Origin of the sequence: Kitasatospora viridis, assembly GCF_007829815.1 — a bacterium.
In the GTDB taxonomy this organism is placed as follows: Bacteria; Actinomycetota; Actinomycetes; order Streptomycetales; family Streptomycetaceae; genus Kitasatospora; species Kitasatospora viridis.
This window is the reverse complement of the sequence record NZ_VIWT01000001.1, coordinates 4693757-4921299: the sequence shown is the minus strand read 5'-3', so window position 1 is coordinate 4921299 and position 227543 is coordinate 4693757. Positions and strand designations below refer to the sequence as shown.

Genomic DNA, 227543 nt, shown 5'->3' with positions numbered 1-227543 from the left:
GCGGGCCGGGTCCTCATCGGCTACACCGACACCATCAGCCACACCATCGCCGAGGCCCAGACCGCACTCGCCGACCTGCGCGCCGGCCGCACCGGCCGCCTGGCGATCCGCTACTTCAGCTCCGTCGGCTCGACCCTGGTGGCCCCCGCCGTCGCCCGGGTGCGCCGGGACCACCCGGGCGTCCGGATCGACCTGCGCCTCGGCGACCAGCACGACCCGATCGCGGAAGTCGAACAGGGCGGCGCCGACCTGGCCGTGGTGATCCGCCCCGACAGCGCGAGCCGCCCGGGCGTCCGCCTGACCCACCTCATCGACGACCCGCTCCTGGCCGTCCTCCCCGCCGACCACCCCCTCGCGGCCCGCCGCACCCTCGACCTCGCCGACCTCGCCGGCGACCCGTGGATCCGCACCGAACCCCCCGGCCCCTGCCTCGACATCCTGACCGCCGCCTGCGCATCAGCCGGCTTCACCCCGGACTTCGTCGCCACCGGCGAGGACTACGCCACCGCCCTCGGCTTCATCGCAGCAGGCCTCGGCGTCGGCCTCCTCCCCCGCCTCGCCCTCCCCACCCGCCACCACCCCGGCACCACCGTCCGCCCGGTCCACCACCCCACCCCAACCCGCTCCCTCCACCTCGCCACCCGCGAAGCCGCCCTGGTCGAGCCCGCCGTCCGCACCGCCCTCGCGGCCCTCCAGGCCGCAGCCGGGGCTCACGCCTGAGGCGCACCCTGTGGAGCACCGCGACGGATGCCGCCACTGACGTTGGATCAGTGATGTCGGTCAGCCATGGACGATCAGAGAGCATCCCGGTTCCAGGAGATCGTCAGCTGTTCCGACACCGAAACCCGGAACACAATAGGCCGCAGGCCCCACCGGGAAAATCCGGTGGGGCCTGCGGCTTATCAGTGCGCCTATTCCTCGGCGCCCAACTCGGCAACCTGCCCGACCATATCAGCCGGAAGGTCGAGCATCTCACCCAGTTCCAGGATCATCTCGATCTCGGCCGAGCTGAGCGGCACCAATTCATCATAGAGCTTCTCGCAAAGGATCTCCAAGCCGAGTTCTCGCTCGTCCTCCCGCATGTACGTAAGCAAATCGTCCACCAGGAAGGCGGGAACGTGACTGGAGAGCATCTTCGCCAGTTCTCGAATCTTATCGTCAATCATCAGCAGGCTCCTGCATCGGGGAACGCGGTGACAATTCCCCTGCCCATCGGCTCCACGATGACTCGGATGCACACTCCGTTACGCTCACCCCAGAGCTTGAAGGATGCGGGCCTGCCACTCCTGTAGAACAGCGCCCCTCCAGGACCACCCGAGTTCGGATCCACCTTGGCATTTGGGTCGGTCGCGATATCCGACACGTTTTCCATGATGTCATCGGCTGACCAGTCCGTGGGGAACAGTGTCTTACCCGGGTTACCCGGGTACATGTGACCACCGCTCCAACCATTCCTACCCATTCCGCCGCGGAGGATGTGGGAAGTCCTGTCCTCGCTGGCGAGGTTGATACGGCCGGGTGATGCCTGAAGTGTTCTGTCACTCACACTACCGGAACTATCGACCGTGAATCGCGGCTTGCCGCCACCAGCGGGCACCGGATCCTTCCCGCCTATTACCGGGTCAGCGCCCTTCGCCCCGGTGCCGGTTGCCGGCGTGTCGGGGTGGACGGCCTTGCCCGTCGGCTTGCCGCCAGCGACGCCGTCGCCACCGCCACCGTGGCTACCCCCGCCGCCACCGCCACCGTGGCCGCCACTGCCACCACCGTGGGGGCCGTCGTGGGGAGTGGGGTGCGGGTCGTCGTGAGTGAACAGCCGCTTGAGGAACCCGAAGATCCCGCCGCCACCATCAGCAGCCTCGGCCGCCTTGGCCGCGTCGGCCTCCTGACTGCCGGGGATCAGCAAGCTGCCCACAGCACCGACGAAGAAGCCCCGCTTGTACGCACCCGAGTTGGTATCGGCGTTGAAGAGGCTCCCGAACGGGGTGTCCGTCATGTGCCCCGTGTGGCCCACGTCGAACATGGATCCGCCGATGCCGTCATGGGTCTCGGCGAAGTTGTTCCAGGCGTCGGCCGCGTGGTTCCACCCGTCGGAGGCCTTGTTGACCGCCCAAGCGACCGGTGACCCGATCGCCCCGTCAGCCGCGCCCGCGACGAACGTGCCCGCCTGGTTGGCCTTCTTGTGCAGCCAACTGACGCCCGAGTTCCACGCCCCGCCCCACGAGATCAGGCCACTGGGGTCGCTACTGGTCGACGGGTTGTCACCGGCGTAGGCGTACCCGCCCATCTGGTTGGGGTCGCCGGCCTCGAAGATCGGGTCGGCGCTGAGGAACCGGCCGATGGCCGGGTCGTACTGCCGGGCTCCGAGCAGGTCGAGGCCGGTGGTCGGGTCGGTGGGTTTGCCCAGGTAGCCGTGGTTGTCGGCCCAGAGGTTGGGCACGGGACCGCGCGCGTTGCCGTAGGGGTCGTAGGACCGCCGCGTAATGGCGAGGTTGGACGCGCTGACTTCGAGCTGGGACGTGCCCTGGACGTTGGTGGGCTCGTAGGTGAGGGCGCCGTTGCTGGAGCGCAGCAGGACGGTGCCGTCCGGGTTGCCGTAGAAGCGCTGGCCGGTGACGGTGCCGCCGGTCAGGGTCAACTGCTCGGCGCCGCCGAAGAGGTAGAGCACCGTAGCGGTCGGACCGCGCTGGATCAGCAGGTTGCCGCCGGCGTCGTAGAGGTAGCCGGTGTTCGCGGGGTTACCGGTGCCGACCGTCGTGGTGACGGTCGAGGTGCGGCCCTCGGGGTCGTAGGTGAAGGTCTGGTTGCCCGCCGCTGGGCCGGTCGTGATGCGGCTGGTGGTGTTGCCGGCGGCGTCGTACTGCGGGGTGATGGTGCTGGTCCCCGTGCCGGGCTTGGTGGTGCTGATGCTGGTGGCGGTGTTGGGCTGGTTGGCCGCAGTGGTGCCGCCACCGGGGTAGGTGCTGGTCTGGGTGATGTCGTTGGCGGTGTTCCCGCTGGTGTCGTGGTTGGTGTACTGGGTCCGGTCGCCGAGCAGGTTGTAGCTGTACGACTGCCAGTACGGCGCCGGGCCGCCGATGCTCGCCGGCGCGGGCGATCCGCTGGTGCAGTGCGCCAGCTGACCGGCCGTCGGCGAGGTCTGGCCCGCCGTGTCGGTCCAGGCGGTGGTCAGGCGGTCGAGACCGTCGTACTGGAAGCACTGGGTGTCGAAGGCCTGGTCGGTGCCGCCGGAGGACTGCAGCTCACTCGTCGTGGTGAGGTTGCCCGACTGGTCGTAGCCATAAGTGGTGGACGAGATCGGGTTGGTGGTGGCCGGCTGGATGCTGACCCGGTTGGTGGTGACCCGGCCGGTGGCGTCGTCGTACGTCTGCGCGGTGCGCAGCTGCTTGCCGAGCACACCGAAGGTCGACTGCTCGATCTGGCCCAGCGGGCTGTACGAGGCCACGTCCAGGTACGGCGTGAACATCGTGCCGGTGGAGACCAGGCCGCCCTGCAGGTTGTACCCGTACCCGACGTCCTCGGACGGCAGACCGCCCTCGTTGCCGTAGATGGTGTCCGAGAGCAGGCCGGTGTTCGGCGTGTATTTGCTGCTGATGCTGTACGTGCCGGCCAGCGCACCCTCGGCCGACGGGATGGTGACCGTGCTGCCGGAGGGCTGGTAGGCGGTGTTGTAGCCGGTCACCGCCTGGGTGTACGCGCTGCCCTTGTCGTAGCGGGTCGATGAGGTCAGGTAGCCCTTGGCGAGCGTGTCGTAGACCTCGGAGGTCAGCTGCTTGGTCGGGTCGGTGGTCCCGGCGCCGTTGTACTCCCCGGTCATCCGCCCCAGCAGGTCGTAGCTGTAGGAGAGGATCTGGCCCCGGCCGTCCTTGGTGCTGGCGACGTTGCCGACCTGGTCGTAGGTGGTGAAGGAGGTGCCGGTGTCCGGGTCGGTCTGCGAGGTCGGACGCCCCGTCAGGTCGTAGCTGTAGCTCCAGGTGTTCCCGGCGTTGTCACTGACCGTGCCGAGCCGGCCCACCGCGTTGTAGCCGTACTTGGTGGTGACGTCGCCGATCCCGCTACCGCCGTGCACCACGGTGCTGGTGGTCCGGCCGAGCGCGTCGGTGAACGTCGAACCGGCCGGGCTGCCCGGGGGCGGCGTGCTGTCGGTCTCGTCCGCGCCCGGGTAGGCGACGGTCGAGGTCCACAGCGGCTGCGCCTGGGAGTACAGCGTGCTGCTGACCGGCCGGTCCAGGCCGTCGTAGGCGCTGACGGTCTCGGACGGGAGGCTGTTCTCCGTCTCCACGAACATCGTGGTGGTCGGCGCGGTGGTGGTGTCCACGAACGCCGGCACGCTGGAGTGGGTGAGGCCGTGGCTGTCGTAGTGGGTGGACGCGATCAGCCGGCCGGCCGAGTTGTCCGCCGTGGTCGTCTGGGTCTGACGCTCCTGCAGGAAGCCGTCGTAGAACTGGATCGCGGTGCTGTAGGAGCCGTCCTCGCGCAGGGTCTGCGTGGTGACGGTGGACGGGTCGGGGTTGCCCACGCCGTGCACCGAGTAGCTGAACAGCTTGTCCGCGGTCTGGGTGTTCTTGTCGCGCCCGGGCAGCCAGGTCGCGGTGGTGCGGCCCAGCGCGTCGAAGGTGGAGTCGGTGACCCGGCCGTTGGCGTCCACCGCGTGGGTGGTCAGACCGCGGGCGGGGTCGTAGGTGTCGGTGGTGGTCCAACCGAGCGGGTTGGTGCTGGACACCACGGTCGGCAAGGTCGCCGTGGACGGGCTGTAGGAGTCGGTGGTCGCCGAGCCCGCGCTGTCCAGCGTGCGGGTCGGACGGCCGTACTGGTCGTACTGCACCGCGCCCAGCGTCTGGAAGACCGGGTTGCCCGACGAGTCGTAGGACTGCGCCGCCTGGGTCGCGGTGACCATGCCCACCGTCGTCCCGTTGCCACCGACCTGGCCCAGGGTGCCCGGATTCGTCAGGCTCCCGTCACCGTCGTAGAAGTACCGCTTGTCGCTGATCGTGGTCGACGCACTCGCCGCCGTACCGCAACCGCCCGCGACGGTGATCGTCTCGGCCGGGTTCATCAGCATCATCGGGTTGGACGCCGGGGCACCCGCGTAGCTGGTGGTCGTGCAGGTCTCCTGCGAGGGGACCGTCACATCACCCTTGGCGTCCACCTTGACGGGACGGCCGAGGCTGTCGGCGGTGGTGTCCGTCTCGGTGGTGCGCCAGGTGCCGTTGGCCAGCAGGCTCGACTGCCGGCTGACGGAGCTCTGGAGCCGCAGCGCCGTCATCGGCGGCAGCGTGGAGAGCGTCGCCGGGGCCGGGCTCTTGGAGGTCCAGGCGGTCCGCGGGGCGGTGGCCGTCGTGGTGAACACCGGGCCCGTGCTCAGCGCCTTGCTGACGATCGTCCCGCCGGCCTGGGTGTAGGTGTCGGCCTCCTGCACGACGCCGGCCCGCCAGTTGCTGTCGGTCGCGGTGTCGCCGTTGGGGTCGGTGAGGCTGACCGAACGCTGGGTCCCGTCGGCCTTGTAGTCGCCGTCCATGCCCTGGAAGTACGTGGCCACGGTCTGGCTGACCGGGTCCGGGGCGGAGCCGGTGGTGGTGGTGACGGTCCGGTAGCCGCGGAAGTCGTTCCAGGTACGGTACTGGTCGTCCGTCAGGTCCGAGTCGTCCCGGTGCCAGGCCGCCCCGCCGCTGTAGGCGTAGTTGGTGACCTTCGCCGGGGAGCCGGCCTTGGACGCGTCGTTGTCGGTGATCGTCGAGATCAGCGTCTTGTTGAACCAGTCCGCGATCGGCGCCGACCCGCCCGGGGTGGTCCAGTAGACCTGGTAGCAGCCCATCGTGTCGCTGTCGGCCGAGGCCGGCATGTGGTTGTTGACCCGCGAGCACTCGGGTGCCCGGTAGGTCACGGCGATCGACTCGCCGGTCTCGGTCTGGATGCTGGAGATCCGCGGGTGGAACAGTGGCGGCGCCGCCGGCGTGAGGCCGTCGACCCTGTTGTCCATCTCGGTGCCGGTGAAGGTCACCGGGTCCAGCGTGATCGCCCCGCTGCCGCCGGCCGAGGTGTCCTGGCCGGTGTGCTGGATCGAGGAGAGCCACATCACCGACTGCAGCGCACCCGCGTCCGCCGGGTCGACCGTCTTCCCGGTGACCGGGTCCACCGTCGCACCGGCGTCGGAGAAGATCTGGTTCAGCGCGTAGCTGTCGACCGGCTGCCAGGTGGAGCCGACCTTCACCGAGGTGCTGATCGACTGCAGGCGGTAGGTCGACCAGAAGGTCGGCGAGGCGACCTGGCACACGTTGCTACCGTTGCCCGAAGTGGCCATGCCCTGCGTGCAGTTGAGGTCGTACGGGGTGTCGGGCCAGTTGGTGGCCGTGGTCCCGTTCAGGTTGCCGTACTGGCAGACGCTGCTCGAAGTGGTGCACCGCTGCCCGGTGTTGAAGACCACCTTGGCATCCGGGTCGCGCCCGGCCTGCTCATCCGCCAGCTTGTAGCCGTAGGAGATCTGCTGCAGGTAGCCGCCACGCGTGTAGGCGATCATCGAACCGCCGGCACCGGACTGGGCCACCTGGCCGTAGCCCATGTTGTACCAGTTGGTCTCGTTCGCCCAGTCGTAGCGCTGCACGTTGTTGTTCGCGTCGACGACGAAGTCGAGGTTGAACCGCCAGCCCATCTCCGCGGCGCACTGCGAGTTGTTGCCCTGCGCGGAGTTGTAACACGGGTCACCGGGCTTCGGGTTGTAGACCGGAACCCCCCACGCCGAGTTCGTCGCCGCATCCGACGTCGTACCCGGAGCGTGGTTCAGACCGAAGAAGTACTGCGTGCCATCCGTCGTGGTGACCTTGAAGTACTCACCGTTCCACATGCCGTTCGACGCACCCGACAGGTCCTCGACCTTCGTGCCGTCATCGGCCTGCAAGTGGTAGACACCGTTGCTGTCCCGCACCAGCTGACCGGTGTGCGAACCCAGCGACAGCGTCGCGTTGTACCCGGCCCAGCACTCGTCCGCCGAACCCGTGATCCCGTCGTTCGCACAGGACTTGTAGTCACGCTCGATGTAGCCGGGGCTGTAGTCCCAACCGTCACCGATCCACGAGGACTGCGAGTTGCGCGACGACGTCTCCCCGTCGACCGACTGCGAGTCGTAGGACAGCCCCACGCTCGGGGCGGAACCGCCCAGCGCCGGCGGGGTATCGATCGGGTACTGGTACGTGAACGCCCCGGACGCGGACTGCGACCACGAGCCCGACGCCGACAGCGGAGTCGCCGCGTAGTTGCCCTGCGAACCGGCGGCGTTGGCCACGGCGGCCACCGCCGTCCCCGCGTTCTGCGTGACCGCCGCCGCCTGCACCGCTCCGGTCGCGCCCTGCGCCTTCACGGGGGTGCCGGGCACGGCCACGGTGGCCGTCAGCTTGTGCGACACCGGATCGTTCGTCGTCGCGAGCGGCTGCTGGGTGCGACAGGCCGGCACGTCCGGCGTCGTCAACGCGCACGAGGGCATCGACACCAGGTGCAGGCGCGAGGCCCAACCACCGCCGTACGCCTGCGCGATGGAACCGTAGTCCACCGACACCGCGACCTTGCCGGCATCCGACGTACCGTCAGCCCGCGTCAGACCGAACAACAAGCCGTCCACGTTCGCGGCCTGCGCACCGCCATGATCGGCGGTCTTGACCTGGACGGACGACGGCGCACCGGAATCACCCGGCGCCACCGTGATCGGCGAGTTCGCCACCGGCGTCGGCGCGGCCGCCGCGGCCTGCGGCGCCGCCGCACCCGCACCCGCACCCGCACCCGCCAGCGCGACCGTACTCGTCGACGCCACCGGCCACGACGCCGCGGCATCCTGGTGGCCCTTCAACGCACGCGAACCAGCCGGCTCGGGCACCGCCGCCTGCTGCGACTTACCCTTCAGCGGATGACCACTGACCTTCGGCTGCGCCGGCAGCGGATTCGCCGCCCACACCTTGCCCTTGTACTGATAACCGCCGACCACTGATTGGGCCGAGGCGATGGGCGCCAGCAGCGTCAGGGTCATGAACGTGGCACCCATGACGGTGCCACGACGCGCCCAACCTCTCCCCCGTCGCGCATTCGGCCTTCGATGACGCGTGTACACGCAACCCCCACTGTTCGTCTGTTATGAGCGGCCGTCAATTCGGCTGCTTCCCAGGCAGCCTGGCCGCAGCGAACGCTATTGCCCGTCGAACACACGACGCAACAGCCTTCCGGCCGCCCGCCGTCCACCCCGCGCCGCCCTGGAATCCGCCGTTGACCAGCGGAATCGGGACAAGAGTTCCAAGATCACATCAAGTGGACTCCGACCGCGAAAGCGACCTCGCGAGCCCATCCGGGACCGTCATTTCCTTTGCCGATTCTTTGCCGGACTAGGGCTTCCCTAACCCGCCCGGCCTGCACAGCCAGTGCACCCGCCAAGCCGTGACCGTCCCGCCGTCCCGCCCCTCGCCGTGGAGTCGATGGATCACCCGGGGTAGGGTGACGACCTGCCAATTGGAAGCCAACGGGGAGCGATCAAATGGCGTCACCGATACCCGGTGCACCGACACCTGGCGCGCCCGCGCCCGCCGTGCCGCGTCCGGCCTCGATCCGCCCGGACGAGCAGGTCTACATCCCGGCGCACCCGCGCTACGCGGACCAGCCCGGCGTCGCGCCGCAAATCGGCTTCGAGCTGCTGCACAGCACGCTCGGCGGGCCGATCCCGGTGGCCTTCACCACCGTCGAGAAGCTGGTGGCCGCCCTCGGCCCCGCCCAGCCGTGGATCGCGGCACCCGCCCGCTCCTACGTCCAGCTGATGCGCCGGGCCGGCTACGCACCGGTCTACCTGGACCCGCAGGTGCCGCCGGGCGCCCGCACCTGGAGCCCGGAGGACCTCGACCAGTACGCGAGGGGGACACGATGAGCGCCGGCTACGACGTGGTGCTGGAGGACCTGCGGTCGATGGCCGCCACCTTCCACCAGGAGGCCCAGGCCTACGTCAAGCTCAAGACCGACGTGGCGCCGCCGATCGCCGCCTCCGGCGACAGCGGCCTGGACTCCTCGATCACCTCGATGATGGAGGCCATCGCCGGCCTGCACGCCAAGCTGGCCGGCCGGATCGAGGGCCACGGGGACAAGCTCCAGTACGCCCACGACTCCTACCAGCGCCACGACGTCGACGAGCACGGCGTCTACGAAGACCTGATGAACTGAGGCCGGGGGACCACGCAATGACCGAGAGTTGGGTCGGCGGCGACATCGCCGGACTGCAGCACATGGGCAGCACCCTGACCGGCGCCAAGCAGCAGCTGGACGGCATCGTCCAGCCGCTCGGCGCGAAGGTGGACTCCCTGGTCGGCGACGCCGGGTGGAGCGGCGACGCGGCCAGCGGATTCCGGTCCGCCTGGACCACGGACGCGATGACGGCCGGCGGGTTCTCCGAACTCGTCGAGGCCACCGGCAAGGTGCTGACCGACCTGGGCAACCGCCTCTCCGCGGCCGAGAGCGCGCTGCAGGACGCGGCCGACACCGCCCAGCGCAAGGGCGTGCCGGTCGGACCGACCGGCGTGCCGGGCGAGCTCGCGACCAACAACCCGCCCAGCCCCAAGGAACAGCAGGGCATCAACGACCTGCACGACTACGGCACCCTCTACGCCGAGATCATGCAGACCGCCCAGCAGGCCCGGATCGACGCCGCGAAGGCGCTGAACGACCTCTACGCCTCGATCGACCCGTCCCAGCCGATGGGCAAGGGCGACAAGATCACCGTCGCCGACTACCTGCGCGGCCTGTGGACCGCCAAGACCGACGAGGAGCGCTCGCTCGGCCTCGACGCCGCCAAGGAGCTCCCCGACGCCCAGGCCAAGCACGACGCGGCGCTGAAGTCCCTGGTCGACGAAGAGGCCAAGTTCCGCACCGCCGAGGCCAACCTGCCCAAGGCCTTCCAGCTGCGCGGCCAGTGGGCCAGCGCCGCCGAGAAGCTGACCGAGCTGAAGACCACCATCTCCGAGGCCGAGAACGGCAGCCAGTTCCTGCCCTACGACAAGCAGTTGAACTACAAACTGGCCGACGCCACCAAGGGCGTCAAGCTGATGGACGACGCACCGCGGTTCCTCAAGGAGATCCCGGTGATCGACATCGCGGCCACGGTCGGCGGCGGCCTGCTGGAGGCCAACTCCGACCACCAGGAGGGCTGGTCCTGGGGCCACTCGCTGCTGGTCGACGTCGGCGGCGGCCTGGTCGGCCTCGGTGCGGGCGTGGCCGTGGCGGCCGGCGTGGTGGCCAGCCTCCCGGTGGACGGCGCGGTGGCCGTGGCCGCGATCGGCGGCACCGTCGTCGTCGGTGTGGGAACCTTCGCGGACAAGCTGTTCCACGAGCACTGGAGCGAGGACATCCACAACCACGGCGTGGTGGCCGGGGTCTGGGACGGCACCATGCACGCCGGTGCCCAGACCGGCAAGGCCATCGGCGGCATGGTGACGGGAGCGGGAAAGGCAGTCTGGCATGGCATCACCAGCATCTTCTGAACCGGTCGAGGCCATCCCCCTGCTGGGCCGCAGCTGGTACCGGCGCGGCGCCGGCTACTGGCTGCGGCGCGTCGGGGTCGCGGTGTACTACCTCCTGATCACCGCCGTCGTCGGAGGGCTCGGCGCCGCGATCTTCAGCGCCGTCAGCGCGAGCTGGGGCCAGTGGCGCCCGATCGCCACGGTCGCCCTGATCTGCGCCGCCGTGATCGCCGCGGGCTTCGGCGTCCGCGACTTCCGCCGCAAGCTCGCCGCCCCGCCCACCCCTGAAGAGGCCCGCCGCAAGTGGAACCGCGCGGGCAGCGCGGCTGCCCGCGGCCGCTCCACCCCCTTCGGCCTGCTCGGCCTCCTCCTGGGCCTGGTCCTCCTCCCCGTCACCGCCGGCTACCTCCTCGGCGCAGTGGTCCCGGACGTCTTCTCCCCCCGCACCATCAACGAACGCGGCGCCTGGCTAAACCACACCCGCCGCCACCCCTGACCGCCAACCCGCCCCCGGCTCACACCCGCCGCAGCGTGAACTCGTCCGACACCCCGCCCCCGAACAGCACGTCCAGCCGCCCCGACAGCACGTACGCCCGTCCCTCCGGCCCCACCGTCACCGCCGTCGGCGCCGGGTCGGCCCACGGACGCGCCGTCAGGTGGGCCGTGCGCCAGCCGTCGGTCGAGCGCAGCGAGACCAACTGGCCTGCCGTTGACGACCCGACGGCGTTGGTGACGCCGAGCAGGTGGCCGGGGCCGACCGGGGTGACGCCGTCCAGGCCGACCAGCCGCTCGTCGGTGACCACCGGGTACAGGTCCCCGGGGCGGTCCAGCGGAACGCACCACACCGAACCCGTCGCGTAGTTGCCGACCAACAGGCGGCGGCCCTCCAGGACGATGCCGTTCAACCCGAACTGGCCGGCCGGGACGCCCAGTCGGGGGTTGCGGACCAGCACGGAGGGGCGGCCGTCCGGAGTGATCCGGTGGACCACCGGGGCGAAGGAGTCGGTGACGTAGGCGGTGCCGTCGGGGGCCACGACCACGTCGTTGGCCAGGTGGGTGCCGCCGTCCGCCGCCAGGTCGGCGTACCAGAGGCGGCGGCCGGTGGCCAGGTCGTAGGCGCCCAGGCCGGAGACCCGGCCCTGGGTGGCGGCGGTGCTGTGCACCGACTTGCCGGCGGGGTCGCCGTTGCAGACCAGCAGCCGGCCGCGCGCCGGGTCGGCCTTGATGCCCAGGGTGGAGACCAGCACCGGGTCGGTGACCAGGGTGCGCGCCCGGCCGTCGGCGCGCACGGTGCTGACGGTGCCGCGGTGCAGCGAGCCGATCAGGAAGCGGCGACCGCGGCGGTCCCAACTGGTGCTCTCGGGGTGCAGGGCGTCGCCGTGGCCGTGCACCACCGGGGCGTAGTCAGAGGCTGCCGCGGCCGGGTGGGCCAGGGCCAGCGCGCCTGCCGAGGCGAGCGCGCCGACCAGGACGGACCGCCGGGTGAGTTGCTGATTCGTGGTCATGTCTCAAGCCTCGTACGGCGGCGACGGCGCCAGCAGTGCGTGGCGATACTAGTAGTCGTACTGACAGGGTGATGGGGGAACCGATGTCGACTCACCAACAAGTGCGCCGGGACGCGCTCGCCAACTTCCTGCGCTCGCGGCGGGCCCGGCTGACACCGGCGGACGTGGGCATGGCGCCCGGGGTGCGGCGGCGCACGCCTGGGCTGCGGCGCGAGGAGATCGCGGTGCTCGCCGGGGTCGGGGTGACCTGGTACACCTGGCTGGAGCAGGGGCGCGAGATCAACCCCTCGCCGGAGGTGCTGGGCAGCCTGGCCCGCACGCTGCGGCTGGACACCGCGGAGACCGACTACCTGTTCCGGCTGGCCGGTTCGCAGCCGGCGCCGCGGCAGCCGAGCGGGGCAGCGGAGGTTCCGGCGGCGCTGGTCCGACTGGTCCGCGCGCAGTCACCGGCGCCGGCCTTCCTGCTGGACCCGGACTGGACGGTGCGGGCCTGGAACCCGGCCGGCGAGGCGCTCTTCGACTTCTCGGCCTGGGAGCCGGAGGACCGCAACCTGGCCTGGATCGCCTTCGCCCACCTGCCGAACCGGGCCCGCACGGTGGACTGGGAGCACCACGGCCGCCGCCTGCTGGCCCACCTGCGCGCCGCCTACGCCGAGCGCGGCGGTCAGCGCACCGAGGCCGGGCGGCGGATCGCGGCGCTGCTGCGCCGGTTGCGCGAGCACTTCCCGGAGGCGAACACCTGGCTGGACGAACACCAGGTGCAGGACCGGGCGGGCGCCGCCAAGGACCTGCTGCACGAGGAGTTGGGCGTGCTGCGCTTCGACCAGGTGGTGCTGGCGGCCCCGGGCGGCCTGGAGCTGGTGGTGTTCTCGCCGCGCGACGCGGCCACCGAGAGCCTACTGCCGCTCCTGACGGCGCAGCAGGCAGAGCGAGCGGAACAGCCGGAGGCCGTCACGGTGGCCGCCTGACGGCAGCTCACCCTGACGGCCTCTGACGAACCCTCAAAAGACGCCGTCAGCGCGCCGCGCGCCGCTGGCGGCCGGTGCCGTAGTTGGAGCCGGTCTTCGAGCCGCTGCCCGGCTTCGAGCCGCTCGCCTTGCCGATGAAGCCGGCCGCCATCCGGTTCGAGCCGCTGCCGCCGGACCCGCCGGTGCCGCCGTTGCCCCCGCCCAGGTGCTGCTTGGGGCGGCGCCGCTTGGCGTTGCCGTTGGAGTCCACGTCGGCCGGCAGCTTGCTGCGCGGGCCGGACGAACGGCGGTTGGAGCTGCCCGCGCTGCCACCGGCCTTGGGCGCGGCGGCCGGCTCCGGCGGCGGGGCCAGGCTGACCGCGATGCCGCTGGGCGTGCGGGCGCCGGTGATCCGGGTCAGCTCGGCGTCGCCGGGGCGCACCTTGGTGGTGGTCGGGCGGATGCCGGCCACCGTCATCAGCTTCGCCACGTCGCGGCGCTGCTCGGGCAGCACCAGGGTGACCACGGTGCCGGACTCGCCGGCCCGGGCGGTGCGGCCGCCGCGGTGCAGGTAGTCCTTGTGGTCGATCGGCGGGTCCACGTTGACGACCAGGTCGAGGCCGTCGATGTGGATGCCGCGGGCGGCGACGTTGGTGGCGATCAGCGCGCTGACCCGGCCGTCGCGGAACTGGTCCAGGGTGCGGTTGCGCTGCGGCTGGGACTTGCCGCCGTGCAGCGCGGCGGCGCGCACGCCGCTGGCCAGCAGCTGCTTGGCGAGCCGGTCGGCGCCGTGCTTGGTGTGCACGAACATGATCACCCGGCCGTCGCGGGAGGCGATGTGCGCGGTGGCGGAGGCCTTGTCGGTCGCGTCGACCTGGAGCACGTGGTGGTCCATGGTGCTGACGGCGCCGGCCGACGGGTCCACCGAGTGCACCACCGGGTCGGTCAGGAAGCGCTGCACCAGGCGGTCGATGTTGCGGTCCAGGGTGGCGGAGAAGAGCATCCGCTGCCCGCCCTCGGCGACCTGCTCCAGCAGCTTGGTGACCTGCGGCAGGAAGCCCATGTCGGCCATCTGGTCGGCCTCGTCGAGCACGGTGGTGCGCACGTCGTCGAGGTAGACGTCCTGACGGTTGATCAGGTCGTCCAGCCGGCCGGGGGTGGCGACCAGGATCTCGGTGCCACGGCGCAGCGCGTTCGCCTGCCGGGTGATCGACATGCCGCCGACCACGGTGGCGATCCGCAGGTTGACGGCGGTCGCGTAGGGCGTCAGCGCGTCGGTGACCTGCTGGGCCAGCTCGCGGGTGGGCACCAGCACCATGGCCAGCGGGCGGCGGGCCGAGGCCCGGCTGCCGGAGGTGCGGGCCAGCAGCGGCAGGCCGAAGGCGAGGGTCTTGCCGGAGCCGGTGCGGCCGCGGCCGAGCACGTCGCGCCCGGCCAGCGAGTCGGGCAGGGTGGCGCCCTGGATCGGGAACGGCTCGGTGACGCCCTCCCGGGTCAGCGCGGAGAGCAGCGCCTTGGGCATCTCCAGCTCGGCGAAGGTCTGCGCCGCCGGGCGGGCCGGGGTGCCGGTCACGGTGGTGAACTCGGCGGCCGCGGCGACCGGGCGCTGGCGAGCACCGCCGCCACCGCCGCCACCGCCGCGCTGGCGGGGCTGGCCGGACCCGGCGCGGGGGGCGCCGGAACGCGGCGCGCCGGTGCGGGGGTTGCCGCCGCGGGGGCGGCCACGGCCTGCTCCGGCCCTGGGGCTCCCCCCGGCCGAAGGCTGGGGGAGAGTCTGATCAGTCATACGGGAGTACTCCGTCCTGAGCGGTCACCACAGAGGGGTGAACCTTGGGTCGGCCGACAGGAGGAGGATCGCCGCCCCGGCCGATGTGGCGGCATGGGCGAAGGCCCGCACCGTACGGTGCGGGCCTTCGCCTCGTCACGCGTGTCCAGCGAGAGCTGGTCAGCTGTTGACGATGGTGATGTTCTCGGCCTGCGGGCCCTTCTGGCCCTGCGTGACGTCGAACTCGACCTTCTGGCCCTCGAACAGCTCGCGGAAGCCGCCGGCCTGGATGTTGGAGTAGTGGGCGAACACGTCCGGGCCGCCACCCTCCTGCTCAATGAAGCCGAAGCCCTTTTCGCTGTTGAACCACTTCACGATGCCGGTAGCCATAACCGATTCCTCACATACCTGGGGCTACGAGAACCACACTGCGTGACCCTCGCGTCGCCGCGATCCCCATCCGGTGATGACACGCCGGACAAAACAAATGCGCCTGTTGGTTGATTACCAGCAGGCGCACACAAACGTTCATGGGAACCAAAACTGCAACTGCTTCGACTGTAGCACGGCGACCGCCCGATTGATCGGATAATTTTCGGCCGGTTCGGCCGGGTCCCGATCACGGCGAAACCGCAGGTGAACGGCGGCCGACGGACGCGGGCGGGCCGCCCCCGAGCAGTGCTCGGGGGCGGCCCGCCGTGGGTGCCGGGGCCGGGTCAGCGGGACCGGGCCAGTGGCGACCGGGTCAGTGGCGACCGGCCGGCTGCGCGTCGTGGGACGAGCCGAGGGCCGGACCGCCCGCGTGCCGACCACCGCTGTGCTCCGGGTCCTGGTGGCCCGGCCACCAAGCCGCCTTGCCCAGCAGCGCGGTGAGCGCCGGGGTGAAGAACATCGCCATCACGAAGGCCGAGATCGCGATGCCGAACGCGATCGAGAAGCCGATCTCGCTGAAGAGCACGTTGCCGGCCAGCATGAAGGTGGCGAAGGAGGCGGCCAGGATGGTGCCGGCCGAGCCGACGGTCGGGCCGCCGTGCTTGATCGCCTCGTAGGCCGCCGTGCGCGGGTCGCGGCCCTCGCGGGCCTCCTCCCGCAGGCGGGCGATCATCAGGATGTTGTAGTCGGTGCCGATCGCGACCACGAACAGGTAGATGAAGATCGGCAGCATGAACATGATGCCGGCCTGGTGGTCGAGGTGCTGGAAGACCAGGCTGGTGGCGCCCAGGGTGGCGCCGAAGCCGAGGCCGACCGAGGCCAGCAGGTACCACGGGGCGACGACGCTGCGCAGCAGCAGGCCGAGGATCACCATGATCAGCACCGCGGCGATCGGGAAGACCGTCTTGTAGTCGTGGTCCATCGCGGCGTTGATGTCCGACTCGACGGCGGTCTGACCGCCGACCACGGCCTTGGTGCCGGCCGGGGTCGCCTTGTGCGCCTCGGCGCGCAGGCCGTCCATGGTGTCGAGCGCGGCGTTGGAGGCGGGGTCGTCCCGCAGCGTGACGGTGAAGTTGGCCGTCATGCCGTCCTTGCTGACCACCGGCTGCGGGGCGACCTCGGAGACGCCCTTCACGGTGCCGAGCGCGGCGGTGTAGGCCGGGAAGGTGCTCTTGTCCAGCGGCGAGCCGTTGGTCGAGGTCACGTAGACCTGCGACGGGTCGGCGGCGCCGGCCGAGAAGGCCTTCATCATCGTGTTCTGGACGACCATCGACTCCTTGGACGCCGGCATCGAGCCGGAGGCCAGGTCGAAGGTGCCCTTGTAGCCGAGCGAGGCCAGGGTCAGCAGGATCAGGAAGCCACCGGAGACGGCGGCCACCAGGCCGGGGCGGCGCTGGGTGACCCGGCCGAGCGCCGCGAACCGGGCGCCGTCCTTCTCGTGCATCCACTTCTTGCCCGGCCAGAAGAGCGCGCGCTCCGGGATGACCGAGAAGACGGCGGGCACCAGGGTGAGCGAGGCGATCGCGGTGGTGACGACGGCGATGGCCAGCGCCGGGCCGATCGCCTTGAACAGGCCGAGGCTGGACAGGATCAGCACGGCGAAGGCGACGGTGACCGCACCGGCGGCGGAGGCGATCGCCTCGCCGACCCGGCCGATCGCGTTGATCATCGCCTGCCTGCGCTCCTCACCGGCGCGCAGGCGCTCCCGGTAACGGAACATCAGGAAGAGGAAGTAGTCGGTGCCGACGCCGAGCAGCACCACGATCAGGATCGCGGACATCGTGCTGTTCGCCTTGAGCCCGAAGAGCTTGGTGGCGTCGGCGATCAGCGCGTTGCTGGTCGGCATGATCACGGCCATGATCAGGAACAGCGGTAGCACCGAGATGATCGCGCTGCGGAAGATCACCGCCAGGATGGCCACGATGAGCAGGAAGCTGCCGAGGAAGATCAGCGTGTCGGCGGTGTTCGAGGAGTCCGACTGGTCCAGCGCCTGGCCGGCCTGACCACCCATCAGCACCTTGAGGCTGGTGCCGGTGGCCAGCGACTTGGAGTCGTCGCGCAGCTTCTTGGCGGTGTCGTTGGACTGCTGCGGCACGTCCTTGGTGTAACCCACCATGGACAGCGCGTACTTGCCGTCCTTGGAGACCGTCTTGTCGCTCACCGGCACGACCGCCTGGACGTACTGGATGTGCTCGTTGGTCAGGCCGGTGGTGACCTTGTCGATGTCCTGCTTGTCCTGGGTGGTCAGCTGACCGCCGTCGGTGCGCTCGAAGAGCAGGATGGCGTTCGGGTTGAACGCGTTCGGGAAGGCCTGCTGCTGCAGGTTGGAGGCGACGATCGACTCGTAGTTCTTCGGGAGGAAGTCGCTCTCGTCGTCCGAGCTGACCAGCTTCGGCGCTGCTGCGATGATCGCGATGGCGGCGACCACCCAGGCGGCTATCACCCACCAGGCATGCTTGACGACGAACTGTCCGATTCGGTGGAACATGCTTGTGATGCCTCCTGGCATGGCTCACCGCAGCCCGAGGGGACGTGGTCGCATGGGCGGCGACGAAGGTCGGCCAAGGCCCCGAGGCCTTAGCCGGTCGGCAGGTAAGTAAGTCGGGGCAGCATCATACGAGAACTTACTGGCCGCCCGGCAAGCGACTTTGCCCGTCGCCCGACCGGTCTGGTCGCGATCCACGTTCAGACGATCCCCCGCGGGGCCCGGAAACTGCCCTGCACCATCCTCACCCGTCGCCACCGGGCCTGACCTCGTCCCCCGGGTGGAGATCCCTCCCCCTCAGGGTGGAGTTCTTCCCGTACCCAAGGTGGAGCCCCACCTAGGGAAAACCCCACCCCCGCCCCTGGGGGAAGACCCAGGGTGCACTCACCCGCTGGCCGGATTACCCGTCAACGCACCCTTCCCTAAGGTCAGTTGCGGCCCCGGAACCGTCCGAGCGGGGCCCCGCCGCAGCCGTGTTTCCCCTGGGGGAGAGTCCCGTGCCAACCACCGGTCGTCCGACCACCCGTCGTCCCAACCGCAGACGCGCACCCCGCCCCGGTCTCGCCGCCGCGATGGGCGACTGGAGCGCCCGCCACCGCAAGACCGCGGTGTTCGGCTGGCTGCTCTTCGTCGTCCTGGCCGCCTACCTCGGCGGCGCCGCCGGCAGCCACAAGATCACCGACTCCGAGTCGATGCCCGGTCAGGTGGCCCAGGCGGCCGGGATCCTCGACCGGGCCGGCATCAAGACCCCGGCCGGCGAGACCGTGCTGGTGCAGGACCCCGGCCTGACCGCCGACAGCGCCGGCTTCCACGACACGGTGGACCGGGTGGTCGCCGCCCTGCGCGCCACCGGCAAGGCCACCGCGCTGCGCTCCCCCTACGACACCGGGGCGGTCTCGGCCGACCGCCACTCGGCCCTGGTCCAGTTCGACCTGGTCGGCGACCAGGACCGGGCCGCCGACAACGTCACCGCCGCGCAGAACGCGGTGGCCGACGTCCAGCGGCACTCCCCCGGCTTCCGGGTCGAGGAGTTCGGCGAGGGCAGTGCGAACAAATGGATCAACGACCAGTTCGAGAACGACTTCGCCAGCGCCGAGTGGACCGCCGTGCCGCTCGCCCTGGGCATCCTGCTGATCGCCTTCGGCGCGCTGGTCGCCGCCGTGCTGCCGGTCGGCCTGGCGCTGACCGCCTTCATCGCCGCCGGCGGCCTGACCGCGCTGAGCAGTTCCTTCCTGCACACCAGCGACGACGCCTCCTCGGTGATGCTGCTGGTCGGCCTGGCCGTCGGGGTCGACTACTGCCTGTTCTACCTGCGCCGGGAGCGCGAGGAACGGGCCGCCGGCCGGGACCCGCGGACCGCGCTGCGGATCGCCGCCGCCACCTCCGGCCGGGCGGTGCTGGTCTCCGGGATCACCGTGGTGGTCGCGATGGCCGGCATGTTCCTCACCGGCATCGCCGACTTCAAGGCGATGTCCTACGCCACCATCGTGGTGGTCGTCACGGCGGTGCTCGGCTCGCTGACCGTGCTGCCCGCGCTGCTCTCGATGCTCGGCGACCGGGTGGAGAAGGGCCGGGTGCCGCTGCTGCGCAGGCTCAAGGCCGCGGACCCGAGCAGCGGCAGCCGGGTCTGGAACGCGGTGCTCACCCCGGTGCTGCGCCGCCCGCTGGCCGCCACCGTGCTGGCCACCGGCGCGCTGCTCGCCCTGGCCGCCCCGCTGCTCACCATGCACACCGCCAACCTGACCTTCCAACAGCTGCTGCCCAAGGGCAACGCCCTGGTGCAGACCTCCGAGCGGATCCAGGCCGCCTTCCCCGGTGCTCCGGCGCCGGCCGGCGTGGTGGTCAAGGCCACCGACATCGAGTCCCCGGCGATGCAGCAGGCGATCACCGACTTCAAGGCCCGGGCGCTGGCCAGCGGCCGGATGCACGGCCCGATCGAGGTGACGGTGCACCAGGCGCAGAACATCGCCGTCATCGACGTCCCGCTCAACGGCAGCGGCAACGACGCCACCAGCACCGCCGCGCTGCGGACCCTGCGCGAGGACGTGGTGCCGCACACCCTGCTCACCGTGCCCGGCACCGTGGCACCGGTCACCGGCGACACCGCCGGCTCCCACGACTTCAACCAGCAGATGACCTCCAGCATGCTGCCGGTCTTCGGCTTCGTGGTGGCCTTCGCCTTCCTGCTGATGCTCGCCTCGTTCCGCTCGCTGGGCATCGCGGTCACGGCGGTGCTGCTCAACCTGCTCTCGGTCGGCGCGGCCTACGGCGTGCTCACCCTGGTCTTCCAGCACGGCGTCGGCGCCTCGCTGCTCGGCACCGCCGGGGTGGGCGCGGTGGAGTCCTGGGTGCCGCTCTTCCTCTTCGTGATCTTGTTCGGGCTGAGCATGGACTACCACGTCTTCGTGGTCTCCCGGATCAAGGAGGCGCACGACCGCGGCCTGGAGACCCGGGCGGCGGTGGCGCACGGGATCCGCTCCACGGCGGGGGTGGTGAGCAGCGCGGCGATCATCATGGTGGCGGTCTTCGCGGTCTTCGGCACCCTCTCCATGCAGTCCATGAAGCAGATGGGCGTGGGCCTGGCGGTCGCGGTGCTGGTCGACGCCACGGTGATCCGCGGGGTGCTGCTGCCCGCCGCGATGACCCTGCTCGGCGAGCGCAACTGGTACCTGCCGCGCTGGCTCGGCTGGCTGCCGGACCTGGGCCACTCGGAGCCCGTCGCCCCGCCGGCCGACGGCCCGACGGCCGGCGCGCCGGAGCTGGTCTCGATGTGAGCGGCAGCTGACCCTCCGACGGCCGCCCTGGCCCTGCGACGGCCGCCCTGATCATCTGACGGTCACTCAGCCGAACCCGCTGCCGGTCGTCCCCCGCGAGGGGTGCGGCCGGTAGGTTCGTGCGCATGGACGCCGACCCCGCACCGCTCTTCGACGAAGCCAGGGCCCGCGATCTGCTCGCCCGCGCCTGCGCCGGCCTCGGACTGCCGGAACCCGCCGGCGCCCGGCTGATCGCCCTGGGCGAGAACGCCGTCTTCGACCTCGGCGACCCGGCCGTGGTCGCCAAGGTGGGCCGGCACCCGGAGCTGGCCGAACGGGCCGGCCGGGAGCTGGCCGTGGCCCGCTGGCTGGACGGCGCCGGGATCCCGGTCCCCCGCCCGGCCGACGGCCTGGTCGAGCAGCCCGGCGGCCGGCCGCCGACCGCGGACGGGCACCCGGTGACCTTCTGGCACCGGCTCGCCCCGCAGGTGCGCCCGGCCACCCCGGCCGACCTCGGCCCACTGCTGCGCGCCCTGCACCTGCTGCCGGGCGCGCCCGCGCTGGACCCGCCGCTGCCGCCGCGCCGCCTGCTCGCCCCGGTGCCGCGCTGGCTGCACTCGGCCACGGGCCTGCTCGACCCGGCGGACACCGGCTTCCTGCTCCGGCTCTGCGAGCAGCGGGAGGCCGAACTGGCCGAACTGGTCCCGGTGCTGCCGACCGGCCTGATCCACGGCGACGCGCTGCCGCGCAACGTGCACCTCGGCCCGCACGGCCCGGTGCTGGTCGACCTGGAGACCGTCGCCGACGACCTGCGCGAGCACGACCTGGTGGTGGTCGCCCTCGGGTACCTGCGGTACGGCATGGCGGAGGCGGACTACCTCGCCTTCGCCCGCGGCTACGGCTGGGACGTGCGGGACTGGGCCGGGTTCCGGGTGCTCTGCGGGGCCCGGGAGATCGCGAGCGCGGCCTGGGTGGCGCAGCACGCGGCGAACGGCGGGGCGGCGCCGGCCGAGTTCCGCCGCCGGGTGGCGTCGCTGCGCGACGGCGACCGGTCGGTGCGCTGGCACTCCTTCTGACCGGGGCGACGCTTCGGGCACGCACGACGGCGCGGCGGGGCGGGGCGAACTCCCAGCTTTGGTGAGATAGCTCTCACAATCCTCTCATCATTTCGGAACCGCTCTCCGCGCCACCATCGTCGTAGGCAGCAGTCGCGCACCGATCCCACGCGGCTGATCCAACGTCAGGAGCTGCCGCATGACCGCCTCCGGCAACCACCGCACCGTTCTGCGCCGCGCCGCCCTGGGCTGCGTGGCCACCGTCACACTCGCCCTGGCCTGCGCCTGCGGCCCCGGCCAGACCGGCGGCAGCGACAGCGCGAAGGGCGCGCCCAGCGCGAGCACGGCGGCGAACGGGCCGACGGACGGCGGCACCAGCCCCGGGGCCGGCGCAACGACCCCCGGCGCAACGGCGTCCAGCGGCCCGGCCGCCAGCAGCGAGGCCCCCGACGGAACGACGCCCGACGGAACGACCCCCGGCGCAACGACCCCCAGCGGCAAGCCCGGTGGCAAGCCGGCCCCCGGCCCGACCGGCCGGCCGAGCCCCGGCCACAACGCCGGCACCGGCAGCAGCACCCCCACCCCGCCCGGCAGCCCCGCGCCCGCGACCACCGCGGCCGCCCCGCCGCCCGCCCCGGACGCGCCCGCCGCCTCGATCGCCTACGGCACCGCGACCGGCGGCCGCACCGTCGCGCTCACCTTCGACGACGGCCCCGGCCCGGCCACCCCGAAGATCCTCGACCTGCTCGCCCAGTACCACGCCAAGGCGACCTTCTGCGAGATCGGCCCGCAGGCCGCCGCCGACCCGGCGATCGTGCAGCGCATCCTGGCCGAGGGCCACCGGCTCTGCGACCACACCGTGCACCACCCGCAGCCGATGCACACGCTCTCGCACGACAAGCAGGTCTACGAGATCAACGGGGCCAAGGACATGATCGAGAAGGCCGGCGGCCCCGGCACCCGGATCAGCTGGTTCCGCGCCCCCGGCGGCGACTTCAGCGCGGAGAACCGCCAGATCGCCGTCCAGAGCGGCCTGCGCCCGCTCGGCTGGACCGTGGACACCCTCGACTGGTCCAGGCCCGGCGTGCCGGCCATCCTGGCCAACGTGCACAAGGAGCTGCGGCCCGGCGGCATCATCCTGATGCACGACGGCGGCGGCGACCGCTCGCAGAGCGTCGCCGCACTGGCCCAGCTGCTGCCCTGGCTGGTCCAGCAGGGCTACACCTTCGACTTCCCGGCTAGCTGACGGACCGTCAGGAACGGGTGGGCGTCAGCGCATCGGCCAGCGGGCGTCCACCACGGCCTGCGGGTCCTTGCCCGAACGGAGCCAGGACTGCAGGCCCTGCGCCCACTCGCGGTACCAGTGCACCTGCTGCTCGTGCAGCGCGGCCAGCGTCAACTCCCCCACCTCGGTGGGGTAGCGCCGGCCCAGCGCGACCGCGACCCGGACCGCCGCCAGCGCGTCGCTGGCCGCCTCGTGGGCGTCGGCCAGCTCGATCCCGTACACCTCGCAGACCCGCTGCAGACCGCGCGAGCCCTTGCGGTAGCGGTCCACCGCGCGGTCGATCACCAGCGCGTCCAGCACCGGGGCGACCAGTTCGCCGGCCAGCCGGTCGGCCAGCGGCGCGCGGCCGTGCCGGCGCAGCTCGGCGTCGAGCAGCGAGAGGTCGAACGGCGCGTTGAACGCCACCACCGGGGTGCCCCGGCCGAGCCGCTCGCACAGCGCCGCCGCGATCTCCTCGACCGCCTCGGCGGCGGGCCGCCCGGCGCTGCGCACCTGCTCGTCGCTGATCCCGTGGATCGCCCGGGCCGGTTCGGGTATCGGCACCCCGGGGTCGAGCAGCCACCGCGTGGTGCGCACCGGCACCCCGTCCAGCACCTCGACCAGCGCGGCCGTCACGATCCGCGACTGGGCCGGGTCCGTCCCGGTGGTCTCCAGGTCGAACCCCACCAGGGGTCCCTGCCACCACGGCGCCGCGCCCGGCCCGCCGCCGTCAAGCTCGCCCATCATCAGCGCCTCTTTCGTCCCACCGACGTCCCCCTGTCGTTCCGTCGGCTCCCATGATGGCCGCGACCTGTGACAAGAGGACCCGCCGGGTCCGCGGCGGCGCCGGCCGCCGCCCCGCTACGCCGCCGCGAACAGGGTGCGGCCGAGCCAGTCGGCGGTGTCCCGCACGCCCGGCAGGACGAAGAAGTAGCCGCCGCCGGTGGGCGAGATGTAGTCGACCAGCGGCTCGTCGATCAGCCGGGTCTGGGTGGCCTCGAACTGGCGGACCACGTCCTGCTGGTAGCAGCAGAAGGCCAGGCCCATGTCGAGGTTGCCGACGTTGTCCACGCCGCGGTCGTAGTTGTAGCCGCGGCGCAGGATGCGCGAGTCGTCGGTCTTGTCGGTGCGCGGGTTGGCCAGCCGGATGTGCGCGTCCAGCGGGATCGCGTTGCCGTCGGGGTCCTTGGCGTAGTCCGGCGCGTCGGTCTCGTTCGCGCCGTCCAGCGGTGCGCCGGTGTCCTTGCGGCGGCCGAACATCTTCTCCTGCTCGGCCAGCGAGACCCGGTCCCAGAACTCCACCAGCATCCGGATCACCCGGATCACCTGGTAGCTGCCGCCGGTGGCCCAGGCGGGTTCGCCCGTGCCGGCCTTGACCCAGACCAGCCGGTCCATCTCGCGGCCGGACTTCACGTCGGGGTTGACGATGCCGTCCTTGAAGCCGAGCAGGTTGCGCTGCGCGCCGGCCGGGCGGGGCGCGTTCTGGAAGCCGTCGATCCGCCACTTGACCTGCATCGCGCCGCGGGTGTGCCGGGCGATGTCGCGCAGCGCGTGCAGCACGGTGTCCTGGCTGTTGGCGCAGATCTGCAGCGAGAGGTCGCCGTGCAGCTCGGCCGCCTGCAGGTTGTCGTTCGGGAAGGTGCGCATCGGCGCCAGCTTGGCGGGCTTGGCGCCGGCCAGCCCGTACCGCCCGTCGAACAGCGAGGCGCCGACGCCGACCGTGACGGTCAGGTTGTCGCTCGGCACGGTGGGGCCGAGGATCCCGTTGTCCGAGGGCGGCGCGCCGACCCCGAGGTCGGGCGGGGTGCCGCCGGAGGTGAGGAACCGGATCCGGTCGGTCAGGGTGCGGAAGAGCTGCTCCAGCGCGGGCCGGTCCTGGGCGATCACGTCGAAGGAGACGAACATCGCCTGGGTCTGCTGCGGCGTCAGGACGCCCGCCTGGTGCTCGCCGTGGAACGGCACCGCCTGGTCCGGTCGGCTGTCCTCGGCCGCGGCGGCCGGCTGCGAGCCGCCGGCCAGGGCGAGCGCCCCGCCGGCCAGGGCCGCGCCGGCCGCGCCGACGCCGAGCGCGGCGCCCAGGAAGCGGCGGCGGGCGGGCCCGGCCGGGCAGCCGTCGGTCGGCTCGGGGCGGACCGCGGCGGCGGCGTGCGGGAACGGGCAGGAGCCGGTGGTGGGCTGCTGGCTGGTCATCAGGCGGACTTCCGGATCTCAAGAAGGTCGGGAATCGGGGCGAGGTCTTCGAGCAGCTGGCCGGTGGCGCCGTTCAGCCGCATCCGGGTGGGCTGGTCCAGCTGCTGCACCGGGGTCCAACCGCCGTCCGGGTGCTGGGCGGCGGCGACCAGGTCGGCCAGGCGCTTGAAGTCCGCGTTCACGGTGTCCAGCAGCTGCGGGCCGCGGGCCTGGATCAGCGGCTGGAGCACCGTCAGCAGCTCCCGGGTGCCGGCCAGGTTGGCCTGGGCGGTGGCCAGGTTGGTGCCGCTGCCCTCGTCGGTGTCGCCGGAGAGCTCGAACTGGAGGGTGTTCTCCAGGATCTCGTGGGTGCGCAGCGGCAGGTCGGTGGGGTCGAAGTCCTGGCCGGGGAACTTCTGCTGCAGGTCGGCCACGTCACTGCTGAGCTGGTCCGCGGCCGGGGTCAGGTCGGCCGCGCTCTGGCCGTGCCAGAGGCCGTACTCGACCCGGTGGAAGCCGGTGAAGTCCTTGTCCTGGACGCCGTCCGGCAGGCCGTCGGCCCGGCCGTTGATCTTCTTGTCCAGGTCGGCGAAGGTGCCGTAGGCGGCGCCCAGCGAGGAGTACTTGAGGTGGGCGGTGAGCCAGTCGGCCTTGGCCGCCGTCAGGTCGCCGGCGTGCACGTCGGACTGGAGCTTCTGGGTGAGCGTCACCAGCTCGGCCAGGCCGGAGTTGACGTAGGCCTTGTACTGGTCGAGCGGGGCCTTCAGGTCGTCCGCGGAGACCGGCAGCACCGCCTTGACGGCCTGTCCGCCGCTGACGTGCACGGTGGCGGAGGTGACCGGGTCGCCGCCGGTGGGCACGCAGCGCCAGGCCAGGTCGCCGTTGCCGATGGTGGCGGTGAGCGGGCGGGTGGTGCCGGGGGCCAGGCCCTCGATCTCGCCGTAGACCGCGTTGGTGCCCGGGTTGACCAGGTAGACCTCGGAGGTCTTGCTGCCGGTGTTGTGCATCTGGAAGGTCTGCTGGCCGGGCTGCGGGGTGCCGAAGCCCTTGCCGCACTCGCTCTTGGCATCCGAGACGGTCACCGTGCCGGCGGCGGCCGGCTTGCCGTCGCTGGCGGCGATCACCACGCCGGCCACCACGGCCGGGACGGTGACCAGCGCGGCGGGCAGCAGCCAGCGGTTGCGGGAGCGCTCCCCCGGCGCGGTCGGCTCCTCCGTAGCCTCGTCGACGACCTCGGTCTCGGCCTCGACCGGAACGACCTCGGCCTCGACCGGCTTGGGCGCTGTGCTCCGCATCCCGCGGACGAAGAGCGTCAACACCACCGCCAGGTAGGCCACATAGGCCACCACCTGGAGCCAGGTCATCGTGACGGTCAGGTTGAACACGCCCTGCACCAGCGTCGCGTACCAGGAGCCGGCGTCCAGCGAGCCGCTCAGGTCGAAGGCGTAGGCGTGCGCGCCGGGCAGCACCCCGCCCTCCTGCAGGTCCCGCAGGCCGTAGCTGAGCACGCCGGCGGCGATCACGATCAGCACCAGGCCGGTGTTGGTGAAGAACCGGGTCAGGTTGATCTTCAGCACCCGCCGGTACAGGCCCCAGCAGAGCCCGGCGGCGAGCACCAGGCCGGTCCCGGCGCCGATCGCCGGGCCGGTGGCCTCACCCGCGGAGCGGGCGGTGGTCCACAGGAAGAGCGAGGTCTCCAGGCCCTCCCGACCGACCGCCAGGAAGCTGGTGACGACCAGCATCCCGGCGCCCATGCCGAGCGCGGCGGTGACCTTCTCGCGGATGTCCGAGGAGAGCGTCCGGGCGGACTTGCGCATCCAGAAGACCATCGCGGTGACGAAGGCGACCGCGATCAGGCTGAGCGCGCCGCCGAAGGCCTCCTGCGCCTGGCCGGAGAGGTTGGCGGCGGTGAAGGTGAGCACCGCGCCGAAGCTGAGGGCGAGGGCGAGGGCGGCCAGCACGCCGGTCCACACCTGCGGGAGACGGCCCTTCTGACCGGACCGGACCAGCGTGGCGACCAGGATCGAGACGATGAGGCCGGCTTCCAGGCCCTCCCGAAGCCCGATCAGAAAGCTTGGAAACGCGTCGTCCCACATCGGTGCTGAACTCCCCTGATTCTCAATCACGGCCAAGGCGTGCGAGGGCCGCGGTCGCGACCGGTACTTAGCTTAGGCATACCTTAGTCACGGCCCGGCACAGGGGTCCACGGAAAGTCGGTAACGGGTTAGGTAAGGCTCAGCTCACCCTTCAGCTCACCGGGCGCGAATCCGCCCAAACCCCCTCGAACTCCTCCCGGTAGACCTCCAACAGCCCCGGCTCGCCGTCCTTCGCCGCCTCCGGATCGGGGGCGGCCCGCAGCACCAGGGCCGGCGACTCGATCCCCCGGGCCCGGCGCAGGTACGGCTGCACCACCCCGAGGTCGCCGGTGCGGCGGCGGGAACCGGGCACCCGGGCGCCCTCCACCAGGTAGGCGGTGAACCGCGGGGTCTCGTCGAAGACCCGGATCTCGAAGCCCCCCGGATCGCGCAGCCGGGCCCGCACCCGGCGCACGTGCATGATGTTCATCTCGATCGAGCGGGCCAGCTCGCCGCGCCCCAGCCCCAGCTCCCGCTCGCGCCGGCGCACCGCGCTGCTGGCCGGGTTGAGGAAGAGCAGCCGGGCCCGGCAGCCGTCGGCGGCCAGCTTCACCAGCCGCTTCCCGGTGAAGTTCTGACAGAGCATGCCCAGCCCGATGCCGATCGCGTCCAGCCGCCGGGCGCCCTCCAGCAGGTCCTCCACCGGCAGGTCGCGCTGCAGCCGCACCCGGTCGGCGTGCACCGCGGCGACGTCCGCGTACCGCCCGGCGACCAGCTCCTCGATCACGTCGGCGGGCAGCCCGCCGGCTGCGGCCGGCCGGCCGTCCAGCAGGCCGAGCACCCGGGCGGCGGCCCGCTCGGTCTGCGCCAGCACGGTGGCCGACAGGCTCCGGTTGCGCGAGACCACGTGCCGGGCGACCTCCAGCTCGTCCAGCGCCAGCTCGATCTCCCGCCGGTCGTCCAGGTACGGCTCGAAGCACGGCCAGTGCTGCACCATCAGCTCGCGCAGCTGGGGCAGGGTCAGGAAGACCAGCGGGTCGTCGTCGTCCGGGTCGAGCAGGAAGCCCTTGCGCCGGCTCACCTCGCGCACGGCGGCGGCCCGGCGCACCCACTCCTCGCCGACCGGCCCGGCCGCGGCGGTCACCCAGTCGGCGCCGTGCGCGGGTGCGTAGACCGGGCGGAGCAGTTCGTCCAGCAGGGAGCGCAGCCGCTGCTCGACCAGGTTGAGCCAGACGTACGCCCGGCCGGTCAGCCGAACGCGTTGGTAGGCCCGCTGCCACTGGTCGCCGCTCCAGGCCGCGGCGGGCGGCTCGGCGGAGCCGGGCGGGCCGGGCAGCAGGCGTCCGCCGCCGGGCGAGCCGAGCAGCACCGTCGGCGCCTCGGCGCGCGGCCCGGGACCACCTCCGAGCAGGGGTCCGTCCGGCCATTCGTCGGCGGGGAACCCCATGCGCTACCTCACCTCTAGGCCGCCCCTCCCCGAGCGGAGGCGACGTGACGATCAAGGGTACTGCCGACCCGGTCGGCCGGGCAGTCCGTCGACGACCCCGAGTGGACGGACCGTCAGGAAGCGCGGCCGGCCGGACACCCGTTCGGGCGAAAGCGAGCCGAAAGGGCGTCAGAAACCCTGCGGAACGGCAACCATGCCAGTGACAGTGTGTCAGTCGGCGGTGTGCCGCGCGCGACCCCAGGGAAGTTGAGGCTCATGCAGGTCTGGCCAGGCCAACCGTACCCGCTCGGCGCCACCTACGACGGGGTGGGCACCAACTTCGCGGTCTTCTCGGAGAGCGCGGACCGGATCGAGCTGTGCCTGCCGCACCCGGACGGCTCCGAGCAGACCGTGGAGCTGCGCGAGACCGACGCCTTCGTCCGGCACGCCTACCTGCCCGGCATCCAGCCCGGGCAGCGCTACGGGTTCCGGGTGCACGGCCCGTACGACCCGGCGCGCGGGCAGCGGCACAACGCGGCCAAGCTGCTGCTCGACCCGTACGCCAAGGCGATGAGCGGCACCATCGACTGGGACGAGTCGGTCTACGGCTACCACTTCGGCGCACCCGAGCGCCGCAACGACCTCGACTCGGGCCCGCACACCATGCACTCGGTGGTGATCGACCCCTGGTTCGACTGGGGCAACGACCGGCCGCCGCGCACCGAGTACCACCGCTCGGTGATCTACGAGGCGCACGTGCGGGGCCTGACCATGCGTCACCCCGGCGTCCCCGAGGAGATCCGGGGCAGCTACGCCGCGCTGGCCCACCCCGCCGTGATCGAACACCTGTGCAAGCTCGGCGTCACCGCGATCGAGCTGATGCCGGTGCACCAGTTCGTCCGCGACCACCGGCTGCGCGACCTGGGGCTGTCCAACTACTGGGGCTACAACACCATCGGCTTCTTCGCCCCGCACGGCTCCTACTCCTCGCTCGGCGACGGGGGCCGGCAGGTGCAGGAGTTCAAGTCGATGGTCAAGGCACTGCACGCGGCCGGCATCGAGGTGATCCTCGACGTGGTCTACAACCACACCGCCGAGGGCAACCACCTGGGCCCGACGCTCTCGATGCGCGGCCTGGACAACGCCTCCTACTACCGGCTGGCCGCCGACCGCCGCTACTACACGGACACCACCGGCACCGGCAACAGCCTGCTGATGCGCTCCCCGCACGTGCTCCAGCTGATCATGGACTCGCTGCGCTACTGGGTCACCGAGATGCGGGTGGACGGCTTCCGGTTCGACCTCGCGGCCACCCTGGCCCGGCAGTTCCACGAGGTGGACCGGCTCTCCTCGTTCTTCGACCTGGTCCAGCAGGACCCGGTGGTCTCCCAGGTCAAGCTGATCGCCGAGCCCTGGGACGTCGGCGAGGGCGGCTACCAGGTCGGCAACTTCCCGCCGCTGTGGACGGAGTGGAACGGCAAGTACCGGGACACCGTGCGCGACCTGTGGCGCGGCGAGCCGGCCACCCTGGCCGAGTTCGGCTCCCGGCTGACCGGCTCCTCCGACCTCTACCAGCAGGACGGCCGGCGTCCGATCGCCTCGATCAACTTCGTCACCTGCCACGACGGCTTCACCCTGCGCGACCTGGTCTCCTACAACGAGAAGCACAACGAGGCCAACGGCGAGCAGAGCCGGGACGGCGAGTCCTTCAACCGGTCCTGGAACTGCGGCGCCGAGGGCCCGAGCACCGACCCGGTGGTGCTCGGGCTGCGGGCCCGCCAGCAGCGCAACTTCATCGCCACCCTGCTGCTCTCCCAGGGCGTGCCGATGCTCTCGCACGGGGACGAGCTCGGGCGCACCCAGCGGGGCAACAACAACGCCTACTGCCAGGACAACGAGCTCTCCTGGGTGGACTGGCCCGGCGACGCCCAACTGCTGGAGTTCACCCAGGGCATGGTCTGGCTGCGCCGCAACCACCCGGTCTTCCGCCGCCGCCGGTTCTTCCGCGGCCGCCCGGTCGCCGGGATGCGCGACGAGCTCACCGACATCGCCTGGTTCACCCCGGCCGGCGTGGAGATGACCGAGCGGGACTGGAGCACCAGCTTCGCCAAGTCGCTCACCGTCTTCCTGAACGGCTCGGCGATCTCCGAGCCGGACCGGCGCGGCGGGCGGATCCGGGACGACTCGTTCCTGCTGATGTTCAACGCGCACCACGAGTCGCTGCAGTTCACCGTGCCCAAGGACCTCGGGGAGCGGTGGCGGGTGGTGGTGGACACTACCCTCCCGACACTCCCGACCCCGGGGACCGGGCCGGAGGTGGCCGGCGGGGACGGGATCAAGCTGACGGACCGTTCCCTGCTGGTGCTCCGCCGACCGGCCAAGGGGTGAGCGCACCGGCCGGTCGGGCCAAAACGGTCGTACCGGGCGGGGCGAGCGGGTAGCAATGGGGTGTGACCACCCGTGCCCCCTGGCCGACGGCCAGTTACCGGTTGCAGCTGCAGCCCGCGTTCACCCTGGCGGACGCCGAGGCGGCCGTGCCGTACCTGGCCGGCCTCGGCGTCTCCCACCTGCACCTGTCGCCGCTGCTGGAGGCCGCGCCCGGCTCGACCCACGGCTACGACACGGTCGACCACGGCCGGATCAGCGAACAGCTCGGCGGCGAGCGGGCGCTGCGGTCGCTCGCCGCCGCGGCCCGGGCCCACGGCCTGGGGCTGATCGCCGACGTGGTGCCCAACCACATGGCCGTGCCGGTGCCCGAGCGGCTCAACTCGCCGCTCTGGCACGTGCTGCGCGACGGGCCCGGGTCGCCGTACGCGCGCTGGTTCGACATCGACTGGGCCGCGCAGGGCGGCCGGGTGCTGCTGCCGCTGCTCGGCGACCGGCTGGGCGCGGTGCTCGAACTCGGCGAGCTGAAGGTGGACCAGGACACCCTGCGCTACTACGACCACGTGCTCCCGCTGCGCCCCGGCACCGCCGGGCTGCCGCTGCCCGAGCTGCTGCGGCGCCAGCACTACCGGCTGGCCTGGTGGCGGCTGGCGGACCAGGAGCTGAACTACCGCCGGTTCTTCACCATCAACGACCTGATCGCGCTGCGGGTCGAGGACCCGGAGGTGTTCGCCGCCACCCACGGGGTGCTGCTGCGGCTGCGGGCCGAGGGGGTGCTGGACGGGTTCCGGGTGGACCACCCGGACGGTCTGGCCGACCCCGCCGGCTACCTGGCCCGCCTCGCCGCCGCCTCGGGCGGGGCCTACACGGTGGTGGAGAAGATCCTCACCGGCACCGAGCGGCTGCCGGCCGACTGGGCGTGCGCGGGGACCACGGGGTACGACGCGCTGCGGTACGTCGACGGGGTGCTCACCGACGGGGCGGGGGCCCGGCGGCTGGCGGCGCTGTACGCCGAGTACACCGGGGTGCGGGGCGGGGCGGCGCAGGCGGCGCGGGTCGGGCGCGCGGAGCTGGTGGCGGGCGAGCTGGCGGCGGAGGTCAGCCGGCTGGTGCGGCTGGCGGGGCGGATCGGAGCGGCGGAGGTCGAGCTGGCCGACTTCTCACCCGAGGCGGTGCGGGAGGCGCTGCGCGAGCTCCTCGCGCACTACACCGTCTACCGCCCCTACTGGCACGCCACCGAACGCACCGTCACGACACCGGCCGACGCGCGCCAGTTCGTCGAGCTGCTGACCCAGGGTCACCTCGGCTCCAGCCCGGCGAAGGACGAGTTCCGGGCCCGGTTCGCGCAGACCGCCGCCGCCGTGGCCGCCAAGGGGGTGGAGGACACCGCCTTCTACCGCTACCACCCGCTGCTCAGCCTCAACGAGGTCGGCGGGGACCCGGCGCACCCGGGAGTCGAGCCGGCCGACTTCCACGACTGGTGCTGCTGGCTGGAGCAGCACTGGCCGCACACCATGACGGCGCTCTCCACCCACGACACCAAGCGCAGCGCGGACGCCCGGGCCCGGCTCGCGGTGCTGGCCGAGCTGCCGGAGCGCTGGGTCGAGGAGTGCACCGCCTGGTCGGCGCTGGCCGGCGGGCTGGCCGACCGCAACGCCGAGTGGCTGCTCTGGCAGACCCTGGTGGCGGCCTGGCCGATCCCGCCCGAGCGGCTGGTCGGCGTGCTGCTCAAGTCGCTGCGCGAGGCGAAGCAGGCGACCCGGTGGACGGCGCCGGACCCGGCCTACGAGGCGGCGGTGACCGACTACGCCCGACGGGTCCTGGCGATGCCCGAACTCGTGCACCGGATCGACGGGTTCATGGCCTTCCTGGAGCCGTTCGCGCAGTCCAACTCGCTCTCGGCGGCGCTGCTGCACCTGACCCTGCCCGGCGTCCCCGACCTCTACCAGGGCTCCGAGCTGCCACTGCACACCCTGGTCGACCCGGACAACCGCGCGGTGGTGGACTTCGGCGCCCCGGCGACCGGCGAGTTCGCCCGGCGCAAGCTGCACCTGACCCGCACCGCACTGGGCCTGCGCCCCTCGCTGGGCCCGTACCGCGCGCTGGCCGCCGACCCGCACCTGGTGGCCTTCCGGCGCGGGCCGGAGGTGACGGTGCTGGCCCCCCGGCTGCCCTACGCGCGGGCCACCCGGGCCGAGCCGCTGCGATGCGAACTGGCGGGTCGCTGGCGCGACTTGCTGTCCGAAACCGAGTTCACCGGCGCCGTGACCGGCGCCGCCCTGCTGGTCCGGGAGGCATGAGACGTGGAGTACCGGGTGTGGGCCCCCGCGGCGCGGCGGGTCGAGGTCGAGGTGGACGGCAGCGGGCACCCGCTGCGCGCCGCCGAGGGCGGCTGGTGGCAGGGCGAGGCGCCGGCCGGCCGCTACGGGTTCCGGCTGGACGGCGGGCCCGCGCTGCCCGACCCGCGCTCGGCCCGGCAGCCCGACGGTCCGGACGGACCGAGCCTGCCGGTCGACCACGCCGCCTTCCGCTGGTCCGAAGTCCCTTGGCACGGCAGGCCGCTGGCCGGCTCCGTGGTCTACGAGCTGCACATCGGCACCTTCACCCCGGCCGGCACCTTCGCCGCCGCCGAGCAGCACCTGGACCACCTGGTCGCGCTCGGCGTGGACTTCGTGGAGCTGATGCCGGTCTGCCCGTTCCCCGGCGTCCACGGCTGGGGCTACGACGGGGTCGCCCCCTGGGCCGTGCACGAGCCGTACGGCGGTCCCGAGGGGCTCAAGCGGTTCGTCGACGCCGCGCACCGCAAGGGCCTCGGCGTGATCCTCGACGTGGTGCACAACCACCTCGGCCCGTCCGGCAACCACCTCCCGGCCTACGGCCCCTACTTCACCGAGCGGCACCACACCCCGTGGGGCGCGGCGGTCAACCTGGACGCGCCCGGCTCGGACGAGGTGCGCGCCTACTTCCGGCAGAGCGCGCTCGCCTGGCTGCGCGACTACCGGGTGGACGGCCTGCGGTTGGACGCGGTGCACGCCCTGGTGGACGACCGGGCGGTGCACTTCCTGGAGGAACTGGCGATCGCCGTCGACGAGTTGGCCGTCTCGCTGGGCCGGCCGCTGTTCCTGGTCGCCGAGTCCGACCTGAACGCGCCCCGGATCACCGACCCCCGGCAGGCCGGCGGCCACGGGCTGGCCGCCCAGTGGAGCGACGACTTCCACCACGCGCTGCACACCGCCGTGACCGGCGAGACCCAGGGCTACTACGCGGACTTCGGGCGGGCGCCGCTGGCGGCGCTGGCCCGGGTGCTGACCCGGGGGTGGTTCCACGACGGCACCTGGTCCGCGTTCCGCGGACGCCACCACGGCCGGCCGTTCGCCACCGCGTACGGGCACCGGCTGCTGGGCTACGCGCAGACCCACGACCAGATCGGCAACCGCGCGGTCGGCGACCGCCTGTCCGCCGGCCAACTGGCCCTGACGGCGGCGCTGGTGTTCTGCTCGCCGTTCACGCCGATGCTCTTCATGGGCGAGGAGTGGGGGGCCTCGACGCCCTGGCAGTACTTCACCGACCACACCGACCCCGAGCTCGCCGAGGCCGTCCGGCAGGGCCGGCGGCGGGAGTTCACCGCGCACGGCTGGGCGGCGGAGCAGGTGCCGGACCCGCAGGCCCGGGCCACGGTGCTGGCGTCCACCCTGGACTGGGCCGAGCCGCGCTCCGGCGAGCACGCCGAACTGCTGCAGTGGTACCGGCAGTTGATCCGGCTACGGAAGGCCTCTCCGGAACTCTGCGACCCCGACCTGCGGCGGGTGCGGGTCGACTTCGACGAGGCGGCCGGCTGGTTCACCCTGCACCGGGGAAAGTTCGCGGTGACGGTGAACTTCGGCGAGAAGGAGGCGGAGGTGCTGTCCGGTGCCCCGGTGCTGAGCTGGGGAACGGTGTCGGGTACCCGCCTCGGCCCCCGGTCCTGCGTGATCACGGCCGCAGGAAACCCGCCAGCTTTCCCTTGATCCCCTCCGCGTCGAGACCGTAGGCACGCAGGTGCTCGTCCATCTCGCCGTAGTGGCGGTGCTCCGCGCGCGGGACGCCGAGGGCGAGCACCCGGTGCGGCAGGTCGGCGAGCGCCTCGTGCGCGGCGTTGGCGGAGGTGCCGGCCAGGTAGGGCTCGACCAGGACCACGTCGGTGCTGCCCGCGGCGCGCAGGGCGGCGGCGTCGAACGGGCGGATCGAGGCGGCGTAGAGCACGGTGACGTCCATGCCCTCGGTCGCCGCGAGGACGGCGTCCAGCATCGGGCCGACGGCGACGACCGTCGCCCGCGTGCCCTGACGGACCGTCAGGAACTCGCCCGGGACGACCTGCCGCGCTTCGGCGTTCTGGTGGTTCGACAGCCGCACGTAGACGTTGCGGTTGCCGTCGGCCACCGCGTGCCGCAGCAGCACCTCGGCCTCGTCCGGGTGGCCGGGCACGTGCACCGTCCAGTCGGGCAGCGTGTCGAGCAGCGCCACGTCCCCGGGCGACATGTGGGTGCGGCCGCCGGCCGGCCAGTCGTACGAGCCCAGCGCGCTGACCAGCACCGCGCCGACCCCCTGGTGGCTCAGGTCCAGCTTGATCTGCTCGAAGGGGCGCTCGACCAGGAAGCTGGCGAAGGTGTGGGCGATCGGGCGCATCCCGGTCAGCGCCAGTCCGCCGGCCACACCGATCATCAGCTGCTCGCGGATGCCGACGTTGAGCACCCGGTCGGGGTGGGCCTCGGCGGCCCGGCCGAAGGAGGAGGCGCTGATGTCGGCCAGCACCAGGGCGGCGCGCGGGTCCTCGTCGAGCAGCTCGGTGGTGACGGTGATGAAGCGTTCGCGCATGGTGTCCACGGGTCTCTTCTCCTCTTTCAGTTCTTGGGCTCGACGCGGGCGATGACGGCGTGCGGGCGGTCGGGGTGGGGCGTGGTGTAGGCGGTGTACAGCGCCTGGTGGTCGTGCCCGTCCACGGTGGCCGTGGACCAGCCGTGCGCCTCGAACCGGGCCGCGATGCCGCCGGACCAGCCGTGCGTGGCGGAGGAGTTGTCGATGACGATCGCGTGCAGCCGCGACAGGCCGAGCGCTCCGGCGTAGGCGAGCGCCTCGTGGTTCGAGCCCTCGTCGAACTCGGCGTCGCCGATCAGCGTCCAGGTGGCCGCCTCGCTCCCCTGAGCCCGCAGGCCGAGCGCCGTGCCGACGGCGAGCGGCAGCCCGTGGCCCAGCGAGCCCGAGCCGATCTCGGCGGCCGGCAGCAGCATCCGGTCCGGGTGGTGGCCGAGCGGGGAGTCGTACGCCCCGAAGGTTTCGAGCCACTCCTCGGGCATCAGGCCCTTGGCGGCGAGCACCGCGTAGTAGGCCATCGGGCCGTGGCCCTTGGAGAGCAGGAACCGGTCCCGGTCCGGGTCCCCCGGCTTTCCGTAGAGCACCCGGTCGTAGAGCACCCAGAGGGCGTCGAGGGTGGAGAGTGCCGCCGGGCCGTGCTTCTCGGCGCCGGTCATCCGCCCCATCAGCTGGGGCAGGTCCGTGTAGGTCCTGGTCATGGGGAAGACTCTCCTACCTCAAGTGCACTTGAGGTCAAGCCTCCTTTCCGACGCCCGGCGATCTTCGTCACCGTCAGGTCCCAGCGGCGCAACGGGGCCGCCATCGGGGCCGCTCGCCGGCCCGCCCCGGCGTAGCGTGGGTGACTGCTTCACATCCAACGGGGGGTCGGAATGCGGTCGTCGCGACCGGTGCGCATCACGTGGTGGCTGACGGTCGGTCAGCTGACGGTCTGGACGGCGGTCATGATCGGCTTCGTCGCGCTGTACGTCTGGATCGCCCGGCAGACCTACGCCCCGGGCGCCGGGGCGGGGGCACTCGCCGGTCTGATCTGGCTGGTCATGATGCTGCCTGCCGCGGCCTTCGGCGTCGCGCAGCTGATCGCCTGGTCCGCCGCCCTGACCAGTTGGCGCCGCGGGCGGACCGACGCGGCCGACCGGATCCGGGTCGCCGCCGTGCTCACCTGCGCCGCACCGGTCCTGCTCGCCCTCACGCCCGGCTGGATGCTGCCGCACCAGCTCTACGCGGTGGCCGGTGCCGCCGCGCTCGCCGCCCTCGGGCTGGCGGCCGCCCGGACCGTGCGGCACCCCGACGCCCTGGCCCGGCTCACCGCCCCGCCACGCAAGCCGCGCAAGCCGCTGCCGGACTGGCTGGCCCCGACCCGCCACGACTGAGCCCACCGGCGCAGGCGCACCTACCGCTCCCGCCCGGGCATCGGGTAGTACGGCGCGTCGATCGTGAAGGTGGCCAGGTAGGCGTGCGAGTCCGCCCGGGCCAGCCCGGCGGCCGCCACGGCCTGCTTCGCGACGTAGACCGCCCGGTCGGGCGCGGTGCACTCGACCACCCCGCCGGCCGCGGCGTCCGTCCGGCACGGCATCGGCTCGACGTCCGCAGCGCCCGCCGCGGCCCGCGTCACCCGCAGCGTCAGCCGGGTCTGCGGCAGGGCGGGGCCGAGCCTGCTGTAGGTCCTGGCGACGGGCACCGGCGCGCTCCCGCCGAGCGCCGGGGTGCCACCGCCCCACCCCAGCGCGGCGACCACCCGGTCGATGTCGGCGAGGCGGTCCCGCAACTCGCCGTCGAACCCGAGGTAGAGCGTGACGCTGCGGCCGCAGGTGACCGGCCCCCAGTAGCTGAACGGGCCCAGGCCCCGGCCCAGATCGGCCCCGCACTCGTCCACCACGGCCGTCCCGCCCGCCTCAGCCCAGCCCAACCCGTTCTTCAACGAACCGATCTGACGGTCCGTCAGACTTGCGGCGGACTGACCGAGCGCCCGGGTGCCCGAAGCCCGCGCCACCGCCGCGACGTCCGGCGGCGAGGGGCGCACCAGGTGGTAGGCCCACCAGCCCACCCACCCGACCAGCAGCAGCACCGCCCCCAGGCAGGCGAGCACCGCCCGCCCCGGTCCGCCCCCGGACCCGCCCCCGTTCGCCATGCCGCCATCCTCCGGCCGCACCACCCGCGCGGAGAAGCCCGGTAGCGCATAGGAGTCGCAACGGTTCGATCACCACTCAAGCACTCCGGCGCGCCCGGCTACCATCCCCGCATGACCACCCCCCTGCGCGACCGCCTGAGCATCGGCGAACTCGCCGCCCGCAGCGGCATCGCCCACTCGGCGCTGCGCTACTACGAGGAGCTCGGCCTGATCCGGGCCGAGCGGACAGCCGGCGGGCGCCGGACCTACGCGCGCCAGACCCTGCGCCGGCTCGCCTTCATCAAGGCGGCGCAGACGGTCGGCCTCTCGCTGGAGGAGGCCCGGGAGGCGATGGCGGACCTGCCGGCCGAACGCTCCCCCAGCATGGACGAGTGGCGCCCGGTCGCCACCGCCTGGCAGGAGCGGATCGACGAGCAGATCGCCGACCTCCAACGGCTGCGCGACCACCTCACCGGCTGCGTCGGGTGCGGCTGCCTCTCGCTCGGCCGCTGCGCGCTCTACAACCCGCAGGACATCCAGGGCGCGCAGGGCCCGGGCGCGCGCAGGCTGCTCCCGAAGCGCGAACGCTGACCCACCGTCCAACCGTCCGAGGTCACCGAACTGACGGCGCCCCAGCCGCGTCCTACAAGATCGTCAGAGACCGCTCACCCCAGGAGAACCCATGGCCGTCGTCCACCACACCACCGTCAGCCCGAGCAAGGTGGAGCTGCTCACCGAATGGCTGCCCGCGCAGAGCTGGTACCGGGGCACCGGCGCGGCCCCGCGGCTCGCCAAGGCCGGCGGCTTCCGCCTGGACGACCCGGCGGGCGAGGTCGGCATCGAGTTCCTGGTCGTCACCGACACCGCCGACGCCGAGCCGGTCAGCTACCTGGTCCCGATGGCCTACCGCGGCGAGCCGCTCCCCGACGCCCCGACCGAGGCCCTGGTCGGCACCGCCGAGCACGGCGTGCTCGGCACCCGCTGGTTCTACGACGGCGGGTACGACCCGGTGGTGCTGGCCCAACTCGCCGCCCTGCTGCGCGGCGAGACCACCGCCCAGCACCAGGACGAGAGCGACACCCCCGAGCCCACGGTCACCGTCACGCCCGACCCGCGGGCCACCGCGGCCACCGTCCGGCTCACCCGCGTGCTGACCCCGGCCACCACCGGCCCGCTCACCGCCGGCTGGACCGGGCCCGACGGCGCCCCGACCCGCTCCGCCTTCGCGGCCACCGCCGGGTCCTGAGCCGGGCGCGGAACGAGAAGGTCCCCGGGGAGGAAGCCTCCCCGGGGACCTTGGCGTTCACCGGCCGCTAGTTGCCGTTGCCGCCACCGTTGCCGTTCCCGTTGCCACCGCCGTTGCCGCCACCGTTCCCGCCGCCGTTGCCGCCGCCCGGGTTGTTCGGGTCACCGCCACCGGGGTTCGGGTTCTGCGCCGGCGGGGAGGGCAGGCTGACCGGGTTGAACGACGTCGCGGGGACGCCGGACAGCGCACCGCTCATCGCCACCTTCCAGATCGGGCCGGCCACCTGGCCACCGAACGCCTGGTCGATGCTCTGGCCGCCGAGCCGCTGGCCCTGCAGCGCCTTCTGCGCGCCCATGTCGCTCACCACGGTGGCCCCCACCATGTCGGGGGTGTAGCCGACGAACCAGAGCTGCTTGCCCTCGTTGGTGGTACCGGTCTTGCCGGCGCTGTCGCGGTCGCTGAGGCCGAGGCCGGCCGCGGTACCGCCGTCGGCGACCACGCCCTTGAGCATCTGGGTGATGCTGTCCGCGGTGTTCGGCGACATCACCGAGCCGCAGTTGCTCGGCGGCACCGCGATGTTCTTGCCGTCCGGACCGGTCACCGAGGTGACCGCGGTCGGCGCGCAGTAGGTGCCGTGCGCGGCGAAGGCGGCGTAGGCGGACGCCATGCCCAGCGGGGTCAGCGCGTTGACGCCGAGCACCATCGACTGGACCTCCTGCAGCGGCTCTCCGCCGGACTGCTTGACGATGCCCATCCGGTTGGCCATCTGGATCACGTTGCAGAGGCCGGCGTTGGCCTCCAGCTGGGCGAAGTAGGTGTTGATCGACATCGCCAGCGCCTGGGGCATCCCGATGTCGCCGGCCTCGCTCGTCGAGTCGTTGTGCACCTGGTCCTTGGAGATCTCCCGCTTGCCCTGGCAGTCCGTCATGTTGGGCCACGTCATGCTGTACGGCACGTTGTAGTTGGTGTCCGCGCCGAGACCGCCCTCCATCGCGGCCGCGGCCACGATCGCCTTGAAGGTCGAGCCGGTCGGGAAGCCCTCACCGCCGCCCATCGACTTGTCGACGTTCAGGTTGAGCGTGGTCTGGGTGTTGGGGTCCAGACCGTAGGGACGGCTCTGACCCATCGCCAGGATCTTGCCGGTGCCGGGCTGCACCATGGTCATCACCGCGACCGGCGTGTCCGTCGTCTTGGTCTGGGTGGAGAGCGACTTGTTCAGCGCGTCCTGCGACTTGGGGTCCAGGGTGGTGTGGATCTGCAGGCCGCCGCGGCTCCACAGCGCCTGCCGGTCCGCCGCCGTGGCGCCGAAGGCCGGCTGGCTGAGCACCAGCTTCTTCACGTAGTCGCAGAAGAAACCCTCGCCGTTCTTGGCGGTGATGCAGCCCTGCTGCGGCCGGCTGACGGTGAGCTGGATGTCGGTCTTGATCGCCGCGTCCGCGTCGGCCTGCGAGATGCTGCCGTACTGGGCCATCTTCTTCAGGACGGTGTCGCGCCGCTCCTTGGCCGCGTCCTTGTGCAGGATCGGGTCGTAGTTGGTCGGCGACTGCTCGATGCCGGCCAGCAGCGCGGCCTGCGGCAGGGACAGCTGGCTGGCGTGCACGCTGAAGTACCGCTCGGAGGCCGCCTCGACGCCGTACGCCTGCTCACCGAAGAAGGTGATGTTCAGGTAGTTGGTGAGGATCTGGTCCTTGGTCAGGGTCTTCTCCACGCCGATGGCGTAGCGCATCTCCTGGAGCTTGCGGCCGACGGTCTGCCGCTGCGCCTCGGCGACCTTGGCCGGGTCGTCGCCGGCCTCGTCCACGAAGACGTTCTTCACGTACTGCTGGGTCAGCGTCGAGGCGCCCTGGGTGCCACCGCCGCCGGCGTTGTTGCTCAGCGCACGCGCGATGCCCTTGGGGTCGATCGCGCCGTGCTGGTAGAACCGGTTGTCCTCGATGTCCACCAGCGCCTTGCGGACCAGCGGCGAGATCTGGTCGGCCGGAACCACGGTGCGGTCGCGGTCGTAGGCCATGGCTATCAGGTTGCCGGAGGCGTCGTAGATCGACGAGGCCTGGGACAGCGGCGGGGCCTTGAAGTCGTCGGGCAGGCTCTCGAAGCCGTCGGCGGCCGCCTTGGCCCCGAGCCCGACTCCCCCGACGAACGGCAACGCCATGCCGGCCAGCAGCACACCGGCGGTTCCGCTCACCAGCAGGAAGCGGATGCTCAGTGCGGTGAGCGCGATCGGGCCGCGGACACGGGTTGAATTCTTTGACTTCACGTCAGCAGAGTACGGTCCGATTGTGGGAAAACCGTCCGGGGGTCCCCCGTGCTCGTAACAACCTCGCTACAACCGGCGCGTTCGCGTGCTTCGCGCCCTTTTGTCCCTTTCGGCACGGCAGTTCACCGAACCGTGCCTCAACGCGCCCCGGTGAGCTGCTCCCAGACCGCCCTGACCCGCTGCTCCAGCTCCTCCAGCGTGCCGTTGTTCGCCACCACCAGATCGGCCACCGCCAGCCGCTGTTCCCGGGAGGCCTGGGCGGCCATCCGCGAGCGGGCCTCGGACTCGGCCATGCCGCGCAGCCGGACCAGCCGGTCCAGCCGCACCTCCTCGTCCGCGTCCACCACCACGACCCGGTCGTAGAGCGGGGCCAGCCCGTTCTCGGCGAGCAGCGGCACGTCGTGCACCACCACGGCGTCCGGCGCGGCGGCGGCCTCCAACTCGGCGGAGCGCTGCCGGACCAGCGGGTGGACGATCGCGTTCAGCGCCTTCAGCCGCTCGGGGTCGGCGAAGACCACGGCACCGAGCGCGGGCCGGTCCAGCGACCCGTCGGCGGCCAGCACCCCCGCGCCGAACTCGGCGACCACGGCGGCCAGCCCGGGCGTGCCGGGGGCCACCACCTCGCGCGAGATCAGGTCGGAGTCCACCAGCACCGCGCCGTAGGAGACCAGCAGCTTGGAGACGGCGCTCTTGCCCGCCCCGATGCCGCCCGTGAGTCCGATCTTCCGCATGGCGGCAGCCTATCCCCCCGTCCCGCCACGCGGACCTACCCAGCGGAACTGCACAGCTGCGCTGTATACGACCTGGGTAGAGTGACCCCCATGAGCACCGACCCCGACCCGCTCCGGCTCGCCACCGAGCTGCGCACCACCATCGGCGAGCTGGTCCGCCACCTGCGGGACACGGAGTCCGCGCTCCCCCAGCCGCAGGCCGCCGCACTCGGCCTGCTGGTCCGTGAGGGCCCGCACACCACCGCCGAACTGGCCGACCGTCAGCGGGTCCGGCACCAGTCGATGGCCCGCACGGTGTCCCAGCTGCGCGAGGCCGGGCTGATCCGCCAGGAGCCGCACCCGACCGACGGCCGCAAGCTGGTGCTGCACGCGACCGAGGCCGGCACCGCCGTGCTCCAGGAGCAGCGGCGCCGGCGCGAGGACGTCATGGCGGCCGCGATCGAACGCGAACTGAACGCCGAGGAGCGCCGGCTGCTCGCCCGGGCGGTCCCGCTGCTGCGCCGGATCGTCTGACCCGGGCCCGACCTCCGCCGACCGTTCGTCCGGGATCCGACACCTTCCGCCGCCGCGCGCGTTGTCCAGGTCGCTCCACCGACCGATCGCCCGAAGGACCGAGGGAAGAGAACCGTGACCGCCTCCCTGCGCAACTCCCTGCTCGTCGCCGCCGCGCTCTGCGGCCTGCTGCTCGCCGGTGCCGGCAGCGCCGCCGCCTGCGCCAGCGGCGACGTGGCCGCCGCCCTGAACTCCGACTTCGGCAACGCCTGCGTCAACGGCGGCTGACCGACCGGACCCTCACAGCTGCCCCCAGCCTCCGGCCGGGGGGACCCCCATCGCCGCCGCGCGCCCGGCCACCACCGGCGTGCGCGGCGCCGGCACGGCCGCACCGGACGCCTCCGCCTCCAGCGGCGGCAGTTCCACGTGCTCGCGCAGCCCGTACCGCCGGTAGAGCCGCTTCAGCGGGGCCGGCGCCCACCAGTTGAACTCGCCGAAGAACGACATCGCGGCCGGCACCAGCAGGCAGCGCACCAGCGTGGCGTCCACCGCGACGGCCACCGCCAGCGCGATGCCCATCTCCTTGACCATCAGCATCTGCCCGGCCGCGAACCCGGCGAAGACGATCACCATCAGCAGCGCGGCCGAGGTGATGATCCGTCCGCTCTGCTGCAGGCCCACCTGGACGGCCTGTTTGCAGCCGTACCCCTGGTCCTTCAGCTCCTTGATCCGGGCCAGCAGGAAGACCTCGTAGTCCATCGACAGCCCGAACGCGAAGGCGAAGACCAGCACCGGGACGAAGGTCTCCAACCCCCCGGTCGGGGTGAAGCCGAGCAGCCCGGAGAACCAGCCGTGCTGGAACACCAGGGTCAGCGCGCCGAGCGAGCAGCCCAGCGAGAGCACGTTCATCAGCAGCGCCTTGACCGGCATCACCACCGAGCCGGTCATCAGGAAGAGCAGCACCAGCGTGCCGACCGCGACCAGCCCGAAGGCCCACGGGCCCCGGCTGATCAGCTCGTGCTGGAAGTCCACCACGCTGGCCGCGTCCCCGGTCACGTAGGTCGTCAGCCCGCCCCGGTGGTCGCGCAGCTCGCCGACCACCTGCTTGGCCTGCGCGCCCTGCGGGTCGCCGTGCACCAGCACGTCGATGGTGCTCACCTGCGGGCTGACCTCCTGCACCGCCCGCACCCCGGACACGCCCGGCAGCTTGGCGACCACCTGGTCCGCGTACTGCGCGGCGGCCTGCTCGCTGCCCTGCACCACGACGGTCACCGGGGCCGGCGCGGCCTGCGGGAAGTCGGCCGTGATCGTGTCGGCCACCTGGCGGCCGGCCGAGCTGGTCGGCAGCGCGGCGACGCCGGTGGACCTCATGTCGGCGCCGAGGAACGGCGCGCCGGCGGCCATCAGCAGCGCCACGCAGACCAGCGCCACCGGTACCGCCCGGCGCTGCACCAGCCGGACGGTGCGGGCGAAGAAGCCCTCGTCCGGGGTGCGCTGCTTGGGCGGCTTGATCCGGTGCCCGGCGAAGCCGAGCAGCGCGGGCACCAGGGTGAGCGCGGCCAGCACGGCGATCACCACCACGCTGACGCCGGCCGCGGCCACGGCCGAGAAGACGGGGCTGGTGAAGACGAAGAGTCCGCTGAGCGCGACGGCCACGGTGAGCCCGGAGAAGGCGACGGTGCGCCCGGCGGTGGCGGCGGTGCGCTCGATCGCCTCGTCCAGCCCGGCGCCCCGCCCGCGTTCCTCCCGGAACCGGTTGACCATCAGCAGCGCGTAGTCGATCGACAGGCCGAGGCCGAGCACGGTGGCGATCGGCAGCACCGAGGTGTCCAGGTCCATGATCCGGCTGAACCCGAACATCGCCAGCAGCGCGCCGCCCACCGAGGCGACGGCGCCGATCACCGGCAGGCTGGCCGCGGCCAGCCCCCCGAAGACCAGGACCATCACCACCAGGGTCAGCGGCAGCGTGACGATCTCGCCGAAGGTGGTGTCGGACTGGGTCTGCGCCTTGATCTCGTTCTGCACCACCAGGTCACCGCCGACGGTGACGTGGGTGCCGGGCGCCTGGATCCCGGTCAGCCGGTGGCTGACCGCCTGCTGCTGGGCGGTGGTGGAGGCGTCGGTCATCCGGACGTCGACCAGGCTGCTGTTCCCGCTGGCCGAGGTCAGCGCGGCCGCCTGCCCGCCCTGGTAGGCGTCGGAGACCGAGAGCACGCCCGGCAGTTTGGCGATGTCCTGCGCGGCACCGGTGACGGCGGTGCGCACGGCGGGGTCGTCCACCGGCGGCCCGGCGACCACGGCGGTGATGGAGCCGGCCGAGGGGTCGGCGGCGGCGACCACCGAGGTGCCCTGGGCGGATTCGGCGCCGCCGGAGGCGGTGTGGGTGACCGAGCCCTCGAAGACCCGGCCGCCGATCAGCACGCCGAGCGCGAGCACGGCCACCCAGAAGGCCAGCACCCACCGTCGGTGCCGCCGGCAGGCACGGCCCAGGGCGGCGAGGCGGCCGGGGGCCGCGGTGGCGGGGGTGCGGGGGGTGGCAACGAGGCGCATCAAGCGGATCTGCCTAGCGTTCGGGACGGGCGGAACCCGTCGGGCGACTCCTCCCAAGCTAGGTGTTTGGCCCTAAAAGACCCATAAAAACGGAATGAGCCCCTCGTCACAGAGCCATCCGCAGTGAATCAAGGACCGTCCGCACACGGACCGATGATCTTGCCGGAGTGTCCGGGAACGCAGTGGGCCCCACCCGGAATCCCGGGTGGGGCCCACTGTTGTGCAGCTATTCAGCTACCGCTGTGCGAGCTCAGCTCTGGCCGCCGGCCAGCTTCTCGCGCAGGGCGGCCAGGGCCTCGTCCGAGGCGAGGGCGCCGGCGCCCTCGTCCGAGGAGGACGAGTAGTTGCCACCGGCGGCGGCGGCAACAGCGTCGCCACCCTCGGCAGCGGCCTCGGCGTCGGCCTCGCGGCTCTTGATGACCTGGGCCTGGTGCTGCTCGAAGCGGGCCTGCGCCTCGGCGTACTGGCGCTCCCACTCCTCACGCTGCTTCTCGAAGCCGGGCAGCCAGTCGTTCGCCTCGGGGTCGAAGCCCTCCGGGTAGATGTAGTTGCCCGCGTCGTCGTAGGACGCAGCCATGCCGTAGAGGGTCGGGTCGAACTCGACCGAAGCCGGGTCGGCACCGAGCGACTCGTTGGCCTGCTTGAGCGACAGGCTGATCCGGCGGCGCTCCAGGTCGATGTCGATGACCTTGACGAAGATCTCGTCGCCGACCTGGACGACCTGCTCCGGGATCTCCACGTGGCGCTCGGCCAGCTCGGAGATGTGGACCAGGCCCTCGATGCCCTCGTCCACGCGGACGAACGCACCGAACGGAACCAGCTTGGTGACCTTACCCGGGACGACCTGACCGATCTGGTGGGTCCGGGCGAACTGCTGCCACGGGTCCTCCTGGGTCGCCTTCAGCGACAGGGAGACGCGCTCGCGGTCCATGTCAACGTCGAGAACCTCGACGGTGACCTCCTGGCCGACCTCGACGACCTCGGACGGGTGGTCGATGTGCTTCCAGGACAGCTCGGAGACGTGCACCAGGCCGTCCACGCCACCCAGGTCCACGAAGGCACCGAAGTTGACGATGGAGGAGACGACGCCGGAGCGCACCTGGCCCTTCTGCAGGGTGGTGAGGAAGGTCTGGCGGACCTCGCTCTGGGTCTGCTCCAGCCAGGCACGGCGGGACAGGACCACGTTGTTGCGGTTCTTGTCCAGCTCGATGATCTTGGCCTCGAGCTCCTTGCCCACGTAGGGCTGGAGGTCGCGCACGCGGCGCATCTCGACCAGGGAGGCGGGGAGGAAGCCGCGCAGGCCGATGTCGAGGATGAGACCACCCTTGACGACCTCGATGACGGTACCGGTGACGATCCCGTCCTCTTCCTTGATCTTCTCGATCGTGCCCCAGGCGCGCTCGTACTGGGCGCGCTTCTTGGACAGGATCAGACGACCCTCCTTGTCCTCCTTCTGGAGGACCAGGGCCTCGATCTCGTCACCGACGGAGACGACCTCGTGCGGGTCGACGTCGTGCTTGATCGAGAGCTCGCGGGACGGAATGACGCCCTCGGTCTTGTAACCGATGTCGAGGAGCACCTCGTCACGGTCGACCTTCACGATGATGCCCTCGACGATGTCGCCATCGTTGAAGTACTTGATGGTCTCGTCGATCGCCGCGAGGAAGGCTTCCGCGTCGCCGATGTCGTTGACCGCGACCTGCGGGGTGGTGCTGACAGAGGTGTCGGTGGGGCTCGTCATTAGGAAAAGGGCTCCGGTACGGACATGAAGTCGTAGGTAATGCCACGCGGGGGCCCGTATTCGCTCCCACCGAAAAGCCCGTGGGGTCTTCGACAGATGCGAGCGCGACCTGCTCCGTCCGAGGCGCGCAGGCCCGCAGCGCAACTTGTAGCATACGGGGACACCCGGGCACGGTCAACGTCGAAGACAGTGAGACCGGCACAGGCAGGTACGGATCAGGCCATATCCTCCAACTGCGCACGCACCGGGACCGCCAGGACTCGGCGCGGGGCGGCAGCTGCCGGGACCTGAATCCCCGGATGCCACCGCGTGAGGTTCCACGCAGCGGCGCTTTCCGCAACCCCTAGCCTACGCGAGGCCGGCCATGACTCTGGACACCACCCCCGACGACGACGAGCTCGCGCTGCGCCGGCCCGCTGCGGCCGAGGAGAGCAGCCGGGCCAGCCGGCAGTGGTGGGACCGCAACGCCGACGAGTACCAGGAGGAGCACGGCGAGTTCCTCGGCGACGACCGGTTCACCTGGTGCCCGGAGGGCCTGGACGAGGCCGCGGCCCAGTTGCTCGGCCCGACCGCGGAGCTGGCCGGGCGGCGGGTGCTGGAGATAGGCGCGGGCGCCGCGCAGTGCTCGCGCTGGCTGGCCGCCCGGGGCGCCCTCCCGGTGGCGCTGGACATCTCGCTGCGCCAGCTCCAGCACTCCCGGCGGATCGACGAGCAGCGCGGCACCGCCCCGGTCCCGGTGGTGCAGGCCGACGGCGAGCAGCTGCCGTTCGCCGACGGCGCCTTCGACCTGGCCTGCTCGGCCTACGGCGCGGTGCCGTTCAGCGCCGACACCGCCCGGCTGATGCGCGAGGTGCACCGGGTGCTGAAGCCGGGCGGGCGCTGGGTCTTCTCGGTGACCCACCCGATCCGCTGGGCCTTCCCGGACGAGCCCGGGCCGGAGGGCCTGACCGCCACCTCCTCCTACTTCGACCGCACCCCGTACGTGGAGCAGGACGCGAACGGCCGGGCGACCTACGTCGAGCACCACCGCACCGTGGGCGACCGGGTGCGCGAGCTGGTGGCGGCCGGCTTCACCCTGCTCGACCTGGTGGAGCCGGAGTGGCCGAACCGGCTGACCGAGGCCTGGGGTCCGTGGAGCCCGCTGCGCGGCCGGCACCTGCCGGGGACGGCGATCTTCGTGGCCCGCCGGGGCTGAGCCCCGCCCGGCCTGAGCCCCGCCGAATCTGAATACTGTGACCAGGTGACCACCCGCATCCCGCTCGACCTGCCGATCCGCTCCGCGCTGCCCGCGCTCGCCGAGGCCCTCGACCGGGCCGGCACGGCCGTGCTCGCCGCGCCGCCCGGCACCGGCAAGACCACCCTGGTGCCGCTCGCGCTGGCCGGACTGCTGGCGGAGGGCGGCGAGCCGCGCCGGGTGCTGGTGGCCGAGCCGCGCCGGCTCGCGGTGCGGGCGGCGGCCCGCCGGATGGCCTGGCTGCTGGGCTCGAAGGTGGGGGACCTGGTCGGCTACACGGTGCGCGGCGAGCGCCTGGTGGGCCCGGGCACGGTGGTGGAGGTGGTCACCACCGGCGTGCTGCTGCAGCGGCTGCAGCGCGACCCGGAGCTGCCCGGGGTCGACGCGGTGCTGCTGGACGAGTGCCACGAGCGGCACCTGGACGCCGACACCGCGCTCGCCTTCCTGCTGGACGTGCGGGCGGCGCTGCGGCCCGAGCTGCGGCTGCTGGTCGCCTCGGCCACCTCGGACACCGCCGCCTGGGCCGAACTGCTCGGCGGCGCACCGGTGGTGACGGCCGAGGCGAGCGCGCACCCGGTCGAGGTGGTCTGGGCGCCGCCACCGCGCGCGGTCCGGCCGCCGCAGGGCACCCGGGTGGACGCGGCGCTGCTGGAGCACGTCGCGGCGACCGTGCGGCGGGCGCTCGGGGAGGCCGACGGCGACCTGCTCTGCTTCCTGCCCGGGGTCGGCGAGATCGCGCGGGTCGCCCGGCTGCTGGAGGGGGCACCGGCCGAGCTGCTCCAGTTGCACGGGCAGGCGCCGGCGGCGGTGCAGGACGCGGCGCTGGGCGCCGGCACCCGGCGCCGGGTGATCCTGTCCACCTCGGTCGCCGAGTCCTCGCTGACCGTGCCCGGGGTGCGGATCGTGGTGGACGCCGGGCTGGCCCGGGAGCCGCGCACCGACCACGCGCGCGGGCTCAGCGCCCTGGTCACCGTGCGGGCCTCGCTGGCGGCCGGGCGGCAGCGGGCCGGCCGGGCCGGGCGGGAGGCGCCCGGGGTGGTCTACCGCTGCTGGCCGGAGGCGGCGGACGCGCTGGCGCCGGCCTTCCCCGCCCCGGAGATCGCGCTCGCCGACCTGGCGCCGTTCGCGCTCCAGGCCGCCTGCTGGGGCTCGCCGGACGCGAGCGGCCTGGCGCTGCTCGACCCGCCGCCGGCCGGTGCGCTGGCGGCCGCCCGGCAGACCCTGGCGGCGCTCGGCGCGGTGGACGCGACCGGGCGCGCCACCGAGCGCGGTCGCCTGCTGGCGCGCACCGGCCTGCACCCGCGGCTGGCCCGCGCCCTGCACGACGGCGCACCGCTGGTCGGCGCGCGCCGGGCGGCGGAGCTGGTGGCGCTGCTCTCCGAGGAGCCACCCAGGACGGCCGGGGACGACCTGGCGGCGATCTGGCGCACCGTGCGCGGTGGTGGCGAACCGGCGTACCGCGCCCGCTGGCGGGACGAGACCCGGCGGCTGCTGGGACAGCTCTCCGAGCACCCCGCCACCTCGCTCGACGACGCGGCCGCCGCCGGCCTGGTGGTGGCCCTCGCCCACCCCGAGCGGGTGGCCCGGGCCCGCGCGCCGCGCCCCGAGCCCGGCGCGCCGGCCGGGTACCTGATGGCCTCCGGCACGGCCGGCGAGACGGCGGCCGGCTCGGCGCTCGGTGGCGCGCCCTGGCTGGCCGTCGCGGTCGCGGACCGGCCGGCCGGCGCGCCCACCGCGCGGATCCGGCGCGCGGCCGTGCTGGACGAGCAGACCGCCCGGACCGCCGCCGCCCACCTGCTGACGGACCGTGAGGAGGTGCACTGGGGGCGCGGGGAGCTGACGGCCCGCCGGGTCACCGCGCTGGGCGCCGTCGAACTGGAGGTGGCCGCCCTGGCCCACCCCGACCCGGCGCTGGTGCGGGCCGCGCTGCTGGACGGCCTGGCCGCCGAGGGCGTCTGTGCCCTGCTCCGGTGGACCGAGGCCGGGCGCGCCCTGCGGCTCCGGCTGGCCTTCCTGCACCGCGAGTTGGGCGAGCCCTGGCCGGACGTCAGCGACCCGGCGCTGCTCGCGGCGGCCGACCGCTGGCTGGAGCCGGAGCTCTCCCGGGCCCGCCGCCGGGCCGACCTGCAGCGGATCGACACCACGGCCGCCCTCGGCCGGCTGCTGCCCTGGGCCACCGGCGAGGCGGGCCGGCTGGACGAACTGGCGCCGGAGCGGATCACGGTGCCGAGCGGCTCCCGGATCCGGGTGGACTACACGGCCGACCACCCCGTCCTCGCGGTCAAGCTGCAGGAGCTCTTCGGCTGGACCGACACCCCCCGGCTGGCCGGCGGCCGGGTACCGCTCACCGTCCACCTGCTCTCCCCCGCCGGCCGCCCGGCCGCCGTCACCGGCGACCTCGCCTCCTTCTGGGCCACCGGCTACCGCGCCGTCCGCGCCGACCTGCGCGGCCGCTACCCCCGCCACCCCTGGCCGGAGGACCCGACCACGGCGGAGCCGACGAAGCGGACCAACCCGCGCAGGTGAGGACACGCCGACGGGCCGGGCTCCACCCGGAGCCCGGCCCGTCGTCACGGCACCGTCAGTGCGCCGCCGCCTCCCAGTTCGCGCCGACGCCCACCGAGACGTCCAGCGGGGCGCGCAGCGCGTAGGCGCCGGCCATCTGGTCGCGGACCAGGGACTCGACCTGCTCGCGCTCGCCGGGGGCGAGTTCGAGGACGATTTCGTCGTGCACCTGGAGCAGCATCCGGGAGGTCAGGCCGGCCGCGGTGAGGGCCTCGTCCACCCGGAGCATGGCGATCTTGACGATGTCGGCCGCCGAGCCCTGCACCGGGGCGTTGAGCGCCATCCGCTCGGCCATCTCGCGGCGCTGGCGGTTGTCGCTGGTCAGGTCGGGCAGGTAGCGGCGGCGGCCGAGCAGGGTCTCGGTGTACCCCGTGGCGCGGGCCTCCTCGACCACCCGGTGCAGGTAGTCGCGCACGCCGCCGAACCGCTCGAAGTAGGTGTCCATCAGGCCCTGCGCCTCGTTCGGCTTGATGCCGAGCTGCTGCGAGAGGCCGTAGGCGGAGAGGCCGTAGGCCAGGCCGTAGGACATCGCCTTGATCTTGCGGCGCATCTCGGCGTCGACCTCGGCGGCGGCGACCTGGAAGACCGAGGAGGCGACGGTGGTGTGCAGGTCCTCGCCGCTGGCGAAGGCCTCGATCAGCGCCTCGTCCTCGGAGAGGTGGGCCATGATCCGCAGTTCGATCTGCGAGTAGTCGGCGGTGAGCAGCGACTCGTAGCCCGCGCCGACCACGAAGGCGCGGCGGATCAGCCGGCCCTCCTCGGTGCGGACGGGGATGTTCTGCAGGTTCGGGTCCTGCGAGGAGAGCCGACCGGTGGCGGCGACCATCTGGTTGAAGGTGGTGTGGATCCGGCCCTGCGGCGAGACCGTCTTGAGCAGGCCCTCGACGGTGGTGCGCAGCTTGGCCTGGTCGCGGTGGCGCAGCAGGATGACCGGCAGCTCGTTGTCGGTCTGGGTGGCCAGCCAGGTGAGCGCGTCGGCGTCGGTGGTGTAGCCGGTCTTGATCTTCTTGGTCTTCGGCAGGTTCAGCTCGCCGAAGAGGATCTCCTGGAGCTGCTTGGGCGAGCCGAGGTTGAAGGGGTGGCCGGCGGCGGCGTGCGCCTCCTCGACGACCCGCTGGATCTCGGTGGCGAACTGCTTCTCCAGCGAGTCCAGCCAGTCGCGGTCGGCGGCGATGCCGGTGCGCTCCATCCGGGCCAGCAGCGCGGCGATCGGCAGCTCCATGTCGTGCATCAGCTCGACGGCGCCGACCTCGGCGAGCCGGGTGTCGAAGAGCTCGGCCAGGTCGAGCACGGTGCGGGCCTCGACCATCAGCGCCTGGGCGCCGGCGGTCGGGTCCTCCTCGGGCGCGTCGAAGGCGAGCTGGCCGCTCTCCGCGGCGGCGGCCGGGGTGAGCGAGCGGCCCAGGTACTCCTCGGCGAGCACCTCCAGGGTGAAGGTGCGCCGGCCGGGCTTCTCCAGGTAGGCGGCGAGCGCGGTGTCCTGGGCGACGCCGTTGACCGTCCAGCCGCGCTCGGCGAAGGCGCGCATCACCTGCTTGGCGATGTGCAGCGCCTTGGGGCGCTTCGGGTCGGCGAGCCAGCCGGCGAAGGCCTGCTCGTCGGCCTCGGCGAGCTGGGCCGGGTCGAACCAGGCGGCGGTCTCGGCGGTGGCGAGCGCGACCTCGCGCACCTCGCCGCTGCCCAGCGCCCAGTCGTAGACCGAGGCGAGCGCCACGCGGTCGCCGCCCGCCGTGTGCTCGTCCAGCCAGCCGGCCAACGCGCCGGGCTCGGTGAGCAGTTCGCCGGCCACCTCGATGCCGGGGGCGGCGGCCACCTCGGCGGCCTCGGCGGCGGCGCCCGGGTCCAGGTTGTAGATCCGCTCGCGGAAGTTGGGGTTGCGGAACTCCAGCGTCTCCATCAGCGTGCCGACCGCCTCGCGGTCGAACGGGGTGCGGCCCAGGTCCTCGACGCCGAGCGGCAGTTCGACGTCCCGGACCAGCTCGGTGAGCACCCGGTTGCGCTTGACCGAGTCCAGGTGCTCCCGGAGCTTCTCGCCGATCTTGCCCTTGACCTCGTCGGCCCGGCCGACCAACTCCTCGAAGGAGCCGAACTGGTTGACCCACTTGGCGGCGGTCTTCTCGCCGACGCCGGGGATGCCGGGCAGGTTGTCCGACGGGTCGCCGCGCAGCGCGGCCAGGTCGGGGTACTGACGGGGCGTCACCCCGTACTTCTCGGCGACCTTCTCGGGGGTGTAGCGGGTCAGCTCGGAGACGCCCTTGGTCGGGTAGAGCACGGTGACGTGGTCGGTGACCAGCTGCAGCGAGTCGCGGTCGCCGGTGACGATCAGCACGTCGAAGCCGGCCGCCTCGGCGGCGGTGGCCAGGGTGGCGATGACGTCGTCGGCCTCGAAGCCCTCGATCGCCATCCGGGGCACGCTCATCGCGTCCAGCAGCTCGCCGATCAGGCCGATCTGGCTGCGGAACTCGTCCGGGGTGGTGGCCCGGTTGGCCTTGTAGTCGGGGAACTCGGCGGAGCGGAAGGTCTTGCGGGAGACGTCGAAGGCGACCGCGAGGTGGGTCGGCGCCTCGTCCCGCACGGTGTTGGCGACCATCGAGGCGAAGCCGTAGACCGCGTTGGTGGGCTGACCGGTCGAGGTGTTGAAGTTCTCCACCGGCAGCGCGTAGAAGGCCCGATAGGCGAGGGAATGCCCGTCGAGCAGCATCAGCCGGGGGCGGGCCCCCGACGCACCCGTACTGCCCGCGCCCTTTGCCGCACTCTGCGTAGCCACGTCCACGTCCGTTCCTGCCGATTCCGACTGCCGTCCCCGATCCTAGGCGGCGGTACCGACATCACCGACCAGCCACGACAGCACCCAGCGGGCCCCGCGCACCTACTCGCCCGTACGATCACGAAAGGCCGTGCGCCGCGGCCTCCCTCGACCGGCAGGAGTGAACCCCGATGACCGAGCAGCCCGAGCAGCCCGCCGCGGACGGCGGCCCCGTGGTGCTGGACCTTCCGCAGGACGTGGTGGAGCACTTCGCCAAGCTCGGCGTGGAGCCCAGCACCTTCTCCGGCGGCGCCCTGGGCGACAAGATGGGCATCCGGATCGCGGAGGCCTCGGCGGACCGGGTGGTCGGGACGATGCCGGTGGAGGGCAACCAGCAGCCGTACGGGCTGCTGCACGGCGGCGCCTCGGCGGCGCTGGCCGAGACGCTCGGCTCGATAGGGGCGATGCTGCACGCCGGTCCGGGCCGGTACGCGGTCGGCGTGGACCTGAACGTCACCCACCACCGCTCGGCCACCTCGGGGCTGGTGACGGGGGTGGCGACCGCCGTCTACAAGGGGCGCACCGCCGCCACCTACGAGATCGCGGTCACCGACGACACCGGCCGCCGGATCACCAGCTGCCGGCTGACCTGCGCGCTGCGCGACCTGTAGCACCGCGGCGGGCCCGGCCGGGCCCGCCGTGCACCAGCGCGCCCCTCACGCACCCTTGCGCCCATCGCGCCCCCTCCGTTTGGCCGCCGCCCCCGTTGGGCAGGTCTGGCCGACGAGGGGGCGCCGTGCTTTTCGGGGCAGCGCGGCGAGAACCGGAACCAGTTTCCTCAGCTGTAACGCTGCGTAATGTCTCGGCAATCTGCCCGGGGCGCGCGCAGCTTGCCCACAAGGCCCGCGAAAGCCCCTCCCGCACTCCCGCATGTCCGCATTACGGACAAGATCGCCCGATTCGATCGGCCCGGACATTGCCGTCCGTTGATCGGACGGATCGTCTACTACCTCTGTTTTTTGGTGACTTGAGCGATCTTCAAGCGCAATCGGACTGCCCGATCGGGCACTGTCGAGGCCAACTGTCCAGTATTCGGAAGATTGGCATGCGGCGCTCATAACAGAAGAATCACAGCAGGAGCACACCCCTGCCCCCATCGGTTCCGGCGCTCTAGAGTCACGGCCAGTCACCGCCAGTCCATGAAGGGGACCCTCGTGCGCCATCGTTCACTGCTCGTCCTCAGCGTCGCCCTGACCGGGGCCCTCACCGTCACCGCGTGCGGGTCTCGCGGCGGCAGCAGCGGCGGCAGCTCCTCCAGCGGCGACCTCACCGTCACCATCGGCGTGGACGCCCCGCTCTCCGGCCAGAACTCCGCCACCGGCCTGGGCATCCAGTACGGCGTGCAGATCGCCGTGGACGACGCCAACAAGAACAACACCGTGCCCGGCGTGAAGTTCAAGGTGAAGGCCCTGGACGACCAGGCCCAGCCCGGCATCGGCCAGCAGAACGCCACCGCCCTGGTCGGCGACTCCAGCGTGCTCGGCGTGATCGGCCCGCTCAACTCCGGTGTGGCGCAGTCGATGCAGCAGGTCTTCCAGACCGCCGACCTGGTCGAGATCTCGCCCTCCAACACCAACCCGGCGCTCACCCAGGGCCCCAACTGGGCCAGCGGCAACAAGGTGCGCCCGTTCAAGACCTACTTCCGCACCGCCACCACCGACGCGCTGCAGGGCGCCTTCGCCGCCCAGTACGCCTACGACACGGCCGGCAAGCGCAAGGCCTTCGTGGTCGACGACAAGCAGGACTACGGCGCCGGCCTGGCCTCGATCTTCCAGAGCTCCTTCACCAAGGACGGCGGCTCGATCGCCGGCACCGACCACGTGAACACCGGGGACAAGGACTTCTCCACCCTGGTCACGAAGATCAAGAACTCCGGCGCCGACATGCTCTACTACGGCGGCCAGTACGACGAGGCCCAGCTGATCACCAAGCAGCTCAAGGACGCCGGCGCCAACATCCCGCTGATGGGCGGCGACGGCATCTACTCCGCGACCTACATCACCACCGCCGGCACCGAGGCCGAGGGCGACCTGGCCACCTCCGTCGGCATCCCGGTCGACACCCTGCCCAGCGCCCAGGACTTCGTCGCCAAGTACAAGGCCGCCAAGTACCCCGGTGACTACGGCACCTACGGCGGCTACTCGTACGACGCGGCCCTGGCCATCATCAAGTCGATCGGCAAGTCGATGGGCTCCGGCGGCAAGACCCTGCCGACCCGCGCCCAGGTGGTGACCGGCGTGCAGAACGCCGACTTCGACGGCATCGCCGGCCACGTCTCCTTCGACCAGTACGGCGACACCACCGACAAGCAGTTGACGGTCTACCAGGTCAAGTCCGGCAAGTGGGTGTCGGTCAAGACCGGCTCCTACACCGGCTGACCGACGCCCGTCCCGGGGCCGCACCCAGGGGACCTCCCGGCCGACCGCCGGGGCCCGTCCCACGCGTGCGGCCCCGCGTCCCACCACGACCGAGACGCCAGCACAGCGACATGGAGGACGCGGTGCACACCCTGCCGCAACAACTCGCCAACGGCCTTTTCCTTGGGTCCACCTACGGGCTCATCGCCATCGGCTACACGATGGTCTACGGCATCGTGCAGCTCATCAACTTCGCCCACGGCGAGATCTTCATGACCGGAGGCTTCGGCGCCCTCACCGTCTGGCTGGTCCTGCCGCACGGCACCAGCCTCTGGCTGGCCCTGCCGCTGATGCTGATCGGCGGCGTGATCACCTCGGTGCTGATCGCGCTCGGCGCCGAACGGTTCGCCTACCGGCCGCTGCGCAACGCGCCCCGGCTCGCCCCGCTGATCGCCGCCATCGGCCTCTCGCTGGCGCTCCAGCAGGCCGTGCACAACCTCTACCCCAACGCCACCAGCGCCCGGGTCTTCCCCCAACTCAAGGCCGGCCCCTGGAACATCGGCTCGGTGCACGTGCAGTCCGGTGACCTGTTCACCGTGCTGGCCGCGCCGATCTGCATGGTCCTGCTGGCCTTCTTCGTCCAGAAGTCCCGCACCGGCCGCGCCATGCAGGCCACCGCCCAGGACCCGGACACCGCCCAGCTGATGGGCATCGACACCAACCGGATCATCGCCACCGCCTTCGCCATCGGCGCGGTGTTCGCCGCCGTCGCCGCCGTCTGCTACGGCCTGCGCTACGGCCAGGTGCAGTACGACATGGGCTTCGAGGCCGGCCTCAAGGCGTTCACCGCCGCCGTCCTCGGCGGCATCGGCAACATCTACGGCGCCATGCTCGGCGGCCTGGTGCTCGGCCTCGCCGAGACCCTCGCCACCGCCTACATCGCCGACGTCCCCGGCATGCACCAGCTCGGCGGCGGCAGTTGGGCCGACGTCTGGGCCTTCGTGCTGCTGATCCTGGTGCTGCTGCTGCGGCCACAAGGCCTGCTCGGCGAACGCGTAGCGGACCGGGCCTGAGGACGGAGGAACACCGATGACCACCACCGCCGAGCTGCGGGCCACCGCCGCCCGCACCCTCACCCGCCTCGAAGGCCTCGTCCCGGCCCCGGTCGCCCGCGCCCTGGTCGCCGGCGGCGCCGTGCTCACCATCGCCTCCGCCTGGCTCTCCTGGACCTGGACCGACCGGTTCCCCGGCGACCTCACCGTCTCCGGCTACCCCGGCGGCCTGCAGTGGCTCACCGTCGCCGCCGGCCTGCTGCTGCTCCTCCAGGCACTCGCCGCCTACCAGGTGCCGGGCCTGCGGGCACTGGCCCCCACCGGCCACACCGGACCGCTGCGCGGGCTCGCCCTGACCGCCCTCGCCACCACCTGGTTCACCCTGATCGCGATCACCGTCGAGCTGAACGGCCTGGTCAACCTGACCACCGGCGGCGTGGTCGCCGGCCTCGCCGTGCTGCCCGCGCTGTTCGGCTCGCTCGCCCTGCCCGGCGACCGGCACCCCGCCGCCGAGACCGGCCCGCTCAACCCGTGGCAGGAGCGCCTGCTGGTCACCGGCCTGACCGCGCTCGGGCTGGCCGTCTTCACCTACGCCATCGACACCGAGTACGGCGAGCTCTTCGTCGGCTTCCTGATCACCACCGGCTGCGCCGCCGGCACCTGGGTGAAGTCCGGGCTGTTCGAACGGGTCTCCCGGATCGCCGCCCGCAACCGGGCGTTCGGCACGGCCGCCGGCTTCGTCGCCGCCGCGCTCTTCCCGCTCACCCAGACCAACGACCACAACGCCAACGTCGGCGTCAACATCCTGATCTTCGCCACCGTGGCGCTCGGCCTGAACATCGTGGTCGGCCTCACCGGCCTGCTCGACCTCGGCTACGTCGCCTTCCTCGGCGTCGGCGCCTACACCGCCGCGCTGGTCTCCGGCTCGCCGTTCTCGCCGTTCCACCACCAGATCCCGTTCTGGGCCGCCGCACTGGTCGGCGCCGGCGCCTCCATGGTGTTCGGCATCCTGATCGGCGCGCCCACCCTGCGGCTGCGCGGCGACTACCTGGCCATCGTCACCATCGGCTTCGGCGAGATCTTCCACATCGCCGCGAAGAACCTCGACGGCACGTCAGGCCCGAAGATCACCAACGGCCCGAACGGCATCCCGCAGATCCCCGACATCAACCTCTTCGGCCTCGACCTCGGCAACAGCTGGCAACTCGGCTCGATCACCATCGGACGGTTCGCCAACTACTTCTACCTGATGCTCGTGGTCATCCTGATCGTGATCGCCGTCTTCAGCCGGGCCGGCAACTCCCGGATCGGCCGCGCCTGGATCGCCATCCGCGAGGACGAGACCGCCGCCGAGGCCATGGGCATCAACGGCTACCGGGCCAAGCTCACCGCCTTCGCCCTCGGCGCCACGCTGGCCGGACTGGCCGGCACGGTCAGCGCCCACGTCACCTACAACGTGGTCCCCGACCCGTACGTCTTCGCCGGCTCCGCCCCGCCCAACTCGGCCTTCCTGCTCGCCGCCGTGGTGCTCGGCGGCATGGGCACGGTCAGCGGACCGCTGCTCGGCGCCGCCCTGCTCTACCTGATCCCCGACAAGCTCGTCTTCATGGACAAGTACCAGCTGCTCGCCTTCGGCGTCGCGCTGATCCTGCTGATGCGCTTCCGCCCCGAGGGCCTGATCGCCAACCGGCGCCGGCAGGCCGAGTTCCACCAGGCCGACCTGCCCGCCCAGGGCGGCTCCCCCGACACCAGCAGCCTCAGCAAGGCAGGGGCCTGACCCATGACCACCACCACGACCACCGCCGGCACGCACCCCGCCGGCACCCTGCTCGACGCCCGCGGCGTCACCATGCGCTTCGGCGGGCTCACCGCCGTCAGCAACGTCGACCTCACCGTCGACGAGGGCGAGATCATCGGCCTGATCGGCCCCAACGGCGCCGGCAAGACCACCTTCTTCAACTGCCTCACCGGCCTCTACGTGCCCACCGAAGGCACCGTCAGATTCCGCGACCAGGTGCTGCCGCCCAAGCCCCACCTGGTCACCCAGGCCGGCATCGCCCGCACCTTCCAGAACATCCGGCTGTTCGCCAACATGACCGTGCTGGAGAACGTGCTCGTCGGCCGGCACAGCCGGACCAAGCAGGGCCTGCTCTCCGCACTGCTCCGCGGCCCCGGCTACCGCCGGGCCGAGGCCGACAGCCGGGAGAAGGCGATGGCGCTGCTGGAGTTCACCGGCCTCGCCGACAAGGCCGGGCAACTCGCCCGCAACCTGCCCTACGGCGAGCAGCGCAAACTGGAGATCGCCCGCGCGCTCGCCAGCGAACCCGGCCTGCTGCTGCTCGACGAACCCACCGCCGGCATGAACCCGCAGGAGACCCGGGCCGCCGAGGACCTCGTCTTCGCCATCCGCGACCGCGGCATCGCGATCCTGGTCATCGAGCACGACATGCGGTTCATCTTCAACCTCTGCGACCGCACCGCCGTGCTGGTGCAGGGTCAGAAGATCGTCGAGGGCGACAAGGAGACCGTGCAGAACGACGAGCGGGTGATCACCGCCTACCTCGGCGAACCGCTCGAACAACCCACGGACAGCACGCCCACGAACGACACGGAGCCCTCCGCATGACCACCCCACTCCTGGAGGTCGAGGACCTCCGCGTCGCCTACGGCAAGATCGAGGCCGTCAAGGGCATCAGCTTCACCGTCGCGGAAGGCACGGTCACCACCCTCATCGGCACCAACGGCGCCGGCAAGACCACCACCCTGCGCACCCTCTCCGGCCTGCTGCGCCCCACCACCGGCCGGATCACCTTCGACGGCCACGCCCTGGGCAGCGTCCCCGCGCACCGGATCGTCGCGCTCGGCCTGGCCCACTCCCCCGAGGGCCGGCACATCTTCCCCCGGATGACCATCGAGGAGAACCTGCTGCTCGGCGCCTTCCTGCGCAAGGACCCCGGCATCACCGAGGACGTGGAGCGGGCCTACACCCTCTTCCCGATCCTCGGCGAACGCCGCAAGCAGGCCGCCGGCACCCTGTCCGGCGGCGAGCAGCAGATGCTCGCGATGGGCCGCGCGCTGATGTCCCGGCCCAAGCTGCTGATGCTGGACGAGCCGTCCATGGGCTTGTCACCGCTGATGATGCAGAAGATCATGGCCACCATCGTGGAACTCCGCTCCGGCGGCACCACGATCCTGCTGGTCGAGCAGAACGCGCAGGCCGCGCTCTCGCTCTCCGACCAGGGCTACGTCATGCAGACCGGCCGGATCGTGCTCAGCGGCACCGGCCGGGAACTGCTGAACGACGAGTCGGTGCGCAAGTCCTACCTGGGCGAGGACTGAACCGCCCACCCCGCACGTCAGGTGCGGGCCGCCTGGACCGGCCCGCACCTGACTCCCACTCAGCAGGAGCCACTCAAGCCGGGATCACGCCTGCTCCTCGGCCTTCTTCCGGTCCTGCGCCTCGCCCTCCTCGATGACCGCCTCGGCCACCGCGGCCATCGTCATCCGGCGGTCCATCGAGGTCTTCTGGATCCACCGGAAGGCGGCCGGCTCGTTCAGCCCGAACTTGGTCTGCAGCACGCTCTTTGCCCGGTCCACCAGCTTGCGGGTCTCCAACCGCTGGGTCAGATCCGCGATCTCCCCCTCCAGCGCCCGCATCTCGGTGTACCGGGACACCGCCATCTCGATCGCCGGCACCAGGTCGCTCTTCGAGAACGGCTTCACGATGTACGCCATCGCCCCCGCGTCCCGCGCCCGGTCCACCAACTCCCGCTGCGAGAACGCGGTCAGCATCAACACCGGCGCCAGGTGCGCCTCGTGGATCCGCTCGGCCGCCGACAGCCCGTCCAGCACCGGCATCTTCACGTCCAGGATCGCCAGGTCGGGCTTCAGCTCCTCGACCAGTCGCACCGCGGTCTCCCCGTCGCCGGCCTCGCCGACCACGGTGTAGCCCTCCTCCTCCAGCATCTCCTTCAGATCCAGCCGGATCAGCGTCTCGTCCTCGGCGATGACGATCCGGGTGATCTGCGGCGCATCGGACTCCAGCGCCTGGCTCTGCTCGTCGGCGGTGCTCACGTGACTCCTCGTTCCGGGCGGGGGCTGCATGCATGAGGGTACCTAGCCCGGTCAGAGGGCACCCACCCGCTATGCTGTCCACAGACCTACCCCGCCGGGTTGGTGGAATGGCATACACGGATGTCTCAAACACATCTGCCCGAGAGGGCTTGCGGGTTCGAATCCCGCACCCGGCACTCAGCCCGTCTTCTCCAGCGGTTCCATCTCCACGCTGAGCCGCATGTCCAGCGCGAGCGCCAACCGTTCCAGCAGCAGGATCGTGGGCATCGTACCGCCGGCTTCGAAGCGCGCGACCGCCGGCTGTTGCATCCCCGCCCGCCCGGCCAGCTGAGTCTGCGTCAGCCCTAGCTGTTCGCGTCGGCGCCGCACCGCCTCCCCCAGCTCGAAGCGCAGCTTCGCCGCCTGGTAGCCGGCACCGACCCCGGCCTCGCCCAGGACCTCTCCGCGCAGCTCGGCCCACGACGTCCGCTCGGCCATTCCGATCACTCCTCCTCGTCCAACGTGTGCCGCTCCGCGATGCAGCGCTCCATGGCCCGACGTGCTCGTGCCACCTCGCTGCTCTCCCGCATCCGAGTCTTCCGGAACACCGTCAGCAGAACGATGCGCCGCCCTGAAGCGATCCAGTAACTCACCCGCATCGCCCGGTCGCCGAGGTAGAACCGCAGCTCCCTGAGCTTGCCGTCCAGCTGTCGTGTATGGGGCTCGCCCAGGAGCACACCCCGGTCCGCGAGCAGGTCGACGTAGAACGCGACCGCACCCCGATCATCCTGCGACAGGCCGAGGATCCAGTCCCGGACTTCCGGCTCCAGCTCCACTTCTCCCCAAGTCATAACACAGATGGTATAAAGGCGCCAGACGCCCGATGGTCACGGCCGGGCGCGGAATGCCGAGGTTCACTCGGACGAGATCACCGTCGACGAACAGGCGTTCGCCATGCCGCCCCCGCCCTCCTCGTGAGGATCTGGTGTGCACCTCGGCCCATTCGTCAAGCTACGTCCGGATTGTTCCCCCGGAAGAGTTGCCACCGGTGGACCCGGCACCTACGTTCTGGCGTCATGCCACAGCCGCTCCTCTCCGTCGTCGTGCCCGCCTATGACCTGCACGGACAGCTATCGCAGTGCCTGGAATCGGTGCTGGACCAGTCCTTCGGCGGCTTCGAGCTGATCGTGGTGGCCGACCGGTCGCCGCAGTGTCCGCAGGAGTTGCCGGAGGTGGCGGCGGACGACCGGGTGTCGGTGCTCCGGTTGAACGCCTCCGTCGGCGTGGGGCGGGCCCGGAACGCGGGGGCGGCGCGGGCGTCCGGGCGGTTCCTGCTCTTCCTGGACGCCGACCACCTGGTCTCGCCGGGCGCCTTCCTGATGCTGGCCGACCGGGCGCGCGAGGTGCCGGAGGCGGACCTGCTGCTGTTCGGGCACACCCGGCTGCACCGCGGGCGGGTCTGGCCGGGGGCGGCGCAGGCGGTGCTGGACCGGCTGGACGGGGAGCTCGGCGAGGGGGACTTCGCCCCGGCCGAGCACCCGGAGCTGTTCGGCGCGCCGGCCCAGGCCTGGGACCGGCTGATCAGCCGTGAGCTGTGGATCGGCGAGCGGCTGGGTTTCCCGGACGGCCAGTACGAGGAGGTGTCGGTCGTCCACGAGGCGCTGCTGCGGGCCCGCCGGGCGGCGGTGCTGCCGCGCGAGCTGGTGCAGCTGAGGCGCCGTCAGACGGTGCACCCCACCGGGTCGCCCGGCAGCACCGTCTTCGACCTGTTCGACCAGTACGAGCGCAGCTTCGAGCTGTTGGAGAACCTCTCGCTGCCCGCGGCCGAGGCGGTGCGCCCGGTCCTGTTCGGCCGGATGGTGCGGCACTACCTGTTCGTGCTGGACCTGGCGGGCTGCGTGGCCCGGTCGGAGCGTCCGCAGTTCTTCCACCGCGCGGCGGAGCACTACCGCCGGTTGCAGCCGGCCGGGTTCGCTCGTCCGGGGGGCCGGGAGGGCGTCAAGTTCTCGCTGCTGGCGGGTGGTTCGTACAGTGCCTTCGAGGTGGCGAAGCTGACCCAGATCGCCCGCACCGCGGTGGCGGGCCGGGGCAACTGACCCCGGCCCGCGACGGTTCAGCGGCTCAGTTGTCGAGCTCGCCGACGTGGTGCACCCGCACCAGGTTGGTGGAGCCGGCCAGGCCGGGCGGCGACCCGGCGGTGATGATCACGATGTCGCCGCGCTCGCACCGGCCGAGGCTGAGCAGTTGGGCGTCGACCTGGGCCACCATCTCGTCGGTGGTGGGGACGAACGGGCCGAGGAAGGTCTCCACGCCCCAGGTGAGCGCCAGTTGGCTGCGCACCGCCTGCTCGTAGGTGAAGGCCAGCACCGGGATCGGCGAGCGGTAGCGGGTGAGCCGGCGCGCGGTGTCCCCGGACTGGGTGAAGGCGATCAGGTACTTGGCCCCGAGGAAGTCGCCGATCTCGGCGGCGGCCCGGGCGACCGCGCCGCCCTGGGTGCGCGGCTTGGAGCCGGTGGTGAGCGGCGGGAGGCCGGCGGCGAGCACCTCGCCCTCGACCGCCTCGATGATCCGGCCCATGGTCTTGACGGTCTCGACGGGGTACTTGCCGACCGAGGTCTCGCCGGAGAGCATCACCGCGTCGGTGCCGTCGAGCACGGCGTTGGCGACGTCGGAGGCCTCGGCCCGGGTGGGCCGGGAGGAGTTGATCATCGAGTCGAGCATCTGGGTGGCGACGATGACCGGCTTGGCGTTGCGCCTGGCCAGCTTGATGGCGCGCTTCTGGACCAGCGGGACCTGCTCCAGCGGCATCTCGACGCCGAGGTCGCCGCGGGCGACCATGATGCCGTCGAAGGCGTCGACGATGGAGTCCAGGGCCTCGACGGCCTGCGGCTTCTCCACCTTGGCGATCACCGGGAGGTGGCGGCCCTCCTCGGCCATGATCCGGTGCACGTCCTCGATGTCCTTGCCGCTGCGGACGAAGGAGAGGGCGATCAGGTCGGCGCCGGTCCGCAGGGCCCAGCGCAGGTCGGCGACGTCCTTGTCGCTGAGCGCGGGCACGGAGACGGCGACTCCGGGCAGGTTGAGGCCCTTGTGGTCGGAGACCAGGCCCCCTTCGATGACGAGGCAGTGCACCCGGGGGCCGTCGACGCTGGTGACCTCCAGGCAGACCCGGCCGTCGTCGACCAGGATCCGCTCGCCGCGGGTGACGTCGGCGGCGAGGCCCTTGTAGGTGGTGCCGCAGATCAGGCGGTCGCCGGGGACGTCGTCGACGGTGATGGTGAACTCGTCGCCGCGTTCGAGGAGTACCGGCCCTTCGGCGAAGGTCTCCAGGCGGATCTTCGGACCTTGAAGGTCCACCAGGATTCCGACGCTGCGGCCGGTCTCGTCGGCGGCCTTGCGGACCCGGCGGTACCGCTCTTCGTGTTCGGCGTGGGAGCCGTGGCTGAGGTTGAGTCGGGCGATGTCCATGCCGGCGTCGACCAGGGCCTTGATCTGGTCGTACGTGTCGGCGGCGGGCCCGAGGGTACAGACGATTTTTGCTCGGCGCATGACTGAGAGGGTAAGCACTACCCGCGCGTAACAACGACGGTCCGACGGTCGGTCACATGTCGACCTGGGGAAGGTTCGTTGAATTCTCTGACGCACCATGACTTCCGGTGCGGGTCACCGAAGTTGACCTTGGAACCCGGTCCGCGCCCGCACCGTATCCCCACGCACCGATACCGATCCGAGAACGCTTGTTAACCCCTGATTCAGCGTCAGGCCGCACGGCGCTCCGCACCACTGGCGATGATCTGACATTCAGACTCCGCGCACCTCAGGGGGACCGCTCGGCATGCGTCGGCAGTTGATGGGGATCGGCATCGCGCTCGCGCTGGTCGCGGCGGTGGTGGTCGTGGTGGTGGCGAAGGTCTGCTGCGGCTCGACGCCGCCGCTGACCCGGGTGCACGGACTGATCGGATCGGAGAAGGGCGCCTTCTTCGCGGACCAGCGGGTCAAGGACGCGTTCGCCAAGCTGGGCCTGGCGGTGGACACCGACACCGCGGGCTCCTGGCAGATGCCCGACATGGTCAAGGGCGGGCACTACGACTTCGCGATGCCGGCCAGCTCGGTGGCGGCCAAGTCGATCCCGACCACGATCGGCGGGATCCAGGCGGAGCCGTTCTACTCCCCGCTGGTGGTGGTCACCACCTCGGACGTGGCCGACTTCCTGCGCCAGAACGGCCTGGCCGAGCCGCAGCCGGACGGCAGCTGGATCTTCCGGATGCGGCAGTACCTGACCGACGTGCGGGGCGGCACCACCTGGGCCCAACTCCCCCAGGGCAAGCGCCCGGGCGACCTGGCCGGCGACATCTACATCGACACCACCAACCCGAGCAGCTCCTCCTCGGGCGCCTTCTACCTGGCCGTGATGTCCTACCTGGCCAACGGCGAGCGGGTGGTGGCCACCAAGCAGGACGTGCAGGGGGTCACCCCGCTGGTCCGCCAACTGACCCAGGAGCAGGGCGCCCAACCGGACAGCAGCGACCCGCTGTTCCAGCACTTCACGGCGCACTTCGGCCTGCCGCTGGTGTGGACCTACGAGTCCGAGGCGGCGGCCCAGGCGCTGAACGGCACGCTGGACCCGAACGCGGTGATCCTCTACCCGGACTACGACATCCAGACCAACCACACGGTGGTGGAGCTGACCCCGGTCGCCGACCGGGTGGCCAAGGCCCTGCAGGGCGACCCGGCGCTGGTCGCGCTGGAGGCGCAGTTCGGCTTCCGCCCGGCCACCGCGCCGGGCCTGCTCGCCACCGACCTGCGGCACAGGTCCGCGCAGGACCACCGCTTCCCGGCCGACCTGAGCAGCCTCCAGGTGATCCAGCCGCCCTCGCCGACCACCTCGATCCTGCACTGCCTGTCGGCGACCGCGACCTCGACCGACGCCACCGCACCCGCCGATTCGGAGTGCCCGCAATGACCTCCGCGCTCCCCCGCCGCGCCGCGCTCGGCGCGCTGGCCGCCGCCGTGCTGGCGGCCGCCGGCTGCTCCGACGGCTCGCACCGCCCGAAGCCCGCGCCGAGCGGAGCCCCGACCGACGCCCGCACCGACGCACCGGTCCCCAGCGGGGCCGCCTACACCCTACGGGTGCTCGGCGGCAGCGAACTGTCTGACCTGCAACCGGTGTTGGACGACGCCGCGAAGGCCACCGGGGTGACCGCGAAGCTCACCTACACCGGCACGCAGCAGGGCGCCCGCACGGTCGGCGCGGGCCAGGCCGACGGGGTGTACGACGCGCTCTGGTTCGCCTCCAACCGCTACCTGCGGCTGGACCGCACGGCGGCCGGCAAGCTGCTCTCGGAGACCCCGGTGATGGTCTCCCCGGTGGCCTTCGGGGTGCGCTCCCCGGTGCTCGCCGCGCTCGGCTGGAACCCGGCGACGGTGACCTGGGCGCAGATCGGCACCGCGGTCGGGCAGGGCCGGCTGACCTTCGGCATGACCGACCCGGCGCAGTCCAACTCGGGCCTGTCCGCGCTGATCGGGCTGGCCTCGGCGTTCTCGGGCGCCCAGTCGGCGCTGACCGACGCGGACGTGGCGAAGGCCGAGCCGGCGCTGCGCTCCTTCTTCGCCGGCCAGAAGCTCACCTCCGGCTCCTCCGGCTGGTTGGCCGAGGCCTACCAGCGGGCGGCCAAGGGCGGCCCGGGCGTTCGAGTGGACGCGCTGGTCAACTACGAGTCGGTGCTGCTGGAGTACAACCGGACGCTGCCGAACGACGCCCAACTGACCGTGATCCGCCCGGCCGACGGCGTGGTCACCGCCGACTACCCGCTGGCGCTGCTGAGTTCGGCCGCCGACCAGGCCAAGGACGCCTTCCACCGGCTCACCGCCTACCTGTTGCGCCCGGAGGTGCAGCAGAAGATCAGCGACACCACGGAGCGCCGTCCGGTCACCGCCGGGGTGTCGCCGGGGGCCGGGCTGGCCACCGACCCGCGGCCCGAACTGCCGTTCCCGGGCAGCCGGGAGGTGGCCGACGGGCTGCTCGGCGCCTATCAGAACCAGTTGCGCCGGCCCTCCCGCACGGCCTACGTGCTGGACACCTCGGGCTCGATGGCGGGCCCGCGGCTGGCCGCGCTGAAGACCGCGCTGGGCGCACTGACCGGCGCGGACGGCAGCCCGGCGCCGGACGGCTTCCGGGAGCGCGAGGAGATCACCCTGATCTCGTTCGCCGACACGGTGAAGTGGACCCACGTGCACCAGGTGCCGGACACCGACCCGGGCCAGGAGCTGGCGGCGATCAACGCGGACGTGCAGAGCCTCGCCGCCGGCGGCGACACCGCGATCTACAGCACCCTGGAGGCCGCCTACCAACTGCTGGCGCAGCAGCAGTCGGCGGCCGGCGACGACCGGTTCACCTCGATCGTGCTGATGACCGACGGCGAGAACAACCGGGGCGCCACCGCCGACCGGTTCACCGCCTTCCACCAGGCGCTGCCGGCGGCCCAACAGGCGGTCCCGGTCTTCCCGATCAGGTTCGGCGAGGCCGCGGTGAGCCAGCTGCAGGGCATCGCCGACCTCACCGGGGGCAAGCTCTTCGACGGGATGTCGGGGTCGCTGGGCGACGTCTTCGAGGAGATCCGTGGCTACCAGTAGGCCGGCGGTCCGGGTGGCCGACTGGTTCTCCAGCCGGGCCCACTACCTGGGCAGCGGGGCGGCCGTGCTGGGCCTGGCGACCGGGCTGGCGGCGGACCTGGGGCTGTGGACGGTGGCGACCACGGGTGCGCTGTACGGCGCCGGGGCGGCGCTGGGGGTGGCCTTCCGGAAGGAGACCGACCCGCCCGGGCCCCCCGACCCGCGGCTGGCCGCGCTGGCCGCCGAACTCGCCGACTGGCGGCGGGCGCCGGCGGGCGAGTGGCCGGCCGAGGCGGCCGCGGCGGCCGGGGAGCTGCTCACCGCGGCCGACGGCGCCCTGGCCGGGCGGCGGCTGGACGCGGTGGCGGTCGCGCTGACCGGCACCCTGGACTGGTACGAGCGGGCGCTGAGCTGGTGGCGCCTGGAGCCGCAGGGCGCCGAGCCGACGCCGGAGTTCCTGCGCCGGGTGGCCCGCGCCGTCGAGCGGCTGGCCTGACGGGCCGTCAGCCTCCCCCGGGCACACGTGGCACGGCCCCGGTGCGGTGGGGGCCGTGCCGTGCGCGCTCAGTGCGCGGAGTGGTGCTCGGCACCGCGGTGGCGGTGCCCCTTGAGCTCGGCGTGCGCGGGCAGGGCGCCGGTGCGGGCGCGCTCCTCGGTGCCGCGCTGCCCGCCGTGCGCGAACGGGCCCTCGGCGCCGAGTGCCGCGTAGCCGCCGTAGCCCGCGCCCTTGGCCGGCTGCGGCGTGGTGTGCAGGAACGGCCCGACCAGCCGGGGCCGGTCGGCGGCGGTCAGCATGCCCCGCCGTTCCAGCAGGTCCTGGGTGCCGCGGCGGAGTCTGCCGGTGGCGGTCGGTCGCTTGGTCATCTCCGGGCCTCCCATCAGGGTCTTTCTGTGATGGTATGCCCGGATAACCCAGGCCTCAGAACGGGAAGCGGCTGCGCCCGTGCTGGATCGAGATCCACTTCTGCGTGGTGAACGCCTCCACCGTGGACTCGCCGTTCAGCCGCCCAACCCCGGAGTTCTTCTCGCCGCCGAACGGCACGATCGGCTCGTCCGCGATGGTCCCGTCGTTGACGTGCACCATGCCGCTCTCGATCCGCTGGGCGACCCGCACCCCGCGCTCCACCGAGCCGCTGTGCACCGCGCCGCTGAGCCCGAACGGCGTGTTGTTGGCGAGCGCGATCGCCTCCTCCTCGCCGTCGAACGGCACCAGCACCACCACCGGGCCGAACAGCTCGCGCTGCAGCACCGGGGAGTCGGCCGGGATGTCGGTGAGCACCACCGGGTCCATCAGGGTGCCGACGGTGTTGCCGCGCAGCAGGACCGTCGCGCCGGCGGCCACCGCCTGGTCCACCTCGGCGGTCATCGCGTCGGCCTGGGTGGAGTTGATCAGCGGGCCGATCTGGGTGCTCGGGTCGGCCGGGTCGCCGACCTTGAGCGAGGCCACCTTGGCGACGAACTTCTCGGTGAACTCGGCCAGCAGGGCGCGGTCCACCAGCACCCGGTTGGCCGCCATGCAGACCTGGCCCTGGTGCGCGAACCGGCTGAACACGGCCGCGGACACCGCGTAGTCCACGTCCGCGTCGTCCAGCACGATCAGCGCGCTGTTGCCGCCGAGCTCCAGCACCGAGCGCTTGAAGTGCGAGGCGGCCACCGTGGCCACGTGCCGGCCGACCCGGTCGGAGCCGGTGAAGGCGATCGCCTTGGGCACCGGGTGCTCCAGCAGCGCGTCGCCGATCTCGGCGATGTCGGTGACCACCACGTTGAGCAGCCCGGCCGGCAGCCCGGCGTCCTCGAAGATCTTGGCGATCAGCGTGCCGCCGGTGATCGGCGCGTCCTGGTGCGGCTTGAGCACCACGCCGTTGCCGAGCGCCAGCGCGGGGGCGACCGCCTTGACGGACAGGAAGAGCGGGAAGTTGAAGGGGCTGATCACGCCGACCACACCGACCGGCAGCCGGTAGACCCGGTTCTCCTTGCCGTCCACCGGCGAGGGCAGGATCCGGCCCTCGGGGCGCAGCGAGAGCTGCACGCACTCGCGCAGCATGTCCTTGGTCAGCGAGAGCTCGAAGGCGGCCTTCAGGTGGGTGCCGCCGAGCTCGGCGATGATCGTCTCGGTGATCTCCTGCTCGCGCTCCTCGACCAGGCGCAGCGCCCGCTCGAAGACCAGCCGGCGGTCGTAGGCGTTGCGCGCGGCCCACTGCTTCTGCGCCCGCTCGGCGGCCCGGTAGGCCTCGTCGACCTCGCCGACGGTGGCCACGGTGATGCTGGCGAGCTTCTCACCGTTGAACGGGTTGATGTCGACGATCTCCCAGGAGCCGCTGCCCGGGCGCCACTGGCCGTCGATGTACTGGAGGGCGAGTTCCGTAAAGTGCGACACCTGACACCCCTAGCGAGCTACTAGCGCGAGCTGACAGGCGATCATCTTACTGATACGTCAGGCTTCTTGACGCATGGTCTCCAGAAGCTTCCGGCTCTGATCCGGCGTCAGGCCCTCCTCGCGCAACCGGGCCAGGGTGTCCCGGTACTCGGCCACCTCGCGCGGGCGGTCCAGGTAGAGCGCGGTGGTGAACTGCTCCAGGTAGACCACGTCCGCCAGGTCCGGTTCGCGGAAGCCGAGCAGCGAGAAGGTGCCGCTCTCCGCGCCGAGACCCTGGTGGCCCAGCGGCATCACCTGGAGCTCGATCCCCGGGTGGTCGGCGAGGTCGAGCAGGTGCGCGAGCTGACCGCGCATCACCTCCGGCCCGCCGCACGGCCGGCGCAGCGCGCCCTCGTCGATCACCATCGCCAGGTGCGGCGCCCGGTCGCCGGTGAGCAGCCGCTGCCGGCGCAGCCGCACCTCGACCCGGCGCTCGATCTCGTGCTCCGGGGCGCCCTGCGCGCCGAGCCGGATCACCGCGCGGGCGTACTCCTCGGTCTGCAGCAGGCCGGGGACGAACTGCACCTCGTAGGCGGAGACGGAACCGGCCGACTCCTCGAACCCCAGGTAGGTCTGGAACCAGGCGGGCACCACGTCGGCGTAGTCGTGCCACCAGGGCACGGCGTTGGCGGTGTGCACCATGCCGATCAGCTCACCGCGCAGCGACTGGTCGGTGACCCCGTAGAGCGTGAGCAGGTCGGCGACGTCGCGCTCCTTGAAGCTGACCCGGCCCAGCTCCATCCGGCCGATCTTCGACTCGGAGGCGCGGATCTCGTAACCGGCGGCCTCCCGGCTGACTCCCTGCGCCTCGCGCAGCCGGCGCAGCTGGGATCCGAGCAGCAACCGGCGCACGGTCACGCCGCTGCCGCTCTGCCCTGTGGTGTTCATCCGCGCTGTCCTCCCCTGACACTCTCCGGCCCGGCCGAAGTCTGTCACGAAGCACTGTCACCAAGCACCGGGTGAAAGCTGTGAGTTCACCTTAGACCGCGGACATGGCGACGGCGCCTGCCCCCGGTTCGGTCGGGGTTGGGGGCAGGCGCCGTCGGTGGAGCTCCGCTGGGGGACCGGCGGCTCTGACGGTTCAGCGGGGTGGCCCGCGGGGCGGGCGTGTGCGGGAGGGTTGGGGTGAAGCTCGGGGTGGTGCGCGGTCAGACCGTCAGCGGACGGTCGGTGGGGCGGATCGGGGCGGGCAGCGCGGTCTTGCCGCCCAGGTAGGCGTCCACCGCGGCGGCGGCGGAGCGGCCCTCGGCGATCGCCCAGACGATCAGCGACTGGCCGCGGCCGGCGTCGCCGCAGACGAAGACGCCCTTGGAGTTGGTGGCGAACTTGCCGTCCCGGGCGATGTTGCCCCGGGCGTCGAGCTCGACGCCGAGCTGCTCGACCAGGCCGTTCTTCTGGTCGGTCCCGGTGAAGCCCATCGCCAGGGTGACCAGCTGGGCCGGGATCGACCGCTCGGTGCCGGGCACCGGCTCGAACTTCCCGTTCTTGAACTCGACCTCGACCAGGTGGAGTTCCTGGACGTTGCCGTCCTCGTCGCCGCTGAAGTGGGTGGTGTTCACCGAGTAGATGCGCTCACCGCCCTCCTCGTGCGCGGAGGTGACCTTGTAGACCATCGGCATGGTCGGCCAGGGCTGGCTGGCCGGCCGGTCGTCGCCGGGGCGCGGCATGATCTCCAGCTGGGTCACCGAGGCGGCGCCCTGGCGCAGCGCGGTGCCCAGGCAGTCGGCGCCGGTGTCGCCGCCGCCGATCACGATGACGTGCTTGCCCTTGGCGCTGATCGGCGAGTCGACGTAGTCGCCCTCCTGCACCTTGTTGGCCAGCGGCAGGTACTCCATCGCCTGGTGGATGCCCTTGAGCTCGCGCCCGGGCACCGGCAGGTCGCGGGCGGTGGTGGCGCCGGCGGCGACCACCACGGCGTCGAACCGGCTGCGCAGGTCCTGCCCGGTGATGTCCTCGCCCACCGACACGCCGGTGCGGAACCGGGTGCCCTCCGCCCGCATCTGCTCGATGCGGCGGTTGATGTGGCGCTTCTCCATCTTGAACTCGGGGATGCCGTAGCGCAGCAGGCCGCCGATCCGGTCGGCGCGCTCGTACACCACCACGGTGTGGCCGGCCCGGGTGAGCTGCTGGGCGACGGCCAGGCCGGCCGGGCCGGAGCCGACCACGGCGACGGTCTTGCCGGACAGCCGCTCCGGGACCTGCGGGCGCACCCCGCCGTTGTCCCAGGCCTTGTCGATGATGGTGACCTCGACGTTCTTGATGGTCACCGCGTCCTGGTTGATCCCGAGCACGCAGGCCGACTCGCAGGGCGCCGGGCACAGCCGCCCGGTGAACTCCGGGAAGTTGTTGGTCGCGTGCAGCCGCTCGATGGCGCCGGACCAGTCGTCCCGGTAGGCCAGGTCGTTCCACTCGGGGATCAGGTTCCCGAGCGGACAGCCGTTGTGGCAGAACGGGATGCCGCAGTCCATGCAGCGGCCGGCCTGCTTGGTGATGATCGGCAGCAGGCTGCGCTCGACGTAGACCTCGTTCCAGTCGCGCAGTCGCACGTCCACCGGACGGCGCTCCGCCAGCTGCTTGGGCGTGGTCAGGAAGCCCTTGGGGTCAGCCATGTGCCGCCTCCATCATCTTGCGAGTGGTCTCCGCCTCCGAGAGGCCGTCACGCTCGGCGGCGTCCTTGGCAGCGAGCACGGCCTTGTAGTCGGTCGGCATGATCTTCGAGAAGCGGGAGACCCCGCCTGCCCAGTCGGCGAGCAGCTCGGCGGCCACCGTCGAGCCGGTCTCCTCGTAGTGCTGCTGCACGGTGTCGCGCAGCCATTCGCGGTCCGCGGCGTCGGGGGCCTCGATGCCCACCATGCCGCCGTTGACGTTGGCCGGACGCAGGTCCAGCACGTAGGCGATGCCGCCGGACATGCCCGCCGCCAGGTTGCGGCCGGTCTCGCCGAGGATCACCACCCGACCGCCGGTCATGTACTCCAGGCCGTGGTCGCCCACGCCCTCCACCACCAGGGTGGCACCGGAGTTGCGCACCGCGAACCGCTCACCGGCCTTGCCGCGCAGGTGGATCCGGCCCGCGGTGGCGCCGTAGCCGATGGTGTTGCCGGCGATCACGTGCGACTGGGCGTCGGCGCCGATCGCCGCCGCGTCCCGGGCCGGGCGGACCACCAGCACGCCGCCGGACAGGCCCTTGCCGACGTAGTCGTTGGCGTCGCCCTCCAGCCGCAGGGTGATGCCGCGCGGCACGAAGGCGCCGAAGGACTGGCCGGCCGAGCCGGTGAAGGTCACGTCGATGGTGCCCTCGGGCAGGCCCTCGCCGCGGTAACGCTTCGTCACCTGGTGGCCCAGCATGGTGCCGACGGTCCGGTTGACGTTGCGGATCGGCAGCTGGATCCGGACCGCGTCGCCGCGCTCCAGGGCGTCCTCGGCCAGCTCGATCAGCTGGTTGTCGAGCGCCTTGTCGAGCCCGTGGTCCTGCGCGATGGTGCGGTGGCGGGCCGCACCCTCGGCCAGCTCGGGCACGTGGAAGAGCGGGGCCAGGTCGAGCCCGGCCGCCTTCCAGTGGTCGATCGCGGCGGCCGCGTCGATGTGCTCGGCGTGGCCGACCGCCTCCTCGATCGAGCGGAAGCCCAGCTCGGCGAGGATCTCGCGGACCTCCTCGGCGATGAACTCGAAGAAGTTGACCACGAACTCCGGCTTGCCGGAGAACCGCTCGCGCAGCACCGGGTTCTGGGTGGCCACGCCGACCGGACAGGTGTCCAGGTGGCAGACCCGCATCATGATGCAGCCGGAGACCACCAGCGGGGCGGTGGCGAAGCCGAACTCCTCGGCGCCGAGCAGCGCGGCGATCACCACGTCGCGGCCGGTCTTCAGCTGGCCGTCGGTCTGCACCACGATCCGGTCGCGCAGGCCGTTCAGCAGCAGGGTCTGCTGGGTCTCGGCCAGGCCGAGCTCCCAGGGGCCGCCCGCGTGCTTGAGCGAGGTGAGCGGGGAGGCGCCGGTGCCGCCGTCGTGGCCGGAGACCAGCACCACGTCCGCGTGCGCCTTCGAGACGCCGGCCGCGACCGTGCCGACGCCGACCTCGGAGACCAGCTTCACGTGGATGCGGGCCCGCGGGTTGGCGTTCTTCAGGTCGTGGATCAGCTGCGCCAGGTCCTCGATCGAGTAGATGTCGTGGTGCGGCGGCGGCGAGATCAGACCGACACCCGGGGTGGAGTGCCGGGTCTTGGCGACCCACGGGTAGACCTTGTGGCCGGGCAGCTGGCCGCCCTCGCCGGGCTTGGCGCCCTGGGCCATCTTGATCTGGATGTCGTCGGCGTTGACCAGGTACTCGGAGGTGACGCCGAACCGGCCGGAGGCGACCTGCTTGATCGCCGAGCGGCGCTGCGGGTCGTACAGGCGCTCCGGGTCCTCGCCGCCCTCACCGGTGTTGGACTTGCCGCCCAGCCGGTTCATCGCGATGGCGAGCGTCTCGTGCGCCTCCATCGAGATGGAGCCGTAGGACATCGCGCCGGTGGAGAACCGCTTGACGATCTCGGAGACCGGCTCGACCTCGTCCACCGAGATCGGGGCGCGGCCCTTGCCGTCGAGCTTGAACAGGCCGCGCAGCGTCATCAGGCGCTCGGACTGCTCGTTGACCCGGCCGGTGTACTGCTTGAAGACGTCGTAGCGGCCCGAGCGGGTGGCGTGCTGCAGGCGGAAGACGGTGTCCGGGTCGAACAGGTGCGGCTCGCCCTCGCGGCGCCACTGGTACTCGCCGCCGATCTCCAGCGCGCGGTGCGCGGCCGGGATGCCGGAGGCCGGGTAGGCCTTGGCGTGCCGGGCGGCCACCTCCTTGGCGATCTCGGCCAGGCCGATGCCGCCGAGCTTGCTGGTGGTGCCGGCGAAGTAGGCGTCCACGGTCTCCTGGGAGAGGCCGATCGCCTCGAAGACCTGGGCGCCGCGGTAGGAGGCGACGGTGGAGATGCCCATCTTGGACATCACCTTGAGCACGCCCTTGCCGAGCGCCTTGATCAGGTTGCGGATCGCCTTCTCGGCCTCGATGCCGGTCAGGAAGGTGCCCTGGGCGACCAGGTCCTCGACCGTCTCCATGGCCAGGTAGGGGTTGATCGCGCTGGCGCCGTAGCCGATCAGCAGCGCCACGTGGTGCACCTCGCGGACGTCACCGGCCTCGACCAGCAGCGAGGTCTTGGTGCGCTGCTTGGTGCGGATCAGGTGGTGGTGCACCGCGGAGGTGAGCAGCAGCGAGGGGATCGGGGCGTTCTCGGCGTCCGAGTGGCGGTCGGAGAGCACGATGATCCGGGCGCCGTCGGCGATCGCCGCGTCGGCCTCGGCGGCGATCTCCGCCAGCCGGGCGGCCAGTGCCTCGCCGCCGCCGGAGACCCGGTAGAGGCCGGAGAGGGTGACCGCCTTGAGGCCCGGCTGGTCGCCGTCCGCGTTGATGTGGATCAGCTTGGCCAGCTCGTCGTTGTCGATCACCGGGAAGGTGATGCCGACCGAGCGGCAGTGCGCGGCCTCGGCGGCCAGCAGGTTGCCCTCCGGGCCGATGTTGCTGAGCAGGGAGGTGACCAGTTCCTCGCGGATCGCGTCCAGCGGCGGGTTGGTGACCTGGGCGAACAGCTGCACGAAGTAGTCGAAGAGCAGCCGGGGCTTCTCGGAGAGCGCGGCGATCGGCGAGTCGGTGCCCATCGAGCCGAGCGCCTCGGCGCCGGTCTTCGCCATCGGCGCCAGGATGACCCGCAGCTCCTCCTCGGTGTAGCCGAAGGTCTGCTGACGGCGCGTCACCGAGGCGTGGGTGTGCGCGATGTGCTCGCGCTCGGGCAGCTTGGCGAGCTCGATCTGACCCGCCTCCACCCACTCCTGGTACGGGTGCTCGGCGGCGAGGCCGGCCTTGATCTCCTCGTCCGGGACGATCCGGTTCTCGTTGAGGCAGACCAGGAACATCTTGCCGGGCTGCAGCCGGCCCTTCTGGACCACCTTCTCCTGCGGCAGGTCGAGCACGCCGACCTCGGAGGAGAGCACCACCAGGCCGTCCTCGGTGACCCAGTAGCGGGCCGGGCGCAGGCCGTTGCGGTCGAGCACGGCGCCGATCCGGGTGCCGTCGGTGAAGGTGACGCAGGCCGGGCCGTCCCACGGCTCCATCAGGTTGGCGTGGTACTGGTAGAACGCCCGCCGCGCCGGGTCCATGGTGGCGTGGTTCTCCCAGGCCTCCGGGATCATCATCAGCACCGAGTGCGGCAGCGAGCGCCCGCCCAGGTGGAGCAGCTCCAGCACCTCGTCGAAGGACGCCGAGTCGGAGTGGTCCGGGGTGCAGACCGGGAAGATCCGGCTGATGTCCTGCCCGTTCTTGTTGGCCGGGATCAGGTCGGTGCTCAGCTGGGACTCGCGCGCGGTCATCCAGTTGCGGTTGCCCTTGACGGTGTTGATCTCACCGTTGTGCGCGACGAACCGGTACGGGTGGGCCAGCGGCCAGCTCGGGAAGGTGTTGGTGGAGAACCGGGAGTGCACCAGGCCGAGCGCGGAGGCGTAGAGCCGGTCCGACAGGTCCGGGAAGAACGGCTCCAGCTGCCCGGTGGTGAGCATGCCCTTGTAGACCAGGGTCCGGGCGGAGAGCGAGGGGAAGTAGACGCCGGCCTCGCGCTCGGCCCGCTTGCGGACCACGAAGGCGACCCGGTCCAGCTCGATCCCGGTCTTGCCCTCACCGGCCAGGAAGAGCTGGCGGAACCGCGGCATGACCGAGCGGGCGGTGGCGCCCAGCAGGTCCGGCGCGGTCGGCACCTCGCGCCAGCCGAGGACGGTCAGGTCCTCCTCGGCGGCGATCGCCTCGATCGCGGCGACGGCGGTGGCCTCGGCGGCGTCCTCGTCGGGCAGGAAGGCGATGCCGACCGCGTAGTCGCCGGCGGCCGGCAGCTCGAAGGCGGTGTTGGCGCGCAGGAAGGCGTCCGGGATCTGGGTCAGGATGCCCGCGCCGTCACCGGAGTCCGGCTCGGCACCGGTGGCACCGCGGTGCTCCAGGTTCCGCAGGACGGTCAGCGCCTGCTCGACGACGGTGTGATCGGCCGTGCCGGTGAGGGTGGCCACGAAGCCGACGCCGCAGGCGTCGTGCTCGTTCCGCGGGTCGTACAGGCCCTGGGCAGCAGGTCGCGCATCCGGAACGAGGGCGTAGGGGGAGCGGATGCTGCCCTGGGGCTCGTTCGCGGGGGGCGTGGATGCAGACAGCATCGGCTCTCCCGTCGTCGTCATGAGCAAGTTGAGGGGCTTCTACCGGCCACCGGCCGGCGAGCGCTGTGCAACAGGGACGACGTTGGCCCTCTGCGAGTTCGTGCAGGTTACATGATGCCGCACATCCCGGGAAGTGGGATTTTTCGTCCACATGGCGGACGTGACCGCAGGTCAGGCGCCGTTACCGACCAGTACGCGGGGGGATGGGGCTTCCACAGTGTGCCCTGCCGCTCCGGGCGCGAAACAGACCCGAAATGCGTGGGAAGCACTGACATGCGATCCGTGCCTGGGAATTCACTCGTACGACACGGCCCGGAGCGTTGGACTTGTGGTCCAAAACGCCCCGGGCCGTAAAATTGCATTGCTATGCGAGTTTGCGCGTGATGTTCCACACACTCGATCGAGCCGTCGTTTCGGCCTCAGCCGACGTGGCCGCCGATCAACCAGCCGAGCAGGTAGGTCACACCCGCCGCCGCGCTGCCCAGCAGCAGCTGGCGCAGCCCGCTGTACCACCAGTTGCGCGCCGTCACCCGGGCCACCACCGCACCGCAGAGGAAGAGGCCGAGCACCGCGAGCAGCAGCGCCGGCAGCAGCGAGGTGGCACCCAGCAGGTAGGGCAGCAGCGGCACCAGCGCGCCCACCGCGAAGCAGGCGAAGGAGGAGACGGCGGCCACCAGCGGGCTGGGCAGGTCGTGCGGGTCCACCCCCAGCTCCTCGCGGACGTGCACCTCCAGCGCCGCCTCCGGGTTCCGGGTGAGCTGGCGGGCCACCTCCATGGCCAGCTCCGGCTCCACCCCGCGCGCCACGTAGAGCTGGGCCAGTTCGGCGAGCTCGCCGGACGGGTTGCGGCTCAGTTCGAGCCGCTCGGCGGCTATCTCGGCCTCGACCAGCTCGCGCTGCGAGGCCACCGAGGTGTACTCCCCCGCCGCCATCGAGCAGGCGCCGGCGGCCAGTCCGGCCAGGCCGGTGAGGATCACCGTGCTGCTGCCGGCGGCCCCGCCGACCACGCCGGTCATCAGGGCGAAGTTGGAGACCAGGCCGTCCATCGCACCGAAGACCGCCGGCCGCAGCCAACCGCCGTTGACGTCGCGGTGGTGCCCGGCGTCGGGCACCCGGGGGGCGGCGGGCTCACTGGTGGGTACGGCGATGACGGCACTCATGGTCTGGACCTCCTACTGCGATGTGACGGTTCGACCGTAGTGCGTGGATCTGACACTTTCTAGCAAGCCAGTCCTGCCTTACCTCGCTGACCTGCGGTTTCTCCCGAGAGCGTCTCAAGGGACAGGACAACGGGCCCCGGAGCGGCTGCTCCGGGGCCCGTGTGACGGTGCGTCAGTGGGTGCGTGCGTCGGTCTGTCGGTGCGTCAGCCGGCGCCGTTCGGCTCGCGGTCGGTGGGCTGCTCGGTACCGCCCTCGGCGGACTCACCCGCGGACTCGCCCGCGGACTCGGCGTGCGCGGCCGGGTCGATCGAGTCGGGCGCCTCGCGGCCCGGGCGCCGCCGGCCGACCACCACGAAGTAGGCCAGCGCGCCGGCGAAGACCACGATCGAGGTCCAGTCGTTCAGCCGCAGGCCGAGGATGTGGTGCGCCTCGTCGATCCGCAGGTACTCGATCCAGGCCCGGCCCACCGTGTAGGCCATCACGTAGAGCGCGAAGGCGCGGCCGTGGCCGAGCCGCCACTTCCGGTCGGCCCAGATCACCAGCACCGCGACCCCGACGCACCAGAGCGACTCGTAGAGGAAGGTCGGCTGGAAGACCCCGTCGACCACGGTGCCGTCCGGCTCCACCTTGTGGATCTTCAGGCCCCAGGGCAGCGAGGTCGGCCGCCCGTACAGCTCCTGGTTGAACCAGTTGCCCCACCGGCCGCAGGCCTGGGCCAGCGCGATCCCGGGTGCGACGGCGTCCGCCCAGGCCGGCAGCGGCACGCCGCGGCGGCGGGCGCCGATCCAGGCGCCGACCGCGCCGAGCGCGATCGCGCCCCAGATGCCCAGGCCGCCCTCCCAGATCTTGAAGGCGTTCCACGGGTTCTGCCCCGGGCCGAAGTAGAGCTGGTGGTCGGTGATGACGTGGTAGAGCCGACCGCCGACCAGGCCGAACGGCACCGCCCAGACGGCGATGTCGCCCACCGTGTGCTTGGCGCCGCCCCGGGCGACCCAGCGCTTGCTGCCGAGCCAGACGGCCACGGCGACACCGATGATGATGCAGAAGGCGTACGCGCGCAGCGGGATCGGTCCGAGGTGGATGACGCCCCGCGACGGGCTCGGGATGTAAGCGAGTTCCATGGCACCACCGACGCTACCGTGTCGTGACCGCTAACCCGAACCACCGGCCGTACCGGTTCGGACACGGGTCCCTGCCTGGGGGGTGCGTGTCCGAACCGGCCTCGGTCCGGGGCCCGGTCAGCTCGACGGACTCTGCGCGGGGGTGCTCGCCACGGCGGTGCTGGTCGGCGCCGGGCTGGCCGAGGCGCTGCCGGTGGTGCCCAGCGGCTTGCCCTGGTTGGCCTCGTTGACCCACTTCACCAGGTTGTCCGGGGTGATGTCCTCGGTGCCGTTCTTCGGGTAGATCGGCTTGCCGTTGAGCAGGATGGTCGGGGTGGAGGTGTAGCCGGACTTGTCGAAGTCCTGCTCCACCGCGGAGACCCAGCTGCCGAAGTGGTTGGTGTTGACGCAGTTCTCGAAGGTCGGCGAGTCCAGCCCCGGCACCTGCTTGGCCAGGTCGATCAGCTTGGACTTGTCCTTCCAGGTGTCCACCGTCTCGTCCGGCTGGTTCTTGTACATCACGTCGTGGTAGGCGCGGAAGTAGCCCGCGTCCTGGGCGCAACCCAGCGCGTTGGCACCGTTCTTGGAGCCCTTGCCGCTGTCGTGCCGGTCGATGAACGAGACGATGTGGTAGTTGCCGTAGAGCTTGCCCTGGTCCTGCAGCTGGTCCACGGTGGCGGAGAACTCGTGCTCGAAGGCGCCGCAGGCGGGGCAGCGCGGGTCCTCGTAGACGGTCAGGGTGGACGGCGCGTTGGCCGGTCCGTCCGGGACGATCAGGTTGTTCTTGCCGATCGTGCCGGCCGGGGAGGCCTTGGGCACGTCCGAGCTGGAGCGGCTGCTCTGCACCGCGATGCCGATGCCGACGCCGGCCAGGATGACCACCAGCACCGCGCCGACCGCCAGCAGCTTCTTGCGCCGGGAGTCCCGGGCCTCCTGGGCGGCCCGCTCCTCCTGCATCCGCTCGCGGGCGGTGCGCTTGCCTTCTCGGTTCTTCTCACTCACCTGACATCAGCTTCCGGGTCTTCTCGGTTGGGCACGGCGTTCGAATGGGCGCGGGCGGGCGGGCCGGCCCGGTCACAGGGCGAGCCAGCCGTCCAGCGAGGCCTTGGAGCGCGGCCGGTAGACCAGCCAGAGCGCGAGCAGCAGGAACCCGCAGTCGCGGGCGATCTCCTGGCCGTACTCGGTCTGCGACTTGTCCACCGCGCCGCCGCCGCCGAAGCAGCCGCAGTCGATCGAGATGCCGCGGGCCCAGGCCGAGCTGATCCCGGCGATGAAGGTGAGCAGCAGCACGATGGAGATCACCGCGACGATCCGGGTGCCGAGACCGAGCACCAGCAGCAGGGCCAGGGCCAGTTCCAGGAAGGGCAGCCCGTAGCCGACCGGCTTGACCAGCCCCTCGGGCAGGATCCGGTAGGCCCGCACCGCCTGGGCGGCGACCGCCGGGTCGGAGATCTTGGCCAGTCCGGCCCAGGCCCAGACCACGGCCAGCCCCAACCGCACGGCGGTGCTGATCCATTCGGCCACCGGCCCGTCCACCACCCGACGCATGCTGCCCACCCCACTCCGACGACGACCGGCCCCCAGCCGACGGGGGCCCGCCGGAGCTACCTGACGAACCGTAGGGGATTCGGGCCGGATGGACCAAAATGTCGCATTAGCCCGTTCGGGTGAACGTGGTTCTGACGGTGCGTCAGTGGCGGTCGCTCCCGCGGTCCGCAGGCCGGTGCTGGGTACTGTGGTGGGCCGCCAGCTCCGCACCCCGCCGGGCCAGCGCATGGCCGACCACGTGCTCGCTGCTCCAGGCCGCGATCAGCACCAGTGCGGCGGCGACGGCCCGGAGCATGACCGCGCGGTGGACCCGTGCCACGACCTCGCCTCCAGCGGTTGCAGGTGTACGAACGGGGGGACCGGAAGCATTCCCCGCATTCACCCGGTGCAACGCCTCCCAGGGCCCTGATGGCACGTCAGCGCCCGGGATTTCACCTGGACGGGTGAGCGCACGGCAACGGCCCGCCGCCCCCGGGTGCGGGGGGCGACGGGCCGTCAGGTGCCGCGGACGTCAGTTCAGGCGCGCACGCACGCCCTTCGCCAGCTCGCCGGCCAGCGCGCGGACCGCGGCCAGCCCGGCCGCCTCGTCCGCGCCCGCGTCCAGGATCCGCTGGACGAAGGCCGAGCCGACGATCACTCCGTCGGCGAAGCCGGCCACCTGGGCCGCCTGGGCCCCGGTGGAGACGCCGAGGCCGACGCAGACCGGCAGCTCGGTGACGGCCCGGGTGCGGGCCACCAGGTCCTCGGCCAACTCGCCGACCTGGGCCCGGGAGCCGGTCACGCCCATCACCGCGGCGGCGTAGACGAAGCCGCTGCCGGCCGCGGTGACCTCGGCCAGCCGGGGGTCCTTGCTGGACGGCGCGACCACGAAGACGGTGTCCAGGCCGTGCTCGGCGGCGGCCGCCCGCCACTGGGCGGACTCCTCCACCGGCAGGTCCGGCAGGATCACCCCGGCCCCGCCGGCGGCGGCCAGGTCGGCCGCGAACCGGGCGATGCCGTACTGGTCGACCGGGTTCCAGTAGGTCATCACCAGCACCGCCGCCGCGGGGTGGGTGCCGGCCACCTCCTGCACGGTGCGCAGCACGTCCTTGATCCGCACCCCGCCGCGCAGCGCGATGTCGTCGGCGGTCTGGATGGTGGGGCCGTCCAGCACCGGGTCGGAGTGCGGCAGGCCGACCTCGACCACGTCGCAGCCGCCCTCGATCAGGGCGTTGGCCGCCCGGATGCCGCCGTCCACGGTCGGGAAGCCGGCCGGCAGGTAGCCGATCAGCGCGGCCCGGCCCTCGGCCTTGGTGGCCGCGAGGATGCTGCTGAGCTTCGAGGTCATCGCTTCTCCCCCTGGGCGGCGTCGTCGTACAGGCCGAAGTACTCGGCGGCGGTGTGCATGTCCTTGTCGCCGCGCCCGGAGAGGTTGACCAGGATGGTCGCGTCCGGACCCAGCTCACGGCCCAGCACCAGCGCGCCGGCCAGCGCGTGGGCGCTCTCGATCGCCGGGATGATGCCCTCGGTGCGCGACAGCAGCCGCAGCGCCTGCATCGCGTCGTCGTCGGTGACGGCCCGGTACTCGGCCCGGCCGGTGTCCTTCAGCCAGGCGTGCTCGGGGCCGATGCCCGGGTAGTCCAGGCCGGCCGAGATCGAGTGGCTCTCCACCGTCTGGCCGTCCTCGTCCTGCAGCACGTAGGTGCGCATGCCGTGCAGCACGCCCGGGGTGCCCTTGGTCAGGGTCGCGCCGTGCCGCTCGGTCTCCAGGCCCTCGCCGGCCGGCTCGCAGCCGATCAGCCGCACGCCCGCGTCCGGGATGAACTCGTGGAAGATGCCCATCGCGTTGGAGCCGCCGCCGACGCAGGCGACCACCGCGTCGGGCAGCCGGCCGGTGCGCTCCAGCACCTGCTGCCGGGCCTCCACGCCGATCACCCGGTGGAAGTCGCGGACCATGGCCGGGAACGGGTGCGGGCCGGCCACCGTGCCGAACAGGTAGTGGGTGGAGTCCACGTTGGCCACCCAGTCGCGGAAGGCCTCGTTGATCGCGTCCTTGAGGGTGCGGCTGCCGGACTTCACGGCCACCACCTCGGCGCCGAGCATCCGCATCCGGGCGACGTTGAGCGCCTGGCGCTCGGTGTCCACCTCGCCCATGTAGATGGTGCAGTCGAAGCCGAAGAGCGCGCAGGCGGTGGCGGTGGCCACGCCGTGCTGGCCGGCGCCGGTCTCGGCGATGATCCGGGTCTTGCCCATCCGGCGGGTGAGCAGGGCCTGGCCCAGCACGTTGTTGATCTTGTGCGAGCCGGTGTGGTTGAGGTCCTCGCGCTTGAGCAGCACCCGGGCGCCGCCGGCCTCGGCGGAGAACCGGTGCACGTCGGTGAGCGCGCTCGGGCGGCCGGTGTAGTCCTTGAGCAGCAGGTCGAGTTCGGCGGTGAAGGCCGGGTCGTGCTTGGCCTTCTCGTACTCCTCGGCGACCTGCTCGACCGCGGCGATCAGCGCCTCGGGGATGAAGCGGCCGCCGTAGGCACCGAAGTAGCCCCGGGCGTCGGGCACCTGAGGGCCCGTCAGATTTTCTGACATGGGTGAATGATCCTTGACTGGTGGTCGGACGGAGGGTCAGCCGGTGTGACGGTCCGTCCGGCGCCATCGGCGCCCGGGCACCTGGCCCGGCTCACAGCCGATCACGTAGCGCACCCGCCGCCCCAGCACCCGGCGCGCGGGCGCGCGGCAGCCGCGCGGGCGGCAGCCGGGGGCGAGGCGGGCGCTCAACGACACGTCGATCAGCCCTTGTGCCGCAGGGCCGGGTGGGCGCCGGCCGCGACCAGGTCGGCGACGGCCGCCCGCGGGTCCTTGCCGGTCACCAGGGACTCTCCGACCAGCACCGCGTCGGCGCCCTCGTTGGCGTAGGCGATCAGGTCGTGCGGCCCGCGCACGCCCGACTCGGCGACCTTGACCACGTGGTCCGGGATCGCGTGCACCACGTTGGCGAAGGTGTCCCGGTGCACCTCAAGGGTCTTGAGGTTGCGCGCGTTGACGCCGATGATCCGGGCGCCGGCGTCGACCGCGCGGGCGATCTCCTCCTCGTCGTGCACCTCGACCAGCGGGGTCAGCCCGATCGACTCGGCCCGCTCGATCAGCGAGACCAGGGCCGGCTGCTCCAGCGCGGCGACGATCAGCAGCGCCAGGTCGGCGCCGTGCGCGCGGGCCTCCCAGAGCTGGTAGGCGGTGACGATGAAGTCCTTGCGCAGCAGCGGGGTGTCCACCGCGGCCCGGACCGCGTCCAGGTCGGCCAGCGAACCGCCGAACCGGCGCTGCTCGGTGAGCACGCTGATGGCGGCGGCACCGCCCGCGGCGTAGTCGGCGGCCAGCGCCGCCGGGTCGGCGATCGCGGCCAGCGCGCCCTTGGACGGGCTGGAGCGCTTCACCTCGCAGATCACCCGCACGCCCTCGCCGCGCAGTGCGGCCACGCCGTCCTTGGCGTCGGGCGCCTTCGCGGCCAGCTCCTTGAGCTGGTCCAGCGGGACCCGGGCCTGTCGCTCGGCGAGATCCTCCCGGACACCGGCGACGATGTCGTCGAGCACGCTCATTGCGCCCGCCTCTCCCTTCCCTCGGCTCAGCTGGTCAGTCCAGCCGAATCCGCAGCCGGACGGTCGCGGCAGCAACTTGAGCGCCACCCCCGTCGGCATCTCGATGGTATCGGCACCGGGGGGCGCGGAACGCATCCGCCCGGCGCGCGTCTCGCCCTGCGGACCCTCCCCCAGCCTTCGGCCGGGGGGAGGGTCCGCAGGTCACGGTGGGCCGACCGGTCGGCGGACCACCGGGAAACGCCGGCCGGTCAGACCGCCGGCGGTGCCAGGTGGGCGCCGATCGGCAGGTTCCGCAGCACCGTGAAGGCCACCAGCAGCAGCACCAGCGCCGTCGCCCGGGCCGGCCCGAACTCCACCCGGGGCGGCCGGCCGCCGGTCAGCGCGGCGAAGACCCAGCGCACCCAGAGCACCCCGACGATCGCGAACAGCACCACGGCCAGCAGGTTGTCGTGCGCCGCGGTGGTCAGCTCGCCCCGGGTCAGCGCGTGCACGCAGCGCAGCCCGCCGCAGCCCGGGCACCACCAGCCGGTGGCCCGCAGGAACGGGCAGGTCGGGTAGTGGCCGGCCGAGTTGGGGTCGACCGTGGCGACGTACGCGGTGGGCAGCGCGAGGGCGCCGAGCGCGGCGAAGGGCCGGGCCAGCCGGCGCAGGACCGGGCGGGCGGCGGTGGGGCTGTGGGCGGTCACGGTGCTGATTCTGCCCCGCCCGGCTGCCGGCACGCGCACCGCCACACGCGCGGCGGGGTGCGCGCCCGGCCGTACGCCGGGGGCCGCGAACGCGCGCGGACCGGGGCGCCCGCCGCTGTCGGCGGGCGCCCCGGTCCGCGGGGCAGAAGGCTGATCCGGCGTCAGTGCGCGGCGGCGGTGACCGCCTCGGCGGGGGCCGCGGCGGTGGCTGCACCGGCGGCGCGCGCGGCGCGGAACTCGGCCTTGTACTTCTCGATCTGCGGGTCCGGCTGCTTGCCCATGCCCGCCGCCTTCATCGCCAGGCCGACCGCACCACCGGCGAGCACGACCACCAGGCCGGCGATCACGATGATCGGGGAGGCCATGATCATGCCGACACCGGAGACGCAGAAACCGGCGAAGGAGACGACCACGCCGGTCCAGGCAGCGGTGGTGTGTCCGTGGGCGTGGCTCGACATCTTGGGTACTCCTTGGTTCCGCGGGTCTGTCACCCACCATTGTTGCGGACTCGGTTCCGGGCTCCAAAGCCGGGTCCGGGTGAGGACGGTCACGCTTGCGGCGCCCGGTTGACGGGCAGTGCCGGTCGGCACCGTCAGGTCGCGGTCGGGTCCTCGCCCCGGTCCAGCGCCTTCCACAGGTCGGCCGGCGTGCCGGCGTCCTTCGGGGCCGGAGCGCGCTTGGCGGTCGGCGCCTCGTAGCGGGCGCCCATGCTCGGCCAGCCGCGGCCGCGCAGCACCGTCAGCAGGCCGGCCAGCGCCAGCAGCACCCCGCCGAGCACCGCCAGCCAGGGCCAGGCGGAGTGGCTGACCTGCTCGGCCGTCACCCCGGTGAGCCCGAGCTTCTTGGCCGCGTCGGCGTCGATCGCCGCGCTGTCGCCCGCGCCCAGGCCGGCGGCCAGCGCGGTGCCCGCGCCGGCCAGCACGACCAGCAGACCGAGCACCACCCGGCCGACCCCGCGCACCGCGAACACCGCGACCGCCGAGGCCAGTCCGACCAGGGCCAGCGCGCCGGGCGCGCCGGTGATGTCGCTGCCGGTGGCGCCCACGTCCAGGCCGGACACCTTGCCGGAGGCCCAGGTGCGGCCGACCGCCCAGAGCACCAGCACGGCGCCCAGCACGATCAGCAGCAGCATCACCGCCAGGCTGCGCCGGTCGGCGGCCCCGGAGGGCTGGGGGGAGGAGTCGGCGGGGGGAGCGGGTACGGCTGTCACCGCACCAGTGTCCCCCGGCTTCACGCCCGCACCCGCCCCGGGGTCCCCAGGGTGTTCGCGGCGGCCACCGCGCGCAGCACCGCGGCCGCCTTGTTGCGGCACTCGGTGTCCTCGCCGACCGGGTCGGAGTCGGCCACCACACCGGCCCCGGCCTGCACGTAGGCGGTGCCGTCGCGCAGCACCGCGGTCCGGATGGCGATCGCGGTGTCGGCGTCCCCGGCGAAGTCCAGGTAGCCGACGCAGCCGCCGTACAGGCCGCGCCGGGTCGGCTCCAGCTCCTCGATGATCCGCATCGCCCGCGGCTTGGGCGCGCCGGAGAGCGTGCCGGCCGGGAAGCAGGCGGTCAGCACGTCGAAGGCGGTGCGGCCCTCGGCCACCTCGCCGGTGACGGTGGAGACGATGTGCATCACGTGGCTGTACCGCTCGATCGACATGAAGTCGACCACCTCGACGCTGCCCGGGGTGCAGACCCGGCCCAGGTCGTTGCGGCCGAGGTCGACCAGCATCAGGTGCTCGGCCCGCTCCTTGGGGTCGGCGAGCAGCTCGGCGGCCAGCTCGGCGTCCTCCTGCGGGGTGCCGCCGCGGTGCCGGGTGCCGGCGATCGGATGGACCATCGCCTGACGCTCCGTCACCTTGACCAGCGCCTCCGGGCTGGAGCCGACCACGTCGAAGCCGCCCTCGGCGCCGCCGTCCGGCCCCGGGAAGCGGAACAGGTACATGTACGGGCTGGGGTTGGTGGTGCGCAGCACCCGGTAGACGTCCAGCGCGGAGGCCGGGCAGGGCGCCTCGAACCGCTGCGAGGGCACCACCTGGAAGGCCTCGCCGGCCCGGATCCGCTCCTTCACCAGCTCCACCGCGGCCTGGTAGGGCGCGCCGCCGAACGGCGAGCGGGCGTCCACCACCGGGGTGGCCGGCACGCTGGCCAGGCCCGGCTCGACCGGGCGGGCCAGCGCGGCCTCCATCGCGTCCAGCCGGGCCACCGCGTCGGCGTGCGCCTCGTCGACGCCGCTGGCCAGGTCGTTGTGGTTGACCGCGTTGGCGATCAGCAGCACGGTGCCGTCCACGTGGTCGAGCACCGCGAGGTCGGTGGCGAGCAGCATGGTCAGCTCGGGCAGCTTCAGGTCGTCCGGGTTGAGGTCGGGCAGCTTCTCCAGCCGGCGGACGATGTCGTAGCCGAGGTAGCCGACCAGGCCGCCGGTGAGCGGGGGCAGGCCGTCGTCCGCCGGGCGCGGGGTGTGCAGGGCGGTCAGCGCGGCGCGCAGCACCTCCAGCGGGTCGCCCTCGCGCGGGATGCCGACCGGCGGGGTGCCGAGCCAGCGGGCGCCGCCCCGCTCGTCCACCGTGAGGGTGGCCGCACTGCGCACCCCGACGAAGGAGTAGCGGGACCAACTGCGGCCCTGCTCGGCCGACTCCAGCAGGAAGGTGCCGGGGCGCTCGCCGGCCAGGCTGCGGTAGAGGCCGACCGGGGTGAGCCCGTCCGCCAGCAGCCGGCGGGTGACCGGGATGACCCGGGTGTCGGCGGCGAGGGCGCGGAAGGCGTCGAGATCCATGGGTGCACCGATCCTCGTGGGTTACTGACAGTGGGTCAGGCGCTCAGGGGGCGAGCAGGACGTCCTCGTCGAAGCAGGTCCGGGCGCCGGTGTGGCAGGCCGCGCCGACCTGGTCGACCTGGACCAGCAGGGTGTCGCCGTCGCAGTCCAGGGCGACCGACTTGACGTGCTGGAGGTGGCCGGAGGTGTCGCCCTTGACCCAGTACTCGCTGCGGCTGCGGCTCCAGTAGGTGCAGCGGCCGGTGGTGAGCGTGCGGTGCAGCGCCTCGTCGTCCATCCAGCCGAGCATCAGCACCTCGCCGGTGTCGTACTGCTGGGCGACGGCCGGCAGCAGGCCGTCCGGGGTGCGCTTGAGGCGGGCGGCGATGGCCGGGTCGAGGAGGGTGCTGCCGGGGGCGGCGGGCGTTGCGGAGGACATGCGAACCATTCTGGCAGGAGCGGGCGGGTCGACGGGACGGGCCACCGCGCACCGGCCCGGGGCCCATCTGCGGGGAAGCCGATCCGCGGGGAAGCCGATCCGCGGGAAAGGCAGACGGCGGCGGGCGGGCTGCGGGATTCTGGTGCGCATGACCCAGTCCGCGCGTCCCACCGGCCGGTTGCTGCTGCTGGCCGTCCTGTTGATCGCCCTCGCCGGGGTGGCCGTGGCGCTGTTCTGGCCCGGCCCGAAGCACCGGGCCGCCGCCGCGCCGCCGCCCCCGCCGTCCTCGGCGCCGCCGTCGCCGAGCCCCTCCCCCAGCCCGACCAAGCAGGTGCCCTACCCGTGGTTCCCGGTCGGCACCTGCCTGGACCACCCGCAGTTGAGCCCGGTGATCACGGTCGCCCAGGCCCGCCCGTGCGACGGGCCGCACGACGCCGAGGTGATCGCCAACCCGCTGCTGCCGGACGGCCTGGTCAAGGACTCGCAGATCGCCACCGCGCTGCGCACGCTCTGCCAGCCGTTCGTGGCGACCGCCCAGGCGGCGCAGGGCGGCGGCACCTGGTACAGCTTCCCGATGGGCCCGGCGCTGAAGTACTACCAGCAGGGCTCGCGGGACACCAGCTGCCTGCTCACCGCCTCCGAGCGCGAGGGCGGCACCAAGCTGACCGCACCGCTGAAGCACTGACCCCGCGTCAGCGGACCGGGTGGCCGGCCTCCCGCAGCGCCTGCTTGACCTCGCCGATCCGCAGGTCGCCGAAGTGGAAGACCGAGGCGGCCAGCACCGCGTCGGCCCCCGCGGCCACCGCCGGGGCGAAGTCGGCGAGCTTGCCGGCGCCGCCGGAGGCGATCACCGGCACCGCGACCTCGGCCCGCACGGCCTCGATCATCGCCAGGTCGTAGCCGTCCTTGGTGCCGTCGGCGTCCATCGAGTTGAGCAGGATCTCGCCGGCGCCCAGCTCGGCCGCCCGCACCGCCCACTCGACGGCGTCCAGGCCGGTGCCCTGGCGCCCGCCGTGGGTGGTGACCTCCCAGCCCGACGCGGTCTCGGTGCCCGGGTGCACCCGGCGGGCGTCCACCGAGAGCACCAGCACCTGCCGGCCGAACCGCTCGGCGATCTCCCGGATCAGCTCCGGGCGGACGATCGCCGCGGTGTTGACGCCGACCTTGTCGGCGCCGGCCCGCAGCAACCTGTCCACGTCCTCGACGGTGCGCACGCCGCCGCCGACGGTGAGCGGGATGAAGACCTGCTCGGCGGTGCGGCGCACCACGTCGTAGGTGGTCTCCCGGTCGCCGGAGGAGGCGGTGATGTCGAGGAAGGTCAGCTCGTCGGCGCCCTCCGCGTCGTACCGCTTGGCCAGCTCGACCGGGTCGCCGGCGTCGCGCAGGTTCTGGAAGTTGACGCCCTTGACGACTCGTCCGGCGTCCACGTCCAGGCAGGGGATGACTCGGACCGCGAGGGTCATTCGGTGCTGCCTTCCAAGGTGGTGGCGAGCCCGGCGCGGTAGGCGTCGAGCTCGATTTCGACCAGCGAGCGGGGGTCGGCCAGGCCGGCCACCACCAGCACGGTGGTGGCCGGGCGGACCTCGGCGAACAGCTCGCGGTGGGCCCGGCCGACCGGCTCGGCGTCCCGGGAGTGGGTCAGGTACATCCGGGTGCGGACCACCTCGCCCGCCGTCAGGCCGTACGCGGCGAGCGCCGCCAGGCCGGCCGCGAAGGCGGCCCTGGCCTGGTCGTACGGGTTGCCCCAGTCGTCGCCGCCGCCGGCCGAACCGGCCGTGCAGCCCGCCACGTGCACGTGGTCGCCCGCCGCCACCGCCAGGGCCGAGCCGAACTGCTCCTCCTGCGGGGTGTCGGAGACCAGCCGGCCGCGCACGATCTGACGGTCCGTCACGATGACACTGCCTCCAGGGCCTCGGCGAGGGTGAACTTGTGCTCGTAGAGGGCCTTGCCGACGATCGCGCCCTCGACGCCCTCGGGTACCAGGGTGGCGATCGCCCGCAGGTCCGCCAGCGAGGACACGCCGCCGGATGCCACAACGGGCCGGTCGGTGGCCGAGCAGACCCGGCTCAGCAGCTCCAGGTTGGGGCCGGTCAGGGTGCCGTCCCGGTTGACGTCGGTGACCACGTAGCGGGCGCAGCCCTCGGCGTCCAGGCGGGCCAGCACCTCGAACAGGTCGGGGCCCTCGGTGGTCCAGCCGCGGCCGCGCAGCTGGGTGCCGATCACGTCCAGGCCGACCGCGATCCTGTCGCCGTGCTCGGCGATCGCCTTGGCCACCCACTCGGGGGACTCCAGGGCGGCGGTGCCCAGGTTCACCCGGGTGCAGCCGGTGGCCAGCGCGCGGGCCAGCGACTCGTCGTCGCGGATGCCGCCGGACAGCTCGACCTTGATGTCGAGGGTGCCGGCGATCCGGCCGGTCAGCTCGCGGTTGTCGCCGGTGCCGAAGGCGGCGTCCAGGTCGACCAGGTGCAGCCACTCGGCGCCGGCCTCCTGCCAGGCCAGCGCGGCGCCCAGCGGCTCGCCGAAGGAGGTCTCGGTGCCGGACGCGCCCTTGACCAGGCGGACCGCCTGGCCGTTGCGGATGTCCACGGCGGGGAGCAGTTCGAGGCGGCTCATGTCTGTCTTCCAGCTTCCGGCTTCAGAGGGTGTTGACCCAGTTGGTCAGCAGGGCGGCGCCGGCGTCGCCGGACTTCTCGGGGTGGAACTGGGTGGCCCAGAGCGGGCCGTTCTCCACCGCCGCGACGAACGGCTCGCCGTGGGTGGCCCAGGTGACCAGCGGCGCGGTGATGTTGGCGTTGGTGACCTCAAGCTCCCAGCGGCGCACCGCGTAGGAGTGCACGAAGTAGAACCGGCTCTGCGGGTCCAGCCCGGCGAAGAGCCGGCTGCCCTGCGGCGCGTCCACCGTGTTCCAGCCCATGTGCGGCACCACCGGGGCCTGCAGCGGCTCCACGGTGCCCGGCCACTCGTCGCAGCCGGCGCTCTCCACGCCGTGCTCGACCCCGCGCTCGAAGAGGATCTGCATGCCCACGCAGATGCCCATCACCGGGCGGCCGCCGGCCAGTCGGCGGCCGATGATCCAGTCGCCGCGGACCGCCTTGAGCCCGCGCATGCAGGCCTCGAAGGCGCCGACGCCGGGGACCAGCAGGCCGTCGGCGTCCATCGCGGTCTTGAAGTCGGAGGTCACCGTGACCTCGGCGCCGGTGCGCTCCAGCGCGCGCTGCGCCGAGCGCAGGTTGCCCGAGCCGTAGTCGAGCACCACAACGTTCTTGCCCATCGGGTGTCCCGTCTCCTCTAGAGGCGCATGAGGCCGGCGGACAGGCACATGACCGATCCGATGGCGAGGACGGCGATGACGCTCTTGGCGATCTTCTGCTTCCAGAAGGAGTAGACGCCGGCCCCCAGGAAGAGGCCGAAGAAGATCAGCGCCATGGCGGTGTTGCTCACAACGCCCCCTTGGTGGAGGGCAGGATGCCGGCGGCCGCGGCCCGCGGGTCGAACTCGGCGGCGTACCGCAGGGCCCGGGCCAGCGCCTTGAACTGGCACTCCACGATGTGGTGCGCGTTGCGGCCGTACGGCACGTGCACGTGCAGCGCGACCTGGGCCTGGGCCACGAAGGATTCGAGTATGTGCCGGGTCATCGTGGTGTCGTAGCTGCCGATCATCGGCGCCAGGCCCTCGGGCTCGGTGTGCACCAGGTAGGGCCGGCCGGACAGGTCGACGGTCACCTGGGCCAGCGACTCGTCCAGCGGGACGGTGCAGTTGCCGAACCGGTAGATGCCCACCTTGTCGCCGAGCGCCTGCTTGAACGCGGCACCCAGCGCGAGGGCGGTGTCCTCGATCGTGTGGTGGGTGTCGATGTGCAGGTCGCCCTCGGTCTTCACGGTCAGGTCGAACAGACCGTGCCGACCGAGCTGGTCGAGCATGTGGTCGTAGAACCCCACCCCGGTGGAGATGTCGGTCCGTCCGGTGCCGTCGAGATCGATCTCGACCAGGACCGTGGTCTCCTTGGTTGCGCGTTCGACGCGCCCGATGCGGGTCATACGGTGGACAGCTCCTTGATCACGGTGGCGACGGCCTGCAGGAAGGCCGCGTTCTCCTCGGGTGTGCCGGCGGTCACCCGCAGGCGGCCCGGGACGCCGTTGTTGCGGACCAGCACGCCGTGGTCGAGGATCGCCTGCCAGACGGCCTGCGGGTCCTCGAAGACGCCGAACTGGATGAAGTTGGAGTCGGAGGCGGTGACCTCCAGGCCCATGGCGGTGAGGCGCTCGACCAGCTCGTCGCGACCCTGCTTGAGCCGCCGCACGTAGCCGAGCAGCGTGTCGGTGTGCTCCAGGCAGGCCAGCGCGGTCGCCTGGGTGACCGCCGACAGGTGGTACGGCAGCCGGACCAGCTGGACCGCGTCCACCACCGCCGGATCGGCGGCCAGGTAGCCCAGGCGCAGGCCGGCCGCGCCGAAGGCCTTCGACATGGTACGGGTGACCACCATCAGCGGGCGGCCCTCGATCAGCGGCAGCAGCGAGTCCTGGTGGGAGAACTCCACGTAGGCCTCGTCCACCACGACCACGGTGGGCTTGACCGCCTGCGCGGCGTCGTAGAGCCGCAGCACGGTCTCCCGGGCCACCGCCGTGCCGGTCGGGTTGTTCGGCGAGCAGATGAAGAGCACGTCCGGGCGGTGCTCGGCGAGCGCCGCCACGGCGGCGGCCTCGTCGATGGTGAAGTCCGCGTTGCGCGGACCGGCCACCCACTCGGTGCCGGTGCCGCGGGAGATCAGCTCGTGCATCTGGTAGCTCGGCTCGAAGCCGAGCGCGCGCCGGCCCGGGCCGCCGAAGGTCTGCAGCAGCTGCTGGATGACCTCGTTGGAGCCGTTGGCCGCCCAGACCTGACCGGTCGTCAGCGCGAAGCCGGTGCTGCGGGTGAGGTAGCGGGCCAGCTCGGTGCGCAGCTCGACCGCGTCCCGGTCCGGGTAGCGGTTGAGGTCGCGGGCCGCCTCGGCCACCCGCTCGGCGATCCGGGCGACCAGCTCTTCGGGGAGCCGGTAGGGGTTCTCGTTGGTGTTCAGCTGGACCGGGACGTCCAGCTGCGGGGCGCCGTAGGGCGACTGGCCGCGCAGCTCGTCACGGATCGGCAGGTCGTCGATCTTCATCAGGAGCTCGGTACCGTCCAGTCGAAGCGGGCACGGATGGCATCGCCGTGGCCGGGCAGGTCCTCGGCGGCGGAGAGGTTGACCACGTGCTCGGCGACCTCGGCCAGCGCCTCCTTGCTGTAGTCCACGACGTGGATCCCGCGCAGGAAGGACTGCACCGACAGGCCGGAGGAGTGGCAGGCGCAGCCGGCCGTGGGCAGCACGTGGTTGGAACCGGCCGCGTAGTCGCCCAGCGAGACCGGCGCGAACCGGCCGACGAAGATCGCCCCGGCGTTGCGCACCCGGGCGGCCACCGCGGCGGCGTCCCTGGTCTGGATCTCCAGGTGCTCGGCGGCGTAGGCGTTCGCCACCGCCAGGCCCTGCTCCAGGTCGTCGACCAGGACGATCGCAGACTGCTTGCCGCCCAGCGCGGTGGTCACCCGCTCGCGGTGCTTGGTCCGCTCGACCTGCCCGACCAGCTCGGCCTCGACCGCGTCGGCCAGCTCGACCGACTCGGTGACCAGCACCGAGGCGGCCATCGGGTCGTGCTCGGCCTGGCTGATCAGGTCGGCGGCGACCTCGACGGGCTCGGCGGTGTCGTCCGCCAGCACCAGGATCTCGGTCGGCCCGGCCTCGGCGTCGATGCCGATCCGGCCCTTGAGCAGCCGCTTGGCGGCGGCCACGAAGATGTTGCCCGGGCCGGTCACCAGGTTGACGGGGGCGCACTCCTCGGTGCCGTAGGCGAACATCGCGACCGCCTGGGCGCCGCCGACCGAGTAGACCTCCGTCACGCCGAGCAGCGCGCAGGCCGCCAGCACCGCCGGGTGCACCTTGCCGCCGAAGGCCTTCTGCGGCGGGGAGGTCACCGCGATGCCCTGGACGCCGGCCTCCTGGGCCGGGATGACGTTCATCACCACGGAGGACGGGTAGACGGCCAGGCCGCCCGGCACGTAGAGGCCGACCCGGTCCATCGGCACCCAGCGCTCGGTGACCGAACCACCCGGCGCCACCTGCACGGTGTGGTCCGTGCGGCGCTGCGCGCGGTGCACGATCCGGACCCGCCGGATGGTCTCCTCCAGGGCGGCGCGCACCTTCGGGTCCAGGGTCTCCAGCGCGGCGGTGATCTCCGCCTCCGGCACCCGGGTGGACTCCAGCCGCACGCCGTCGAAGCGCTCGGTGATCTCGATCAGCGCCGCGACCCCGCGATGGCGCACGTCCTCGCAGATCGGGCGCACCTTCTCCAGGGCGTCCTCTACGTCGAACTCGGCTCGGGGCAGCAGGTCCCGCGGGTCGCCGGTGGCGCCGCGCAGGTCGATTCGAGAGATCACACGGCCAAGTGTAAGGAGTGGCCGGAACTGCTGGTCCCGCATTTCAGTCCGTGATACGAACGCTGAGACATTCGGGTGGGACCGTTCAGGGGGACGTGGATGGGCGTGGCGACGGCTCGGCAGCAGGCGCCGAAGGACTGGAGCGCGGCGGAGGTCCGGCTCTGGGAGGCGTACCGGTCGAGCGAGATCTGCGACCTCTCGTACGGCGAGTTGCTGATCGACAACCCGGCGCTCGGCGACCGCTGGGGCGAGGAGCGGACGGTGCGGGCCGAGGTGCTGGCCCGGCTGCTGCTCTCCGGCCCCGAGCCGCTGCCCGGCCGGGTGCGCGGCCTGAAGCTGGTCGGGGCCCGGATCACCGGGCGGCTCTGGCTGGCCGGCGGGCGCTGGGACGCCTACGTGGAACTGCACGACTGCTACTTCGACACCGGCGCGGTGCTCTCCGAGGCGCACGCCGGCACGGTGCGGCTCGACGGCTGCTGGCTCCCCCGGTTGGACGCCTCCCGCCTGGACACCGCCGGCGACCTGGTGCTGGCCCGCTGCACCGTCCCCTACGGCATCCGGCTGACGGACGCCCAGATCGGCACCGACCTGATCGTCAACTACCTGTCCGTCGGCGGCGACCAGTACGGCCGGGCGCTCTCCGCCGACGGACTGACGGTGCACCAGGACTTCGAGGCGGACCGGCTGACCGCCGACGGCGAGGTCAGCCTGCGCACCGCCAAGGTCGGCGGCCGGCTCTCGCTGCGCGGCGCCCAGCTGCGCGTGCGGGCCGGCAAGGCCAACTGCCTGAACGCGGCCCGGCTGACCGTGGGCTCCACCTGCTACCTGACCGGCTGGCGGGACCCCCGGACCAGCAACGGGCAGGCCGGCCAGGGCGCCGAGGCCAACGAGCCGCTGGAGCCCGGCCCGCACGGCGAGGCGGCGGCCCGGGCGCAGAGCGCCGCCTTCCCCGAGCAGCGCTTCCTGCGGGGCAGCGGGCAGCCCGGGCCGTACCACAGCGGCGTGCTGCCCGGGCAGCGGTCGGCCCCGGCCGGCGAGGACCCCGACATGTACGGGCAGGACTTCGGCGACTACTCCGGCGCGCCGATGACCGTGCCGTTCCGCGCCTTCGGCGGCGTCCGGCTGGACGACTCGCACTTCGAGAGCGCCTGCCTGATCAACGGCGCCGAGTTCCACCTCACCGGCACCCAGGAGCTCTCGCTGCGCCGGATCCAGACCCCCGAGCTGCGCTTCACCACCCGGACCCCGCCCACCGGCACGGTCGCCCTCTCGCGCGCCCGGATCGGCAACCTGGTGGACGTGCCGCAGGCCTGGCCGCACAACCACAAGGTCCGGCTGACCGGCTTCTCCTACGACGCGCTGCGCCCGCCGGAGGGCTCCGAGTACACCGTGGCCCAGCGGATCGCCTGGCTGGACAACGGCCTGGACGCCTTCCACCCCGAGCCCTACGAGCAGCTCGCCGCCGCGCTGCGCCGCGACGGCCTGGACGACGACGCGCGGCACGTGCTCTACGCCAAGCAGCAGCGCCGGGCCCGCACCCTGCCGCTGCCCGGCCGGCTCTGGTCGCGCCTGCAGGACATCACCGTCGGCTACGGCTACCGGCCCGGCCGGGCCGCCCTGTGGCTGCTCGCCGCCTGGGTGATCGGCACCCTCTGGTTCGCCGGCCACCCGCCGGCCCCGGTCAAGCTCGACGAGCACCCGCACTGGAACCCGGCCCTGTACGCGGCCAGCCTGGTCCTGCCGATCGTCAACTTCGGCGAGGACGGCTGGGCCCCGGCCGGCTTCAGCCAGTGGCTCGGCGCCGCCCTGGTGCTCACCGGTTGGGTGCTCGCCTCCACCGTGGTCACCGGTGCCACCCGGGTCCTCCAGCGCGGCTAGGCGGGACGACCCGGCCATGGACGTGCGCAACGACTTCAGCGGGCAGGCCGTCTTCGTCATCCAGGCGGCCAGCATCAACGGCGACATCAACCCCAACCTGGTCATGCCGACCGAGGACCCGGACGAGCGGGCGGCCGGGGAGCTGGCCCGGCTGGTGCGCAAGCAGTGGCGGCGGGAGGCCGGGGTGCGGGGGCTGTTGGACCCGGTGCCGCTGGTCACCCGGTGGGCGGCCTCCGACCTCGGCGACCACGAGGCGGTGGCCGGGCGGCTCGGGTTCGGGGAGGGGGACGGCGGGGACCTGGGGGATTTCGCCAAGGCCTTCCTGGGGTTGCCGAGGCGGCGGCTGGTGCTGCTCGGCGAGGCCGGTTCGGGCAAGTCGAGCCTGGCCGTGCTGCTGGTGCTGGAGCTGCTGGCGAGCCGCCGGTCCGGCGATCCGGTGCCGGTGCTGGTGCCGCTGGGCTCCTGGGATCCGGGGGCGCTGCTGTCGGGCGACTGGTTCGCGCAGCGGCTGGCCCAGGAGTACCCGGCGGTGGGCGGGGTGGCGGCCGTGCGGCGGCTGGTGCGGGCCGGGCTGGTCCTGCCGGTGCTCGACGGGCTGGACGAGATGGCGCCCGGGCGCCGGGAGGTGGCGCTGCGCCAGCTCGGCGAGGACGACGGCCCGGTGGTGCTCACCTGCCGGGTCGAGGAGTACGAGCGGACCGGGCTGGTGCTGCGCGGGGCGGCGGCGGTGCGGTCGGTGCCGGTGAGTGCGCGGGATGCCCGGGCGTACCTGGAGACGGTGGTGCTGCCGCGCCGCCAGGGCGCTTGGCAGCCGGTGTTCAGCGTGCTGGAGGGCGAGTTGCCCGGGCCGCTGCTGGAGGTGTCGGCGAGCCCGCTGCTGCTGGGCCTGCTGCGGGTGTACGCGAACGGGCGCGGTGATCCGGCGGTGCTGCTGGAGTTCGAGTCGGCGCAGGAGCTGACGGAGTTCCTGATCTCGACGCTGGTGCCGACGGTGTTCGCCGCGCGGCCGGACGGCCCGCGCTGGGGCGCGGACCGGGCCGAGCGGTGGTTGCGCTGGCTGGCAACCGACATGACGGAGCGTCAGAGCGACGAGCTGAGCTGGTGGCAGCTGCACCGCCACGCGGGCGACGGCCAACGGGCCGCCATTGCGGGCCTGTTGACCTGGCTGGTGGTGACGCTGGGCGTGGTCGCGGTCGGCGCGCCGCTGTGGGCGGCCGCGCTGCTCGCGGTGGTTCCCGGGGTGGCGGTCGCGCGGTCGGCCGGTCGCGCGGTCGGGAGGCTGAAGGCGGTGCCGACGCTGCGCGGGAGGTACGCGGTCCGGCCGGGCTCGCCGGCCTCACGGGTGCCCCGGGCGGTGCTGCTCGGGGTGCCGGCCGTGCTGGCGCTGGCCTGGCTCTGGCGGTCGGTCGCGGAGCTGGTGGCGTACGCCCGGTGGAACCACCACGGGCCCGAGCCGGACCTGTTCTTCGTGGCGTTCGCCGCGCTGGCGGTCCTGGTGGTGGTCACCGGGTGGCTCGACCTGCTGGCGGCGGGCGTGCCGGGGCGGGACGAATCGGTGGACCCGACGGGGGCGTTGCTACTGGGGCGGCGGCGGGCCGTCTGGCCGGCGGTGGTGCTCGGGGGCGTCTGGGCGATCTGCGTCGTCCTGGTACTGGCACCCACCGGCGCGAGCTGGACGGTGCTGGTGCCGCTCGGCGTCGCGGTCGGCCTGTTCGTCGGGGCCTACCGGCTGGTGCACTCGCTCTGGTACGCCTACCTGCAGGCCCGGCTGACGCTGGCGCTGCGCGGCCGGCTGCCGCTGCGGCTGACCGCCTTCCTGGCCGAGGCGCACCGGCTCGGCCTGCTGCGCCAGGTGGGCACCGTCTACCAGTTCCGCCACGCCCGGCTGCGCGAGCACCTGACCAGGACCGATACTGTCAGGTCATGATCAACGATGACCGGATCGGCCCGCCACACTTCGGCTCCGAACGCGAGACGCTGCGCGCCTTCCTCGACTACCACCGCGCCACCCTGGCCATGAAGTGCCAGGGCCTGAGCGACGAGCAGCTGCGCGAGCGGTCGATGCCGCCGTCCACGCTGACCCTGCTCAGCCTGGTCCGGCACCTGGCCGAGGTCGAACGCGCCTGGTTCCGCCGGGTCTTCGACGATCCGCAGGCGCCGATGGTGTGGTCCCCGAAGCCGTTCGACTTCCAGGCCGCGTACGACGCCAGCCAGTCCGACCGGGCGGAGGCGTTCGCCGCCTGGGAGGCCGAGGTGGCGCACTCCCGGGAGGTCGAGGCGAAGGTGGAGTCGCTGGACTCGGCCGGCTATCAGCCCCGCTGGGAGGAGGAGGTGTCGCTGCGCCTGGTGATGATGCACATGCTCCAGGAGTACGCGCGGCACAACGGCCACGCGGACTTCCTGCGGGAGGGCGTGGACGGCGTGGTGGGGGCCTAGGGATCGACTTGCGCATGAGCCGGGCCGTGAGCCGGGGCTCCTACGGTCGGCCCCGCCAACCGTAGGAGCCCCGGCCGCACCGCCTTACGGCGCCGTCACCTCGCGCGTCAGCTTCGAGTGCCACGGGCACCAGGTCGAGCGGGGCAGCAGCGCGCCGCCGACCTCGTCGAGGTGGTCGTTCACGTAGGAGATGCTCGCGTCGCACACCTCGGTCGCCATGCTGAAGAAGTGCACCGACCCGGGGTCGAGCTGGTAGTTCCACGGCTGGTTGTACGGCGCCGGGGTCTTCACCACGGTGCCCATCACGCCGGTGTCCTCGGTGTCCACGCCGGAGAGCATGTTGCGGGCCTGCTGGATCTTCGCCGGGTCGGTGAGCTGGAAGACGAAGGTGTCGGTGCCGTCGGTGAACTCGAAGTAGGCCGGGGCCGAGGCGTCCGCCGGCCGGGCCGTCGCCGCCGTCGCCTGGGCGGGCTGGGCCAGCGCCATGGCGAGCATCGGGACCGCCGCGACACCGGCGAGCTTGCTGATGGTCCGTCGCATGTCTGAGACCTCCACTCTCTGTCGGGTTCGTCCACAACCCGCTTGCGGTGAACGGTAATCAGAAAGGCAAATCAATGGTCATGCGAAGCCAAAGGGTGCACCAAGGTGCGACGCCCGGCTTCCCCCATGGGCAGCGCGACCGAGCCCGGTCCGGTCGCCGGGAGACTTGCCAAAGCAGTTCCGGATCGGCCGCCGACAAAAGCAACTCTCCTCGCTCCGACCTAGGCTGACGGAACATCAGACCGAGGAGCAGACATGCAGTTCGGCATCTACAGTGTCGGCGATGTCACCCGTGATCCCACGAACGGACGGACGCCGAGCGAGCACCAGCGGATCAAGGCGATGGTCGCCATCGCGCAGAAGGCCGAGGAGGTGGGCCTGGACGTCTTCGCCACCGGCGAGCACCACAATCCGCCGCACGTACCGTCCTCACCGACCACCATGCTCGGCTACATCGCGGCCCGCACCGAGCGGTTGATCCTCTCCACCGCGGTCACCCTGATCACCACCCAGGACCCGGTGAAGATCGCCGAGGACTTCGCGATGCTGCAACACCTCGCGGACGGCCGGGTGGACCTGACCCTGGGGCGGGGCAACACCGCGCCGGTCTACCCGTGGTTCGGCAAGGACATCCGTCACGGCATCCGACTGGCGCTGGAGAACTACGAGTTGCTGCACCGGCTGTGGCGCGAGGAGGAGCTCGACTGGCAGGGCCGGTTCCGCACGCCGCTGCAGGGGTTCACCGCGACGCCCCGACCGCTGGACGGCGTGCCGCCCTTCGTCTGGCACGGCTCGATCCGCAGCCCGGAGATCGCGGCGCAGGCCGGCTACTACGGCGACGGGTTCTTCGCGAGCAACATCCTCTGGCCCAAGCACCACTTCCAGCAGCTGATCGGGCTCTACCGCGAGCAGTTCGCCGAGCACGGGCACGGGACTGCGGAGCAGGCCGTCGTCGGCCTCGGCGGCCAGGTCTTCATGCGCCGCAGGTCGCAGGACGCGGTGCGGGAGTTCCGGCCGTACTTCGACAACGCACCGGTGTACGGCCACGGGCCGTCGCTGGAGCAGTTCATGGACGAGACGCCGCTGACGGTCGGCAGTCCCGACCAGGTGATCGAGAAGACCCTGAAGTTCCGCGAGTACTTCGGCGACTACCAGCGGCAGATGTTCATCATGGATCACGCCGGACTGCCACTGAAGACGGTGCTGGAGCAGCTGGACCTGCTCGGCGAGGAGGTACTGCCGGTGCTGCGTGCGGAGTTCGCCGCACGGCGGGCCCCGGGCGTGGCCGCGGCGCCGGTCCACCCGGCGGTGGCCGGCCGGGCCTGAGGGCGGGGAGCCGCCGACGGCGCAAGCGGCAAGCCGCTTGCGCCGTCGCTCCGTTCAGGCCGGCCCGGGGGTCAGCCGCGGACGAGGGTGAGCCCGATGCCGGTGCCCTGGCCCTGCACGAAGGCGAGCTGGATCAGCAGCTCGATCGTGGGTTCGAGGTAGCGGGCGTTGGCGAGCGGACCGGCGTCCACCGCGTCGAAGCCGAGCTCGGTGGCGAGCGCGAGGGCGGTCTTCTTGGCCTCCGCGTCGTCGGCCGCGATCGGGAGGAACAGCTTGGCCCCGTCCACCGCGCCGGTGGCGAGGTGATCGGCGAAGACGGTGTTGAACGCCTTGGCGACCTTGGCGCCCGGGAGCGCCTTCGCGACCTCCTCGCCACCGGAGGTGGTGTGGCCGATGGTCAGCGACACGAAGTCGGGCGCCAGCGGGTTCGTGGCGTCGATGACGACCTTGCCCGACAGGGCCGCCTTGATCGCGGCGTCGAGCGCGGCGACCGCGACGAACGGCACGGCCAGCACCACCACGTCCGCGGCGACGGCGGCCCGGGCGACCTCGGCCGGCGCGACCGAGCTGTTCACCGCGGTGACCTGGTGCCCCGCGGCCGCGAAGCGGTCCTCCAGCGCGGCACCCACGTTGCCCTTGCCGATCACCAGGATATTCGACATATTCGGTGTCTCCTTTACGAGTTGAGGAAAACGCGGTAGTCCGTGGCGCGCCGCGTACGACTCCCGCCGGACCCGTCAGGCGGATCGTCCACGGACCTCGAACCGCCGCCCCGCACGCAGGGCGTGCGGCGCGAGCAGGTTCCGGTACAGGTAGGCCGTCGAGGCCATGGTCATGTGGTGGTGCCAGCCCGGATACGACCTGCCCTCGAAGTCCGCCACCCCGTAGTCGAGTTCGAGATCGCGCAGGGCCAGCTCGACCCGGTCGCCGTGCCGGGCCAGCACCAGCACCTCGGTGATCGGCCGGTCGAGGATGCTGGTCACCCAGTAGCGGCTCCGGCCGCCGGGCACGCGCTGGACGAGCAGTCGGTGGATCCGCTCCGGCGTGCGGCTGGACTCGGCCCCGGGCAGTCGGACCAGCGAGGACACGGTGGTGCCGTGCCGCCGACCGTCCGGGTCCCACAGGTCGGCCGCGGTGGTGGCGCCGCCCGGTCGCTGCGGACCGCTCCCCGCCGACCGCGGCTCCGCGGTCAGCTGCACCAGCTGGGTCGGCGCCACCTCGGCCACGAACTCGACACCCCTGTAGCCGAGTTCGAAGGCCAGCCGACTGATGTCGGTGGCCGTGCGCAGGTCGGCCACCAGTGGGACACCAGCCCCGGGGAAGCGTGCGAGCATGGCGTCCACCAGTCCGAGGACGTTCATGCAGAGCGGCTGCGGACCCACCTCGGAGGGGATCCTCGCCCGCCGGCGGCTCTCCGTGCTGTCCCAGCCCTCGTCGAGGAAGATCGTCCAGTCCACCGGGATGCTCTGCTCCGCCGAACAGAGGAAGATCCCGGCCGCCACCTGGCAGTTGACGGTCCGCCCCAGTTTCGGCAGGAACCGCCGGTGGACGCCGACCGAGCGGTCGCCCCGCTTCGGGATGCCCAGGATGCCCGCCGTCCAGGCCCGGACCGGAACGCGCTGCTCGACGATGGCGGCCAGCTCGTCCCGGGCGGGTTTCCAGTCCCACGGGCTGGAGTTGATGAACTGCTGGAGGCCGTGCGTACTGTCGGTCGCGCCCGAGACCGCCCGGGCCATCTCCCGCAGGGACTTCCTGCCGGAGACGCTGAGCAGCCCGATCAGATGGATCCGCGCCCATCGCCGTTGGTCGGCCCGGTGGAGATGGCCGAACACCTGCTCGGCCAGGTCGGCCAGCAGATCGCCGTCGATGGATCGAGTACCGATGGATCGAGTGTCGATGGATCGAGTACCGACACCGGTCGCCTGCATGTTGCTGATCCCCCCACATCCGTCCTCGCGGTGCCGCGCCGAGTGTTCGTCAGGCCGAGGCCGCGGTCAGCCCCGCGACCTCCGCCTCCGTCAGGTGGAGGTCCTTGAAGGCCAGCAGCGCCGGCAGCTGCTCCGGGGTGCGGGCACTGGCGATCGGGCCCAGCACCGTGGGCTGTGCGGCCAGCCAGGCCAGCGCCACGGTCGCCGGCTCGACGTGGTGCGCGGCCGCGACCCTCGCCAACTCGGCCAGCACCCGGTCGCCGCGCGCGGTGCCGACGTACTCGGCCACCCGCTCGCGCCGGGCGCTGTCCGCCGCGCCGCCGGACCCGTGCTTGCCCGTCAGGAAGCCGGATGCCAGCGAGAAGTAGGGCAGCACGCTCAGCCCGTGACGCTGCGCCAGCTCCTGGAGGCGGCCCTCGAAGGTGTGCCGCGACACCAGGTTGTAGTGCGGCTGCAGCGCGACGTACCGGGCCAACCCCTCGCGCTCGGAGAACTCCAGCGAGGCCGCCAGGCGCTCCGGGGAGATGTTGGACGCCGCGATCTGCCGGACCTTGCCCTCCCGCACCAACTGGTCGAGCGCGGTGATGATGTCCTCCACCCGGACCGACGGGTCGTCGAAGTGGGTGTAGTACAGGTCGATCCGGTCGGTGCGCAGCCGGGCCAGCGAGGCCTCGGCGGCGGCCTTGATGGTGGCCGGCGCGAGACCCCGGTACTGCGGGTGGTTGCTCACCTTGGTCGCGACCACCACGGAGTCCCGGTTGCCGCGGGCGTGCAGCCAGTTGCCGATGACGGTCTCGGACTCGCCGCCCTGGTTGCCCGGCACCCACGCCGAGTAACTGTCCGCGGTGTCGACGAAGTTGCCGCCGGCGGCGGTGTAGGCGTCGAGCACCGCGAAGGAGGCCGACTCGTCGGCGGACCAGCCGAACACGTTGCCGCCGAGGTTGAGCGGGAAGACCTCCAGGTCGGAGCCGCCCAGCTTGCGGAAATCGGTCATGGTGGTTCAACTTCCTTTGCTTCAGCGTGGTTGGGGAACCGGCGGAGTGCGGGTGCGGGTGGGGGTGCGGGTGGGGGTGCGGGTGGGGGTGGGGGTGGGGGTGGGGGTGGGGGTGGGGGTGGGGGTGGGGGTGGGGGTGCGGGGGGGGTTCAACGGTTCGGCAGGGCGCCAGCACAGGCTTCGGCGCCGGGTTCGGGTGTGCCCTGTGCGGCGGGCGGGCCGGCGGCGACCACGCGGCCGACGCTGGTGCCGGTGCCCGCCTGCTTCTCCAGCCCGCCCGAGAGCACCGCGAGCAGCAGGGCCGAGCCGGCCAGCGCGGCGCCGACCCAGCTGGCCGAGGCGTAGCCGTGGCCCGCCGAGATGACCAGGCCCGCGAGCCACGCGGCCAGCGCGTTGCCCAGGTTGAACGCTCCGATGTTGACCGCGGAGGCCAACGTCGGGGCGCCCGACGCCTGGTCCAGCACTCGCTTCTGCAACGGCGGGACGGTGGCGAACCCGAGCGCGCCGATCAGGACGATGGTGACCGCCGCGGCGACCTTGTCGTGCGCGGTGACGGTGAACAGCGCCAGCACCAGGGCCAGGGCACCGAGCGAGACGTACAGCATCCGCATCACGGACCTGTCGGCGAACTTGCCGCCGACCAGGTTGCCGCCGACCATGCCGAGGCCGAAGAGCACCAGCAGCCAGGTCAGCGCGGAGTCGGAGTAGCCGGTCACCGAGGTCATCATCGGGGTGATGTAGGTGATCGCGGCGAACACGCCGCCGAAGCCCAGCACGGTCATCGCCATCGCCAGCAGCACCTGGACGTTGCGGAAGACGGCGAGTTGGTGCCGGAGCCGCATGCCCTGCGTGTGCTCCGTCTCCGGCACCAACCGGGCGATGCCGAGCAGCGCGACCACGCCGAGCCCGGCGACGACGAAGAAGGTGACCCGCCACCCCAGGTGCTGGCCGAGCAGGGTGCCGAGCGGGACACCGAGCACATTGGCCACGGTCAGCCCGGTGAACACGGTGGCCAGCGCCCTGGCCTGCTTCTCCGGGGCGACCAGCCCGGTGGCCACCACCGCGCCGATGCCGAAGAAGGCGCCGTGGGCGAGCGAGGCGACCACCCGGCCGGCCAGCATCACCGCGAAGACCGGTGCGGCGGCGGACAGCACGTTGCCGATGACGAACAGGCCCATCAGCAGCATAAGCATCCGCTTCCGCGGCACCCGGGTACCCAGGACGGTCATCAAGGGGGCGCCCAGGAAGACGCCTACCGCATAGGAGCTGACCAGGTATCCGGCTGTCGGGATCGACACCTGGAACTGGTCGGCGACGTTCGGGAGCAATCCCATGATGACGAATTCCGTGGTGCCGATCCCGAACGCCCCCAAGGCGAGGGCGAGGAGCGCGATGGGCATGGGTTCACCTTCCAGGGGGTCGAATGGATCTCCGGCTCGCGGAACGGATCTCGGACTGGCTCTCGGACTGGCTCTCGAAATGGGTCTCGGTACAGCCCCCGGAACGGCGCCCTCGGTCGGGCACACCGTCCGACCCCGTGGCTCGATCTCCTCCGCGGAGAAAGGGAGTCGCGCGTGTCGCGGGTATCGCGCGTGCTGTGCTGCTCGACGCTCATCACGGGTCTCCTTTTCGCGGATCTCCTTTGTCGAGACGCTTCGCAATAGCGCCCTGACAGCACGCTACAACTCGGCGGGCGGTATCCCGGAAGATTCGAGCGGGATTTGCGACGACTTTGGCAGGTCGGGTTTTCGGGCAGCTCGAAGCGGCGCCACGAATTGGATTACGTGTCGCTGTTCCTGAGCTCGGTGAAACCGGCCAGCCGTGGCTATTTCTGCGAGCCGCTGCCGTAACAGAGTCCGGAAATTCCGCGCAGGTGCCGGCGGGTCGCGTCCATGATCTCGGCCAACTGCCCGACCTGCTCCTCCGTCAGCACGTCGATGAAGCCGTCCCGCACCGTCTGCAGGTGCCCGGGGGCGGCCCCTTCGAGCAGCGCCGCGCCCGCGTCGGTGAGGATCGCCAGGACTCCGCGCTCGTCGCTGCTGTCGGTCTCCCGGACCAGCAGACCCGCCTTCACCAACTGCCCCACCTGGTAGGTGAGTCCGCTGCGCGAACAGACCATCAGGTCGGCCAGCTCGGTCATCCGACGCCGACGGTTCGGACCCTCGTTGATCCGGGTGAGGATCTCGTACTGCACCTGAGTGACTCCGCCGTCCTCCCGCAACTGGCGGTCGACGAGCCGGGACAGCAGGTCATACGTCTCCAAGAAGCCGGTCCAGGCCTGCATCTCGGTCTCGTTCAGCCAGCGGGGTCCGCTCATGGGACCACGCTACACCCATCCGCTTCGAATTCGAAGCACCTTCCCAACTAGCCTCTCCTGGGCTGGAGTCGGTGGCCGCCCCCTCACAGCTTTCCCAGGTACGCCAGCACGGCCTGCACCCTGCGGTTGCCGTTGTCGTCGTCCGTCAGGCCCAACTTGCCGAACAGCGAGGTCGTGTACTTGCTGATCGCGCTGTCACTGAGGAACAGCCGCTGGGCGATCGCGTGGTTGGAGAGGCCCTCCGCCATCAGCGCCAGCACCTCGTGCTCACGCTCCGTCAGACGCTCCAGGCGGCGCGGCGAGGAACCGGTGGAGAACAGCTTGGCGATCACGGTCGGATCCATCGCCGTACCGCCGGCCGCGACCCGCTCCAGCGCGTCGACGAACTGGTCACCGTCGAAGACGCTCTCCTTGAGGAAGTAGCCGATGCCTCCGGCGCCGTCGGCCAACAGCTCACGGGCGTAGAGCTGTTCCACGTGCTGGGAGAGGATCAGCACCGGCAGGCCGGGGGCCTCGCGCCGGGCGGCGAGCGCGGCCCGCAGGCCCTCGTCGGACTGGGTCGGCGGCATCCGGACGTCCACCACGGCGACGTCCGGGCGCAGCCGCAACAGTGCCTCCAGGGTCTCGGGGCCGGTGCTCGCGGTGCCCACCACCTCGTGTCCGTAGGCTTCGAGGAGTCGGACCAGGCCGTCCCGCAGCAGGTAGAGGTCTTCGGCTACAAGGATTCGCATGGCACCACCATCGTCGCGCGGGTCGGGCCGCCGGTCGGACTGTCGAGCTCAAGGGTCCCATCGAAGATCGCGAGCCGGCGGCGCAGCCCGGCGAGTCCGCCACCGCCCCGGATCTCGGCGCCCCCTCTACCGTCGTCCTCGACCACCGCGAGGACCGAACCGCCCTGGCGGGTGAGCGAGATGCGGGCGGTCTCGGCACGGGCGTGCTTGGCGGCGTTGGTGAGCAGCTCGGCGATCCCGAAGTAGAGCGCGGACTCCAGCGGTGGGTCCAGCCGCAGCTCCGCGTCACCGGTGACGGCGGCCTCGATCGCGCTGTCCATCGCCAACGCCCGCACCGCGTCGACCAGTCCGCGCTCGTTCAGCACCGGCGGGTGGATGCCGCGGACCAGCTCGCGCAGCTCGCTGAGCGAGCAGGCCGCACTCGCGCGGGCCTCGCGCAGCAGGACCTTGGCCTGCTCCGGGTTCCGGTCCAGCAGCTTCTCCGCCGTCGCCAAGGAGATGCCGAGGGCGACCAGCCGGGCCTGCGCGCCATCGTGCAGGTCGCGTTCGATCCGGCGCAGCTCGGCCGCCTGCATGATCGTCATGTCGGCCCGCTGCACAGTGAGTTCGGCGACGGTGGCGGCACCGGTCGGAGCCGCGAGCAGGCGGACCGCCAACGGCTCGGCGGCTCGCCAGGCGTACGGCGAGGCGGCGACCGCGGCGAGGCCACCGAGCACGCCGAGGACGGCGCCCGCCGGCGGGGCGAGGGCTATCCCGAGGGCGACGGCGGCCAGGCCGGCCGGCGGGACGGCCGCGAGCAGGCCGACGGTGAGCGGCGCGAGCAGGACGAACCGCAGGTCCCGCCAGTTCGCCGGATCGCTCCAGCGGAGCCGGAGCTCCTGGTCCTCCCGGGCCTCCTTGCTGGTGCGGGTGTACTTACGGCCGTTCCACCAGTAGCCGGTGGCCATCTGCACCACGGGCTCGGGCTCGCGGTAGCCGCCGGGGATGACGGTGCCGGTCCAACGCGCCACCAGGGCACGGAACACCCGGCAGAGCGGGCGGGCCAGGGCGAGCGTGCCGATGCAGGCCCACGGCCCCACCGCGATCCACAGCCACGGGCGGCCCGCCCACCAGACCACCACGGCCACCGCGGCCGCCCAGACGACGGGCACCGGCGCGGTGACCGCCACCAGTGCGCAGGCCCGGGCGAACCCGACGCGCACGTCTGCCACCTTTCGCATGCTCTGCCTTCCCTCCCCCGGCCTGACCAGGATCGTTTCGAGTCGATGCGACCACTCTGCGGCCATCCCGGTCCGCCACCAAGGGGTTTCGGCGAAGGGTGGGTCCAGCCCCACCCAGCTGTGGGCCCAGACGGATATGGCGCGGCGCCGGCGCTCCCTAGCTTGGAATCGAGCGAACGACCACGGCCCGGAACCCGACCGGACCGACCAACCAACCGACCCGACCAACCGACCCGACCAACCGGCCCAACCGACCGGAACGACCGACCGGAACGACCAAGGAGCACAACCATGCAGCACACCCAGCGAGCCTTCAGCCGGATGAAGGCCCTCTTCGCCGCCTACGGCGCGCTCAGCGCCGGCGTCCTGCTGCTCGTCGCCGTCCGCGCGGCGAGCGGCCTGTCGAGCAGCTCGTTCATGTGGACCAGGTCCTCGTTGATCCTGGCCAGCGCGGCGGCCCTGCTCTGGCTCACCGTCAGGTCCGAGCACGGCTCCCAGCCCGCCTACGAACGGCTGCGGAAGACCACGGTGGTCCTGCCGATCGCGATCGTCGGGGTCGACCTGATCCCCGGCCTCTGCCCGGCCTGGTTCGCCATAGTCCAGGCCGCCGGCGCCCTTCCCCTGGTCGCGGCGGCCTTCGTGGGCAACGGGGCACGGCTGCGCGCTTCCTTCGCCGAGCAGTCGGCGATCGGGCGCTGACTAGGATCGGCAGGCTGACCATCGATCAGGGGGAACACATGGCGTTCGAGATCGACCTGCCGCTGGGGACGACCCCGGAGGCGGACGACGAGGCCGCTCGGCTGGCGAGCCGGCTCGTGGAGGTGGACAACGAGCGGTTCCTGGAGGGCGTACTGGCCGCCCGGATCCGGGTCCACCACCGCAGCACCGACCGACTGCTGAGCGGACAGGAGAACGGCGAGCAGGGCGACAGCCTGCTGCTGCGCGCCCTCCACCTGGCCTTCTCCGCCCACCTGCCGATCAGCCTCTCGCCCGACCTGTTCTGGTACGCGGTGGTGCACGAGGTCGCGGTGCACGTCCGCCTGAACGCCGATGAGTACGCGGGCCTGTTCACTGACACCCCCGGGCAGCGGCAGACCATCGTGGTGGTCGACCACGAGGCCCCGCTGGACTGGCAGCGCTCGATCAACCTGGTCCAGCAGCCGCTGCGGGACCGGATCGGCGAGCGGCTCGCCGATCTCTTCCAACCCTCCTTCACGACCACCACCCCCGCCGACGCCACCGCTGCCCTGGTGGCTCTGATGGACGTCGCCAGCCCCTACTTCGACTTCCGCTGGGTGAGTCTCTGCGGCATCCCCAGGATCCGCCTGGAGGGCACCGCCGAGGACTGGCAGCTCCTGGTCGCCCGCACCCGCGAGCTGGCCGACCGGTTCGACGGCCTGCGGCCCTGGTTCACCGCGCTGTTCCCGGTGCTGGCCGAGATCGCCGCCACCGCTGCGGGCCGGGGCGTCGACACCGGCTTCTGGCGCTCGATCTACAAGTACGAGGAGCGCTCCGGCGACGCCCGGGTCACCGGCTGGATCAACGCCTTCTTCGCCCACCGCTACACCCAGGACGGGCCCCGGCCCCGCACGGAGTTCGGCCCCGGTGCCTCCGCCCACGAGCACTTCCCGTCCCACGTCTCCCGTGTCCCGTACCGCTGGGAGACCCCTGCGGGCACCTTCGACATGGCCTTCCTCGGCGGCGTCCTCGGGCTGGGGCGCGACGGCGAGTGGCTGCGCCCCCGGCTGGGCAACGCGGTGGTCGAGCTCCTCCCGACCGCCAACGGCAACCTCGGTGCCCCCCTCGACCCACAGGACCTGGCCCGGGCGGTCGGCACCCCGGAGTACCGCCCACTGGAGAGCGTCGGCACCGTCACCTACGAGGGCGCCGAGCTCCGGATCGACCACGCCTTCGTGATGATGGGCTACATCGTCCTGGTCCGCAGCACCGACGGCGACTGGTACACCGGCAACCGGATCTCCGCCAGCTGGGACATCCGCTGCCGGGACAAGCACGGCCCCGACCTCGCCACGGCCCTGCGGGCGGTCTGACCGATGGACGAGGAGTGGCCCGAGCAGGAGTACCTGAGCTGCCTGAACGGCGAACGGCAGTGCTACGCCTGGGTGATGCGCCACTACGGGGGCCGCACCGGAGCCGACGCCGAAGCGGCCGCCCTCGCCTGCTACCCCTACGAGCCGCCGGGCACCCCGTACCGGGGCCTGGTGTTCCACGACGAAGCCTGGCACTGGGCGATGCTGAGGATCCACGGGGGCGACTACGCCCGCGAGCACCCCGAGCTCGTCATCCCGCCCGACGAGTACCTGGCACTCGACTGAACCTCCGCCCCGCCCCCGGCCGCGCCCCACCAGCTTGGCTGACGAACCATCAGCTCGGGTGGCCTCCCGACCCTCGTCCGGCCTTCCTCCACCCCTCGTCCACCCTTCCCCCGACCGTCCTCCGCCCCTCCTCCGTCCCTCGCCGGCCCCTCGCCGGCCCACCCCCGGCACCGTCCCGCCGTGCTCCCCCGTGGACGACGGCGTCCGGTCGTCCGCGAAGGCGGCTACGCTGTGCGCCGTGACAGAACGGCTGCCGATCTTCCCCCTGAACGCCGTGCTCTACCCCGGCCTGGTGCTGCCGCTCCATGTCTTCGAGGAGCGCTACCGACGCTTGGTCGCCGACCTGCTGGCCCAACCCGAGGACCAGCCGCGGCGGTTCGGAGTGCTGGCGATCAAGGACGGGCGCGAGGTCGCCCCGGTGACGGAAAGTGACGAGCCGGCCGGTCCGATGGGCGGCCTGGGCACCGCCACCGGCGATCCGCTGGAGGCGCTCTTCCACATCGGCTGCGTGGCCGACCTGGCCTCCGTCAATCCGCAGCCGGACGGCCGCTACGAGCTGCTGGTCACCGGCACCACCCGGTTCCGGCTGCGCTCGGTGGAGACCGGCGGCCCCTACCTGGTGGGCGAGGTCGAGACCCTGGAGGAGCAGGACGGCAGCGGCCCGGGCGCACTGGCCGGCGGGGTGGAGCGGGCGTTCCGGCTCTACCAGAAGCGGCTGGCCGGCGCCCGGCAGGCCAGCCTGGCGGGCGAGCAGGAGCTGCCGGACGACCCGCAGGTGCTCTCCTACCTGGTGGCCGCCGCCGCCGTGCTGGAGATCCCGGTCAAGCAGCAGCTGCTCGCCTGCCCCGACACCGCCTCCCGGCTGAGCAGCGAACTGGAGCTGCTGCGCCGGGAGACCGCACTGCTGAACTGGCTGCCGTCGGTGCCGGCCGTGGAGCTGACCCGGCAGCAGTTCAGCCCGAACTGAGCGGAGTCCAGGATGGCGAAGAAGAACGGCGCGGCGGGTGGCCGGGGCACACCCGCCACGGTGGCGCTGGAGAAGGCGGGCGTGCCGTTCACCGTGCACGGCTACCAGCACGATCCGGCCGCACCCTCGTACGGCGGCGAGGCCGCCGAGGCGCTCGGCGTGGCGCCCGAGCGGGTGTTCAAGACGCTGGTCGCCGAGGTGGACGGGGTCCTCACGGTCGGCGTGGTGCCGGTCGCCGGGCAGCTGGACCTCAAGGCGCTGGCCGCGGCGGTCGGCGGCAAGCGGGCGGCGATGGCCGACCCGGCGGCGGCCGAGCGCAGCAGCGGCTACGTACTCGGCGGGATCTCCCCGCTCGGCCAGCGCAAGCCGCTGCGCACCGTGCTGCACGAGGGCGCGCTGGCTTTCGAGACGGTCTACGTCTCGGCCGGGCGGCGCGGCCTGGAGGTGGAGCTGGCCCCGGCGGACCTGATGCGGCTCACCAGTGCGGTCAGCGCGCCCATCGGACGCTGAGCCTGGACGCTGAGCCCGAGCGCTGAGCCCAGCCGCCGGGCCGGCGTGCCGCCCGTCAGCCCCTGCGCTAGGCGGACGCAGCCGGCCCGGACGACTCCGAAGACGGCGCCCCCGGCGCCCCCGGACCGGTCGGGGCCTGCGAGGGCGCAGTACCCTGCGACGACGCGTCAGTTCCGTTGACCGGAGCACCCCCTGACACCCCGTCACCAACCGGCTCACCAACCGGATCACCCACCGGCCCGCTCACCTGACCCCCGGCCGGCCCCGAAACCGGCGGCGCCCACGGGTCCCCCACCGGCCCGTCCCCGAACGGCGGCGCCCACTCCAGCGCCGGCTCCTGCTCCCGCTTGCCGAACGCCGCCGTCAGCGCGAGCAGCACCACCATCGCGGTGATCGGCCAGGCCAGCAGCGCCCCGTGCGCGGGCAGCGTGAGGTTCTCGTAGAAGACGTGCCCGTCACCGAGCTGCTTGGCGTGCGCCGCGATGTTGCTGGTCGGCCCCACCGTCTCGCCCAGCCAGACCGCGATGAGCGATCCCAGGAACCCGCTGATCCCCAGCGAGAGCGCCACCGCGATGCCGCCGCCGCGCCGCCGGGTCATCAGGAACGCGACGACCGAGGTGACCAGGCCGAAGGCGATCCCGATCAGCACGAAGGTGCCGACCGCACCGGCCGACTGCTCGCCCTCGGGGTCCACGTAGAGCACCTGGGTGGCCTTCGCCGCGGCCACCAGCGGCACCTCCGGCGCCAGCCAGTACCAGATCGCCCCCATCAGCAGCCCGAGCGCGAGGCAGGGCAGGCCGATCGCGCCGGCCACCAGCAGCTCGGCCGGCAGCCGGGAGAGCAGGCCGGGCTTCGTGGGTACCGGCGGCAGCGGCTCGGAGTCCGCGAAGGTGTTCGGTTCGGTCACCCGGCCATCGTTTCACGGCTCCACCCGGAACCCGGAGAGCGGGTCGGAACGCGCCCACCCGGGTCGCCCACCGCGCCCCCGTCACCTACCGGCCAGCCCAACCCCGCCCACCAACCGCGTCCGCCCCCGCCCCGCCTACCGCGTCGTCGCCCGCCGGTACGCAACCGTGGCCAGGCTGAGCGACACCACCCCGACCCCGGCACACACGCCCAGGTCCCCCAGCACGGCCGCCCAGTCGGGCCGGGCCGCGAAGGTGTCGGCGAAGGCGTCCACCCCGTAGGTGGACGGCAGCAGCGCACGCAGCAACCGGATCGCCTGCGGCAGGTGCGAGGCCGGGAGCACGCCGAGCAGCAGCGCGGCGGACATGCCCAACTGCCCGAGCATGGTGGCGATCTCCTGCTTGGGTGCGAGCAGCCCGAGCGCCGCGCCGAGTCCGGAGAGCGCCGCCCCGGCCAGCGGCACCACGGCCAGCAGCACCCACAGGTGGGTCAGCGGGAGTCCGAACAGCACCGCGCCGATCCCGGCGGTGACCAGCGCCCCGGGCAGCGTGAACGAGGCGTAGGCGCCGGCCGCGCCGAGCACCACCGAGGCGGCCGGCACCGGCAGCGTCGCATAGTGGTCGAGCCCGCCGGTGGCGCGCAGCTTGCCGAAGTACTGGGCGAGCAGGTTGAGCGCCACGAAGGCGACCACCAACACGCTGGAGCCGGCCACCACGGCCCGGGAGGACGGGTTGTCGCCGCTGTCCACCACGCCGCGCATCATCACCAGGATGCCGATCGACTGGAAGCTGGCGACGAACATCAGCGGGATCCGGGCCACCTTGGCCCGGGCCAGCTGCGCCCGGTAGACGGCGGCCAGCGCGGGCAGCAGCCGGGCGGCGGGGCCGAGCGGGGCCGCGGCGACCGACTGCGCGCCGGTCGGCGACGCGGGGGACGCGGGAGAGAGCAGGGTCACTTCGCCAGTCCTTGGTGGCGGCCGCCGAGCCGGAGGTAGACGTCCTCCAGGCTCGGGGTGGCCAGGGTGAAGTCGTCCAGGGCCGCGAAGGCCGGCCCGGCGGTGACGGCGGCGACCAGTTCGCGTGCCTCCTCCGGGCTGGTCCGCACGGTCCAGCGGCGGCCGCCGCGCTCGGCCCGCTCGGCCAGCCGGGCCACCTCGGGCACGCCGAGCGGCGGCTCGTCGCGCCAGACCAGGTCGAGCCGGACGTCGCCGTCCACCAGTGCCTTGAGTCCGCCGGGCGTGTCGCAGGCGATCACCCGGCCCTCGTCCAGCACCGCGACCCGGTCCAGCACCGTCTCCGCCTCGATCACGTTGTGGGTGACCAGCAGCACGGTGGTGCCGCGCTCGGCCCGGCGGCGGTCCACGGCGGTCCAGACGGCCCGCCGGGCCACCGGGTCCATGCCGGTGGTCGGCTCGTCGAGCACCAGCAGCGGCCGCTCGCCGACCAGCGTGGCGGCGAAGCAGGCGAGTCGGCGCTGGCCGCCGGAGAGTTTGGCGAGCGGCCGGCCGGCCAGCCCCTCCAGCCCGAGTTCGGCCAGCACCTCGGCGCTCTCGGCCCGGGCGGCGGAGCGGCTGAGGCCGCGCAGCCGTCCGGTGGTCTCGGCGGCCAGCGCCACGGTCAGCTCGTCCAGCGCGGTGGACTCCTGGCCGAGGTAGCCGAGCAGCCGGGCGGCCCGCTCGGGGTGCCGGACGATGTCGTGGCCGAGGATGTGCACGCTGCCGGAGTCCGGCCGCAGCAGCCCGGTCAGCTGGCGGACCAGGGTGGACTTGCCGGCGCCGTTCGGTCCGAGCAGCCCGAAGATCTCGCCCTGGCGGATCTCCAGGTCGACGCCGTCGTTGGCGCGGACCTCGCCGTGGTTCTTGGTGAGGCCCCGGACGGAGCAGCAGGGCAGTGGGGCGTCGCTCACGTCCGAAGACAATACGCGCCGATCCCTCACGGAGCGGACCAGGGGGCCCACCGGTCACCCGGGTGCGCGCACCCGGCCGCCCGGCGACCGGATCAGTCGTCCACCACGACCCGGTCGCCGCCGGGCACCCGCTGGGCCAGTTCCTTCCAGAAGCCCGCCCGGATCGCGTACCGGTCGTGCTCGTCGATCTGGTCGTCCTTGTGTGCGAGCAGGCCGAACCGCGCGGCGTAGCGCAGCAGTTCGCCGTCGATCCGGTGCGGCACCCGGGGGTAGTCGGCCCAGAGCACGGTGAGCCGGGGCGGCTCGCCGATCCGGTCGGTCCAGCGGCGGGCGAACACCTGGCCGACCTCGTGCGGGTCGCCGCCGATCGCGGTGATGTCCTCCTCGCGGTCGGCCCAGCGCTGCTCGGCGGTGGTGAGCTGGGCCAGGGTGGGCAGCGTGTCGCCGGCGGTGGGCTGCTCGGACGGGCGGTCCACGTAGCCGCGGTCGGAGGACCAGCGCAGCACCGGCCCGTTGGCCGAGGCGGCCGGAGCCGGCACCGGTGCGGCGGGCGGCGCGGTGGTCCGGCCGGCCAGGTCCTTGGGCGTGGGCACGGGCTTCAGCGGCTGGCTCGGCGGCTCGGTCGACGGTTCGGCGGGCTCGACGGCGGCCGGGCGGGGTGCGGCGGGCGGCGCGGCGAGGATCTTGGCGATCTCCGGCGGCGGGCCGGCCGGCGGGAAGACCTGGGCGGGTTCGCGCAGGCTGACCGAGCGGGTGATCCACTCGCGGTCCAGCACCCGGCGCTCGTCGGCCTCGCCGACCAGGTCCTCGGACTGGTTGAAGTCGCCGTCGGCGGCCTGCAGCGCCCACAGGTGCACGGCGACCCCGTGTTCCTTGGCGCTCATCATGCCGGGCAGCAGGTCGCCGTCGCCGGTGACCAGCACCACGTCGGCGCAGGCCCGGTTGCGGGCGAGTTCGGAGAGCTCGGCGTGCATCGCGGCGTCCACGCCCTTCTGCACCCAGCGGCCCTCGGCCCGGGTGAGGGCGCCGAGCCGCACGGTGACCCGGGGCAGCACCCGCAGCCGCCGGTGCTCGGGCAGCGGGCGGCGTTCGGGGGCGGCGTCGAACCAGTAGATCCGCAGCAGCGGCAGCCCGGTCTCCTCCTCGGCGCGTTCGCGCAGCGAGGCGATCAGCGCGGTGTGATCCACCGTCACCCGGGAGCGGGCCGGTTCACCGGCGAGCAGGCTGGCGGCCGCGCCCAGCAGGTATCCGGCGTCCACCAGGACTACGCAGCGGTCCACATCCGCACCTTTCTCCCGCGGCCCCCTCGGTCCGTGCTGCTGACGCCGCCTGGAGGCAGTCTGCCCGAGCGAGGTCGCCACAGGGACCCGGTCCGACCGTTGCGCTCTCCTTTACCCTCCGACGGGGGTGTGAATCACCCGGCTGCGCGGGCTTCGTCGTACGCGGTGCGGGCGTCGTGGATGGTGGTGCGGTGCCGCTCGGCCCAGGCCGTGAGCTGGGCGAGGTACTGGTTGAGCTCCTGGCCGACCTCGGTGAGGGCGTACTCCACCTTGGGCGGGGCGGTGGGGTAGACGGTGCGGGAGACCAGGCCGTCGCGCTCCAGGTTGCGCAGCGTCAGGGTCAGCATCCGGCGGCTGATCCCGGCGATCCGGCGCTCCAGTTCGGTGAACCGGATCGGTCCGGCCGCGGCGGAGACGATCACCATGATGCTCCACTTGCCGCCCACCCGGTCCAGCACCTCGGTGACGGCGCAGGCGCCGCGCTGCACGGTGTCCCCGGGTCGGAGCGGCCCCGGTACACAGGTGTTCCCCTGTGACAAAAAAGTGCCTTCTTCCATGGGATCTGATGGTCACACAGGATGGTCCACGTAACAAGAGATGCACCTTCGGAGGTCACATCATGTTTCGTGGACACGGTTCTGACGTTTCGTCACCCGATCGCCGACGCTGGCTGGCACTCCTGGTCCTCTGCGCCGGCGTTCTGATGATCATTCTGGACGGCACGATCGTGACGGTCGCCCAGCCCGCGATCCAGCACGACCTGGGGTTCACCGACACCGGGCTGTCCTGGGTGATGAACGCCTATCAGATCCCGTTCGCCGGGCTGCTCCTGCTGGCCGGCCGGCTCGGCGACCTGCTCGGCCGCAAGCGGGTCTACCTGGCCGGACTGGCGCTCTTCGCCGCCGCCTCGGCACTGTGCGGGCTGGCCGGCTCGGCCGGGATGCTGATCGCCGCCCGGTTCGTGCAGGGCGCGGGCGGGGCGCTGGTCTCCGCCGTGGCGCTCGGCATGATCGTCACGCTCTTCCCCGACCCGGCCGAACGGGGCCGCGCGATCGGCGTGTTCAGCTTCGTCGGAGCCGCCGGGGCCTCGCTCGGCATGGTGCTCGGCGGCGTGCTCACCCAGCTGCTGAACTGGCACTGGATCTTCCTGGTGAACCTGCCGATCGCGCTCGCGGCCGGCCTGCCCGCGGTGCGGCTGCTGGACCGCGAGGCCGGGCAGGGGCTGCGCGAGGGCGCCGACGCGCTGGGCGCGGTCCTGGTGACGGCCGGCCTGATGCTCGGCGTCTACACCATCGTCGGCACCGGCAGCCACGGTTGGGGCTCGGCGCACACCCTGGGCTTCGGCGCCGCGGCGCTGGTGCTGCTGGCCGGCTTCCTGCTCCGGCAGGCCAGGGCGGCCCGGCCGCTGCTGCCGCTGCGGCTCTTCCGCTCGCGGGCCACCTCCGGCGCCAACCTGGTGCAACTGCTGATGATCGCCGCGATGTTCGGCTTCCAGGTGCTGATCGCCCTGCACCTGCAGGAGGTGCTCGGCTGGTCCCCCGCCCGCACCGGCTTCGGCATGCTGCCCACCGGCCTGGCGATCGGCGCCGTCTCGCTCGGCCTGTCGGCCCGGCTGATCCGCACCCTCGGGACGTACCGGGTGCTGCTGGTCGGCATCGGGATGCTGGTGCTGTCGCTGGCCTACCTGACCCGGATGCCGCAGCACGCGAGCTACCCGGTGGACGTGCTGCCCGCGCTGCTGCTGATCGCCGGCGGCGGGCTGGCGATGCCGGCGCTGGCCGGGCTGGCCATGCGGGACGCCACGCCGGCCGACTCGGGAGTGGCCTCCGGGCTGTTCAACACCTCGCAGACGGTGGCCTCGGCGCTCGGGGTGGCGGTGCTGGGCACCCTGGCGGCCGGGCGGGCCGCGCACTCCCGGGCGGCCGGCCACCCGGCGGCCCGGGCGCTGGCCGACGGTCACCGGCTGGCCTTCGGGGTGGCCGCGGTGCTGCTGGCGCTGGCCTTCGCCGCGGCGGCGGTGCTGCTGCGGGAGCGGCGGGCCGCGGCGGCGGAGCCGGTGGCGCTGGCGGCCTGACACGGCAGTGGGGGCGCCGACCACCCGGTCGGCACCCCCGCTGTGACGTGGCGTCAGCCTGTTGTAGAGCGACGTCAGCCCCGCTGTGACGTGGCTTCAGCCCCGCTGTGACGTGGTGTCAGCCGTTCAGCTCGGCGGCCACCAGCTCGGCCAGCTGCACGGTGTTCAGCGCGGCGCCCTTGCGCAGGTTGTCGTTGGCGATGAAGAGCGACAGACCGTGCTCGACGGTCTCGTCCCGGCGGATCCGCCCGACGAAGCTCGGGTCCTGCCCGGCCGCCTGCAGCGGGGTCGGGATGTCGGTGAGCTCCACGCCCGGCGCCTGCGCCAGCAGCTCGACCGCCCGCTCCGGGGTGATCTCGGCCGAGAAGCGGGCGTGCACCTGGAGCGAGTGGCCGGTGAAGACCGGCACCCGGACGCAGGTGCCGGCCACCTTGAGCTCCGGGATCTCCAGGATCTTGCGGCTCTCGAAGCGCAGCTTCTGCTCCTCGTCGGTCTCGTTCAGCCCGTCGTCCACCAGCGAGCCGGCCAGCGGGATCACGTTGAAGGCGATCGGGCGGGCGTAGACCTTGGGCTCGGGGAACTTCACGGCGGAGCCGTCCAGGGCGAGCGCGGCGGAACCGTCCACCACCTCGGCGGCCTGCTGCTGCAGCTCGGCGACGCCGGCCACGCCGCTGCCGGAGACCGCCTGGTAGGAGGCGACCACGAGCGCCGTCAGACCGGCCTCGTCGTGCAGCGGGCGCAGCACCGGCATGGCGGCCATGGTGGTGCAGTTCGGGTTGGCGATGATGCCCTTGGGGCGGTCGGCGACGGCGTGCGGGTTGACCTCGGCGACCACCAGCGGCACCTCGGGGTCGCGGCGCCAGGCCGAGGAGTTGTCGATCACCACGGCGCCGGCCGCGGCGACCTTGGGGGCCAGCGCCTTGGAGGTGGCACCGCCGGCCGAGAAGATCACGATGTCCAGACCGGTGTAGTCGGCCGTGGCGGCGTCCTCGACCACCACCTCCGCGCCCTGCCACGGCAGCGTCTTGCCGGCCGACCTCGCCGAGGCGAAGAGCCGCAGCTGCGTCACCGGGAAGGCCCGCTCGGCCAGGATCTCGCGGACCACGTTGCCCACCTGGCCGGTGGCGCCGACGATACCGATCTTCATGATTCCTCCTCTTCCTACTGCTCTCGACACATCTTGCCTGGTCGACGGTTCCGACCCGGCGGGCTTTCACTCCGTGGACACCTCAGTCCACGGCGGCGAGCACCTCCAGGGCGCGCGCCACCGGGGCCCCGCCCGCGGCGAGCAGCGGCAGCCGCACCGCCGGGCTGGGGATCCGGCCCTGCGCGTGCAGCACGCCCTTGACCACCGTCGGGTTGGGCTCGGCGAACGCGGCGGCGGCCAGCTCGGCCAGCCGGTGGCCCAGCGCCCGCGCCCGGCCGGCCTCGCCCGCCCGCCAGGCCTCGGCCAGCTCCACCCAGCGCGCGGTGGCCAGGTGGGCGGAGGCCAGGATCCCGCCGGCCGCGCCGAGCGCCAGCAGCGGCGGGAGCACCGCGTCGTCGCCGCCGAGCACCGCGAAGCCGGGCAGTTCGGCGCCGAGCAGTTCGACGGCCTGCGGGTCCACCGCGCCGGTGGCCAGCTTGATGCCGGCGATGCCGGGCAGTTCGGCCAGTTCGCGCAGGGTGGCGGTGCTCAGCTGCTGACCGGTGCGGTAGGGGATGTGGTAGACCACCAGCGGCACGGGGCTCTGCGCGGCCAGCTCGCGGAAGTGCGCCAGCACCGCGGCGTCGCCCGCCCGCGCGAACGGCGGCACCAGGGTGAGCGCGGCCGTCACCTCGTGGTCGAGCCCGCGCAGCGCCTGCACCACCTGCCGGGTGGCGGTGCCGGCGGCGCCGACCAGCAGCTGGGCACCGCGCTCGCGGCAGACCCGGGTGCAGACCTCGACCACGGCGGCCTTCTCGGCCTCGTCCAGTGCGCCGGGCTCGCCGGTGGTGCCGAGCGCCACGAGTCCGGTCGCGCCGTCGTCCAGCACCTGGTGGGCGAGCGACTCCAGGGCGTCGGTGGCGAGCTCGCCGGCCGGGGTGAAGGGCGTGATCAGGGGCACGTAGATGCCGCGCAGTGCGTGGGTGGTGTCCATGCTCCGACCTTCGCCCAGCACGATCGTGCAGGTCCAGTTCGCATTTCTGAGGCAAACCGTAAGCTGGGCTGATGCTCGACGTCCGCCGCCTGCGGCTCCTGCGGGAACTCGCCCACCGCGGCACCATCGCCGCCGTCGCCGAGGCGCTCGCCTTCACCCCCTCGGCCGTCTCCCAGCAGTTGACCGCACTGGAGAAGGAGGCCGGGGTGGTGCTGCTGGAACGCACCGGGCGCCGGGTCCAGCTCACCCCGGCGGCGCTGCGGCTGGTCGGGCACGCCGAAGCCGTGCTGGCCCGGCTGGAGCGGGCGGAGGCGGAACTGGCCGGCGCCCGGCGCGGACCGGCCGGGCCGCTGCGGATCGGCACCTTCCCGTCCGCGGCCCGGGTGGTGATCCCGCCCGCGCTGGCCGCGCTCGCCGCCGCCCACCCGGAGCTGGAGCCGATGGTCGCCGAGGTGGACCCGGCCGGGGTGGCCGACCTGCTGCGCTCCGGCGAGTTGGACATCGCCCTGGTGCACGACTACGACTTCGTGCCGGCCGAGCCCGACCCGGGCATCGCCCGCCGCCCGCTCTTCGCCGAGGCGATGCACCTGGCCGCCCCCGCGCCGGGCCGGGCCGCGCTCGCCGACTACCGCGACCACCCCTGGATCGTGGCCACCCACGGCACGCTCTGCCACGCGATGGCGGTCCGGGCCTGCCAGGCGGCCGGCTACACCCCGCGGATCCGGCACCGGGCCGACGACTTCGACACCGTGCTCGCCCTGGTCGCGGCCGGTCAGGGCGTCGCCATGGTCCCGGACCTGGCCCTGCTCGCCCCGCCGCCCGGGGTCCACCTGCACCGGCTGCCGATGTCGCGGCGCACCTCGATCGCCTTCCGCCAGGGCGCGGGCGAGCACCCGGCCACCGCGGCGTTCACCCTGGCTGTCACCTCGGCGTTGCCGAACGATCTGCGCTGTTCTCGTAACAGTTGATCTCAAAGCCTTCCTAAAGGAACGGCAACCCCAGTACAACCGCTGAGGAGAAGTCACCACGAGAAACACGAGCGGACCATGACGAATCCTCCTCCCGGTTACGGCTACCCGAGCGACCCGCAGAACCCCTACGGCCAGCAGCCCCCGGCCCAGCCCGGCTACGGCGCCCCGCAGGGCCCGTACGACCCGCTGCCCCCGCAGCAGGGCGCCGGCGCCTACGGTGCCCCGCCGCCCGCCGACTACGGCCAGCAGCCCGGCTACGGCACCCCGCCGCCGCCCGGGTACGGCGCCCAGCAGCCGGGCTACGGCGCCACGCCGCCCCCCGGCTACGGCTACCCGCCGGGCATGCCGCAGCAGCAGGGCACCCTGGCCCAGCCGCTGGACCGTTTCCTGGCCCGCCTGATCGACGCCGCCATCCTGCTGATCCCGGTCATCGTCCTGGAGAACGTCCTCGGCATCTACGTCGGCGCGATCCTGGCCGGCGCGGTCTGGTTCGGCTACGAGGCGCTGATGATGCTGACCCAGAATCAGCAGACCATCGGCAAGAAGGCCCTGAAGCTCCGGGTCGTCTCCGCCACCCACGGCGGCCGCCCGGCCGACAACGAGCTCTGGGCCCGCTCCGCCGTCTACGGCCTCCCCCAGGCCGTCTACTGCATCGGCACGATCTTCTTCCTGGTCAACGTGCTCTCGCTGCTCTGGGACAAGCCGCTCCAGCAGTGCTTCCACGACAAGGCCGGCAAGACCGTGGTGGTCAAGGAGGCCTGACGCCCCCTCGACGAACGGCCCGGGCGCACCCTCGCGGTGCACCCGGGCCGTCGCCGTCCGCGCACCCGCCCGGCCCGTCCGACGGACATCGCGCCCGCGCGGCGGTGCGGTGGTGGCCCGACACCTGCGCGCGTGATGATGATGTTGTCGGCGGGGGATGCCAGTCGGGAGGGCCGAGCACAGACCGGATGGGCCCATGGACGCAGAGCACGACCGTGTCGCCGAGGGCCCGCGCGCGGGGTCGGGCGGACCTGCCGCGCGCGGGACCCCCTGGCGTCGGCTGCGGTCGTGGCTGGCGGCACGCAGCATCGCCGGCCGGGTGTTCCTGTGGCTGCTGCTCGCCATGGTGCTGCTGGTGAGCGCGGTGGCCACCGCGCTCACCCTGCAGATCCAGCACCACGTCCTGGCGGACGCGCGGGAGCACACCACCTCGGCCGCCGCCGCGCTGGCCCACTCGCCCGGCATGGCGGCCGCCCTGGACAGCCCGGACCCGACGGCGCAACTGCAGCCGGTCGCCGAGCAGATCCGGACCAGCGGCGGCCTCTTCTACGTCGCCTTCTACAGCCCGACCGGGGTCGGCTACGTCCCCGGCCCGCCCGGCACGATCGACCAGCACCTGCGCGGAACTCTCCAGCAGGCCGCCGCCGGGCCCCGCACCACCACCTTCGGCACGCCCCGGGGCACGGTCGTGAACACGACCGCGCCGGTGACCCGGGCCGACGGCTCGCTCGCCGGGTACACCTCGGTGGGCATCACCCCCGAGCAGGCGAGCCAGGTGGCGAACCAGCAGCTGCCGGTGCTGTTCACCGGCGCGGCAGCCGCCCTGGTGCTGGGCGTGCTCGGGATCGCGCTGGTGCGGCGGCGCCTGCGCCGCCAGACGCACGGCCTGGGCCCCGAAGAGATGACCAGGATGTACGAGCACCACGACGCGGTGCTGCACGCGGTCCGCGAGGGCGTGCTGATCGTCGGCGGGGACGCCCGGGTACTGCTGGCCAACGACGAGGCCCGCCGACTGCTGGAGCTGCCGCCCGAGGTGGAGGGGCGGCCGGTCTCCGCCCTCGGCCTCGCCCCGGAGCTGGCGGAGCAGCTGGCGGCGGGCCGGGAGGCGACCGACGAGGTGCACCTGGTCGGCGACCGGCTGCTCGCCGTGAACATCCGCCCGACCGCACCGTTCGGCGGCCAGCCGGGCAGCGTGGTGACGGTCCGTGACACCACGGAGCTGAGCGCGCTGACCGGCCGCGCCGAGCAGGCCAAGGCCCGCCTGCAGTTGCTCTACGACGCCGGCCTGCGGGTCGGCACCACCCTCGACATCACCCGCACCGCACAGGAGCTGGCGGACATCGCGGTGCCCCGGTTCGCGGACTTCGCCACCGTCGAGCTGGCCGACCCGGTGCTGCGCGGCGACGAGCCGAGCCCGGACACCGGCCGGGCCGACGGCCCGCAGGTCCGGCGCACGGCGCTGCGCGGAACCAGTGCGGACGCCCCGCTCTACCCGGTGGGCACGCAGATCAGCTTCCTCCCCACCGTGCTGCCGGGCAGCGATCCGGACGCCGTGTCCGCCGTGCTCACGGCCGACCTGCGCGAGGCGCGGCGCTGGCGGTCGCGGTACGGGGCGGACGCCGAGCTGTTGCTCGGCTACGGGATCCGCTCGCTGATCTCGGCGCCGTTGCAGGCCCGCGGGGTGGTCCTGGGCGTGGTCAGCTTCTGGCGCACCGCCGGGACGGAGCCGTTCGACGAGGACGACCTGTCCTTCGCCACGGAGTTGGCCGCCCGCGCGGCGATCTCGATCGACAACGCCCGCCGCTACACCCGCGAGCACCGGACGGCCGAGACGCTGCAGCGCAGCCTGCTGCCGCACGACCTGCCGGCGCAGAGCCCGCTCGACCTGGCGTACCGCTACCTGCCGGCGACCCAGGGCGTCGGCGGCGACTGGTTCGACGTCATCCCGCTGTCCGGGCTCCGGGTGGCGCTGGTCGTCGGCGACGTGGTCGGCCACGGTCTGCACGCCGCCGCCACCATGGGCCGGCTGCGGACGGCGGTGCTCAACTTCTCCGCCCTCGACCTGCCGCCCGACGAGCTGATCGCCCGGCTCGACGAGCTGGTCATCCGCCTCGACCAGGGCGGCGGCACCGGCATCACCGGCGCCACCTGCGTCTACGCCGTCTACGATCCGGTCTCCGGCGACTGCGACATCGCGCTCGCCGGCCACCCGCCCCCGGTCCTGCTCGGCCCGGACGGCGGCGCGCAGTTCGTCGAGCTGCCCGCGGGCCTGCCGCTGGGCGTCGGCGGCCTGCCCTTCGAGAGCACCCGCCTGAGCCTGCCGGTCGGCACCCGGCTGGTGCTCTACACCGACGGGCTGGTCGCCGGCCGCCACCGCGGCATCGGGGACGGGCTCACCGCGCTCCGCGACGGCCTGGCGGCGGCCCCCGTCCACGGATCGCCCGAGGACATCTGCGAGGCCGTGCTCGGCGCGACGGTCCGCGCGGCGCCGCCCGCCCAGCAGAGCGACGACGCGACCCTGCTGGTTGCCCGCACCCACCGGCTGGCCCCGTCGCAGGTGGCCGTCTGGGAGGTGCCGTCCGATCCCGCGGCGGTCTCGCGGGTCCGCTCCGAGTGCGTCGACCGGCTGACCGAGTGGGGCCTGGAGCCGCTGGCGTTCACCACCGAGCTGCTGCTCAGCGAGCTGATCACCAACGCCATCCGCTACGGCACCCAGCCGATCACCGTCCGCCTGCTGCGCGACCACACCCTGGTCTGCGAGGTCGCCGACGGCAGCAGCACCGCTCCCCACCTGCGCTACGCCGCGACCACCGACGAGGGCGGCCGCGGCCTCTTCCTGGTGGCCCAACTCACCCAGCGGTGGGGCACCAGGTACACCGACCGCGGCAAGATCATCTGGGCCGAGCAGTCGCTGACCGCCGCCCCCGACCCGTTCCGCGACGCACTGAACCTCTAGCCCGACGGCCCGTCAGGCCGCCAGGAAGAACAGCAGGCTGGTCGCGAACGCGCCGCACAGGCGGACCGAGTTCGACCGGTGGAACCGGCTGATCATGACCCGCACGTCCGCCGGGGCACCCTCCCCGCCCCACTGCGCCACGGCCTTGTAGACCGGCAGGTTGAACGCTGCGGTCCACAGGAAGAAGAAGGCCAGGAAGACGCCGCCGCCGACCAGCGCGCACACGTACGCGGCGTGGTTCGGGGCGCCGGTGAAGGCGATCACGATCGAGCTGACGATCGGAATGACCGTCAGCGTGGAGAGCACCCGGTTGGTGCCCGCCTTCGCCAGGAAGTCCTGGAAGGCGCGCGCGGCGTCCTCGTCGGACTGCTGTCGCCAGATGACCCGCATCACGGTCAGCAGGGTGGTCATCAGCCCGACCAGCATCGCCGCCGAGAGGATCGCCAGGAAAACCAGTGCCTCGTACACGTGTGCCGCCCCCACAGGTCCGGGGTCGGTCGTGCCGACCCCGCCAACTCCTGACCGACGGTCAGGAACGGTGCCGAACCTAGCACAGGAACTGACCGTCGGTCAGGAATTGGCCGGGCCCCGGCCTCGGTAGAGTCCTGGCCGTGAGCAAAGCGCGTACACCCGGCAGCCGGTCGCGGATCCTGACGACGGCTGCGGACCTGTTCCTGAGCCGGGGCTACGCGGACACCTCGCTGAGCCAGATCGCCGAAGGGGTCGGCCTGAGCAAGGCCTCGGTCCTCTACCACTTCAGCTCCAAGGACCAGATCCTGATGGAGCTCGCGGAGCCGCTGCTGGCCGCCTGCGAACAGGTGCTGGAGACGGCGGACGCGACGGCCCCGGACAGTGCCCGCTGGGTCGTGGTCGAGGGCCTGCTGGACGCCTCCTTCGACCACCTGCGGATCCTGACGGTCGCCGGCGCGGCCGGCGCCGTCCGCGACCCGGTCTACCAGCGCATGATCGCCATCAACCAGCGCGCCGTGGTGCACATCGCCGGCAGCGGTGCGGGCCTGCGCGAGCAGATCCGCGCCTCCGCGGTCCTGACCCTGCTGGCCCGTCCCGTCGTCTTCCACCAGCACGAGCCGCGCGACGCCGTCCGGCGCGAAGTCCTCGACGCGGCGCACCTGCTGCTCGACCGGGAGTCCTGAGCGACCGGTCCGGCCGGGCCCACGCCCCCCCTGAGCGGCCTGAGCGGATCACTCCTCCCGAAGCGCTAGGGTGGGATGTCCCCCAGCCGCAGCCCGAGTCAAAGGAGCCTGCCCCCGTGGCCGACAGCTTCGTTCACCTGCATGTCCACACCGAGTACTCGATGCTCGACGGGGCGGCCAAGAACGGCAAGCTGGTGGCGGAGGCGGAGCGGCAGGGCATGCCCGCGATCGCGATGAGCGACCACGGCAACATGTTCGGCGCGTACGAGTTCTTCCAGAAGGCGAAGGACAGCGCGGTCAAGCCGATCATCGGCATCGAGGCCTACGTCGCGCCCGAGTCCCGGTTCCACAAGAAGCAGGTCTTCTGGTCGCCGGGCGGCCAGCGCCCGGCCAGCTCCGACGGCGAGGGCGGCAAGGACGTCTCCGGCGGTGGCCGCTACACCCACATGACCATGTGGGCCGAGAACGCCACCGGCCTGCGCAACCTCTTCAAGCTCTCCTCCCTGGCGTCCATGGAGGGCTACTACATGAAGCCCCGGATGGACCGGGAGCTGATCGCCGCGAACGCCGCCGGGATCATCGCGACCACCGGCTGCCCGTCCGGCGAGGTGCAGACCCGGCTGCGGCTCGGGCAGTACGAGGAGGCGGTCAAGGCCGCCGGCGCCTACCAGGACATCTTCGGCAAGGAGAACTACTTCCTGGAGCTGATGGACCACGACCTGTCCATCGAGAAGGACGTCCGGGACGACCTGCTGCGCCTGGCCAAGCAGCTGAACATCCCGCTGCTGGCCACCAACGACTCGCACTACGTGACCGCCGACCAGGCGGACGCCCACGACAGCCTGCTCTGCGTCGGCGTGGGCAAGAACAAGGACGACCCGAACCGGTTCAAGTTCCAGGGCACCGGCTACTACGTGAAGACCGCCGAGGAGATGCGCGCGCTCTTCAGCGAGCTCCCCGAGGCCTGCGACAACACCCTGGCCATCGGCGAGCGGATCGGCTCCTACAAGGAGGTCTTCGACTACGTCGACCGGATGCCGCAGTTCGACGTGCCCGAGGGCGAGACCCAGGCCTCCTACCTGCGCAAGAAGATCGCGGCCGGCCTCCAGCACCGCTACGGCGACAACCCGAGCCAGGAGGTGCTGGACCGGATCGAGCTGGAGATGGGCGTCATCACCCCGATGGGGTTCGACGCCTACTTCCTCGTGGTCGCGGACATCTGCCAGTACGGGCGGGACAACGGCATCCCGGTCGGCCCGGGCCGTGGCTCGGCGGCCGGCTCGATGGTCTCCTACCTCACCGGCATCACCCAGCTCGACCCGCTGGAGCACGACCTGCTGTTCGAGCGGTTCCTGAACCCCGAGCGCATCAACCCCCCGGACGTCGACATCGACTTCGACGACCGCCAGCGCGACCAGATGGTGCGCTACGTCACCGACAAGTACGGCGAGGCGTACACCGCCCAGGTGAACACCTTCGGCACCATCAAGGCCAAGGCGGCCGTGAAGGACGCCAACCGGATCCTCGGCTACCCGTTCTCGATGGGCGACCGGATCACCAAGGCGATGCCGCCGGACGTGATGGGCAAGGGCGTGCCGCTCGCGGACCTGTTCAACGAGTCCCACCCTCGCTACAACGAGGGCACCGAGATCCGCACGATGTACGCCAACGAGCCGGACGTCAAGAAGATCATCGACACCGGCATGGGCATCGAGGGCCTGATCCGCGGCACCGGCGTGCACGCCGCGGCGGTCATCCTCTCCTCGACCCCGCTGCTCGAACTGATCCCGCTGCACAAGCGGGACAAGGACGGCGTGATCATCACCGGCTTCGACTACCCGTCGTGCGAAGCCATGGGCCTGATCAAGATGGACTTCCTGGGTCTGCGGAACCTGGGCATCATCGATCACTGCCTCAAGATCATCAAGTCCAACCGGGGCGACGACGTCGACATCGACAAGGTCCCGATCGACGACCCGACGACCTATCAGATGCTGGCCCGCGGCGACACGCTGGGCGTGTTCCAGCTCGACGGCGGCCCCATGCGCGCCCTGCTGCGGCTGATGAAGCCCACCGAGTTCGCCGACATCTCCGCCGTCTCGGCGCTGTACCGCCCGGGTCCGATGGGCATGAACTCGCACACCAACTACGCGCTGCGCAAGAACGCCCAGCAGGAGATCCTGCCGATCCACCCGGAGCTTGAGGAACCGCTCAAGGAGGTCCTCGGCCCCACCTACGGCCTGATCGTCTACCAGGAGCAGGTGCAGCGCGCCGCGCAGGTGCTGGCCGGCTACAGCCTCGGCCAAGCCGACCTGCTCCGCCGCGCGATGGGCAAGAAGAAGAAGGAGGTCCTGGAGAAGGAGTTCGTCCCCTTCCACGCGGGCTGCAAGGAGCGCGGCTACTCCGACGAGGCGATCCAGGCGGTCTGGGACGTCCTGGTGCCGTTCGCCGGCTACGCGTTCAACAAATCGCACTCCGCCGCCTACGGCCTGGTCTCCTACCAGACCGCCTACCTCAAGGCGAACTACCCCGCCGAGTACATGGCGGCGCTGCTCACCTCGGTGGCGGACGACAAGGACAAGATGGCCGTCTACCTGGCCGAGTGCCGGGCCATGGGCATCAAGATCCTCTCCCCGGACGTCAACGAGTCGGTGGTCGACTTCACCGCCGTCGGCACCGACGTGCGGTTCGGCCTGAAGGCCGTGCGCAACGTCGGCGTCCCGGTGATCGAGTCGCTGATCAAGACCCGCAAGGAGAAGGGCAAGTACGCCTCCTTCGCGGACTTCCTGGACAAGGTCGAGCTGGTCGCCTGCAACAAGCGCACCGTCGACTCGCTGATCAAGGCCGGTGCCTTCGACTCGCTCGGCCACACCCGCCAGTCGCTGGTCGCGGTGCACGAGAACGCGATCGACGCGGTCACCGGGGTGAAGAAGCAGCAGGCGATCGGCCAGGACGACCTGTTCGGCGCCCTGGACACCGGCGCCGACAGCCCGACCATCGGCCTGGACTTCGAGCTCACCGACCGGGAGTGGCCGCGCAAGCAGCTGCTCAGCCTGGAGCGCGAGATGCTCGGCCTGTACGTCTCCAGCCACCCGCTGGACGGCGCCGAGCACATCCTGGCCCGCAACCGGGACATCTCGATCGCCGAACTGATGGGCTCCGGGCGGACCGAGGGCGAGGTGCGGCTCTCCGGCCTGATCACCAACGTGGACCGGCGGATCAACAAGGCGGGCAACGCCTGGGCGATCATCACGCTGGCCGACCGCGACGGCTCGGTCGAGGTGCTCTTCTTCCCGGCCACCTACAACCTGATGGCCGATCAGATGGTCGAGGACAACGTGGTCACGGCCCGCGGCCGGCTCAACGAGCGGGACGGCGCGCTCTCCATCTTCGGCCAGGAGCTGACCACCCTGGACATCTCCGCCGCCGAGTTCGGCGGCAAGCCGCCGGTGCAGATCACCGTGCCCTACCCGAAGGTCACCGCGCACATGGTGCGCGAGCTCAAGGCCACCCTGAAGGCGCACCCGGGCGACGTGCCGGTGCGGCTGCTGACCACCAGTCGGCAGAAGGACGTGCTCTACGAGCTCGGCTTCCTGGTCAACCCCGACACGGCCTTCGCCAGCGAGGTCAAGACCCTGCTCGGCCCGTCCGCCTGGAGCGCCTGACCCGGCCGTGCTTCCGCTGGGCCGGGGAGTCGTTCCCGGCCCAACGGAAGCACGCTACTCTCACCGGGCGAAGACTGTGGAACCGCCACGGCCGCGCTGCCCGGAGGGGGAGACGATGAGTTACGGCCAGCCCGGAGTCGGGGGGTTCGCGCCGGTGGCGGCACCACCGCGGGCGCGGAGCGGGGCGGCGGCGCTGCCGGGGCTCGCGGTGATCATGATCATGGACCTGCTGCTGGAACTCGGCATGCTGATCTACGACCTGAGCAAGGGCGGCGCCTCCTACCTGCAGGCGGGGCTCTGGGGCAACTTCGGCCACGTCAAGTTCGACGCACCGGTCTACTTCGCGCCCTCCGACGCCGCGACCGTGGTCGCCCTGATCGCGCTGATCATCGGCGCGTTCTCCGGCGCCGCCTGGGTCCGCCCGGCGGGCACCACGGTCCTGCTGGTCACCGCCTGGACCGACGCGTCCAGCATCATCTACCAGCTGACCGCGAACAGCGACAGCCGCAACCACTTCGCCTCGCCGGTCTCCCCGAACCTCTGGCTCAACCTCGACACCATCGCCCAGCTGCTGCTCGCGCTGGTCTTCGCGATCGTGGTCGGCGCCACCATGAAGTCCGGGTCCCCCGCCCCGTACACCGGCGGTTTCACCCCGCCGCCCAGCGCGCCGAACTTCCCCCCGCAGCAGGGCGCGCCCGGCTTCCCGCCCCCGTCGCAGGGCGGCTTCCCCCCGCCGCCGGCCCAGCCGCCGGCGCAGCAGCCGTGGGGGTACCCCCGGCCGGAGGCTGGGGGAGGGTCCCCCCGGCCGGAGGCTGGGGGAGGCTACCCCGGACGCTGATGAGCGCCTGACGGTCAGTCGGAGTCGAGGTCGTCGAGGAAGGCCAGGGCCACGGCCCAGGTCCGCTCGGCGGCCTCTTCGTCGTAGTCGGGCAGCTCGGGGTCGGTGTAGAGGTGCCCGGCACCCCGGTAGCGGTGCATCTCGACGTCCGCGCCGGCCGCCCGCATCCGCAGGTACCAGGAGTTCAGCCAGTCGTCGGTCTCGAACGGGTCCGGCTCGGCCAGGTGCAGCTGCACCGGGAGGTCCTCGACCTTGGCGTCCTCGCGCAGGTCCGAGGTGCCGTGCAGGAGCAGCAGGCCGAGCGCCTTCTCGTCGGCCAGCGCCAGGTTCTGGGCCAGCGCGCCGCCGAGCGAGAAGCCGGCGTAGACCAGCCGGGTGTCCCCGGTGAGCAGCGGGGCGGCCGCGCTGACGGCCCGTCGGAGCAGGTCGTCGCTGCCGATCTCCTCGCGGTGCGCCGCGGCCTCCTCGATGTCGTCGAAGACCTTGCCGTCGTAGAGGTCGGGCACCTCGACCTGGTGGCCGGCCGCGCGCAGCCGCTCGGCGGCGGTGTGCACGGCGGGGCGCAGGCCGTAGATGGAGTGCAGGAGGAGGATCTGGGCCACGGTTGCGAAGGCTCCCTGGTCGGCGGGGACGGTACGCCCCCATCCTCCCCCATGCGCTCGGGCACCTCGGTTCCTCAGGAGGTGATGTCCTTGCGGGTGAAGCCGCGGAAGGCGAGCGCCAGCAGGATCAGCGCGTAGCTGAGCGAGAGCACCGAGCCCTGGATCATGCCGCCCCACTCCAACTGCGGCTGCAGCGCGTCCGCCCAGGCGTACTGCCAGTGCGCGGGCAGCCACTCGCGCAGCGAGCCGAGTGCGGTGATCGCGTCCAGCACCCCGGTGATGATGGCGGTGAAGACGGCCCCGCCGACGGCGCCGAGCGGCGCGTCGGTGACCGTGGAGAGGTAGAAGGCGAGCGCGCCCACCACCACCTCGACGAGCACCACGAAGACCACCGCGATCGCCAGCCGGGGCAGCACCTGGCCGGCCGGCAGGCTGCCGCCGGTGGGCAGCCGCAGGTCGCCCCAGCCGTAGGCGGCGGTGCCCACGGCCAGCCCGACCAGCGGCAGCAGCACGATCGCCGCGGCCGAGAAGAGCAGGCCGACGGTGAGCTTGCGCAGCAGAAGCCTGGTCCGCGGCACCGGCGCGGCCAGCAGGTAGCGCAGCGAGGACCAGCCGGCCTCGGCGGCCACCGTGTCGCCCAGGAACAGCGCCATCGGGATGACCAGCAGGAACCCGGTGCCCATGAAGAGCGTGGTGGCCGCGAAGTTCGGGCCGGAGGCGGTGGCCAGCGCGATGAAGGTGGTCCGGTCCTGGCCCTGCGGGGTGCCGCCGAGCTGGAACGCGGCCAGCACCACGAAGGGCAGCGCGAACAGCACCGCGAAGATCACCTGGGTGCGGCGGCGGCGCAGCTGGCGGGCCACCTCGACCCGCAGCGGCAGGGTGTGGCCCGGGCGGTAGCCCGGGGCCCGGTCCGCGACTTCGAGGCTCATCCGGCTCCTCCTCCGATCAGCGAGAGGAACGCGTCCTCCAGGCGGCGGTGCGGTCCGGCCCGCTCCACCGGCACGTCCAGCCGGACCAGTTCGGCGATCAGCTCGGCCGGCGTGGCGCCGGCCAGCCGGACCAGCAGGCCGTGGCCGACCACCTCCACCTCGCCGATGCCGGCCAGCGCCGCGACCTTCTCGGCCGCGTCGGCCAGCTGCCGCGGGCCGTACTCGGCCGGGGTGCCGACCAGCAGCAGCTCGCCGCTGCCGACGATCGCACCGACCTCGCCGGCCGTGACCAGCCGGCCGCGGTCCATCACGACCAGGTGGGTGCAGCTCTGCTCGACCTCGGACAGCAGGTGGCTGGAGACGATGACGGTGCGTCCGGCGGCCGCGTAACGGATCATCACCTCGCGCATCTCGCGGATCTGCGGCGGGTCCAGACCGTTGGTCGGCTCGTCCAGGATCAGCAGGTCCGGCAGGCCGAGCATGGCCTGGGCGATCGCCAGGCGCTGCCGCATGCCCTGCGAGTAGGTGCGCACGGCGCGGCCGAGGGCCTCGCCGAGGTCGGCGATCTCCAGTGCCTCGTCCAGGTGGGCGTCCGCGGCGGGCCGACCGGTGGAGCGCCAGTACAGCTCCAGGTTGGCCCGGCCGCTCAGGTGCGGCAGGAAGCCCGCGCCCTCGACGAAGGCGCCGACCCGGGAGAGCACCGGCGCGCCGGGCCGCACCGGGTGGCCGAAGACCCGGATCTCGCCCTCGTCGGGGCGGATCAGGCCCATCAGCATCCGCAGCGTGGTGGTCTTGCCGGCGCCGTTGGGTCCGAGCAGCCCGAGCACCTGGCCCGGCTGCACGGTGAACGAGAGGTCGCGCACCGCGTACCGGTCCTGGGCGCCCTTGTAGCGCTTGCTCAGGCCGGTGATCACCAGCGGCACCTCGGCCAGCTCCGGGTCCGGCGGCGGCACCGCGCGGCGGCGCCGACCGGTGAGCAGCAGTGCCGCGGCCACCGCGACCGCGATCAGCGGCAGCACCCAGACCCGGTTGGGCAGCGTCATCGCCTCCGGGGTGAGCGAGGCGTCGGTGGGCACGGTGACCGGCCCGGCCACGGCGACCTGGTAGGTGGCCGGCTCGGCGGGCGAGGCGTAGGCGAGGTCGGTGCTGGAGAGGGTCAGCCGCAGCTTGTGGCCGGCCGGGAAGGAGTAGTCGACGGCGGGCAGCCGGATGGTGACGGTCCTTCCGCCCGGCGCGTCGGCCCCGGTCACCCGCAGCGGGGCGGCGAGTTGCTCGGGCAGCGTGGTCTTGCCGTCCGGCGCGAGGTCGTAGAGCTTGGCGAAGAGCACCGCGTCCGGCCGGTCGGCGTGCACCGTGATGCTCACCTGCGGGGCGCCGGTGAGCTGGAGCGAGCCGTCCAGCGGCGCGGAGTCGAAGTTCGCGGACTGGCCGGGGAAGTCCACCGAGAGGCCGAGCCCGAGCTGGGAGGCCTGGGTGAGCGCGCCGAGGCCGGGCACGGTGGAGATCGCCGGGGGCGAGCCGCCGGGCGGGTTGGCGATGGTCTGCTGACCGCCCGTCAGCTGCACGGAGCGGCTCGCGGTGCCGTTCAGCCCCGGGTAGCTGTCGGCGTCGGCGCCGTTCAGCACGGCCTGGAAGCCGGTGGAGTCCACTCCCCCGGTCCGGGTGACCCGGAAGGCGGGGCCGGTGGAGACCTGCTGCTTCTTCAGGTAGCGGTCGAACCAGGCGGTGACCCGGGACTGCACCCGGGCGCTGGTCTCCTGGCCGCCGTCGTGGCCGCCGGCGAACCAGTCGACCGAGACCGGGACGCCGTTGGCGGCGATCGCCTTGGCCATCTCGTCGCCCTGGTCGAGCGGGAAGAGCGAGTCCTGCTGGCCCTGGACCACCAGGGTGGGCACCTTGATCTGCGACGCGTAGCTGGCGGGGCTGGACTTCGCGAGCAGCGCGACCGCGTCCGCGTCGGGGCGTCCGGCGGCGGCCACCCGGTTGTACATGGCGCACAGCTCGGGGGTGAACCGGCCGCAGCCGACCGGGCCGTTCTGCGGCTGCGACTGCTTGCCGCCGGTGGTCGGGTCGCCGGCCGAGCCGGTGGTGAAGAAGATGCCGGCCCAGAGCTTCTTGAACACCCCGTCGGCCGGCGAGCCGCCCTGCACGTTCTGCGGGAAGAGCGCCTGCGGCAGGTCCCACCAGGTGATCTGGGGCGCGATCGCGTCGATCCGGGGGTCCGCGGCGGCCGCCATCAGCGCGATGGCGCCGCCGTAGGAGGCTCCGGCGATGCCGACCCGGGGGTCGCCGGGGGCGTCGAGCTGCACCTCGGGCCGGGTGGCCAGCCAGTCGACCAGGTGCTTGACGTCCTGCACCTCGCCGTCCATCGAGTCCAGGCCGATCTGCCCGGTGGAGTGGCCGAAGCCGCGCGCCGACCAGGTGAGCACGGCGTAGCCGGAGCGGGCCAGCGCCCGGGCGTCGCCGGCCTCGTCGGCCTTGCTGCCGCCGAAGCCGTGGGCGAGCAGCACGGCGGGGCGCGGGCTGGTCCCGGTGGTGAAGAAGGAGGTGTCGATCCGGACCTGGTCGGTGCTGCCGGGCGCGGCGGGCATGCTGAGGAACTGGTCCTGCTCGTGCACCGGCTGCGGGGTGTCGGCCACTGCGGTGACGGTGCCGATGCCGACCACGGCGAGCAGCGCTAGCCCGGCCGACAGCACCCGGCGACGGGTCAGCTGGATACGTCCGCGCAGCCTCATGGGCAGTGATCCTATGCGGCGGGTGTGAGGATCAGTTAAAAGTCCCCGCCCGGCCGGCGGCGTGCCCCGGACGATCCGTCCGGCTTGTCCGGGATGGCCCGGTGTGCGGCGTATCGTGGGCCCGTGCTCTGGCCGCTGTTCACCCTGCTCGTCGTCCTCGCGGTCACCCTGGCGGTCGGCTGGGCCGTGGACCTGACGCTGCGTCGGCTGAGCGAGCGGCACCCTGCCGAGCGGGTCTGGGCCCCGCTGCGGCGCTGCCGGGTGCCGCTCCAGCTGGTGGTGCTGCTCGGGCTGCTGATGGCCACCGGCCCGGTGCACCGGGCCGACCCGGACCTGCGGCACGCGCTGCTGCTGGCCCTGATCGCGGCGGTCGGCTGGCTGGTCGCCCGGGTCGCCGCGGCGGCGCTGGACGCGGCGCTGGCCCGCTACGAGTCGGTGGCCGAGGACCCGGCCCGGCTCAGCCGGGTGCGCACCCAGCTCGGCCTGCTGCGCCGGGTGCTGATCGCCCTGGTCGCGGTGGTCACGATCGCGGTGATGCTGCTGACCTTCGGCGCGATGCGCACGGTCGGCGCCAGCCTGCTGGCCTCCGCCGGGATCATCGGCATCGTGGCCGGCATCGCCGCCCAGAGCACCCTGGGCAACTTCTTCGCCGGCCTGCAGATCGCGCTGGGCGACACCGTGCGGATCGGCGACACCGTGGTGGTGGACGGCCAGCAGGGCACCGTCGAGGAGATCACCCTGACCAGCCTGGTGGTGCGGCTCTGGGACGACCGGCGGCTGATCGTGCCGGTCTCCTACTTCGTCAGCAAGCCGTTCGAGAACTGGACCAGGCGGGACCCGGGCCTGCTCGCCTCGGTGCTGCTGCACCTGGACCACTCGGTCCCGGTGCCCGAGCTGCGCGCGCGGCTCGGGCAGGTGCTGGCCGAGTCGGCGCACTGGGACGGGCGGGACTGGGGACTGGTGGTGTGGGACACCACGCCCAGCACCCTGCTGCTGCGGGCCACCATGACCGCCGCCGACCCGGCCGGCTGCTTCGCGCTGCGCTGCGAGGTGCGCGAGCAGCTGGTCGCCTGGCTGCGCGACGAGCACCCGCACGCGCTGCCCCGCGTCCGCACGGGTGACTGACGCACCGGCGCACCGGCGGCTGACGCCGGGTCGGCGGACGGGCCGTCAGTCCCGCTGCTCGTGCAGGACGTGGTCCACGCAGACCGCCAGCACCAGCAGCAGGGTGGTCTCCGCCGGCACCAGCACGTCCACCGAGTAGGCGTCCCGGATGCTGAACAGCCGCCGGGAGATGTGCGCCAGCGTGCTGCCGCGCTCCTGTATGTCGAACTCGCGGTCCCACAGGTTGCCGACGATCTTCAGCCGCCGCCCGTCCGCCAGCTTCACCTTGAACCGGTCGCCGAAGAGCTTGAACACCTTCCGGCTGACCTTGGCGACCTTCCGCCCGTCCTGCTTGATCAGGATGGTGTGGTGGAAGGTCCAGGCCTTGCGCACGATGCTCGCGACCACCGTGCCCTGGGTGTCCACGAAGTGGAAGGTGTTGCGCAGCCGCAACAGCTTCTTGTTGACCCTGAGCACCTTCTCCCGGTGCTCGGTCTCTATCCAGGCTTCCTCGTGGAAAGCGAACATCCGGTCGCGCACCAGGTAGCGCACGGGTCCCCCTCATTGTGCTGTGGAGCTGCGTCCAGGCTCAGAGCGCCTTGACCATGCTGCGATGCGGGATCCCGGCGTCATCGAACTCCGGGCCCTCGGCAATGTAGCCGAGCTTCTCGTAGAAGCCCATCGCCCGGACCTGGGCGTGCAGTTCGCACTCCTCGGCGCCGAGCTCGCGGCCGGCCTGCTCGACTGCGTCGACGAGCGCGGCCCCCAGTCCGGTTCCCCGCGCCGCCTTCAGCACAGCGAGCCGGCCGAGCAGCACCCGGCCGGCGATCCCGGTCTTCGCCAGCGCCTGCTCGCCGCTGATCAGCCGGGCGGTGCCCAGCGGGGTGCCGTCGGCGGCCCGGGCCAGCAGGTGGGTGGAGGTGGCGTCCAGCTCGTCGTACTCCAGCTCGACCGGGATCTCCTGCTCCACCACGAAGACCTCCCGGCGCACCTCGAAGGCGGCGTCCAGCGCCCGCTCGTCGCGCACCACCTGGATCTCGGCGGTCATCAGCTCTCCGCGGAGATCACGTCGAGGGCCTTCTGCAGGTCCTCGGAGTACGGGCTGGAGAACTCCACCCACTCGCCGTCCGCCGGGTGCTCGAAGCCCAGCGAGACCGCGTGCAGCCACTGCCGGGTCAGGCCCAGCCGCTTGGCCAGCACCGGGTCGGCGCCGTAGGTCAGGTCGCCGACGCAGGGGTGGCGCAGCGCGGACATGTGCACCCGGATCTGGTGGGTGCGGCCGGTCTCCAGCTTCACCGCGAGCAGCGAGGCGGCCCGGTAGGCCTCGATCAGGTCGTAGTGGGTGACCGAGGGCTTGCCGTCCCGGGTGACCGCCCACTTCCAGTCGGAGCTGGGGTGCCGGCCGATCGGGGCGTCCACCGTGCCGCTGAGCGGGTCGGGGTGGCCCTGCACCAGGGTGTGGTAGCGCTTGTCGGTGATCCGGTCGTGGAACTGCCGCTTCAGGTCGGTGTAGGCGCGCTCGCTCTTGGCCACCACCATCAGGCCGGAGGTGCCGACGTCGAGGCGGTGCACGATGCCCTGGCGCTCGGCCGCGCCGGAGGTGGAGATCCGGTAGCCGGCGGCGGCCAGGTGGCCGATCACGGTCGGGCCGGTCCAGCCGGGGCTGGGGTGGGCGGCGACCCCGACCGGCTTGTCGACCAGGACGATGTCCTGGTCGTCGTGCACGATCCGCATGCCGTCGACGTGCTGCGGCACCACCTGCACGGGGGCGGCGGGGGCCGGGATCTCGACCTCCAGCCAGGAACCGGCCATCACCCGGTCGGACTTGCCGGCCGGGGAGCCGTCGATCCGGACCTTCCCGTCGGCGGCCAGTTCGGCGGCCTTGGTCCGCGAGAAGCCGAACATCCGGGCCAGGGCGGCGTCGAGACGCTCGCCCTCCAGGCCGTCCGGAACGGGAAGGGTGCGGATCTGCGCTGCGGTACTCACCCGTACGAGTATGCCGTAAGGAACCGCAGGTCCTATTCGTCCTCGGAGGCCTCGGTGGGGTCCTCGGTGGGCTCCTCCGCCGCGGTGCGGTGCGTGGTGCCGTCCGGGTTGCTGCCGCGGAAGGAGAGCAGCACCACCAGGATGCCGCCGCAGACGATCGCCGAGTCGGCCAGGTTGAAGACCGCGAAGTGCTGCACCGAGATGAAGTCGACCACGTGGCCGCGGAAGACGGACGGGGAGCGGAAGATCCGGTCCGTCAGGTTGCCGACCGCGCCGCCGAGCAGCAGGCCGAGCGCGATCGCCCAGGGCAGGCTGTAGAGCCGGCGGGAGATCCGCCAGATCACCACGACCACGGCGGCGGCGATCACCGTGAACACGATGGTCATGGTCTGCCCCATGCCGAAGGCGGCCCCGGAGTTGCGGATCACCTGCAGGGTGACCACGTCACCGATGATCCGGATCGGCGAGCGGCCCTCCAGCTTGGCGACCACCAGCAGCTTGCTGCTCAGGTCGATCAGGAAGACCAGCAGGGCGACCGAGAAGAGCACGGTGAGGCGGCGGCGGCGCACCGCCGCCTTGGCACCGGTCGGCGCGGCCGGATCGGCGCCGGAGGGCCCGGACTCCTCGTCCTGGGTCTGGGGAGAACCTGGGGTAGTGATGATCCGCTCCGCTGCCGAGAAAAGGGGCCGACGTTACGAGGTCGAGCGTACGGCACGCACCCGGCGGCCCTGCCCGACCCCGCCCCCGACGGCCCCTGCGGATCCCGGCCGGAAGCCAGCAGAAGGGGTCAGCGGCGTTCCTGCTTGGCCTTGCACGAGATGCAGAGCGTCGCGCGCGGGAAGGCCTGCAGCCGGGCCTTGCCGACCGCCTGTCCGCAGGACTCGCAGACGCCGAACCCGACCCCCTCCAGCCGGGCCAGCGCGCGCTCGCTCTGGTCGAGCATGTCGCGGGCGTTGTTGGCCAGCTGGAGCTCGCTCTCCCGGCTGATGTTCTTGGTGCCGGCGTCCACCTGGTCGTCACCCGCGCCGTCGTTCGAGTCGCGCATCAGGCCGGTGAGCGCGGCCTCGGCCGCCTCGATCTCGTCGCGCAGCCGCTGCACGTCCGCCGCCAGCTCGGCGTGCACCTCGGCGACCTCGGCCGCGGTCCACGCGTCCTCCCCCTGACGGACCGGCAGCTCGGCCGGGTCGACGGACTCGGCGCCGCCGCCCCCGGCCCGGGCGCCACTGCCCGCCGGCGTGTGGTTACGGCTGGTGGCCGCGGAACGCCCGGTGGTGGTACTGGTCTTCCGCCGTGTCGTCGTCGTGGTCACGGAACCCTCCCCTTGGTCGCCTGCCACGGCCTTCCGGATCCGCCTCGTGGCGGTACCCGCGCCCGTTGCCTTCTCAGCCATGGCTCGACCCCATCTACGAATGACTCCGGCCGACGGTTCCCGTCGGCCTCCGGTGCCGGAACGATAATCCTGATCGAATCCGGTCACAACGGGACATACCGATGCCACACAGCGAACCCACTCGGGCAGCCGTGGACATCGCGGTCCCCGGGCAGCGAGAAGGTTGTGCCCACATCGTCACTGGTTAACCGCCCTGCTCAGGCCCGGCCCGGCGACGCCGTGGCCCGGTTGGCCGAAACCGGTTGTACCGGCCCTATAGACTGGGCCGGCAAGGCGCAGATGGGACGAGTACCGACGTACGCAGCCATGAGCGACCCGGGGACGGTGTGAGCCCGGGGGTGTGCGCGGCGGGAAGATCACCCCGGAGCCGCCGGAAGAACGGCCGAAAGAAGATTCGACCCAGTAGACCCGGCAGCAAGCCCAAGGAGTGGGCCGTCGGCAGTTCGCGGCGGTCAAGGAGGGTGGTACCGCGGGGCGCCAGACGCCTCGTCCCTCCGGTCGGAATGCCCGTCACACGCATCCGCCGGAGGCGAAGTGAGCACGTACAACCCCGTCCCCGCCCAGGTAGACCTGCCCGCCCTGGAGCACGGCATCCTCAGCTTCTGGCGCGAGCAGGACGTCTTCCAGCGCAGCCTGGAGCAGTCCGCCGGCCGTCCCGAGTGGGTCTTCTACGAGGGCCCGCCGACCGCCAACGGCATGCCCGGCGCGCACCACATCGAGGCCCGGGTCTTCAAGGACGTCTTCCCGCGCTACCGCACGATGAAGGGCTACCACGTGGCCCGCAAGGCCGGCTGGGACTGCCACGGCCTGCCGGTGGAGCTCGCGGTGGAGAAGGAGCTGGGCTTCTCCGGCAAGCCGGAGATCGAGAAGTACGGCATCGCCGAGTTCAACGCCAAGTGCCGCGAGTCGGTGACCCGGCACACCGACGAGTTCACCAAGCTCACCCAGCGGATGGGCTACTGGGTCGACCTCGACCAGGCCTACCGGACCATGGACCCGTCCTACATCCAGTCGGTCTGGTGGTCGCTCAAGCAGATCTTCGACAAGGGCCTGCTGGTCCAGGACCACCGGGTCGCCCCCTGGTGCCCGCGCTGCGGCACCGGCCTGTCCGACCACGAGCTGGCCCAGGGCTACGAGACCGTGGTGGACCCCTCGGTCTTCGTGCGGTTCCCGCTCACCAGCGGCCCGCTGGCCGACCGCGCCGCGCTGCTGGTGTGGACCACCACCCCGTGGACGCTGGTCTCCAACACCGCCGCCGCGGTGCACCCGGAGGTCACCTACGTGGTGGCCACCGACGGCACCGAGCAGCTGGTGGTGGCCGAGCCGCTGCTGGCGAAGGCGCTGGGCGAGGGCTGGGAGCCGACCGGCGAGCGCTTCACCGGCGCCGAGATGGAGCGCTGGGCCTACCGCCGCCCGTTCGACCTGGTCGCCATCGAGGACGCGCACTTCGTCCTCAACGCCGACTACGTGACCACCGAGGACGGCACCGGCATCGTCCACCAGGCCCCCGCCTTCGGCGCCGACGACCTGGCGACCTGCCGCAAGTACGGCCTGCCGGTGGTGAACCCGGTGGAGAGCGACGGCACCTTCTCCCCCGAGGTCCCGCTGGTCGGCGGGGTCTTCTTCAAGAAGGCCGACGAGGCGCTGGTCGCCGACCTGTCGGCCCGCGGCCTGCTGTTCCGCCACCTCCCGTACGAGCACAGCTACCCGCACTGCTGGCGCTGCCACACCGCGCTGCTCTACTACGCGCAGCCGTCCTGGTACATCCGGACCACCGCGGTCAAGGACGCGATGATCCGGGAGAACGAGGCCACCAACTGGTACCCGGAGACGGTCAAGCACGGCCGCTTCGGCGACTGGCTGAACAACAACATCGACTGGGCGCTCTCCCGCAACCGCTACTGGGGCACCCCGCTGCCGATCTGGCGCTGCGAGGAGGGCCACCTCACCTGCGTCGGCTCGCTGGCCGAGCTGTCCGAGCTCACCGGCACCGACCAGAGCGGGCTGGACCCGCACCGCCCGTTCATCGACGACGTCACCTTCGACTGCCCGCAGTGCGCCGGCCGCGCCGTCCGGGTGCCCGAGGTGATCGACGCCTGGTACGACTCGGGCTCGATGCCGTTCGCCCAGTACGGCTACCCGTACCAGAACAAGGAGCTGTTCGAGAGCCGCTATCCGGCCCAGTTCATCTCCGAGGCGATCGACCAGACCCGCGGCTGGTTCTACACGCTGATGGCGATCGGCACCCTGGTCTTCGACAAGTCCTCCTACGAGAACGTGGTCTGCCTGGGCCACATCCTCGCCGAGGACGGCCGGAAGATGTCCAAGCACCTGGGCAACACCCTGGAGCCGATCCCGCTGATGGACCAGCACGGCGCCGACGCGGTGCGCTGGTTCATGGCGGCCGGCGGTTCGCCCTGGTCGGCCCGCCGGGTCGGCCACGGCACCATCCAGGAGGTGGTCCGCAAGACGCTGCTGACCTTCTGGAACACCGTCGCCTTCCAGGCGCTGTACGCGCGCACCGCCGGCTGGGCGCCGAGCGCCTCGGACCCGGCGCCGGCCGACCGCCCGCTGCTCGACCGCTGGGTGCTCTCCGAGCTGAACCAGCTGGTCAAGGGCACCGACGCGGCGCTGGCCGACTACGACACCCAGCGGGCCGGCAAGCTGCTCTCCGGGTTCGTCGACGACCTGTCCAACTGGTACGTGCGGCGCGGCCGCCGCCGGTTCTGGCAGGGCGACGCCGCCGCGCTGGCCACCCTGCACGAGGCGCTGGAGACGGTCACCCGGCTGATGGCCCCGCTCACCCCGTTCATCACCGAGCGGGTCTGGCAGGACCTGGTGGTTCCGGTGGACCCGCAGGCCCCGGCCTCGGTGCACCTGTCCTCCTGGCCGGAGGCGGACGAGTCGCTGATCGACACCGACCTGTCCCGGCACATGGCGCTGGTCCGCCGGCTGGTCGAGCTCGGCCGGGCGACCCGCGCCGAGTCCGGGGTGAAGACCCGTCAGCCGCTCTCCCGGGCGCTGATCGCGGCCCAGGGCTGGGAGGAGCTGCCCGCCGACCTGCGCGCGCAGATCGCCGAGGAGCTGAACGTGGCCGCGCTGGAGTCGCTGGCCGCGGTCGGCGGTTCGCTGGTGGACACCACCGCGAAGGCGAACTTCCGGGCGCTCGGCAAGCGGTTCGGCAAGGGGGTCCAGGAGGTGGCCAAGGCGGTCGCCGCCGCGGACGCCGCCCGGCTGGCCGCCGAGCTGCGGGCCACCGGCTCGACCTCGGTCGAGCTGGACGGCGAGGCGATCAGCCTCTCGCCCGACGAGGTGGTCATCACCGAGACCCCGCGCGAGGGCTGGGCCGTCGCCAACGAGTCCGGCGCCACCGTCGCCCTGGACCTGGCGATCACCCCGGAGCTCAAGCGGCTCGGCATCGCCCGTGACGCGATCCGGCAGATCCAGGAGGCCCGGAAGAACTCCGGCCTGGACGTGTCCGACCGGATCGCGCTGCGCTGGGAGTCGGCGGTCGAGGAGACCGTGGCCGCGCTCGCCGAGCACGGCGCGCTGGTCGCCGAGGAGGTGCTGGCCACCGACTTCGCGAACGGCGGGGCCGACTGGGAGTCCCCGGCCTTCACCGACGAGGGCACCGGCCTGGTCTTCCGACTGCGCAAGGCCTGACGGACCCGAAGGGGCCGCCGTTCCGTACGGAGCAGCGGCCCCTTCGCGCTGCCGGCGGAAATCCCGCACAAAACGAGGGCGCCCCCACCGCATCGCGGTGGGGGCGCCCTCGTTGGTACTGACGGGACCTCAGTTGTCGCCGTCCTCGTCGATCAGGAAGCCGCGCATCGGGGCCGGGGCCTGCTGCATGGGCTGCATCGGCTGCGGCGGCTGCGGGCGGACCGAGGCCATCGGCTGGGTCATCCCGGCCGGGGCCATCTGCGGGGCGCCGTTCGGAGCCTGCTGACCGCCGAACGAGGGCTGACCGCCGCCGAAGGACGGCGAGTTGCCGCCGCCGAAGGACGGGGCGTTCCCACCGAAGGAGGACTGGCCGCCGAAGGACGGCGCGCCGGTGGAGGCCATCGAGGAGGCCGCCGGCGGCAGCGAGGCGGTGGCCGGGATCCGCGGCGGGGCGAGCGAGTCGTCCGCCTGCGACTCCAGCTGGCGCAGCTGGGTCTCCAGGTAGGACTTCAGGCGGGTGCGGTACTCGCGCTCGAAGGCGCGCAGGTCCTCGACCTTGCGCTCCAGGGTGGCGCGGGCGGACTCCAGCGAGCCCATCGCGACGCGGTGCTTCTCCTGGGCGTCCCGCTCCAGCGCGTCGGCCTTGGCGCGGGCGTCCCGCTCCAGGCCCTCGGCGCGGCTGCGGGCCTCGCCGACGATCTTGTTGGCCTCGGAGCGCGCCTCGGAGATCGCCTGGTCGGCGGTCTGCTGAGCGAGCGCCAGCACCCGGGCGGCGCTGTCGCCGCCGGGACCCTGCTGCTGCTGCATCGGGGCACCGAGCGGACCGCCGAGCGGGTTGCCCATCGGCGCCAGCTGCTGCTGGCCGCCCATGGTGCCCATGCCCTGCTGCGGCATGCCCTGCTGCATCGGCTGCATCTGGCCGGGACCGCCCTGCATCGGGCCGCCCATCGGCATCATCTGACCGCCCATCGGCTGCACCAGCTGCTGCTGGCCGCCCATGGTGCCCATGCCCTGCTGCGGCATGCCCTGCTGCATCGGCTGCATCTGGCCGGGACCGCCCTGGCCGGGCAGCTGGCCCTGCTGGGGCGGCATGCCCTGGCCGGCCGGGAGCTGGGGCGCGCCGGACGGCAGGCCGAGCGGCTGGTGGCCGCCCATCTGCTGCTGCTGCGGCGGCTGGGGCAACTGCGGCTGCTGGCCCGGACCCTGCTGGCCGGGGACCGGCGGGCCGGATATGGCGGCGGGCACCGGGGCGCCGGGACGCTGCGCGTCCTGCGGCTGCTCCTTGCGCATGTTGGCCTGGTTCTGCGCGGCGGCCCGGGTCGCGGCGGCGAGCTTGGCCCGCAGGTCCTCGTTCTCGCGCAGCAAGCGGGTCAGCTCGGCTTCGACCTCGTCGAGGAAGGCATCGACCTCGTCCTCGTCATAGCCTTCGCGCAAGCGGACGGTCGTGAACTGCTTGTTCCGAACGTCCTCGGGGGTCAACGGCATCTCTTCACCTCAACGTGATCGTCGGCACAGATGGCATCCTGCCGCATCGCTCACCACGGCAGACGCTGCACGAGCGAGATCAGGGCATACACAATGATCATCAGTACGAAGAAGGACAGGTCGAGCGCCACGCCCCCGAGACGCAACGGCGGGATGAACCGCCGAAGAAGCTTGAGTGGCGGATCCGTGACAGTGTACGTGGCCTCCAGGACCACCACCATGGCCCTTCCGGGTCGCCACGAGCGGGCGAACTGGAAGACCCAGTCCATGACCAGGCGGAACAGCAGAATGACCAGGAAGACGGTCAGCGCGTAGTACAGCACTGCCCCCACGATCACCATCGGGTATCCCACTCCCAGCTTCTGCTTGTTCCTGGAACTGCTTGGTCACTCACTGTCCATCAGGTCCACACATGACGTCGTGGCCGGGTCAGCTCTGGTTGAAGAACCCACCCTCGGCGATCCGAGCCTTGTCCTCCGCCGTGACATCGACGTTAGCAGGAGACAGCAGGAACACCTTCTGCGTCACGCGCTCAATGCTGCCGTGCAGACCGAAGACGAGTCCAGCGGCGAAGTCTACGAGTCGCTTCGCGTCGGTGTCGTCCATCTCGGTCAGATTCATGATCACCGGGGTGCCGCCGCGGAACTGTTCCCCGATGGTACGGGCCTCGTTGTAGGTCCGGGGGTGCAGCGTGGTGATGCGGTACGGCTCCCGCTCGTTCACGACCTTGGGCATGATCACCGGGGCACTCTTCTCCAGGTTCTGACGGCGTTCGGGTGTGATGGACGACACGGGGGCCATCCGCTGCTCGGCCCGGATCGGCACCGCGGCCGCCACCGGTTGGGGCTGGGGCGCGATCGAGGCGACCTGCGCCGTCGGGGGTGTCACGGGCTCCGCCGGGCGCGGGATCTCCTCGGCCCGCCCGGTCCTGATCGGCTCGGGGTCCGTGTCGTAGTCGTCGTCCGGGTCGTAACCCTGGCCGTCGTACGTCTCGTCCTCCACGAGGCCGAGGTAGACCGCCATCTTGCGCATTGCGCCGGCCATGCTCCTGTCCTCCGCTCTGTGGTGGATCGGGTTCCGACACCGCTCGGCCCGCGAGACCCGGCTCCGTCGAGTACGGTGGCCCGTAGCCGAGGAGTCGGATGTCCAGGACCGCGGTCCGCTCACCTTCCGTCAGATCCCGGCGAATCCCCCGGCTTTCGGCCGGGAGGTACCCCCGTGGGGTAGCCGATGACCCGTCAGTCCGTGCGCGTGGCCGCGGACATACGATCCACAATGGTTGTTCGACCGGACGAATCGGTGATCTGTCCCGATTTGTCCGGCAGTCTGATCTACTACCCGGTGACGTTACCCGAGGGGTGACCGCGCACCGAGCACCGCCGTACCGACGCGTACATGTGTCGCTCCGGCGGCGATCGCCTGCTCCAGATCGCCGCTCATGCCTGCCGACACCATCGTGGCAGCAGGATGGCTCGCGCGTACGGCGGTTGCGATTTCCGCCAGTCGCCCGAAGGCGGCGGCCGGGTCGCCCGCCAACGGTCCGGTCAGCGGAGCGACGGTCATCACACCGTCCAGCCGCAGCCCGGGCGTGTCGGCGATCAGATCGGCCAGTTCGCCGACCCGGTCCGGGTCCACGCCGGCCCGCCCCGCGGCGCTGCCGCCGTCCAGCGCGACCTGCACCAGGCAGCCCAACCCCGGCCGTTCGGCCCGCAGCACCGCCTCGGACAGCGCCGTGACCAGGCGCGACCGGTCGATCGAGTGGACATGGTGCGCGTAGCGCGCGACCGAGCGCGCCTTGTTGGTCTGCAACTGTCCGACGAAGTGCCAGACCAGCGGCAGGTCGGCGCAGTCGGCCGCCTTGGGCGCCGCGTCCTGGTCCCGGTTCTCGGCCACCTCGCGGACCCCCAGCGAGGCCAGCAGACGGGTGTCCGAGGCGGGGTAGGTCTTGGTCACCACCACCAGGGTCACCTCGGAGCGCGGCCGGCCCGCTGCGGCGCAGGCCGCGTCGATCCTTCGTTCGACCACGGACAGGCCGCTCCTGAGCTGCTCCAGACGGTCCGTCGGGAACCCTGGCGGCTGCTGGTTCGTCATGTCCCTTGCCTGTTCGTCGTCCTGCCACGGTCGACGTGGCGTCGACATGGCGATGCCCACCCCGGCCGACTCCGGTCGGCGAGGTGGGCACCAAACCCTTCGAAAAATCTTACAAAGTAGTCGAGCCGGGCCTTACTTCAGGAAGTCCGGCACGTCGAGCTCCTCGGCCGGGCTCTCCACGTAGGGCAGCTTGGCCGGCTGCACCTGCGGCGGGACCGGCGGGGCGACCGTGGTCTCGGCGCGGACCGGCGCATGGGCCGCGGCGCCGGACTCCTCGCCCGAACGGCCCGTCACCGAGCCGACCCCGCCGTACGGCCGGCCGCTCGGGCGCTCCGGCGTCGCGCCGGACTGGCTCTGGGTGGCGGACTTCACCACCGGCTCGCGCACGATCGCCGGCGGCTGCCCGCCGTCGAAGCCGGCCGCGATCACGGTGACCCGCACCTCGTCGCCGAGCGCGTCGTCGATCACCGCGCCGAAGATGATGTTGGCCTCCGGGTGGGCCGCCTCGCTGACCAGCTGGGCCGACTCGTTGATCTCGAAGAGGCCGAGGTCGGAGCCGCCGGAGATGGAGAGCAGCACGCCGCGGGCGCCGTCGATCGAGGCCTCCAGCAGCGGGGAGGAGATCGCCATCACGGCGGCCGCCTTGGCCCGGTCCTCGCCGCGCGCCGAGCCGATCCCCATCAGCGCCGAACCGGCGTCCGACATGACCGACTTGACGTCGGCGAAGTCCAGGTTGATCAGGCCGGGGGTGGTGATCAGGTCGGTGATGCCCTGGACACCGGAGAGCAGCACCTGGTCGGCCGAGCGGAACGCGTCCAGCACGCTGACCTGGCGGTCGGAGATGGAGAGCAGCCGGTCGTTCGGGATGACGATCAGGGTGTCCACCTCCTCGCGCAGCGAGGCGATGCCGTCCTCGGCCTGGTTGGCCCGGCGGCGGCCCTCGAAGGTGAAGGGGCGGGTGACCACGCCGATGGTCAGGGCGCCGAGCGAGCGGGCGATGTTGGCCACCACCGGCGCGCCGCCGGTGCCGGTGCCGCCGCCCTCGCCGGCGGTGACGAAGACCATGTCGGCCCCCTTGAGGACCTCCTCGATCTCCTCGCGGTGGTCCTCGGCGGCCTTGCGGCCGACCTCGGGGTTGGCGCCGGCGCCGAGGCCGCGGGTCAGCTCGCGGCCGACGTCGAGCTTGACGTCGGCGTCGCTCATCAGCAGGGCCTGCGCGTCGGTGTTGATCGCGATGAACTCGACGCCCTTCAGCCCGACCTCGATCATCCGGTTGATGGCGTTCACACCACCGCCGCCGATGCCGACGACCTTGATGACTGCGAGGTAGTTCTGCGGTGCTGCCACGTCGAAGGCCTCTCGCCTCGGATGTCCGGGTCGGCCTCCTGGGTCTGGGAGGTCCGACGGATGTCGATGGGTGGGGAGCCCGGTTCCTGACTGATTGTCCGAAATGGAGACCGCCGACCCGAACCCTAAACTTGACGTTGAGAGTTCACTCCGTGCCTTCGTCAGTGAGCCGCGAGGCACAGCCTGGTGACACAGGACACTAAGTGCCGGGCGGGCCCGTGTTCAACGAACACGCCGAGCTTCCCTTTTTTCTTTTGAGCCTATGTGATCATCGCCCGGTCGTGCAGACCGGGGTGGGACCACCCAGCGTCGAGGAGTCACCGACGGACCGTCAATGACCCCACGGCTACAGAACCTACCGGATTTCGGTCAACCCGAGATCGCCGGGGCGTCAGGAGCGGTCACGTCGTAGACCTTGGCCGATCGCTTGAGCAGTGCCCGGAGCACCGTCGCCTTGCGGTCGGTCCGCTCCGGACTCCCCCAGCGCACGGTGACCCCGTTGGGCAGTCGTACCTCGATGTCGTCATACGAACGGACCAGCATCGACGGGCCCTGCTTGGCCACTTCGGCCGGCAGACCGGCCGCGACCTGCACCGCTCCCTGCACCAGGACGGACTCCGGGAGCGCCGCGGCGGCGTCCTGGGCGGCCTGGCTGAGCTGGACCTCCACCACCGGAACGCCCGGCGGCGGGGTGGCCTCGGTGGCGAAGCTCACCCCGGAAGCATCCATTTGTGTGAACTTTCCGTCAGGACCCTTGACCGCGGCCACGGCCTGACGCTCGATCACCTTGACCCGCAGGGTGTGCGGCCAGCCCCGCCAGACCTCGGCCCGGGCCACCCGCGGGATCGCCTCCACCCGGTGCTGCACCGCGTCCAGGTCCACCCGGGCCAGCGGCCCGTGGCCCACCGGCCCTATGGCCTGGCGCACCTGATCGACGGTCAACTGGTCGTTGCGCAGCCCCTGCACCGCGACGTCCTGGACGTCCAGCACCGAGGAGAAGAAGAACAGCCAGCCGGCCACCGCGAGCAGCAGCGCGACGAAGCCGCTGAGCACCGCGATGCCGCGCCGGGAGAGCCGCAGCGGGGCGGCATCGCGCTCGTCCTCCGCGAACTCGTCCGCGGCCCGCCCCCCGGTGCCCGCGGCCTCCCGGTCCGCACCGGACGGACGGTCAGCCACGCCTGCGGCCACCGCGGGCGGCGTCGATCGCCTCGTAGACCATGCCCACCAGCAGGTCGTCGGCGTCCCGGCGGCCGAACTCGGCCGCCGCCCGGCTCATGTCCCAGAGCTTCTGCGGGTCGGTCAGCACCGGCAGCACGTTGCGCAGCACCCAGTCCGGGGTCAGCTCGGCGTCGTCCACCAGCAGGCCGCCGCCCGCCTTCACCATCGGCTGGGCGTTCAGCCGCTGCTCGCCGTTGCCGATCGGCAGCGGCACGAAGGCGGCCGGCAGGCCGACCGCGGCCAGCTCGGCCACCGTCATCGCGCCGGCCCGGCAGAGCATCAGGTCGGCCGCGGCGTAGGCCAGGTCCATCCGGTCCACGTAGGGCAGCGCCCGGTACGGCGGCATCCCCGGGATGTCGTCGATCTGCGGCAGCTCGTTCTTCGGGCCGACCGCGTGCAGGATCTGCACGCCGTACTGCTGCAGCCGCGGCGCGATCGCCTGGACCGTCTCGTTCAGCCGCCGGGCGCCCTGCGACCCGCCGGAGACCAGCAGGGTGGGCAGCCGCTGGTCCAGGCCGAAGTAGGCGCGGGCCTCGGGCCGGACCGCGTTGCGGTCCAGGGTGGCGATGGTGCGGCGCAGCGGGATGCCGATGTAGCGCGAGTCGCGCAGCTTGCTGTCCGGGGTGGAGACCGCGACGAAGTCGCTGTAGCGGGCGCCGATCTTGTTGGCCAGGCCGGGCCGGGCGTTGGCCTCGTGCACCACGATCGGCACGCCGGCCCGCTTGGCCGCCAGGTAGGCGGGCATCGCGACGTAGCCGCCGAAGCCGACCACCGCGTCCGCGTTGACCCGCTCGATGATCTCCTGGGCCGCGCGCACGGTGCCGCGCAGCCGGCCCGGCACGGTGATCAGCTCGGGGGTGGGCTTGCGCGGCAGCGGTACGGCCGGGATCAGCTCCAGCTGGTAGCCGCGCTCGGGCACCAGCCGGGTCTCCAGGCCGCGCTCGGTGCCGAGCGCGGTGATGCCGATGCTGGGGTCGTGCCTGCGCAGCGCGTCCGCGAGCGCCATGGCCGGCTCGATGTGACCGGCGGTGCCTCCGCCGGCGAGTACGACATGCACCGAAATTCACCGCTCCCTGCGCGGCGCCCGAGCAGTCGGGCGCGCTGTGGTTCGTCGTCGTGGCAGCACCCGGCGCAGACCTGTCCTGAACCGGGACTTCGAGCTCCGGGCGGCCAACGCCGCCTTGGCTCCTGGGATGCTGCGGGCGAAGCAGAGCAGCATCCCGAGTGCCGTCATGGCCGACAGCATGGCGGATCCCCCGTAGGAGAACAGCGGCAGGGGTACGCCCGCGATGGGCAGCAGTCCCAGCGCCGACCCCAGGTTGATCATGGCCTGCGCCATGATCCACGTGGTGGCGGCTCCCGCGGCGTACCTGACGAAGGGGTCCTTCGTGCCGATGGCCACTCGGATACCCGCATACCCTAGTGCCGCGAAGAGACCGATCACCGACAGCGTCCCCACCAGACCGAGTTCCTCACCGGTCGCGGCGAAGATGAAGTCGGTGTGCGCCTCGGGCAGCTGGCCCCACTTCTCGTAGCCCGCGCCCAGGCCGGTGCCGAAGGTGCCGCCCAGCCCGAAGGCGTAGAGCCCGTGCAGCGCCTGGAAGCAGTCGTGGTTCGGCACCGGCTTGGTGGTGCCGATGCAGGCCAGCCGGTCCAGCCGGTGCGGCACCGTGATGATCAGCGCGGTGCAGGCCACCACGGCGATGCCCAGGGTGGCCACGAAGAGCCGCAGCGGGGCGCCGACCATCCAGAGCAGCGCGAAGACCATCGCCACCAGGATCATCGAGGTGCCCATGTCGCCGCCGAGCATGATCAGCATCAGCAGCACCAGGGCACCCGGCACCAGCGGCACCAGCAGGTGCTTCCACTGGGTCAGGGTGCCGGCCTTCTGCTTGCGGGCCAGCAGGTCGGCCGCCCAGAGCAGCAGCGCCAGCTTGGCGAACTCCGAGGGCTGCACCTGGAAGAAGCCGAAGTTCAGCCAGTTCCGGTTGCCGTTGACCTTCATCCCGATGCCGGGGATGGCGACCAGCACCATGGCGCCGATCGAGCCCAGCAGCACCGGGTAGGCCAGCACCCGGTGCACCGCCACCGGCACCCGGGCCGCCGCCACCAGCAGGGCGGCCCCCAGCAGCACCGCGACCAGCTGCTTGCGGAAGTAGTAGAGCCCGGGCAGGCCCTGGTGGATCGCGGTGATGTTGGACGAGGAGAAGACCATCACCAGGCCCAGCACCAGCAGCAGCGAGGCGGAGCCGAGCAGCAGGTAGTAGGGGGTGAGCGGCCGGCTCAGCGTCCAGTGCAGCCGCTCCCGCAGCGCCCGCAGCCGGCCCATCGCCCCCTCGGTCTTGAAGACCGTGCTGGTGGCCGAGATCAGTGCGGGTCCGCCGCCCTCCTTCGGTGGTGCGGCCGTCTCCGTCTTCCCCTGCCCCGCCACCCGCTGCTCCGCCCCTCTGTCCCGGTGTTACTCCGTCAGCCCCCGCACCGCCTCGGCGAAGAGGTCGCCCCGTTCGCCGTAGTTGGTGAACATGTCCATCGAGGCGCAGGCCGGGGCGAGCAGCACGGTATCGCCGGACCGGGCGAGGCCGGCGGCCGCCCGGACCACCTCCGCCATCGCCACCGCGCCAGTCTGGCCCTCGGCCGCTTCGATCACCGGCACATCCGGGGCGTGTCGCGCCAGCGCCTCGCGGATCAGCGCGCGGTCCCGGCCGATCAGCACGACCCCGCGCAACCGCCCTCTCGCGCCCTGCACCAGCTCGTCGAAGGTGGCCCCCTTGGCCAGTCCGCCGGCGATCCAGACGATCGGGTCGTAGGAGCGCAGCGAGGCGGCGGCCGCGTGGGTGTTGGTGGCCTTGGAGTCGTTCACGTAGGCCACTCCGGCGACCTCGGCGACGTGCGCGATCCGGTGCGCGTCCGGCCGGAAGTCGCGCAGGCCGTCCCGCACCGCCTTGCCGTCCACGCCGTAGGCGCGGGCCAGCGCGGCGGCCGCCAGCGCGTTGGTGATGTTGTGCGGGGCGGGCGGGTTCACGTCGGAGACCGCACCGATCTCGGCCGCGCTCCTCGTCCGGTCCGGCACGAAGGCGCGGTCCACCAGCAGGCCGTCCACCACGCCGAAGTTCGACGGTCCGGGGCTGCCGAGGCCGAAGCCGATCGCCCGGCAGCCCTCCTCGACGTCGGCCTCGCGGACCAGCTCCTCGGTGGCCGGGTCGGCCAGGTTGTAGACGCAGGCGACCTGGTTGCCCTGGTAGATCCGGCCCTTGTCGGCCGCGTAGGCCTCCATCGAGCCGTGCCAGTCCAGGTGGTCCGGGGCCAGGTTGAGCACCGCGGCCGAGTGCACCCGCAGCGAGGGCGCCCAGTGCAGCTGGTAGCTGGAGAGCTCCACGGCCAGCACGTCGTAGGGCTGGGCGTCGTTGGCGAAACCGGCCAGCACCGCGTCCAGCACCGAGACGCCGACGTTGCCGACGGCCGCGGTGTGCTTGCCGGCCGCCGTCAGGATCGAGGCCAGCATCTGCACCGTGGTGGTCTTGCCGTTGGTGCCGGTGACGGCCAGCCAGGGGGCCGGCTCGCCGGTGCCGGGCAGCGGCCGGCGCAGCCGCCAGGCCAGCTCGACGTCGCCCCAGATCTCCAGCCCGGCCGCCGCCGCGGCGGCGAACAGCGGGCTGCTCGGCGGCCAGCCGGGCGAGGTGACGACCAGTCGGGTGCCCTCGGGCAGCGAGGCCCCGTCACCCAGGCGCACCTCGATGCCCGCCAGCTCGGCGGCCCGGTCGCGCAGCACCGGGCTGTCGCCGCCGTCCACCACGGTGACCCGGGCGCCCAGGCCGTGCAGCACCCGGGCGGCGCTGATCCCGGAGACGCCCAGGCCCGCGACCACCACGGGCAGGTCCTGCCACTGCGTCAGCTGGTCGGCCGTCATCAGTTGCTCACCCAGCCCGCGTAGAACAGGCCGAGGCCGACCGCGACGCACAGGCCCTGGATGATCCAGAACCGGACCACGATCAGGACTTCGCTCCAGCCCTTCAGTTCGAAGTGGTGCTGTAGTGGTGCCATCTTGAAGACCCGCTTGCCGGTCATCCGGAACGAGGCGACCTGGATGATCACCGACAGGGTGATGATCACGAAGAGGCCGCCGAGCAGCGCCAGCAGCATCTCGGTGCGCGAGCAGATGGCCAGGCCGGCCAGCGCGCCACCGAGGGCCAGCGAGCCGGTGTCACCCATGAAGATCTTGGCCGGCGAGGTGTTCCACCACAGGAAGCCGAAGCACGAGCCCATCAGCGCGGAGGCGACCACCGCCAGGTCCAGCGGGTCGCGCACCTCGTAGCACTTGGCGGTCGCGGTGATCACGTTGGCGCAGCTCTGGTTGTACTCCCAGATCCCGATGAACGTGTACGCGCCGAAGACCATCACCGAGGCGCCGGTGGCCAGGCCGTCCAGACCGTCCGTCAGGTTCACGCCGTTCGACATCGCCGCGATCATGAAGTACGCGAACATCACGAACAGCACCGGCCCCACGGACCAGCTGAAGTCCTGCACGAAGGACAGGTGGGTGGAGGCCGGGGTGATCCCGCGGTTGTCGCTGAACTGCAGCGACAGCACCGCGAAGGCCAGGCCCACGATCGACTGGCCGGCCAGCTTCGCCTTGGCCCGCAGGCCCAGCGAGCGGCGCTTGACCACCTTGATGTAGTCGTCCAGGAAGCCGACCAGGCCCAGACCCGTCATCAGGAAGAGCACCAGCAGGCCGGAGGCCCGCGGCGCCACCCCGACGATCGCCTTGGTCGCGAAGTACGCGATCAGGGTCGCCAGGATGAAGGCGATGCCGCCCATCGTGGGCGTGCCCTTCTTGCTGTGGTGCGCCTTGGGGCCGTCGTCCCGGATGTACTGCCCGTAGCCCTGCTTGGCCAGCAGCTTGATCAGGGCCGGCGTGCCGAACAGCGACAGCACCAGACCGATCATGCCGGAGAAGAGGATCTGCTTCACCGGGCGGCACCGTCCGCGAGGATGGCCTCGGCCACCCTCTCAAGGCCCACCGAACGGCTGGCCTTCACCAGCACCACGTCCCCTGGCCGCAGCTGACCGCGCAGCAGTTCGACCGCCGCGTCCGCGTCGGACACCAGCACCGACTCCTCACCCCACGAACCTTCGTTCCTCGCGCCCAGTTCCATGTGCGCCGCCTCGCGTCCCCCCACCGCCACCAGCTTGGTGACGTCGAGTCGGACCGCGAGCCGGCCGATGGCGTCGTGCTCGTCGAGACTGTCCCCGCCGAGCTCCCGCATCTCGCCGAGCACCGCCCAGGTGCGGCGGCGCTCCGGGCCGCGGCCGCCCATCGTGGCCAGCGCGCGCAGCGCGGCCCGCATGGACTCCGGGTTCGCGTTGTACGCGTCGTTCACGACGGTCACGCCGTCGGCCCGGTCGACGACCTCCATGCGCCAGCGGGACAGCGCACCCGCCTCGCCGAGGGCGGCGGCGGTGTCGTCGACGGACAGTCCGAGCTCCATCGCCACCGCGGCGGCGGCGAGGGCGTTCGAGACGTGGTGCTCACCGTACAGGCGCAGTCGTACCGGAGCGGAACCGGCCGGGGTGGTCAGCGTGAACGATGGACGGCCGGTGGAGTCCAGGCGAACGTCCTGTGCCCGCACGTCGGCGTCCGGACGCTCGCCGAACAGCACCACCCGGGCCCGGGTGCGCGAGGCCATCGCCCGCACCAGCGGGTCGTCCCCGTTGAGCACCGCGACCCCGTCCTCGGGCAGCGACTCCACCAGCTCGCCCTTGGCCTGGGCGATGCCCTCCTTCGAGCCGAACTCCCCCAGGTGCGCCGATCCCACGTTCAGCACCAGGCCGATCGACGGACGGGCCAGCTCGCACAGGTAGGCGATGTCGCCGCGGTGCCGGGCGCCCATCTCCAGCACCAGGAACCGGGTGTCCTCCGCCGCCCGGGCCGCGGTCAGCGGGAAGCCCAGCTCGTTGTTGAGCGAGCCCTGGGTGGCCACCGTCGGGCCGAGCCGCGCCAGCAGCTGGGCCAGCAGGTCCTTGGTGCTGGTCTTGCCCGCCGAACCGGTCAGCGCCACCAGCCGGGCCTCCTTGGCCCGCTCCACCACCGCGCGGCCCAGCAGGCCGAGCGCCCGCTGGGCGTCCGCCACCACCACGGCCGGCACCCCGACCGGGCGCTCGGCCAGCACCGCGACGGCACCGGCCGCCACCGCGCGGGCCGCGTAGTCGTGGCCGTCCACCTGCTCGCCGCGGAAGGCGGCGAACAGGCCGCCCGGCTCGACCTTCCGGGAGTCGATCACCACCGGGCCGGTGACCAGCGCCTGAGGGTCCGTCACCTCGGACAGCTCGCCGCCGGTCAGCGCGGCCAGCTCGGCCAGGGTCAGTGCGATCACCGCTGCTCCACTCCTCGCTGCTCGGGCCGGACGTGCGCGATGGCCTCGCGCAGCACCTCCCGGTCGTCGAACGGGCGGACCTCGCCCTTCACGTACTGCCCCAGCTCGTGGCCCTTGCCGGCCACCAGCACGGTGTCGCCCGGGTGCGCCCGGGCCACCGCGTCGGCGATCGCCTCGGCCCGGTCCGGCACCACCAGCACCTCGCCGCGCTCGCTCTCCGGCACCTCGGCGGCGCCGGAGAGCATGCTGGCCAGGATCGCCAGCGCGTCCTCGGACCGCGGGTTGTCGCTGGTCAGCACCGCGGTGTCGGCCAGCGCGGCGGCGATCGCGCCCATCGGCGCGCGCTTGAACGGGTCCCGGTCGCCGCCGCAGCCGACCACCACGTGCAGCCGGCCCTTGGTCACCTCGCGCAGCGAACGCAGCACCGCCTTCAGCGCGTCCGGCTTGTGCGCGTAGTCCACCACCGCGACGTACTCCTGGCCGGCCTCCACCCGCTCCAGCCGGCCCGGCACGCCCGGCGCGGCGGCCACCCCGGCCGCCGCCCGCTCCAGCGGCACGCCGGCGGTGACCAGCGCGGTGATCGCGGCCAGCGCGTTGGAGACGTTGAACGGTCCGGGCAGCGGCACGCCGGCCAGCGCCGAACGGCCGTCCGGGCCCTGCACGGTGAAGGTCGAGCCGGCCGGGCCCAGGTGCACGTCGACCGCGCGCCAGTCGGCCGCCGGGTCGCCGGAGGCCGAGAAGGTGGTCAGCGGCAGCGTGGTCTCGCCGGCCAGCCGACGGCCGTACTCCTCGTCCAGGTTGACCACCGCGGCCGCCGACCGGCCGGGCTCGAACAGCCGGGCCTTGGCCCGGTAGTAGTCCTCCATGTCCGGGTGGAAGTCCAGGTGCTCCGGCGTCAGGTTGTTGAAGACCGCGACGTCGTACTGCACGCCGTCCACCCGGCCGAACACCAGGGCGTGGCTGGAGACCTCCATCACCACCGAGTCGGCGCCGCGCTCGCGCATCACCGCGAGGATCGCGTGCAGGTCGGTCGCCTCCGGGGTGGTGCGCTCGCTCTTGATCCGCTCGTCGCGGACCCGCATCTCCACCGTGCCGATCACCCCCGGCACCCGGTCGGCGCCCTTGAGGCCGGCCTCCACCAGGTAGGAGGTGGTGGTCTTGCCGTTGGTGCCGGTGATCCCGATGGTCAGCAGCGAGCGCGACGGCTCGCCGTAGATCCGGGCGGCGAGGCGACCCATCCAGGCCCGCGGCTGCTCCACCACCAGCACCGGCACGTCCAGCCCGCCGGCCAGCTCGGCACCGGCCTGGTCGGTCAGCACCGCGACCGCGCCGGCCGCCGCCGCGCCGGCCGCGAAGGCCGCACCGTGGTGGTTGGCGCCGGCGAAGGCCACGTACACGTCGCCCGGGCGCACCGCCCGGGAGTCGTGGGTGATGCCGCTCGCCGCCCGGCCCGCGACCGGGGCGAGGCCGAGCAGTTCGGCCAGCTCGGCGAGCGGGGTGGGCACCGTCGTGGTCGGTCGGGGCGGGCTCACACTGGTTTGGTCTGATTTCGGCACGGCGGGCAGGCTATCGGGCGCGGGGTGCCGGAAGCCAAGCGAGCCCTCCGCGTCCCCTTGGGGCGCGGGGGAACCGGTGGGCTGGGGGGTGACGTGGTTCACAGGTTCAGGGCTTCCACTCGACGGGCAGGTTCGGGGCTTCGCTGCCGCTCGGCGGCACCTGGAGGGTCTTCAGGGCGAACTCCATCACCTGCTTGAACACCGGACCGCACAGCTGGCCGCCGAAGTGGCCGTTGACCGGGTTCTGGATCACGCAGGAGACGGTCACCCGGGGGGCGTCGGCGGGGGCGAAGCCGATGAAGGAGGCCGTGTAGCCGTTGTACTTCCCGGTCTTCGGGTCCACCCGGTTGGCGGTGCCGGTCTTGCCGGCCACCCGGTAGCCGGGGATCTGCGCGGCGTTGCCGGTGCCCTGCTCGTCGGTGACCACCGATTCCAGCATCTCGCCGAGCGTCTTCGCGGTCTCCGGCTTCACCACCCGGCTCTGCGCGCCGGGCGCGGCCGGCACGAAGCGCCCGTCCGGCCCGGTGGTGCCGGCCACCAGGCTGGGCGCCACCCGCACCCCGCCGTTGGCGATGGTGGAGAACACCGAGGTGGCCTGCATCGCGTTCACCGACAGGCCCTGGCCGAACGGGATGGTGTACTGCTGCGAGCCCTGCCAGTTCTTCGGGTCGGCCAGCAGGCCGCGGGTCTCGCCCGGGAAGTCCAGGCCGGTGGGCTGGCCGATGCCGAACTTCTGCAGGTAGCCGCCGAGCACCTGGTTCGCCTGCGCCTGGGTCGGGGCGAGCTGGCCGGCCGCCTCGATGGTGCCGATGTTGGAGGACTCGGCCAGCACCCCGGCCAGCGTCAGGTACTCGGTGCCGTGGTCCACGTCGTCGTGGAAGACCCGGTCGCCGCGCTGCAGCGTGCCGGGCACGGTCACGTGGGTGTCCCAGTTCGCCGTGCCGGTGTCCAGCACCGCCGACATGGTCATCAGCTTGGCGGTCGAGCCCGGCTCGTAGACGTCCTGCAGCGCGGTGTTGCCCAGGTCCTGGGGGCTGGCGGTGTTCAGGTCGTTCGGGTTGAAGGTCGGCGAGGTGGCCATCGCCAGCACCTGACCCGACTTCACGTCCTGGACGATCACGTAGCCCTTCTCCGCGCCGGCCGCCGCCACCTGGTCGGTGATCGCCTGCTGGGCGGCCCACTGGATGTCCCGGTTGATCGTCAGGCGGACGTCGGTGCCGGGCACCGGGTCCGTCTGGGAGCCGCCGCCGGTCGGGATCGGCTGGCTGCCGGAGACCGCCGAGGTGCGCCGGCCGTCCTTGCCGGCCAGCAGTTTCTGGTACTGCAGCTCCAGGCCGCCGGCCCCGTCGCCCTCGCCGTTCACGAAGCCGACCAGGTTGGCGGCCAGCCCGCCGGCCGGGTAGACCCGGGCGGTGGTCTCGGTGGAGAAGATCCCCTCCAGCGGGTTCACGCAGGACGGGTCGATGCTGATCGGGGCGCCGGGCTTGCCGGCCTTCGCCTTCTGCGCGCGGCAGGTGGCGGTGTCCACCTTCTTGGTCAGCGCGCTCTTCAGGTCGGCGATCTGGTTGCGGGCCTGCGGGGTCTGCTTGGGGGCCAGGGTGATGCCCCGGGTCTTCGGGGTGCGCAGCTTGGCGACCACCTTGTCCCGGGGCATGCCCAGGATCGGGGCCAGCAGGTCGGCGGCCTGCTCCGGGCCGTCCGGCACGTGCAGCGCGTCCTGGGTGAACATCGTCGGGTCTGCGGTGATGTCGTAGGCGTCCACGGTGGTGGCCAGCGCCACGCCGTCCGAGGTCGTTATCGAGCCCCGGGTGGCGGGCAGCGCCACGTCCACGTAGCGGTAGGTGCTGGCGTCCGCGGCCAGCGCGGAGGAGTCGACCAGCTGGATCTGCACCAGCCGGGCCGCGAACACCGAGAGCACCACGCCCAGCGCGATCATCACCGCCCGCAGCCGGCGGCGCGGATCGGCCAGCTTGAGGCGCTTGGGCTGCGGGCGGGCCGGCGGGCGGCGCTTGGCGGCGGGCGCCTGGCCGCGCGGGCCGGCACCCGGACCCCGGACGGCGTCCCGGCGCGGCGCGTCCCGGCGGGCCGCCGACTCCGGGCGCGGCCGGGCGGTGCCGCGCTGCTGCGGGGCGGCGGGCCGCTCCCGGCGCTGGCCGCCCGGCTGCGGGGAGCGCGGGGTGGAGCCCGGGCGGGAGCCGGGGGTGGGTCGGCGCGGGCCGCGGGGGCCCTGGGGGGCAGTCATCGGGAGGCGCTTCCGCTCGGGCTGGAGGTCGGGCTCACGGGATCGACCCGCAGCGCGCCCTCACCGGTGGCGGCCGGGTCGGGGGCGGCGGGGGTGGCGCTGGGCGAACCGGTGTCCGCCGCGGGCGGCGGGGCGGCCGAGGGCGCGGGCTGGCCGACGCCCGGCCACGGGGACTCGCCGGAGCGCTTGACCGGCGGGCTGTCCTTGGCGGGGGCCGGGCTGCCGAGCACCGTGCCGTCGTCCTTCAGGAAGGCCGGGTCGCCGCCGGACACCATGCCGAGCCCGCGGGCGGCGTTCTCCAGCGCGTCCGGCGCGGAGTCGTGGTCGATCTCCTGCTGCAGCGCCTGCTGCTGGTCGGTCAGCGTGGTGGTCTGCTTCTGCAGCTTGGTCAGCTCGAAGGAGCCCTCGTTGAGCGCGGTGTTGAGCATCAGCAGGCCGAGCAGCCCGGCCGAGAGCAGCAGGCCGACCAGCACCGCGAAGGGCGTGCGGCCGCGCCCGCTGCCGCGCGGCGGCCTCCCGGGGCGCACGGTGATCCGTGCCCGCCCCAGTTGCCCCGGCAGCAGCCGGCCCTGCTGGATGCCCTCGCCGGCCCGCACCGTCGTCTCCCTCATCGCTCGCCCTGCCCCCCGCCGCGCCGGGCGCCCGCGCCCGGACGACCCCTACCGCCGCTCCCGAATCCTCTCCGCCACCCGCAGTCGCACGGGCGCGGCGCGCCGGTTCTCCTCGATCTCCGCCTCGGTGGCCAGTTCTGCGCCGCGGGTGATCAGCTTGAGCCGGGGCTGGTGCTCCTCCGGCACGAACGGCAGCTCCGGCGGGGCGGTGCTGGTGGCGCCGGCCGCGAAGTACTGCTTGACCAGGCGGTCCTCCAGCGACTGGTAGGACATCACGGCGATCCGGCCGCCGACCGCGAGCACGTCCAGCGCCCCCGGGATCGCCCGGTCCAGCACCTCCAGCTCGCCGTTCACCTCGATCCGCAGCGCCTGGAAGGTGCGCTTGGCCGGGTTGCCGCCGGTGCGCCGGGTCGCCGCGGGAATGGCATTGCGCACCAGTTCCACCAGACGCGCGCTGGTGGTGAACGGTTCCTTCTCGCGCTCCCGCAGGATCACCGAGGCGATCTTGCCGGCGAACCGCTCCTCGCCGTAGACCTTGAGGATCCGGGCCAGGTCGCCGTGGCTGTAGGTGTTGAGCACCTCGGCGGCGCTGATCCCGCGGGTCTGGTCCATCCGCATGTCCAGCGGGGCGTCCTGGGCGTAGGCGAAGCCGCGGTCGGCCTCGTCCAGCTGCATCGAGGAGACGCCCAGGTCGAAGAGCAGGCCCTGCACCCGGTCGATGCCCAGGTCGGCCAGCACCTCGGGGATCTCGTCGTAGACGGCGTGCACCAGGGTGGCCCGGTCGCCGAACGGCGCCAGCCGCTCGCCGGCCAGCCGCAGCGCCACCGGGTCGCGGTCCACCGCGACCAGGTGGACCTCGGGGAACTGGGTGAGCAGCGCCTCGCTGTGCCCGCCCAGGCCCAGGGTGGCGTCCACCACGACCGCGCCGGGCCGGGAGATCGCCGGGGCCAGCGCGTCCATGCAGCGTTGCAGCATGACCGGGACGTGCTTGGGTTCCGGGGTGCCTGTGGGCATGCGCGCGGGCGCCTTTCGTCGGTGCGGGTACCGCTCGCGGGCGCGGGCCTGCCGGGGTCGCCGGGAGCGGAGGATCGGACCATTCTGGCCCACCGCGGCAGCCGGGACCGACGCCGCCCGTGGTCCCCGCCCGCTCGCTGGGGGAAGGCGGTACCGCCAGGCGCCGGGGAAGGTGCGTCCGGGGGCACGGGGAGCGGGAGGAGGCCGCAGGCTGCGTACGGACCGTCAGACTACCGTCCGCACCGGCGTCGTCCGGCGTCGCCACGCGCGCCGTATGCGCTCCGTCACAACCGGCCCGGGAGCCCTTCGGGCTCCTCCCCACCGGCCCGGATTCCTACTACGGTCGTACCCATGACCGACTCGACGCCCGCCGCCGCCACGATCACCGACCGCCTGGTCGCCGCCAACCGGGAGTACGCCGTCACCTTCAAGGACGGCGGCATGGACGCCCGCCCGGTCCAGAAGGTCGCCGTGGTCGCCTGCATGGACGCCCGTCTCGACCTGTTCGCCGCGCTCGGCCTGGAGCTCGGCGACTCGCACATCATCCGCAACGCCGGCGGTGTGGTGACCGACGACACCATCCGCTCGCTGACGATCAGCCAGCGCGCCCTGGGCACCGAGTCGGTGGTGCTGATCCACCACACCGGCTGCGGCCTGCTCGGCCTCACCGAGGACTTCCGCCGGGAGCTGGAGCTGGAGGTCGGCCAGCGCCCGCAGTGGGCGGTCGAGTCCTTCGTCGACCTGGACGGCGACGTCCGCCAGTCGATCCAGCGGGTGCGCACCTCGCCGTTCCTTCCGCACACCGACGACGTGCGCGGTTTCGTCTTCGACGTGCACACCGGCCTGCTGCGCGAGATCTCCTGACGGTCCCCCATCCCGCTCCCGCCGTCCGGGGCCCGGCATCACACGGTCGGGTGACTTTCGGCCACCCGTCAGGGAAGAATGCGCCTACGGCCGGGTTCCGGACAGGCGGACCGGCGCGAGGAGGGGCGGAGCAGTAAGCGTGACGACCTACAACGAGCAGACCGGCACAACGGGTCTGCCCGCACTGAACGCGGTCATCGAGCGGGTCCGCGCTTCGGTGGAGAGCGTGATCGAGGGCAAGCCGGAGGCGGTCCGGATCGCGCTCACGGTGATGCTGGCCGAGGGCCACCTGCTCCTGGAGGACGTTCCCGGGGTCGGCAAGACGATGCTCGCCAAGGCGCTCGCCCGCTCGGTCGACTGCAAGGTGCGCCGGATCCAGTTCACCCCCGACCTGCTGCCCTCCGACGTCACCGGCACCAACGTCTTCGACCAGCAGCAGATGGACTTCGAGTTCCGCCCCGGCGCGATCTTCGCGCAGATCGTGGTCGGCGACGAGATCAACCGGGCCTCGCCCAAGACCCAGTCGGCACTGCTGGAGTCGATGGCCGAGCGCCAGGTGACGATCGACGGCACCACCTACGAGCTGCCCTCCCCGTTCATGGTGATCGCCACCCAGAACCCGGTGGAGATGGAGGGCACCTACCCGCTGCCGGAGGCCCAGCGGGACCGCTTCATGGCCCGGATCTCGATCGGCTACCCCAGCCCCGAGGCCGAGCTGGCGATGCTGGACGTGCACGGCGGCGCCTCGCCGCTGGACGACCTGCAGCCGGTCGCGCACGCCGAGGACATCCTCAAGCTGATCGAGCTGGTGCGCACCGTGCACGTGGCCCCCGCCGTGCGCCGCTACGCGGTGGACCTGGTCACCGCCACCCGCACCTCCCCCGAGCTGCGCCTGGGCGCCTCGCCCCGGGCCACCCTGCACCTGATCCGGGCCGCCCGGGCCGCCGCCGCGCTGGCCGGCCGGGAGTACGTGGTGCCGGACGACCTCCAGGCGCTCGCCGTGCCGGTCCTGGCGCACCGTCTGCTGCCCACCGCCGAAGCCCAGTTGAGCCGCCGCAGCGCCGAGCAGATCGTGCTGGAGCTGGTCCGCCGGCTGCCCGTCCCGCAGGGACGCTGAAGTGGCCCAGGCGGACGGCAACCCGACCGGGTTCCGCACCGGCCTGCGGGGCCTGACCACCCGGGGCCGCTCCTTCATCGCCGCCGGGTGCACCGCGGCGGTCTGCTCGTTCCTGTTCGGCCAGGGCGCGCTGCTCCAGGTCGGGGTGCTGCTGGCCGGGCTGCCGCTGCTGGCCGCCGCGCTGGTGCTGCGCACCCGCTACCGGGTGGCCGGCGGCCGGCGGCTGACCCCGCACCGGGCGCCGGCCGGCTCGGAGGCCCGGGTGCACCTGCGGGTGGACAACATCTCCCGGGTGCCGACCGGGCTGCTCATGCTGGAGGACAAGGTGCCGTACGTGCTCGGGCCGCGCCCGCGCTTCGTGCTGGACCGGGTCGAACCGCGCGGCTTCCGGGAGGTCTCTTACCGGGTCCGCTCCGACCTGCGCGGCCGCTACCCGCTCGGCCCGCTGCAGCTGCGGCTGTGCGACCCGTTCGGGATGTGCGAGCTGACCCGCTCGTTCAGCACCTCGGACACCCTGACCGTGGTGCCGCAGGTGCACCCGCTGCCGCCGATCAAGCTGACCGGCGAGTGGGCCGGCTACGGCGACAGCCACTCCCGGGCGGTCGCGCTGGCCGGCGACGACGACACCGTGCCCCGCGAGTACCGCTACGGCGACGACCTGCGCCGGGTGCACTGGAAGTCCACCGCCAAGTACGGCGAGCTGATGGTCCGTCGGGAGGAGCAGCCGCTCAGGGCCCGGGCCACCGTGCTGCTGGACACCCGGGAGACCGGGCACCGCGGCTCCGGCCCGGCCTCCTCCTTCGAGTGGGCGGTGAGCTGCGCCGCCTCGGTCGGCCAGCACCTGCTGGAGCGCGGCTACCAGACCCGGCTGCTCACCGACACCGGCCTGCAGGTGCCGGAGAGCCGCAACTCGGGCGGCAGCTCGCCGAGCGAGTCGGCCGGCCTGCTGCTGGACGCGCTGGCGGTGGCCGAGCACTCCTCCGGTGGCGGCCTCGGCCGGGCCGAGGAGGCGCTGCGCCTCGGCGGCGAGGGCCTGCTGGTGGCGATCGTCGGCGAGTTGGACGAGGAGCAGGCGGCCGGCCTGGCCCGGCTGCGCCGCAACACCGGCGCGGCCGTGGTCTTCCTGCTGGACACCGCCAGCTGGTCCGGCCTGCGCCCGCTCGGCGGCCCAGCTGAGACCGACGAGCGGACGCAGGCCCAGCTGCGGATGCTCCGGGAGGCCGGCTGGACGGTCCTGCCGACCCGGGCCGGCGACTCGGTGCCGGACCTGTGGCGACGGGCCGACGCACGGGCCCAGGCGGCCGCGACGGCCCCGGGCCGGAAGGGGGCGGACAAGTGATCACCACCCAGACCAGGCTGACCTTCTACGCGGCGCTGGCCACGGTGCTGGCGATGGCCGGCCTCACCCCGCTGCTGGACACCAACAACTGGATCCTGCCGGCGTTCCTCCAGGTCGCCGCGGTCACCATGGTGGGCGCCGGGCTGCGCCGGCTGCCGGTGCCGCGCGCCGTGATCCCGGTGGCGCAGCTGGTGGCGGCGGTCTACCTGCTGATGTTCGGCGCGGTCCGCGGCTCGCTCTCCTTCGGCCTGCTGCCCGGCCCGGACGCCGTGCGGGCGCTCGGCAGCGTGCTGGCCTCGGCCGGCAACGACATCGCGACCTACACCATCCCGGCGCCCTCGACCCCCGGCCTGCGGCTGGTGCTGGTCGGCGCCACCGCGATGGTGGCGATCATGGTGGACACCCTGGCCGTCACGCTGCGCCGGGCCGCGCTGGCCGGGCTGCCGCTGCTCGCCTTCTACTGCGTGGGCAGCGGGCTGAACACCACCGGGGAGGGCGGGGCCCAGTGGCTCTGGTTCCTGCTCGCCGGCAGCGGCTACCTGATGCTGCTGTTCGCCGAGGGCCGCGACCGGCTCTCCCGCTGGGGCCGGGTGTTCCGCGGCTCCGGCACCGCCGACAGCCGCGGCGGGCTGCCCACCGGCGGCCACCGGATCGGCGTGCTGGCGCTGGCCTGCGCGCTGGTGGTCGGCGTGAGCGTGCCGGCCACCAACGGGCTGGACCTGCTGAACGGCTTCGGCGACGGCGGGAACGGCGACGGGCCCGGCCACTCGATCGACGCCCTCAACCCGGTGGTCTCGCTCGCCGACGGCCTGCGCCGCCCCAACAACCAGGTGCTGATCCGCTACCACGGCGACGACCCGGCGCTGCGCGACGCCTACCTGCGGATCACCGCGCTGGACGACTTCAACGGCGAGAGCTGGAAGCCGGCCAACGAGGACGTCCAGCCGGTGCCGGAGCTGCTGCCGCCGCCGGACGGCCTGGTCCCGGACGTGCCCAGGTCGGAGATGACCACCCAGATCTCGATCGAGTCGAACCTGAGCACCCAGTGGCTGCCGGCCCCGTACCCGATCGAGCGGGTGGACGCCCGGGGCGCGTGGCGCTACGAGCCGCAGACCCGCTCGGTGATCGGCGACAACGGCCAGCAGGCCGGCGGGCTGAGCTACGACGTGGTCTCGCTGAACGTCCAGCCCACCCCCGCGCAGCTGCGCTCGGCCGGCGCGGCCCCGCCCGCGATCGAGCAGCGCTACACCGCGCTGCCGGACGACCTGCCCTCGATGGTCGCCGACCTGGCCCGCCAGGTGACGGCCGGCAAGACCGACGCCTACGACCAGGCGGTGGCGCTGCAGGACTGGTTCTCCACCAGCGGCGGCTTCAGCTACAGCACCTCGGTGGACGCCGGCAGCGGCCCCGCCGCGATCGCCAAGTTCCTGACCGACAAGAAGGGCTTCTGCGTGCACTTCGCCGCCACCATGGCGGCGATGGCCCGCACCCTGCACATCCCGGCCCGGGTCGCGGTCGGCTTCGCGCCGGGCGAGGACCTCGGCGACGGCAACTTCGAGGTCGGCACGAAGGACTACCACGCCTGGCCGGAGCTGTACTTCGCCGGCGCCGGCTGGCTGCGCTTCGAGCCCACCCCCAGCCGCGGCGTGACCCCGTCCTACGGCAACCCGGCGGCCGCGCCGGCGCCCAGCCAGAGCGCCGCGCAGCCGACCGCCCAGCCGAGCCAGCAGAACCTCCCCGAGCCGACCGTCTCGAACGGCTGCCCGGCCGAGCTGCACAAGCAGGGCGGCTGCCCGGCCCAGGACACGGCCGCACCGGTCGCCGTCGCGAAGACCTCCGCCGGAGTGCCGTGGCAGCTGCTGGCGGTGGTCGCCGGAGCCGCGCTGGTGCTGCTCCTGCTGCTCAGTCCGATGCTCTGGCGGCGCGACCTGCGCCGGCGGCGGCTCGGCCGCGGGCGGCGCGGTCCGGGCGGCCCGGGCGGCGGCGAGCTGACCGAGGCACAGGTGCTGGCCGCCTGGGAGGAGCTGATCGACACCGCCTGGGACCTCGGCATCCCGCCGGACGACGCGCTCAGCCCGCGCCGCACGGTGAGCCGGATCAGCGAGACCGGCGAGCTGGACGAGTCCGGCCGGGCGGCCGGCGGGCGGCTGGCGCTGGCCACCGAGCGGGTGCTGTACGCCAGCGAGCCCGGCCTGTCGGCGCCGCTGGGCAGCGACGTGCTGACGGTCCGGGACGGGCTGTGGGCCCACGCCGGCCGCGGCCGGCGGCTGCGCGCGGTGCTGCTGCCGCCCTCGGCGGCCCGGGTGTTCTGGCGGGCCGGTGACCGGATGCAGGCGCTGCGGCGCGGGCTGCGGGCCCGGCTGCGGGCGGCCGGCGAGCGGTTGCGGCCGGGGCGCCGGGAAGGCTGACGCGAAGAGCGGCGGGCGGGTGATCCGATCGGATCACCCGCCCGCCGCTCTCGTCGGTGGCCTGGGGCAAGTGGGGAGGTCAGAAGCCGTCGTGCTCGTCGCGGCGGCGTTGCCAGCGCTGTTCCATCCGGTCCATCACACCGGCCTTGCGGCTCACCGGCTGCGCCGTCCGCAGGCCCGCGCCGGGGCCGGCCACCGGGTGCCGGCGCCAGCCGGCCACCGCGAGCACCGCACACCCCAGCATCACCAGGAAGCCCACCACGCTCAGCCAGATGAACCTGGGCTGCGCGATCATGCCTCCCATCAGGAGGCCCACCCCCAGCACGAATCCCGCCGCCGCGAGGTACACCCGGCGCCGGGTGTAGGTACGCAGGCCGGTTCCCTCAAGCGCCGACGCGAACTTGGGATCTTCGGCGTACAGCGCTCGCTCCATCTGGTCGAGCAGTCGCTGCTCGTGCTCCGAGAGCGGCACGGAGTCCTCCTACTCGTCGGTCGCGGGGCGACCGGTCCGCCACCTGGCCCTGTCGTGGTCCATATGCCCCACGGGTCTGGCCGTCATGCGTTCTGGCTTTACCCAGATCATACGGTCCGACCGTGGGATCCGGGGCGGGCTGGGATCCGTCGTGTCCGACACATCCGGCCCGTCCCCGCACCGGTGCAACGCTCCCAGGGGCCGTGAAGTTTCCGTCCGGTCTCAGCCGAGCCGGGCCAGCAGGTGCAGCTGGGTGGCGACGGCGTGGAAGGAGGGCTCGGCGGCGGCCGTCTCCTCCAGCTTCAGCAGCGCCTCCAGGGCGCCCGGCTCGGTGTCCACCAGCACCCCGGGCACCAGGTCGGCGAAGACCCGCACCCCGTGCACCGACTCCACCCGCAGCCCGGCCGAGCCGGCCAGCTCGTGCAGCTCGTCCCCGGTGAAGCGGCGCGGCATCGGGTCGCCGGCGCCCCAGCGTCCGTCCGGCGCGCCGAGCACGGTGCGGGCCTCGTCGAAGTGGCCGGCCAGCGCCCGGGCCAGCACCGCGCCGTTGCGGTTCGCGGCCAGCAGGCTGACCAGCCCGCCCTTGTGCAGCGTCGCGGTCAGGTGGCCGAGCGCCTCGGCCGGGTCGTCCACCACCTCCAGGACGCCGTGGCAGAGCACCGCGTCCACCGAGGCGGGGGCGATCACCTCGGGCAGCGTCTGGGTGTCCCCCTGCACCGCCCGCACCAGGTCGGTCACCCCGGCCTCGGCGGCCCGGCGCTCCAGCGCGAAGAGCGCGTCGGGGCTGGGGTCGACCACGGTCACCCGGTGGCCGAGCCGGGCCACCGGCACGGCGAAGTTGCCGGTGCCGCCGCCGGTGTCGAGCACGTCGAGGACGGGCTGGTCCAACTCGGCGGCCCGGCGCTCCAGTGCCGTTCGGACCACCTCCCAGACCACGGCGGTGCGCAGGGCGCTGCGGGGGCGCGAGGGGTACACGAGCGGGCTCCTCAGGAGGCGGACGGACCAGACCCCCTCACCCTATTGCCTGCCGGATCGAGCACCCGGTGCACCGAGCGCAGGAAGAGGGCGGCGTTGCGGATCAGGTCGTCCGCGTCGCGGGCCGAGGCGGCGCCCCGCACCCCCGCCTCGGCGGCCGCCCGCTTGCCCGCCCCGGCGGCGAAGTAGACAGCCCACTCGGCGAGTTCGGGCGCCACCTCGGGCAGCACCTCCCAGGCGCTGCGGATCGCCTTGCGGCGGCGCGGGTTCTTCTCCGGCCGGCCGCGCACCGCGAGCACCGCGGCGGTGGTGCGCAGCGCGGCCAGGTGCGCGGTGGCGTACCGCTCCAGCGGGTCCTCGGCGGCGTCGGCGGCCAGCAGCGTGCGCTCGGCCTGGGCCAGCAGGTCGCGGGCGGCGGGCGGGGTGCCGGCCCGCAGCAGCACGGGGTGCACGTCCACCGCGTTGAGCGGGATCTGCTCGGGCACGCGCGGGTCCTGGGAGGAGGGACGGTTGTCGGCCGGCGTTTGGTCTGGCTGTGGGAGTTCTGTGACGGTCATGGTCGGTACTCCCCCGAATCCGGAGCAGGTCGCGGACGGCCGGTCGGCCACCCGCCTGCCATGCTCGCGCGCGGCACTGACAACGGGGCCCGGCGGTTAGGATCACCCGCTGTGGCACGGATCGTCATCATCGGAGCAGGCATCAGCGGGCTGGCCGCGGCGGCGCGGCTGGGCACCCTCGGACACCGGGTGACGGTCTGTGAGGCCGCCCCCGGGCCGGGCGGGATGGTCGGCCGCCTCCAGCGGGACGGCTTCTCCTTCGACACCGGCCCGACCCTGCTGAGCCTGCCGGCGGTCTACCGCGACCTGGCGTTGAAGACCGGCAAGGAGCCGCTGGAGCAGCTGGTCGGGCTCACCCCGGTGGATCCGGAGAGCCACCACCTGTTCGCCGACGGCACCGCGCTGACCCTGCCGAACGCCTCCCGGGGCGGGGTGGCCCGGGCGCTGGACGGGGCGCTCGGCGCGGGGGCCGGGGAGCGCTGGGCGGCGGTGATGAACCGCGGCCGGGCGGTCTGGGAGGCCACCCGGCGCCCGCTGTTGGAGGAGCCGCTGCCGGCCGACACCGCCCCGCTCGGCACCGACCCCTACCCCGCGCCGAGGCACGGCCTGGCCCGGCTGCTCGGCGGCCGGGCCCGGCCGACGCTGATCGAGGTGGCCGAGCGCGAGCTGGGCGGCGATCCGCGGCTGACCGCGCTGCTCACCGAGTGCGCGCTGCGCTTCGGCCTGGACCCGCGCCGCGCCCCGGCCGGCGCCACCGTGCTGCCCTACGTGGAGCAGACCTTCGGCGTCTGGGCGGTCCGCGGCGGCCTGCGCACCCTGGTGGACGTGCTGGTGGCGCGCTGCGAGCAGCGCGGGGTGGAGTTCCGGTACGGCGCCCGGGTCAGTCCCGAGGACTTCCCCGACGCGGAGCTGGTGCTGCGCCCCGAGCCGGCGGCGGCCGCGCTGCCCGGCCGGTTCAGCGTGCTGCTGGCGCTGCGCGGCCCGCGCCCGGCCGGCACCCCGCAGCGCACCGTGGTGCACACCCCGCGGCCGCGCGAGGAGTTCGCCGCGCTGTTCGACGCCCCGGCGCCCCACGAGCTGCCGACCGTGCAGGTGCTGCGGCCTGACGACCCGTCGGCGGTGCCGGACGAGCGGCACGAAACGGCGGTGCTGACCTGCACCGTGCCCTCGCAGGCCGAAGTGGACTGGACCGCCCCCGGGGTGGCCGAGGCGTTCGCCGACCGGATGCTCGCCCGGCTGCACGCGGCCGGCCTGGACCTCGGCGACCGGGTGCTCTGGCGGCAGCTGCGCACCCCCGCCGACACCGAGCGGGAGACCCTCTCCCCCGGCGGCGCGGTGGCCAGCCCGGCCCTGGCCGGCCTGGGCGGGGCGTTCCTGCAGCCCGCGAACGAGACCGGCGAGCCGGGCCGCTACCGGCTGGGCCAGGCGGCGCACCCGGGCGGCGGGCTGGCCCGGGCCGGCATGTCGGCCTGCGTGGTGGCGGGGCTGGTCGGACCGGCCTGACGGCCGCCGCCGGGGCGGCTACTGCCAGCCGCCGTGCCAGCCGGCGTCGGTCTGCTGCGGGTACTCGGGCTGCACCTGGGGCTGGGGCTGCGGCTGGTAGTACTCGTGCGACTGCTGCTGCGGGATGTCGTAGCCGCCCTGGTACTGGTTCGGGTCGTAGGCCGGCTGCTGCTGCCACTGCTGCTGGTCCTGCCCGGGGTAGTACTCCTGGTAGCCCTGGTACTGCGGCTGCTGCTGCGGCTGCTGGTACTGGTTCGGGTCGTAGTAGCCGTAGCCCTGCTGCTGCTGCTGCGAGTAGTCGTACTGGACTTGCTGCGACTGCTGCTGCTCCTGGCCGTAGCCGTAGGGGTCGGCGGTGTCGTAGATCCCGTAGTCGCCGTCGTCCTCGGGGAGCACCGGTTCGGGGAGCGGTTCGGCGGTGGCCGCCGGCTCCTCTATCGGGCCGACCTCGCCGATCCGGTCGCGTTCGACGACCACCTCGGGGGCCGGGTCGCCGCTGGTCGCGGCGGCCAGCAGCGGCACCTTGGCGAGCGGCCCGGGCAGCGCGCCGTCCGAGCCGCGCAGCGACCAGGCGGTGGTCTTCCCGGCCTTGACGGCGAGGGTGACCAGCAGCTGCCCGGCCGCGAAGCCGAGCGCGCCGATGCCGATCAGCACCACGGTGTGCGCCGCCATCCCGACCACCACCAGCAGGAAGGCGCCGAGTGCGAGCCCCCGCCAGTGCAGTGGGGCGCGGCTCTGCAGCAGCAGCTCGGCCACCAGCCAGAGCGCGACCACGGCGAGGGCCGCGTACAACACCAGCATCCCGATGCCCATCGGCGTCCTCCAGCACGTGCCCAGCGCGTGCGGCGACTGTACCGGGTCCGCGTTCGCGGCCCCACATCACGGGCTCAGCTGCTGTGCAGACCGAGGTTCTGGTAGATCTGCAGGGTCGCCGTGGAACCGTTGAGGGTGATGAAGTGCAGACCCGGAGCGCCCTCGGAGAGCAGCTGCTCGCTCATCGCGGTGGCGTGCTCCATGCCGATCTCGCGCAGCGCCGCCGGGTCGTCGATCACGGCGGTGAGCCGGGCCTCCAGGTCGGGCGGGAACGGCGCGCCGCTGAGCTGCGGGAAGCGGACCAGCTGCTTGGCGTTGGTCACCGGCATGATCTCCGGGATGATCGGCACGTCGCAGCCGGCCGCGACCACCCGGTCGCGCAGCCGCAGGTAGTCCTCCACCTCGAAGAACATCTGGGTGATCGCGTAGTCGGCGCCGGCCCGCACCTTGGCGACGAAGTGCCGGATGTCGTCGTCCCAGTCGGTGGAGCGCGGGTGCATGTTCGGCGAGGCGGCCACGCCCACGCAGAAGTCGCCGATGTCCTTGATCAGCTCGACCAGTTCGTAGGCGTAGGTGAGCCCCTGCGGGTGGGTGACCCACTCGCCGGTCGGATCGCCCGGCGGGTCGCCGCGCACGGCGAGGACGTTGCGCACGCCCTGGTCGGCATACTGGCCGATGATGTTGCGCAGTTCGGCCACCGAGTGGTCCACCGCGGTCAGGTGGGCGACCGGGGTCAGCGTGGTCTCGGTGGCGATCCGGCCGACCATGTTGACCGTGCGGCCGCGGGTCGAGCCGCCGGCACCGTAGGTCATGCAGACGAAGTTCGGGTTCAGCGGCTCCAGGCGCCGGATCGCGTCCCAGAGCTTCTGCTCGGCGGTCTCGCTGCGCGGGGGCATGAACTCGAAGGAGAACGACCGCCGGCCGGCCGCCAGCAACTCGCGGACGGTGGCTGCGTGGTCCGTTCTGGTGGAGGGGACGCCGAGTGCCATGCCCGCAGGTTAGCGGCCGGAGCAGGCCGACGGACAAACCTTGTCCAGAAACTGAGACCGATTGTCCAAATGGCCCGTCGGTTAACCTGATCACCATCCCATTGACCACGGAGGGCTCCTGTGACCCCGCCCAGCCCCACCCCCGTGCTGCCCCTCGACGTCGAGGCAGTGCGCACCCGGGTGGACGCCGCGCTCGCCCGGTTCATGGCCGGCCAGCACGAGCTGCTCAGCGCCATCTCCCCGGACCTGGTCGCTGCCGCCGACGCGCTGCGCGACTTCCTGCTGGACGGCGGCAAGCGGCTGCGCCCGGCCTTCTGCTACTGGGGCTGGCGCGGTGCCGGCGGCCCGGCCGACAGCGACGGCATCACCGGGGCCGCCGCCGCGCTGGAGCTGCTGCAGGCCAGCGCCCTGGTGCACGACGACCTGATGGACCGCAGCGACACCCGCCGTGGCCTGCCCTCGGTGCACCGCCGGTTCGAGGCGCTGCACCGCGACCAGGGCTGGCGCGGCGACCGCGAACAGTTCGGCGCGGCCGCCGCGGTGCTGCTCGGCGACCTGCTGCTGATCTGGTGCGACGAGCTGTTCGTGCGCTGCGGCCTGGCGCCCGCCGCGGTGCTGGCCGCCAAGCCGGTCTTCGACCTGATGCGCACCGAGGTGATGGCCGGCCAGTACCTGGACGTGCTGGAGCCGGTGGCCGGCGACTCCACCGACGACCGGGCGCTGGCCCGGGCGCAGACCGTGCTGCACTACAAGTCGGCCAAGTACACGATCGAGCGTCCGCTCCAGGTCGGCGCCCGGCTGGCCGGCGCGAGCGAGGCCCTGGTCGCCGCCTACGGCGCGTTCGGCCTGCCGCTCGGCGAGGCCTTCCAGCTCCGCGACGACCTGCTCGGCGTCTTCGGCGACCCGGCGGTCACCGGCAAGCCGGCCGGCGACGACCTGCGCGAGGGCAAGCGCACCCTGCTGGTGGCGCTGGCGCTGCGCGGCCTCGGCCCGGCCGACGCGGCCCGGCTGGACCAGCGGCTCGGCGCGCCCGGCCTGACCCCGGCCGACGTGGCCGAACTCGCCGCCCTGGTGGCCCGCAGCGGCGCGCCCGAGCAGGTGGAGCAGCGGATCGACCGGCTGATGGCCGAGTCGCTGGCCGCGCTGGACTCCGCCCCGCTGGCCGACGAGGCGGCCCGGGAGACGCTGCGGGTGCTGGCCGAGGCGGCCACCGTCCGGCGGTACTGACGGGAACGGGCTGACGGCGGGTCATCCGACCCGCCGTCAGCCCGTCAGCCCGTCCGCCGTCAGTGCGTCAGTGCGTCAGTCAGTCCATCGAACGGACCCGCCGGGCCAGCTCGGCCGCCGCGGCGCCCGGGTCCTCGGCCGCGGTGATCGCCCGGACCACCACCACCCGGCGGGCGCCCGCCTCCAGCACCTGGTCCAGGTTGCCCAGGTCGATGCCGCCGATCGCGAACCAGGGCCGGTCGCCGCCCAGCCGCGCCGCGTACTCCACCAGCTCCAGGCCCGGCGCGTGGCGCCCGGGCTTGGTCGGGGTCGGCCAGACCGGCCCGGTGCAGAAGTAGTCCACCCCGGGCTCCACGGCGGCCGCGGCCACCTCGGACTCGGCGTGGCAGGACCGGCCGATCACCGGGTCGGCCCCGATGATCGCCCGGGCGGCCGGCACCGGCAGGTCGTCCTGCCCCAGGTGCAGCACCTGGGGGCGGGCGGCGTGCGCGACGTCGGCGCGGTCGTTGACCGCGAACAGCTTGCCGTGCCGGGCCGCGGCGGCCGCGAACACCTCCAGGTACTCCAGCTCCTGCTTGGCCTCCAGCCCCTTGTCCCGCAGCTGGACGATGTCCACGCCGCCGGCCAGCACCGCGTCCAGGAACTCCGGCAGGTCGCCCTGCTCGCGCCGGGCGTCGGTGCACAGGTAGAGGCGGGCGTCGGCCAGCTTGGCCCGGTGCTCCTGGCCCGCCGTCACAGCGAGAGCGCCTGGGCCCGGCGCTTCACCTCGGTGCCCCGGTCCTCCACCAGCGCCTGGATCGGGCTGCCCGGCAGCGAGGGGTCCTCGGTGAAGAGCCACTCAAGGATCTCCTCGTCGCTGAACCGCCCGTCCCGCAGCACGGTCACGGTGCCGACCAGGTGCTTGACCGGGCCGTCGTCGGCGATGAACGCGGCCGGCACCTGGAGCGACTTGTTCGGGCCCCGGCGGACCGCGATCAGCTTGTGGTCCTTGACCATCTGGCGGACCTCGGTGACCAGCACACCCCAGCGCTCGGAGATGTCCGGGAGGTAGAGCCATTCCGGAACGAGCTGTTCAATCGTCGATTGCGTCTCACTACTCACGGGACCAGCCTGCCACTTATCCGGCCGCGCTCGCACCAACCGCCGACTTCAGCGGCACCTCGGGGTCGGCGACGAGCGCCGGATCGACCGGGGTGGCCTTCTCCACCAGCCTGCGGCCCTGGGCCAGGTCGCGCGGGCGGTCCACGGTGAGCAGCGCGCTGAGCGCGCCGTCCCGCAGCCACAGCGCCGTCCAGGCCGGCGAGTCCGGCGAGCCGCGCCAGAGCAGCCGGTCGCCCTCCCGGTGCCGGCCGACGTACTGCACCATCCGCCCGAACTGCTCGGACCAGAAGTAGGGCACCGGGTCGTACGGCTGGTCGGCGCCGAGCAGCCCGGCGGCCACCGCCCGGCCGGACTGCAGCGCGTGGTCCCAGTGCTGCACGGTGACCCGCCCGCCGGAGCGGGAGGACGGGTAGCTGACGCAGTCGCCGGCCGCCCAGACGCCGGGCAGCGAGGTGCGCAGCCGGTCGTCCACGACGACCGCGCCGGCGCCGTCCAGCTCGATGCCGCTGCCGGCCAGCCAGCGGGTGTCCGGGCGGGCGCCGATGCCCACCACCACGAGGTCCGCGGGCAGTTCGGTGCCGTCGGCCAGCCGGACGCCGTGCGCGCCGACGGCGGCGACCTTCGCGCCGAGCCGCAGCGCCACCCCGGCCTCGGCGTACCAGCGGGCCATCGGCTCGGTCAGCTCGGCGGGCAGCGCGCCGGCCAGCGGCGATCCGGCGCCCTCCAGCACCGTCACCTCGCAGCCCAGCGCGCGGGCGGCGGTGGCGGTCTCGGCCCCGATCCAGCCGGCGCCGACCAGCACCAGCCGCAGCCCGGGCCGCAGCTCGGCCCGCAGCGCGAGCGAGTCGTCGACGGTGCGCAGCACCCGGACCGGGCCCGGCAGGGCGATCGGCGCGGCGCCGGTGGCGATCACCAGCTGGTCGTAGCCGACCGGGCCCTGGTCGGTGAGCACCTCGTCACCCGTGAGCCCGGTGGCGGTGCGGCCCAGCAGGAACCGGACGCCCAGCCGGTCCCAGTCCAGGTCGAAGGCGGTGGAGTCGGAGCGGCCGAGGAGGACGTCCTTGGAGAGCGGAGGCCGGTCGTAGGGGCGGTGCGGCTCGGCGCCGACCAGCACCACCTGCCCGGTCCAGCCGCCCTCCCGGAGCGCGATCGCGCACTGTGCCCCCGCCAGTCCGGCGCCGATGATCACTGCTCGCTGATCAGTCATCGGGCCACTGTAGCGAGCGCTCCGGTCCGGCCCGTGAACGGTGGCTTCAGCCCACCGGTGACCCGGCGTTATGGTGGGGGCATCCTCACGGGAGCCCGGCGCACCGGGCTGAGAGGCGGGCTGCGGCGGCCTGCGACCGTCCGAACCTGATCCGGGTCATTCCGGCGAAGGGAGAACGTGCTTTGGCACGCACCGAAGCGCCCGACGTCCTGGTGATCGGCGGTGGCATCGTCGGCCTCGCGGTCGCCTGGCGGGCCCGGCAGCGCGGCCTGTCGGTCACCGTGCTCGACCCCGACCACGGCGGCGGCGCCGCCCGGGTGGCGGCCGGCATGCTCGCGCCCGTCACCGAGCTCCAGTACGGCGAGGAGCCCCTGCTGCACCTGGGCATCGCATCCAACGTCCGCTACGCCGACTTCTGCGCCGAGCTCTCCGAGGCCGCCGGGCAGGACACCGGCTACCGCGCCACCGGCACCCTCGCGGTGGCGCTGGACGCCGACGACAAGGCCGAGCTCGGCGAGCTGCACGCCTTCCACCAGCGGCTCGGCCTGGCCTCCGAGTGGATCACCGGCCGCGAGGCCCGCAAGCTCGAACCCATGCTGGCCCCGGGGGTGCGCGGCGGCCTGCACGTGGCCGACGACCACCAGGTGAACCCGCGCCTGCTGCTCACCGCCCTGGTCGCCGCCTGCGAGAAGGCGGGGGTCGTGCTGCACCGGGCCGCCGCCGCCGAGCTGCTGGTCGAGGGCGACCGGGCCGCCGGCGTCCGGACGAGCACCGGCGAGCACCTGACGGCCGGTCAGACCGTGCTGGCCGCCGGCCCCCGCAGCCACCTGCTGCCCGGCCTGCCGGCGGACGTGCTGCCGCCGGTCCGCCCGGTCAAGGGCCAGATCCTGCGGCTGCGCATGCCCACCGCCCACGGCCCCTTCCTGAACCGCAACGTGCGCGCCGTGGTCCGCGGCGGACACCTCTACCTGGTGCCCCGGGCCGACGGCGAGCTGGTGATCGGCGCCACCACCGAGGAGCAGGGCTACGACACCACGGTCACCGCCGGCGGCGTCTACGAGCTGCTCCGGGACGCCCACGAGCTGGTGCCCGGGATCACCGAACTGCCGCTGGTGGAGACCTCGGCCGGACTGCGCCCCGGCTCCCCCGACAACGCCCCGCTGCTCGGCCCCACCGCCCTGCCCGGCCTGCTCGCCGCCACCGGCCACTACCGCAACGGCGTGCTGCTCACCCCGGTGACCGCCGACCTGATCGCCGAGACCCTGGCCACCGGCGCCGTCCCCGCCCTCGCCGCCCCCTTCTCCCCCAGCCGCTTCGCCAGGAGCCCCCGATGAGCCAGATCCCCTTGACCGTCAACGGCGAGCCGCGCGAGGTGGCCGCCGAGTGGACCCTCGCCGAGCTGGTCGCCGAGCTGAGCAAGGCCCCCTCCGGGGTGGCCGCCGCCCTCAACGAGACGGTGGTGCCGCGCGGCTCCTGGCCGGGCACCCGGCTGACCGCCGGCGACCGGGTGGAGATCCTCACCGCCGTGCAGGGGGGCTGACATGGCTGACGACCCCTTCGTCATCGGTGACACCGCCTTCACCTCCCGCCTGATCATGGGCACCGGCGGCGCACCCAGCCTGGACGTGCTGGAGCAGGCCCTGCAGGTCTCCGGCACCGAGCTGACCACGGTGGCGATGCGCCGGGTGAACCCGGACACCCAGGGCTCGGTGCTGGACGTGCTGACCCGCAACGGCATCCGGGTGCTGCCCAACACGGCCGGCTGCTTCACCGCCGGCGAGGCCGTGCTGACCGCCCGGCTGGCCCGCGAGGCGCTCGGCACCTCCTGGGTGAAGCTGGAGGTGATCGCCGACGAGCGGACCCTGCTGCCCGACCCGATCGAGCTGCTGGACGCCGCCGAGACCCTGGTGGACGACGGCTTCACGGTGCTGCCCTACACCAACGACGACCCGGTGCTGGCCCGCAAGCTGGAGGACGTCGGCTGCGCGGCGATCATGCCGCTGGGCTCGCCGATCGGCTCCGGCCTGGGCATCCGCAACCCGCACAACTTCCAGCTGATCGTGGAGTCCGCGGGCGTGCCGGTGGTGCTGGACGCCGGCGCGGGCACCGCCTCCGACGTGGCGCTGGCCATGGAGCTGGGCTGCTCGGCGGTGATGCTGGCCTCCGCGGTCACCCGGGCCCAGCACCCGGTGCTGATGGCGGACGCGATGCGCCGGGCGGTGGAGGCCGGCCGGCTGGCCCACCGGGCCGGGCGGATCCCGCGCCGGTTCCACGCCGAGGCCTCCTCGGCGATGGCCGGCCGCGCCGACCTGGACCACCGGGAGCGGCCCGCCTTCTGACGGACCGCCGGGCCGTGGTGCACAACCATGACAGGTGCTACACCCAACCGTGCCCGGGGCACCCCTAGACTCCTCGGGTGGACATGACGGTGAACGACGGCCTGATCGGCACGCTCCTCGACAACCGGTACCTGGTCGAGGAGCGGATCGCCGTGGGCGGCATGGCCACGGTCTACCGGGGCACCGACACCCGGCTGGACCGGGTGGTGGCGCTGAAGGTGATGCACCCCCAGTTCGCCGGCGACCCGGAGTTCGCCGAGCGGTTCATCCGCGAGGCCAAGGCGGTGGCCAGGCTCTCGCACCCCAACGTGGTCAACGTCTTCGACCAGAACGCCGACGGCGGCATCGCCTTCCTGGCCATGGAGTACGTGCCCGGCCGCACCCTGCGCGAGGTGCTGGCGGACCGCGGCGCCTTCTCGGTGCGGGCCGCGCTGGACGTGCTGGAGCCGGTGCTGGCCGCGCTCGGCGCCGCGCACCGGGCGCACCTGGTGCACCGGGACGTGAAGCCGGAGAACGTGCTGATCACCGACGGCGGCCTGGTCAAGGTGGCCGACTTCGGGCTGGTCCGGGTGATCTCGGGCGCGGACTCCTCGGTGACCACCACCTCCACCCCCGGTGTGATCATGGGCACCGTCTCCTACCTGGCACCCGAGCAGATCCAGCCGAACGGCCCGACCGACCAGCGGGTGGACGTCTACGCGGCCGGCATCCTGCTCTACGAACTGCTCACCGGCAGCAAGCCGTTCACCGGCGAGAACCCGATGCAGGTGATCTACCGCCACCTGGAGGAGGACGTCCCGGCGCCGTCCCGCGCGGTGCCCGGGCTGGCGCCCCAGCTGGACTCGATAGTCGCCTCGGCCACCGCCCGCGACCGGGAGGCCCGACCGTGGGACGCGGTCGAGCTGCTCGCCGCGCTGCAGCGGTTGCGCCGCTCCCTGACGCCGGCTCAGCTGGACGCCGAGCCGCCCGCCTCCACCCGCTCCGCGCCCCGGTTCGGCGCCGCCGAGGCCACCTCGGTGCTGCCGGCCGTGGACAACCCGACGACGGTGCTGACGCCGGTCCGGCCGGCGCCCGGCGCCGCGGACCGCCTGCTGCCCCTGCGGCCCTACGACGAGCCGCCCGCCCCCCGCCCGGCCCGGCCGGCCCGCTCGCCCAAGGCCCGCCGCCGGCTGATCTGGAGCGCGGTGCTGGCCGCCCTGGTCGCGGTCGTGGCCACCACCACCTACCTGCTGTCCGGCGCCGTCTACGGCACCGTGCCCGGCGTGCTCGGCCAGACCCAGGCCCAGGCGGTGAGCACCCTGAAGGGGGCCGGGCTGCACGGCAGCTTCAGCCAGGCGTTCAGCGAGACGGTGCCGTCCGGCCAGGTGGTCAGCAGCGATCCCGGGGTGGGCCAGAAGGTCCGCAAGAGCGACCCGGTCAAGGTGGTGGTCTCCAAGGGCCCCGAGCGGATCACCGTGCCCGACCTGTCCGGCAAGCCGCTGGACCAGGCGAAGCAGCAGCTCACCGCGGCCCACCTGACCCCGGGCGACACCAGCCAGGACTTCAGCTCCTCGGTGCCGGCCGGCTCGGTGATCTCCACCAGTCCGGCGGCCGGCCAGCAGTTGGCGGTGAACACCCCGGTCTCGCTGGTGGTCAGCGAGGGCGCCAAGCCGGTGCAGGTGCCGAACGTGGTCGGCCAGTCGGCGGACCAGGCGCAGGCCGCGCTGATCGGCGCCGGCTTCCAGACGGCGCTGGGCAACGACCAGTCCTACTCGGACACCGTGCCGGCCGGCTCGGTCGCCGCGCAGTCGCCGACGGGCCCGGCCGCGCCGGGCAGCACCGTGACGCTGACCCTGTCCAAGGGCCCGCAGCCGGTGCAGGTGCCGAGCGTGACCGGGATGAGCGAGTCGGACGCCACCAACGCGCTGACCGCCGCCGGCTTCAAGGTGCACAGCACGGGGCTGAACTTCTTCGGCCTGAGCAGCGTCTCCGGCCAGTCCCCGACCGCGGGCACCATGGCGCCCAAGGGCAGCACGGTGACGATCAAGTTCTGACGGCCCGTCGGGGCGGCCGGCTCAGCTGAGCGGGCCGTCCCCCGGCTCCTCCTGGTGGGCGTAGCGCTGCTCGCGCCAGGGGTCGGCCAGGTTGTGGTAGCCGCGCTCCTCCCAGAAGCCGCGCCGGTCGGCGGTCATGTACTCCACCGCCCGGACCCACTTGGGGCCCTTCCAGGCGTACCGGCCGGGCACGATCAGCCGCACCGGGAAGCCGTGCTCGGCGGTGAGCGGCTCGCCGTCGTGGTGGGTGGCGAGGACGGTCCGGGGGTCGGCGAACTCGGCCAGCGGGAGGTTGGCGCTGTAGCCGTACTCGGCCCAGACCATCACGTGGGTGACCTCGGGGGCCGGCGGCGCCAGGTCCAGCACGGTGCCGGCGGCGACCCCGCCCCACTCGCTGTCGAGCATGGAGAACCGGGTCACGCAGTGGAAGTCGGCCCGCACCGTGGTGCGCGGCAGCCGGTGGAACTCCTCGAAGCCCCAGCTGTGCTTGTCGCCCGAGGCGGTGGCGCCGAACACCTGGAGGTCCCAGGTCAGCGGCTTGAAGCGGGGCACCGGTCCGTAGTGCAGCACCGGCCAGCCGCGCTGCAGCCGCTGGCCCGGGGGGAGCCTCGGGTCGGACGGCTGCTGCGGTTCCGGCACGGACTGACCCATGGCTCCCATGGTGACAGACGGCGGTCGCCGATCGCCGCGCGCCCCTTGGCGGTGACGTGCGCCCCCCGTTCGCCGGAGTCGGCGGTAAATCGGGCAATCCGACACCAACCCGGGTGAGTGTGAACTTACTGGAACTATCACCCGCAGCGGTGCCAGGATGCGTCCAACCAGAGTCCGGCGCAGGCAGGAAGGCAGTACCCCATGAAGGGCGACCCCGAGGTCATCGAGTTCCTCAACGAGCAGCTCACCGCCGAGCTGACCGCCATCAACCAGTACTTCCTGCACGCGAAGATGCAGGAGAACTTCGGCTGGACCAAGCTCGCCCGGTACACCCGGCACGAGTCCTTCGACGAGATGAAGCACGCCGAGGTGCTCACCGACCGGATCCTGCTGCTCGACGGACTGCCCAACTACCAGCGGCTGTTCCACGTCCGGATCGGCCAGACGGTCAAGGAGATGTTCGAGGCCGACCGGCAGGTCGAGGTCGAGGCGATCGACCGGCTGCGCCGCGGCATCGTGGTGATGCGGGCCAAGAACGACATCACCTCGGCCAACGTGTTCGAGGCGATCCTGGCCGACGAGGAGAACCACATCGACTACCTGGACACCCAGTTGGCACTGGTCGAGAAGCTCGGCGAGGCGCTCTACCTGTCCACCCTGGTCGAGCAGCCCGAGGAGAGCTGACTCAGGCGGTCCGCCGGGCCCGGGCGGCGGGCAGCGGCTCCGGTGCGTTCACCTCGGGATCGGCCAGCCCCAGCTTGGCGGCCAGCCGGGCCGTCGGGCACGGGCGGCCGCCGTGCTCCCCGAGCAGCGCCTGGATCCGCCGGACGCAGGAGCCGCAGTCGGTGCCGGCCCCACAGCCCTGGGCTATCCGCCGGGGCGAGTCGGCCCCCTGGTCGATCGCCCGCTTCACCTGGTCCTCGGTGACCGCATGGCACATGCACACGTACATCGCGGGCTCTCCCAGGGTGGTGCGGGGCGCTCTGCGCCGGTCAGCTAAGGCTTACCTTACCCGGCGTTCCCGGGATGCGAGAAGGCCCTGCCCCGCGGAGGGGACAGGGCCTTCGTCACATCACCGAACGGGCCGGTCTCAGAGCTCGCGGTACATCTCGGCGACCAGGAACGCCAGGTCCAGCGACTGGCTGCGGTTCAGCCGCGGGTCGCAGGCCGTCTCGTAGCGCTGGTGCAGGTCGTCGACCAGCACCTCGTCGCCGCCGCCGACGCACTCGGTCACGTCGTCGCCGGTCAGCTCCACGTGGATGCCGCCCGGGTGGGTGCCGAGCGCCCGGTGCACCTCGAAGAAGCCCTTGACCTCGTCCAGCACGTCGTCGAACCGGCGGGTCTTGTGCCCGGTCTCCGCCTCGAAGGTGTTGCCGTGCATCGGGTCGCAGATCCACACCGGCTGGGCGCCGGAGGCGGTGACCTTCTCCAGCAGCAGCGGCAGGTGGTCGCGGACCTTGCCCGCGCCCATCCGGGTGATGAAGGTCAGCCGGCCCGGCTCGCGGTCCGGGTCGAGCCGCTCGATCAGGGTCAGCGCCTCGTCGACCGTGGTGGTCGGGCCGAGCTTGACGCCGATCGGGTTGCGCACCTTCGAGGCGAACTCGATGTGCGCGTGGTCCAGCTGCCGGGTGCGCTCGCCGATCCAGACCATGTGGCCGGAGACGTCGTAGAGCTCGCCGGTGCGGGAGTCCACCCGGGTCATCGCGGTCTCGTAGTCGAGCACCAGCGCCTCGTGCGAGGAGTAGAACTCGACCGTCTTGAACTCCTCCGGGGCCACCCCGCAGGCGTTCATGAAGGACAGCGCCTTGTCGATCTCCTTGGCCAGGCGCTCGTAGCGCTGGCCGGCCGGGGAGTTGCGCACGAAGTCCTGGTTCCAGGCGTGCACCTGGCGCAGGTCGGCGTACCCGCCGGTGGTGAAGGCGCGGACCAGGTTCAGCGTGGAGGCGGAGGCGTGGTACATCCGCTTCAGCCGCTCCGGGTCGGGGCGGCGGGACTCGGGGGTGAACTCGAAGCCGTTCACCGAGTCGCCGCGGTAGACCGGGAGCGTGACGCCGTCGCGGGTCTCGGTCGACTTGGAGCGCGGCTTGGAGTACTGGCCGGCGATCCGGCCGACCTTGACCACCGGCACCGAGGCCGCATAGGTGAGCACGGCGGCCATCTGGAGCAGGGTCTTCAGCTTGTTCCGGATGTGGTCCGCCGAGACGCCGTCGAAGGCCTCGGCGCAGTCGCCGCCCTGCAACAGGAAGGCCTCACCACGGGCCACGGCAGCGAGCCGGGCGCGCAGCTGGTCGCACTCGCCGGCGAAGACGAGCGGGGGATACGAGGTGAGCTCGGCAAGGGCGGAGCGCAGCGCCTCGGGATCCGGCCATTCAGGCTGCTGCGCCGCGGGCAGGGACTGCCAGGTGTGGAGATTCGATGCGGTCACGTAGCCAGGCTACGGGGTGCGCCGACCGAAACACGTCCCCTGATCGGCTAGTGAGACAAGAGCTGGACAATTCTTGTGGAGCCGTTCGAGGAGGGAGCAGATCCGCTATCGTCCTTCCCGTGACCGCGCCGCACACCTTCTCCTGGTGGTGGACCATCCCCCGAGGTGGCCCACTGCTCGCGCGTTCCTAAAGACGACACGACGGCCGCCCTCGGGCGGCCGTCGGCGTTCCCGCCCGCGTCCCGCCCGGTGGAGCAGCCCTGTTCCCTCGGAAAGAGGCCGCACGTGACCAGCACCCCCGGCACCGCCGACCTGCTCGCCCGCCTCACCGCGCCCGGCGCGCCAGCCTTCGCCCTGCTGCACCGCCGCACCCCGCGGCTCGCCCCCGGCACCGTCGAGCTGCTGATCGGCGAGGTGGGCCGGTACGACACGCTCGCCGAGCTGCCGCTGCCGACCGGCGCGCCGGCCGACGGTCGGCCCCGGCACGACCTGCTCGCCCTGGTGCCCTACCGGCAGATCCGCGAGCGCGGCTTCCGGGCGCACGACGACGGCACGCCGCTGCAGGCACTCGCCGTCACCGAGCAGTACGCCCTGCCGCTGGCCGAGGTGCTGGCCGCGCTGCCCGAGCTGGCGGTGGAGCTGACCGACGGCGGCTTCGACCTGTCCGACGAGCAGTACGCCGAGACGGTCCGGCGGGTGATCGAGGACGAGATCGGGCGCGGCGAGGGCGCCAACTTCGTGATCCGGCGCGACTTCCGGGGCCGGCTGGCGGACTTCTCGCCGGCGCTCGGGCTGAGCCTGTTCCGGCGCCTGCTGGTGCAGGAGCGGGGGGCGTACTGGACCTACCTGGTCAGCACGGGCACGGGGGTCCCCCCGGCCGAAGGCCGGGGGAGGGTGCTGGTCGGCGCCTCGCCGGAGGTCCACGTGCGGCAGAGCGGCGGCACGGTGGTGATGAACCCGATCTCCGGCACCTACCGCTATCCGGCGGGCGGCCCGACCGTCGACGGCTTGCTCGACTTCCTGCGCGACCCCAAGGAGCTGGAGGAGCTCACCATGGTGGTCGACGAGGAGCTGAAGATGATGTGCACCGTCGGCGACCTCGGCGGGCAAGTGCTCGGACCGCGCTTGAAGGAGATGGCCCACCTCGCGCACACCGAGTACGAGCTGCGCGGGCGCACCTCGCTGGACGTCCGCGAGGTGCTGCGGGAGACCATGTTCGCCGCCACCGTGACCGGCAGTCCGCTGCAGAACGCGACCCGGGTGATCGAGCGGTACGAGACCTCGGGGCGCGGCTACTACTCCGGCGCGCTGGCACTGATCGGGCGCTCGGCCGGCGGCGGGCAGCAGCTGGACTCGCCGATCTGCATCCGCACCGCCGACATCGACCCGGCCGACGGCTCGCTGGTGGTGCGGGTCGGCGCCACCCTGGTGCGGCACTCCGACCCGGACTCCGAGGTGGCCGAGACGCACGCCAAGGCCGCCGGGGTGCTGGCCGCGATCGGCGCGCGGCCGGCCCCGCCGCGCCGGCCCGGGGCGGGCGAGGGCCCGCGGCTGGCCGACGACCACCGGGTGCAGAGCTCGCTGGACTCCCGGCGGGCCGGGCTCGCGCCGTTCTGGCTGCGGATGCAGCAGCAGGTCGCGGTGACCGAGGCCGAGCCGACCCTGGTGGTGGACGCCGAGGACACCTTCACCGCGATGCTGGCGCACCTGCTGCGCTCGCTGGGCCACCGGGTGGAGGTGCTGCGGTACGACACGCCCGGGCTGCGGGAGCGGGCGGCGGCGCACCCGGGGCCGCTGGTGCTCGGCCCCGGCCCGGGCGACCCGGCCGACCCGGCGGACCCGAAGATGGCGCTGCTGCGGCCGGTGGTGGCCGATGCGCTGGCGGCCGCGCTGGCCGGCACCCGGCGGGCGCCGCTGCTCGCGGTCTGCCTCAGCCACCAGCTGCTCTGCGGGGCGCTGGGGCTCGGGCTGCACCGCAAGGCGCGGGTCTACCAGGGCGCGCAGGAGACGGTGGACCTGTTCGGCACCGCGCACACGGTCGGCTTCTACAACACGTTCACCGCCCGCGCCTCGGACGCCGACGCGGCCCGCCTCGCCGCGGCGGGCATCGAGCTGGCCCGCGACCCCGCCACCGGGGACGTGCACGCGCTGCGCGGCCCCGGCTTCGCCACCCTGCAGTTCCACCCCGAGTCGGTGCTCACCCACGACGGTCCGGGGCTGCTGACCGCCCTGCTCCGCCCGGCCACCGCCCCGGTGGCCCGCTGACCCGGCGCCCCCGGGGTGGCTGCGGCCGTTCCGGGGGCCTTTCTGCGCATAATGTCGGGTATGCGCATCGGAGTGCTGGGGACCGGGACCGTCGGACAGACGCTGGGCAGCAAGCTGTTGACGGTGGGTCATGAGGTGATGCTCGGGTCGCGGAACGTCGACGGGCAGGCGGCGGTCGGCTGGGACGAGGCCGCCGGTCCGCACGGCAGCCGGGGCACCTTCGCGCAGGCGGCCGCCTTCGGCGAGCTGGTGGTGCTGGCCGTTCCGGGCACCGCCGCGCTGGAGGCGCTGGCCCTGGTCGGCCCCGAGCCGCTGGCCGGAAAGGTGCTGATCGACGTGACCAACCCGCTGGTCTTCGCCCCCGACGGCCAGGTCACCCTGGACCCGGTGAACACCGACAGCGTCGGCGAGCGGGTGCAGCGCGCCTACCCGGCCGCCCGGGTGGTGAAGAGCCTCAACACCATGGCCGCCCCGGTCATGGTGACCCCCTCCCGGGTGCCCGGCCACCACGCCGTCTTCGTGGCCGGTGACGACCCGTCGGCCAAGCGGGAGACGGCCCAGCTGCTGCTCACCTTCGGCTGGCCGGCCGACTCGATCACCGACCTGGGCGGCATCGGGGCGGCCCGCGGCCTGGAGATGCTGATGCCGTTCTGGATCAGCATGATGCGCCACCTCGGCCACACCGACTTCAACTACAGCTTCCCGGCCGCGGCCTGATCAGCCCTCGGCGTCGAGCCCGCGCTCGATCGCGTACCGCACCAGCTCCACCCGGTTGTGCAGTTGCAGCTTGCCCAGGGTGTTCTGCACGTGGTTCTGCACCGTGCGGTGCGAGAGCACCAGCCGCTCGGCGATCTGACGGTACGACAGGCCCTTGGCCACCATCCGCAGCACCTCGGTCTCCCGCGCCGTGAGCCGGGGCGCGCCCGGCTCGCCGGAGCCGGCCTGGCCGGCCGGCTCCGCCGCGAGCCGGCGGAACTCCCCGAGCACCAGGCCGGCCAGCCCGGGGGTGAAGACCGGGTCGCCGGCCGCCGTCCGCCGCACCGCCTCCAGCAGTTCCTCCCGCCCGGCCGACTTCACCAGGTACCCGGTGGCCCCGGACTTCACGGCGGCCAGCACGTCCTCGTGCTCGCCGCTGGCGGAGAGCACCAGCACCCGCAGGGCGGGGTCGGCGGCCACCACCTGCCGGCAGACCTCGGCGCCGGGCAGCCCGGGGAGGTTGAGGTCGAGCACCAGCACCTGCGGCGCCGCGGCCCGGGCCCGCCGCACCGCCTCGGGTCCGTCGCCGGCGGTGGCGACCACCTGGAACCCGGCGTCGGCCAGGTCCCGGGCCACCGCCTCGCGCCACATCGGGTGGTCGTCCACCACCATGACCCGCAGTCCGTCCGTCCCGCTCACCGCGCTCCTCCCTCCCGGGGCACCGTCATCTCGACCTCCACGCCCTGCCCGGGCGCCGAGTGGAACACCGCGCTGCCGCCGAGGTCGCGCAGCCGGCCCTCGATGGACTGGGCCACGCCGAGCCGGCCGGCGGCCCGGGCCTCGGCGAGGCGCCCGGCGGCGAAGCCGGGCCCGTCGTCGCGCACCGAGACGGTGACCGCGGCCGGCTCGTCCTCCAGCAGGATCCAGGCCCGCGCCTGCTCCCCGGCGTGCCGGCGCACGTTGTCCAGCGCCGCTGCGACCGCGGCGGCCAGCTCGCCGGCGGCGTCCCGGGGCAGCAGCACCGGGGTGCCGGGGGCCGAAACGGTGATCCGCTCGCCGGCGAGCGGCGCGAGCAGCTCCCGCAGGTCCCGCTCGCCGTCCGGGCCGTCGTCGTCGGAGCGCTGCTCCGGAACGAGAGCACCCGTCATCAACGCGCGCAGTGCTCGCTCCTGCTCCCCCGCCAACCGCCCGAGCTCGCCGGGCACCTGACGCTGGGTCAGCGCGAGCACCTGGAGCACCCCGTCGTGGATGTCCCGGGTGAGCCGCGCCCGCTCGCGGCCGGCCGCCTCCAGCTTGAGCGCCTGGGTGAGCGTCGCCTCGCTGGCCCGGGCCAGCTCCATCACGTAGCCGATCGCCACCCCGGCGACCAGCAGCAGCACCGTGTTGTGCACGTTGTCGCCGGTGAACCCGCCGTGGAAGGCGATGTTGGCGCCGCCGATCACCACCGCCGCCACCGAGGCCGGCCGCCAGCCGCCCTTGGCCGCGCAGCCGAGCACGGTGCCGGCCGCCCAGATGGTGTCCAGGGTCAGTGCCCCGGCGGCGATCCGGTGCGGGGTGTCGTCGATCCCGCTGAGCACCACCCCGGCGACCGCCATGCCCAGGTCGGCCACCAGCACCGGCCAGAGCAGCCGGGTCGGGCTGCCGAAGGCGCGCAGCGTGGCCAGCGTCCAGATGACCAGCGCGCCCAGGTAGATCCAGCCGGAGACCGGGTGCAGGTAGTGCCGGTAGGCGTCCGCGTACCGGGCCAGCGCGTAGCCGAGCGCCAGCACCCGGAAGATGCTGATCGCCCGCCACATCGGCAGCTCGACGGACATCCCGCCGGCCGCCACGGCCCCGTCCGGGCCGCTGCGCAGCACCGCCATGGCTCCCCCCGCCCTCGTCCCGCCCGACGACCCCCCGTCAGGACGCGCTACTCGTCCTCGCCCTTGGCGGCCTGGACGGCCTGAGCAGCCCGCTCCGCCTCGGCGACCTTCTCCGCCGCGAGCCGCTCCTTCTCGGCGGCCCGCTCGGCGCGCTGCTCGGCCCGGCGCTCCGCGTCGGCCCGCTTCTTCTCTTCGGCGATCTGGCGCTTGGCCGCGGTCGCGTAGATGTCCACGTACTCCTGGCCGGACAGGCGCAGGATCTCGTACATCACCTCGTCGGTGACCGAGCGCAGGATGAAGCGGTCGTTCTCCATGCCCTGGTAGCGGGAGAAGTCCATCGGCCGGCCGATCCGGATGCCCGGGCGGATGCCGAAGTTGGGGATCACCTGGCCGGGCGGCTGCACCTTCTCGGTGTCGATCATGGCGACCGGGATCACCGGCGCGCCGGTCTGCAGCGCGACCCGGGCCAGCCCGCCGACCTTGCCGCGGTAGAGCTTGCCGTCGGGCGAGCGGGTGCCCTCGGGGTAGACGCCGAACAGCTCGCCGCGGTCGATCACCGCGATCGCGCTGCGGATCGCCGCCTCGCCGGCCCCGCGCACGCCGGAGCGGTCCACCGGCAGCTGGCCGACGCCCTTGAAGAAGGCGGCGGTCAGCCGGCCCTTGAGGCCCGGCGTGTTGAAGTACTCGGCCTTCGCGATGAAGGTGACCCGGCGCTTCATCAGCGCCGGGAGGAAGAAGGAGTCCGAGAACGACAGGTGGTTGCTCGCGATGATCGCCGGACCCTCGTCCGGGATGTTCTCCATGCCTTCCGTCCACGGCCGGAAGAAGAGCCGCAGCAGCGGTGCCACGATCAACTTCATCAGTCGGTAGAACAACCCGGACCTCCTGTGTTGCAGACCGGACGATCCTAATGCCCCGTCGGCGCCACGACCGCACCCGAGGGGGTGCGGCGCCGGGAGGGTCTGTACGCACGGGCGTGCGCGTGGGACGATCTGGATCTACCCGACCTCTCGCCGAGGAGCCCCGGATGCCCCTGCTGCCCGGTGCCGAGCCCTACCACCACCGCGGTGGCCCGACCGGTGTGCTCCTGTGTCACGGCTTCACCGGCAGCCCGCAGGGGCTGCGCCCGTGGGCCGAGTTCCTCGCCGCGGCCGGCCTGACCGTCTCGCTCCCGCTGCTGCCCGGCCACGGCACCCGCTGGCAGGACCTCGGGGTGACCCGCTGGGAGGACTGGTACGCGGAGGTCTCCCGGGAGCTGGGCCGGCTGCTCGGGCAGTGCGAGCGGGTCTTCGTCTTCGGCCTGTCGATGGGCGGCGGCCTGGCCCTGAAGCTGGCCGCCGACCACGGCGAGGAGGTCGCCGGCGTGGTGGTCGTCAACCCCTCGGTGCGTTCCGACAACCCGGCCGCGCCGCTGCTGCCGGTGCTGCGCCACCTGGTGCCCAGCGTGCCCGGGATCGGCGGCGACATCGCCGACCCCGACGCCCGGGAGCTGGGCTACGACCGGATCCCGCTGGACGCGGCCTGGTCGCTGAACCGGTTCTGGCACGAGGTGCGGCGGGCGCTGCCGTCGGTCCGTCAGCCGGTGCTGCTGCTGCGCAGCCCGCAGGACCACGTGGTCTCCCCGGCGAACTCCGCTCTGGTCCTCGCCCGGATATCCTCGGTCGATGTGACGGAGCGACTGTGCGAGCAGAGCTTCCACGTGGCGACCCTGGACCGGGACGCCGAACTGATCTTCGAGGAGTCCCTCGGGTTCGTCCGGCGCCTGACCGGCGTCGCGCAGCCCGCCGCAGCCACCGACCAGCGGGGCTGAGGGCCACCAGGACCGAAGGGCCGGCAGTGCACGAGCACGAGCACGAGAACAACCCCGCGGGCGACGACGAGGAGCGCACCCGCGAGCCCGAGCGGGAGGCCGACCGCCGCCCGGAGCCGGTGGACCAGGCCGAGCAGGACGCGATCTTCGCCGCCCTGGTGGCGCAGTTCGACGACCCGGTGGACCTGACCCGCCCGGACTGGCCCGAGGCGGAGAACCTGCGCGCCCGCTCCGACATCGCCGGCTTCACCCCGCAGCCCCGACCGCGCACCCCGGTGGACGGTCCGCGCGACTGGGCGGCGGCCGAGGACCCGGACGAGGGCCACTTCGTGCCGCCGGAGCCGCCCCCGCTGCCGACCGGCGACACCACCGCGACCTTCGCCTGGATCGCCGTGCTCGGCGGCCCGGCGCTGCTGCTCTTCGACGCGCTGGTCTGGCGCGAGGTCGCCGGCTGGCCGGCCTGGGTCGGGCTGACCGCCTTCCTCGGCGGCTTCGTCACCCTGGTGGTGCGGATGAAGGACCGCGACCCGGGCGACCCGCCGGACCCGCACGGCGGCGCGGTGGTCTGACAGGGCGTCGAAGAAGAGCGGGGCCCGGCCGAACCGGCCGGGCCCCGAGCCGCATTGACGCACCGTCAGCGGGTGCGCGCCAGGTCGCCCGCGCCGACGATCCCGGCCGCCGACCCCATCGAGGCCAGCACCACGTCGGCCCGCGGCCGGTGCACCCCGCCGGTCAGGTAGTGCGCGAAGGCCTTGGCCACCGGGTCCAGCAGCAGCCGCCCGGAGTCCGAGACGCCGCCGCCGAGCACGAAGACGCCCGGGTCGAAGAGCGCCGCCAGGTCGGCCATGCCGCGGCCCAGCCAGTCGGCGACCTCCTGGTAGACCTCCAGCGCCAGCGGGTCGCCGGCCTCGGCCGCCTCGGTGACGTGGATGCCGCGGATGGTCTCGGCCACCCCGTCGTTCAGCTCCAGTACCCGCTTGCCGGCCACCGGGTCGGCGGCCGCCTTCTCCCGGCCGTAGCGGCGCAGCGCCCGCCCGGAGGCGTACTGCTCCCAGCAGCCGTGGCCGCCGCAGCCGCAGAGCAGCCCGTCCGGCACCATGTTGAGGTGGCCGATCTCGCCGGCCACGCCGAACCGGCCGCGGTGCAGCCGGCCGTCCAGCACGATGCCGCCGCCGATGCCGGTGCCGACCGTGATCAGCACCATGTCGGTGTGCTCGGCCGCCGCGCCGAACCGGAACTCGGCCCAGGCCGCGCAGTTGGCGTCGTTCTCCACCACCGCGTCGAGGCCGGTGAGCTCCTCGATCCGGCTGCGCAGCGGCTCGTTCTCCCAGTCGATGTTCGGGGCGAAGATCACCGTGGAGCGCTCGCGGTCGACGAAGCCGGGGGCGCCGACACCGACCGCCTCGACCGCCGGGTACTGCTCCTTGAGTTCGCGAACGGCCTGGGCGATCGCGTCGACCGCCCACTGCGGGTCGGCCGGCGTGGGCACCCGGGTGCGGGCCAGGATCTCGCCGTTCTCGTCGACCACGCCGGCCGCGATCTTGGTGCCGCCGACGTCGACGCCGATGGTCAGAGCCATGTGTCCCTCAGTCATTCGCTCATGCCCGATGGGGCGGAACGCTACCGCCCGGCCGTGCTCCCGTACACACTTGGCCATACATTATCCGAAGACAAGGTTCAGGTAACCCCGCCGCGAGGCTTCAAAAGTCGTACGATTGAACCCGTTCGGTGACGACCAGTACCCGTTCGGTCATCTGGTCTAGACGTCTCGGACCCCGGGCTCGGCGGGCGGCTCGGCGTTCGGCTCCCGGGGCTCGGCCGCGGGCGCGCCCGGCGGCTCCTCGTCCAGGTGGATGTGCTCGGCGTCCGCCGGTTCGGGTGCCGACCAGCGGCGTTCGTGGCCGGCCACGGCGGCCCGGTAGGCGGCCAGCAACTCGCTGCCGGCGGCGCTGAGATGGCGGTAGACCTCGGGGTTCTCGGCCCGGAACCGGCCGAACGCCTGCTGGGCCTGCTCCCCCACGCCGGCGATCAGCTTGCGCACTTCGTCGACCAACGGGTTGTCGACAGGGCTTGAATCGTTCATGACGCGTCTCCCTCGAACGGTGGCTCGGGTTCGACGCTACCGGCTGCCGGGGGCCGGTCCGCGGTGCCGGGCTACCGCTGCGCCCGCTCCGGCCAGAGTGCCGGGTCCGGCGTGAAACGCAGCGTCAACTCGCCGTCACGCAGCGCCGCCCCGGCCACCGTGCAGCGGCGCAGCGCGCCGGGCAGCGGCAGGATCCGCCGGTACGGGCCGAGCGCCACCACCAGCTCGTCGCCGCGCCGCACCAGCTCCAGGTCGGCCCGGTCGGCGCCGGGCGCGGCCAGCCGCCAGAGCAGCACCCCGTCCTCGGCCAGCCGGTCCTCGGCGGTCCACGGCCAGCGGGCGGCCGGCTCGGGCGCCGGCTCCGCTCCGAACAGCTGGGCGGCCACCGCGTCCGGCCCCTCGGCCGTCTGGTCCGCCGTCAGCACCGGTACGCCCAGCGCGATCCCCGCCAGCTCGGCCCGCTCGGCCGCCGCCCGGGCGGCCAGCCAGGGGTCGGCGGAGTCCACCGCGGCGGCGGGCAGCGCGCGGTGCACCGCGACCGCGTCCAGCCGGTGCCCGAACAGCGCCAGCCCGGCCGCCGCCCGGCGCAACGCCGGCACCGAGCCGGCCGGGGCGCTCAGCGCGAGCCGCACCGAGGTCCGCGGCGACTCGATCACCTGCCGGGTGGCGGCCAGCTCCGCCGCCGCCCAGGCCCGCGCCGAGTAGATCCAGTCGGCCGGCATCGGCACCCCGGCCACCGCCGCCAGCAGCGGGCGCAGCGCCCGGGCGGCCTGCCGCTGCTCGGGCAGCAGCCGGGCCAGGTAGCGGTCCAGCTGCTCGGGCAGCGCCAGGGCCGCGGTCAGCTCGGCGGGCCCGGGGGCGGCGACCACGATCAGGTCGTAGGCGTCGGCGGGGCGGCGCAGCGCGCGCAGCAGGGCGAGTTGGCGGGTGCCGGGCAGCGCGGTGAGCTCCTCCGGGTCCAGCGGCTCGACGCCCAGCAGGTCGTAACCGGTGCGCAGCTTGCCGTCGAGCGCGGCCACGGCGTGCCGGAAGGCCTGCTGCTCGTCCAGCCGCAGCGCCCAGAGCCCGTCGCGGACCGGGGCGGCGGCGTCGGTGAGCCGGACGCCGACCTGCTCGTCCAGCAGCCGGTGCGGGTCGTCGGCGGCCAGCAGCAGGGTGCGCGCACCCTGCGCCGCGCTGTGCGCCGCGCTCGCGGCGGCCACCGCGGGGATCGCCGGTCCGTCCCCGGTGACCAGCACCAGCCTGGTCATCAGGGCGTCTCGACCCGCTTCTTCAGACCGGCCAGCGCGCGGTCGATGATGACCTTCTCGGCCTTGCGCTTGATCATGCCGAGCATCGGGATCTTCACGTCGACGGCCAGCTGGTAGGTCACCTCGGTGCCGCCGGCGGTCGGGGCCAGCGCGTAGGAGCCGTCCAGCGAGCGGAGCATCTGACTCTTCACCAGGGTCCAGGAGACCTCGCGGTCGCCGTCCCAGGTGTAGGCCAGCACGTGCTCGTCGCGGATCGCGCCGGCGTCCAGCAGCAGCCGGACCTCGCCGGCGCGGCCCTCGGCGGTGCGGCCGAGCACCTCGATCTCCTTGACCTCACCCGTCCAGGCGGGGTACGCCTCGAAGTCGGCGATCACCGCCATCACCTCGGCCGGGGTCGCCGCGATGACGATGCTCGACCTGGTGTGTTCCGCCATGGGTGGGCCTCCGTGTGTCCCGTGCGCGCGGTCGGTGCCATGGAAGGCTACCGCGCGCGGGCTCGGCGCCCGTGCGTGCGGGGGCTACCCATGGGTCACCTTGCGGCTGCCGTATCGTGCGAATCGCAACGAACGACGTTCGGTCAGGGTTCGTCCGCGGATGTGACACTTCGAACAAGAAACCCGACCCCCCTACCCCAAGCTGACTACCGGGCAGTAACGTCCTGCCGTCCCGCAGCGTCGCAGACGAGGAGCAGCAGTGCTCGACGAGTTCAGCCTTCCGGCCCTCTACCAGGTCCCGAGCGGTGGCAACCTCTCCGACCTGGTCCACCAGAACGCCGAGCGCAGCCCCGCCGGGGTGGTGCTCGCGAAGAAGGTGGACGGCCGCTGGCAGGACGTCACCGCCGCTGCTTTCCTCGCCGAGGTGCACCAGGCCGCCAAGGGCCTGGTCGCCGCCGGGGTGCGGCCGGGCGACCGGGTCGCCGTGATGTCGCGCACCCGCTGGGAGTGGACCCTGCTGGACTTCGCGATCTGGTGCGCGGGCGCGATCACCGTGCCGGTCTACGAGACCTCCTCGGCCGAGCAGGTGCAGTGGATCCTCGGCGACTCCGGCGCGGTCGCGGTGGTCACCGAGACCGACGGCCACGCCGCCGTGGTCGAGTCGGTGCGCGAGCAGCTGCCCGAGCTGCGGCACACCTGGCAGATCGAGCGCGACGGCCTGGCCGAGCTGGCCGAACTCGGCGCCGACGTCGCGGACGCGACGATCGCCGAGCGCCGCCGCGAGCCCGGACCGGACTCGCTCGCCTCGATCGTCTACACCTCGGGCACCACCGGCCGCCCGAAGGGCTGTCAGCTGACCCACCGCAACTTCATGCACGAGCTCGGCAACGTGACCACCAGGATGCCGGAGCTCTTCGTCCCCGGTCAGAGCTCCACGCTGCTCTTCCTGCCGCTGGCCCACGTGCTCGGCCGGATCGCCGAGGTCGCGACCTTCATCTCCGCCACCAAGCTGGGCCACGTCTCGGACATCAAGGACGTCACCGCCGAGCTGGCCTCGTTCCGGCCGACCCTGATCCTGGGCGTGCCCCGGGTCTTCGAGAAGGTCTTCAACACGGCGCGGGCGAAGGCCCAGTCCGAGGGCAAGGGCAAGATCTTCGACCAGGCCACCGACGTGGCGATCGCCTACAGCCGGGCCCTGGAGGTCGGCGGCGCCGGCCTGCTGCTGCGGCTCAAGCACAAGGTCTTCGACAAGCTGGTCTACAGCAAGCTGCGGGCCGCGCTCGGCGGCCGGGCCACCCACGCGATCTCCGGCGGCGCGCCGCTGGGCGAGCGGCTGGGCCACTTCTACCGGGGCATCGGCTTCACCGTGCTGGAGGGCTACGGCCTGACCGAGACGGCCGGCGCCACCGCCTTCAACCCGCACGACAAGCAGAAGATCGGCACGGTCGGCCAGCCGCTGCCCGGCTCCGCCGTGCGGATCGCCGAGGACGGCGAGGTCTGCTTCAAGGGCCCGCAGGTCTTCACCGGCTACTGGAACAACCCGACCGCCACCGCCGAGGCGCTGCAGGACGGCTGGTTCGCCACCGGCGATCTGGGCTCGCTGGACTCCGACGGCTTCCTCACCATCACCGGCCGCAAGAAGGAGATCATCATCACGGCGGGCGGCAAGAACGTCGCCCCCGCGGTGATCGAGGACCGGATCCGGGCCCACCCGCTGGTCGGCGAGGTCATGGTGGTCGGCGACCGCAAGCCGTTCATCGCCTGCCTGATCACCGTCGACCAGGAGTTCCTGCCGAAGTGGCTGGAGCTCAACCACCGGCCCGCGGCCACCCTGGCCGAGCTGCGCGAGGACCCGCAGCTGCTGGCCGCCCTCCAGGAGGCGGTCGACGAGGGCAACAAGGCGGTGTCGCACGCCGAGGCGGTCAAGAAGTTCAAGCTGCTGGACACCGTCTTCTCCGAGGAGAACGGCTACCTGACCCCCTCGCTCAAGCTCAAGCGCAACGTGGTGCTGAAGGACTACGCGGCCGAGATCGAGGCGCTCTACCGGAAGTGACGCCCGCTGGGGCCGGCCCGGGCCGGCCCCAGTCCGTCCGGATCAGTCCGTCCGCAGCAGCCCGCGCAGCCGGGCCGCCAGCAGCTCCCAGCGCCACTCGGCCTCCACCCAGGCCCGCCCGGCCGCCCCGAGCCGCTCCCGCAGCGCCCGGTCGCCGAGCAGCCGCACCAGCCGCTCGGCCACCCGCTCCGGCGAGCGCCCGGGCACCACGTACCCGGTCTCGCCCTCGCGCACCGCGTCCGGCGCCCCGCCGGAGTCCCCGGCCAGCACCGGCAGCCCGGTGGCCGAGGCCTCCAGGTAGACCATCCCCAGCCCCTCCACGTCCAGGCCGCCCCGCCTGGTCCGGCAGGGCATCGCGAAGACGTCCCCGGCCCCGTAGTGGGCCGGCAGCTCGGACCACGGCACCTCGCCGGTGAACACCACCGAGGAGGCCACCTTGAGCCGCTCGGCGAGGCGCCGCAGCGCGGGCAGGTAGGGCCCGCCGCCGACGATCAGCAGCACCGCGTCCGGCTCGGCCGCGAGGACCCGCGGCAGTGCGGCGATCAGCGTGTCCTGCCCCTTGCGCGGGACCAGCCGGGAGACGCACACCACCACCGGACGGTCGGTGAGCCCGAGCCGCTCGCGCACCGCCGCACCGCCCGAGCCGGGGTGGAAGACCCGCTCGTCCACCCCGGGCGGCAGGTGCACCATCCGGGTGGCCGGGCCGGGGCCGAGCGCGCCGGCGATCCGGGTCCGGGTGTACTCGCCCAGGTAGGTGAGCGCGTCGGTCGCCTCGCCCACCTTGCGCAGCATCTGCCGGGAGCCGGGCAGCTGGGCCCAGGCCGCCTCGTGGCCGTGGGTCATGCCGACCAGCCGCCGGGCACCGGCCCGGCGCAGCGCGGGGGCCAGCAGGCCGAGCGGGGCGGCCGCGCCGAACCAGACCGCCTCGCACCGCTCGTCCCGCAGGATCCGCGCCGCCCGGCGGGCCGTGCGCGGGTTCGGCAGCAACATGGTGGCCGGGTCGCGGATCACCCGAAAGGGCTGCTCCGCGTCGAACCGCGCGGTCTCCTCCCCGTCCCGCCAGGACGAGGCGTACACCACGATCTCGTCGGCGGGCTGCCGCAGGGCCATGCTGTGGACGAAGCGCTGGATCCCGCCCGGGCGCGGGGGAAAGTCGTTGGTGACGATGAGGGTCTTCGGCATACGGCCACGCCTCGCACGGTCAGGGGGGTGCATGGTTCTCCCCCCGCCGATCCGTACCATAGGTCACCATGCCGTCTCGGCGGGAACGACCGCGCCAGCTCTGGGAACGGATGAGCAGGGCGCAACCGTTTCTCCGCCGGGCCTGTCCTTATCGACGGACGGGCGTACGACCGCTGCCCGCGGGGTGGCCGGTAGGCACGTGCGGCGAGACAACGAGGGAGCTCAGTGGTGGTGGCGCAGGACGGTCCGGAGAGCCGGACCGGCAGCGAAGGCAGCGGCGCACTCGCCCTGGCCGCTCCCCCACCGCCCGGGGCGACCGCCGTCTCGGCCGCGGTGCCGGGCCGGGGCGCGCTCTGGGGCGTGCTCTCCAGCTGGGTGGTGACCCGGACCCTGCTGATCCTGATCACCGCCGGCATCATCAAGCTCGGCGGCCTGGACGTGACCACCGACGTCTCGGTGATCTACCACGGCTGGTACGAGGTGCTGCAGACCGGCACCTTCCCGATGGACGACGTGACCTGGCAGTACCCGCCGGGCGCCGCCCTGGTGATGCTGCTGCCGGGCCTGCTGCCGTGGTCCTACCTGGTCTCGTTCTGGGTCTTCGCGATGCTCTTCGACGGGATCGCGATGGCCATGCTGGTCCGCTCCGGCCTGCGCCGCGGCCGCTCGCTGGCCGGCGCCTGGGTCTGGATCGCCGGCGTCTCGCTGCTCGGCCCGACGGTCTACTGCCGCTACGACATCCTGGTCACCGCGATCGCGGTGACCGGCCTGCTGGTGCTGCTGCGCCGACCGGTGCTCGGCGGCGTGCTGCTGGGCATCGGCGGGCTGGTGAAGATCTGGCCGATCCTGGCGCTGGCCGGCACCCCGCGCGGCCGCCGCACCCGGCGGTCCTGGACGGCGGCGGCCGCCGCCGTGGCCACCCTCTCCTTCCTGATCGCCGCCGGCATGAACGGCGCCTTCCAGTTCCTCACCTTCCAGGCCGACCGCGGCATCGAGGTGGAGTCGGTGGGCGCACTGCCGCTGCACTTCGCCCGGATGTTCGGGGTCTGGCACGGCCAGGTCTCGATGAACTACGGCTCGGTCGAGCTGCTCGGGCCCTGGGTCACGGTGATCTCCAAGGTCTCGATGGCCGCCACCCTGCTCGGCTTCGGCTGGCTGCTCTACTGGCGGGTGCGGGCCCGCCGCTGGCAGCCCGGCACGCTCTACGACGCCGCGCTGGCCGCGCTGCTGGTCTTCACCGTGACCAGCCGGGTGATCAGCCCGCAGTACATGATCTGGCTGGTCGGCCTGGCCGCGGTCTGCCTGACCGTGCGCGGCAGCAACCAGAAGCCGGTCGCGATCATGGTGCTGGTCTGCACCGCGCTGACCACCGGCGAGTTCCCGATGTTCTTCGCGGACGTGACGTCCAGCCAGCCGGTCGGCGTCGGCATCCTGACGGCCCGCAACCTGCTGCTGGTGGCCACCACGATCCTGTCCTGCCGCCGCCTCTGGCAGTCCACCCAGGGCCCGCGCCCCGAACCGGCCGAGGACACCGAGGTGCTGGCGGCCGCCGAGCCGCAGTCCTACCCGGTCCGCCCGGGCATCGCCTACGAGCAGAGCCTGCTGGACGACTGACGGGGTGCCCGCCCGGGGCTCAGGCCCCGGTGGGTTCCAACCGGCTGCGCACCTCGGCGATCCAGTCGGCGGTGAACCGGGCCAGGCCGTAGCCGAACTGCCGCTGCAGCACCCGGTCCAGCTGCTGGTCCCGGCCGGCCCCGGCGCCGGCCGCGCCGACCGCCCGGTAGAAGTCCACCAGCGCCTGCTGCCCGTGCTGCTGGGCGATCAGGTCGCAGGCCAGCCAGGCGAGTTCGTAGGCCTGGGCGATCCCGTCCGAGCCGGCCGCGAAGTCGGCGTCGGCGGGCAGCGCGGTGGGCAGCTTGCCGGCCGCCACGTCCTGGGCCAGTTCCGGCGCGATCTGCCGGGCGGTGCGGCCGGTGCCCCGGTAGCCGGTCCAGTCCGCCGCGCCCTCGGAGAGCCAGAGCGGGGTCCACGGGTGGGTGTCCGCCCGGGTCGCCACGTGGGTGCTCTCGTGGGTGATCACCACCTGCTTGCCCATCGCGCTGAGCTGCCGGAAGGCGTCCGGGTTGACCATCACCCGGTCCGCCGGGGTGTTCACCGGTGCCCCGGCCGCGGCGCTGGTGACGGCGGCTATGCCCTGGTAGGCGCCCGGGTCGACGCCCAGCAGCTGGGCGAACTGCGGCTCGGTGGCGGGCAGCTGGAGCACCAGCCGGTCGGCCCAGGCGCTCCCCCAGACCTCGTCGACGGCGGGCACCGCGCGGTCGCCGACCGCGGCCAGCGCGGCCACGTCGGCCGGGTCGGCCGGTCCGAGCACCAGGCAGTGCACGCCCCGGACGGGCCGCACCGGGCCGAGGTCCCAGGGCGCGGCGGCGCTGCCCGGGGCGGCCGTCTCGCCGGTGACCGCCCCGCCGGCCAGGGTGAGCCGGCGGCGCAGCAGTGCGGGGTGGTCGTCGTAGCCGCGCAGCCGGTAGCTCAGCTCGGCGGTGAGTCCGGTGGCGTCCTGGCCGAGCGGGCGGTAGGCCAGCTCGGCCAGTTCCAGGGCGGCCAGCGGGCCGTCGCGCAGCGCCTGGGCGTGCCGGGCCAGCGCGTCGGCCGGCCGGTCGGCGGTGGGTCCGGTGCCGTCCGGTCCGGCGGTGGGCGCGGGGGCGGTGGCGAGCGGCAGCGAGAGCTGGGTCAGCGCCCCGGCCACCAGGAGCAGGGCGGTGCGCCGGGACACCCCGGTGCGGCTCGCCGTACCGGGGTGTCCGTCAACGGGAAGCCCCGCCCAGCGCTCCCAGCCGTGGGGGTCCGCGCTCAGGGCCGCACCACCGCCGCGACCGGCATCGCCGCGACGCTCTCGTAGCGCACCCGGGCGCCCGGGTAGGGGGCGTGGATGACCGTGCCCCCGCCGAGGTACATGCCGACGTGGTGCATGTCGTTGAAGAAGATCACCAGGTCTCCCGGTCGAGCCTGCGCCAGGCTGATCCGCTGCCCCCCGAACGCCTGCGCCTGCGAGGTGCGCGGCAGGGTCACTCCCGCCTGCCGCCAGCTCCAGTACATCAGACCGGAGCAGTCGAAGGTACCGGGTCCGGTGGCTCCGTACACGTACGGCGAGCCGAGCCTGCTCAGCGCGGCGGCCACCGCGACGGCGGCCCGGTCCGAGGAGGGCGGCAGGCTGCCCAGGTCGACCCGGTCGGTGCCGCGGGTGGCCCGCTGCTCGGCCTCCCGGGCGTCCTGGGCGGCCAGCTGGGCCTGCTCGGCGGCGGTCAGGGTGTTCAGCAGCGCCTGGGCGGCGCGGAGTTTGGCTTGCACCTCCTGTTTGCTCCGGGCCAGCGCGGTGCGCACCGCCTCCAGCTCGGCCAGCTTGCCGGTGGCCTCGGCCCGCCGCTGGTCCAACCGGCGCTGCTGCTGCTGGACGGCCCGCAGCGAGTCGGCCCGCTCCTCGCCGAGCTGGGCCAGGGTGCGGGCCCGGGCCAGGTAGCCGTCGGGGTCGCTGGAGAGCATCAGCTGGACCGCGGGGTCCATCCCGCCGGCCCGGTACTGGGCGGCGGCCAGGCCGGACAGGCCGGTGCGCATGGTGTTCAGCGCGTCCTGCTGCCGGGCCACCTCGCCCTGCAGCGAGGTGGCCTCGGTCTGCAGCCGCTTGGCGTCCTCCTCGGCGGCGGTGGAGCGCTCGCCGGCCTGCTCGGCCTCCGTGTAGAGCTGGTCGACCTGGGCCTTGACCTCGTTCTTGTCGGGTCGGCCGCCGGGCGCCGCCTGGGCCGGGGTGCCGGCCGTTATCGCCAGCGCGGTGGTCGCGGCGGCGGTGACCGCCAGCACCCGGGCGAGCCGCCTGGGGCCCTGCTGGGAGGTACGGCCCGGGAGTACCGGGCGTTGCGGCATCGCCATCGGCTGACGGCTCCAATCGGCTGCTGGACCGACCAAGAGCGGTCGGTCAGCGCCGACGTTAGCGAGTCGGGACGGACGAGTCCAAACCCCTACCGATACGAATATTTGACCCCTAATCGGACATCAGAACGGGAACGGCCCGGCTCCCCAGTCGGGGGCCGGGCCGTTCCTTGACGATGCGTCGGGCGCTGCGCGACGGTGCGTCGGGCGCTGCGCGACGGTGCGTCGGGTGGTGCGTCAGGGGCGCACGATGGCCGCGATCTGCATCACCGTGGCGGACTCGTAGCGGACCACCGCGCCGGTGTGCGGGGCGTGGATGATCTGCCCGCCGCCGACGTACATGCCGACGTGCGACTCGTCGGCGAAGAAGATGATCAGGTCACCGGGCTGGGCCTTGGAGATGTCGGTGCCGATGTTGGTGCCGGCCGAGGCCTGCTCCTGCGAGGTGCGCGGCAGCGAGACGCCGGCCTGCGCGTAGGCCCACTGCATCAGGCCGGAGCAGTCGAAGGTGCTCGGGCCGGTGGCGCCGTAGACGTACGGCGAGCCGAGCTTGGAGACGGCGGCGGCGATCGCGGCGGCGGCGTGCGAGTTGCCCGCGGAGATCGTGGACGGCGTGCCGGTCGAGCCGAGGTCGGTGCGCCCGCTGCCCCGGGAGGCGGCCTGCTGCTGCGAGGCGGCGCTCTGGGCCTGCGCGGCGGCCTGCTGGGCGGCGGCCTGGGCCTTGGCGGCGGCCTGCGCCTCCTGGGCGGCGATCGCCTGGCGCTGCTGCTCGGTCAGCGAGTTCAGCAGGTCCTGAGCGGCCTTCAGCTTGGCCTGCGCGTCGTCCTTGGTGGCCTTCAGCTGGGTGGTGGTGGCGTCCAGCTCGGCCAGCTTGGCGGTGGTCTCCGTCTTGTCCTGGTCCAGCTTGCGCTGTTCCTGCTGGAGGTCCTTGAGGGTGGCGCTCTGCGTGCTGTTCAGCTCGTTGATGGAGCCGACCTGGTTCAGGAAGGTGTCCGGGTGCGAGTTGAGCATCAGCTGGACGGTCGGGGATATCCCGCCGTTCGCGTACTGGTCGGCGGCCATGCCGGCCAGGCCGTTCTGCAGGTTCGTCACCTGGTCCTGCTGCCGGGCCACCTGGTCCTGCAGCTGGCTCGCCTGCTGCTGCAGCGTCTGCTGCTTCTCCTGCGCGCCGACGTAGGCCTGGTCGGCCGCCTCGGCCTTCTGGTTCAGGTCGTCGACCTGGGTCTTCACCTGGTCCAGGGTGGGCGCCGGGTCGGCGTGCGCGCTGGTCTGGGTGGAGAGGGCGACGGCGGTCGCGGCAGCGGCGGTCAGGATCGACGCGCGGGTACGGCCGACGGGCTTGGGACGACGATGGGACGCCACGAATCCTTCTTCCCTAGACCGCCTACCGGGTGAGCTGACGGGTTCGGGCTGGAAGTTGCCCTACGACGCCTCACGGCCTGACGGCCGACCTGGCGCCGATTCACCCCGGAGGAACGTGGTTCCCCGGCTCCGGTCCGCAGCGCCCCCGCAGGGGTTCCCCCCGGACAGTCAACTGTCCGTGCTGCCTTCCAGACTCGGCGGTGACCCCCACTGCCACCCGGGTCGGGTGAGCGCCATCGCGGTGGTCCGAGTGCCGACCCTAGTGACAGATCCGTGATCTGTTCAAATCTTTGTCGGAAGAAAGGTCCAACTTTGACCGTGCGTGATATGACCCTCACCGACGGGTGATCAGGTCGTCCACGCACGGGTGGCGCGGTTCACACGGCGGGGCGCCGGACGAGCTGACCGGCCCTCAGCGGCGGGACCGGCCAGCGGCGGCGACGGCGGGTCAGACCCGGCGGATGGTGTTGATCGGGCCGATCGAGGTGGCCTGGGCGATCCGCACCACGTCACCGGTGTGCGGGGCGTGCACCACCTGGCCGTTGCCGATGTACATGCCCACGTGGTGCGCGTCGGCGCCGTAGATCACCAGGTCGCCCGGCTGGGCCTGGGCCAGGCTCGGCACCGCGGTGCCGACGGTGGCCTGCTCCTGCGAGGTGCGCGGCAGCGAGACGCCGGCCTGCGAGTAGGACCACTGCATCAGGCCCGAGCAGTCGAAGGTGGTGGAGCCGGTGGCGCCCCAGACGTAGCTGTCGCCGAGCCGGGAGAGCGCGGCGGCCACCGCGTTGCCCGCGTAGCCGGCGGCCGGCGGCAGGTTGAGCGGCGGGCGCACGTCGCTGCGCGAGGCACGGTCCTGGGCGGCCAGCTGGGCCCGGTCGGCGGCGCTCAGCGAGTTGAGCAGCTTCTGCGCGGCGGCCAGCTTGGTCTGCACGTCCTGCTTGGCCTGGTTCAGCTCCTGGGTCGAGCGGTCCAGCTCGGCCAGGGTGTCCGCGGCTTCCTTCTTCTCCTGGTCCAGCTTGCGCTGCTCACCGGTGAGCGACTTGAGCGCGTCGGTCTCGGTGTCGGTGGCGACCTGCATGCTGGAGGTCTCGTCGAGGTAGGTCTGCGGGTTGGAGTTCAGCATCAGCTGCACCGAGGGGTCGATGCCGCCGTTGCGGTACTGGTCCGCGGCCACCGAGCCGAGCCCGGTCTGCAGGTCCGTCACCTGCTGCTGGGTGCGGGCCACCTCGTCCTGCAGCTGGGAGGCCTGCTGGCGGAGCTGGTCGCCGCGCTCCTTGGCGCCGTCGTACTGCTCCGAGGCCGCCTCGGCCTGCTGGTTGAGGCCGTCGACCTGCGCCTTGACGTCGTCGAGCGAGGGCTTGGGGTCGGCCCAGGCGCCGGTCTGCGACGAGATGGCGACCGCGGTGGCCGCAGCGGCGGTGAGCACGGCGACCCGTGCACGGCTCGGCTGCTTCGGACGGCGGTGGGACGCCAAGGGAGCGCTCCTTCTTCTGCCGGTCTCACCCGATCGGATGAGTGACCGGAAAAATAGGTTTGACGCCGGACCCTACTGAACATCACATCGCTACGCCACTCCCTCCGGTGGACGCACACCCTTCGGTGGAACGGATTTCACCGTCCCTTCACCGCACCACGGGTGGCGCACCGGCCCGACCGTCCGTCAGCTGCGGGCCAGCCGGTTGAGCAGCAGGGTCGAGGCGACCGGGCGCGCCCCGGCCTTGCGCACTCCGTCGGCCACCTCGCGGTCGGCCGAGACCACCACCACCGGGCGGCCCTGCGGCTCGGCCCGGACCAGCTGGCGGATCAGCTCGTCGGCGGTCTGCCCGGTCCGGCTGAACCGCACCCGCACCCCGCGCGGCGGCGCCATGATCACCGGCACGTCCAGGTCCTGCCCGTCGAAGACGCAGGTCACCTCCGCCTGGGTGCGCTGCGCCAGCATCGCCAGCCCGCCGAGCAGCCGCAGCCGCTGCTGCTCCAGCGGCAGCGTCGGGTAGCCGGTCTTGGTGACGTTGTAGCCGTCCACCACCAGGTGCACCTGAGGGATCGCCAGCAGCTGGTCCAGCAGCGCCGGGTCGTCCTCGGCCAGGCCGCGCCGGGCCACGTCGTGCGGCGAGGCCGAGCCGGGCTCCACCGCGTCCACCAGGTCGGCCGGGTGCAGCTGGGTGACCGGCAGGGCCAGCTCGCGCTGCAGGCCCTGGGCCGACTGCAGCACGGTGTCCAGCAGCAGCCGCAGCCGCATGTCGGCCACGCTGCGCCCCTCCCGGGCCGAGCGGCGCCCGGACTCCAGCGCGCCCTCCAGCTCGGTCACCCGGTGCCGCAGCCGCCGGCCCTCGGCCTCCGCCGCCGCCTTCTCGGCCGCCCCCGCGGCCCGGGCCGCGTCCAGCTCGCCCTGCAGCTTGCGGCTCTGCGCCTGGGCCCGCTTGGTGTCCGCCTCCAGGCTGCGCACCTTCTTGCGCAGCGACTCCAACTCCCGCCGGGCGTGCTCGCCCTCGGCCCGCTGGCGCTCCAGGTCGCCGCGGGCGGCGGCCCGGGTGGCGGCCAGCTCCTCCTGGAGCTTCTCCACCAGCCGGGCCGACTCGGCGGCGGCGTCCGCCACCTCGGAGCGCTCGGCCTCCTCGCCGGCCTCCGCCACCAGCCGGGTCCAGCCCTTGCTGCGCAGCAGGTAGGCGGCGGCGGCCACGTCCAGCGGCTCCGCCGCGCCGGGCACCTGGCCGGCCTCCAGCGCGCCGACCAGGTCGGGCTGGCCGGCCCGCAGCCGGTCCGCTATCCGGGAGCGGAAGACCGGGTCGGCCTCCAGCGCGGCGGCCAGCGCGGTGCCGGCGTAGCGGGCCCGGCGGACGGGGGTGAACTTGGCGTACGGGCGCAGGGTGGCGGGCAGGTCGCCGAGCGGCAGGCCGCCGAGCGCGTCGGCGGCCAGGCCGATCACCCGGCGCCGGACGCCCTCGGGCAGCGGCCGGTCCAACTGCTCGGCGGCCGGCTGCCCGTCGGGCTCGCCGGACGCCGCGGCCGCCGCTTCGCGGACCGCGTGGTCGGCCACGTCGTCGACCGCTTCATCGACTCCGGGCTCGGCGGCCTGACTCGCTGCTTCCATCGCGTCCTCGGCTCCGATCCCTGGTCTGCTGACACACCGCTCGGAACAATTGTCTCGTGCGCGGCACCTGGGCGGACACCACGTACGGAACCCCTCGCTCCGCGGCGGTCCGGGTCAGCCCTCTTCGCCCGCTCCCGGGCGGGACACCAGCTCGACCTGGTCGACCGCGTTGCACCAGCGGCAGCGCACCGACTCGACGGTCTCGCTGAGCACCTCGCGCTCCTCCACCTTGGGCTCGCCGGCCAGGTCCAGGTGGATGAACTCGACGGCCCGCGAGGACCGGGTCACGTCGAACCGGGTCAGGTTCCCGCAGAGCGTGCAGCGCCAGCGGGTCTCGGCCGTGGGCAGGGGGACGGCGGTCATGGGAATCGGGTCCTCTCGGCGGCTCCTGGTCCGGCCCTGGTGCCGGCCAGGCCCCCACCTTATGGGCTGCTTATCCGCCCCCGGGCGCCGAACCGTGAGATGTCCACCTGCTGGACACCTCACCCGCCCGGCGGACCGGCCGGTGTCGCCGCGACCGCCGCGCGGAATGCATCGCCGCATGTCCGTGAGCCCGTTCCGCCAGGTGCTGCGCAGCCCCGCACCGCTGGTGACCTACCTGCTGATCGCGGTCAACTGCCTGGTCTTCCTGGCCGGGCCGAGCGGGCTGGACCCGGCCTACGGCAGCCGGCCGGCCGACCGGGCCTGCGCCGCCCAGCGCTACCAGCAGCGCTGGGGCGCGGTGCCGGCCGAGCTGCTGACCGACCGTCCGCTGACGGCCGATCGGCTGGCCGGCGCGGCGCCGCCGCTGCCCGGCTGCCCGCTGCTCGCCACGCCCGGCAAGCGCCCGTGGCTCTCGGCCCTCACCGCGCTCTTCGTGCACGGCGGCTGGCTGCACCTGCTGGGCAACATGCTCTTCCTCCAGGTCTTCGGCCCGGCGGTGGAGCAGCGGCTCGGCCGCGCCCGGTTCCTCCTCTTCTACCTGGCGGCCGGCCTGCTGGCGGTCTACGGGTACGCGCTGACCGCGCACGCCGGGCCGGCCGCGCTGCGCCCGCTGGTCGGCGCCTCGGGCGCGATCGCCGGGGTGCTCGGCGGGTACCTGCGGCTCTACCCGCGGGCCCGGGTCACCGCGCTGGTGCCGGTGCTGCTCTTCCTGCCGCTGCGGTTCCCGGCCTGGCTGGTGCTGGGGCTCTGGTTCGCGGTGCAGTGGTGGTCGGCGCCGGCCATGCGGCCGCAGGCCCCGCAGGCCGGGCCCGGGGTCGCCTACCTGGCCCACGTGATCGGCTTCGCCGGCGGCTTCCTGGCCCTCTGGGTGGGTGCCAGGCGGGCCGGATACCCTGATCCCGTCCCCAATCCAGGAGCCTCCTCGTGATCACTGCCATCGTGCTCGTCAAGACCAGCGTCGACCGGATCCCCGAGATCGCCGAGGCCATCGCCGCGATCGACGGCGTGAGCGAGGTGTACTCGGTCACCGGCGGGTACGACCTGATCGCGATGGTCCGGGTGCGCCATCACGACGACCTGGCCGAGGTGATCCCGGCCCGGCTCAACAAGGTCCCCGGCGTCACCTCGACGGAGACCCACATCTCCTTCCGCACCTACTCCCAGCACGACCTGGAGGCGGCGTTCTCGATCGGCCTGGACGGCTGACCGGGCCCGGCCCCGCTCAGCGGCGGGTGTCCGCCACGCAACGGCCGCCCTCGTTGCGGTAGTTCCAGCGCGCCCCGTCGGTGACCAGCTCGCGCACCGCGGCCAGGAACCGGTCCACGTGCTCCAGCGGCGTGCCGGCGCCGAAGCTGACCCGGATCGCGTTCAGGCTGCGCTCCCCCGGCAGCGAGGGCTCCGGCGCGCCGCACTCGGACGGGGCGGTGTCCTCGGAACCGAGCAGCGTGCGCACCAGCGGGTGCGCGCAGAACAGCCCGTCCCGCACGCCGATGCCGTACTCGGCGGAGAGCGCCGCCGAGAAGTGCGAGCTGTTCCAGCCCCGCACCACGAAGGAGAGCACGCCGACCCGGGCGGCGTCGGCGCCGAACAGGCTGAGCACCCGCACCTCGGGCACGGCGGCCAGGCCCTCGGTGAGCCGCTCGATCAGCAGTTCCTCGCGCTCGCGCAGCGCGTCCAGGCCGGCCTCGGTGAGCGCCCGGCAGGCGGAGGCGATCGCGTAGGCGCCGATCACGTTGGGCGAGCCGGCCTCGTGCCGGGCCGGGCCCCGGTGCCACTCCACCGCCACCGAACCGTCCGCCTGCCGGGCCACGGTGCGGGAGGCGCCGCCGCCGGCCAGGTAGGGCTCGGCCGCGTCCAGCCAGTCGGCCCGGCCGGCCAACACGCCCGCGCCGAAGGGCGCGTAGAGCTTGTGGCCGGAGAAGGCGATCCAGTCCACGTCCAGTTCGCGCACCGAGACCCGGTGGTGCGGGGCCAGCTGGGCGGCGTCCACGACCACCCGGGCGCCGTGCCGGTGCGCGGTCCCGGTGAGCTCGGCGATCGGCCAGAGCTCGCCGGTCACGTTGGAGGCGCCGGTGACGCAGAGCAGCCGGGGCGCGTCCGGCCCGGCCGGGTCGGCGGCCAGCGCGGCGTCCAGCGCGGCCACCGCCTCGGCGTGCGAGCGCGGCGCCCGCAGGTAGGTGACGGCCAGTCCGGCCTGCTGCCACGGCAGCAGGGAGGCGTGGTGCTCGGTCTCGAAGGCGAACACCCGGGTGCCGGCGGGCACCGCGCCGGCCAGCAGGTTGAGCGAGTCGGTGGTGGCCCGGGTGAAGACCACCTGGTCGCCCTCGCGCAGGTCGAGGAAGTCGGCGACGGCCTGCCGGCTCTGCTCGTACAGCTCGGTGGAGAGCTGGGAGAGGTAGCCGGCGCCGCGGTGCACGCTGCCGTAGTACGGGGCGTAGGCGGCGACGTCGTCCCAGACCCGGCGCAGCGCGGGGGCGCTGGCCGCGTAGTCGAGGGCGGCGTAGCCGACCTTCTCGCCGGAGACCAGCGGGACCTCGACCTCGGAGCCCAGCACGGCGAGCGGCTCGGCGAAGGCGGCGGGAGCAGCAGTGACGGTGGTGGCGGCAGCGGCGTTGGTGGACGACATCGGGATGCACTCCTCCTGGGTCAGGGACCCCGGGGGTGCGAAAAGTCCGGTGGTCCGCGCTTGCCGGCGGCACCTCGCCGCTCGGCCCGGTCTTCACCCAGGGCACCCCGCCACGGACGGAGGGTTGCCGGACAGCAAGCTGGGGCTTGTCGCGCTGTCACTCATGACCTGGCGCAGACTCTAAGCAGCCGACCGAGGAGTGGTCAATCCGCCGTCCGCCATCCGGACCACCGACCGGATGGCGGGCGACTGCGCGGGTGCTACCGCGCGGTGGCCGCCGACCAGCGGTCCAGCAGCGCGGCGGCGGCGCCGGAGTCCAGGGCCTCCTCGGTGCGCTTCATGGCGGCCGCCAGCTGCTCGGTCAGCGGCGCCGCGGTGAGGTCCAACGCGACCAGCGCGGCAGCGGAGTTGAGCACCACCGCGTCCCGCACCGGCCCGCGCTCGCCGGCCAGCACCCGGCGGGCCACCGCCGCGTTGTACTCGGCGTCCGCACCGCGCAGCGCCTCGATCGCGACCAGTTCGATGCCCAGCTCGCGCGGGTCGAGCACGGTCTCGGTGACCCGGCCGTCGCGGACCAGCCAGACCCGCGAGGTGGTGCAGACGGTCAGCTCGTCCAGCCCGTCGTCGCCGCGGAAGACCAGCGCGGTGGAGCCGCGTTCGGCGAGCACCCCGGCGATCAGGCCGGCCAGCCGGGTGTCGAAGCAGCCGACCGCGTGCGCCGTCACCCGGGCCGGGTTGGTCAGCGGGCCGAGGATGTTGAAGGCGGTCGGCACCCCGAGGTCGCGCCGGGCGGCGGCGGTGTGCCGCATCGCGGGGTGGAAGGTGGCGGCGAAGCAGAAGGTCAGCCCGACCTCCTCGGCCACCTCGGCGACCCGACGGGGCGTCAGGTCCAGCCGCACGCCCAGCTTCTCCAGCACGTCCGAGGAGCCGCTGGCCGAGGAGGCGGCCCGGTTGCCGTGCTTGACCACCTTGGCGCCGGCCGCCGCGGCGACGATCGCCGACATGGTGGAGATGTTGACGGTCTTGGCCCGGTCGCCGCCGGTGCCGACGATGTCCACGGCCGGCCCGGGGATCTCCAGCGGGCGGGCGTGCGCGTACATCGCCTCGACCAGGCCGCTGACCTCGTCCACGGTCTCGCCCTTGGCCCGCAGCGCCACCATGAAGCCGGCCACCTGCACCGGGCTGGCCTCGCCGCTCATGATCCGGTCCATCGCCCAGGCGGTGTCGGCGCGGTCCAGGTCGGTGCCGGCCAGCAGGCTGCTCAGCACGTCCGGCCAGGTGCGGCTCACCTGCACGGGGTCGTCGCCGCCGTTCGCAGGGTTCACGTTCGCCATGACCGGTTCTCCAGGTGCGCCGTTGTCGGGAGGGACGCGGTCAGCCTAGCGAGCGCGGAAGGGCCGCCGTCGCGTGGACGGCGGCCCTTCTCTCCTGCTGAGACGGCCGGGGCGCCGGCCCCGGCCGACCGTCCGCCGGGCCGGACCGCAGGCCGGCTCAGCGGGCCAGTGACCTGGCGCCGAGCCGGGCCCGCAACAGGGTGGCCACCGCCTCGGCCAGCGCCACCGGGTCCACCGGCTGGGAGATCGCCGCGTCGGCCCGGCTCCAGGCGGCCAACCAGCTGTCCTGCGGGCGCCCGATCAGCACCAGCACCGGCGGGCAGCCGTAGATCTCGTCCTTCACCTGCCGGGCCAGGCCGAGGCCGCCGGCCGGAACCGCCTCGCCGTCGAAGACGCAGAGGTCCACCCCGCCCTTCTCAAGTGCCCGCAGGACCGCGGGAGTGGTCGCGCACTCCTGGTACTCGACCTCGGGCAGGTCGGCCGCCGGGCGCCGGCCGAGGGCCGCGAGCACCTGCGCCCGGGTGTTGCGGTCGTCGCTGTAGACGAGGACGGTGAGCGCCTCGTCGCTGCTGTGCGTCATCAGGACCTGCTCCCATGTGTCAGACGAATGTGATCCAGACCACGTCCACCACCTCCGGATGCTACTCCCCGATCACCCGTCCCGGTGAGCGTCCGGCACGAGATCGGCGCGCACAGTCGCGATCCGGCCCCGTCCGCGGAACTGAGCCACCGTCACCCGACTGGGCGAGGGAACGTCAGCCGCCCGTGCTGACGGGCTGTCCGGAGGGGCCCGGGAGTGGTAAACCCCCTGGTGCAGCCATCCGGGCATACCGCACGCACCGGACACTCCGAGGAAGACCCCCCGGCGTGAAGACGGAATAAGGGACCGACATAATGTCGGTCGTGGCGACAGCAACAGCAACAGAAACCGGGCACGCGCATGGATCGGTCAACCGACCGAACATGACCAGTGTCGGAACCATCGTCTGGTTGAGTTCCGAGCTGATGTTCTTCGCGGCCCTCTTCGCGATGTACTTCACGGCGCGTTCCGTGAAGGGACCAGACTTCTGGGCCGAGAAGGCGCATGCCCTCAACGTCCCCTTCTCCTCCGTGAACACCACGATCCTGGTGCTCTCCTCGCTCACCTGTCAGCTCGGCGTCTTCGCCGCCGAGCGCGGTGACGTGAAGAAGCTCCGGTCGTGGTTCGCGGTGACCTTCGTGATGGGCGCAACCTTCATCGGCGGTCAGATCTACGAGTACACCTCGCTGGTGAAGAAGGACCACCTCTCGTTGTCCTCCGACCCGTACGGCTCGGTGTTCTACCTGACCACCGGCTTCCACGGGCTCCACGTGACGGGCGGTCTGATCGCCTTCCTGCTGGTGCTGGGGCGGACCTACGCCGCCAAGCGGTTCACGCATGAGCAGGCCACCGCGGCGATCGTCGTGTCGTACTACTGGCACTTCGTCGACGTGGTCTGGATCGGCCTGTTCGCGACCATCTACCTGATCAAGTAGCCGATCAGGTCGCTGGCTCGCCGGCCGGACCCGACCGCCCCACGGCGCCGGGTCCTTTGCCCGTGCCCCTGCCCCCTGCCGGTGCCGACACCGACACCGGGCACCTCCAGACGACCAGATCCTGACACCGGGGTATTCCGTGAAAAAGCTCTCCGCACGACGGCGCCACCCACTGGCAGCGCTCGTCGTCCTACTCTTCGCCCTCGTGGCCTCCGGGGGGCTGTACGCCGCGTTCGCGCCCACCGAGCAGGCGCAGGCCGACAGCTCCGCGCAGTCGCTCGCGATCGACGAGGGCAAGCGGCTCTTCGCCGTCGGCTGCTCCTCCTGCCACGGACTGAACGGCCAGGGCAGCAGCATGGGCCCGAGCCTGGTCGGTGTGGGCTCCGCCGCCGTCGACTTCCAGGTCGGTACCGGTCGCATGCCCGCGCAGCAGCCCGGCGCCCAGGTCCCGCGCAAGAAGACCATCTACAACCAGTCCGAGATCGACCAGCTGGCCGCCTTCGTCGCTTCGCTCGGCCCCGGCCCGGCGACGCCGACCAAGGACCAGTACACCTCCACCGAGACGGACGCCATCTCCAAGGGTGGCGACCTGTTCCGGACCAACTGCTCTCAGTGCCACAACTTCGCCGGTGCCGGTGGTGCTCTGACGCAGGGCAAGTTCGCCCCGTCGCTGGAGAACGTCGACCCGAAGTACATCTACGAGGCCATGCAGACCGGCCCGCAGAACATGCCGTCCTTCCCGGACAGCACCATGCCGGAGCAGCAGAAGCAGCAGATCGTGGCCTTCGTGCGCTACCAGGCGAACGAGGCGCCCAACCCCGGTGGCCTGTCGCTCGGCAGCCTCGGTCCGGTCACCGAGGGTCTGTTCGGCTGGATCTTCGGCCTCGGCGTCCTGATCGCCGTCGCGATCTGGGTCGCAGCCCACACCACCAAGGCCAAGAAGTCATGAGCCACGACATGTCAGACGACAACCTGCCGACGGCGCACGACGCCGTCCACGGCCACGGCGAGGCCGCCGTCGCCGAGAACCCGTTCGCGGACCCGGGCCTGCCGGCCCACGAGCCGCGCCGGACCGACATCGACGAGCGGGCCGCCAAGCGTGCCGAGCGTCAGGTGTCCCTGATGTTCGTCGTGTCGATGCTCGCCACCGTGGGCTTCATCGCCTCCTACGTGGCGATCGACAAGTCGAAGATCGTCTACATCTTCCCGCTGGGCCACATCAGCGCGCTGAACTTCGCGCTGGGCATGACCCTCGGCGTCGCGCTCTTCTGCATCGGCGCCGGCGCCGTGCACTGGGCCCGCACCCTGATGTCGGACGTCGAGCTGCCGGCCGAGCGCCACGCGATCGAGGCCGACGACGAGACCCGCGCGGACGTCATCCAGCAGTTCAAGACCGGTGCCGGCGAGTCCGGCTTCGGCCGCCGCAAGATGATCCGCAACACCCTGATCGGCTCGATGGCGCTGGTCCCGCTCTCCGGCGTGATGCTGCTGCGCGACCTCGGTCCGCTGCCGGAGAAGAGCCTGGACAGCACCGGCTGGAAGGAGGCGACCCCGGACGCCCCCATCCGCCTGATCAACATGAACACCAACGAGCCGATGAAGGCCGAGGACATCGGCATCGGTTCGCTGACGTTCGCCAAGCCCGGCCCGTCGGCCTCCCGCCCGGGCGGTCTGCAGGAGACCGACGAGGACTTCCAGCAGGCCATCGCCAAGGACGCGCTGATGCTGATCCGCATCCAGCCGGACGACATCAAGGACGACAAGTCCAAGGGCCTGGGCTTCGAGGGCGTGCTCGCCTACTCCAAGATCTGCACCCACGTCGGTTGCCCGATCTCGCTGTACGAGCAGCAGACCCACCACGCCCTCTGCCCGTGCCACCAGTCGACCTTCGACCTGTCGGACGGCGCCCGCGTCATCTTCGGCCCGGCCGGCCACCCGCTGCCGCAGCTGAAGATCACCACCGATCCGTCGGGCTACCTGATCGCCACCCAGGACTTCGCCAAGCCCGTCGGCCCGAGCTTCTGGGAGCGCAGCGCATGAGTTCCTCCTCCAGCGCCAAGCAGGCCGCTCCGGCCAGCACTCGCGCCAAGCCCGCGAACAAGGCCGAGGCCGCCGCGGACTACCTGGACGGCCGGCTCGGGATCTACTCCCTGGCCAAGTCCAACCTGCGGAAGATCTTCCCGGACCACTGGTCCTTCATGCTCGGTGAGATCTGCCTCTACACCTTCATCATCATCATCCTGACGGGCGTCTACCTGACGCTCTTCTTCAAGCCCAGCATGGGCGAGGTCGTCTACAACGGCTCCTACGCCCCGCTCAACGGCATCCACATGTCGGAGGCCTACGCCTCGACGCTGAACATCAGCTTCGAGGTCCGCGGCGGTCTGCTGATCCGTCAGATCCACCACTGGGCCGCCATCGTCTTCGTCGCCGCGATGTTCGTGCACATGATGCGCGTCTTCTTCACCGGCGCGTTCCGCAAGCCCCGCGAGATCAACTGGATCTTCGGCTTCCTGCTGCTCTTCCTGGGCTTCTTCGACGGCTTCCTCGGGTACTCGCTCCCCGACGACCTGCTCTCCGGCACCGGCATCCGGTTCATGGAGGGCGCGATCCTGGCCGTCCCGCTGGTGGGCACCTACATCTCGTTCTTCCTGTTCGGCGGGGAGTTCCCCGGCACCGACATCGTGCCGCGGTTCTTCACCATCCACGTGCTGCTGATCCCGGGCATCATGCTCGGCCTGCTGGTGGCGCACCTGATCCTGGTCTTCTACCACAAGCACACCCAGTGGGCGGGCCCGGGCCGGACCGAGAAGAACGTCGTCGGCATGCCGCTGATGCCGGTCTACATGGCCAAGGCCGGTGGCTTCTTCTTCCTGGTCTTCGGCATCATCGCGGCGATGTCCGCGATCGCCTCGGTCAACCCGGTCTGGGCCTACGGCCCGTACCGTCCGGACCAGGTCTCCACCGACGCCCAGCCCGACTGGTACATGGGCTTCGCCGAGGGTCTGATCCGCGTCATGCCGGGCTGGGAGGTCCGGGCCTGGGGCCACACGCTGAACCTGGGCGTGTTCATCCCGCTGATGCTCTTCCCGCTGGTCCTGGTGGCCATCGCGGTCTACCCGTTCATCGAGAGCTGGATCACCGGCGACAAGCGCGAGCACCACATCCTGGACCGCCCGCGCAACGCCCCGGTCCGCACCGCCCTCGGTGCCGCCTGGATCAGCCTGTACCTGGTGCTGCTCTCCGGCGGTGGCAACGACCTGATCGCGACCCACTTCCACCTGTCGCTGAACGACATCACGTACTTCGTGCGGGCCGGTTCGTTCATCGTCCCGGTGATCGTCTTCTTCGTGACCAAGCGCTGGTGCCTCGGCCTGCAGCGCCGTGACAAGGAGAAGGTGCTGCACGGCCGCGAGACCGGTGTCATCAAGCGGCTGCCGCACGGTGAGTTCGTCGAGGTGCACGCCCAGCTCGACCCGACCGCGCTGCACAAGCTCACCAACCACGAGCAGTACGAGCCGGTCGAGCTGCCCGCCGAGGTGGACGAGAACGGCGTCGCCCGCAAGGCCGGCGTGGTCGCCAAGACCCGGGCCAAGCTCTCCGAGGGGTACTTCGGCGAGGGGAACCAGATCCCCAAGGCGACCGCCGAGGAGTTCAAGGAGATCACCAGCGGCCACGGCCACCACTGATCCCCACCTGCAGTCAGCCACCTGAGGGCCCCTGCCCGGCATCCGCCGGGCAGGGGCCCTTGGCATATCCACCCGTCACCCGCCGGGGCCGGCGCGCACGGGTGCACAATATGGTGACGCCCCGTCAGCCCCGCACAAGGAGCCGCAGCAAGTGCAACTGAGCATCGACCACGCCGGGCCCACTCCCCCGTACGAGCAGCTGCGCTCGCAGATCGCCGAGCAGGCCAGGGCGGGCGCGCTGCCCGCCGGGCTGAAGCTGCCGACGGTGCGGGCCCTGGCCGAGCAGCTCGGCCTGGCCGCCAACACGGTGGCCCGGGCCTACCGCGAGCTGGAGGCCGACGGCGTGGTGGAGACGCACGGGCGGCGCGGCACCCTGGTGGCCGCGGTGGGCGACACCGCGCACCGGCTCGCGGCCGGTGCGGCCACCGAGTTCGCCGGCCGGGTGCAGCGCCTGGGCCTGACCCGCGACGAGGCCCAGGCGGCCGTCACCGGCGCGCTGGACCTCGTCTACGGGTCGGCGGGTCGCTAGGTCTGCGGCCGCAGCGTGGCGGCCGCCTGGGCGGCCGGCTGCGGTGCCCCGGTGCTGACCGGGTGCCCCAGCGCACTGCCCTTGAGCCAGTCGCTCCAGGACACGTTCCAGTCCCCGAAGCCGTTGCCGAACGGCTCCATCTGGTGCCCGTGGCTGTTCACCACCTGGACGATGTCGCCCACCCGGGTCTGCTCGTAGAACCACTTGGCGTTGTCGGTGCTCATCCCGGTGCAGCCGTGGCTGACGTTCTCCACGCCCTGCGAGCCCACCGACCAGGGCGCCGCGTGCACGTACTCGCCGCTCCAGGTCACCCGGGTGGCCCACTCGACCTTGAGGTCGTAGGACTCGCTGCTGCCCTGCGCGATGCCGATGGTCTCGCTCTTCATCTGCACCGAACGCTCCTGGCCCAGCACCACCTTGATGCCGTTGCGGGTGTCGAAGCCGGGCTTGCCGGTGGTCACCGGCATGGTGCTGACCACCTCGCCGTTGCGCTTGAAGGTCATCTGGTCGCTGGACGCGTCCACGATCGCCTCGACCCGGTCGCCGGTGCTGAACGAGACGGTGGAGGCCGGTCCGCCGTAGAGCCCGGCGGTGTCGATCGCGGTGCCCTGGCCGTCCCAGCTGAGCCGCACCTTGGTCCCGGCCGGCCAGTAGTCCTGCGGCCGGAAGTGCAGGTCCTTGCCGTCCACCCAGTACCAGGCGCCGGTCACCGCGGGCGTGGAGACCACCGAGAGCTCCTGCTCCACCCGCTGCCGGGCGGCCGGGTCGGTGACCGCCTCGGAGAGCTGCGCGGTGAGCGGCTCGCCCACCCCGTAGGTGTCCTTGCCGAGGTCGGGGCCCAGCGTCACGGCCAGCGTCCGGGCGGCCTGCTCGGTCGTCAGGTCGGTGCTGGTCTCGCCGCGGCCGCCGTGCGTGTCGGCGGCGGCGATCCGGGCGGTGTAGTGGGTGCCCGGGGCCAGCGGCCCGGTGCTGTGCCAGCTGTGGCCGTCCGGGTCCAGCACGCCGGCCACCTGGCGGCCGTCCGGGCCGCTGAGCGTCACGTCGGTGAGCCGGTCGCCGGCCTGGGCGGTCACCGTGAACGGCTTCCCCGGGTCGGCGTCGGCGGTCGCCGAGGTGCGCACCGCCCGTCCCGCGTCGATCGCGCGCGGCGCCGAGCCACCGCCGTCGGAACAGGCCGCCAGCGGTGCCGCCAGCAGCGGTGTGACGGCCAGCCAGGCCGCCCCGCGGCGGCCCCGGGCCCGTGCGCTCCCCCGGTCTCCTGCCCATCTGACGGTCACCGGATCCTCCTGAGGTTCGGACGATGCATCAGATCGTAGGAACATCTCCGCACCTGGACCGGGCCCACGCACGCCACTGCGCCCGGCCGGGTGAAGGCGCCACCGGAACGGCCCAACAAAAGGGGCGGGACCCCTCCGAAGAGGGGTCCCGCCCGGTCGGTCGAGCGCCGGAACCTACTGGTTCTGGTTCTCGCCGCGGTAGAACTCGAAGACCCAGCCGTACAGGCCGACCGCGATGATCGGAGCGGCCCAGAACATCAGCCACCAGCCGAAGATGATGCTGGAGAAGGCGAGCGCACCACCGATCGCCAGGGAGAGCGGCTGCCAGCTGTGCGGGGCGAAGAAGCCCATCTCACCGGCGTCGTCCGAGACCTCGGCCTCGGGGTTGTCGCCCGCGCCCTGGTCCACCCGACGGGCCGTGAAGCCCAGGTAGAAGGCGATGAACGCGCACAGGCCGAAGGCCAGGAACAGCGCCGTGGTGCCGGCCGCCTCGATCCCGTGCGACGAGTGCGTCGTCCACAGACCGTAGGTGATGGCCATGATCAGGACGAAGACGGAGAGACCCGCGAAGATCTTGCCCTGTTCCTTCATCAGGCGTTGCCCCCCTTCTCCTTCTTGCCGTGGTCGTACTCAGCCGGGATGACGCCCTCAAGGTGCTTGGCCGGGTGGCCGTGGTACTCAAGGTAGTCGAGCTGCGCGATGTCCGGGTGGTGCAGGTCGAAGGCCGGGGATTCCGACCGGATCCGCGGCAGGGTGAGGAAGTTGTGCCGCGGCGGCGGGCAGGAGGTCGCCCACTCCAGCGAACGGCCGTAGCCCCACGGGTCGTCGACGTCGACCTTCTCGCCGTACTTGGCGGTCTTCCAGACGTTGTAGAGGAACGGCAGGATCGACAGGCCGAGCAGGAACGAGCCGATGGTCGAGACGGTGTTCAGCGTGGTGAAGCCGTCCGAGGCCAGGTAGTCGGCGTAGCGGCGGGGCATGCCCTCGGCGCCGAGCCAGTGCTGCACCAGGAAGGTGCTGTGGAAGCCGATGAACAGCGTCCAGAAGGTGATCTTGCCGAGCCGCTCGTCCAGCATCTTGCCGGTCATCTTCGGCCACCAGAAGTGGAAGCCGGCGAACATCGCGAAGACGACGGTGCCGAACACCACGTAGTGGAAGTGGGCGACGACGAAGTACGAGTCCGAGACGTGGAAGTCGATCGGCGGGGAGGCCAGCAGCACACCGGTCAGACCACCGAAGAGGAAGGTCACCAGGAAGCCGACGGTCCACAGCATCGGGGTCTCGAAGCTGAGCGAGCCCTTCCACATGGTGCCGACCCAGTTGAAGAACTTCACACCGGTCGGGACCGCGATCAGGAAGGTCATGAAGGAGAAGAACGGCAGCAGCACCTGGCCGGTGACGTACATGTGGTGCGCCCACACCGTCACCGAGAGGCCGGCGATGCCGATCGTCGCGGCGATCAGGCCGGAGTAGCCGAACATCGGCTTGCGACTGAAGACCGGGATGATCTCGGAGACGATGCCGAAGAACGGCAGCGCGATGATGTACACCTCGGGGTGACCGAAGAACCAGAACAGGTGTTGCCACAGTAGGGCTCCACCGTTCGTTGGGTCGAAGATATGGGCCCCGAACTTCCGGTCCACCTCCAGCGCGAAGAGCGCGGCGGCGAGCACCGGGAAGGCCAGCAGCACCAGCACGGCGGTCAGCAGGACGTTCCAGACGAAGATCGACATCCGGAACATCGTCATGCCGGGCGCGCGCATGCAGATGATCGTGGTGATGAAGTTGACCGCGCCGAGGATGGTGCCGAAGCCGGAGAAGGCCAGACCCATGATCCACATGTCGGCGCCGACACCCGGCGAACGCACCGCGTCGGAGAGCGGCGAGTAGGCGAACCAACCGAAGTCGGCCGCACCCTGCGGGGTGAGGAAGCCGCCGACCGCGATCAGCGAGCCGAACAGGTAGAGCCAGTAGGCGAACATGTTCAGTCGCGGGAAGGCGACGTCGGGGGCGCCGATCTGGAGCGGCATGATCCAGTTCGCGAAGCCCGCGAAGAGCGGGGTCGCGAACATCAGCAGCATGATCGTGCCGTGCATGGTGAAGGCCTGGTTGAACTGCTCGTTCGAGAGGATCTGGGTCCCCGGACGAGCCAGCTCGGCGCGCATCACCAGCGCGAGGATGCCACCGATCAGGAAGAACGCGAACGAGGTACCGAGGTACATCGTGCCGATCGTCTTGTGGTCGGTGGTGGTCAGCCACTTGATGATGGTGGCGCCGGGCGTGCGGGTCCGCTTCGTGGATCCGCCGGCCGCGGCAGTGCCCCCATGCGCCCCGCCGGCCGCGGCGGGTTCGTTGAGGATGGTCACTTCTCTTCACTTCCCATGCTCGTGATGCCCGAGGGCACCGCGCCGGCCTGGCCCATGGCCCGCAGGTCCTGCAGGTGCTTCACGTAGTCGTCGTGCGAAACGACCTTCACCTTGAAGAGCATCCGGGAGTGGTCCACGCCGCAGAGCTCCGCGCACTTGCCGTCGAAGGTGCCGATCACGGTCGGGGTGACCTCGAACTTGTTCGTCACGCCCGGCACGACGTCCATCTTCATCATGAAGTTGACGGGCCAGAAGTCGTGGATCACGTCACGGGAGGTCAGCCGGAACTGCACCGACTCGTTGACGGGGAGCCAGAGGGTCGGCATGTCCTTGGGGGTGCCCACGTCGTAGGCGGCGACCTGGCTGTTGGGGTCAGGAATCTCGGTGTTCTCGTAGTTGAACGCCCAGCTCCACTGGAAGCCCACCACGTTGACGTAGTGCTGCGGCTTCGCGGAGACGGACGTCAGCTTCGCCTCGTCGCGGGCGACGAAGTAGAAGAGGACCGAGACGATGACGATGGGGACCGCGGTGTACAGCGCCTCGATGGGCATGTTGTACCGGGTCTGGGTGGGGATCTCGATGCCGGTGCGGCTGCGCCGGTGGAAGATCACGCTCCAGATGATCAGACCCCACATCAGTACGCCGACCACCAGCGCCGCGATCCAGGACCCCTGCCACATCTGGAGGACGAGGTGACCGTCCTTGGTGACAGGGCTGGGGAGGCCAAGCCTGGGCAGGTCATTGGCCGAGCAGCCGGTAGCGGTCGCGATGACGAGGCCCAGTGCCAGCGCCTGAGGCAGCTTCCGCCGCTTCGTGCGCCGCGGCGAGCGGTCGGAGCCGTTGGGACTCACGTAGCGCCTTCCCGAAGTCTCGCCCGCTGCGCGCCGCCCCCGGAGTACTGTTGCCTCCCCGGCGACCCGTCCACGGGCACGGTTTGAATGCTTATGCGGGCCAAACCCTACTCCAGCCTTATGCGGACCTGACGAGCAGGTCCCGGTAACGCGCCGCCCGGCTACCCGATCAGCCGCCGCAAGCGCGGACTCCCAGGTCATGGCGGCCTTTCGGACTCCGTACGCCCGATCGAGTGAGCCCACTGGGACGACCGGGTGACGGTCCGTCGGACGGGGACGAAGCGGACAAAACCCACCCGCCCGCGGAGATCGACTGACGGTTCGTGAGGGGCCGGTACGGTGTCCGGTGTGTCGTCCTCCCCGAGCGCCTACTTCGACGCCGCCTCAACCGCCCCCCTGCACCCCGTCGCACGCCAGGCACTGACCGCCGCCCTGGACGAGGGCTGGGCCGACCCGGCCCGGCTCTACCGCTCCGGCCGACAGGCCCGGATGCTGCTGGACGCGGCCCGGGAGACCGTCGCCGAGGTGCTGGGCGCCCGGCCCGACGAGGTCTCGTTCACCGCCGGCGGCACCCAGGCCGTCCAACTCGGCGTCCTGGGCGCGCTGCGCGGGCGCCGCCGGACGGGCCGTCACCTGCTGCACTCCGCCGTCGAGCACTCCAGCGTGCTGCACACCGCCGAGCGGCACGCGGCCGACGGCGGCGAGGCCGAGAGCGTCCCGGTGGACCGGCTCGGCCGGGTCGACCCCGCCCGGTTCGCCGCCGCCGTCCGCCCGGACACCGCGCTCGCGGTGCTCCAGTCGGCCAACCACGAGGTCGGCACGGTGCAGCCGGTCGCCGAGACGGCCGAACTCCTCGGCGGCGTACCGCTGCTGGTGGACGCCGCGCAGAGCGCCGGCCGGCTGCCGGTCCCGCACGGCTGGTCGCTGCTGACGGCCAGCGCGCACAAGTGGGGCGGCCCGGCCGGGGTCGGCGTGCTGGCCGTGCGCAAGGGCACCCGGTTCAACTCCGCGCTGCCGGCCGACGAACGGGAGGGCGGCCGGGTCCCCGGCTACGTCAACGTGCCGGCCATCGTCGCGGCGGCCGCCTCGCTGCGCGCCGTGCGGGACGGGGCGGCGGCCGAGAACGCCCGGCTGCACGCCCTGGTGGAACGGATCCGGCGCGAGGTGCCGCGGCTGGTTCCGGAGGTCGAGGTGGTCGGCGACCCCGTCGGCCGACTCCCCCACCTGGTCACCTTCTCCTGCCTCTACGTCGACGGCGAGGTGCTGCTCACCGAGCTGGACCGGGCCGGCTTCGCGGTCTCCTCCGGCTCCTCCTGCACCTCCAGCACGCTGACCCCCAGTCACGTGCTGGCCGCGATGGGCGTGCTGACCGAGGGCAACGTCCGGGTCTCGCTGCCCGCCGGCACCACCGCGGCCCAGGTGGACCGGTTCCTCACGGTGCTGCCGGAGCTGGTCGCCCGGGTCCGCGAACCGCTCGGCCTCGACCTGCCCGCCCCCGCACCCGCACCCGCACCCGCCGCCCAGCGGACCCTGGTGCTGGACGAGTTGGGCAAGCGCTGCCCGCTGCCGGTGATCGCACTGGCCCGGCGGATCGGCGAGGTGGCCCCCGGCGGCCTGGTCGCGGTGCTGTCCGACGACGAGGCCGCCCGGCTGGACATCCCCGCCTGGTGCCAGATGCGCGGTCAGGAGTACGGCGGCGAGGCCCCGGCCGCCGACTACGGGGGCGACCGGGGCACCGCCTACCTGGTGCGGCGCACCGACTGATCAGGCGTCGAGCTTGTCGGCCAGCTCGGCGGCGGCCTCCTGGCCGTAGGCGCCCTGGAAGCGCTCCAGGAACTTGGCCGGGCGCAGCTCGTACTCCTGCGGGCCGACCGACTCGATCACCAGGGTGGCCACCATGCAGCCGAGCTGCGCGGAGCGCTCCAGGCCCAGGCCCCAGGCCAGGCCGGAGAGGAAGCCGGCCCGGAAGCCGTCGCCGACACCGGTCGGGTCGGCCTTGGTCAGCTCGGGGGCGCAGGGCACGGTGATGTCCGGCTCGCCCTTGCGCTGGATCCGCGCGCCCTTGGCGCCCAGCGTGGTGATCCGGGTGCCGACCCGGTCCAGGATCTCGTCGGGGCCCCAGCCGGTCTTGGACTCGATCAGCGCGGCCTCGTACTCGTTGCTGAACAGGTAGGCGGCGCCGTCCACGATCTCCCGGATCGCCTCGCCCTCCAGGCGGGCCAGCTGCTGCGAGGGGTCGGCGGCGAAGGCGTAGCCCCGGCTGCGGCACTCCTGGGTGTGGCGGACCATCGCCTCCGGGTCGTCGGCGCCGATCAGCACCAGGTCCAGGCCGCCGACCCGGTCGGCGATCGGCTTCAGCTCGATGTTGCGGGCCTCGCTCATCGCGCCGGTGTAGAACGACGCGATCTGGTTCTGGTCCTGGTCGGTGGTGCACATGAACCGGGCGGTGTGCCGGCTCTCCGAGATGCGCACCGACTCGGTGTCCACGTTGTGCCGGTCCAGCCAGGCGCGGTACTCGGCGAAGTCGGCGCCGGCCGCGCCGACCAGGACCGGGCGCTGGCCGAGCAGGCCCATGCCGAACGCGATGTTCGGGGCCACGCCGCCGCGGCGGATGTCCAGCGTGTCCACCAGGAACGAGAGGGAGACGGTGTGCAGCTGCTCGGGGACCAGCTGGTCCGCGAACCGACCCGGGAAGGTCATCAGGTGATCGGTTGCGATCGAACCGGCGACGGCGATGCGCACGGGGTGTACTCCTCGGTAGGGGGCGCTGCTGAACAACCCCCACACGGTACCGGCCGCCGGTGCCGGGCAGGTAGCGATCGCCCGTTCTCGGGCCGGCCGGAGGACTACCACCGGGTAAGCCTGGCCGGGCGCCGCCGGGCCGCCTAGGGTCGCGATCAACGGGCCCGACCGGGGTCCGAAGTCCGCGGCAGCGCCGCCGCGGCCGGCGATCGGAGCCCCTCCGCATGCAGCCCACCCACTCCCCCGCGCACCAGCACGGCGAGGCCGATCCGGACACCCTGGCCGCCCTGCTGGACTCCTCGCGGCGGCTCAACCGGTTCTGGCCGGCCCAGGTGGGCACCCCCCAGCCCGGCTCCGCGCCGCACCGCCCGATCACCGTGCCGGCCCGGACCCGGGCACTGGTCGCCACCATGGCCGAGTACGGCGGCTGAGCCCGGGCGCGGAACCCGCTCCGGGGAACCGGGAACCGGTTTCGGCGGTGCCACGTCAGATCCGCGCAGCCACCCGCTGCGAGCAGGGATCCGCCGAACACTGGAGGACGTCGCACCATGGACGAGAAGACCACCGCACCCCGCCCGGCCGCTCCGCACCGGCAGCCGGCCCGCCGGCGGGCGCTGGCAGCGGCCGCCCTGCTGCTGTCGGTGACCGCGGCGGTCAGCGCCTGCGGCAGCAGCAGCGGCGCCAAGCACGACACGGCCGGCGCGAGCTCCTCGGCGTCCTCCAGCGCCTCGCCCTCCGGCTCCGCCTCCACGGGCGCCACCAGCGGCGCGCCCTCGGCCCCCGGCTCCACCGACCCGTCGGCCCCGGGCGGCTCGGCCTCCGCCGGCGCCGGCAGCGGCAGCGGCAGCGGCGGCACGGGCGCTGGTGGCTCCGCACCCACCCCGGCGCCGCAGGGCAACAACACCCCCGGCGCCCCCGCGCAGCCCACCCCCGGCAACGGCGGCGTCACCCCGGAGCCGGTGGACCCGATCCACCCCACGGCGGCCTTCAAGCCGCTGAGCTACCTGGCCAAGGGCAACCAGCTGACCGTCTTCTTCGACGGCGGCATCTGCGACAAGTACGGCCTGAAGATCAGTGAGGACAAGCCGGGCGTGGTCGGGGTGGACGTGATCATCACCCAGCGCCAGCCCACCGGCCAGATGTGCCCGGCGCTGGCCCGCCAGCAGTCGGTCGTCGGCACCATGGCGCAGCCGCTGAACGGCCGCTCGGTGGTCAGCCTGCGGGACGGCTCCGCGGTGCCGCTGGAGTCGGCGCCGAACGGCGGCCCGGTGAGCGCGGGCAACTGACCCGCGCCGAACGGCACAGCGAACAGCACGGCGGCGGCCCCCGGAAGGTTCCGGGGGCCGCCGCCGTGTGCCGTTCGGCTACCGCTGTCGCTTAGCTGAACGAGTCGCCGCAGGCGCAGGAGCCCGTGGCGTTGGGGTTGTCGATGGTGAAGCCCTGCTTCTCGATGGTGTCGACGAAGTCGACGGTGGCGCCGCCCAGGTACGGGGCGCTCATCCGGTCGGTGACGACCTTGACGCCACCGAAGTCCTTGACGACGTCGCCGTCGAGCGAGCGCTCGTCGAAGAACAGCTGGTAACGCAGGCCCGAGCAGCCGCCAGGCTGCACGGCGACCCGCAGCGCGAGGTCGTCGCGGCCCTCCTGGTCCAGCAGGGCCTTCACCTTGGCCGCTGCGGCATCGGTAAGGAGCAGACCACTCTCGACGGTGGTCTCGTCCTGGACGGTCATCTGTTACTCCCGGTCTGTGACGACATTTGTGCCGCCAGTGCCAACCAGCGGCTGCCCGGTTTGATTCCGGGCAGAGGTTCTGGCGTTCCTTGTGCGCGGCGAGCGGGCCCGAGCCCGTCCGCGTTGTCCGTTCCATGCTCGCACATGAGCAAAATCCGGGGCACGGTCCGGGGCCGGGCGGCGAAGATGGGGGGATGATCCTTCGTCAACTGCGCGACTCCCACGCCGACGCCGAGGCCGTCCGGGAGATCGCCCTGGCAGCCTTCGGCAACCTCGCCTCCGGTGACGGCGGCCCGCAGCACCTGCCGACCGAGGCTCAGGACGTCTTCCACCGCGCCCGGACCAGGCACCTGGCCGCCGCCGACCCGGGCGGCTGCTGGCTCGCGGTGGCCGAGGACCGGCCGGTCGGCTTCGCGCTGTCGGCCCGCCGGGAGGGGGTGTGGATCCTCTCGCTGACCGCGGTGCTGCCCGAGTACCAGGGCCGGGGCGTCGGGCGGCTGCTGCTGGAGCGGGCCGCCGAGCACGGGCGCGGCTGCCTGCGCGGCATGATCACCGTCTCGGTGGACCCGGCGGCCGCCCGCCGCTACCGCCGGGCCGGCTTCCAGTTGCATCCGACCATGCGGCTGAGCGGCGAGGTGGACCGCGCCGGGCTGCCGCCGGCCGCCGAGCTGCCGGTGCTGCGCGGCACCGCCAAGCACCTGGAGCTGCTGGACTCGATCGACCGCCGGGTGCGCGACGCCGCGCACGGCGTCGACCACCAGCTGATGCTCGCCCACTACGAGGAGCTGCTGGTCTGCGACACCATGGCCGGCACCGGCTACTGCTACCGCGACGGCGGCACGGTCAAGCTGCTGGCGGCCACCTCCCGCCGGCTCGCCGCCCGGCTGCTGCTGGAGGCGCTGGCCCGGGTGCCGGTCGGCACCCCGGCCAAGGTGGAGTGGCTGACCGCCGACCAGGAGTGGGCGGTGGACGTCGGCCTGGACCTGGGGCTGACCCTGGAGAACCGCGGCTACCTGGCCCTGCGCGGCATGAAGCCGCCGCCGGCGTACCTGCCGAGCGGCGGCTTCCTCTAGGAGTCGGGAGGTGCCTCTAGGAGTCGGGAGGTGCCTCTAGGAGTCGGGAGGTGGCTCCAGGAGCTGGAGGGTGTGCCTCAGACCATGGTGTCGAGGATCTCCCGGACCATCTCCATCGTGGTGCCCGGGTGCAGGAAGGCGAACCGGGCCACCGTCTCGCCGTCCCAGCCGGTCGGGGTGACGAAGCCCACCTGGTCCGCGAGCAGCTGCCGGGACCACGCGTAGTACTGCTCCTCGGTCCAGCCGGTGCGGCGGAAGCAGACCGCGGAGAGCTGCGGGTCGTGCAGCAGCTCCAGGTGCGGGGTGCGGCGGATCAGCTCGGCGGTCTCGCGGGCCAGGGTCAGGCCGGCCTCGATCGCGTCGGTGTAGGCCTGGGTGCCGTGCACGGCGAGCGAGAACCAGAGCGGCAGGCCGCGGGCCCGGCGGGTCAGGTGGTAGGCGTAGTCGGTGGGGTTCCACTCGTCGCCCTCGTGGTGCAGCACGTCCAGGTAGCCGGCGTCCTGGGTGTGCACGGCCTTGGCCAGGCGCGGCTCGCGGTAGATCAGCGCGGCGCAGTCGAACGGCGCGAAGAGCCACTTGTGCGGGTCCACCACGAAGGAGTCGGCGTGCTCGATGCCGTTGTAGCGCTCGCGGACCGACGGGGCGAACAGGCCGGCCCCGCCGTAGGCGCCGTCCACGTGGAACCACAGCCCGCGCTCGCGGGTGACCTGGGAGAGCCCCTGCAGGTCGTCGATGATGCCCTCGTTGGTGGTGCCGGCGGTGCCGACCACGGCGATCACGGTCTCCGGGTTGGGGTCGGCGGCGAGCGCCGCGCGCAGCGCCTCGCCGGTGAACCGGCGGTCCACGGTCGGGACCTTGAAGGCCTCCACGCCGATGATGTTGAAGGTGTTCTTCACCGAGGAGTGCACCTGGTCGGCCACCGCGATCCGCAGCCGCACCTCCGGCCCGACCCCCAGCTTGCGGCGCGCGGTGTCCCGGGCGACCACCAGGGCGGAGAGGTTGCCGGCCGAGCCGCCGGAGACGAAGGTGCCGCCGGCCGTGTCGGGCAGCCCGGCCCGGTCGGCTATCAGCCGCAGCACCTGGTTCTCGGCGGCGATCGCCCCGGCCGCCTCCAGCCAGGAGATGCCCTGCAGCGAGGCGCAGGAGACCACCATGTCGAAGAGCAGCGCGGCCTTGGTCGGCGCGCACGGGATGAACGAGAGGTAGCGCGGGCTGTCGGCGGAGATCACCGCGCGGGACAGCTCGTGGTCGTAGAGCTTGAGCACGTCGGCCGGCGCGTTGCCGTGCTCGTTCAGCAGGCCGGCCAGGTGGGCCCGCAGCTGCTCGCCGTCGCCGGGGTGGTCGAGCGGCACCGGGTCGTACTGCAGGCGCTCGCGCATGTAGCCGAAGACCAGGTCCACCAGGTCGTTGTCGGGCTGGTGCATGCGGTGCGGGGCGCGGCTCACTGGAGGCTCCTTCGACTGAATAACTGCTGTTCAGCCTAGGCAGCGAGGTCGAACGCGCGCGCGTCCGAATGCGCCGTGCCGGGCAGTTTTCGAGCGTCTTCCGTGCCCGGCGCGCAGGATTCCTGCGTCAGCCGATCAGCCGGGAGAGCACCACCGAGCTGCGGCTGCGCTGCACCCCGGGCTCCTTGCGGATCCGCTCGATCACCGCCTCCAGGTGGCGGGTGTCGGCGGCCCGCAGGTGCACCAGCGCGTCGGGGTCGCCGGTGACCGTCCAGGCCGCGACCACCTCGGGGAACTGGCGCAGGCTGGCCAGGATCTCCTCGGGGGCGGTGCGCTCGCGGCAGTACACCTCGACGAAGGCCTCGGTCTGCCAGCCGAGCAGTTCCGGGTCGAGCACCACGGTGAAGCCGCGGACCACGCCGCGGGCCCGCAGCCGGTCGATCCGCCGGCGCACGGCGGTGGCGGAGAGGTTGGCGAGCAGGCCGATCTCGGCGTACGAGGCCCGCCCGTCCCGGCCCAGGTGGGCGAGGAGCAGGCGGTCGGTCTCGTCCAGGTCGACCGGCGGTCTGCTGCTGCTCATGGCCGGAGGTCTCCCGGGTGGTTCGGATTGCGGACGGCGGTGTCGTCCCCATTCTCCCGAACGCCGGTGATCAGTCCACCGTGAGGACGATCTTGCCCCTGGTCCGGCCCTCGGCGTTGAGCGACTGGGCGGAGGCGGCCTGGGCCAGCGGGAAGGTCGCGGCGACGTTGACGGTGAGCCGGCCGGCGTCGGCCAGGTCGGCGAGCGCGGCCAGGTCGGCGGCGTCGGGGCGGACGAAGACGAAGCGCCCGCCCAGGTCGAGCACCGCGGGGTCGACGATCGAGGCGATCCGCCCCGGGTCGGCCACCAGCTCCCGGCTGGCCGCCAGCGCCGGGCCGCCGACCAGGTCGAAGGCCGCGTCCACGCCTTGCGGTGCGAGCGCCCTGACCCGGTCGACCAGGCCGCTGCCGTAGCGCACCGGCTCGGCGCCCAGCGAGCGCAGGTACTCGTGGTTGTGCTCGCCGG

201 protein-coding genes, 1 tRNA gene and 3 riboswitches (2 of these 205 running past the window's edge) are annotated in these 227543 nt (G+C 72.7%); of the genes, 77 read left to right on the top strand and 125 right to left on the bottom strand.

Going from position 1 to position 227543, the window contains the following annotated elements:
• Positions 1-720, top strand: partial view of a LysR family transcriptional regulator gene (locus FHX73_RS22155; RefSeq protein ID WP_246213647.1) — the 3' portion only. It extends 180 nt beyond the left edge of the window; 720 of the gene's 900 nt are visible here — the last part of the coding sequence; the start codon falls outside the window, past its left edge; it ends in the stop codon at positions 718-720.
• A gap of 191 nt (positions 721-911) precedes the next feature.
• On the opposite strand, the gene FHX73_RS22150 is transcribed toward FHX73_RS22155, so the two are convergent.
• Positions 912-1166, bottom strand: coding sequence for a MafI family immunity protein (locus tag FHX73_RS22150; protein ID WP_145906669.1), 255 nt, complete (start codon positions 1164-1166; stop codon positions 912-914).
• Positions 1166-8011, bottom strand: coding sequence for an RHS repeat-associated core domain-containing protein (locus FHX73_RS22145; RefSeq protein WP_145906668.1), 6846 nt, complete (start codon positions 8009-8011; stop codon positions 1166-1168). The genes FHX73_RS22150 and FHX73_RS22145 overlap by 1 nt, the downstream gene beginning before the upstream one ends.
• A gap of 498 nt (positions 8012-8509) precedes the next feature.
• Here FHX73_RS22145 and FHX73_RS46385 point away from each other — a divergent pair, with 498 nt between their 5' ends.
• From FHX73_RS46385 to FHX73_RS22125, 4 genes are read left to right on the top strand one after another with little or no spacing between them, the layout of a single operon-like run.
• Entirely contained in the window at positions 8510-8893 is a 384-nt protein-coding gene (locus FHX73_RS46385) for an SAV_915 family protein (RefSeq protein WP_246213646.1), read from the top strand.
• A complete protein-coding gene (locus tag FHX73_RS22135) occupies positions 8890-9183 on the top strand; it encodes a DUF6317 family protein (protein WP_145906667.1) in 294 nt (97 codons plus the stop codon). Before FHX73_RS46385 ends, FHX73_RS22135 begins: the two co-directional genes overlap by 4 nt.
• 17 nt (positions 9184-9200) lie before the next feature.
• Positions 9201-10496 carry a WXG100 family type VII secretion target gene (locus FHX73_RS22130; RefSeq protein WP_145906666.1) on the top strand — a complete coding sequence of 432 codons (1296 nt, stop codon included), beginning with the start codon at positions 9201-9203 and terminating at the stop codon, positions 10494-10496.
• Positions 10474-10971, top strand: coding sequence for a hypothetical protein (locus FHX73_RS22125; protein ID WP_145906665.1), 498 nt, complete (start codon positions 10474-10476; stop codon positions 10969-10971). The genes FHX73_RS22130 and FHX73_RS22125 overlap by 23 nt, the downstream gene beginning before the upstream one ends.
• Before the next feature lie 19 nt (positions 10972-10990).
• Here FHX73_RS22125 and FHX73_RS22120 read toward each other — a convergent pair whose 3' ends face one another.
• A complete protein-coding gene (locus tag FHX73_RS22120; protein WP_145906664.1) occupies positions 10991-11980 on the bottom strand; it encodes an SMP-30/gluconolactonase/LRE family protein in 990 nt (329 codons plus the stop codon).
• A gap of 83 nt (positions 11981-12063) precedes the next feature.
• Here FHX73_RS22120 and FHX73_RS22115 point away from each other — a divergent pair, with 83 nt between their 5' ends.
• The gene (locus FHX73_RS22115) at positions 12064-12948 is read left to right on the top strand and encodes a helix-turn-helix transcriptional regulator (RefSeq protein WP_211786234.1); all 885 of its coding nucleotides are present in this window, start codon (positions 12064-12066) and stop codon (positions 12946-12948) included.
• 46 nt (positions 12949-12994) lie between these two features.
• On the opposite strand, the gene FHX73_RS22110 is transcribed toward FHX73_RS22115, so the two are convergent.
• From FHX73_RS22110 to FHX73_RS22100, 3 genes are all read right to left on the bottom strand, one after another.
• A complete protein-coding gene (locus FHX73_RS22110; protein ID WP_145906662.1) occupies positions 12995-14713 on the bottom strand; it encodes a DEAD/DEAH box helicase in 1719 nt (572 codons plus the stop codon).
• A gap of 159 nt (positions 14714-14872) precedes the next feature.
• Entirely contained in the window at positions 14873-15082 is a 210-nt protein-coding gene (locus FHX73_RS22105) for a cold-shock protein (RefSeq protein ID WP_145906661.1), read from the bottom strand.
• A gap of 355 nt (positions 15083-15437) precedes the next feature.
• The gene (locus FHX73_RS22100) at positions 15438-17612 is read right to left on the bottom strand and encodes an MMPL family transporter (protein WP_145906660.1); all 2175 of its coding nucleotides are present in this window, start codon (positions 17610-17612) and stop codon (positions 15438-15440) included.
• Positions 17613-18181: 569 nt separating this feature from the next.
• Between FHX73_RS22100 and FHX73_RS22095 the strand changes: the two genes are divergently transcribed.
• The 3 genes from FHX73_RS22095 to FHX73_RS22085 all read left to right on the top strand — a co-directional run bounded on the left by FHX73_RS22095 (position 18182) and on the right by FHX73_RS22085 (position 22663).
• Positions 18182-20383 carry an MMPL family transporter gene (locus FHX73_RS22095; RefSeq protein ID WP_145908443.1) on the top strand — a complete coding sequence of 734 codons (2202 nt, stop codon included), beginning with the start codon at positions 18182-18184 and terminating at the stop codon, positions 20381-20383.
• 125 nt (positions 20384-20508) lie between these two features.
• Entirely contained in the window at positions 20509-21438 is a 930-nt protein-coding gene (locus FHX73_RS22090) for a phosphotransferase enzyme family protein (protein ID WP_145906659.1), read from the top strand.
• A gap of 178 nt (positions 21439-21616) precedes the next feature.
• The gene (locus tag FHX73_RS22085; protein WP_145906658.1) at positions 21617-22663 is read left to right on the top strand and encodes a polysaccharide deacetylase family protein; all 1047 of its coding nucleotides are present in this window, start codon (positions 21617-21619) and stop codon (positions 22661-22663) included.
• A 24-nt stretch (positions 22664-22687) separates the two neighbouring features.
• Here the strand turns inward: FHX73_RS22085 and FHX73_RS22080 are convergent, their stop codons facing one another.
• The 4 genes from FHX73_RS22080 to FHX73_RS22065 all read right to left on the bottom strand — a co-directional run bounded on the left by FHX73_RS22080 (position 22688) and on the right by FHX73_RS22065 (position 28372).
• Complete coding sequence (locus FHX73_RS22080; protein WP_246213645.1) at positions 22688-23428, bottom strand: exonuclease domain-containing protein; 741 nt, start codon at positions 23426-23428, stop codon at positions 22688-22690.
• Positions 23429-23542: 114 nt separating this feature from the next.
• Entirely contained in the window at positions 23543-24871 is a 1329-nt protein-coding gene (gene efeB, locus FHX73_RS22075) for an iron uptake transporter deferrochelatase/peroxidase subunit (protein ID WP_145906657.1), read from the bottom strand.
• Entirely contained in the window at positions 24871-26946 is a 2076-nt protein-coding gene (efeU, locus tag FHX73_RS22070) for an iron uptake transporter permease EfeU (RefSeq protein WP_145906656.1), read from the bottom strand. Before efeU ends, efeB begins: the two co-directional genes overlap by 1 nt.
• Before the next feature lie 151 nt (positions 26947-27097).
• Positions 27098-28372, bottom strand: coding sequence for an SAV2148 family HEPN domain-containing protein (locus FHX73_RS22065; RefSeq protein ID WP_246213644.1), 1275 nt, complete (start codon positions 28370-28372; stop codon positions 27098-27100).
• Positions 28373-28627: 255 nt separating this feature from the next.
• On the opposite strand from FHX73_RS22065, the gene glgX reads away from it, so the two are divergent.
• The 3 genes from glgX (at position 28628) to treZ (ending at position 34743) form a co-directional block, all read left to right on the top strand.
• On the top strand, positions 28628-30739 hold the full coding sequence (gene glgX, locus FHX73_RS22060; protein WP_145906655.1) for a glycogen debranching protein GlgX: 2112 nt from the start codon (positions 28628-28630) through the stop codon (positions 30737-30739).
• Between the two features lie 62 nt (positions 30740-30801).
• A complete protein-coding gene (gene treY, locus FHX73_RS22055) occupies positions 30802-33036 on the top strand; it encodes a malto-oligosyltrehalose synthase (RefSeq protein WP_145906654.1) in 2235 nt (744 codons plus the stop codon).
• 3 nt (positions 33037-33039) lie between these two features.
• Positions 33040-34743, top strand: coding sequence for a malto-oligosyltrehalose trehalohydrolase (gene treZ / locus FHX73_RS22050; protein ID WP_145906653.1), 1704 nt, complete (start codon positions 33040-33042; stop codon positions 34741-34743).
• Here the strand turns inward: treZ and FHX73_RS22045 are convergent.
• Positions 34709-35599: a transketolase family protein gene (locus tag FHX73_RS22045; RefSeq protein WP_145906652.1), complete on the bottom strand. Its 891-nt coding sequence runs from the start codon at positions 35597-35599 to the stop codon at positions 34709-34711. The genes treZ and FHX73_RS22045 overlap by 35 nt on opposite strands.
• 17 nt (positions 35600-35616) lie before the next feature.
• Entirely contained in the window at positions 35617-36285 is a 669-nt protein-coding gene (locus FHX73_RS22040) for a thiamine pyrophosphate-dependent enzyme (protein WP_145906651.1), read from the bottom strand.
• Positions 36286-36474: 189 nt separating this feature from the next.
• On the opposite strand from FHX73_RS22040, the gene FHX73_RS22035 reads away from it, so the two are divergent.
• On the top strand, positions 36475-36957 hold the full coding sequence (locus tag FHX73_RS22035) for a hypothetical protein (protein ID WP_145906650.1): 483 nt from the start codon (positions 36475-36477) through the stop codon (positions 36955-36957).
• Positions 36958-36977: 20 nt separating this feature from the next.
• Here the strand turns inward: FHX73_RS22035 and FHX73_RS22030 are convergent, their stop codons facing one another.
• Positions 36978-37715 (bottom strand): hypothetical protein, encoded by a 738-nt coding sequence (locus FHX73_RS22030; RefSeq protein WP_145906649.1) that lies wholly within the window; start codon positions 37713-37715, stop codon positions 36978-36980.
• Between the two features lie 111 nt (positions 37716-37826).
• Between FHX73_RS22030 and soxR the strand changes: the two genes are divergently transcribed.
• Together soxR and FHX73_RS22020 are read left to right on the top strand one after the other, a co-directional pair.
• On the top strand, positions 37827-38285 hold the full coding sequence (soxR, locus tag FHX73_RS22025; protein ID WP_145906648.1) for a redox-sensitive transcriptional activator SoxR: 459 nt from the start codon (positions 37827-37829) through the stop codon (positions 38283-38285).
• Positions 38286-38376: 91 nt separating this feature from the next.
• Positions 38377-38940, top strand: a complete 564-nt coding sequence (locus FHX73_RS22020) for a maltokinase N-terminal cap-like domain-containing protein (RefSeq protein ID WP_145906647.1) — start codon at positions 38377-38379, stop codon at positions 38938-38940.
• A 67-nt stretch (positions 38941-39007) separates the two neighbouring features.
• Here the strand turns inward: FHX73_RS22020 and FHX73_RS22015 are convergent, their stop codons facing one another.
• Both FHX73_RS22015 and coaE read right to left on the bottom strand, forming a co-directional pair.
• Positions 39008-41197, bottom strand: a complete 2190-nt coding sequence (locus FHX73_RS22015) for a transglycosylase domain-containing protein (RefSeq protein ID WP_246213643.1) — start codon at positions 41195-41197, stop codon at positions 39008-39010.
• A 137-nt stretch (positions 41198-41334) separates the two neighbouring features.
• Positions 41335-41928, bottom strand: coding sequence for a dephospho-CoA kinase (gene coaE / locus FHX73_RS22010; RefSeq protein ID WP_145906646.1), 594 nt, complete (start codon positions 41926-41928; stop codon positions 41335-41337).
• 90 nt (positions 41929-42018) lie between these two features.
• On the opposite strand from coaE, the gene FHX73_RS22005 reads away from it, so the two are divergent.
• Positions 42019-42441, top strand: a complete 423-nt coding sequence (locus FHX73_RS22005; protein ID WP_145906645.1) for a MarR family winged helix-turn-helix transcriptional regulator — start codon at positions 42019-42021, stop codon at positions 42439-42441.
• A 114-nt stretch (positions 42442-42555) separates the two neighbouring features.
• Positions 42556-42708: a hypothetical protein gene (locus FHX73_RS44845; RefSeq protein ID WP_170304995.1), complete on the top strand. Its 153-nt coding sequence runs from the start codon at positions 42556-42558 to the stop codon at positions 42706-42708.
• Between the two features lie 12 nt (positions 42709-42720).
• Here the strand turns inward: FHX73_RS44845 and FHX73_RS22000 are convergent, their stop codons facing one another.
• Positions 42721-44970: an MMPL family transporter gene (locus FHX73_RS22000; RefSeq protein ID WP_246213877.1), complete on the bottom strand. Its 2250-nt coding sequence runs from the start codon at positions 44968-44970 to the stop codon at positions 42721-42723.
• 250 nt (positions 44971-45220) lie between these two features.
• A complete protein-coding gene (gene rpsA, locus FHX73_RS21995) occupies positions 45221-46711 on the bottom strand; it encodes a 30S ribosomal protein S1 (RefSeq protein WP_145906643.1) in 1491 nt (496 codons plus the stop codon).
• A gap of 364 nt (positions 46712-47075) precedes the next feature.
• On the opposite strand from rpsA, the gene FHX73_RS21985 reads away from it, so the two are divergent.
• Together FHX73_RS21985 and hrpB are read left to right on the top strand one after the other, a co-directional pair.
• Positions 47076-47906, top strand: a complete 831-nt coding sequence (locus FHX73_RS21985; RefSeq protein WP_145906641.1) for a class I SAM-dependent methyltransferase — start codon at positions 47076-47078, stop codon at positions 47904-47906.
• 45 nt (positions 47907-47951) lie between these two features.
• Positions 47952-50471 (top strand): ATP-dependent helicase HrpB, encoded by a 2520-nt coding sequence (gene hrpB, locus FHX73_RS21980; RefSeq protein WP_246213642.1) that lies wholly within the window; start codon positions 47952-47954, stop codon positions 50469-50471.
• Between the two features lie 55 nt (positions 50472-50526).
• Here hrpB and polA read toward each other — a convergent pair whose 3' ends face one another.
• A complete protein-coding gene (gene polA, locus FHX73_RS21975; protein ID WP_145908439.1) occupies positions 50527-53211 on the bottom strand; it encodes a DNA polymerase I in 2685 nt (894 codons plus the stop codon).
• A 236-nt stretch (positions 53212-53447) separates the two neighbouring features.
• Between polA and FHX73_RS21970 the strand changes: the two genes are divergently transcribed.
• The 6 genes from FHX73_RS21970 to FHX73_RS21945 all read left to right on the top strand — a co-directional run bounded on the left by FHX73_RS21970 (position 53448) and on the right by FHX73_RS21945 (position 60064).
• Positions 53448-53927 carry a PaaI family thioesterase gene (locus FHX73_RS21970; RefSeq protein ID WP_145906640.1) on the top strand — a complete coding sequence of 160 codons (480 nt, stop codon included), beginning with the start codon at positions 53448-53450 and terminating at the stop codon, positions 53925-53927.
• A 543-nt stretch (positions 53928-54470) separates the two neighbouring features.
• Positions 54471-55694, top strand: coding sequence for a branched-chain amino acid ABC transporter substrate-binding protein (locus FHX73_RS21965; RefSeq protein ID WP_246213641.1), 1224 nt, complete (start codon positions 54471-54473; stop codon positions 55692-55694).
• Positions 55695-55816: 122 nt separating this feature from the next.
• Entirely contained in the window at positions 55817-56746 is a 930-nt protein-coding gene (locus FHX73_RS21960; protein ID WP_145908438.1) for a branched-chain amino acid ABC transporter permease, read from the top strand.
• A 16-nt stretch (positions 56747-56762) separates the two neighbouring features.
• A complete protein-coding gene (locus FHX73_RS21955; protein ID WP_145906638.1) occupies positions 56763-58502 on the top strand; it encodes a branched-chain amino acid ABC transporter permease in 1740 nt (579 codons plus the stop codon).
• A 3-nt stretch (positions 58503-58505) separates the two neighbouring features.
• Entirely contained in the window at positions 58506-59351 is an 846-nt protein-coding gene (locus tag FHX73_RS21950) for an ABC transporter ATP-binding protein (protein ID WP_145906637.1), read from the top strand.
• Positions 59348-60064, top strand: a complete 717-nt coding sequence (locus FHX73_RS21945; protein WP_145906636.1) for an ABC transporter ATP-binding protein — start codon at positions 59348-59350, stop codon at positions 60062-60064. Before FHX73_RS21950 ends, FHX73_RS21945 begins: the two co-directional genes overlap by 4 nt.
• A gap of 84 nt (positions 60065-60148) precedes the next feature.
• Here the strand turns inward: FHX73_RS21945 and FHX73_RS21940 are convergent, their stop codons facing one another.
• Positions 60149-60799, bottom strand: coding sequence for an ANTAR domain-containing response regulator (locus FHX73_RS21940; protein WP_145906635.1), 651 nt, complete (start codon positions 60797-60799; stop codon positions 60149-60151).
• A 93-nt stretch (positions 60800-60892) separates the two neighbouring features.
• On the opposite strand from FHX73_RS21940, the gene FHX73_RS21935 reads away from it, so the two are divergent.
• Positions 60893-60975 (top strand) — tRNA-Leu (locus FHX73_RS21935).
• Between the two features lies 1 nt (position 60976).
• Here the strand turns inward: FHX73_RS21935 and FHX73_RS21930 are convergent.
• Complete coding sequence (locus tag FHX73_RS21930) at positions 60977-61276, bottom strand: helix-turn-helix domain-containing protein (RefSeq protein ID WP_145906634.1); 300 nt, start codon at positions 61274-61276, stop codon at positions 60977-60979.
• Positions 61277-61281: 5 nt separating this feature from the next.
• Positions 61282-61629 (bottom strand): type II toxin-antitoxin system RelE/ParE family toxin, encoded by a 348-nt coding sequence (locus FHX73_RS21925; protein ID WP_145906633.1) that lies wholly within the window; start codon positions 61627-61629, stop codon positions 61282-61284.
• Positions 61630-61854: 225 nt separating this feature from the next.
• Between FHX73_RS21925 and FHX73_RS21920 the strand changes: the two genes are divergently transcribed.
• Positions 61855-62874, top strand: coding sequence for a glycosyltransferase family 2 protein (locus FHX73_RS21920; RefSeq protein WP_145906632.1), 1020 nt, complete (start codon positions 61855-61857; stop codon positions 62872-62874).
• Between the two features lie 25 nt (positions 62875-62899).
• On the opposite strand, the gene pyk is transcribed toward FHX73_RS21920, so the two are convergent.
• Complete coding sequence (gene pyk / locus FHX73_RS21915; RefSeq protein ID WP_145906631.1) at positions 62900-64327, bottom strand: pyruvate kinase; 1428 nt, start codon at positions 64325-64327, stop codon at positions 62900-62902.
• 286 nt (positions 64328-64613) lie between these two features.
• Between pyk and FHX73_RS21910 the strand changes: the two genes are divergently transcribed.
• Genes FHX73_RS21910 through FHX73_RS21900 form a run of 3 tightly spaced genes read left to right on the top strand, consistent with a single transcriptional unit; the run spans position 64614 to position 67886 of the window.
• Positions 64614-65741 (top strand): substrate-binding domain-containing protein, encoded by a 1128-nt coding sequence (locus FHX73_RS21910; RefSeq protein ID WP_145906630.1) that lies wholly within the window; start codon positions 64614-64616, stop codon positions 65739-65741.
• The gene (locus FHX73_RS21905; protein WP_145906629.1) at positions 65738-67411 is read left to right on the top strand and encodes a vWA domain-containing protein; all 1674 of its coding nucleotides are present in this window, start codon (positions 65738-65740) and stop codon (positions 67409-67411) included. The genes FHX73_RS21910 and FHX73_RS21905 overlap by 4 nt, the downstream gene beginning before the upstream one ends.
• Entirely contained in the window at positions 67398-67886 is a 489-nt protein-coding gene (locus FHX73_RS21900) for a hypothetical protein (RefSeq protein WP_145906628.1), read from the top strand. The genes FHX73_RS21905 and FHX73_RS21900 overlap by 14 nt, the downstream gene beginning before the upstream one ends.
• Positions 67887-67954: 68 nt before the next feature.
• On the opposite strand, the gene FHX73_RS21895 is transcribed toward FHX73_RS21900, so the two are convergent.
• The 19 genes from FHX73_RS21895 to hisI all read right to left on the bottom strand — a co-directional run bounded on the left by FHX73_RS21895 (position 67955) and on the right by hisI (position 88260).
• Positions 67955-68254 (bottom strand): hypothetical protein, encoded by a 300-nt coding sequence (locus FHX73_RS21895; protein WP_145906627.1) that lies wholly within the window; start codon positions 68252-68254, stop codon positions 67955-67957.
• 55 nt (positions 68255-68309) lie between these two features.
• Entirely contained in the window at positions 68310-69767 is a 1458-nt protein-coding gene (locus FHX73_RS21890; protein ID WP_145906626.1) for an aldehyde dehydrogenase family protein, read from the bottom strand.
• A gap of 57 nt (positions 69768-69824) precedes the next feature.
• Positions 69825-70694, bottom strand: a complete 870-nt coding sequence (locus FHX73_RS21885; RefSeq protein ID WP_145906625.1) for a helix-turn-helix domain-containing protein — start codon at positions 70692-70694, stop codon at positions 69825-69827.
• 260 nt (positions 70695-70954) lie between these two features.
• On the bottom strand, positions 70955-72415 hold the full coding sequence (locus FHX73_RS21880; protein WP_145906624.1) for a glutamate synthase subunit beta: 1461 nt from the start codon (positions 72413-72415) through the stop codon (positions 70955-70957).
• Positions 72408-77021 (bottom strand): glutamate synthase large subunit, encoded by a 4614-nt coding sequence (gene gltB, locus FHX73_RS21875; protein ID WP_246213640.1) that lies wholly within the window; start codon positions 77019-77021, stop codon positions 72408-72410. The genes FHX73_RS21880 and gltB overlap by 8 nt, the downstream gene beginning before the upstream one ends.
• Before the next feature lie 419 nt (positions 77022-77440).
• Entirely contained in the window at positions 77441-78181 is a 741-nt protein-coding gene (locus FHX73_RS21870) for a VIT1/CCC1 transporter family protein (protein WP_145906623.1), read from the bottom strand.
• 204 nt (positions 78182-78385) lie between these two features.
• Positions 78386-79303: a prolipoprotein diacylglyceryl transferase gene (gene lgt, locus FHX73_RS21865; RefSeq protein WP_145906622.1), complete on the bottom strand. Its 918-nt coding sequence runs from the start codon at positions 79301-79303 to the stop codon at positions 78386-78388.
• Positions 79304-79420: 117 nt separating this feature from the next.
• Positions 79421-80284 carry a DsbA family protein gene (locus FHX73_RS21860; RefSeq protein WP_145906621.1) on the bottom strand — a complete coding sequence of 288 codons (864 nt, stop codon included), beginning with the start codon at positions 80282-80284 and terminating at the stop codon, positions 79421-79423.
• A gap of 72 nt (positions 80285-80356) precedes the next feature.
• On the bottom strand, positions 80357-80830 hold the full coding sequence (locus tag FHX73_RS21855; RefSeq protein ID WP_145906620.1) for a MauE/DoxX family redox-associated membrane protein: 474 nt from the start codon (positions 80828-80830) through the stop codon (positions 80357-80359).
• 142 nt (positions 80831-80972) lie between these two features.
• A complete protein-coding gene (locus FHX73_RS44840; protein WP_170304994.1) occupies positions 80973-81149 on the bottom strand; it encodes a hypothetical protein in 177 nt (58 codons plus the stop codon).
• A 192-nt stretch (positions 81150-81341) separates the two neighbouring features.
• Positions 81342-82157 (bottom strand): tryptophan synthase subunit alpha, encoded by an 816-nt coding sequence (gene trpA / locus FHX73_RS21850; protein ID WP_145906619.1) that lies wholly within the window; start codon positions 82155-82157, stop codon positions 81342-81344.
• Positions 82154-83389 (bottom strand): tryptophan synthase subunit beta, encoded by a 1236-nt coding sequence (gene trpB / locus FHX73_RS21845; RefSeq protein ID WP_145906618.1) that lies wholly within the window; start codon positions 83387-83389, stop codon positions 82154-82156. Before trpB ends, trpA begins: the two co-directional genes overlap by 4 nt.
• Positions 83390-83425: 36 nt before the next feature.
• Positions 83426-83584 carry a tryptophan biosynthesis modulator TrpM gene (gene trpM / locus FHX73_RS47665; protein ID WP_425461410.1) on the bottom strand — a complete coding sequence of 53 codons (159 nt, stop codon included), beginning with the start codon at positions 83582-83584 and terminating at the stop codon, positions 83426-83428.
• A gap of 5 nt (positions 83585-83589) precedes the next feature.
• Positions 83590-84396 carry an indole-3-glycerol phosphate synthase TrpC gene (gene trpC / locus FHX73_RS21840; RefSeq protein WP_145906617.1) on the bottom strand — a complete coding sequence of 269 codons (807 nt, stop codon included), beginning with the start codon at positions 84394-84396 and terminating at the stop codon, positions 83590-83592.
• 248 nt (positions 84397-84644) lie between these two features.
• Positions 84645-85082, bottom strand: a complete 438-nt coding sequence (locus FHX73_RS21835; protein WP_145906616.1) for a DUF2752 domain-containing protein — start codon at positions 85080-85082, stop codon at positions 84645-84647.
• Between the two features lie 161 nt (positions 85083-85243).
• Positions 85244-85540, bottom strand: a complete 297-nt coding sequence (locus FHX73_RS45655) for an HGxxPAAW family protein (protein ID WP_211786233.1) — start codon at positions 85538-85540, stop codon at positions 85244-85246.
• A 134-nt stretch (positions 85541-85674) separates the two neighbouring features.
• Complete coding sequence (locus FHX73_RS21825; protein ID WP_145906615.1) at positions 85675-86292, bottom strand: TIGR02234 family membrane protein; 618 nt, start codon at positions 86290-86292, stop codon at positions 85675-85677.
• A gap of 20 nt (positions 86293-86312) precedes the next feature.
• On the bottom strand, positions 86313-87842 hold the full coding sequence (locus FHX73_RS21820) for an anthranilate synthase component I (protein WP_145906614.1): 1530 nt from the start codon (positions 87840-87842) through the stop codon (positions 86313-86315).
• Between the two features lie 43 nt (positions 87843-87885).
• Positions 87886-88260 carry a phosphoribosyl-AMP cyclohydrolase gene (gene hisI, locus FHX73_RS21815; RefSeq protein ID WP_145906613.1) on the bottom strand — a complete coding sequence of 125 codons (375 nt, stop codon included), beginning with the start codon at positions 88258-88260 and terminating at the stop codon, positions 87886-87888.
• 148 nt (positions 88261-88408) lie between these two features.
• Here hisI and FHX73_RS21810 point away from each other — a divergent pair, with 148 nt between their 5' ends.
• Positions 88409-88945 carry a hypothetical protein gene (locus FHX73_RS21810; protein WP_145906612.1) on the top strand — a complete coding sequence of 179 codons (537 nt, stop codon included), beginning with the start codon at positions 88409-88411 and terminating at the stop codon, positions 88943-88945.
• Positions 88946-88952: 7 nt separating this feature from the next.
• Here the strand turns inward: FHX73_RS21810 and hisF are convergent, their stop codons facing one another.
• Genes hisF through hisD form a run of 8 tightly spaced genes read right to left on the bottom strand, consistent with a single transcriptional unit; the run spans position 88953 to position 94707 of the window.
• Positions 88953-89723 (bottom strand): imidazole glycerol phosphate synthase subunit HisF, encoded by a 771-nt coding sequence (gene hisF, locus FHX73_RS21805; protein ID WP_145906611.1) that lies wholly within the window; start codon positions 89721-89723, stop codon positions 88953-88955.
• Positions 89720-90151 carry a Rid family hydrolase gene (locus FHX73_RS21800; protein WP_145906610.1) on the bottom strand — a complete coding sequence of 144 codons (432 nt, stop codon included), beginning with the start codon at positions 90149-90151 and terminating at the stop codon, positions 89720-89722. The genes hisF and FHX73_RS21800 overlap by 4 nt, the downstream gene beginning before the upstream one ends.
• A complete protein-coding gene (gene priA, locus FHX73_RS21795) occupies positions 90148-90873 on the bottom strand; it encodes a bifunctional 1-(5-phosphoribosyl)-5-((5-phosphoribosylamino)methylideneamino)imidazole-4-carboxamide isomerase/phosphoribosylanthranilate isomerase PriA (protein ID WP_145906609.1) in 726 nt (241 codons plus the stop codon). The genes FHX73_RS21800 and priA overlap by 4 nt, the downstream gene beginning before the upstream one ends.
• A 22-nt stretch (positions 90874-90895) precedes the next feature.
• Complete coding sequence (hisH, locus tag FHX73_RS21790; protein ID WP_145906608.1) at positions 90896-91531, bottom strand: imidazole glycerol phosphate synthase subunit HisH; 636 nt, start codon at positions 91529-91531, stop codon at positions 90896-90898.
• A 17-nt stretch (positions 91532-91548) separates the two neighbouring features.
• Positions 91549-91701: a hypothetical protein gene (locus tag FHX73_RS44835; RefSeq protein ID WP_170304788.1), complete on the bottom strand. Its 153-nt coding sequence runs from the start codon at positions 91699-91701 to the stop codon at positions 91549-91551.
• On the bottom strand, positions 91698-92297 hold the full coding sequence (gene hisB / locus FHX73_RS21785) for an imidazoleglycerol-phosphate dehydratase HisB (RefSeq protein ID WP_145906607.1): 600 nt from the start codon (positions 92295-92297) through the stop codon (positions 91698-91700). The genes FHX73_RS44835 and hisB overlap by 4 nt, the downstream gene beginning before the upstream one ends.
• Entirely contained in the window at positions 92294-93403 is a 1110-nt protein-coding gene (locus tag FHX73_RS21780; protein ID WP_145908436.1) for a histidinol-phosphate transaminase, read from the bottom strand. The genes hisB and FHX73_RS21780 overlap by 4 nt, the downstream gene beginning before the upstream one ends.
• Positions 93400-94707 (bottom strand): histidinol dehydrogenase, encoded by a 1308-nt coding sequence (gene hisD, locus FHX73_RS21775; RefSeq protein WP_145906606.1) that lies wholly within the window; start codon positions 94705-94707, stop codon positions 93400-93402. The genes FHX73_RS21780 and hisD overlap by 4 nt, the downstream gene beginning before the upstream one ends.
• Positions 94708-94806: 99 nt before the next feature.
• Here hisD and FHX73_RS21770 point away from each other — a divergent pair, with 99 nt between their 5' ends.
• From FHX73_RS21770 to FHX73_RS21760, 3 genes are read left to right on the top strand one after another with little or no spacing between them, the layout of a single operon-like run.
• Positions 94807-96585: an oxidoreductase gene (locus tag FHX73_RS21770; protein ID WP_145906605.1), complete on the top strand. Its 1779-nt coding sequence runs from the start codon at positions 94807-94809 to the stop codon at positions 96583-96585.
• Positions 96586-96601: 16 nt separating this feature from the next.
• Positions 96602-98512 carry an NACHT domain-containing protein gene (locus FHX73_RS21765; RefSeq protein WP_145906604.1) on the top strand — a complete coding sequence of 637 codons (1911 nt, stop codon included), beginning with the start codon at positions 96602-96604 and terminating at the stop codon, positions 98510-98512.
• On the top strand, positions 98509-99021 hold the full coding sequence (locus tag FHX73_RS21760) for a DinB family protein (RefSeq protein ID WP_145906603.1): 513 nt from the start codon (positions 98509-98511) through the stop codon (positions 99019-99021). The genes FHX73_RS21765 and FHX73_RS21760 overlap by 4 nt, the downstream gene beginning before the upstream one ends.
• 84 nt (positions 99022-99105) lie before the next feature.
• Here the strand turns inward: FHX73_RS21760 and FHX73_RS21755 are convergent, their stop codons facing one another.
• A complete protein-coding gene (locus tag FHX73_RS21755; RefSeq protein ID WP_145906602.1) occupies positions 99106-99561 on the bottom strand; it encodes a BP74-related protein in 456 nt (151 codons plus the stop codon).
• 255 nt (positions 99562-99816) lie between these two features.
• Between FHX73_RS21755 and FHX73_RS21750 the strand changes: the two genes are divergently transcribed.
• Entirely contained in the window at positions 99817-100887 is a 1071-nt protein-coding gene (locus FHX73_RS21750; RefSeq protein ID WP_145906601.1) for an LLM class flavin-dependent oxidoreductase, read from the top strand.
• Between the two features lie 71 nt (positions 100888-100958).
• On the opposite strand, the gene FHX73_RS21745 is transcribed toward FHX73_RS21750, so the two are convergent.
• The 7 genes from FHX73_RS21745 to FHX73_RS21715 all read right to left on the bottom strand — a co-directional run bounded on the left by FHX73_RS21745 (position 100959) and on the right by FHX73_RS21715 (position 108077).
• Positions 100959-101549 carry an NADPH-dependent F420 reductase gene (locus FHX73_RS21745; RefSeq protein WP_145906600.1) on the bottom strand — a complete coding sequence of 197 codons (591 nt, stop codon included), beginning with the start codon at positions 101547-101549 and terminating at the stop codon, positions 100959-100961.
• A gap of 75 nt (positions 101550-101624) precedes the next feature.
• Positions 101625-102815, bottom strand: coding sequence for an IS701 family transposase (locus tag FHX73_RS21740; RefSeq protein ID WP_145906599.1), 1191 nt, complete (start codon positions 102813-102815; stop codon positions 101625-101627).
• Positions 102816-102864: 49 nt separating this feature from the next.
• Positions 102865-103809, bottom strand: a complete 945-nt coding sequence (locus FHX73_RS21735; protein WP_145906598.1) for an aldo/keto reductase — start codon at positions 103807-103809, stop codon at positions 102865-102867.
• A gap of 149 nt (positions 103810-103958) precedes the next feature.
• Positions 103959-105209, bottom strand: a complete 1251-nt coding sequence (locus tag FHX73_RS21730) for an MFS transporter (protein ID WP_145906597.1) — start codon at positions 105207-105209, stop codon at positions 103959-103961.
• A 425-nt stretch (positions 105210-105634) separates the two neighbouring features.
• Positions 105635-106126 (bottom strand): MarR family winged helix-turn-helix transcriptional regulator, encoded by a 492-nt coding sequence (locus FHX73_RS21725; protein ID WP_145906596.1) that lies wholly within the window; start codon positions 106124-106126, stop codon positions 105635-105637.
• An 83-nt stretch (positions 106127-106209) separates the two neighbouring features.
• Entirely contained in the window at positions 106210-106857 is a 648-nt protein-coding gene (locus FHX73_RS21720; protein WP_145906595.1) for a response regulator transcription factor, read from the bottom strand.
• The gene (locus FHX73_RS21715; protein WP_145906594.1) at positions 106842-108077 is read right to left on the bottom strand and encodes a sensor histidine kinase; all 1236 of its coding nucleotides are present in this window, start codon (positions 108075-108077) and stop codon (positions 106842-106844) included. Before FHX73_RS21715 ends, FHX73_RS21720 begins: the two co-directional genes overlap by 16 nt.
• 291 nt (positions 108078-108368) lie before the next feature.
• Here FHX73_RS21715 and FHX73_RS21710 point away from each other — a divergent pair, with 291 nt between their 5' ends.
• The 5 genes from FHX73_RS21710 to ybaK all read left to right on the top strand — a co-directional run bounded on the left by FHX73_RS21710 (position 108369) and on the right by ybaK (position 111890).
• Positions 108369-108776 (top strand): hypothetical protein, encoded by a 408-nt coding sequence (locus FHX73_RS21710; protein ID WP_145906593.1) that lies wholly within the window; start codon positions 108369-108371, stop codon positions 108774-108776.
• 38 nt (positions 108777-108814) lie between these two features.
• A complete protein-coding gene (locus tag FHX73_RS21705; protein ID WP_145906592.1) occupies positions 108815-110128 on the top strand; it encodes a DUF4419 domain-containing protein in 1314 nt (437 codons plus the stop codon).
• Positions 110129-110131: 3 nt separating this feature from the next.
• Positions 110132-110413: a hypothetical protein gene (locus FHX73_RS21700; protein ID WP_145906591.1), complete on the top strand. Its 282-nt coding sequence runs from the start codon at positions 110132-110134 to the stop codon at positions 110411-110413.
• Between the two features lie 238 nt (positions 110414-110651).
• Positions 110652-111380: an LON peptidase substrate-binding domain-containing protein gene (locus tag FHX73_RS21695; protein WP_145906590.1), complete on the top strand. Its 729-nt coding sequence runs from the start codon at positions 110652-110654 to the stop codon at positions 111378-111380.
• Between the two features lie 12 nt (positions 111381-111392).
• Complete coding sequence (gene ybaK, locus FHX73_RS21690; protein WP_145906589.1) at positions 111393-111890, top strand: Cys-tRNA(Pro) deacylase; 498 nt, start codon at positions 111393-111395, stop codon at positions 111888-111890.
• A 67-nt stretch (positions 111891-111957) separates the two neighbouring features.
• Here ybaK and FHX73_RS45650 read toward each other — a convergent pair whose 3' ends face one another.
• The 5 genes from FHX73_RS45650 to FHX73_RS21660 all read right to left on the bottom strand — a co-directional run bounded on the left by FHX73_RS45650 (position 111958) and on the right by FHX73_RS21660 (position 116520).
• Positions 111958-112797 (bottom strand): ABC transporter permease, encoded by an 840-nt coding sequence (locus FHX73_RS45650; protein WP_211786232.1) that lies wholly within the window; start codon positions 112795-112797, stop codon positions 111958-111960.
• Between the two features lie 135 nt (positions 112798-112932).
• Complete coding sequence (locus FHX73_RS21675) at positions 112933-113751, bottom strand: ABC transporter permease (protein ID WP_145906588.1); 819 nt, start codon at positions 113749-113751, stop codon at positions 112933-112935.
• Positions 113748-114701, bottom strand: a complete 954-nt coding sequence (locus tag FHX73_RS21670; protein ID WP_145906587.1) for an ABC transporter ATP-binding protein — start codon at positions 114699-114701, stop codon at positions 113748-113750. The genes FHX73_RS21675 and FHX73_RS21670 overlap by 4 nt, the downstream gene beginning before the upstream one ends.
• Positions 114702-114793: 92 nt before the next feature.
• Positions 114794-115981: an NYN domain-containing protein gene (locus FHX73_RS21665; RefSeq protein ID WP_145906586.1), complete on the bottom strand. Its 1188-nt coding sequence runs from the start codon at positions 115979-115981 to the stop codon at positions 114794-114796.
• A gap of 134 nt (positions 115982-116115) precedes the next feature.
• Positions 116116-116520, bottom strand: coding sequence for a winged helix-turn-helix transcriptional regulator (locus FHX73_RS21660; RefSeq protein WP_425461445.1), 405 nt, complete (start codon positions 116518-116520; stop codon positions 116116-116118).
• Positions 116521-116684: 164 nt separating this feature from the next.
• Between FHX73_RS21660 and FHX73_RS21655 the strand changes: the two genes are divergently transcribed.
• Positions 116685-118055: an MFS transporter gene (locus FHX73_RS21655; protein WP_425461409.1), complete on the top strand. Its 1371-nt coding sequence runs from the start codon at positions 116685-116687 to the stop codon at positions 118053-118055.
• A gap of 118 nt (positions 118056-118173) precedes the next feature.
• Here FHX73_RS21655 and FHX73_RS21650 read toward each other — a convergent pair whose 3' ends face one another.
• Both FHX73_RS21650 and FHX73_RS21645 read right to left on the bottom strand, forming a co-directional pair.
• Positions 118174-119202 carry an aspartate-semialdehyde dehydrogenase gene (locus FHX73_RS21650; protein ID WP_145906583.1) on the bottom strand — a complete coding sequence of 343 codons (1029 nt, stop codon included), beginning with the start codon at positions 119200-119202 and terminating at the stop codon, positions 118174-118176.
• An 82-nt stretch (positions 119203-119284) separates the two neighbouring features.
• Positions 119285-120175 carry a dihydrodipicolinate synthase family protein gene (locus FHX73_RS21645; RefSeq protein WP_145906582.1) on the bottom strand — a complete coding sequence of 297 codons (891 nt, stop codon included), beginning with the start codon at positions 120173-120175 and terminating at the stop codon, positions 119285-119287.
• 71 nt (positions 120176-120246) lie between these two features.
• Here FHX73_RS21645 and FHX73_RS21640 point away from each other — a divergent pair, with 71 nt between their 5' ends.
• The 3 genes from FHX73_RS21640 to FHX73_RS21630 all read left to right on the top strand — a co-directional run bounded on the left by FHX73_RS21640 (position 120247) and on the right by FHX73_RS21630 (position 124864).
• Positions 120247-121143, top strand: coding sequence for a LysR family transcriptional regulator (locus FHX73_RS21640; RefSeq protein WP_145906581.1), 897 nt, complete (start codon positions 120247-120249; stop codon positions 121141-121143).
• 78 nt (positions 121144-121221) lie between these two features.
• Complete coding sequence (locus FHX73_RS47275) at positions 121222-121908, top strand: RDD family protein (protein WP_145906580.1); 687 nt, start codon at positions 121222-121224, stop codon at positions 121906-121908.
• Positions 121909-122104: 196 nt separating this feature from the next.
• A complete protein-coding gene (locus tag FHX73_RS21630) occupies positions 122105-124864 on the top strand; it encodes a SpoIIE family protein phosphatase (RefSeq protein WP_211786231.1) in 2760 nt (919 codons plus the stop codon).
• A gap of 12 nt (positions 124865-124876) precedes the next feature.
• Here the strand turns inward: FHX73_RS21630 and FHX73_RS21625 are convergent, their stop codons facing one another.
• Positions 124877-125332: a DUF1772 domain-containing protein gene (locus FHX73_RS21625; RefSeq protein ID WP_145906578.1), complete on the bottom strand. Its 456-nt coding sequence runs from the start codon at positions 125330-125332 to the stop codon at positions 124877-124879.
• Positions 125333-125475: 143 nt separating this feature from the next.
• Here FHX73_RS21625 and FHX73_RS21620 point away from each other — a divergent pair, with 143 nt between their 5' ends.
• The 3 genes from FHX73_RS21620 to FHX73_RS21610 all read left to right on the top strand — a co-directional run bounded on the left by FHX73_RS21620 (position 125476) and on the right by FHX73_RS21610 (position 130521).
• Positions 125476-126018, top strand: a complete 543-nt coding sequence (locus FHX73_RS21620) for a TetR/AcrR family transcriptional regulator (RefSeq protein WP_170304992.1) — start codon at positions 125476-125478, stop codon at positions 126016-126018.
• 116 nt (positions 126019-126134) lie between these two features.
• Positions 126135-129683: a DNA polymerase III subunit alpha gene (dnaE, locus tag FHX73_RS21615; protein ID WP_145906576.1), complete on the top strand. Its 3549-nt coding sequence runs from the start codon at positions 126135-126137 to the stop codon at positions 129681-129683.
• 115 nt (positions 129684-129798) lie between these two features.
• On the top strand, positions 129799-130521 hold the full coding sequence (locus FHX73_RS21610) for a hypothetical protein (RefSeq protein ID WP_145906575.1): 723 nt from the start codon (positions 129799-129801) through the stop codon (positions 130519-130521).
• 14 nt (positions 130522-130535) lie between these two features.
• Here the strand turns inward: FHX73_RS21610 and FHX73_RS21605 are convergent, their stop codons facing one another.
• From FHX73_RS21605 to FHX73_RS21595, 3 genes are all read right to left on the bottom strand, one after another.
• Positions 130536-131123, bottom strand: a complete 588-nt coding sequence (locus tag FHX73_RS21605; RefSeq protein ID WP_145906574.1) for a dienelactone hydrolase family protein — start codon at positions 131121-131123, stop codon at positions 130536-130538.
• A gap of 74 nt (positions 131124-131197) precedes the next feature.
• Entirely contained in the window at positions 131198-132052 is an 855-nt protein-coding gene (locus FHX73_RS21600) for an ABC transporter permease (RefSeq protein ID WP_145906573.1), read from the bottom strand.
• Positions 132049-134787: an alpha/beta fold hydrolase gene (locus tag FHX73_RS21595; protein ID WP_145906572.1), complete on the bottom strand. Its 2739-nt coding sequence runs from the start codon at positions 134785-134787 to the stop codon at positions 132049-132051. Before FHX73_RS21595 ends, FHX73_RS21600 begins: the two co-directional genes overlap by 4 nt.
• Before the next feature lie 123 nt (positions 134788-134910).
• Between FHX73_RS21595 and FHX73_RS21590 the strand changes: the two genes are divergently transcribed.
• Positions 134911-135912, top strand: coding sequence for a mechanosensitive ion channel family protein (locus tag FHX73_RS21590; protein WP_246213637.1), 1002 nt, complete (start codon positions 134911-134913; stop codon positions 135910-135912).
• A gap of 45 nt (positions 135913-135957) precedes the next feature.
• Here the strand turns inward: FHX73_RS21590 and FHX73_RS21585 are convergent, their stop codons facing one another.
• The 5 genes from FHX73_RS21585 to FHX73_RS21565 all read right to left on the bottom strand — a co-directional run bounded on the left by FHX73_RS21585 (position 135958) and on the right by FHX73_RS21565 (position 139186).
• Complete coding sequence (locus FHX73_RS21585) at positions 135958-136443, bottom strand: LURP-one-related/scramblase family protein (RefSeq protein ID WP_145906571.1); 486 nt, start codon at positions 136441-136443, stop codon at positions 135958-135960.
• Between the two features lie 37 nt (positions 136444-136480).
• On the bottom strand, positions 136481-136939 hold the full coding sequence (locus tag FHX73_RS21580) for a GNAT family N-acetyltransferase (RefSeq protein WP_145906570.1): 459 nt from the start codon (positions 136937-136939) through the stop codon (positions 136481-136483).
• Positions 136939-137877 carry an RluA family pseudouridine synthase gene (locus FHX73_RS21575; protein WP_145906569.1) on the bottom strand — a complete coding sequence of 313 codons (939 nt, stop codon included), beginning with the start codon at positions 137875-137877 and terminating at the stop codon, positions 136939-136941. Before FHX73_RS21575 ends, FHX73_RS21580 begins: the two co-directional genes overlap by 1 nt.
• Positions 137878-137909: 32 nt before the next feature.
• Entirely contained in the window at positions 137910-138539 is a 630-nt protein-coding gene (gene lspA, locus FHX73_RS21570; RefSeq protein ID WP_145906568.1) for a signal peptidase II, read from the bottom strand.
• 125 nt (positions 138540-138664) lie between these two features.
• Entirely contained in the window at positions 138665-139186 is a 522-nt protein-coding gene (locus tag FHX73_RS21565; RefSeq protein ID WP_246213635.1) for a TraR/DksA family transcriptional regulator, read from the bottom strand.
• A gap of 615 nt (positions 139187-139801) precedes the next feature.
• Between FHX73_RS21565 and ileS the strand changes: the two genes are divergently transcribed.
• Complete coding sequence (gene ileS / locus FHX73_RS21560; RefSeq protein ID WP_145906566.1) at positions 139802-142930, top strand: isoleucine--tRNA ligase; 3129 nt, start codon at positions 139802-139804, stop codon at positions 142928-142930.
• Between the two features lie 129 nt (positions 142931-143059).
• Here the strand turns inward: ileS and FHX73_RS21555 are convergent, their stop codons facing one another.
• From FHX73_RS21555 to rsmH, 15 genes are all read right to left on the bottom strand, one after another.
• Positions 143060-144415, bottom strand: a complete 1356-nt coding sequence (locus FHX73_RS21555; RefSeq protein WP_145906565.1) for a DivIVA domain-containing protein — start codon at positions 144413-144415, stop codon at positions 143060-143062.
• Positions 144416-144465: 50 nt separating this feature from the next.
• Positions 144466-144756: a YggT family protein gene (locus FHX73_RS21550; RefSeq protein WP_145906564.1), complete on the bottom strand. Its 291-nt coding sequence runs from the start codon at positions 144754-144756 to the stop codon at positions 144466-144468.
• An 88-nt stretch (positions 144757-144844) separates the two neighbouring features.
• Positions 144845-145459 (bottom strand): cell division protein SepF, encoded by a 615-nt coding sequence (locus FHX73_RS21545; protein WP_145906563.1) that lies wholly within the window; start codon positions 145457-145459, stop codon positions 144845-144847.
• A gap of 303 nt (positions 145460-145762) precedes the next feature.
• Entirely contained in the window at positions 145763-146506 is a 744-nt protein-coding gene (locus FHX73_RS21540; protein WP_145906562.1) for a YggS family pyridoxal phosphate-dependent enzyme, read from the bottom strand.
• A gap of 132 nt (positions 146507-146638) precedes the next feature.
• Complete coding sequence (gene ftsZ, locus FHX73_RS21535) at positions 146639-147853, bottom strand: cell division protein FtsZ (protein ID WP_145906561.1); 1215 nt, start codon at positions 147851-147853, stop codon at positions 146639-146641.
• Positions 147854-148222: 369 nt separating this feature from the next.
• Complete coding sequence (locus tag FHX73_RS21530) at positions 148223-149029, bottom strand: cell division protein FtsQ/DivIB (protein WP_170304991.1); 807 nt, start codon at positions 149027-149029, stop codon at positions 148223-148225.
• Entirely contained in the window at positions 149022-150128 is a 1107-nt protein-coding gene (gene murG / locus FHX73_RS21525) for an undecaprenyldiphospho-muramoylpentapeptide beta-N-acetylglucosaminyltransferase (RefSeq protein WP_145906559.1), read from the bottom strand. Before murG ends, FHX73_RS21530 begins: the two co-directional genes overlap by 8 nt.
• A 6-nt stretch (positions 150129-150134) precedes the next feature.
• A complete protein-coding gene (gene ftsW, locus FHX73_RS21520; protein ID WP_425461408.1) occupies positions 150135-151502 on the bottom strand; it encodes a putative lipid II flippase FtsW in 1368 nt (455 codons plus the stop codon).
• Positions 151503-151529: 27 nt separating this feature from the next.
• Entirely contained in the window at positions 151530-152978 is a 1449-nt protein-coding gene (murD, locus tag FHX73_RS21515; RefSeq protein ID WP_145906558.1) for a UDP-N-acetylmuramoyl-L-alanine--D-glutamate ligase, read from the bottom strand.
• On the bottom strand, positions 152978-154039 hold the full coding sequence (gene mraY, locus FHX73_RS21510; RefSeq protein WP_145906557.1) for a phospho-N-acetylmuramoyl-pentapeptide-transferase: 1062 nt from the start codon (positions 154037-154039) through the stop codon (positions 152978-152980). The genes murD and mraY overlap by 1 nt, the downstream gene beginning before the upstream one ends.
• Positions 154036-155442 carry a UDP-N-acetylmuramoyl-tripeptide--D-alanyl-D-alanine ligase gene (locus FHX73_RS21505; RefSeq protein ID WP_145906556.1) on the bottom strand — a complete coding sequence of 469 codons (1407 nt, stop codon included), beginning with the start codon at positions 155440-155442 and terminating at the stop codon, positions 154036-154038. Before FHX73_RS21505 ends, mraY begins: the two co-directional genes overlap by 4 nt.
• Positions 155439-157100: a UDP-N-acetylmuramoyl-L-alanyl-D-glutamate--2,6-diaminopimelate ligase gene (locus FHX73_RS21500; protein ID WP_425461407.1), complete on the bottom strand. Its 1662-nt coding sequence runs from the start codon at positions 157098-157100 to the stop codon at positions 155439-155441. Before FHX73_RS21500 ends, FHX73_RS21505 begins: the two co-directional genes overlap by 4 nt.
• 4 nt (positions 157101-157104) lie before the next feature.
• Positions 157105-159240, bottom strand: coding sequence for a peptidoglycan D,D-transpeptidase FtsI family protein (locus FHX73_RS21495; protein ID WP_145906554.1), 2136 nt, complete (start codon positions 159238-159240; stop codon positions 157105-157107).
• Positions 159237-159851 carry a cell division protein FtsL gene (gene ftsL, locus FHX73_RS21490; protein WP_211786230.1) on the bottom strand — a complete coding sequence of 205 codons (615 nt, stop codon included), beginning with the start codon at positions 159849-159851 and terminating at the stop codon, positions 159237-159239. The genes FHX73_RS21495 and ftsL overlap by 4 nt, the downstream gene beginning before the upstream one ends.
• 48 nt (positions 159852-159899) lie before the next feature.
• The gene (gene rsmH / locus FHX73_RS21485; protein WP_145906553.1) at positions 159900-160865 is read right to left on the bottom strand and encodes a 16S rRNA (cytosine(1402)-N(4))-methyltransferase RsmH; all 966 of its coding nucleotides are present in this window, start codon (positions 160863-160865) and stop codon (positions 159900-159902) included.
• A gap of 351 nt (positions 160866-161216) precedes the next feature.
• On the opposite strand from rsmH, the gene FHX73_RS21480 reads away from it, so the two are divergent.
• The 4 genes from FHX73_RS21480 to FHX73_RS21465 all read left to right on the top strand — a co-directional run bounded on the left by FHX73_RS21480 (position 161217) and on the right by FHX73_RS21465 (position 166593).
• Positions 161217-161729 carry a beta-class carbonic anhydrase gene (locus tag FHX73_RS21480; RefSeq protein ID WP_145906552.1) on the top strand — a complete coding sequence of 171 codons (513 nt, stop codon included), beginning with the start codon at positions 161217-161219 and terminating at the stop codon, positions 161727-161729.
• A gap of 139 nt (positions 161730-161868) precedes the next feature.
• The gene (locus FHX73_RS21475; RefSeq protein ID WP_145906551.1) at positions 161869-162846 is read left to right on the top strand and encodes an AAA family ATPase; all 978 of its coding nucleotides are present in this window, start codon (positions 161869-161871) and stop codon (positions 162844-162846) included.
• A gap of 1 nt (position 162847) precedes the next feature.
• On the top strand, positions 162848-164185 hold the full coding sequence (locus tag FHX73_RS21470) for a DUF58 domain-containing protein (RefSeq protein WP_145906550.1): 1338 nt from the start codon (positions 162848-162850) through the stop codon (positions 164183-164185).
• Complete coding sequence (locus tag FHX73_RS21465) at positions 164182-166593, top strand: transglutaminase TgpA family protein (protein WP_145906549.1); 2412 nt, start codon at positions 164182-164184, stop codon at positions 166591-166593. Before FHX73_RS21470 ends, FHX73_RS21465 begins: the two co-directional genes overlap by 4 nt.
• Positions 166594-166672: 79 nt before the next feature.
• Here the strand turns inward: FHX73_RS21465 and FHX73_RS21460 are convergent, their stop codons facing one another.
• The 3 genes from FHX73_RS21460 to FHX73_RS21450 form a co-directional block, all read right to left on the bottom strand.
• Positions 166673-167065, bottom strand: a complete 393-nt coding sequence (locus FHX73_RS21460; RefSeq protein WP_145906548.1) for a DUF3040 domain-containing protein — start codon at positions 167063-167065, stop codon at positions 166673-166675.
• A gap of 222 nt (positions 167066-167287) precedes the next feature.
• Positions 167288-168040, bottom strand: a complete 753-nt coding sequence (locus tag FHX73_RS21455) for a methyltransferase domain-containing protein (RefSeq protein WP_246213634.1) — start codon at positions 168038-168040, stop codon at positions 167288-167290.
• Positions 168041-168051: 11 nt separating this feature from the next.
• Entirely contained in the window at positions 168052-168525 is a 474-nt protein-coding gene (locus tag FHX73_RS21450; protein ID WP_145906546.1) for an SAV_6107 family HEPN domain-containing protein, read from the bottom strand.
• A 183-nt stretch (positions 168526-168708) separates the two neighbouring features.
• Here FHX73_RS21450 and FHX73_RS21445 point away from each other — a divergent pair, with 183 nt between their 5' ends.
• The gene (locus FHX73_RS21445) at positions 168709-170100 is read left to right on the top strand and encodes a phytoene desaturase family protein (protein ID WP_145906545.1); all 1392 of its coding nucleotides are present in this window, start codon (positions 168709-168711) and stop codon (positions 170098-170100) included.
• 18 nt (positions 170101-170118) lie between these two features.
• Here FHX73_RS21445 and FHX73_RS21440 read toward each other — a convergent pair whose 3' ends face one another.
• Both FHX73_RS21440 and metF read right to left on the bottom strand, forming a co-directional pair.
• Positions 170119-170913: a hypothetical protein gene (locus FHX73_RS21440; protein ID WP_145906544.1), complete on the bottom strand. Its 795-nt coding sequence runs from the start codon at positions 170911-170913 to the stop codon at positions 170119-170121.
• A 74-nt stretch (positions 170914-170987) separates the two neighbouring features.
• Positions 170988-171902 (bottom strand): methylenetetrahydrofolate reductase [NAD(P)H], encoded by a 915-nt coding sequence (metF, locus tag FHX73_RS21435; protein ID WP_145906543.1) that lies wholly within the window; start codon positions 171900-171902, stop codon positions 170988-170990.
• 120 nt (positions 171903-172022) lie between these two features.
• Here metF and FHX73_RS21430 point away from each other — a divergent pair, with 120 nt between their 5' ends.
• Positions 172023-173129 (top strand): polyprenyl synthetase family protein, encoded by a 1107-nt coding sequence (locus FHX73_RS21430; protein WP_246213633.1) that lies wholly within the window; start codon positions 172023-172025, stop codon positions 173127-173129.
• A gap of 79 nt (positions 173130-173208) precedes the next feature.
• Here FHX73_RS21430 and thiE read toward each other — a convergent pair whose 3' ends face one another.
• The 3 genes from thiE to FHX73_RS21415 are packed head-to-tail and all read right to left on the bottom strand — an operon-like array spanning position 173209 to position 175437.
• On the bottom strand, positions 173209-173865 hold the full coding sequence (gene thiE / locus FHX73_RS21425; RefSeq protein ID WP_145906542.1) for a thiamine phosphate synthase: 657 nt from the start codon (positions 173863-173865) through the stop codon (positions 173209-173211).
• Positions 173862-174230, bottom strand: coding sequence for an Rv2175c family DNA-binding protein (locus FHX73_RS21420; protein ID WP_145906541.1), 369 nt, complete (start codon positions 174228-174230; stop codon positions 173862-173864). The genes thiE and FHX73_RS21420 overlap by 4 nt, the downstream gene beginning before the upstream one ends.
• Positions 174231-174246: 16 nt before the next feature.
• Complete coding sequence (locus tag FHX73_RS21415; protein ID WP_145906540.1) at positions 174247-175437, bottom strand: NAD(P)/FAD-dependent oxidoreductase; 1191 nt, start codon at positions 175435-175437, stop codon at positions 174247-174249.
• A gap of 77 nt (positions 175438-175514) precedes the next feature.
• Positions 175515-175627: riboswitch (TPP riboswitch) on the top strand.
• Here FHX73_RS21415 and thiO point away from each other — a divergent pair.
• From thiO to pknB, 4 genes are all read left to right on the top strand, one after another.
• Positions 175620-176771, top strand: a complete 1152-nt coding sequence (thiO, locus tag FHX73_RS21410) for a glycine oxidase ThiO (protein WP_145906539.1) — start codon at positions 175620-175622, stop codon at positions 176769-176771. (Overlaps the previous riboswitch by 8 nt.)
• Positions 176768-176977 (top strand): sulfur carrier protein ThiS, encoded by a 210-nt coding sequence (gene thiS / locus FHX73_RS21405; RefSeq protein ID WP_145906538.1) that lies wholly within the window; start codon positions 176768-176770, stop codon positions 176975-176977. The genes thiO and thiS overlap by 4 nt, the downstream gene beginning before the upstream one ends.
• 1 nt (position 176978) lies before the next feature.
• The gene (locus FHX73_RS21400) at positions 176979-177776 is read left to right on the top strand and encodes a thiazole synthase (protein ID WP_145906537.1); all 798 of its coding nucleotides are present in this window, start codon (positions 176979-176981) and stop codon (positions 177774-177776) included.
• 83 nt (positions 177777-177859) lie between these two features.
• Positions 177860-179809: a Stk1 family PASTA domain-containing Ser/Thr kinase gene (pknB, locus tag FHX73_RS21395; RefSeq protein ID WP_246213874.1), complete on the top strand. Its 1950-nt coding sequence runs from the start codon at positions 177860-177862 to the stop codon at positions 179807-179809.
• Positions 179810-179830: 21 nt separating this feature from the next.
• Here pknB and FHX73_RS21390 read toward each other — a convergent pair whose 3' ends face one another.
• Positions 179831-180460 (bottom strand): sulfite oxidase-like oxidoreductase, encoded by a 630-nt coding sequence (locus FHX73_RS21390; RefSeq protein WP_145906535.1) that lies wholly within the window; start codon positions 180458-180460, stop codon positions 179831-179833.
• A gap of 201 nt (positions 180461-180661) precedes the next feature.
• On the opposite strand from FHX73_RS21390, the gene bfr reads away from it, so the two are divergent.
• The gene (gene bfr / locus FHX73_RS21385) at positions 180662-181144 is read left to right on the top strand and encodes a bacterioferritin (protein WP_145906534.1); all 483 of its coding nucleotides are present in this window, start codon (positions 180662-180664) and stop codon (positions 181142-181144) included.
• Between the two features lies 1 nt (position 181145).
• On the opposite strand, the gene FHX73_RS21380 is transcribed toward bfr, so the two are convergent.
• Positions 181146-181412 carry a (2Fe-2S)-binding protein gene (locus tag FHX73_RS21380; RefSeq protein ID WP_145906533.1) on the bottom strand — a complete coding sequence of 89 codons (267 nt, stop codon included), beginning with the start codon at positions 181410-181412 and terminating at the stop codon, positions 181146-181148.
• A 138-nt stretch (positions 181413-181550) separates the two neighbouring features.
• Positions 181551-182885 (bottom strand): class II 3-deoxy-7-phosphoheptulonate synthase, encoded by a 1335-nt coding sequence (locus FHX73_RS21375; protein ID WP_145906532.1) that lies wholly within the window; start codon positions 182883-182885, stop codon positions 181551-181553.
• Between the two features lie 285 nt (positions 182886-183170).
• Between FHX73_RS21375 and FHX73_RS21370 the strand changes: the two genes are divergently transcribed.
• A complete protein-coding gene (locus FHX73_RS21370; protein WP_246213632.1) occupies positions 183171-185150 on the top strand; it encodes an anthranilate synthase family protein in 1980 nt (659 codons plus the stop codon).
• A gap of 60 nt (positions 185151-185210) precedes the next feature.
• A complete protein-coding gene (locus FHX73_RS21365) occupies positions 185211-185867 on the top strand; it encodes an NADPH-dependent F420 reductase (RefSeq protein WP_145906530.1) in 657 nt (218 codons plus the stop codon).
• On the opposite strand, the gene FHX73_RS21360 is transcribed toward FHX73_RS21365, so the two are convergent.
• The 3 genes from FHX73_RS21360 to FHX73_RS21350 are packed head-to-tail and all read right to left on the bottom strand — an operon-like array spanning position 185868 to position 188568.
• Positions 185868-186518 carry a response regulator gene (locus FHX73_RS21360; RefSeq protein ID WP_145908430.1) on the bottom strand — a complete coding sequence of 217 codons (651 nt, stop codon included), beginning with the start codon at positions 186516-186518 and terminating at the stop codon, positions 185868-185870.
• Positions 186519-186541: 23 nt separating this feature from the next.
• On the bottom strand, positions 186542-187708 hold the full coding sequence (gene macS, locus FHX73_RS21355) for a MacS family sensor histidine kinase (RefSeq protein ID WP_246213631.1): 1167 nt from the start codon (positions 187706-187708) through the stop codon (positions 186542-186544).
• A 47-nt stretch (positions 187709-187755) separates the two neighbouring features.
• Positions 187756-188568 (bottom strand): lysophospholipid acyltransferase family protein, encoded by an 813-nt coding sequence (locus FHX73_RS21350; RefSeq protein WP_145908431.1) that lies wholly within the window; start codon positions 188566-188568, stop codon positions 187756-187758.
• Positions 188569-188735: 167 nt separating this feature from the next.
• Here FHX73_RS21350 and FHX73_RS21345 point away from each other — a divergent pair, with 167 nt between their 5' ends.
• Both FHX73_RS21345 and FHX73_RS21340 read left to right on the top strand, forming a co-directional pair.
• A complete protein-coding gene (locus FHX73_RS21345; RefSeq protein ID WP_145906529.1) occupies positions 188736-189518 on the top strand; it encodes an alpha/beta hydrolase in 783 nt (260 codons plus the stop codon).
• Between the two features lie 26 nt (positions 189519-189544).
• Positions 189545-190087, top strand: coding sequence for a hypothetical protein (locus FHX73_RS21340; RefSeq protein ID WP_246213630.1), 543 nt, complete (start codon positions 189545-189547; stop codon positions 190085-190087).
• Between the two features lie 65 nt (positions 190088-190152).
• Here FHX73_RS21340 and FHX73_RS21335 read toward each other — a convergent pair whose 3' ends face one another.
• The 4 genes from FHX73_RS21335 to FHX73_RS21320 form a co-directional block, all read right to left on the bottom strand.
• Positions 190153-191097, bottom strand: coding sequence for an ROK family glucokinase (locus FHX73_RS21335; protein ID WP_145906528.1), 945 nt, complete (start codon positions 191095-191097; stop codon positions 190153-190155).
• A gap of 180 nt (positions 191098-191277) precedes the next feature.
• On the bottom strand, positions 191278-191601 hold the full coding sequence (locus FHX73_RS47270) for a DUF5304 family protein (protein WP_145906527.1): 324 nt from the start codon (positions 191599-191601) through the stop codon (positions 191278-191280).
• 71 nt (positions 191602-191672) lie between these two features.
• A complete protein-coding gene (locus FHX73_RS21325; protein ID WP_145906526.1) occupies positions 191673-192851 on the bottom strand; it encodes an ArsA family ATPase in 1179 nt (392 codons plus the stop codon).
• Positions 192851-193285, bottom strand: a complete 435-nt coding sequence (locus FHX73_RS21320) for an SRPBCC family protein (RefSeq protein WP_145906525.1) — start codon at positions 193283-193285, stop codon at positions 192851-192853. Before FHX73_RS21320 ends, FHX73_RS21325 begins: the two co-directional genes overlap by 1 nt.
• 259 nt (positions 193286-193544) lie before the next feature.
• Between FHX73_RS21320 and FHX73_RS21315 the strand changes: the two genes are divergently transcribed.
• Entirely contained in the window at positions 193545-195338 is a 1794-nt protein-coding gene (locus tag FHX73_RS21315) for an AMP-dependent synthetase/ligase (RefSeq protein ID WP_145906524.1), read from the top strand.
• Positions 195339-195380: 42 nt separating this feature from the next.
• Here FHX73_RS21315 and FHX73_RS21310 read toward each other — a convergent pair whose 3' ends face one another.
• On the bottom strand, positions 195381-196520 hold the full coding sequence (locus tag FHX73_RS21310) for a glycosyltransferase family 4 protein (RefSeq protein WP_145906523.1): 1140 nt from the start codon (positions 196518-196520) through the stop codon (positions 195381-195383).
• Between the two features lie 228 nt (positions 196521-196748).
• On the opposite strand from FHX73_RS21310, the gene FHX73_RS21305 reads away from it, so the two are divergent.
• On the top strand, positions 196749-198134 hold the full coding sequence (locus FHX73_RS21305; RefSeq protein ID WP_246213629.1) for a glycosyltransferase 87 family protein: 1386 nt from the start codon (positions 196749-196751) through the stop codon (positions 198132-198134).
• Positions 198135-198153: 19 nt separating this feature from the next.
• Here the strand turns inward: FHX73_RS21305 and FHX73_RS21300 are convergent, their stop codons facing one another.
• The 6 genes from FHX73_RS21300 to FHX73_RS21275 form a co-directional block, all read right to left on the bottom strand.
• Entirely contained in the window at positions 198154-199293 is a 1140-nt protein-coding gene (locus tag FHX73_RS21300) for a hypothetical protein (protein WP_145906522.1), read from the bottom strand.
• Between the two features lie 77 nt (positions 199294-199370).
• Positions 199371-200444, bottom strand: coding sequence for a C40 family peptidase (locus FHX73_RS21295; RefSeq protein WP_145906521.1), 1074 nt, complete (start codon positions 200442-200444; stop codon positions 199371-199373).
• Positions 200445-200681: 237 nt separating this feature from the next.
• Positions 200682-201806 carry a C40 family peptidase gene (locus FHX73_RS21290; protein WP_145906520.1) on the bottom strand — a complete coding sequence of 375 codons (1125 nt, stop codon included), beginning with the start codon at positions 201804-201806 and terminating at the stop codon, positions 200682-200684.
• 4 nt (positions 201807-201810) lie between these two features.
• A riboswitch (cyclic di-AMP (ydaO/yuaA leader) is annotated at positions 201811-201958 on the bottom strand.
• A gap of 296 nt (positions 201959-202254) precedes the next feature.
• Positions 202255-203280 carry a C40 family peptidase gene (locus FHX73_RS21285; RefSeq protein WP_145906519.1) on the bottom strand — a complete coding sequence of 342 codons (1026 nt, stop codon included), beginning with the start codon at positions 203278-203280 and terminating at the stop codon, positions 202255-202257.
• Between the two features lie 186 nt (positions 203281-203466).
• Positions 203467-204897, bottom strand: a complete 1431-nt coding sequence (locus FHX73_RS21280; RefSeq protein WP_145906518.1) for an NYN domain-containing protein — start codon at positions 204895-204897, stop codon at positions 203467-203469.
• A gap of 114 nt (positions 204898-205011) precedes the next feature.
• Positions 205012-205260: a hypothetical protein gene (locus FHX73_RS21275; RefSeq protein WP_145906517.1), complete on the bottom strand. Its 249-nt coding sequence runs from the start codon at positions 205258-205260 to the stop codon at positions 205012-205014.
• Positions 205261-205438: 178 nt separating this feature from the next.
• Here FHX73_RS21275 and FHX73_RS21270 point away from each other — a divergent pair, with 178 nt between their 5' ends.
• Positions 205439-206248 (top strand): rhomboid family intramembrane serine protease, encoded by an 810-nt coding sequence (locus tag FHX73_RS21270; protein WP_145906516.1) that lies wholly within the window; start codon positions 205439-205441, stop codon positions 206246-206248.
• A complete protein-coding gene (locus FHX73_RS21265) occupies positions 206245-206526 on the top strand; it encodes an Lrp/AsnC family transcriptional regulator (protein ID WP_145906515.1) in 282 nt (93 codons plus the stop codon). The genes FHX73_RS21270 and FHX73_RS21265 overlap by 4 nt, the downstream gene beginning before the upstream one ends.
• A 16-nt stretch (positions 206527-206542) precedes the next feature.
• Here FHX73_RS21265 and FHX73_RS21260 read toward each other — a convergent pair whose 3' ends face one another.
• The 3 genes from FHX73_RS21260 to FHX73_RS21250 form a co-directional block, all read right to left on the bottom strand.
• Complete coding sequence (locus FHX73_RS21260; protein ID WP_145906514.1) at positions 206543-207946, bottom strand: aminotransferase class V-fold PLP-dependent enzyme; 1404 nt, start codon at positions 207944-207946, stop codon at positions 206543-206545.
• A 51-nt stretch (positions 207947-207997) separates the two neighbouring features.
• Positions 207998-208115, bottom strand: a riboswitch (SAM riboswitch).
• Between the two features lie 91 nt (positions 208116-208206).
• The gene (gene trpD, locus FHX73_RS21255; RefSeq protein WP_145906513.1) at positions 208207-209280 is read right to left on the bottom strand and encodes an anthranilate phosphoribosyltransferase; all 1074 of its coding nucleotides are present in this window, start codon (positions 209278-209280) and stop codon (positions 208207-208209) included.
• A 157-nt stretch (positions 209281-209437) separates the two neighbouring features.
• Positions 209438-209860 carry a hypothetical protein gene (locus tag FHX73_RS21250; RefSeq protein ID WP_145906512.1) on the bottom strand — a complete coding sequence of 141 codons (423 nt, stop codon included), beginning with the start codon at positions 209858-209860 and terminating at the stop codon, positions 209438-209440.
• 314 nt (positions 209861-210174) lie between these two features.
• Between FHX73_RS21250 and ctaE the strand changes: the two genes are divergently transcribed.
• From ctaE to FHX73_RS21225, 5 genes are all read left to right on the top strand, one after another.
• Positions 210175-210795, top strand: coding sequence for an aa3-type cytochrome oxidase subunit III (ctaE, locus tag FHX73_RS21245; protein WP_145906511.1), 621 nt, complete (start codon positions 210175-210177; stop codon positions 210793-210795).
• A gap of 139 nt (positions 210796-210934) precedes the next feature.
• The gene (gene qcrC / locus FHX73_RS21240) at positions 210935-211744 is read left to right on the top strand and encodes a cytochrome bc1 complex diheme cytochrome c subunit (RefSeq protein ID WP_145906510.1); all 810 of its coding nucleotides are present in this window, start codon (positions 210935-210937) and stop codon (positions 211742-211744) included.
• A complete protein-coding gene (gene qcrA, locus FHX73_RS21235) occupies positions 211741-212835 on the top strand; it encodes a cytochrome bc1 complex Rieske iron-sulfur subunit (protein WP_145906509.1) in 1095 nt (364 codons plus the stop codon). Before qcrC ends, qcrA begins: the two co-directional genes overlap by 4 nt.
• On the top strand, positions 212832-214484 hold the full coding sequence (gene qcrB / locus FHX73_RS21230; protein WP_145906508.1) for a cytochrome bc1 complex cytochrome b subunit: 1653 nt from the start codon (positions 212832-212834) through the stop codon (positions 214482-214484). The genes qcrA and qcrB overlap by 4 nt, the downstream gene beginning before the upstream one ends.
• A 151-nt stretch (positions 214485-214635) precedes the next feature.
• Complete coding sequence (locus FHX73_RS21225; protein WP_145906507.1) at positions 214636-215013, top strand: GntR family transcriptional regulator; 378 nt, start codon at positions 214636-214638, stop codon at positions 215011-215013.
• On the opposite strand, the gene FHX73_RS21220 is transcribed toward FHX73_RS21225, so the two are convergent.
• The 4 genes from FHX73_RS21220 to ctaC form a co-directional block, all read right to left on the bottom strand.
• Complete coding sequence (locus FHX73_RS21220) at positions 215010-216290, bottom strand: L,D-transpeptidase (RefSeq protein ID WP_246213627.1); 1281 nt, start codon at positions 216288-216290, stop codon at positions 215010-215012. The two genes, FHX73_RS21225 and FHX73_RS21220, sit on opposite strands and share 4 nt — an antisense overlap.
• 174 nt (positions 216291-216464) lie before the next feature.
• A complete protein-coding gene (locus tag FHX73_RS21215; protein ID WP_145906505.1) occupies positions 216465-216881 on the bottom strand; it encodes a cytochrome c oxidase subunit 4 in 417 nt (138 codons plus the stop codon).
• Positions 216881-218656 (bottom strand): aa3-type cytochrome oxidase subunit I, encoded by a 1776-nt coding sequence (ctaD, locus tag FHX73_RS21210; protein ID WP_145906504.1) that lies wholly within the window; start codon positions 218654-218656, stop codon positions 216881-216883. The genes FHX73_RS21215 and ctaD overlap by 1 nt, the downstream gene beginning before the upstream one ends.
• On the bottom strand, positions 218653-219507 hold the full coding sequence (gene ctaC / locus FHX73_RS21205) for an aa3-type cytochrome oxidase subunit II (protein WP_145906503.1): 855 nt from the start codon (positions 219505-219507) through the stop codon (positions 218653-218655). Before ctaC ends, ctaD begins: the two co-directional genes overlap by 4 nt.
• Before the next feature lie 348 nt (positions 219508-219855).
• Between ctaC and FHX73_RS21200 the strand changes: the two genes are divergently transcribed.
• A complete protein-coding gene (locus FHX73_RS21200; RefSeq protein ID WP_145906502.1) occupies positions 219856-221271 on the top strand; it encodes a cysteine desulfurase/sulfurtransferase TusA family protein in 1416 nt (471 codons plus the stop codon).
• Here the strand turns inward: FHX73_RS21200 and FHX73_RS21195 are convergent, their stop codons facing one another.
• A complete protein-coding gene (locus FHX73_RS21195) occupies positions 221272-222249 on the bottom strand; it encodes a carbohydrate kinase family protein (RefSeq protein WP_145906501.1) in 978 nt (325 codons plus the stop codon).
• Between the two features lie 224 nt (positions 222250-222473).
• On the opposite strand from FHX73_RS21195, the gene FHX73_RS21190 reads away from it, so the two are divergent.
• The gene (locus FHX73_RS21190) at positions 222474-222680 is read left to right on the top strand and encodes a hypothetical protein (RefSeq protein ID WP_145906500.1); all 207 of its coding nucleotides are present in this window, start codon (positions 222474-222476) and stop codon (positions 222678-222680) included.
• Between the two features lie 117 nt (positions 222681-222797).
• Positions 222798-223535 (top strand): hypothetical protein, encoded by a 738-nt coding sequence (locus tag FHX73_RS21185; protein ID WP_145906499.1) that lies wholly within the window; start codon positions 222798-222800, stop codon positions 223533-223535.
• Between the two features lie 91 nt (positions 223536-223626).
• Here the strand turns inward: FHX73_RS21185 and erpA are convergent, their stop codons facing one another.
• Positions 223627-223980 (bottom strand): iron-sulfur cluster insertion protein ErpA, encoded by a 354-nt coding sequence (gene erpA / locus FHX73_RS21180; RefSeq protein WP_145906498.1) that lies wholly within the window; start codon positions 223978-223980, stop codon positions 223627-223629.
• A 194-nt stretch (positions 223981-224174) separates the two neighbouring features.
• Here erpA and FHX73_RS21175 point away from each other — a divergent pair, with 194 nt between their 5' ends.
• A complete protein-coding gene (locus FHX73_RS21175; protein ID WP_145906497.1) occupies positions 224175-225053 on the top strand; it encodes a GNAT family N-acetyltransferase in 879 nt (292 codons plus the stop codon).
• Positions 225054-225130: 77 nt separating this feature from the next.
• On the opposite strand, the gene FHX73_RS21170 is transcribed toward FHX73_RS21175, so the two are convergent.
• From FHX73_RS21170 to FHX73_RS21160, 3 genes are all read right to left on the bottom strand, one after another.
• A complete protein-coding gene (locus FHX73_RS21170; protein WP_246213626.1) occupies positions 225131-226498 on the bottom strand; it encodes a pyridoxal phosphate-dependent decarboxylase family protein in 1368 nt (455 codons plus the stop codon).
• 127 nt (positions 226499-226625) lie between these two features.
• Entirely contained in the window at positions 226626-227078 is a 453-nt protein-coding gene (locus FHX73_RS21165; protein WP_145906496.1) for an Lrp/AsnC family transcriptional regulator, read from the bottom strand.
• Between the two features lie 70 nt (positions 227079-227148).
• Positions 227149-227543, bottom strand: the final stretch of a protein-coding gene (locus FHX73_RS21160) for an NADP-dependent oxidoreductase (RefSeq protein ID WP_145906495.1). The gene runs 532 nt beyond the window's last position; 395 of the gene's 927 nt are visible here — the last part of the coding sequence; its start codon lies off the right edge, out of view; its stop codon occupies positions 227149-227151.

Bases quoted from the DNA above. Each gene is read 5' to 3' on its own strand.
- FHX73_RS22150 (WP_145906669.1), bottom strand. From the start codon at position 1,166: ATGATTGACGATAAGATTCGAGAACTGGCGAAGATGCTCTCCAGTCAC.
- FHX73_RS22145 (WP_145906668.1), bottom strand. From the start codon at position 8,011: ATGACCCTGACGCTGCTGGCGCCCATCGCCTCGGCCCAATCAGTGGTC.
- FHX73_RS46385 (WP_246213646.1), top strand. From the start codon at position 8,510: ATGGCGTCACCGATACCCGGTGCACCGACACCTGGCGCGCCCGCGCCC.
- FHX73_RS22135 (WP_145906667.1), top strand. From the start codon at position 8,890: ATGAGCGCCGGCTACGACGTGGTGCTGGAGGACCTGCGGTCGATGGCC.
- FHX73_RS22130 (WP_145906666.1), top strand. From the start codon at position 9,201: ATGACCGAGAGTTGGGTCGGCGGCGACATCGCCGGACTGCAGCACATG.
- FHX73_RS22125 (WP_145906665.1), top strand. From the start codon at position 10,474: ATGGCATCACCAGCATCTTCTGAACCGGTCGAGGCCATCCCCCTGCTG.
- FHX73_RS22120 (WP_145906664.1), bottom strand. From the start codon at position 11,980: ATGACCACGAATCAGCAACTCACCCGGCGGTCCGTCCTGGTCGGCGCG.
- FHX73_RS22115 (WP_211786234.1), top strand. From the start codon at position 12,064: ATGTCGACTCACCAACAAGTGCGCCGGGACGCGCTCGCCAACTTCCTG.
- FHX73_RS22110 (WP_145906662.1), bottom strand. From the start codon at position 14,713: ATGACTGATCAGACTCTCCCCCAGCCTTCGGCCGGGGGGAGCCCCAGG.
- FHX73_RS22105 (WP_145906661.1), bottom strand. From the start codon at position 15,082: ATGGCTACCGGCATCGTGAAGTGGTTCAACAGCGAAAAGGGCTTCGGC.
- FHX73_RS22100 (WP_145906660.1), bottom strand. From the start codon at position 17,612: ATGTTCCACCGAATCGGACAGTTCGTCGTCAAGCATGCCTGGTGGGTG.
- FHX73_RS22095 (WP_145908443.1), top strand. From the start codon at position 18,182: ATGGGCGACTGGAGCGCCCGCCACCGCAAGACCGCGGTGTTCGGCTGG.
- FHX73_RS22090 (WP_145906659.1), top strand. From the start codon at position 20,509: ATGGACGCCGACCCCGCACCGCTCTTCGACGAAGCCAGGGCCCGCGAT.
- FHX73_RS22085 (WP_145906658.1), top strand. From the start codon at position 21,617: ATGACCGCCTCCGGCAACCACCGCACCGTTCTGCGCCGCGCCGCCCTG.
- FHX73_RS22080 (WP_246213645.1), bottom strand. From the start codon at position 23,428: ATGATGGGCGAGCTTGACGGCGGCGGGCCGGGCGCGGCGCCGTGGTGG.
- efeB (WP_145906657.1), bottom strand. From the start codon at position 24,871: ATGACCAGCCAGCAGCCCACCACCGGCTCCTGCCCGTTCCCGCACGCC.
- efeU (WP_145906656.1), bottom strand. From the start codon at position 26,946: ATGTGGGACGACGCGTTTCCAAGCTTTCTGATCGGGCTTCGGGAGGGC.
- FHX73_RS22065 (WP_246213644.1), bottom strand. From the start codon at position 28,372: ATGGGGTTCCCCGCCGACGAATGGCCGGACGGACCCCTGCTCGGAGGT.
- glgX (WP_145906655.1), top strand. From the start codon at position 28,628: ATGCAGGTCTGGCCAGGCCAACCGTACCCGCTCGGCGCCACCTACGAC.
- FHX73_RS22040 (WP_145906651.1), bottom strand. From the start codon at position 36,285: ATGACCAGGACCTACACGGACCTGCCCCAGCTGATGGGGCGGATGACC.
- FHX73_RS22030 (WP_145906649.1), bottom strand. From the start codon at position 37,715: ATGGCGAACGGGGGCGGGTCCGGGGGCGGACCGGGGCGGGCGGTGCTC.
- soxR (WP_145906648.1), top strand. From the start codon at position 37,827: ATGACCACCCCCCTGCGCGACCGCCTGAGCATCGGCGAACTCGCCGCC.
- FHX73_RS22020 (WP_145906647.1), top strand. From the start codon at position 38,377: ATGGCCGTCGTCCACCACACCACCGTCAGCCCGAGCAAGGTGGAGCTG.
- coaE (WP_145906646.1), bottom strand. From the start codon at position 41,928: ATGCGGAAGATCGGACTCACGGGCGGCATCGGGGCGGGCAAGAGCGCC.
- FHX73_RS22005 (WP_145906645.1), top strand. From the start codon at position 42,019: ATGAGCACCGACCCCGACCCGCTCCGGCTCGCCACCGAGCTGCGCACC.
- FHX73_RS22000 (WP_246213877.1), bottom strand. From the start codon at position 44,970: ATGCGCCTCGTTGCCACCCCCCGCACCCCCGCCACCGCGGCCCCCGGC.
- rpsA (WP_145906643.1), bottom strand. From the start codon at position 46,711: ATGACGAGCCCCACCGACACCTCTGTCAGCACCACCCCGCAGGTCGCG.
- FHX73_RS21985 (WP_145906641.1), top strand. From the start codon at position 47,076: ATGACTCTGGACACCACCCCCGACGACGACGAGCTCGCGCTGCGCCGG.
- polA (WP_145908439.1), bottom strand. From the start codon at position 53,211: ATGCTGCTCGACGGGCATTCCCTCGCCTATCGGGCCTTCTACGCGCTG.
- FHX73_RS21970 (WP_145906640.1), top strand. From the start codon at position 53,448: ATGACCGAGCAGCCCGAGCAGCCCGCCGCGGACGGCGGCCCCGTGGTG.
- FHX73_RS21955 (WP_145906638.1), top strand. From the start codon at position 56,763: ATGACCACCACCGCCGAGCTGCGGGCCACCGCCGCCCGCACCCTCACC.
- FHX73_RS21950 (WP_145906637.1), top strand. From the start codon at position 58,506: ATGACCACCACCACGACCACCGCCGGCACGCACCCCGCCGGCACCCTG.
- FHX73_RS21945 (WP_145906636.1), top strand. From the start codon at position 59,348: ATGACCACCCCACTCCTGGAGGTCGAGGACCTCCGCGTCGCCTACGGC.
- FHX73_RS21930 (WP_145906634.1), bottom strand. From the start codon at position 61,276: ATGGCCGAGCGGACGTCGTGGGCCGAGCTGCGCGGAGAGGTCCTGGGC.
- FHX73_RS21925 (WP_145906633.1), bottom strand. From the start codon at position 61,629: ATGACTTGGGGAGAAGTGGAGCTGGAGCCGGAAGTCCGGGACTGGATC.
- FHX73_RS21920 (WP_145906632.1), top strand. From the start codon at position 61,855: ATGCCACAGCCGCTCCTCTCCGTCGTCGTGCCCGCCTATGACCTGCAC.
- pyk (WP_145906631.1), bottom strand. From the start codon at position 64,327: ATGCGCCGAGCAAAAATCGTCTGTACCCTCGGGCCCGCCGCCGACACG.
- FHX73_RS21910 (WP_145906630.1), top strand. From the start codon at position 64,614: ATGCGTCGGCAGTTGATGGGGATCGGCATCGCGCTCGCGCTGGTCGCG.
- FHX73_RS21905 (WP_145906629.1), top strand. From the start codon at position 65,738: ATGACCTCCGCGCTCCCCCGCCGCGCCGCGCTCGGCGCGCTGGCCGCC.
- FHX73_RS21895 (WP_145906627.1), bottom strand. From the start codon at position 68,254: ATGACCAAGCGACCGACCGCCACCGGCAGACTCCGCCGCGGCACCCAG.
- FHX73_RS21885 (WP_145906625.1), bottom strand. From the start codon at position 70,694: ATGAACACCACAGGGCAGAGCGGCAGCGGCGTGACCGTGCGCCGGTTG.
- FHX73_RS21880 (WP_145906624.1), bottom strand. From the start codon at position 72,415: ATGGCTGACCCCAAGGGCTTCCTGACCACGCCCAAGCAGCTGGCGGAG.
- gltB (WP_246213640.1), bottom strand. From the start codon at position 77,021: ATGCTGTCTGCATCCACGCCCCCCGCGAACGAGCCCCAGGGCAGCATC.
- FHX73_RS21870 (WP_145906623.1), bottom strand. From the start codon at position 78,181: ATGAGTGCCGTCATCGCCGTACCCACCAGTGAGCCCGCCGCCCCCCGG.
- lgt (WP_145906622.1), bottom strand. From the start codon at position 79,303: ATGGAACTCGCTTACATCCCGAGCCCGTCGCGGGGCGTCATCCACCTC.
- FHX73_RS21855 (WP_145906620.1), bottom strand. From the start codon at position 80,830: ATGCGTCGGGTGGTGGACGGGCCGGTGGCCGAATGGATCAGCACCGCC.
- trpA (WP_145906619.1), bottom strand. From the start codon at position 82,157: ATGACCTCGAAGCTCAGCAGCATCCTCGCGGCCACCAAGGCCGAGGGC.
- trpB (WP_145906618.1), bottom strand. From the start codon at position 83,389: ATGTCAGAAAATCTGACGGGCCCTCAGGTGCCCGACGCCCGGGGCTAC.
- trpC (WP_145906617.1), bottom strand. From the start codon at position 84,396: ATGAGCGTGCTCGACGACATCGTCGCCGGTGTCCGGGAGGATCTCGCC.
- FHX73_RS45655 (WP_211786233.1), bottom strand. From the start codon at position 85,540: ATGTCGAGCCACGCCCACGGACACACCACCGCTGCCTGGACCGGCGTG.
- FHX73_RS21820 (WP_145906614.1), bottom strand. From the start codon at position 87,842: ATGGATCTCGACGCCTTCCGCGCCCTCGCCGCCGACACCCGGGTCATC.
- hisI (WP_145906613.1), bottom strand. From the start codon at position 88,260: ATGTCCTCCGCAACGCCCGCCGCCCCCGGCAGCACCCTCCTCGACCCG.
- FHX73_RS21810 (WP_145906612.1), top strand. From the start codon at position 88,409: ATGACCCAGTCCGCGCGTCCCACCGGCCGGTTGCTGCTGCTGGCCGTC.
- hisF (WP_145906611.1), bottom strand. From the start codon at position 89,723: ATGACCCTCGCGGTCCGAGTCATCCCCTGCCTGGACGTGGACGCCGGA.
- priA (WP_145906609.1), bottom strand. From the start codon at position 90,873: ATGAGCCGCCTCGAACTGCTCCCCGCCGTGGACATCCGCAACGGCCAG.
- hisH (WP_145906608.1), bottom strand. From the start codon at position 91,531: ATGGGCAAGAACGTTGTGGTGCTCGACTACGGCTCGGGCAACCTGCGC.
- hisB (WP_145906607.1), bottom strand. From the start codon at position 92,297: ATGACCCGCATCGGGCGCGTCGAACGCGCAACCAAGGAGACCACGGTC.
- FHX73_RS21770 (WP_145906605.1), top strand. From the start codon at position 94,807: ATGGGCGTGGCGACGGCTCGGCAGCAGGCGCCGAAGGACTGGAGCGCG.
- FHX73_RS21765 (WP_145906604.1), top strand. From the start codon at position 96,602: ATGGACGTGCGCAACGACTTCAGCGGGCAGGCCGTCTTCGTCATCCAG.
- FHX73_RS21760 (WP_145906603.1), top strand. From the start codon at position 98,509: ATGATCAACGATGACCGGATCGGCCCGCCACACTTCGGCTCCGAACGC.
- FHX73_RS21755 (WP_145906602.1), bottom strand. From the start codon at position 99,561: ATGCGACGGACCATCAGCAAGCTCGCCGGTGTCGCGGCGGTCCCGATG.
- FHX73_RS21750 (WP_145906601.1), top strand. From the start codon at position 99,817: ATGCAGTTCGGCATCTACAGTGTCGGCGATGTCACCCGTGATCCCACG.
- FHX73_RS21745 (WP_145906600.1), bottom strand. From the start codon at position 101,549: ATGTCGAATATCCTGGTGATCGGCAAGGGCAACGTGGGTGCCGCGCTG.
- FHX73_RS21740 (WP_145906599.1), bottom strand. From the start codon at position 102,815: ATGCAGGCGACCGGTGTCGGTACTCGATCCATCGACACTCGATCCATC.
- FHX73_RS21735 (WP_145906598.1), bottom strand. From the start codon at position 103,809: ATGACCGATTTCCGCAAGCTGGGCGGCTCCGACCTGGAGGTCTTCCCG.
- FHX73_RS21730 (WP_145906597.1), bottom strand. From the start codon at position 105,209: ATGCCCATCGCGCTCCTCGCCCTCGCCTTGGGGGCGTTCGGGATCGGC.
- FHX73_RS21725 (WP_145906596.1), bottom strand. From the start codon at position 106,126: ATGAGCGGACCCCGCTGGCTGAACGAGACCGAGATGCAGGCCTGGACC.
- FHX73_RS21720 (WP_145906595.1), bottom strand. From the start codon at position 106,857: ATGCGAATCCTTGTAGCCGAAGACCTCTACCTGCTGCGGGACGGCCTG.
- FHX73_RS21715 (WP_145906594.1), bottom strand. From the start codon at position 108,077: ATGCGAAAGGTGGCAGACGTGCGCGTCGGGTTCGCCCGGGCCTGCGCA.
- FHX73_RS21710 (WP_145906593.1), top strand. From the start codon at position 108,369: ATGCAGCACACCCAGCGAGCCTTCAGCCGGATGAAGGCCCTCTTCGCC.
- FHX73_RS21705 (WP_145906592.1), top strand. From the start codon at position 108,815: ATGGCGTTCGAGATCGACCTGCCGCTGGGGACGACCCCGGAGGCGGAC.
- FHX73_RS21700 (WP_145906591.1), top strand. From the start codon at position 110,132: ATGGACGAGGAGTGGCCCGAGCAGGAGTACCTGAGCTGCCTGAACGGC.
- ybaK (WP_145906589.1), top strand. From the start codon at position 111,393: ATGGCGAAGAAGAACGGCGCGGCGGGTGGCCGGGGCACACCCGCCACG.
- FHX73_RS21655 (WP_425461409.1), top strand. From the start codon at position 116,685: ATGATCATTCTGGACGGCACGATCGTGACGGTCGCCCAGCCCGCGATC.
- FHX73_RS21650 (WP_145906583.1), bottom strand. From the start codon at position 119,202: ATGAAGATCGGTATCGTCGGCGCCACCGGCCAGGTGGGCAACGTGGTC.
- FHX73_RS21645 (WP_145906582.1), bottom strand. From the start codon at position 120,175: ATGGACACCACCCACGCACTGCGCGGCATCTACGTGCCCCTGATCACG.
- FHX73_RS21640 (WP_145906581.1), top strand. From the start codon at position 120,247: ATGCTCGACGTCCGCCGCCTGCGGCTCCTGCGGGAACTCGCCCACCGC.
- FHX73_RS47275 (WP_145906580.1), top strand. From the start codon at position 121,222: ATGACGAATCCTCCTCCCGGTTACGGCTACCCGAGCGACCCGCAGAAC.
- FHX73_RS21630 (WP_211786231.1), top strand. From the start codon at position 122,105: ATGGACGCAGAGCACGACCGTGTCGCCGAGGGCCCGCGCGCGGGGTCG.
- FHX73_RS21610 (WP_145906575.1), top strand. From the start codon at position 129,799: ATGAGTTACGGCCAGCCCGGAGTCGGGGGGTTCGCGCCGGTGGCGGCA.
- FHX73_RS21600 (WP_145906573.1), bottom strand. From the start codon at position 132,052: ATGAGCCTCGAAGTCGCGGACCGGGCCCCGGGCTACCGCCCGGGCCAC.
- FHX73_RS21595 (WP_145906572.1), bottom strand. From the start codon at position 134,787: ATGAGGCTGCGCGGACGTATCCAGCTGACCCGTCGCCGGGTGCTGTCG.
- FHX73_RS21580 (WP_145906570.1), bottom strand. From the start codon at position 136,939: ATGACCGCCGAGATCCAGGTGGTGCGCGACGAGCGGGCGCTGGACGCC.
- FHX73_RS21555 (WP_145906565.1), bottom strand. From the start codon at position 144,415: ATGCCGTTGACCCCCGAGGACGTTCGGAACAAGCAGTTCACGACCGTC.
- FHX73_RS21550 (WP_145906564.1), bottom strand. From the start codon at position 144,756: ATGGTGATCGTGGGGGCAGTGCTGTACTACGCGCTGACCGTCTTCCTG.
- FHX73_RS21545 (WP_145906563.1), bottom strand. From the start codon at position 145,459: ATGGCCGGCGCAATGCGCAAGATGGCGGTCTACCTCGGCCTCGTGGAG.
- FHX73_RS21540 (WP_145906562.1), bottom strand. From the start codon at position 146,506: ATGACGAACCAGCAGCCGCCAGGGTTCCCGACGGACCGTCTGGAGCAG.
- murD (WP_145906558.1), bottom strand. From the start codon at position 152,978: ATGACGGCCGACCAGCTGACGCAGTGGCAGGACCTGCCCGTGGTGGTC.
- FHX73_RS21495 (WP_145906554.1), bottom strand. From the start codon at position 159,240: ATGACTGCCCCCCAGGGCCCCCGCGGCCCGCGCCGACCCACCCCCGGC.
- ftsL (WP_211786230.1), bottom strand. From the start codon at position 159,851: ATGAGGGAGACGACGGTGCGGGCCGGCGAGGGCATCCAGCAGGGCCGG.
- rsmH (WP_145906553.1), bottom strand. From the start codon at position 160,865: ATGCCCACAGGCACCCCGGAACCCAAGCACGTCCCGGTCATGCTGCAA.
- FHX73_RS21480 (WP_145906552.1), top strand. From the start codon at position 161,217: ATGACCGACTCGACGCCCGCCGCCGCCACGATCACCGACCGCCTGGTC.
- FHX73_RS21440 (WP_145906544.1), bottom strand. From the start codon at position 170,913: ATGGGCATCGGGATGCTGGTGTTGTACGCGGCCCTCGCCGTGGTCGCG.
- metF (WP_145906543.1), bottom strand. From the start codon at position 171,902: ATGGCACTCGGCGTCCCCTCCACCAGAACGGACCACGCAGCCACCGTC.
- FHX73_RS21415 (WP_145906540.1), bottom strand. From the start codon at position 175,437: ATGACTGATCAGCGAGCAGTGATCATCGGCGCCGGACTGGCGGGGGCA.
- thiS (WP_145906538.1), top strand. From the start codon at position 176,768: ATGAGCCAGATCCCCTTGACCGTCAACGGCGAGCCGCGCGAGGTGGCC.
- FHX73_RS21400 (WP_145906537.1), top strand. From the start codon at position 176,979: ATGGCTGACGACCCCTTCGTCATCGGTGACACCGCCTTCACCTCCCGC.
- pknB (WP_246213874.1), top strand. From the start codon at position 177,860: ATGACGGTGAACGACGGCCTGATCGGCACGCTCCTCGACAACCGGTAC.
- FHX73_RS21390 (WP_145906535.1), bottom strand. From the start codon at position 180,460: ATGGGTCAGTCCGTGCCGGAACCGCAGCAGCCGTCCGACCCGAGGCTC.
- bfr (WP_145906534.1), top strand. From the start codon at position 180,662: ATGAAGGGCGACCCCGAGGTCATCGAGTTCCTCAACGAGCAGCTCACC.
- FHX73_RS21380 (WP_145906533.1), bottom strand. From the start codon at position 181,412: ATGTACGTGTGCATGTGCCATGCGGTCACCGAGGACCAGGTGAAGCGG.
- FHX73_RS21365 (WP_145906530.1), top strand. From the start codon at position 185,211: ATGCGCATCGGAGTGCTGGGGACCGGGACCGTCGGACAGACGCTGGGC.
- FHX73_RS21360 (WP_145908430.1), bottom strand. From the start codon at position 186,518: ATGGTGGTGGACGACCACCCGATGTGGCGCGAGGCGGTGGCCCGGGAC.
- macS (WP_246213631.1), bottom strand. From the start codon at position 187,708: ATGGCGGTGCTGCGCAGCGGCCCGGACGGGGCCGTGGCGGCCGGCGGG.
- FHX73_RS21350 (WP_145908431.1), bottom strand. From the start codon at position 188,568: ATGAAGTTGATCGTGGCACCGCTGCTGCGGCTCTTCTTCCGGCCGTGG.
- FHX73_RS21345 (WP_145906529.1), top strand. From the start codon at position 188,736: ATGCCCCTGCTGCCCGGTGCCGAGCCCTACCACCACCGCGGTGGCCCG.
- FHX73_RS21335 (WP_145906528.1), bottom strand. From the start codon at position 191,097: ATGGCTCTGACCATCGGCGTCGACGTCGGCGGCACCAAGATCGCGGCC.
- FHX73_RS47270 (WP_145906527.1), bottom strand. From the start codon at position 191,601: ATGAACGATTCAAGCCCTGTCGACAACCCGTTGGTCGACGAAGTGCGC.
- FHX73_RS21325 (WP_145906526.1), bottom strand. From the start codon at position 192,851: ATGACCAGGCTGGTGCTGGTCACCGGGGACGGACCGGCGATCCCCGCG.
- FHX73_RS21320 (WP_145906525.1), bottom strand. From the start codon at position 193,285: ATGGCGGAACACACCAGGTCGAGCATCGTCATCGCGGCGACCCCGGCC.
- FHX73_RS21310 (WP_145906523.1), bottom strand. From the start codon at position 196,520: ATGCCGAAGACCCTCATCGTCACCAACGACTTTCCCCCGCGCCCGGGC.
- FHX73_RS21295 (WP_145906521.1), bottom strand. From the start codon at position 200,444: ATGGCGATGCCGCAACGCCCGGTACTCCCGGGCCGTACCTCCCAGCAG.
- FHX73_RS21280 (WP_145906518.1), bottom strand. From the start codon at position 204,897: ATGGAAGCAGCGAGTCAGGCCGCCGAGCCCGGAGTCGATGAAGCGGTC.
- FHX73_RS21275 (WP_145906517.1), bottom strand. From the start codon at position 205,260: ATGACCGCCGTCCCCCTGCCCACGGCCGAGACCCGCTGGCGCTGCACG.
- FHX73_RS21270 (WP_145906516.1), top strand. From the start codon at position 205,439: ATGTCCGTGAGCCCGTTCCGCCAGGTGCTGCGCAGCCCCGCACCGCTG.
- FHX73_RS21260 (WP_145906514.1), bottom strand. From the start codon at position 207,946: ATGTCGTCCACCAACGCCGCTGCCGCCACCACCGTCACTGCTGCTCCC.
- trpD (WP_145906513.1), bottom strand. From the start codon at position 209,280: ATGGCGAACGTGAACCCTGCGAACGGCGGCGACGACCCCGTGCAGGTG.
- FHX73_RS21250 (WP_145906512.1), bottom strand. From the start codon at position 209,860: ATGACGCACAGCAGCGACGAGGCGCTCACCGTCCTCGTCTACAGCGAC.
- ctaE (WP_145906511.1), top strand. From the start codon at position 210,175: ATGTCGGTCGTGGCGACAGCAACAGCAACAGAAACCGGGCACGCGCAT.
- qcrA (WP_145906509.1), top strand. From the start codon at position 211,741: ATGAGCCACGACATGTCAGACGACAACCTGCCGACGGCGCACGACGCC.
- qcrB (WP_145906508.1), top strand. From the start codon at position 212,832: ATGAGTTCCTCCTCCAGCGCCAAGCAGGCCGCTCCGGCCAGCACTCGC.
- FHX73_RS21215 (WP_145906505.1), bottom strand. From the start codon at position 216,881: ATGAAGGAACAGGGCAAGATCTTCGCGGGTCTCTCCGTCTTCGTCCTG.
- FHX73_RS21190 (WP_145906500.1), top strand. From the start codon at position 222,474: ATGCAGCCCACCCACTCCCCCGCGCACCAGCACGGCGAGGCCGATCCG.
- FHX73_RS21185 (WP_145906499.1), top strand. From the start codon at position 222,798: ATGGACGAGAAGACCACCGCACCCCGCCCGGCCGCTCCGCACCGGCAG.
- erpA (WP_145906498.1), bottom strand. From the start codon at position 223,980: ATGACCGTCCAGGACGAGACCACCGTCGAGAGTGGTCTGCTCCTTACC.
- FHX73_RS21175 (WP_145906497.1), top strand. From the start codon at position 224,175: ATGATCCTTCGTCAACTGCGCGACTCCCACGCCGACGCCGAGGCCGTC.
- FHX73_RS21165 (WP_145906496.1), bottom strand. From the start codon at position 227,078: ATGAGCAGCAGCAGACCGCCGGTCGACCTGGACGAGACCGACCGCCTG.